Origin of the sequence: Paenibacillus sp. EC2-1 (assembly GCF_049311625.1) — a bacterium.
Classification (GTDB): Bacteria; Bacillota; Bacilli; order Paenibacillales; family Paenibacillaceae; genus Paenibacillus_AQ.
Window position 1 is genome coordinate 1540343 of record NZ_CP186006.1, and the last position, 230686, is coordinate 1771028.

The 230686-nt window shown below is 44.1% G+C and carries 209 protein-coding genes, 6 tRNA genes, 1 other RNA gene and 1 other annotated feature (1 of these 217 only partly in view); of the genes, 188 read left to right on the forward strand and 28 right to left on the reverse strand.

The window, feature by feature from the left end:
- Positions 1-2445, reverse strand: the 5' portion of a protein-coding gene (locus ACK8P5_RS07160) for an NPCBM/NEW2 domain-containing protein (RefSeq protein WP_422660267.1). 108 nt of this gene lie to the left of the window's left edge; the window shows 2445 of its 2553 coding nt (coding positions 1-2445); the start codon lies at positions 2443-2445; its stop codon lies off the left edge, out of view.
- A gap of 308 nt (positions 2446-2753) precedes the next feature.
- Between ACK8P5_RS07160 and ACK8P5_RS07165 the strand changes: the two genes are divergently transcribed.
- Positions 2754-3533 (forward strand): DeoR/GlpR family DNA-binding transcription regulator, encoded by a 780-nt coding sequence (locus ACK8P5_RS07165; protein ID WP_422660268.1) that lies wholly within the window; start codon positions 2754-2756, stop codon positions 3531-3533.
- Between the two features lie 74 nt (positions 3534-3607).
- On the opposite strand, the gene ACK8P5_RS07170 is transcribed toward ACK8P5_RS07165, so the two are convergent.
- Entirely contained in the window at positions 3608-4435 is an 828-nt protein-coding gene (locus ACK8P5_RS07170; RefSeq protein WP_422660269.1) for an HAD family hydrolase, read from the reverse strand.
- 240 nt (positions 4436-4675) lie between these two features.
- Between ACK8P5_RS07170 and sigK the strand changes: the two genes are divergently transcribed.
- Complete coding sequence (gene sigK / locus ACK8P5_RS07175; RefSeq protein WP_422660270.1) at positions 4676-5377, forward strand: RNA polymerase sporulation sigma factor SigK; 702 nt, start codon at positions 4676-4678, stop codon at positions 5375-5377.
- A gap of 118 nt (positions 5378-5495) precedes the next feature.
- Here sigK and ACK8P5_RS07180 read toward each other — a convergent pair whose 3' ends face one another.
- A complete protein-coding gene (locus ACK8P5_RS07180; RefSeq protein ID WP_422660271.1) occupies positions 5496-6335 on the reverse strand; it encodes a sugar phosphate isomerase/epimerase family protein in 840 nt (279 codons plus the stop codon).
- Between the two features lie 171 nt (positions 6336-6506).
- Entirely contained in the window at positions 6507-7580 is a 1074-nt protein-coding gene (locus tag ACK8P5_RS07185; protein WP_422660272.1) for a M42 family metallopeptidase, read from the reverse strand.
- Positions 7581-8102: 522 nt separating this feature from the next.
- Here ACK8P5_RS07185 and spoVAC point away from each other — a divergent pair.
- From spoVAC to leuS, 20 genes are all read left to right on the forward strand, one after another.
- Entirely contained in the window at positions 8103-8552 is a 450-nt protein-coding gene (gene spoVAC / locus ACK8P5_RS07190) for a stage V sporulation protein AC (RefSeq protein ID WP_422661402.1), read from the forward strand.
- 2 nt (positions 8553-8554) lie between these two features.
- A complete protein-coding gene (spoVAD, locus tag ACK8P5_RS07195; RefSeq protein ID WP_422660273.1) occupies positions 8555-9568 on the forward strand; it encodes a stage V sporulation protein AD in 1014 nt (337 codons plus the stop codon).
- A 4-nt stretch (positions 9569-9572) separates the two neighbouring features.
- On the forward strand, positions 9573-9923 hold the full coding sequence (gene spoVAE, locus ACK8P5_RS07200) for a stage V sporulation protein AE (protein ID WP_422660274.1): 351 nt from the start codon (positions 9573-9575) through the stop codon (positions 9921-9923).
- Positions 9924-10115: 192 nt separating this feature from the next.
- Complete coding sequence (locus ACK8P5_RS07205) at positions 10116-11072, forward strand: AAA family ATPase (protein WP_422660275.1); 957 nt, start codon at positions 10116-10118, stop codon at positions 11070-11072.
- 2 nt (positions 11073-11074) lie between these two features.
- Positions 11075-12319, forward strand: coding sequence for a DUF58 domain-containing protein (locus ACK8P5_RS07210; RefSeq protein ID WP_422660276.1), 1245 nt, complete (start codon positions 11075-11077; stop codon positions 12317-12319).
- Complete coding sequence (locus tag ACK8P5_RS07215) at positions 12316-14538, forward strand: transglutaminaseTgpA domain-containing protein (protein WP_422660277.1); 2223 nt, start codon at positions 12316-12318, stop codon at positions 14536-14538. Before ACK8P5_RS07210 ends, ACK8P5_RS07215 begins: the two co-directional genes overlap by 4 nt.
- 182 nt (positions 14539-14720) lie before the next feature.
- Positions 14721-15251 carry a YqeG family HAD IIIA-type phosphatase gene (locus ACK8P5_RS07220; RefSeq protein WP_422661403.1) on the forward strand — a complete coding sequence of 177 codons (531 nt, stop codon included), beginning with the start codon at positions 14721-14723 and terminating at the stop codon, positions 15249-15251.
- Entirely contained in the window at positions 15248-16375 is a 1128-nt protein-coding gene (gene yqeH / locus ACK8P5_RS07225) for a ribosome biogenesis GTPase YqeH (RefSeq protein WP_422660278.1), read from the forward strand. The genes ACK8P5_RS07220 and yqeH overlap by 4 nt, the downstream gene beginning before the upstream one ends.
- Before the next feature lie 42 nt (positions 16376-16417).
- On the forward strand, positions 16418-17290 hold the full coding sequence (aroE, locus tag ACK8P5_RS07230) for a shikimate dehydrogenase (protein ID WP_422660279.1): 873 nt from the start codon (positions 16418-16420) through the stop codon (positions 17288-17290).
- A 110-nt stretch (positions 17291-17400) separates the two neighbouring features.
- The gene (gene yhbY, locus ACK8P5_RS07235; RefSeq protein ID WP_422660280.1) at positions 17401-17691 is read left to right on the forward strand and encodes a ribosome assembly RNA-binding protein YhbY; all 291 of its coding nucleotides are present in this window, start codon (positions 17401-17403) and stop codon (positions 17689-17691) included.
- A gap of 20 nt (positions 17692-17711) precedes the next feature.
- The gene (locus ACK8P5_RS07240; protein ID WP_422660281.1) at positions 17712-18314 is read left to right on the forward strand and encodes a nicotinate-nucleotide adenylyltransferase; all 603 of its coding nucleotides are present in this window, start codon (positions 17712-17714) and stop codon (positions 18312-18314) included.
- A complete protein-coding gene (gene yqeK / locus ACK8P5_RS07245) occupies positions 18286-18864 on the forward strand; it encodes a bis(5'-nucleosyl)-tetraphosphatase (symmetrical) YqeK (RefSeq protein WP_422660282.1) in 579 nt (192 codons plus the stop codon). Before ACK8P5_RS07240 ends, yqeK begins: the two co-directional genes overlap by 29 nt.
- Complete coding sequence (rsfS, locus tag ACK8P5_RS07250) at positions 18861-19208, forward strand: ribosome silencing factor (protein ID WP_422660283.1); 348 nt, start codon at positions 18861-18863, stop codon at positions 19206-19208. Before yqeK ends, rsfS begins: the two co-directional genes overlap by 4 nt.
- Complete coding sequence (locus ACK8P5_RS07255) at positions 19205-20116, forward strand: S1 RNA-binding domain-containing protein (protein ID WP_422660284.1); 912 nt, start codon at positions 19205-19207, stop codon at positions 20114-20116. Before rsfS ends, ACK8P5_RS07255 begins: the two co-directional genes overlap by 4 nt.
- 39 nt (positions 20117-20155) lie before the next feature.
- Positions 20156-20926 carry a class I SAM-dependent DNA methyltransferase gene (locus tag ACK8P5_RS07260; RefSeq protein WP_422660285.1) on the forward strand — a complete coding sequence of 257 codons (771 nt, stop codon included), beginning with the start codon at positions 20156-20158 and terminating at the stop codon, positions 20924-20926.
- Positions 20927-21251: 325 nt separating this feature from the next.
- Positions 21252-22112 carry a sugar phosphate isomerase/epimerase family protein gene (locus ACK8P5_RS07265; protein ID WP_422660286.1) on the forward strand — a complete coding sequence of 287 codons (861 nt, stop codon included), beginning with the start codon at positions 21252-21254 and terminating at the stop codon, positions 22110-22112.
- A gap of 59 nt (positions 22113-22171) precedes the next feature.
- Positions 22172-23335, forward strand: a complete 1164-nt coding sequence (locus tag ACK8P5_RS07270; protein WP_422660287.1) for a Gfo/Idh/MocA family protein — start codon at positions 22172-22174, stop codon at positions 23333-23335.
- A gap of 63 nt (positions 23336-23398) precedes the next feature.
- The gene (locus tag ACK8P5_RS07275; protein ID WP_422660288.1) at positions 23399-24472 is read left to right on the forward strand and encodes a Gfo/Idh/MocA family protein; all 1074 of its coding nucleotides are present in this window, start codon (positions 23399-23401) and stop codon (positions 24470-24472) included.
- A gap of 50 nt (positions 24473-24522) precedes the next feature.
- Positions 24523-25398, forward strand: coding sequence for an AraC family transcriptional regulator (locus ACK8P5_RS07280; protein WP_422660289.1), 876 nt, complete (start codon positions 24523-24525; stop codon positions 25396-25398).
- A 38-nt stretch (positions 25399-25436) separates the two neighbouring features.
- Positions 25437-25700, forward strand: a binding site (T-box leader).
- Between the two features lie 87 nt (positions 25701-25787).
- Positions 25788-28229, forward strand: coding sequence for a leucine--tRNA ligase (leuS, locus tag ACK8P5_RS07285; protein ID WP_422660290.1), 2442 nt, complete (start codon positions 25788-25790; stop codon positions 28227-28229).
- Here leuS and comER read toward each other — a convergent pair.
- Positions 28210-29052, reverse strand: a complete 843-nt coding sequence (comER, locus tag ACK8P5_RS07290) for a late competence protein ComER (protein ID WP_422660291.1) — start codon at positions 29050-29052, stop codon at positions 28210-28212. The genes leuS and comER overlap by 20 nt on opposite strands.
- 174 nt (positions 29053-29226) lie before the next feature.
- On the opposite strand from comER, the gene ACK8P5_RS07295 reads away from it, so the two are divergent.
- The 6 genes from ACK8P5_RS07295 to holA all read left to right on the forward strand — a co-directional run bounded on the left by ACK8P5_RS07295 (position 29227) and on the right by holA (position 36323).
- Positions 29227-29730 carry a ComEA family DNA-binding protein gene (locus ACK8P5_RS07295; protein WP_422660292.1) on the forward strand — a complete coding sequence of 168 codons (504 nt, stop codon included), beginning with the start codon at positions 29227-29229 and terminating at the stop codon, positions 29728-29730.
- A 52-nt stretch (positions 29731-29782) separates the two neighbouring features.
- Entirely contained in the window at positions 29783-30301 is a 519-nt protein-coding gene (locus ACK8P5_RS07300; protein WP_422660293.1) for a deoxycytidylate deaminase, read from the forward strand.
- A 124-nt stretch (positions 30302-30425) separates the two neighbouring features.
- Positions 30426-33068, forward strand: a complete 2643-nt coding sequence (locus ACK8P5_RS07305) for a ComEC/Rec2 family competence protein (protein ID WP_422660294.1) — start codon at positions 30426-30428, stop codon at positions 33066-33068.
- Between the two features lie 105 nt (positions 33069-33173).
- Positions 33174-33722, forward strand: a complete 549-nt coding sequence (locus ACK8P5_RS07310; protein WP_422660295.1) for an RNA polymerase sigma factor — start codon at positions 33174-33176, stop codon at positions 33720-33722.
- Positions 33719-34990, forward strand: a complete 1272-nt coding sequence (locus ACK8P5_RS07315) for a zf-HC2 domain-containing protein (protein ID WP_422660296.1) — start codon at positions 33719-33721, stop codon at positions 34988-34990. Before ACK8P5_RS07310 ends, ACK8P5_RS07315 begins: the two co-directional genes overlap by 4 nt.
- A 313-nt stretch (positions 34991-35303) precedes the next feature.
- Complete coding sequence (holA, locus tag ACK8P5_RS07320) at positions 35304-36323, forward strand: DNA polymerase III subunit delta (protein ID WP_422660297.1); 1020 nt, start codon at positions 35304-35306, stop codon at positions 36321-36323.
- Positions 36324-36419: 96 nt separating this feature from the next.
- On the opposite strand, the gene rpsT is transcribed toward holA, so the two are convergent.
- Positions 36420-36692, reverse strand: a complete 273-nt coding sequence (gene rpsT / locus ACK8P5_RS07325; protein WP_379249805.1) for a 30S ribosomal protein S20 — start codon at positions 36690-36692, stop codon at positions 36420-36422.
- 198 nt (positions 36693-36890) lie between these two features.
- On the opposite strand from rpsT, the gene gpr reads away from it, so the two are divergent.
- From gpr to ACK8P5_RS07355, 6 genes are all read left to right on the forward strand, one after another.
- Positions 36891-37892 (forward strand): GPR endopeptidase, encoded by a 1002-nt coding sequence (gene gpr, locus ACK8P5_RS07330; RefSeq protein ID WP_422660298.1) that lies wholly within the window; start codon positions 36891-36893, stop codon positions 37890-37892.
- Positions 37893-38107: 215 nt separating this feature from the next.
- The gene (locus ACK8P5_RS07335) at positions 38108-39424 is read left to right on the forward strand and encodes a stage II sporulation protein P (protein ID WP_422660299.1); all 1317 of its coding nucleotides are present in this window, start codon (positions 38108-38110) and stop codon (positions 39422-39424) included.
- Between the two features lie 30 nt (positions 39425-39454).
- On the forward strand, positions 39455-39829 hold the full coding sequence (locus ACK8P5_RS07340; RefSeq protein WP_422660300.1) for a hypothetical protein: 375 nt from the start codon (positions 39455-39457) through the stop codon (positions 39827-39829).
- An 88-nt stretch (positions 39830-39917) separates the two neighbouring features.
- A complete protein-coding gene (gene lepA / locus ACK8P5_RS07345) occupies positions 39918-41732 on the forward strand; it encodes a translation elongation factor 4 (protein ID WP_422660301.1) in 1815 nt (604 codons plus the stop codon).
- Positions 41733-41867: 135 nt separating this feature from the next.
- On the forward strand, positions 41868-43049 hold the full coding sequence (hemW, locus tag ACK8P5_RS07350; protein WP_422660302.1) for a radical SAM family heme chaperone HemW: 1182 nt from the start codon (positions 41868-41870) through the stop codon (positions 43047-43049).
- Positions 43050-43123: 74 nt separating this feature from the next.
- On the forward strand, positions 43124-43585 hold the full coding sequence (locus ACK8P5_RS07355; protein WP_422660303.1) for an N-acetyltransferase: 462 nt from the start codon (positions 43124-43126) through the stop codon (positions 43583-43585).
- 62 nt (positions 43586-43647) lie between these two features.
- Here ACK8P5_RS07355 and ACK8P5_RS07360 read toward each other — a convergent pair whose 3' ends face one another.
- Positions 43648-44874 (reverse strand): hypothetical protein, encoded by a 1227-nt coding sequence (locus ACK8P5_RS07360; RefSeq protein ID WP_422660304.1) that lies wholly within the window; start codon positions 44872-44874, stop codon positions 43648-43650.
- 183 nt (positions 44875-45057) lie between these two features.
- Here ACK8P5_RS07360 and hrcA point away from each other — a divergent pair, with 183 nt between their 5' ends.
- The 12 genes from hrcA (at position 45058) to ACK8P5_RS07420 (ending at position 56904) form a co-directional block, all read left to right on the forward strand.
- Entirely contained in the window at positions 45058-46092 is a 1035-nt protein-coding gene (gene hrcA, locus ACK8P5_RS07365; protein ID WP_422660305.1) for a heat-inducible transcriptional repressor HrcA, read from the forward strand.
- A 13-nt stretch (positions 46093-46105) separates the two neighbouring features.
- Entirely contained in the window at positions 46106-47659 is a 1554-nt protein-coding gene (locus ACK8P5_RS07370; protein ID WP_422660306.1) for a TCP-1/cpn60 chaperonin family protein, read from the forward strand.
- Between the two features lie 47 nt (positions 47660-47706).
- Entirely contained in the window at positions 47707-48300 is a 594-nt protein-coding gene (gene grpE / locus ACK8P5_RS07375; protein WP_422660307.1) for a nucleotide exchange factor GrpE, read from the forward strand.
- A 93-nt stretch (positions 48301-48393) separates the two neighbouring features.
- Complete coding sequence (gene dnaK / locus ACK8P5_RS07380; RefSeq protein WP_422660308.1) at positions 48394-50241, forward strand: molecular chaperone DnaK; 1848 nt, start codon at positions 48394-48396, stop codon at positions 50239-50241.
- A gap of 97 nt (positions 50242-50338) precedes the next feature.
- Entirely contained in the window at positions 50339-51460 is a 1122-nt protein-coding gene (gene dnaJ / locus ACK8P5_RS07385; protein WP_422660309.1) for a molecular chaperone DnaJ, read from the forward strand.
- 269 nt (positions 51461-51729) lie between these two features.
- On the forward strand, positions 51730-52098 hold the full coding sequence (locus ACK8P5_RS07390) for a hypothetical protein (protein ID WP_422660310.1): 369 nt from the start codon (positions 51730-51732) through the stop codon (positions 52096-52098).
- Between the two features lie 29 nt (positions 52099-52127).
- Positions 52128-52322 (forward strand): YfhD family protein, encoded by a 195-nt coding sequence (locus ACK8P5_RS07395; RefSeq protein WP_422660311.1) that lies wholly within the window; start codon positions 52128-52130, stop codon positions 52320-52322.
- 192 nt (positions 52323-52514) lie between these two features.
- Positions 52515-53486: a 50S ribosomal protein L11 methyltransferase gene (gene prmA, locus ACK8P5_RS07400; protein WP_422660312.1), complete on the forward strand. Its 972-nt coding sequence runs from the start codon at positions 52515-52517 to the stop codon at positions 53484-53486.
- 2 nt (positions 53487-53488) lie between these two features.
- Positions 53489-54172 (forward strand): site-2 protease family protein, encoded by a 684-nt coding sequence (locus ACK8P5_RS07405; protein WP_422660313.1) that lies wholly within the window; start codon positions 53489-53491, stop codon positions 54170-54172.
- A 93-nt stretch (positions 54173-54265) separates the two neighbouring features.
- On the forward strand, positions 54266-55036 hold the full coding sequence (locus ACK8P5_RS07410) for a 16S rRNA (uracil(1498)-N(3))-methyltransferase (protein ID WP_422660314.1): 771 nt from the start codon (positions 54266-54268) through the stop codon (positions 55034-55036).
- 2 nt (positions 55037-55038) lie between these two features.
- On the forward strand, positions 55039-56382 hold the full coding sequence (gene mtaB, locus ACK8P5_RS07415; RefSeq protein WP_422660315.1) for a tRNA (N(6)-L-threonylcarbamoyladenosine(37)-C(2))-methylthiotransferase MtaB: 1344 nt from the start codon (positions 55039-55041) through the stop codon (positions 56380-56382).
- Between the two features lie 90 nt (positions 56383-56472).
- Complete coding sequence (locus ACK8P5_RS07420; RefSeq protein ID WP_422660316.1) at positions 56473-56904, forward strand: NUDIX hydrolase; 432 nt, start codon at positions 56473-56475, stop codon at positions 56902-56904.
- Position 56905: 1 nt separating this feature from the next.
- Here the strand turns inward: ACK8P5_RS07420 and ACK8P5_RS07425 are convergent, their stop codons facing one another.
- Positions 56906-57877: a Na/Pi cotransporter family protein gene (locus ACK8P5_RS07425; RefSeq protein WP_422660317.1), complete on the reverse strand. Its 972-nt coding sequence runs from the start codon at positions 57875-57877 to the stop codon at positions 56906-56908.
- Between the two features lie 102 nt (positions 57878-57979).
- Between ACK8P5_RS07425 and ACK8P5_RS07430 the strand changes: the two genes are divergently transcribed.
- From ACK8P5_RS07430 to ACK8P5_RS07570, 29 genes are all read left to right on the forward strand, one after another.
- Complete coding sequence (locus ACK8P5_RS07430) at positions 57980-59353, forward strand: class I SAM-dependent rRNA methyltransferase (protein WP_422660318.1); 1374 nt, start codon at positions 57980-57982, stop codon at positions 59351-59353.
- A gap of 360 nt (positions 59354-59713) precedes the next feature.
- Positions 59714-63220: a helicase-exonuclease AddAB subunit AddB gene (gene addB / locus ACK8P5_RS07435; RefSeq protein WP_422660319.1), complete on the forward strand. Its 3507-nt coding sequence runs from the start codon at positions 59714-59716 to the stop codon at positions 63218-63220.
- 8 nt (positions 63221-63228) lie between these two features.
- Entirely contained in the window at positions 63229-67371 is a 4143-nt protein-coding gene (addA, locus tag ACK8P5_RS07440; RefSeq protein ID WP_422661404.1) for a helicase-exonuclease AddAB subunit AddA, read from the forward strand.
- A gap of 98 nt (positions 67372-67469) precedes the next feature.
- On the forward strand, positions 67470-68648 hold the full coding sequence (locus ACK8P5_RS07445; protein ID WP_422660320.1) for an exonuclease SbcCD subunit D: 1179 nt from the start codon (positions 67470-67472) through the stop codon (positions 68646-68648).
- Positions 68645-72082: an SbcC/MukB-like Walker B domain-containing protein gene (locus ACK8P5_RS07450; RefSeq protein ID WP_422660321.1), complete on the forward strand. Its 3438-nt coding sequence runs from the start codon at positions 68645-68647 to the stop codon at positions 72080-72082. The genes ACK8P5_RS07445 and ACK8P5_RS07450 overlap by 4 nt, the downstream gene beginning before the upstream one ends.
- Positions 72083-72340: 258 nt before the next feature.
- Complete coding sequence (locus ACK8P5_RS07455) at positions 72341-72700, forward strand: histidine triad nucleotide-binding protein (RefSeq protein ID WP_422660322.1); 360 nt, start codon at positions 72341-72343, stop codon at positions 72698-72700.
- A gap of 163 nt (positions 72701-72863) precedes the next feature.
- Entirely contained in the window at positions 72864-73037 is a 174-nt protein-coding gene (gene rpsU, locus ACK8P5_RS07460; protein WP_005547957.1) for a 30S ribosomal protein S21, read from the forward strand.
- Positions 73038-73053: 16 nt separating this feature from the next.
- Entirely contained in the window at positions 73054-73494 is a 441-nt protein-coding gene (locus ACK8P5_RS07465) for a GatB/YqeY domain-containing protein (protein WP_422660323.1), read from the forward strand.
- A 253-nt stretch (positions 73495-73747) separates the two neighbouring features.
- A complete protein-coding gene (locus ACK8P5_RS07470; protein WP_422661405.1) occupies positions 73748-75064 on the forward strand; it encodes an NfeD family protein in 1317 nt (438 codons plus the stop codon).
- Positions 75065-75146: 82 nt separating this feature from the next.
- Positions 75147-76148 carry a flotillin-like protein FloA gene (gene floA / locus ACK8P5_RS07475; protein WP_422660324.1) on the forward strand — a complete coding sequence of 334 codons (1002 nt, stop codon included), beginning with the start codon at positions 75147-75149 and terminating at the stop codon, positions 76146-76148.
- A gap of 18 nt (positions 76149-76166) precedes the next feature.
- Positions 76167-76781 (forward strand): hypothetical protein, encoded by a 615-nt coding sequence (locus ACK8P5_RS07480; protein ID WP_422660325.1) that lies wholly within the window; start codon positions 76167-76169, stop codon positions 76779-76781.
- Positions 76782-76950: 169 nt separating this feature from the next.
- A complete protein-coding gene (yqfC, locus tag ACK8P5_RS07485) occupies positions 76951-77244 on the forward strand; it encodes a sporulation protein YqfC (protein WP_422660326.1) in 294 nt (97 codons plus the stop codon).
- Positions 77241-78434, forward strand: coding sequence for a sporulation protein YqfD (yqfD, locus tag ACK8P5_RS07490; protein WP_422660327.1), 1194 nt, complete (start codon positions 77241-77243; stop codon positions 78432-78434). The genes yqfC and yqfD overlap by 4 nt, the downstream gene beginning before the upstream one ends.
- 6 nt (positions 78435-78440) lie before the next feature.
- On the forward strand, positions 78441-79412 hold the full coding sequence (locus ACK8P5_RS07495) for a PhoH family protein (RefSeq protein ID WP_422660328.1): 972 nt from the start codon (positions 78441-78443) through the stop codon (positions 79410-79412).
- A 14-nt stretch (positions 79413-79426) separates the two neighbouring features.
- Entirely contained in the window at positions 79427-81730 is a 2304-nt protein-coding gene (locus ACK8P5_RS07500; RefSeq protein ID WP_422660329.1) for an HD family phosphohydrolase, read from the forward strand.
- A 2-nt stretch (positions 81731-81732) separates the two neighbouring features.
- Positions 81733-82230 carry an rRNA maturation RNase YbeY gene (gene ybeY / locus ACK8P5_RS07505; RefSeq protein WP_422660330.1) on the forward strand — a complete coding sequence of 166 codons (498 nt, stop codon included), beginning with the start codon at positions 81733-81735 and terminating at the stop codon, positions 82228-82230.
- Complete coding sequence (locus tag ACK8P5_RS07510) at positions 82230-82607, forward strand: diacylglycerol kinase family protein (protein WP_422660331.1); 378 nt, start codon at positions 82230-82232, stop codon at positions 82605-82607. The genes ybeY and ACK8P5_RS07510 overlap by 1 nt, the downstream gene beginning before the upstream one ends.
- A gap of 132 nt (positions 82608-82739) precedes the next feature.
- Positions 82740-83642: a GTPase Era gene (gene era / locus ACK8P5_RS07515; RefSeq protein WP_422660332.1), complete on the forward strand. Its 903-nt coding sequence runs from the start codon at positions 82740-82742 to the stop codon at positions 83640-83642.
- A 150-nt stretch (positions 83643-83792) separates the two neighbouring features.
- Positions 83793-83936: a YqzL family protein gene (locus ACK8P5_RS07520; RefSeq protein ID WP_422660333.1), complete on the forward strand. Its 144-nt coding sequence runs from the start codon at positions 83793-83795 to the stop codon at positions 83934-83936.
- A 36-nt stretch (positions 83937-83972) separates the two neighbouring features.
- A complete protein-coding gene (recO, locus tag ACK8P5_RS07525; protein WP_422660334.1) occupies positions 83973-84728 on the forward strand; it encodes a DNA repair protein RecO in 756 nt (251 codons plus the stop codon).
- Between the two features lie 351 nt (positions 84729-85079).
- Positions 85080-85967: a glycine--tRNA ligase subunit alpha gene (glyQ, locus tag ACK8P5_RS07530; RefSeq protein WP_422660335.1), complete on the forward strand. Its 888-nt coding sequence runs from the start codon at positions 85080-85082 to the stop codon at positions 85965-85967.
- A complete protein-coding gene (gene glyS / locus ACK8P5_RS07535) occupies positions 85960-88035 on the forward strand; it encodes a glycine--tRNA ligase subunit beta (RefSeq protein ID WP_422660336.1) in 2076 nt (691 codons plus the stop codon). The genes glyQ and glyS overlap by 8 nt, the downstream gene beginning before the upstream one ends.
- A gap of 204 nt (positions 88036-88239) precedes the next feature.
- Positions 88240-88713 carry a YaiI/YqxD family protein gene (locus tag ACK8P5_RS07540; RefSeq protein ID WP_422660337.1) on the forward strand — a complete coding sequence of 158 codons (474 nt, stop codon included), beginning with the start codon at positions 88240-88242 and terminating at the stop codon, positions 88711-88713.
- Between the two features lie 41 nt (positions 88714-88754).
- Complete coding sequence (gene dnaG, locus ACK8P5_RS07545) at positions 88755-90572, forward strand: DNA primase (RefSeq protein WP_422660338.1); 1818 nt, start codon at positions 88755-88757, stop codon at positions 90570-90572.
- A 43-nt stretch (positions 90573-90615) separates the two neighbouring features.
- Positions 90616-91752, forward strand: coding sequence for an RNA polymerase sigma factor RpoD (gene rpoD, locus ACK8P5_RS07550; protein WP_422660339.1), 1137 nt, complete (start codon positions 90616-90618; stop codon positions 91750-91752).
- Between the two features lie 371 nt (positions 91753-92123).
- A complete protein-coding gene (locus tag ACK8P5_RS07555; RefSeq protein ID WP_422660340.1) occupies positions 92124-92888 on the forward strand; it encodes a tRNA (adenine(22)-N(1))-methyltransferase in 765 nt (254 codons plus the stop codon).
- Positions 92864-93979: a Nif3-like dinuclear metal center hexameric protein gene (locus ACK8P5_RS07560; protein WP_422660341.1), complete on the forward strand. Its 1116-nt coding sequence runs from the start codon at positions 92864-92866 to the stop codon at positions 93977-93979. Before ACK8P5_RS07555 ends, ACK8P5_RS07560 begins: the two co-directional genes overlap by 25 nt.
- 92 nt (positions 93980-94071) lie before the next feature.
- An RNA gene (rnpB, locus tag ACK8P5_RS07565) (RNase P RNA component class A) lies at positions 94072-94475 on the forward strand.
- Positions 94476-94797: 322 nt separating this feature from the next.
- Positions 94798-94989: a hypothetical protein gene (locus ACK8P5_RS07570; RefSeq protein ID WP_422660342.1), complete on the forward strand. Its 192-nt coding sequence runs from the start codon at positions 94798-94800 to the stop codon at positions 94987-94989.
- 78 nt (positions 94990-95067) lie between these two features.
- Here ACK8P5_RS07570 and ACK8P5_RS07575 read toward each other — a convergent pair whose 3' ends face one another.
- Complete coding sequence (locus tag ACK8P5_RS07575) at positions 95068-96951, reverse strand: S8 family peptidase (protein ID WP_422660343.1); 1884 nt, start codon at positions 96949-96951, stop codon at positions 95068-95070.
- 249 nt (positions 96952-97200) lie between these two features.
- Here ACK8P5_RS07575 and ACK8P5_RS07580 point away from each other — a divergent pair, with 249 nt between their 5' ends.
- The 6 genes from ACK8P5_RS07580 (at position 97201) to thiI (ending at position 101921) form a co-directional block, all read left to right on the forward strand.
- Positions 97201-97707, forward strand: coding sequence for a YpuI family protein (locus ACK8P5_RS07580; RefSeq protein ID WP_422660344.1), 507 nt, complete (start codon positions 97201-97203; stop codon positions 97705-97707).
- 154 nt (positions 97708-97861) lie between these two features.
- Positions 97862-98086 carry a DUF1540 domain-containing protein gene (locus tag ACK8P5_RS07585; protein WP_422660345.1) on the forward strand — a complete coding sequence of 75 codons (225 nt, stop codon included), beginning with the start codon at positions 97862-97864 and terminating at the stop codon, positions 98084-98086.
- A gap of 42 nt (positions 98087-98128) precedes the next feature.
- Positions 98129-98512 carry a hypothetical protein gene (locus ACK8P5_RS07590; protein ID WP_422660346.1) on the forward strand — a complete coding sequence of 128 codons (384 nt, stop codon included), beginning with the start codon at positions 98129-98131 and terminating at the stop codon, positions 98510-98512.
- A 143-nt stretch (positions 98513-98655) separates the two neighbouring features.
- A complete protein-coding gene (locus tag ACK8P5_RS07595; RefSeq protein WP_422661406.1) occupies positions 98656-99399 on the forward strand; it encodes a lytic transglycosylase domain-containing protein in 744 nt (247 codons plus the stop codon).
- A gap of 118 nt (positions 99400-99517) precedes the next feature.
- Positions 99518-100669, forward strand: coding sequence for a cysteine desulfurase family protein (locus tag ACK8P5_RS07600; RefSeq protein WP_422660347.1), 1152 nt, complete (start codon positions 99518-99520; stop codon positions 100667-100669).
- Positions 100670-100682: 13 nt separating this feature from the next.
- Positions 100683-101921 (forward strand): tRNA uracil 4-sulfurtransferase ThiI, encoded by a 1239-nt coding sequence (thiI, locus tag ACK8P5_RS07605; RefSeq protein WP_422661407.1) that lies wholly within the window; start codon positions 100683-100685, stop codon positions 101919-101921.
- A gap of 73 nt (positions 101922-101994) precedes the next feature.
- Here the strand turns inward: thiI and ACK8P5_RS07610 are convergent, their stop codons facing one another.
- The gene (locus tag ACK8P5_RS07610) at positions 101995-102681 is read right to left on the reverse strand and encodes a TerC family protein (protein WP_422660348.1); all 687 of its coding nucleotides are present in this window, start codon (positions 102679-102681) and stop codon (positions 101995-101997) included.
- 129 nt (positions 102682-102810) lie between these two features.
- On the opposite strand from ACK8P5_RS07610, the gene ACK8P5_RS07615 reads away from it, so the two are divergent.
- The 8 genes from ACK8P5_RS07615 (at position 102811) to ACK8P5_RS07650 (ending at position 111262) form a co-directional block, all read left to right on the forward strand.
- The gene (locus ACK8P5_RS07615) at positions 102811-103473 is read left to right on the forward strand and encodes a TerC family protein (RefSeq protein WP_422660349.1); all 663 of its coding nucleotides are present in this window, start codon (positions 102811-102813) and stop codon (positions 103471-103473) included.
- Between the two features lie 183 nt (positions 103474-103656).
- Entirely contained in the window at positions 103657-104166 is a 510-nt protein-coding gene (locus ACK8P5_RS07620; protein WP_422660350.1) for a hypothetical protein, read from the forward strand.
- 144 nt (positions 104167-104310) lie between these two features.
- Positions 104311-106152, forward strand: a complete 1842-nt coding sequence (gene typA / locus ACK8P5_RS07625; RefSeq protein WP_422660351.1) for a translational GTPase TypA — start codon at positions 104311-104313, stop codon at positions 106150-106152.
- Between the two features lie 70 nt (positions 106153-106222).
- Positions 106223-106519, forward strand: coding sequence for a YlaH-like family protein (locus ACK8P5_RS07630; protein WP_422660352.1), 297 nt, complete (start codon positions 106223-106225; stop codon positions 106517-106519).
- Positions 106520-106663: 144 nt separating this feature from the next.
- On the forward strand, positions 106664-107743 hold the full coding sequence (locus ACK8P5_RS07635) for an LCP family protein (protein ID WP_422660353.1): 1080 nt from the start codon (positions 106664-106666) through the stop codon (positions 107741-107743).
- Positions 107744-107819: 76 nt separating this feature from the next.
- Entirely contained in the window at positions 107820-108272 is a 453-nt protein-coding gene (locus ACK8P5_RS07640) for a pyridoxamine 5'-phosphate oxidase family protein (RefSeq protein ID WP_422660354.1), read from the forward strand.
- A 216-nt stretch (positions 108273-108488) separates the two neighbouring features.
- A complete protein-coding gene (locus ACK8P5_RS07645) occupies positions 108489-109820 on the forward strand; it encodes a PhoH family protein (RefSeq protein ID WP_422660355.1) in 1332 nt (443 codons plus the stop codon).
- 200 nt (positions 109821-110020) lie between these two features.
- Complete coding sequence (locus tag ACK8P5_RS07650; RefSeq protein WP_422660356.1) at positions 110021-111262, forward strand: extracellular solute-binding protein; 1242 nt, start codon at positions 110021-110023, stop codon at positions 111260-111262.
- A 39-nt stretch (positions 111263-111301) separates the two neighbouring features.
- On the opposite strand, the gene ACK8P5_RS07655 is transcribed toward ACK8P5_RS07650, so the two are convergent.
- Complete coding sequence (locus tag ACK8P5_RS07655; RefSeq protein ID WP_422660357.1) at positions 111302-112414, reverse strand: coiled-coil domain-containing protein; 1113 nt, start codon at positions 112412-112414, stop codon at positions 111302-111304.
- 212 nt (positions 112415-112626) lie between these two features.
- A complete protein-coding gene (locus ACK8P5_RS07660; RefSeq protein WP_379249930.1) occupies positions 112627-112863 on the reverse strand; it encodes a DUF2626 domain-containing protein in 237 nt (78 codons plus the stop codon).
- A gap of 344 nt (positions 112864-113207) precedes the next feature.
- Here ACK8P5_RS07660 and ACK8P5_RS07665 point away from each other — a divergent pair, with 344 nt between their 5' ends.
- The 38 genes from ACK8P5_RS07665 (at position 113208) to ACK8P5_RS07850 (ending at position 155578) form a co-directional block, all read left to right on the forward strand.
- Positions 113208-113855, forward strand: coding sequence for an RsfA family transcriptional regulator (locus ACK8P5_RS07665; RefSeq protein WP_422660358.1), 648 nt, complete (start codon positions 113208-113210; stop codon positions 113853-113855).
- Between the two features lie 137 nt (positions 113856-113992).
- Positions 113993-114964 (forward strand): ketopantoate reductase family protein, encoded by a 972-nt coding sequence (locus ACK8P5_RS07670; protein WP_422660359.1) that lies wholly within the window; start codon positions 113993-113995, stop codon positions 114962-114964.
- A gap of 2 nt (positions 114965-114966) precedes the next feature.
- Positions 114967-115341 (forward strand): DUF3397 domain-containing protein, encoded by a 375-nt coding sequence (locus tag ACK8P5_RS07675; protein ID WP_422660360.1) that lies wholly within the window; start codon positions 114967-114969, stop codon positions 115339-115341.
- Positions 115342-115489: 148 nt separating this feature from the next.
- Positions 115490-117154, forward strand: coding sequence for a peptide ABC transporter substrate-binding protein (locus tag ACK8P5_RS07680; protein ID WP_422660361.1), 1665 nt, complete (start codon positions 115490-115492; stop codon positions 117152-117154).
- 193 nt (positions 117155-117347) lie between these two features.
- Positions 117348-118280 (forward strand): ABC transporter permease, encoded by a 933-nt coding sequence (locus tag ACK8P5_RS07685; RefSeq protein WP_422660362.1) that lies wholly within the window; start codon positions 117348-117350, stop codon positions 118278-118280.
- A 4-nt stretch (positions 118281-118284) separates the two neighbouring features.
- A complete protein-coding gene (locus tag ACK8P5_RS07690; protein ID WP_422660363.1) occupies positions 118285-119235 on the forward strand; it encodes an ABC transporter permease in 951 nt (316 codons plus the stop codon).
- A 13-nt stretch (positions 119236-119248) separates the two neighbouring features.
- The gene (locus ACK8P5_RS07695) at positions 119249-120244 is read left to right on the forward strand and encodes an ABC transporter ATP-binding protein (RefSeq protein WP_422660364.1); all 996 of its coding nucleotides are present in this window, start codon (positions 119249-119251) and stop codon (positions 120242-120244) included.
- Positions 120241-121179, forward strand: coding sequence for an ABC transporter ATP-binding protein (locus tag ACK8P5_RS07700; protein ID WP_422660365.1), 939 nt, complete (start codon positions 120241-120243; stop codon positions 121177-121179). Before ACK8P5_RS07695 ends, ACK8P5_RS07700 begins: the two co-directional genes overlap by 4 nt.
- 158 nt (positions 121180-121337) lie before the next feature.
- On the forward strand, positions 121338-122969 hold the full coding sequence (gene bshC / locus ACK8P5_RS07705; protein ID WP_422660366.1) for a bacillithiol biosynthesis cysteine-adding enzyme BshC: 1632 nt from the start codon (positions 121338-121340) through the stop codon (positions 122967-122969).
- 82 nt (positions 122970-123051) lie between these two features.
- Positions 123052-124320, forward strand: a complete 1269-nt coding sequence (locus ACK8P5_RS07710; RefSeq protein WP_422660367.1) for an adenosylhomocysteinase — start codon at positions 123052-123054, stop codon at positions 124318-124320.
- Between the two features lie 220 nt (positions 124321-124540).
- Positions 124541-124978 (forward strand): division/cell wall cluster transcriptional repressor MraZ, encoded by a 438-nt coding sequence (gene mraZ, locus ACK8P5_RS07715; RefSeq protein ID WP_422660368.1) that lies wholly within the window; start codon positions 124541-124543, stop codon positions 124976-124978.
- A gap of 55 nt (positions 124979-125033) precedes the next feature.
- Positions 125034-125987 (forward strand): 16S rRNA (cytosine(1402)-N(4))-methyltransferase RsmH, encoded by a 954-nt coding sequence (rsmH, locus tag ACK8P5_RS07720; RefSeq protein WP_422660369.1) that lies wholly within the window; start codon positions 125034-125036, stop codon positions 125985-125987.
- 37 nt (positions 125988-126024) lie between these two features.
- On the forward strand, positions 126025-126426 hold the full coding sequence (locus ACK8P5_RS07725) for a cell division protein FtsL (protein WP_422660370.1): 402 nt from the start codon (positions 126025-126027) through the stop codon (positions 126424-126426).
- A 21-nt stretch (positions 126427-126447) separates the two neighbouring features.
- Positions 126448-128676, forward strand: a complete 2229-nt coding sequence (locus tag ACK8P5_RS07730; protein WP_422660371.1) for a penicillin-binding transpeptidase domain-containing protein — start codon at positions 126448-126450, stop codon at positions 128674-128676.
- Between the two features lie 86 nt (positions 128677-128762).
- On the forward strand, positions 128763-130709 hold the full coding sequence (locus tag ACK8P5_RS07735; RefSeq protein WP_422660372.1) for a stage V sporulation protein D: 1947 nt from the start codon (positions 128763-128765) through the stop codon (positions 130707-130709).
- A 68-nt stretch (positions 130710-130777) separates the two neighbouring features.
- The gene (locus tag ACK8P5_RS07740) at positions 130778-132265 is read left to right on the forward strand and encodes a UDP-N-acetylmuramoyl-L-alanyl-D-glutamate--2,6-diaminopimelate ligase (RefSeq protein ID WP_422660373.1); all 1488 of its coding nucleotides are present in this window, start codon (positions 130778-130780) and stop codon (positions 132263-132265) included.
- Positions 132262-133671: a UDP-N-acetylmuramoyl-tripeptide--D-alanyl-D-alanine ligase gene (locus ACK8P5_RS07745; RefSeq protein WP_422660374.1), complete on the forward strand. Its 1410-nt coding sequence runs from the start codon at positions 132262-132264 to the stop codon at positions 133669-133671. The genes ACK8P5_RS07740 and ACK8P5_RS07745 overlap by 4 nt, the downstream gene beginning before the upstream one ends.
- A 12-nt stretch (positions 133672-133683) precedes the next feature.
- Positions 133684-134649 carry a phospho-N-acetylmuramoyl-pentapeptide-transferase gene (gene mraY / locus ACK8P5_RS07750; protein WP_422660375.1) on the forward strand — a complete coding sequence of 322 codons (966 nt, stop codon included), beginning with the start codon at positions 133684-133686 and terminating at the stop codon, positions 134647-134649.
- 2 nt (positions 134650-134651) lie between these two features.
- A complete protein-coding gene (gene murD / locus ACK8P5_RS07755; RefSeq protein ID WP_422660376.1) occupies positions 134652-136073 on the forward strand; it encodes a UDP-N-acetylmuramoyl-L-alanine--D-glutamate ligase in 1422 nt (473 codons plus the stop codon).
- Between the two features lie 49 nt (positions 136074-136122).
- Entirely contained in the window at positions 136123-137220 is a 1098-nt protein-coding gene (spoVE, locus tag ACK8P5_RS07760) for a stage V sporulation protein E (RefSeq protein ID WP_422660377.1), read from the forward strand.
- A gap of 5 nt (positions 137221-137225) precedes the next feature.
- Positions 137226-138335, forward strand: a complete 1110-nt coding sequence (murG, locus tag ACK8P5_RS07765; protein ID WP_422660378.1) for an undecaprenyldiphospho-muramoylpentapeptide beta-N-acetylglucosaminyltransferase — start codon at positions 137226-137228, stop codon at positions 138333-138335.
- Positions 138336-138495: 160 nt separating this feature from the next.
- Positions 138496-139401 (forward strand): UDP-N-acetylmuramate dehydrogenase, encoded by a 906-nt coding sequence (gene murB, locus ACK8P5_RS07770; RefSeq protein WP_422660379.1) that lies wholly within the window; start codon positions 138496-138498, stop codon positions 139399-139401.
- A 16-nt stretch (positions 139402-139417) separates the two neighbouring features.
- A complete protein-coding gene (murA, locus tag ACK8P5_RS07775) occupies positions 139418-140701 on the forward strand; it encodes a UDP-N-acetylglucosamine 1-carboxyvinyltransferase (RefSeq protein ID WP_422660380.1) in 1284 nt (427 codons plus the stop codon).
- A gap of 64 nt (positions 140702-140765) precedes the next feature.
- The gene (locus ACK8P5_RS07780; RefSeq protein ID WP_422660381.1) at positions 140766-141533 is read left to right on the forward strand and encodes a cell division protein FtsQ/DivIB; all 768 of its coding nucleotides are present in this window, start codon (positions 140766-140768) and stop codon (positions 141531-141533) included.
- A 198-nt stretch (positions 141534-141731) separates the two neighbouring features.
- Positions 141732-143009 (forward strand): cell division protein FtsA, encoded by a 1278-nt coding sequence (ftsA, locus tag ACK8P5_RS07785; protein ID WP_422660382.1) that lies wholly within the window; start codon positions 141732-141734, stop codon positions 143007-143009.
- Positions 143010-143066: 57 nt separating this feature from the next.
- Positions 143067-144200 carry a cell division protein FtsZ gene (gene ftsZ, locus ACK8P5_RS07790; RefSeq protein WP_422660383.1) on the forward strand — a complete coding sequence of 378 codons (1134 nt, stop codon included), beginning with the start codon at positions 143067-143069 and terminating at the stop codon, positions 144198-144200.
- Positions 144201-144460: 260 nt separating this feature from the next.
- Positions 144461-145438 carry a sigma-E processing peptidase SpoIIGA gene (gene spoIIGA, locus ACK8P5_RS07795; protein ID WP_422661408.1) on the forward strand — a complete coding sequence of 326 codons (978 nt, stop codon included), beginning with the start codon at positions 144461-144463 and terminating at the stop codon, positions 145436-145438.
- Between the two features lie 118 nt (positions 145439-145556).
- Complete coding sequence (gene sigE, locus ACK8P5_RS07800) at positions 145557-146279, forward strand: RNA polymerase sporulation sigma factor SigE (RefSeq protein WP_422660384.1); 723 nt, start codon at positions 145557-145559, stop codon at positions 146277-146279.
- A gap of 77 nt (positions 146280-146356) precedes the next feature.
- The gene (gene sigG, locus ACK8P5_RS07805) at positions 146357-147139 is read left to right on the forward strand and encodes an RNA polymerase sporulation sigma factor SigG (RefSeq protein WP_422660385.1); all 783 of its coding nucleotides are present in this window, start codon (positions 146357-146359) and stop codon (positions 147137-147139) included.
- A 126-nt stretch (positions 147140-147265) separates the two neighbouring features.
- Entirely contained in the window at positions 147266-147613 is a 348-nt protein-coding gene (locus ACK8P5_RS07810; RefSeq protein WP_422660386.1) for a YlmC/YmxH family sporulation protein, read from the forward strand.
- A 95-nt stretch (positions 147614-147708) separates the two neighbouring features.
- Positions 147709-148557, forward strand: coding sequence for a peptidoglycan editing factor PgeF (gene pgeF, locus ACK8P5_RS07815; RefSeq protein ID WP_422660387.1), 849 nt, complete (start codon positions 147709-147711; stop codon positions 148555-148557).
- Positions 148558-148564: 7 nt separating this feature from the next.
- Complete coding sequence (locus ACK8P5_RS07820) at positions 148565-149254, forward strand: YggS family pyridoxal phosphate-dependent enzyme (protein WP_422660388.1); 690 nt, start codon at positions 148565-148567, stop codon at positions 149252-149254.
- Between the two features lie 2 nt (positions 149255-149256).
- On the forward strand, positions 149257-149703 hold the full coding sequence (locus ACK8P5_RS07825) for a cell division protein SepF (protein ID WP_422660389.1): 447 nt from the start codon (positions 149257-149259) through the stop codon (positions 149701-149703).
- Positions 149704-149711: 8 nt separating this feature from the next.
- Positions 149712-149984 (forward strand): YggT family protein, encoded by a 273-nt coding sequence (locus ACK8P5_RS07830; RefSeq protein WP_422660390.1) that lies wholly within the window; start codon positions 149712-149714, stop codon positions 149982-149984.
- 14 nt (positions 149985-149998) lie between these two features.
- A complete protein-coding gene (locus ACK8P5_RS07835; RefSeq protein ID WP_422660391.1) occupies positions 149999-150781 on the forward strand; it encodes an RNA-binding protein in 783 nt (260 codons plus the stop codon).
- Positions 150782-150982: 201 nt separating this feature from the next.
- Positions 150983-151477 carry a DivIVA domain-containing protein gene (locus tag ACK8P5_RS07840; RefSeq protein ID WP_422660392.1) on the forward strand — a complete coding sequence of 165 codons (495 nt, stop codon included), beginning with the start codon at positions 150983-150985 and terminating at the stop codon, positions 151475-151477.
- A 444-nt stretch (positions 151478-151921) separates the two neighbouring features.
- Positions 151922-155008, forward strand: a complete 3087-nt coding sequence (gene ileS, locus ACK8P5_RS07845; protein ID WP_422660393.1) for an isoleucine--tRNA ligase — start codon at positions 151922-151924, stop codon at positions 155006-155008.
- A 300-nt stretch (positions 155009-155308) separates the two neighbouring features.
- On the forward strand, positions 155309-155578 hold the full coding sequence (locus ACK8P5_RS07850; protein ID WP_422661409.1) for a DUF5665 domain-containing protein: 270 nt from the start codon (positions 155309-155311) through the stop codon (positions 155576-155578).
- Between the two features lie 89 nt (positions 155579-155667).
- Here ACK8P5_RS07850 and ACK8P5_RS07855 read toward each other — a convergent pair whose 3' ends face one another.
- The gene (locus ACK8P5_RS07855; RefSeq protein ID WP_422660394.1) at positions 155668-156408 is read right to left on the reverse strand and encodes a TraR/DksA C4-type zinc finger protein; all 741 of its coding nucleotides are present in this window, start codon (positions 156406-156408) and stop codon (positions 155668-155670) included.
- Between the two features lie 206 nt (positions 156409-156614).
- Between ACK8P5_RS07855 and lspA the strand changes: the two genes are divergently transcribed.
- The 20 genes from lspA (at position 156615) to ACK8P5_RS07955 (ending at position 174226) form a co-directional block, all read left to right on the forward strand.
- On the forward strand, positions 156615-157115 hold the full coding sequence (gene lspA, locus ACK8P5_RS07860) for a signal peptidase II (RefSeq protein ID WP_422660395.1): 501 nt from the start codon (positions 156615-156617) through the stop codon (positions 157113-157115).
- Positions 157115-158074 carry an RluA family pseudouridine synthase gene (locus ACK8P5_RS07865; RefSeq protein ID WP_422661410.1) on the forward strand — a complete coding sequence of 320 codons (960 nt, stop codon included), beginning with the start codon at positions 157115-157117 and terminating at the stop codon, positions 158072-158074. Before lspA ends, ACK8P5_RS07865 begins: the two co-directional genes overlap by 1 nt.
- A gap of 120 nt (positions 158075-158194) precedes the next feature.
- Positions 158195-158350, forward strand: coding sequence for a hypothetical protein (locus ACK8P5_RS07870; protein WP_422660396.1), 156 nt, complete (start codon positions 158195-158197; stop codon positions 158348-158350).
- Between the two features lie 108 nt (positions 158351-158458).
- Positions 158459-160453 carry a ribosomal protection-like ABC-F family protein gene (gene abc-f / locus ACK8P5_RS07875; protein ID WP_422660397.1) on the forward strand — a complete coding sequence of 665 codons (1995 nt, stop codon included), beginning with the start codon at positions 158459-158461 and terminating at the stop codon, positions 160451-160453.
- Positions 160454-160567: 114 nt separating this feature from the next.
- A complete protein-coding gene (locus tag ACK8P5_RS07880; RefSeq protein ID WP_422660398.1) occupies positions 160568-161821 on the forward strand; it encodes an LL-diaminopimelate aminotransferase in 1254 nt (417 codons plus the stop codon).
- A gap of 282 nt (positions 161822-162103) precedes the next feature.
- A complete protein-coding gene (gene pyrR, locus ACK8P5_RS07885; protein WP_422660399.1) occupies positions 162104-162655 on the forward strand; it encodes a bifunctional pyr operon transcriptional regulator/uracil phosphoribosyltransferase PyrR in 552 nt (183 codons plus the stop codon).
- 2 nt (positions 162656-162657) lie between these two features.
- On the forward strand, positions 162658-163569 hold the full coding sequence (locus tag ACK8P5_RS07890; RefSeq protein ID WP_422660400.1) for an aspartate carbamoyltransferase catalytic subunit: 912 nt from the start codon (positions 162658-162660) through the stop codon (positions 163567-163569).
- 117 nt (positions 163570-163686) lie between these two features.
- A complete protein-coding gene (locus ACK8P5_RS07895; RefSeq protein WP_422660401.1) occupies positions 163687-164979 on the forward strand; it encodes a dihydroorotase in 1293 nt (430 codons plus the stop codon).
- Between the two features lie 57 nt (positions 164980-165036).
- Positions 165037-166179, forward strand: a complete 1143-nt coding sequence (locus tag ACK8P5_RS07900; protein WP_422660402.1) for a carbamoyl phosphate synthase small subunit — start codon at positions 165037-165039, stop codon at positions 166177-166179.
- A gap of 1 nt (position 166180) precedes the next feature.
- Positions 166181-169387, forward strand: a complete 3207-nt coding sequence (gene carB, locus ACK8P5_RS07905; RefSeq protein WP_422660403.1) for a carbamoyl-phosphate synthase large subunit — start codon at positions 166181-166183, stop codon at positions 169385-169387.
- A 19-nt stretch (positions 169388-169406) separates the two neighbouring features.
- Complete coding sequence (gene pyrF, locus ACK8P5_RS07910) at positions 169407-170144, forward strand: orotidine-5'-phosphate decarboxylase (protein ID WP_422660404.1); 738 nt, start codon at positions 169407-169409, stop codon at positions 170142-170144.
- Complete coding sequence (gene pyrE / locus ACK8P5_RS07915; protein WP_422660405.1) at positions 170141-170791, forward strand: orotate phosphoribosyltransferase; 651 nt, start codon at positions 170141-170143, stop codon at positions 170789-170791. The genes pyrF and pyrE overlap by 4 nt, the downstream gene beginning before the upstream one ends.
- Before the next feature lie 187 nt (positions 170792-170978).
- Positions 170979-171890 (forward strand): ABC transporter ATP-binding protein, encoded by a 912-nt coding sequence (locus tag ACK8P5_RS07920; RefSeq protein WP_422660406.1) that lies wholly within the window; start codon positions 170979-170981, stop codon positions 171888-171890.
- Complete coding sequence (locus ACK8P5_RS07925) at positions 171887-172684, forward strand: ABC transporter permease subunit (protein WP_422660407.1); 798 nt, start codon at positions 171887-171889, stop codon at positions 172682-172684. The genes ACK8P5_RS07920 and ACK8P5_RS07925 overlap by 4 nt, the downstream gene beginning before the upstream one ends.
- Before the next feature lie 3 nt (positions 172685-172687).
- On the forward strand, positions 172688-173281 hold the full coding sequence (locus ACK8P5_RS07930; RefSeq protein WP_422660408.1) for a TetR/AcrR family transcriptional regulator: 594 nt from the start codon (positions 172688-172690) through the stop codon (positions 173279-173281).
- Between the two features lie 130 nt (positions 173282-173411).
- Positions 173412-173609: a hypothetical protein gene (locus tag ACK8P5_RS07935; protein WP_422661586.1), complete on the forward strand. Its 198-nt coding sequence runs from the start codon at positions 173412-173414 to the stop codon at positions 173607-173609.
- Between the two features lie 80 nt (positions 173610-173689).
- Positions 173690-173766, forward strand: a tRNA-Met gene (locus ACK8P5_RS07940).
- 40 nt (positions 173767-173806) lie between these two features.
- A tRNA-Ile gene (locus ACK8P5_RS07945) sits at positions 173807-173880 on the forward strand.
- Positions 173881-174048: 168 nt separating this feature from the next.
- A tRNA-Met gene (locus tag ACK8P5_RS07950) sits at positions 174049-174125 on the forward strand.
- 21 nt (positions 174126-174146) lie between these two features.
- Positions 174147-174226, forward strand: a tRNA-Leu gene (locus ACK8P5_RS07955).
- Positions 174227-174398: 172 nt separating this feature from the next.
- Here the strand turns inward: ACK8P5_RS07955 and ACK8P5_RS07960 are convergent.
- Positions 174399-175112, reverse strand: coding sequence for a lysophospholipid acyltransferase family protein (locus ACK8P5_RS07960; protein ID WP_422660409.1), 714 nt, complete (start codon positions 175110-175112; stop codon positions 174399-174401).
- 557 nt (positions 175113-175669) lie between these two features.
- Between ACK8P5_RS07960 and ACK8P5_RS07965 the strand changes: the two genes are divergently transcribed.
- Positions 175670-176065 carry a hypothetical protein gene (locus ACK8P5_RS07965; protein WP_422660410.1) on the forward strand — a complete coding sequence of 132 codons (396 nt, stop codon included), beginning with the start codon at positions 175670-175672 and terminating at the stop codon, positions 176063-176065.
- A gap of 46 nt (positions 176066-176111) precedes the next feature.
- Here ACK8P5_RS07965 and ACK8P5_RS07970 read toward each other — a convergent pair whose 3' ends face one another.
- Positions 176112-176288 (reverse strand): YjfB family protein, encoded by a 177-nt coding sequence (locus ACK8P5_RS07970; protein ID WP_422660411.1) that lies wholly within the window; start codon positions 176286-176288, stop codon positions 176112-176114.
- A gap of 159 nt (positions 176289-176447) precedes the next feature.
- On the opposite strand from ACK8P5_RS07970, the gene ACK8P5_RS07975 reads away from it, so the two are divergent.
- From ACK8P5_RS07975 to ACK8P5_RS07985, 3 genes are read left to right on the forward strand one after another with little or no spacing between them, the layout of a single operon-like run.
- A complete protein-coding gene (locus tag ACK8P5_RS07975) occupies positions 176448-176978 on the forward strand; it encodes a TetR family transcriptional regulator (protein WP_422660412.1) in 531 nt (176 codons plus the stop codon).
- Positions 176975-177289 carry a DMT family transporter gene (locus tag ACK8P5_RS07980; RefSeq protein ID WP_422660413.1) on the forward strand — a complete coding sequence of 105 codons (315 nt, stop codon included), beginning with the start codon at positions 176975-176977 and terminating at the stop codon, positions 177287-177289. The genes ACK8P5_RS07975 and ACK8P5_RS07980 overlap by 4 nt, the downstream gene beginning before the upstream one ends.
- Positions 177290-177304: 15 nt before the next feature.
- Positions 177305-177655: a DMT family transporter gene (locus tag ACK8P5_RS07985; RefSeq protein ID WP_422660414.1), complete on the forward strand. Its 351-nt coding sequence runs from the start codon at positions 177305-177307 to the stop codon at positions 177653-177655.
- Between the two features lie 83 nt (positions 177656-177738).
- On the opposite strand, the gene ACK8P5_RS07990 is transcribed toward ACK8P5_RS07985, so the two are convergent.
- The gene (locus tag ACK8P5_RS07990) at positions 177739-178452 is read right to left on the reverse strand and encodes a polysaccharide deacetylase family protein (RefSeq protein WP_422661411.1); all 714 of its coding nucleotides are present in this window, start codon (positions 178450-178452) and stop codon (positions 177739-177741) included.
- Between the two features lie 287 nt (positions 178453-178739).
- On the opposite strand from ACK8P5_RS07990, the gene ACK8P5_RS07995 reads away from it, so the two are divergent.
- The 3 genes from ACK8P5_RS07995 (at position 178740) to ACK8P5_RS08005 (ending at position 180057) form a co-directional block, all read left to right on the forward strand.
- Positions 178740-178825, forward strand: a tRNA-Leu gene (locus ACK8P5_RS07995).
- Between the two features lie 131 nt (positions 178826-178956).
- Positions 178957-179640: a uracil-DNA glycosylase gene (gene ung, locus ACK8P5_RS08000; RefSeq protein ID WP_422660415.1), complete on the forward strand. Its 684-nt coding sequence runs from the start codon at positions 178957-178959 to the stop codon at positions 179638-179640.
- Between the two features lie 21 nt (positions 179641-179661).
- Complete coding sequence (locus ACK8P5_RS08005) at positions 179662-180057, forward strand: hypothetical protein (RefSeq protein WP_422660416.1); 396 nt, start codon at positions 179662-179664, stop codon at positions 180055-180057.
- Between the two features lie 89 nt (positions 180058-180146).
- Here the strand turns inward: ACK8P5_RS08005 and ACK8P5_RS08010 are convergent, their stop codons facing one another.
- Together ACK8P5_RS08010 and ACK8P5_RS08015 are read right to left on the reverse strand one after the other, a co-directional pair.
- Positions 180147-181223 carry an AI-2E family transporter gene (locus ACK8P5_RS08010; RefSeq protein WP_422660417.1) on the reverse strand — a complete coding sequence of 359 codons (1077 nt, stop codon included), beginning with the start codon at positions 181221-181223 and terminating at the stop codon, positions 180147-180149.
- Positions 181224-181317: 94 nt separating this feature from the next.
- Complete coding sequence (locus ACK8P5_RS08015; protein ID WP_422660418.1) at positions 181318-181671, reverse strand: L,D-transpeptidase; 354 nt, start codon at positions 181669-181671, stop codon at positions 181318-181320.
- A 157-nt stretch (positions 181672-181828) separates the two neighbouring features.
- Here ACK8P5_RS08015 and ACK8P5_RS08020 point away from each other — a divergent pair, with 157 nt between their 5' ends.
- The 17 genes from ACK8P5_RS08020 to nagA all read left to right on the forward strand — a co-directional run bounded on the left by ACK8P5_RS08020 (position 181829) and on the right by nagA (position 206250).
- Entirely contained in the window at positions 181829-182299 is a 471-nt protein-coding gene (locus tag ACK8P5_RS08020) for a hypothetical protein (protein ID WP_422660419.1), read from the forward strand.
- Between the two features lie 167 nt (positions 182300-182466).
- Positions 182467-184266 (forward strand): cache domain-containing sensor histidine kinase, encoded by a 1800-nt coding sequence (locus ACK8P5_RS08025; RefSeq protein WP_422660420.1) that lies wholly within the window; start codon positions 182467-182469, stop codon positions 184264-184266.
- A 14-nt stretch (positions 184267-184280) separates the two neighbouring features.
- The gene (locus tag ACK8P5_RS08030) at positions 184281-185792 is read left to right on the forward strand and encodes a response regulator (RefSeq protein ID WP_422660421.1); all 1512 of its coding nucleotides are present in this window, start codon (positions 184281-184283) and stop codon (positions 185790-185792) included.
- A gap of 136 nt (positions 185793-185928) precedes the next feature.
- Complete coding sequence (locus ACK8P5_RS08035; RefSeq protein ID WP_422660422.1) at positions 185929-187413, forward strand: ABC transporter substrate-binding protein; 1485 nt, start codon at positions 185929-185931, stop codon at positions 187411-187413.
- Between the two features lie 91 nt (positions 187414-187504).
- On the forward strand, positions 187505-188434 hold the full coding sequence (locus ACK8P5_RS08040; protein ID WP_422661412.1) for an ABC transporter permease: 930 nt from the start codon (positions 187505-187507) through the stop codon (positions 188432-188434).
- Between the two features lie 32 nt (positions 188435-188466).
- On the forward strand, positions 188467-189384 hold the full coding sequence (locus ACK8P5_RS08045) for a carbohydrate ABC transporter permease (protein WP_422660423.1): 918 nt from the start codon (positions 188467-188469) through the stop codon (positions 189382-189384).
- Positions 189385-189411: 27 nt separating this feature from the next.
- Positions 189412-191709, forward strand: a complete 2298-nt coding sequence (locus ACK8P5_RS08050; RefSeq protein ID WP_422660424.1) for a glycoside hydrolase family 3 N-terminal domain-containing protein — start codon at positions 189412-189414, stop codon at positions 191707-191709.
- A 3-nt stretch (positions 191710-191712) separates the two neighbouring features.
- On the forward strand, positions 191713-194817 hold the full coding sequence (locus tag ACK8P5_RS08055) for an alpha-mannosidase (protein ID WP_422660425.1): 3105 nt from the start codon (positions 191713-191715) through the stop codon (positions 194815-194817).
- A 39-nt stretch (positions 194818-194856) separates the two neighbouring features.
- Entirely contained in the window at positions 194857-196176 is a 1320-nt protein-coding gene (locus tag ACK8P5_RS08060; RefSeq protein WP_422660426.1) for a glycoside hydrolase family 125 protein, read from the forward strand.
- 58 nt (positions 196177-196234) lie between these two features.
- Positions 196235-197233, forward strand: a complete 999-nt coding sequence (locus ACK8P5_RS08065) for a glycoside hydrolase family 130 protein (RefSeq protein ID WP_422660427.1) — start codon at positions 196235-196237, stop codon at positions 197231-197233.
- A gap of 132 nt (positions 197234-197365) precedes the next feature.
- Positions 197366-200089 (forward strand): alpha-mannosidase, encoded by a 2724-nt coding sequence (locus tag ACK8P5_RS08070; protein WP_422660428.1) that lies wholly within the window; start codon positions 197366-197368, stop codon positions 200087-200089.
- A gap of 171 nt (positions 200090-200260) precedes the next feature.
- Positions 200261-201310, forward strand: a complete 1050-nt coding sequence (locus ACK8P5_RS08075; RefSeq protein ID WP_422660429.1) for an SIS domain-containing protein — start codon at positions 200261-200263, stop codon at positions 201308-201310.
- Positions 201311-201388: 78 nt separating this feature from the next.
- A complete protein-coding gene (locus ACK8P5_RS08080; protein WP_422660430.1) occupies positions 201389-202171 on the forward strand; it encodes a DeoR/GlpR family DNA-binding transcription regulator in 783 nt (260 codons plus the stop codon).
- A gap of 21 nt (positions 202172-202192) precedes the next feature.
- Entirely contained in the window at positions 202193-203164 is a 972-nt protein-coding gene (locus ACK8P5_RS08085) for an ROK family protein (RefSeq protein ID WP_422660431.1), read from the forward strand.
- 28 nt (positions 203165-203192) lie between these two features.
- Complete coding sequence (gene fba, locus ACK8P5_RS08090; protein WP_422660432.1) at positions 203193-204062, forward strand: class II fructose-1,6-bisphosphate aldolase; 870 nt, start codon at positions 203193-203195, stop codon at positions 204060-204062.
- Positions 204059-205039, forward strand: coding sequence for a 1-phosphofructokinase family hexose kinase (locus tag ACK8P5_RS08095; protein ID WP_422660433.1), 981 nt, complete (start codon positions 204059-204061; stop codon positions 205037-205039). The genes fba and ACK8P5_RS08095 overlap by 4 nt, the downstream gene beginning before the upstream one ends.
- Positions 205036-206250: an N-acetylglucosamine-6-phosphate deacetylase gene (nagA, locus tag ACK8P5_RS08100; RefSeq protein WP_422660434.1), complete on the forward strand. Its 1215-nt coding sequence runs from the start codon at positions 205036-205038 to the stop codon at positions 206248-206250. Before ACK8P5_RS08095 ends, nagA begins: the two co-directional genes overlap by 4 nt.
- A gap of 96 nt (positions 206251-206346) precedes the next feature.
- Here the strand turns inward: nagA and ACK8P5_RS08105 are convergent, their stop codons facing one another.
- A complete protein-coding gene (locus ACK8P5_RS08105) occupies positions 206347-206862 on the reverse strand; it encodes a L,D-transpeptidase (RefSeq protein WP_422660435.1) in 516 nt (171 codons plus the stop codon).
- Positions 206863-207124: 262 nt separating this feature from the next.
- Positions 207125-207280: a hypothetical protein gene (locus ACK8P5_RS08110; protein ID WP_422660436.1), complete on the reverse strand. Its 156-nt coding sequence runs from the start codon at positions 207278-207280 to the stop codon at positions 207125-207127.
- 664 nt (positions 207281-207944) lie between these two features.
- Here ACK8P5_RS08110 and ACK8P5_RS08115 point away from each other — a divergent pair.
- Entirely contained in the window at positions 207945-208685 is a 741-nt protein-coding gene (locus tag ACK8P5_RS08115) for an N-acetylmuramoyl-L-alanine amidase (protein WP_422660437.1), read from the forward strand.
- Between the two features lie 225 nt (positions 208686-208910).
- Here ACK8P5_RS08115 and ACK8P5_RS08120 read toward each other — a convergent pair whose 3' ends face one another.
- Positions 208911-210560: a recombinase family protein gene (locus tag ACK8P5_RS08120; RefSeq protein ID WP_422660438.1), complete on the reverse strand. Its 1650-nt coding sequence runs from the start codon at positions 210558-210560 to the stop codon at positions 208911-208913.
- A 202-nt stretch (positions 210561-210762) separates the two neighbouring features.
- Here ACK8P5_RS08120 and ACK8P5_RS08125 point away from each other — a divergent pair.
- The 3 genes from ACK8P5_RS08125 to ACK8P5_RS08135 all read left to right on the forward strand — a co-directional run bounded on the left by ACK8P5_RS08125 (position 210763) and on the right by ACK8P5_RS08135 (position 212003).
- Positions 210763-210834 (forward strand) — tRNA-Val (locus ACK8P5_RS08125).
- A 150-nt stretch (positions 210835-210984) separates the two neighbouring features.
- A complete protein-coding gene (locus ACK8P5_RS08130) occupies positions 210985-211248 on the forward strand; it encodes a hypothetical protein (protein WP_422660439.1) in 264 nt (87 codons plus the stop codon).
- Between the two features lie 311 nt (positions 211249-211559).
- On the forward strand, positions 211560-212003 hold the full coding sequence (locus ACK8P5_RS08135) for a GNAT family N-acetyltransferase (RefSeq protein ID WP_422660440.1): 444 nt from the start codon (positions 211560-211562) through the stop codon (positions 212001-212003).
- A gap of 96 nt (positions 212004-212099) precedes the next feature.
- Here ACK8P5_RS08135 and ACK8P5_RS08140 read toward each other — a convergent pair whose 3' ends face one another.
- Both ACK8P5_RS08140 and ACK8P5_RS08145 read right to left on the reverse strand, forming a co-directional pair.
- Positions 212100-212336, reverse strand: a complete 237-nt coding sequence (locus tag ACK8P5_RS08140) for a DUF3892 domain-containing protein (RefSeq protein ID WP_422660441.1) — start codon at positions 212334-212336, stop codon at positions 212100-212102.
- A gap of 74 nt (positions 212337-212410) precedes the next feature.
- Complete coding sequence (locus ACK8P5_RS08145) at positions 212411-213148, reverse strand: MBL fold metallo-hydrolase (RefSeq protein WP_422660442.1); 738 nt, start codon at positions 213146-213148, stop codon at positions 212411-212413.
- Positions 213149-213388: 240 nt separating this feature from the next.
- Here ACK8P5_RS08145 and ACK8P5_RS08150 point away from each other — a divergent pair, with 240 nt between their 5' ends.
- Positions 213389-213952, forward strand: a complete 564-nt coding sequence (locus ACK8P5_RS08150; protein WP_422660443.1) for a copper amine oxidase — start codon at positions 213389-213391, stop codon at positions 213950-213952.
- An 87-nt stretch (positions 213953-214039) separates the two neighbouring features.
- Positions 214040-214357 carry a DUF1292 domain-containing protein gene (locus ACK8P5_RS08155; protein WP_422660444.1) on the forward strand — a complete coding sequence of 106 codons (318 nt, stop codon included), beginning with the start codon at positions 214040-214042 and terminating at the stop codon, positions 214355-214357.
- Between the two features lie 66 nt (positions 214358-214423).
- On the opposite strand, the gene ACK8P5_RS08160 is transcribed toward ACK8P5_RS08155, so the two are convergent.
- Positions 214424-215899 carry an aminotransferase class I/II-fold pyridoxal phosphate-dependent enzyme gene (locus ACK8P5_RS08160; protein WP_422660445.1) on the reverse strand — a complete coding sequence of 492 codons (1476 nt, stop codon included), beginning with the start codon at positions 215897-215899 and terminating at the stop codon, positions 214424-214426.
- A gap of 186 nt (positions 215900-216085) precedes the next feature.
- Between ACK8P5_RS08160 and ACK8P5_RS08165 the strand changes: the two genes are divergently transcribed.
- A complete protein-coding gene (locus tag ACK8P5_RS08165) occupies positions 216086-217381 on the forward strand; it encodes an MFS transporter (RefSeq protein WP_422660446.1) in 1296 nt (431 codons plus the stop codon).
- A gap of 71 nt (positions 217382-217452) precedes the next feature.
- On the opposite strand, the gene ACK8P5_RS08170 is transcribed toward ACK8P5_RS08165, so the two are convergent.
- A complete protein-coding gene (locus ACK8P5_RS08170) occupies positions 217453-218076 on the reverse strand; it encodes a YktB family protein (protein ID WP_422660447.1) in 624 nt (207 codons plus the stop codon).
- Between the two features lie 270 nt (positions 218077-218346).
- Between ACK8P5_RS08170 and ACK8P5_RS08175 the strand changes: the two genes are divergently transcribed.
- A complete protein-coding gene (locus tag ACK8P5_RS08175) occupies positions 218347-218943 on the forward strand; it encodes a hypothetical protein (RefSeq protein ID WP_422660448.1) in 597 nt (198 codons plus the stop codon).
- Positions 218944-219141: 198 nt separating this feature from the next.
- A complete protein-coding gene (gndA, locus tag ACK8P5_RS08180) occupies positions 219142-220551 on the forward strand; it encodes an NADP-dependent phosphogluconate dehydrogenase (RefSeq protein WP_422660449.1) in 1410 nt (469 codons plus the stop codon).
- Here gndA and ACK8P5_RS08185 read toward each other — a convergent pair.
- Positions 220535-220852 carry a hypothetical protein gene (locus ACK8P5_RS08185; protein WP_422660450.1) on the reverse strand — a complete coding sequence of 106 codons (318 nt, stop codon included), beginning with the start codon at positions 220850-220852 and terminating at the stop codon, positions 220535-220537. The genes gndA and ACK8P5_RS08185 overlap by 17 nt on opposite strands.
- A gap of 201 nt (positions 220853-221053) precedes the next feature.
- Here ACK8P5_RS08185 and ACK8P5_RS08190 point away from each other — a divergent pair, with 201 nt between their 5' ends.
- Positions 221054-221566: a shikimate kinase gene (locus ACK8P5_RS08190; protein ID WP_422660451.1), complete on the forward strand. Its 513-nt coding sequence runs from the start codon at positions 221054-221056 to the stop codon at positions 221564-221566.
- An 85-nt stretch (positions 221567-221651) separates the two neighbouring features.
- Here the strand turns inward: ACK8P5_RS08190 and ACK8P5_RS08195 are convergent, their stop codons facing one another.
- Positions 221652-221957 carry a rhodanese-like domain-containing protein gene (locus ACK8P5_RS08195; protein ID WP_422660452.1) on the reverse strand — a complete coding sequence of 102 codons (306 nt, stop codon included), beginning with the start codon at positions 221955-221957 and terminating at the stop codon, positions 221652-221654.
- A 149-nt stretch (positions 221958-222106) separates the two neighbouring features.
- Between ACK8P5_RS08195 and aroA the strand changes: the two genes are divergently transcribed.
- The 4 genes from aroA to ptsP all read left to right on the forward strand — a co-directional run bounded on the left by aroA (position 222107) and on the right by ptsP (position 227653).
- Entirely contained in the window at positions 222107-223399 is a 1293-nt protein-coding gene (gene aroA / locus ACK8P5_RS08200) for a 3-phosphoshikimate 1-carboxyvinyltransferase (RefSeq protein WP_422660453.1), read from the forward strand.
- Between the two features lie 60 nt (positions 223400-223459).
- The gene (locus ACK8P5_RS08205) at positions 223460-223882 is read left to right on the forward strand and encodes a CoA-binding protein (protein WP_422660454.1); all 423 of its coding nucleotides are present in this window, start codon (positions 223460-223462) and stop codon (positions 223880-223882) included.
- Positions 223883-224009: 127 nt separating this feature from the next.
- Complete coding sequence (locus ACK8P5_RS08210; RefSeq protein ID WP_422660455.1) at positions 224010-225893, forward strand: glucose PTS transporter subunit IIA; 1884 nt, start codon at positions 224010-224012, stop codon at positions 225891-225893.
- Complete coding sequence (gene ptsP, locus ACK8P5_RS08215) at positions 225890-227653, forward strand: phosphoenolpyruvate--protein phosphotransferase (protein ID WP_422660456.1); 1764 nt, start codon at positions 225890-225892, stop codon at positions 227651-227653. Before ACK8P5_RS08210 ends, ptsP begins: the two co-directional genes overlap by 4 nt.
- A 165-nt stretch (positions 227654-227818) precedes the next feature.
- Here ptsP and ACK8P5_RS08220 read toward each other — a convergent pair whose 3' ends face one another.
- Positions 227819-228343 carry a type 1 glutamine amidotransferase domain-containing protein gene (locus ACK8P5_RS08220; protein WP_422660457.1) on the reverse strand — a complete coding sequence of 175 codons (525 nt, stop codon included), beginning with the start codon at positions 228341-228343 and terminating at the stop codon, positions 227819-227821.
- 252 nt (positions 228344-228595) lie between these two features.
- On the opposite strand from ACK8P5_RS08220, the gene ACK8P5_RS08225 reads away from it, so the two are divergent.
- The 3 genes from ACK8P5_RS08225 to ccpA all read left to right on the forward strand — a co-directional run bounded on the left by ACK8P5_RS08225 (position 228596) and on the right by ccpA (position 230627).
- Positions 228596-229069 carry a hypothetical protein gene (locus ACK8P5_RS08225; RefSeq protein ID WP_422660458.1) on the forward strand — a complete coding sequence of 158 codons (474 nt, stop codon included), beginning with the start codon at positions 228596-228598 and terminating at the stop codon, positions 229067-229069.
- Positions 229070-229162: 93 nt separating this feature from the next.
- Positions 229163-229510, forward strand: a complete 348-nt coding sequence (gene ytxJ / locus ACK8P5_RS08230) for a bacillithiol system redox-active protein YtxJ (protein ID WP_422660459.1) — start codon at positions 229163-229165, stop codon at positions 229508-229510.
- A 106-nt stretch (positions 229511-229616) separates the two neighbouring features.
- Positions 229617-230627, forward strand: a complete 1011-nt coding sequence (ccpA, locus tag ACK8P5_RS08235; protein WP_422660460.1) for a catabolite control protein A — start codon at positions 229617-229619, stop codon at positions 230625-230627.
- Positions 230628-230686 lie beyond the last annotated feature (59 nt).

Consider the following 230686-nt stretch of genomic DNA (forward strand, 5'->3'; position numbering starts at 1 on the left):
CTTACCGTACTTCGCAGCGACAATCGCTAAGTCGCCAATACTTACAATACCATCTCCATTGATATCGCCAGAGATGCCTGGTTCAGGAGCTTCAAGATTAATCTCAATGGATGTACCTGATACATTCGTTTCAATACCTTGATCATCAGCAACAATGGCCTCCGTTACAGCGATGCTTCCTTTTTCCGGTCCGGAGACATGTTTTGCCTTGAAGGTTAATTCGAGTACTTTCATATCGCCCGTAACCATGGGATTGGCACCTTGACTGGCTACAATCAATCGAACTTTGCCATCTTTCTGCACAGTCTCAAGAACGCTAATGCCGTCCACAACGGATGCTGCTGAAAGGAATTCGAAACGGTCCACATCATAAGAAATCGAGATATCCTGTGCATAGCTCGAATGGACTAACCCTTTGAATCCAAAGTCCACCGTGAAGGTTTGATCTGAATTTATTGAAGCGGGCCCGGACAATGTAGTCTGAGGTGCCACAGCTGCTTCTTCCTCAATCAGCTTAGCATCAGCCCAGATCGCCCGATCGAACCAGTTATTATCTCCGCCGTTTAGAATAACAAGCTTAAGTTCTTTAACACCTTCAACGTTCACGTTTACTTCTTGAGTTTTTTTATCGGTCGATTTCATGAGTCCACTGTCAAATTGCTTCTTCCCATCGGTCCAAACTTCAAAAGAAATGGTACCGACACCTGGGGGATCTCCTCTGAAATCATCGTTTCCGACAATCGCTTTGAAGGTTTTGTACTGACCATCAATATCATAGATGATAACGGAGTTAGAATTGGCCCAAAGGCCCTTTTTATACACCGTACCATTCAGCATAAGATCATAGCCTTCATGTCCTTTATCCCGCTTGACAGACTGCCATCCGCTAGTCGCACTTACCCAAGGCAGATCACTAAGATAATAAGTCAGCGGTTCGCCATAAATATCAATGGAGATATACTGACTCCAATCATTAGCATATTGTAGTTGAAGTTTGACCTTTCCTTCAGGAAGAGCGAGGAGATAACTATTTTTGATGGTCAACTGTTTTCCGTTTATGACGAAATCACGCCCGTTCACCAGTGCCTGATCTCCATTCTTAATGGCGATAAAGTTGTTGTCGTTGTCAACCATATTGACTTGAATATCAGACTGAGCATTTTTATTATATTGGAATGAATCCGTTTCAATGGATGAGTTAGCCTTTACTTTCAGCATCACAATGCCATGTGCTGGAACTGTAACCGAGTAGGAATTTTCAAATACTCCCTTGTCCTTATGCTCCCACAGATCGCGCACAGATACAGAGCCATTTAATCCAACGTCTGTCCAATTGACCTTCATTTGAACAGATGAACTTCCACGGTTGAATAATGCGACTGCCTTGCTTGTAGGGTCTTTGAGCTGCTTCACCCAAACCTCTTGGCTACCATTTTTAACGGCGCGTGTTGCTTGAACGCCTAATGGATCTTGATTCACAGCGATGACTTCTTTATTAGTTAGAATCGATTTGGTTTGATCAGACATGGTTCTCAGATCATTACCAGCAATTAATGGAGAGGCCATGATTGCCCACATACTGAAGTGGGATTTATCTTCTTCATAGGTCATGCCATTACCTACTTGTAGCATATCCATATGATTGAAATGGCCTGGACCTGCATATTTTGCAAGATTAGCATTCAGATCAATGATGTGGGTGATGGAGTTGAAATTTGGAGCGATGTCTCCAGAAACTCTCCATTGTGATGCGATGTTGGTTACCCACTCTCCCGGAAACGCCCAGTTACATACCTCATAGATGACTTCTTTGGAGAGTGTGCTCAAGACTTGTTTAATATTTGTATACTCTGTTTGAGGATCGAGTTTTTGCTTCTGACCTCCGCACCAGTCTACCTTCACAAAGTCATATCCCCATGTATTCACAAAGGTTTCGAAGTCCGTTTGTCGATATCCGTAACTGCCGCCTCCCTCAGGAAAATTGGGATCATTGTCATAGATCGATGCGCATCTAACCGTTCCGGCATCGGTATAGATCCCCGCCTTTAGGCCTTTCGAGTGAATATAATCTGCCAATGCCTTCATGCCGCTTGGAAACTTAGCATTGGGAAGTAGAACACCCTTCGAATCTCGACCTCCAACGTAACCATCATCGAGGTTCACATAGCTATAACCCGCATCAGCCATTCCGCTGCTCACCATTGCGTCTGCCTGTTCTCTAATAAGCTGCTCGTTAATATTGATTCGAAACGCATTCCAGCTAGACCAGCCCATGATTGGTGTACGCCCAGGGCCGGATTCGACTACCGCAGTTGGCCCAGGAGATTGTAGAGATTTCTCTAGCGTCTCTCCGTAAGCGGTCTGGGTTTGGAAACCTGTTAATTGAACCAGTAGGATAATAGCTGCCAATAATCCGAAACGAGGCTTAGGTAAAATACTTTTCATTATTAAATACTCCCCTTCTAACATGTTGTTTTGCAAAAGGTCCAAATCAGAGCCTATTCAAAATTAAGAGTGAGATCACCTCCGTTTTAGTTTATTCGTTCCTCGAAGTTTCCCAGGCTAACAGTTCACTTACATAGAGGAAGTTCTATTATTAGATTATTGTTTTAATTCTTTAAAAAGGGATTCTAATATTCTGCTGTCTTCTATGAAAATTCTCATGAGTTCATGTGGAGCTTACTTGAAACTTTATAGTAACTAGATATACTTAACTGTATCGAGTTTATATGAAGAAGACAGGTGGAATAAGGATGTCTCTATTAGCTAAAGAACGACAGGATCTGATACTCCAACACTTAATTCAAAATGGTAAGGTCAAAGTCATTCCACTTGCCGATGAATTGGGTGTTACGACAGAGACGATTCGACGTGATTTAGATACCCTAGAATCCGAGGGCCATTTGCGCAGGGTATATGGTGGTGCTATTCGTTCCGCCTATGACAATGGAGAGCCCCCTTTTGAACAAAGGGAAACGATTAATGTTGAGGGTAAACAGAGAATCGGTGAAATTGCGGCTGGGCTTATTCAAGACGGTGATACGATCGCATTAGACGTGGGTACAACGATGATCGAAATGGTGAAGTCGTTACGGGGGAAAAAGAACATTACTATACTAACGAATTCATTGGCTGTTGGAGTGCATTTATCGGAAGCTTTACGTTGTGGGAGATTCACGGGAAAAGTTATATTTCTAGGCGGTGAATTAAATCCTGAACAAAGTTCCATCACAGGTCCTCTGTGTGAGAATATGCTACAACAATTTCATCTGGACAAAGCCTTTCTATCGGTAGGTGGCATTTCATTAAAGACAGGGATTACTGATTATGACGTGAATGAATCCCATATTTCAAAAATGTTTGCAAAGGCTGCAAGTGAAACGATTGTACTAGCTGATTATTCAAAAATAGGGGTCCAAGCCTTTGCCAAAATATTGCCACTTCAAGAAGTCGATATGATTGTATCAGATGTTAGTTGCCCAGAAGATTGGGCTGGTGAACTAAGGAAGATAGGTCTTAGTTGGAGCAATTAATCTCAAGTAACATTACAAAAAACAGCCGTTTCTTCATCTTTGGATGAGGTAACGGCTGTTTTGTATGTAATCATTTACAATGATTGGATAAGAGAATAAAGTTCGCTTAACGATTCCACTTCGTGTGTTGGAAAGATGTGATCGGGTCTTGAGCCACTAGAGCGGTTGATCCAGATATTTGAAATCCCCGAACGACTTGCCCCAAGTATATCTGTGTATAAATTATCTCCAACCATTACAACTTCATTTCGTCTTAGTGCCAGCAGGTCAATGGCATGCTGGAAAATAGATTCGGAAGGTTTACCTATACCAAAATCTCCGGAAATGACGATATGTTCAAAAAAGGATGCAAGACCTGGGACACTGTCGACTTTTTCCTGTTGAAGATCAGGCGTCCCGTTCGTCAGAAGAAGTAGGCGGTACTGTGAATGAAGAGACGTGAGTGTCTCCATCATATCTTCATAAATGTAGGCTCGCTCTCTTCGTTCTTCAAGGTATCGTTCGGCCAGAAATGCGGCTAAGTGGGAATCATTGTGACCAGAGCTTTGTAATGCTGCATTCCATACGTTAAATCGGAATTCCGGAGCTTGGTTGCGTATCATCTCAAACTGTGAATGATCTTCAACGTCGAACCGAGCCCACAGTGTTTCCAGTGCTGTAATTTCAAGCGAATGAGCAAACTCAAAGAAAGGAGAGGCCTTAAATTGTAGTTCAGCTTGATGGATAACGTCATCTTTGAGTTTAGGGGCAGAGATCGTTGTGACGTTATTCGATGCAATAAGACAAGTTGCTGCCAAAGCTTCATCGTTCGATTTCTCGTCCCAGTAAAGTGTGTTGTCCAAATCAAAAATGATGGCTTGTATCATAGGATATGTTGTGCCTTTCCTTTTTTTATTTGGCATATATTGTTGTTTATTCTTTATTATTAATAATATTTTCTTTGTTGTCAATGAAATAGTCTCTTGTTTATTGTGATTTTGCTAATCGTTGTCTTACTAAATGCAGCAATGAGTTTGGAGCAACAAATGACGGTAGTTTCTGCGTACATGCACTTCTGGGCCATTGCCTACATACAATGAATAGACCAGAGCCGAGCGCGATAAAAAGGCCGGTTGCATTGAATTCTGCAGGAGGTGTCCCCAGTGCCTGGACTGTTTACCGCAATTGCTTTGTTCATTAAAGAGCTCAGTTTGCTTGTGTCGTATGTAAAAAATAACGCTTTTCCTCAACCTCTGACTGAAGAGGAGGAGTCGAAGCATCTACAGCTTATGGCTGAAGGTGACTCGAATTCTCGCAATAAGCTGATTGAGCATAACCTTCGACTGGTAGCTCACATCGTCAAGAAGTTTGATAACACCGGCGAAGATCTGGAAGATCTGATATCGATCGGTACGATCGGACTTATTAAGGCGATCGAGAGCTTTCGGCCAAACAAAGGTACAAAGCTGGCCACATTTGCTGCGAGATGTATAGAGAATGAGATACTTATGCATTTGCGTTCCCTTAAGAAGACCCGAAAGGACGTTTCTCTCCATGATCCGATCGGGACTGATAAAGAGGGGAATGAAATTACACTTATCGATATCCTTGGCTCAGAGGCTGATGATATTGTGGATGCTGTGCAGTTGAAAATAGAGAAGAGTAAAATTTATAGAAACCTCGACATATTGGATGAACGTGAAAAGGAAGTTGTGATTGGCCGCTTCGGTCTTGAGGCTGGTGGTGAGGAGCGGACGCAGCGTGAAATTGCCAAGGAACTAGGCATCTCGCGCAGTTATGTGTCACGGATTGAGAAGCGGGCACTAATGAAGCTATATCATGAGTTTTATAAGGCGAAGCGGTAGTAAGTTCTGATCTTTTATGTTCATCATAAAAAAACGCCTGAAGCAGCTCTTTTTACAAGCAGCTGCTCTAGGCGTTTTTTGATCGGAATGTCATGTACGGCATTAAGCCACATTGTCCCTACAGCAATCCTGCTGCTGCAAATACCTTGTCAAAGCCTTTTCGTGAACGAGCAACAAGGTTTTCCGGTGAATCTTCTGGTGTAGCTGGGGTTAAGATTTCCTGTGCAACGGGGCCTCGATATCCAATATCATGTAATCCCTTCAAGAAACCAGCAAGATCAATAACACCTTCTCCAGGGTACACCCGGTCATTGTCGAGAACCTGTTCAACCGGAATATCTTTAGCGTCATTGATATGTACATGAACAATCTGTTCCGGCTTCAGGCGTAATATATCGGAGACATTTAGTTCACATGTGTACCAGTGGTATGAGTCAAATAATAGTCCTACATTCGGTTCATGGATCGCATCGATCCAGTCCAGCGTTTCATCAAGTGTCCATATAAAAGGATTTTTCCATAGTGTACGCAGATGATGTGGTCCAACAAACTCTAGTCCGAGCTTGATACCATAAGCGCCGAGAATATCGGCACATATCCGAAGTCTTTTGGTGGCAATGGTCATAAAGTGTGCAGCTGAATGGTCGGTTGAAGGAAGGATATAGGTGCAACAGCTCGTACACCCTAAGCTAGAAGCGGCTGCTGCAGCTGCAGGCAGCTCTGCAATCCCTTTCAGGAATTGCTCTTCGCTTGCTCTCCATTCAACCGGAAGATTGATGGTACCAACAGAAAGTCCTAGTTCACCAAGACGATATACAGCCTTTTCGGCACCAAGCTCATTGATCAGATCTTTCGCTTCCAGATCTACACTTTGGAATTGGTAACGGGATGCCAGTTCCAGAAATTGCTCATTACTTTCGATTATGCCAAGCCCAGCTCGTGTTAATCCTTGCAGCATCGTAAATGCCTCCGTTCGAGAATTGTAGTGATGTGGATCGTCAGTAAGATTCTCACTAAGTATAAGATGAAAACGAATGAATGAACACCAGTTCCATCATAAAAAAAGAAACGAAGCCCTTCCTAAAGGCCTCGCTTCTTTGTTAGATCACATATCCATGTGAACAAATAATTATGCCCGCTCTAGGATCGTATTCAGGGTCGTGCGGTCCATTCCCTTAACAAGCTTAATCAACAACTCTTTAGCAGCCTCATAGTCATCCGTGTGGATGATGGAAGATGAGGTGTGAATATATCTGGAGCAGATCCCTATGATCGTTGAAGGAACACCGATACCACTCAGATGGACCTGACCAGCATCCGTACCACCAGGAGAAACAAAGTACTGGTATTTGATCTTGTTAGTTTCCGCAGTGTCCTGTACATATTCAACTAAACCGCGGTGAGTCAGCATTGTGGGATCAAAGATACGTAGCAGCGCGCCTTGTCCGAGTTGTCCGAATTGACTCTTGTCACCCATCATATCGTTCGCCGCACTCGCATCTAGTCCGAAGAAAATGTCGGGTTGGATCAGATTAGCAGCTGTGCGTGCTCCACGTAATCCGAGTTCTTCTTGAACTGTAGCCCCAGCAAAAACGGTATTGGGTAGTTTCTCTCCATGAAGGGCTTTAACAAGCTCAATGGCGAGACCTACACCATATCGATTGTCCCAAGCTTTGGCCATGATTTTCTTAGGATTGGCAAGAGGTGTGAATTCACAAATAGGTACAATCTGTTGTCCTGGACGAATACCAAAAGATTCAGCCTCTGTCTTGTTATCTGCACCGATATCCAAATACATCGTTTTGAGGTCAACAGGTTTGCTTCGAGTTGCTTCATCTAGAAGGTGTGTAGGAATGGAGCCAACCACCCCGATAATAGGGCCTTGATCTGTAATAATCTGCAGACGCTGTGCAAGAACAGCTTGACTCCACCAACCGCCTAAAGGCTGAAAACGAATCATGCCTGCCTCGGTTATCCCAGTTACCATGAAGCCGACTTCATCCATATGTCCAGCCACCATGACACGTGGTCCTTCATCATTGCCGCGAAGAACAGCAAATATGCTTCCAAGACGATCTTGTAGGAATTCATCTGTATATGGGGAGAGGGCGTCCTTAACCCAAGAACGAAGTTCGCGTTCAAAGCCCGGAGCCGCCGGGAATTCAGTTAATGTACGTAACAAATCCATGGTTGTTTGATTCATATTGTGTACGCTCCTTTTTTTGAAGGTATGTATAATATTCAATCTCTAGTATGCTCTTCTACTCCTAAAAAGTCCATGTAATTCACAGATGAATCAGGGATATAGGCACTGATCCAATTGAAGCGGAATATACTGTATTGATCATGTTTTCGCGTGGCTTAGGAGGGAACGAAAGGATGAGAGAGCTAACTTTAGATCCATACAGCCGGCACGGCATGAACAGAGAGTGGATGCTGGTGATCTTGCTGTTTATTTTGTTGGTAATCTTGTTATTGTATGTGCTGAGTTGAATACTTTAGGAAGAAACAGCTTTAGGCCACGGTGTGCTTGAGGCTGTTTTTAATATCCGTATTTTAGAAATCTTATATGGATGATTTTCCAAACATAAAGAAAGTCAATTGAAACCATAATGATAAAGAGCGAAATATCCAGAATCCCCTAATAGATGTACCTAACCATCATTTACTTAGCCGGAGGTGTACGAAATTGTCTGACACGAAACAGCAATCGAAACTGAATTCCATGAGCCCAGAGGAATATAAAACGATCGCCAAAAAGCATGAGCCGCCAAGAAGCTTGTTAATAAACTGCTTGAAAGCTTTTTTGGTTGGAGGACTGATTTGTGTGATCGGACAAGGTATTCAGCAGTTCTTTATGAGCGTAGGACATATGGACGCAAAAGAAGCTGGGAACCCAACAGTAGCGGTGCTTATTATACTCTCTGTCATTCTGACAAGCATGGGCGTGTACGATAAAATCGCTCAGTGGGCAGGGGCGGGTACGGCTGTGCCGGTAACGGGATTCGCTAACTCGATGTGTTCCGCTGCACTAGAGCATAGGGCAGAAGGACTTGTACTCGGAGTAGGGGCTAGCATGTTTAAACTTGCGGGTTCAGTTATTGTATTTGGTACCGTAGCTGCATTTATCATAGGTATTATCTATGCTCTTTTTGGTTTAGGGGGAGGCGGCTGAAGATGAAGGTAACCGGTCAAACATGGAAGTATGAGAATAAGCCTGTCATCTTAGGAGCGAGCTCCATTGTAGGTCCCGAAGAAGGGGAAGGTCCACTCGCTCAAGATTTTGATTATATTTACGATAATATTGAGATTAACGAAAAGACCTGGGAAAAGGGTGAACGGCGACTGCTTGAAGATGCAGCTCGAACAGCACTTGAGAACTCAGGTATAACGGAAGATCAACTTCAGTTTTATGTGGGCGGCGATCTGATGAACCAGATCATCAGCAGTTCATTTGCGGCTAGAAAAATGGGTGTGCCATATATCGGTGTATTCGGGGCTTGTTCCACCTCCATGGAAAGCTTAGCGATCGCTTCTTTAATGGTAGATTCGGGAGCAGCACAGTATGCCATGGCAGGTACGGCAAGTCACAACTGCACGGTGGAGAAACAGTTCCGCTATCCGACCGAATATGGTTCACAGAAGCCACCGTATGCACAGTATACGATTACAGGTGCCGGTTGTTCTGTTGTTTCCAATCAAGGCGTAGGACCTCATGTTACTTATGCAACCATAGGTAAAGTGATGGATCTCGGCATTAAAGATCCTTTCAATATGGGTACAGCGATGGCGCCTGCAGCCGCAGATACGATTGCTGCACATTTTCGTGATGCGGGGCGCTCTCCTGGTTATTATGATTTAGTGGTAACAGGGGATTTGGCCGCGGTGGGACTTCCCATTGCGAAAGAGCTTTTGCAAAAAGAAGGGGTCCCTATGGACCAAACGAAGTTTATGGACTGCGGCTTGATGATATTTGATCGAGATAAACAAAAATACGTCTTGTCTGGAGGAAGTGGCTGTGGCTGCTCGGCTGTCGTTACCTATGGTCATATTCTCAAACAGATGCGCCGCGGTGAGCTGAATAAGGTACTGGTTGTAGCAACAGGGGCGTTATTGTCTCCACTTTCCTATCAACAGGGTGAAAGCATACCTTGTGTAGCGCATGCCGTAGCATTAGAGATGGGGGGCTAAAAAAATGCAATTTCTATGGGCTTTTGTCATCGGCGGACTGATCTGTGTGATCGGACAGATTATGATGGACGCGATTAAACTTACGCCTGCTCATACGATGAGTACACTCGTTGTAGCAGGGGCCGTTGCTGATGCTTTAGGATGGTATGATCCTTTAGTTAAATTTGCAGGTGCAGGTGCTACGGTGCCGATTACAAGCTTTGGTAATTCCCTTGTTCATGGTGCTTTAACTGAGCTTGAGCGAGATGGATGGATTGGTGTCGTCACAGGAATATTTGAGATTACAAGCGCCGGGATCTCTTCGGCGATTATCTTTTCGTTCATAGCTGCACTTATTGTGCGTCCCAAAGGCTAACAATTTTTCTAACACACAGAAGCTCCGGATATCCTACTCCCGGGGCTCTTTTTATTTCGCGGTAATGATATACTATGGTCACTCTTTTAAGGAATATGTGCATGAAACTACTCTTCAATGTACTCTGGGACTCCCATCATGTACAATAGTAGTAAATCATCTATTTATTCCCTTACAGGAGGTTTATAATACATGCCCGTAAGACAAGAATCCATGAATACTATTTTTTCAGTACGTTCCAACCTGGAATCATGCCTTCTAGGTAAAGAATTTGAAATCCAGCTTCTTCTAACTGCGTTGCTTGCTGGAGGACATGTGCTTATAGAGGACGTGCCTGGAACAGGTAAGACGCAGCTCATTAAAGCACTTGCAAAATCAATGCAAGGGGATTATCGGCGAATTCAGTGCAACCCTGACATTTTGCCAAGTGACATTACAGGAGTATCGGTATTTCATCCTCGGGATGAGCGTTTTTATTTCCGCCCAGGACCTGTCATGACCAATATTCTTTTGGCTGACGAAATTAACCGGGCAACGACGAAGACGCAGTCAGCCTTGCTCGAAGTTATGGAAGAGCGAAGCGTAACTGTAGATGGTGAGACCCATGAGCTTCCACATCCGTTTATGTTGTGTGCGACACAGAATCCTATTGATTTTGAAGGTACATATATGCTTCCTGAAGCTCAACTTGACCGCTTTATGCTAAAGATTAGTCTGGGATATCCTGACGCTGCGACGGAGAAAGAGCTGATGTTCCGTTCTCGTCACGGACAACTGGTGGACAAGCTTAAACCCGTGACGTATATGGATCATATTTTGTCTATTCAGGAAGAAATTCGCGATGTATTTATCGGGGATCCAGTCGCTGATTATTTATTAGGCATTACGCGTGCGACAAGGGAACATCCTTCTGTCATTCTTGGAGCTAGCCCGCGTGCAACGCTATCTTTTATGAATGCTGTTAAGGCGTTTGCGTTCCTGCAGCAGAGAGATTACGTGTTACCTGATGATGTTAAAATTCTTGCGCCTTATGTCTTGTCCCATCGGATTATGCTGCGTCCGGAATCCAGACTTGACAGCGTAACAACAGAGTCCGTGCTGCAATCTATTCTTCGGCAGATCAAAGTGCCTGTTCAGATGGGAAGATAGGCATGCGCCGATATTTCTCTGTGCTGACCAATGGCATAAAACCGTCGAAGCTCGCAGCGGTACTGGCGGTTTGGTGTATATGCTTGCTGTATGTCTTGTTTCAAGGAGGCAAGACATCGATGATGCTGTTCTCTATGGTCAGCCTGTTGTCTGTTTACCTCATAGGTTCGAGTTTTGGTGGAGTCAATCGCGTGAAAGCTTCTCGGCACGTTTCATCAGAACATGGAGAAATACTACATGCTGGGGATCAGGTACGTGTGACGATGGACGTAACGATTCCAGGCCTGCTGCCAATGCCTTACCTTATCATGCGTGAGGTATTGCAGCGTCATAATGGGGACAAGTGGTCTTTTGAGGATAGTGTTATTCCGAATTTGCGTGGTTCGGGTGAACTGGTGTTTCAGACACCACCACTGGAAAGAGGGCGTTACGCCTTTTCCAAAACGGAATGCATAAGTGAAGATATATTTGGTTTGATTGAACATCGCGGAGAGTTTGAAGTGGAGACGTTTTTTCGGGTGCTCCCCCGCACGATTTTCATTCCGAACTGGCAGCGGAACATGCGCAGCTTAAGAATGGGAGGAACGCATACAACACTTTCTCCTTCTAGAAGAGAGACGACTCAGATCAACGGTGTACGTGATTATGTATATGGTGACCGTATTTCTAGAATCCACTGGAATGCAACGGCTAAGACGGGATCTTGGAAATCCAAAGAGTTTGAGCACGAATCTTTCCCCAAGACAATGATTGTTCTAGATTGCACGGCTCAAGGTTATCAGTCTCCCCGTCAATTTGAGCTGGCTGTGTCTGCAGCAGCTTCACTAGTTGAATACGGGGCTCGCGAATATGCTGGTACGGGACTATTTACAGCTTCGAAGAATCCGTCGGTGTTTGCAGCAAGTGATACACCAAGCGAACGAATGAGAATGGTTCAGCATTTGGTGGATGTAGATGCAGATCGAACAGAAAGTCTGTTAACTTCACTAGAGCGTTCTTATCGTCATTTTCCGAAAGGGGCTTTATTTCTCTTGGTAAGTCCTTTGGCTGATTCTTCTGTTCTTGAAGTGATGCGCTGGGCTGAGACTAGAGGGATGAATCCAGGATTGCTCCGAATTTTAAACCATGAAGGGGAGAAGAGCGGGAAGGAAGATTATACGTCACTTCTGAAATCGCGAGGTATTATGAATTACGCTGCATCTTCGCTGGAAGAGCTTCCGGCTGTTTTAGGAGGTGCTCTACGATGAGAGCAAACAAGCAGAAATTCTCCTCGTCTTTCTTCTATATACTATCCTTGTTATGGATATGGATTATATTACTACAATGGGTTTCTTATACAGAACCCATACTATATGAAGAAACAACAGCAAGTATCATTGCAGCGCTTGCGATTACAGCAGTTACAGAAGCATTGGTATTTATTAAGCGCCCTTTTCGGGTAATAATCCAGATTCCCTTAATCATTTTTGCAGTGTATCTAGTGCTTCAGAAATACGGCATTCCGGTACCGCCGAATCCGCTCGAAGCTATTCGTTCCCGAGAGTTAATGAGTCTATTACCTTATTTTTGGTTTGCATTAGCTTCGTGGGCGATTTTGATATTTGTATCAGCTTGGGCTAGAGATAAGAGAAGAATCTTATTCATTGTAGGTCTTAATGTTGTTGCATTCGCTGTACTAGACTCCTTTACGAAAATTGTTTTGTGGGATGAAACAGCTTGGGTTGTTGCTGCAGGAATGGGCTGGCTTGTAACAGAGCATTTTAATCGATTCCGTACAAGATTTCCGCTAGGATGGCGTAGGCTTCGGGCATATCCAATGAAAATCTTAGGGAATATCCTTGTTATTTTTTCTTTAATTATTTTAGCGGGGATTAATATGCCTAATATCCAGCCTGCCTTAACGGATCCTTACACCGCTTGGAGAGAATGGAATGGTATGCCCCTCACTGGAAGTGTAACGGGAACGGGAAGTGGTTTTTTTAAAGATACGGCGGAAAGCACTTCTGGTTATGGGCGAGAGGATAATGAATTAGGCGGCGCATTCAATTTTGATTACACACCTGTGATGACGGTAACCTCTACCGAGAGAAGCTATTGGCGCGGTGAGTCGAGAACTATTTATTCAGGGTCTGGGTGGACCGACAAGCAAAGCCGCCGCAATACAGAAGGCATAGAAGTGGGAGAATCTCTAAAAGGAGATTTATCAGGTGAGATTGAGACCAAGACAGTGAAGCAGACCGTTACGATGCTGAATGATAGTGTGTATCCGGTTTTGTTTGGAGCTTATTCGATCTCACAAGTGGACAAAATGGATACGGAAGTAGATAATGGGACACTTCGGTGGAAACCTGAAGGGGCAGAATTACACTTTGACTCTGAGCCAAAGCGTCCAAGTTATCCCAAGGCCTATTCAGTAACCTCAGAGATTCCAATCATTCCAGTCGAGGAACTACGAAGCAAATCATACGATGAGCTCTATACGGGTTCCATAGATAAGGATTACATGCAGCAGCCGTCCGATTTTCCAGAGCGAGTAAAGTCACTTGCGCTTGAAGTAACGGCCGATGGAAATACACCATACGAGAAAGTTATGCTGCTGCAACAATATCTACAGACGAACTTCACTTACACAAATTCACCGGATTTATCAAAGCGACAGAGTTCAGATTTTGTAGATGCATTTCTGTTTGAGGTGCAAGAAGGGTACTGTGACTACTTCTCTACATCGATGGTGATGATGACCCGGTCTCTAGATATTCCTGCCAGATGGGTGAAAGGATACGCTCCAGGCAGTGTTCCGGCAGAAGAGTTTATGTCGCAGGATGGCGAGGATTCATCTGATTCTAGTACCAGCTACACCGTTAAAAATTCGGATGCCCATTCATGGGTTGAAGTATATTTCGGAGAATATGGATGGATTCCGATTGAAACAACGCCTGGTTTTAACATGCCGATTATTGCTGGAACAGAACCAATCGAGCCGACTACTCCTGCAGAAGAAGATCTGGAGAAGCAAGATGAAGAAGTAGCTCCTGTATCTCCTTCGGATAATCAAGATGGGAAATCATCGGTTTATCTGATCCTAGCGATCCTTTCCGGAGCGGTTATTCTTATATGGGTTGGGTATATTCTATGGAGGATGCGGTTTAATCTTCGCTTCATTTCAGCCCGTCTTCGTGCAGGTAAACCACTAACCCCAGCCGATAAAGTCATTGCAGAAACGGAGCGATGGTTGAAGGCAGCTCACAGACGTGGCCTGACGCGGGGGTCAGACGAAACGCTGAGAGAGTCGGTCACAAGATGGGAACTTAAGTATCCATCGTTAGGCTCTTCGCTAACCCCACTCCTTAGAAAGTTCGAAGCGGCACGTTATAGTCCGAAACATATTGTAGAAGACGAGTGGCGTAACGTTCAAGCGGATGCGGTTGAATTGAAGAAGAGTATAAAAAGCTTGAAAAATTCCTAAACGCGAGACCGCCTGGGTTCCTAGTGAGGAGCATTGGGCGGTTTTTCTAAATTAAGCTAAGTGAAATCCAGCTAGACTCGGCGTTTTCTTGGCTCTATCTATGGCTTTAGAGTACTGCCGTTTATTTTTACTAACTAACGGGAATATGGTATAGTTTTTCGTATGAAATTGAGGTGACGAATTTGTTTGAGATGCTAATTCCAAAACTCCGCGTCAATACGGTTTTTGACATCGACCTGGAGGAACTGTATAAGCAGGGGTATCGGGGGATTATTACAGATTTGGATAATACGCTTGTAGGTGCTAAGGCCCCGCTGGCAACACCAGAACTGGTGGCATGGTTTAAAAAAGTAAAAGAGATTGGCTTTCAGCTGATCATCGTTTCAAATAATCAACTGGAGCGCGTGTCTAAATTTGCTACTCCACTGGATATCCAATATGTACACGAAGCTCGTAAACCGAGTAATGCCCCTTTCCGGAAAGCGATGAAAATGATGGATCTAACCCATGAACAGACGATAGTCGTGGGGGACCAGATGCTAACGGACGTTTACGGTGGAAACCGATTGGGATTATATACAGTATTGGTTATGCCAATTGCGATTAATGATGAAGGACGCTTTACTCGCTGGTTCAACCGGAGGGTTGAACGAGTCGCATTGACGCGTTTGAGGAAACAAGGATTATGGACTGAGGAGGACAAGAAATCATGATGGAGCCTTTAGGCGGACAAGTCACCAAGAAATGCAGCGGCTGTGGCATTTCATTACAGCACACTGCACAGGGTGAGCCTGGCTATTTACCGGAAAAAGCCTGGGACCGTGAGCCGGTCATTTGCCAGCGCTGTTTCCGTATTAAGAATTATAACGAAGTCGCATCCGTTGCTGTAGATCAGGACGAATTCCTGCGTCTTCTTGGACAAATTGGCAGCAAAAATGCGCTTGTTATTCATATTGTAGACATTTTTGACTTTGAGGGAAGTTTAATTTCAGGTCTTCAGCGATTTGTCGGGAATAACCCGGTTATTCTTGCTGTTAACAAAATTGACTTGCTTCCTAAGGTTACGAACTGGAACAAGCTTTTGAATTGGGTGCAGAAACAATGTAAAGAACAAGGACTTCGTACAACTGACATTGTTCTTTGCAGTGCCAAGAAGAATCAAGGCTTCGATCGCTTGCTTGAGATGATAGCCGATCATCGTGGCGATCGCGACGTTTATGTTGTGGGTGGAACCAACGTGGGTAAATCAACATTAATAAATCGTCTGATCCGGGATTACAGTGATCTGGAGCAAGAACTTACAGTTTCACGTTATCCAGGAACGACACTAGACATGATTAATATTCCACTGGATGATGGACGCTTTATCGTTGATACACCTGGAATTGTTTATCCGTGGAGATACAGTGAGATCGTTAGCCGTGATGACCTGGGGGTTGTTATGCCTGAGAATCCACTGAAACCTCTTGTATATCAGCTTAACGAAGGACAAACACTGTTCTTTGGTGGAATGGGTCGTTTCGATTTTATTAAGGGAGAGCATCAATCCTTTACTTGCTTTATCAGCGGTCGTCTGAAAATACACCGGACGAAGCTTGATCGTGCCGATTCATTGTTTGAGGATCATGCAGGAGAACTTCTGTCACCTCCAACCAAGGAACGGCTACAAGAAATGCCAGAATGGACCAGACACGAGATTAGGGTTGCTAAGGGTTCTCGCTCCGACATATTCATCTCCGGTTTGGGATGGATTAAAGTGAATGGAGATTCAGGTGCTCTTGTAGCTGTTCATGTGCCTAAAGGAGTTAAGGTGCTACAGCGCCCTTCATTGATCTAACGAGATCCACAACTGTCTTTTTGGGAGAGGCGGATGTACGAAATGAAATCAACACAGCAATCAGAGTTTACAATGGCTAGCGGTGCTATGTTACTTGGGGTAATGGGGGATCCAATCATCCATACGAAATCACCGATTATGCACAATGCCGCACTGAAGGCACTTGGCATAGAGGGGAATTATGTTCCACTTCATATCAAGCCTGAAGGACTGGAGAAAGCGATTCAAGCCATTCTCACACTCGGTTTTCGTGGCGTTAATGTAACGATTCCACATAAAGTTGAGGTTATGAAATATTTGGACCATATTGACGAAGGAGCCGCCAAGGTGGGGGCCGTCAATACAATTGTCAATAACAATGGTGTTCTAACCGGCTATAACACAGACGGAATTGGGTATGTGCGGTCCCTGAAAGAAGAAGTCTGTCCTGAATTGAGAGGCAAGAACATTGTCGTTCTCGGTGCCGGCGGTGCCGCACGTGGGATTATACATGCATTGACTGCTGAACAGCCCGGACAGATTTCAATCGTGAATCGAACGGCCTCCAAGGCGATAGAGCTCGCACAAGAGTGGGGTTCATTAGCTAATATGCAGGGGCTTTCCGAAGCGGAAGCGCAAGCAGCTGTAAATTCGGCTGATGTACTAATAAATACGACCTCGGTTGGTATGCATCCTAACGTAGGGGAACTTCCGCTTCCTAAAGAGTGGATCCCAGAGGGGATTGTGGTTAGTGATCTCATCTACAACCCACTTATGACAGAGCTTCTCCATGTTAGTGCCAGAAAGGGCTGCAGCACCCATGGAGGGCTTGGCATGTTTGTTAATCAAGGTGCGTATGCTCTTGAATATTGGACAGGAGTAGATGCTCCAGTTGCCGTGATGAGAGAAGCTGTGCTTCAGAGTTTTAAATTGTAAGCAAATTCCTAAATATTTATTTTGCTTAAAGATAGATCAAGCGCTAGAATAAAGGTTTCGGAACAGAGAAATGATTGGAATAGATGATATTAAGGGAGTTATGAAGAAGAATGTTAACTGGAAAGCAAAAACGATATTTAAGATCAATGGCACATCATTTGGATCCCATATTTCAGGTAGGTAAAGGTGGAAGTAATGATCATCTGATTCGCCATATTTCTGAAGCAATTGAGAAGCGCGAGTTGTTAAAAGTATCCGTACTGAACAACTGCATCGAAGATCCACGTGAAATCGGGGCTGAATTAGCTCAAGGTGCTAAGGCAGAACTCGTCCAAGTTATTGGAAAGACGATCGTGTTGTATAAAGAATCAAAGGATAACAAGACAATCGAATTGCCTTAATTAAAGGGGGCGAGCTCTCGATGAAGGTTGGTATTATGGGAGGCACGTTTGACCCGATTCATATCGGTCACATGCTTGTGGCGGAAGCTGCACGGGACGCATATCAATTGGACGAGGTATGGTTTATGCCAAGTCATATCCCTCCTCATAAGCAGAAGTCCAGTGTCACAGGACAGATGAGACTGGAAATGACAGCTGAAGCGGTGAGTGGTCATCCTTTTTTTCGAACGTTGAACGTTGAAGTGGAGCGTGGAGGCACATCCTATACTGTGGATACAGTGACGGAATTACGGCAGATTTATCCACATATTCAGTTTACCTTCATCGTCGGGGCGGACATGGTTAACTACTTGCCGAATTGGCACCGAATTGATGAACTTGCCGAAATGCTCGATTTTATCGGAGTGAACCGGCCGGGATCTGATCTGGATGTGAAGAAATTGCCTGTATTTTTACAGGAAGTTGTCAAAATTGCAGATATGCCGCTTGTTGACATATCCTCCAGCATGATTCGTAAGAGAGCGGCAGGAGGTCAATCCATACGTTATATGGTGCCAGACTCTGTCTATGATTATATTGTAAGGAGCGGAATCTATGGGATACAGCCGAGAGCAACTAATTGAGGCCGTATCTTCCCAGATGCCCGAAAAGCGATGGATACACACACAGGGTGTCATGGATACGGCGGTTAAACTTGCCGAACAGTATGGAGCAAATCCGGGAAAAGCTGATTTGGCAGCGATTCTGCATGACGTCGCTAAATATTGGCCTGTGTTAAAATTAGAAGAAGCGTTAGTGGAAAGCGGATATCAAGGAGATTTGTTCGAGCATGATAAACAGTTGTGGCATGCTGAGGTAGGGGCGTTTATCGCAGAGCGCGACTACGGAATTACCGATCAGGAAGTGCTTGATGCCATTCGCTATCATACCTCAGGTCGAGTAGGTATGACTTTGCTGGATAAGGTGGTATGCCTCGCGGATTACACTGAGCCAGGCCGAGATTTTCCTGGAGTGAATAATATTCGAGAACTGGCCAACCATAGCCTTGAAGAGGCACTTGCAGCAGCATTTGATTCAACAATGAGTTTCCTCATGTCTCGTAAGCAGATCATATATCCGCTAACGTTATTAGCAAGAAATGATTTAATAAAGCAATTGGAGGCGAATTCATGACGATAACACCGAGTGAATTGTTAAATGTAGCTGTAGCAGCTGCTGAAGATAAAAAAGCGATGAATATTGTGGCACTTGATTTGAGAGGCATTTCATTAGTTGCCGATTATTTTGTGATTTGTCACGGTAACTCAGATACACAAGTTCAAGCAATCGCGACTGAAGTACGTAAACGTGCACATGATGCAGGTGTTGCACTCCGTGGGCTCGAAGGTATGGACGCAGCTCGCTGGATCCTGATGGATCTTGGTGATGTTGTGGTTCATATATTCCATCGTGATGAGCGTGAATACTATAACATTGAGCGTCTGTGGTCGGATGCCAAAGTGGTGGAGAACGTATGAACCTGATTGCTGGTACAATAATGCAACTGGAGATTTTACGTGAAGTATCACCTTATGGTTATTTTCTAGATGGTGGAGACATGGATGTACTGCTCCACTATACCGAACTTACCCGAAAAGTAGAACCTGGCGAAACGGTAGAAGTATTTATATTTTTTGATACCGAAGATCGATTAGCTGCGACGATGAAGAAGCCATACCTTACCCTTGGTGAAACAGCCAAGCTTATGGTGGCGGACGTTCATCCGCGGCTGGGCTGTTTCCTTGAAATGGGTCTTGGTCGTCAGCTACTGCTTCCGATTCGTGAACTGCCTGAGATGAAAGAGCTTCATCCGCAGGTTGGTGATTATGTATTTGCTATGATGGAACATGATAAACAGGGACGTCTTCGCGCTAAGCTTGCTGGTGAGCAAGAACTGGCTCCTCTTGCTTTTAATGCTCCTGATGCATGGCTGAACGAATGGTTTACAGCACTTGTATACAAGCCGCTTCAAATGGGGACATTTGTTATTGTGGATGGTGGCGTTCTTGGTTTCGGAGCCATTGGGATGATCCATTCTTCTGAGCGTACGCGATTGTTGCGTCTTGGGGAAGAGGTTCGTGTCCGTGTCAGTCATGTTCGTGACGATGGGCGTGTCAATCTATCAATGGTACCGCGTAAAGAAATTGGTATGACCAATGATGCTGATCGTCTGCTCGCATTCCTGAAAGAACGTCCAGGTGGAGCTATGCCATACTCTGACGCAACGCCGCCAGATATTATCAAGCAGCGTTTTGGTATCAGTAAGTCAGCCTTCAAACGTGCGCTTGGTAAGCTAATGAAGGATGGACTTGTCACACAGAAAGAAAATTGGACTTATCTTGCCAAGGAGAACGAGGAAAACGAAAATTCGGATTCTGCTGATTAAGGCATGAAATAAGGAACGCTTGAAGAAAGTGGTGTCATCATGTTGTCTTACCGCAAATTTGCGTACGTTTACGATCAACTTATGGAGGACATGCCTTACCCTGATTGGCTCCGGTTCGCACGGACGGCCTGGGAGAAGCATGGTATGCCGAAAAGCGTGGCGGAGCTCGGATGCGGGACGGGCAGCATTACAATACCGCTCGTGAATTCGGGATTTGAAGTCACCGGTATTGATCTATCAGCTGATATGTTGTCGATCGCCCGTCGTAAACTGGAAGAAACCCCACAAGGGAATCGCTTATTCCGTGAGGGAAGCGTGCGCTGGATTCAGCAGGATATGCGCGATTGGGAACTTCCTGAGCAGGTAGACTCGGTAATATCATTCTGTGATTGCCTTAACTATTTACTTGAGGAAGACGATATACGTGCAGCGTTCGCCCGTACGTTCTCAGGCTTGAAGGAGGGTGGCACATTCCTGTTTGATGTTCACCATCCGAATACCTTGATCCGTTATGATGAGGAGCAGCCTTTTGTCCTTGATGATCATAAGGTTTCGTATATCTGGACTTGTGCACTCGACGAACCTCGTTGTGAAATTGAACATCATTTATCTATATTCGCGAGGGATGAGAACGATCGCACGGTTTACCGCCGATTTGAAGAAACACACACCCAGCGTGGATATGATCCCGAATGGATGAAGGTAGAGCTTACCAAAGCCGGATTCAGAGATGTGAAGTGTTATGCAGACTTTGAATGGGTGGAAGCTGGCGATGATGCTCAAAGACTGTTCTATGTTGCAATAAAATAAGTACACGATAGAAGAAGGACTGTTTTTCGTAGGTACAACTACATGAACAGTCCTTTTTGTATTTTCTCAAAGTAATTTACTAATCGGTAGTTATCCCCTCTTGCATAAGAGACACTTTTTCAGTGTTGTATTTGACTGTGGTTAAGATCGAGTTGGAGAACCATAGGTTTGATGTGTTTCATGTGCTAGACTAAAAACGCATATGAATGTAAACGATTACAAAAAATGAACATGCAGGTGGTTGCCGAAAAGAAGGATCAAATGACAATCAACTGATTTTTCAAAATGAAGGAATTCAATCAAGTGAAGAAAGGGTGGAGCGAAGATGAAATGGTCTGTGTTTACGGTTGCAACCCCTGATTTGAATCCGGAGGAGCTGGCTGCTGCTGCACAAGAAGCAGGAGTTGAGGGTATTGAATGGCGTTTCAAGGAAATACCGAAAGATGCATTTCAAGAGGATCCCTCATTTTGGCGGCATAATCGCTGCTCTATAGATCCAGAAGGTACGGAGGAAGAATGGCTTAGCTTTGATAAAGCTGTTAAGCAGTATAAATTGCGGAGTATTGCGGTGGTCCCTTACCTGAATTGTGGAGATATGGAAGGTACAGAACGTGTGATGAAAGCAGCTAAAACGCTAGGAGCTTCTTTTATTCGCGCAGGCGTTCCTGGGTATGATGGCAGAACGAACTACAATGATCTTTACGACCAGGCTGTTCGTTATTTGGATAAAGTGGAGCGTTTAGCTGCTGATTATGGTGTTAAGGCGCTTGTTGAAACACATCACAAAACGATAGCACCTAGTGCAGGCTTAGCTCATAAGCTGGTCAGTCATTTTGACTCCAATCATATTGGAGTTTTGTACGACCCAGGCAATATGGTACATGAAGGGTTTGAGAATTATAGAATGGGCATGGAGCTCCTAGGTCCTTATCTTGCTCATGTTCATGTAAAGAATGCCGGATATCGCATGACAAAGTCAGCCGATGGTCTGCATTCAGCGTGGAGTGGAGAATGGACCCCTCTGGCTCATGGCATCGTTTCTTGGCCTCAGGTGCTGACTGATCTGAAAGCGGTCGGCTATGATGGCTATTTAGGAATTGAAGATTTCAGTGGGCAGTATTCTTCCAAGGAAATGCTGAAATATTTCGTCCAACAGATGGAAGAATGGCACAATGCCATAACTTAATGTTTCTTTTACATAATTGAATTCATTTCATGGTTTCAAGAAAAGGGGGAGTAATGAGTATGGAACAAGTTAGAATTGGCGTGATCGGGCTTGGAATGGGGTTTAGTCATGCTAGAGCACTGGCAGCAGGTAAGATCAGAGGAGCATCCTTAGTGGCTGTATGTGATCTACAGGTAAGCAAGCAGGAGATGGCCAAGGCTGAGCTACCAGAAGGAGTCAAGGTATGGAGTGATGCAAAGGCAATGATGTCATCTGGTGAAATCGATGCCGTTATTATTGCAACGCCGCATTATGCTCATCCTGAGGAAGCAATATACGCTTTTGAACAAGGTTTACATGTGCTGATCGAAAAGCCTGCAGGCGTCCATACGAAGCAGGTTCGTGAGATGAATAAGGTTGCTGCGGAGAGTGGTAAGGTATATTCCATAATGTACAATCAGCGCTGTAATCCATTATATCAGAAGCTCCGTGAGCTGATTGCTTCAGGTGAGCTTGGAGAGATACGCCGGACCAACTGGATCGTTACTCACTGGTATCGTTCACAAAGTTATTATGATTCCGGTGGTTGGCGCGCGACATGGGCAGGTGAAGGCGGTGGTGTTCTCATCAATCAATCCCCACATCAGCTAGATTTATGGCAATGGACTACCGGGCTAATGCCTGTACGAATGAGAGCTTTTTGTTCTTTCGGCAAATACAGAAATATTGAAGTTGAAGATGATGTGACTGCTTATGTTGAATATGAGAACGGTGCAACAGGAGTGTTCATTACAACAACGGGAGAAGCACCTGGAACGAACCGTTTTGAAGTAACGGGTGATCGCGGCAAGATCGTTATTGAAGATGATAAATTAACATTTTGGCGTTTGCGGGTTTCGGAAACAGAGTTTAATCAAGAATTCAAAGGCGGTTTCGGAGAGCCGGAATGCTGGAAATGTGAGATACCGATCTCGGGGAATAACTCACAGCATAATGGTATCCTTCAAAATTTCACAGATGCCATATTGCATGCAGCGCCGCTCATTGCACCTGGTGAAGAAGGGATTCATGGCTTGACTCTGTCTAATGCGATGCATCTGTCGAGCTGGACGGACAATTGGGTCGATCTTCCGCTAGATGAGGATTTATATTATGAGCTTTTGCAGGAACGGATTAAGAATTCAACCTATCAGAAGACCGTAATCGAAACGGGGCCGGCTGATATGTCTAAGACATTTGGTTAAGAGAGCGAGTCACTCGTCTGAACTTTTAAGCAATGGGCTATATGGTTGAAGGAGGTATCTTAATTGAGTAGGAGTAACGGTATGCTCTACGCTCCGACCGGAAAGGCGGAGCCGGTAGTGGGCCCTGGACAGTTCGTTATTGCCGCCATGGCGCTAGAGCACGGACATATTTACGGGATGTGTAATGGGCTTGTAGAGGCAGGTGCAACCTTGAAGTGGGTATATGACCCCGATCCGATAAAAGTACAGCAGTTCTGCGAGAAATACCCTCAAGTGTGTGCAGCTTCTTCAGAATCACAAATTTTGGAGGACCCGGAGGTAAGGCTTGTTGCTGCGGCTGCAATTCCTTCCGAGCGATGTGACCTTGGGCTTAAGGTCATGTCCCATGGTAAGGATTATTTTACGGATAAAACGCCTTTTACTACGCTTGATCAGGTTGCAGCTGCCAGAGCTAAAGCTGCAGAGACGGGACAGAAGTATATGGTTTATTATAGTGAGCGTCTCCATGTAGAGAGTGCAATTCATGCCGGTAAATTAATTCAAGATGGCGCTATCGGCCGAGTAGTGCAAGTGATGGGGACTGGACCACATCGCTTAAATGCTTCATCAAGGCCAGATTGGTTCTTCCGTCATGACCAGTATGGAGGTATTCTCTGTGACATCGGCTCCCATCAGATTGAACAGTTTTTATATTTCGCAGGATGTAAGGATGCCAAGGTGACGAGCAGTAAGGTGGCGAACTACAACAATCCGTTGTATCCAGAGCTTGAAGACTTCGGGGATGCAACCTTGATCGGTGATAACGGAGCGACGAATTATTTCCGTGTTGACTGGTTTACACCGAATGGACTCAGCACATGGGGAGATGGAAGAACGTTTATCCTGGGTACGGACGGATATATCGAATTGCGAAAATATATTGATCTAGCAAGAGATCCGAAGGGAGATCATCTCTATCTGGTTAACCATGAGGGAGAATACCACATGGAGCTAAAGGATAAGGTGGGCTATCCATTCTTCGGAGAACTGATAATAGACTGCATAGAACGAACAGAAAGAGCAATGACACAGGAGCATGCATTTAAAGCGGGGGAATTATGTGTTGTTGCGCAGAATGAAGCGGTTCGTATTCAGTAATTGGTTCCGTTATAATAAAGGAATACCTAGGATCAGAAGGGGAAAACTCTATGAAACCGGTGTCCTTTATGAATGAGTTGAGCGGGAAACAAATACAGCTTCATCAACCATTCGAATTTCATCATCGTCACGAGGAGCCAATGGCTGGCGGTGAATTTCATTCGCATGCTTTCTATGAAATCTATTATTTTCACGAAGGAAAATGTAATTATCTTATCGGAGATAAGATCTACCTTCTAAAGCCGGGCGATCTTATCTTAATGAATGGTTTGACCTTGCACTGTCCTCATGTGGAGCCTGGTGTGCGTTATGTAAGGAGTATCACTCACTTTGATCCTGGCTTCGTGAACCGGTGGCTTCAACCTGCAGCATCCGCGGCATTATTGAGTCCATTTGAGGAACTTCGAAATTATCGTCTGTCGTTGCAAGGATCAGAGCGGTTGGAATTCGAAAATATTATGAGCGATTTAGATCGTTTAACTTCTCAGGGGGCTACGCAGGAGCGAAGAATGCTGCGGATACTTGACATGATGTATTTTATCTCGGATCTGTGTCGTAATGTTGTAAATGATAGAGATTCTTTCTCCGAGAAGGAACGTCATGTTCAGCAGGTGATAACCTTTGTGGAACGTAACTATATGAACGATCTTACCTTGGAGGATATTGCGGATGCGGTACATTTAACGAAGCAGTATTTGTCCACGTTGTTTAAAGAAGTGACAGGCACGACTGTTTTCAAATACGTATATAGCCGAAGAATTAATCAGGCAAAAATCTTGCTGTGGCTTCATCCAAATCTGTCAGTCACGGAAGTTTGTTATGCTGCAGGGTTTAAACATTTAGCCCATTTCAGCCGGATGTTCAAAGAGATGGTCGGTAGAACACCGGAAGATTACCGTAGCAGCAGGTGTTCAGCATTGACTTAAGCGAGGATGTTCGATATAATATCGTCATTAAAATCGAATACCATACGATGATGAGGATTAGTAGTTTCTAACTCGATCACACAGAGAGCCGGCGGATGGTGCAAGCCGGTTGACGAAGGAAATGAACTCGCCTTGGAGTAACGATGTTAACCCGGATCAGGTAGCTTACGTGGGTAAGCTAACGCCAGTCCGATGAGTCATCGTCGTCTCACCTGCGATAGAGGTGCAAAGGGAGTTAAGGACAAAGAATGTCTTTAGCTAACTAGGGTGGTACCACGGGAATCAAACCTCTCGTCCCTAGCGTCGTACGCTATGGATGATGAGGTTTTTTTGTTTTGAGGCGCACGGTTTATAAACCGTGTTTGACCGAGAAGGAGGAGCATGAAAGTATGAGTGAAAATCAACCGACAGGCCACGGTTATCAGCCGCAGGTCATCGAGCCGAAATGGCAACAGTATTGGGATGAACACAAAACATTTAAAACGCACGACAATCCATCAAAACCGAAGTTTTATGCATTGGATATGTTTCCGTATCCGTCGGGTGCAGGTTTGCATGTAGGTCACCCAGAAGGTTACACGGCAACAGATATTGTTTCCCGTTTTAAGCGGATGCGCGGATACAACGTGCTCCATCCAATGGGCTGGGATGCATTTGGCCTTCCTGCCGAGCAGTATGCAATGGACACGGGAAAGCACCCTCGGGAATTTACGATTAAGAATATTGATAATTTCCGTCGTCAGATCAAATCACTTGGATTCTCTTATGATTGGGACCGTGAGATCAGCACAACGGATCCTGATTATTACAAATGGACGCAATGGATCTTCATTCAGTTGTATAACAAAGGTCTGGCCTATGTTGACGAAATTCCAGTTAACTGGTGCCCTGCACTCGGAACGGTACTTGCGAATGAAGAAGTCATTGATGGCAAATCCGAGCGTGGTGGACATCCCGTAATCCGCAGACCGATGCGTCAGTGGATTCTGAAAATAACCGATTATGCAGAGCGTCTGCTTGAGGATCTGGATGAGCTTGACTGGACTGAAAGCATCAAAGATATGCAGCGTAATTGGATTGGAAAATCAACAGGTGCGGAAGTACGCTTCGATATCGCTGGTCATGATCAGCATTTGACGGTATTTACAACGCGCCCAGATACCTTATTTGGTGCAAGTTACTGCGTACTGGCTCCTGAACACGAGTTAGTGGACCTTATAACTACCGAGGATCAGAAAGATGCAGTTAAGGCATATCAAGATCAAGCAGCGCGTAAGAGCGACCTAGAACGTACGGATCTGGCAAAAGATAAGACTGGCGTATTTACAGGAGCATATGCAGTGAATCCGGTAAACGGAGCACAAGTTCCTATTTGGATCGCTGATTACGTACTTGCTGGCTATGGTACTGGAGCGATTATGGCTGTTCCAGGTCATGACAGTCGTGACTGGGAATTTGCGAAGCAATTCGGTCTGGACATTATCGAGGTTGTTAAGGGAGGAAATGTTGAGGAAGAGGCGTATGCTGGTAACGGAGAACACGTCAATTCTGATTTCCTAAACGGACTGGATAATGAAGCAGCTATTGAAGCGATGAATGAGTGGCTTGAGAAGAACGGAAAAGGACAGAAGAAAGTCACTTACCGTCTGCGTGATTGGCTGTTCAGCCGTCAACGTTACTGGGGTGAACCGATTCCAATTCTTCACTTGGAAGATGGCACGATGAAGACTGTACCAGAAGATCAGCTTCCGCTGCTTTTGCCTGATGTAGATCAGATCAAACCTTCAGGTACAGGTGAATCACCACTAGCCAACGTGACAGACTGGGTTGAAACCATAGATCCAGAGACGGGCATGAAGGCCCGTCGCGAGACCAATACAATGCCACAATGGGCTGGTAGCTGTTGGTACTACCTTCGTTACATTGATCCAGACAACAATGAGGAGCTTTGTTCCAAAGAGAAGCAGAAACAGTGGTTGCCTGTCGATCTGTATATTGGTGGTGTTGAACATGCGGTACTACACTTGTTGTATGCCCGTTTCTGGCATAAGGTGCTGTATGATATCGGAGTTGTAGATACAAAAGAACCATTCCAGAAGCTAGTTAACCAAGGTATGATCCTCGGTAACAACAACGAGAAGATGAGTAAATCGCGTGGCAATGTCATCAATCCAGATGATATCGTAAATGAATATGGTGCTGACACACTCCGTGTATATGAAATGTTCATGGGACCTCTTGAGGCGACTAAACCATGGAATACCAATGGTGTAGAAGGTATGCATCGATTCCTGTCACGCATCTGGCGTTTATTTATCGGTGAGAATGGTGAACTTAGCTCTAAGATCATCGATGGCGAAGGAACCGATGAATTCAAACGCATTTGGCATAAGACGATCAAAAAGGTGACAGATGATATGGAACATCTGCGCTTTAATACAGCGATCAGCCAGCTTATGATCTTCATTAATGAAGGCTACAAAGTGAATGAGCTGCCGCGTAAAGCAATGGAAGACTTCGTACAGATGCTGTCTCCGCTCGCACCTCACTTGGCTGAAGAGCTGTGGAACCGTCTGGGTAACACTGAAAGCATCACATATGTCCCATGGCCTGAGTTTGATGAAGCTTGGACAGTGGATGCCGAAGTCGAGATTGTTATTCAAGTGAGTGGTAAAATTGTAGAACGGACCAAGATTGCTAAAGATATGGACATTGAAGCAATGAAAGAACATAGCCTCTCCCTTCCAAGTGTCAAGCAGGCGTTGGAAGGAAAGAGTATCCGCAAGGTGATTGCGGTGCCGGGTAAACTGGTCAATATCGTGGCCGGTTAATCGAATTACCGAAGGCAGCATCCAGTTTCTCCAGATCCTCCTCATATTTATCATGTGTGGTCGTGATCAATTGGTGAAACAAACCGTCCAGCCTGTTTCCAAGTAGGGACAGTGCCTGGGCGGTAATGCCTCCGGGAACAGCCACTCTCTCTTGAAGTTGTTCAGGAGAGAAACCTTCCTCTGTAAGCAATTTGCCGGTTCCGAGCAGCATTTCTCCGGCAAGAGCATTTAGCGTAGGACGGTCGGCTCCGGTCATTTCGACCGCGGCATCAATCCATTTTTCCACAAAAAAACTCAAAAAAGCAGGCCCGCAGCTGGAAAAATCGGAAGTGATCCGTGTGTGTGATTCCAGAACCTCAGTGGGCCTGCTAATAGAAGACAGGAGGCTTTCTAAAAGCAGCCTGTCTTTTTCTTGTATCCGTGACCCATAAATACATAGTGATGCTCCACTTCCTGTTTGGTTCGTAATACTAGGTATAATTTTCGCTACCTTGCAGGGAAGCGCAGATTCGAGATGTTTGATCTGGACGGGACTCGTAATGGATACTGCGATTTGAGAGGTGAGAAGATGTTCTTGGATTTCGTCTATGACAGGTTTAAATTCTCCGGGCTTAACGCACAGAAAAAACAGGTCGCTCTGTGATGCAGTTTCTGCATTACTTCTACATACGATTAAGCCAGGATGGCGTGCTGCCAACTCAAGAGCCTTTTTCGGTGTGCGGTTACTGATCCGAATTTGCTCAGGTCGCAGCACTCCCGATCGTATGAAGGAGTCGATCAGCAGACTACCCATGCTGCCCGTACCGATAAAACCGACCTTCATGTGTAGTTCCCTCCTTTCGCGCTTTACGGCATAGAGATACCGTTTCATATCGTTAATGTATGCGACTTGACCGTTAATTCATGACCGATTTGGAGAGGAATCGGTCTGTACGCGTTATATTATTATGTTGTTATTAATTGGACGGGCACTCCGTTCGGGATTGGAGTCATATTTATGAGACGATTACCGATAGGATTCAGTATTATTGCTGTATGTATTGGCTGCTTTCTTATCCTTTTTGCCGGTGGAAAGAAAGATGGAATTGAAGAATGGAAGCCGCTAAATTCAGAGATTAAGGAAGCTCTTGGTATGGAGGAGTCCACAAATAAAGTAGAAACGACTAATAAAGACAAATCTTCTGAAATGACTTCGGCTACAGAAAAAGCATCAGAAGAGAAACCTTCCTTAGAAGCAGTATCCCACGAGAAGAATGAGAATGTGAAAGAGAAGGAACAAGAGGAGATTCTATCTAATACGGACACTTCGGGTAAAATTAACATAAATACGGCGGATTTAGCTGCGCTCATGGATCTCCCAGGTATTGGAGAGAAAAAGGCACAGGCTATCATCGACTACAGGAGTAAGAATGGTCCGTTCCCTAGTGTATCCTCTCTTATGGACGTCAAAGGAATTGGACCTAAAATGCTTGAAAAAATGAAACCTTACGTTGCGCTTTGACCCTGTGATACAATGATTTCAGATAACTTCTAGGGAAACAGGTGAACTAAAAATGAGTACGGATCAACGTAAAGATTGGGACACGTATTTTATGGATATCGCATTTATGGTATCCACTCGCTCACAGTGCTCGAGACGCCATGTCGGAGCAGTATTGGTACAGGGCAAAAAACTGCTTGGAACAGCATATAACGGAGCTCCGATGGGCGTTCCAGATTGTTCGGAGGCAGGCTGTATGATTGCTGAAGATTATGAGCTTGTATCGAGTAACGGCAAAGAAGAAATGGTTAAGAAACAACGCTGTATTCGAACGATTCATGCGGAACAGAATTTATTGTTGTTCACAGATCGTATTGATCGTGAAGGAAGTACCGTATATGTAACGGACGAGCCTTGCTGGACATGTGCCAACATGCTGGCGAATAGTGGAATTACAGAAGTTGTATTCCATCGTTCTTACGCAAAGGATACGGAAAAGGTACATCGCATGATGGAACAGAAGGGGATTTCATTCCGTCAGCTACTTACATATGAACCACCAAAAGAAACATTAATGACGGTTTCGGATTAATATTCACCGGAATCGATTTAAGAGTTAATACATCGGTAATGAGGAAGGACCTCTGGATGCTTAGGCAGCTAGAGGTCTTTTTTTGTTCTGTAACCCAATATTCTAAAGAGGAGCTGAGCATGAAATGACTCATCGACCGCTGCTGGTATTTACCTGCTGCTGGGTGCTGGGCAGCGGGACTGCTTGTATGTATTCCGGTTTTGAGCTGATGTATACCATTGTGGGGATTTCGCTGCTGCTGGGCGTTGTTTTATTTTGGCGACGAGCGGGAGCAATATTTATATGCAGTATGGTCTTATCGTTGTTCATGTCATCAGGATACTGGGAGTGGAATGATGCGCGAAATGTCAGTACTCTAAGTAATCTAGTAACAGATATGAAGGAAGAAGATGCGACAATTGCCATTCTGGCTAAAGGAGTGATCCTATCTCCTGTTAAAGTAGATGGGGATCGAGCTGACTTTGAGTTTTTAATAAAGGATATGGATACTTATGATGATTTGAAGGAAAAGGTTCAAGTCCAGGTGAAATTGATGACACAAGCAGAGCAGCAGGCGGCACTGCACTGGAGACGAGGGGACGTTGCGAGCATCGCAGGTCAGTTGGAGAAGCCAGGGATTGCTCGTAACTTTCAGGGATTTGATTATCAACAATTTTTGCGAACAAAGGAAATTCACTGGATCCTTAAAGTGAAAGGAATAGACCAGCTCGAAGTTGATGAACCGGAAGAGTGGACGTGGAGCCATCTATTTCGCTGGAATGATCAGGCGCGCGAATTTATTGGAGGTCATATTGATCAATTGTTTAGCGGTGTAAATGCGGGATATATGAAGGGACTCATCATCGGTGAGAAGGGGGATTTGGATGCAGATACGTTTGGTGAGTTTTCCAGACTAGGGCTTACGCATATTCTGGCTATATCGGGAATGCATGTAGCTGTTTATGTTGGTTCATTGTTATTTATTTTCTCGGCATGTCGCTTTACCAGGGAGTCATCTTTGACTGCTGTTATCTTTTTGTTACCGCTATATGTATTGCTGACTGGAGCAAGTCCTTCGGTGGTACGCGCAGGCATCATGGGGATGATCGGGCTGTATGCAGCAAGGCGGGGGCTTTTGAAGGATGGATTACATATTCTGAGTTTTACAGCCCTGATCATGCTGTTGTGGGATCCTTATTTCCTGGTGAATATCAGTTTTCAGCTGTCTTTTCTTGTAACGGCAGGACTTATGGTGTTTGTGCCAAAGTTAACGTCTTTTCTATCTTTCTTGCCACGCTGGCTGGCGGGGACGGTCGGAGTTACTTTAGCCGCTCAACTCGTATCATTTCCACTTACGATCTATTATTTCAATCAATTTTCGTTATTGTCTTTGCTTGCGAATTTATTTCTCGTTCCTTTAATTAGTTTGGTTGTTCTGCCCATGGGCATGATCACTGTGATCCTTGGAATGATATGGCCTACCTGTGCGCGGTGGATTGCCATCTTAATAGAATGGCTGAATACTTTTACCTTCTCTATTGTGGAGTGGATGAATAGCTATCCGTTGTTTCTAACCATTTGGCCATCACCTACATTGTGGTGGATCAATGGGTATTTTATTGTTCTATACTTGCTATTACATACAGTAAGTAAGAAGAAGTCGGCAACCCTGGAGAATGGAGTGAACTTTGATGAAACGGTTCCTTTATCAAGGGGTGACATGCCCAAGCGGTTACATTCTTTTTCTCTGCACCCTGTTGCAAATAAGCTTAGATCAATGGGATTCTATAGACTTGCGCATCACACAGAGAAATTAGGAAGTAGTGCAATGGTTACGCTGCTTGCCTGTCTGTTTTTGTTCTTGTTATATAGTGGCTATCATGGACCAGGGAGGCAAGGGGATGGTTGGGTACAGTTTTTGGATGTAGGTCAAGGAGATTCGATCCTAGTATCTACACCAGAAGGAAAGCATATATTGATTGATGCCGGTGGGACAACAAACTTTAGAAAAGAGAAGGATGCATGGAAGGAAAGAAGCAACCCATTCGAGGTGGGGGAGAAAGTCGTTGTCCCCTTACTGAAGAAACGAGGAATTCATTCGCTGGATATGGTGATGATTTCACATAATCATCAAGACCATAGTGGTGGTCTTCAGGCTGTTCTGGATGAAATTCCTGTGAAATCTATCGTGTTCAACGGTACCTTAGCTAAGTCGAAGTCATTTGAGCAGCTGTTAACAACAGCGATTAAACAAGAGATCCCAGTTTATCAGGCTAACGGCGGGTCCATCTATCATGCAGATCGATATACTGAATTTCTGTTTATGAATACGGGGAGACAAGGCAGAGAGCAGGAAGCACTTCCTGTGGTGGAAAATCAGAACCATGAGTCTCTTGTAGTTGAGATGCGTATGAATCAAGCACGTTTTTTGTTTACAGGAGATGCGGATGAACAAGCAGAGCAGCAGATATTAACAGAGCAAACTGAGCATATTACGGCTGGAAATAATACAACACGCCCACTAGATGTACTTAAGGTGGGACATCACGGAAGTAAGACCTCCACATCTGAGGCATGGCTTGAGGCCTGGAAGCCTCTGGCTTCGGTAATATCTGCAGGCGTCAATAATATGTACCGTCACCCCCATCCCGATGTAATAGAGAGACTAAGGCGCTATGGTTCATTTGCCCTGCGGACTGATCTCAGGGGAGAGATCCAGATGAAAGTTTCTAGTAATGGAGTGATAGATATACGTACAAAATTGATGTCGGATGACGAAGTACGTTAAATTTGGTATAGTTAGATGAACTTTCCTTAGATAAAATAGGTAAAAGATTGCAACATATCAATACTATCATCCGTCTGTATATATGCAGGGAGAGGGGGATCCACTGTGGTGGAGCAGGGACTCATCAGAGCGGCTCAATCGGGCGATCGCGACGCTCTAATCACCCTATTGCGAGAGATTGAACAGCAAGTGTACCGAACTGCTTATTATATTTTAAACAATGAACAGGATGCTCTGGATGCTTCGCAGGAAGCATTGATTCGCATTTATACAAAGATTAATTCCTATGAAGAGAAGGCCCAATTTAAAACATGGGTGCAGCGAATCGTCACTAACATCTGTATCGATAAGTTTCGGAGGACGAAGCCTACCGTTTCTATCGATGAGCATGATCTTGTTTTTCAGGATCGGCAGAATGTAGAGAAAGAAGTGATGACGGGATATTTGGCTCAAGACATTCAAGAGGCGATCAATCAACTGCCGGATCATCACCGCACCGTTATTGTCTTAAGATATTTGCAGGATTTGTCTTACAACGAAATAGCTGATTGTTTGAACTTGCCGTTGAATACAGTGAAATCATATTTATTCAGGGCCAGACAGCAGCTTCAGAACATGCTCCATGAGCATCAGAAAGGTGGTGTATCAGGATGAATTGTCAAGAGGTGGTGGAATATATGCATCGGTATTTGGATCAGGACCTCGATCCGGAAGAGACTGCTGAGATGTACCGCCATATTGCTGTTTGTCCGGCCTGTGCAGAAAAATTCAACGTGCTGAAGTCCCTGTCAAGGGATCTAGAAGAGCTTCCCGCAGTCACACCGCCATTTAGTTTAGTTGATGCAATACTTCCTCAACTTGAAGCGATTGATCGTGCTCGAAGTGAACATAATGTTGAAGATATGAAGATTCAACCAGCAGTGATGGTGCCAGAGCTCAAACGTAACGGACGAAGAGCCAATTGGTTTAGTACGATTGCAGGCAGAACCGTGGTTGGAACTGTAGCAGCCGCTATGATTCTTGGGGTTGCCATCTTTAAGTATGAACCAGAGATGCTCTCGGACGCAGAAGTGCCCTTTAAAGAAGCTAGCATGCCAGTAAGTAATGGTAGCAACGGAAGCCAGGAACTTCCGGACATGTCGGAGGAAATGAAAAAGAATGCTGCTAGTGAGATCGATCAATTGGGAGATGATGCTCAGAAGCCGCTATTGGCTTCAGAAGAGCCGGTAGAACCGGAATCGGGTCAACCGAAATCGGATGGACGGAAGTCAGATGAGCCAGTTTCGGATGAATCATCTTCGGTGAAGCAGGATGCTCCCAATCCGGCAGCTATTCCTCCGAAAGAAGCAGCTAGCGGCGACAAGTCTCGAATGAGTAAAGAACCTTCTACACCTCCTACGGATACGGGTTCAACGAAGAATAACAACAGTACAGGGAGTTCTGTGCCTCCACAGAAAACACAGGATAATCCTGTACCGCCTTCACAAGATATGCAAGAAGGTTCTAAGAATACAGCAGAAGCTCAGGACAACCAGAAGGCGGATGAGACGAACAATGTGAGTACAGACGATTCAGACCTGCAAGCAGGTAAGATGGATCTGTATGGTATTTCAAGTATGAAACCGCGTCAGTGGGTTTCACCCGATGGACTCTACAGTGCATCGCTAACCATTAATAAATTAGTTCTTTATCTTCTCCCCGTAGCGGCAGATAAGTTACCAGAAGCTTTGGTCTCTATTCCACTTGATGGTGAGTGGCAAGCTGGAGAATGGTCCGCTGATAGTAAGGTATTTACGTATACGGTTCTCGTGGATGAAACGGTGATAAAACATGAATTTCATGTCGATCAACCTATTGAACAAGTGAAGCCAGATGCGAATCAAAGTCATGGGACGGATCAGAAACCTGATGTGAACCCATAAAAGTATGAAACGAAATGAAGGCGAGTCTGGATCAAGTAATGGATGAGTTTTTGAACCAATGATGCACACATGCCTGGTAATACGAATAACCTAGGATAGATAGAAATAAGCCGACTAGCCACCGTCGTATGACCGACGGCGGGATGATTCTAGAGCATTCCGTCCGGCGTTTATATAGATGAGTTGGGACAAAAAGATCTCGCTATTACATGGCGAGGTCTTTTTGCTATGGATTTGTCAGTACTCCCTCGCTCCGGAGCAACTTTTTTGGTATAGTGGTTTAGGTGTATGAAGGAGAAGGGGGGAACACAGAATGGATGCCAAAGCGGCGATCAAAGCAGTTAAGCAGGGGGAGGTATCCTCTGTATACCTGTTATACGGTAGTGAGAAATATCAAATGAATGAATTCGCTGCATTGTTGGAATCGCAGCTGTTAACTAAAGAAGACAAGGACTTTGCGCTGATTCATATGGACTTGGGAGAGGCTCCTATTCAAGCTGTTGTTGAGGAAGCGGAGACTGTGCCTTTTATGGTTCCGAGAAAGCTAATCTTTGTAAGAGATACATCTGTGTTCACTGCTGGTAAGGATAACAGCAAAATTGAACATAAAATAGAGTCTTTGCTCGATTATATGCAGAACCCAGCGGACTATAGCGTTATTGTGTTCATGGTGCAGAATGAAAAGCTAGATGAGCGTAAAAAAGTAGTGAAGGCTGTTAAGAAGGTTGGAACGGTGCTCTCATTTATGCCATTAGGTGGTGAAGAACTACTGAAATGGGTAGAGAAGCAAGCTGCGAAACAGGACTGCTCCTTTGCTCCGGGCGCCGCAGATGCGCTTGTTCGCAATGCTGGTACTGCACTGCAGACATTAGCAGGGGAAATAGACAAGCTATGCCTTTACGCTGGATCAGGCGGTCGAGTGGACGAGGAAACGGTCAATCAGATGGTTGCACGGAATACGGAACAGAATGTATTTGCTCTTGTGGAGGATATAGCGAATCTTCGGATTGATAAGGCGCTAGCTATATTCTATGAATTATTGAAGCAGCGTGAGGAGCCGATCAAGATTGCTGCTTTGATTACAAGACAGTTTCGGATCATTCTGCATGTAAAGACACTGTCTAAGCAAAGTTATTCCCAACAGCAGATTGCTTCACAGCTTGGGCTCCATCCCTATGCAGTAAAAATTGCTGGGGAACAGGCTAGGAAATTTGAAGCCTCTCGCTTAGAGAATATTCTGAATCATCTTGGGGATTTGGATTACAAGATGAAGACAGGCGGCGTGGACAAAGTCCTTGGTCTGGAGCTGTTCTTGCTTCGACTAGGGGCTTAGTTTCCCTTAACAAGTATACGAGAATGCACAATAATCAAAAAACCCTGATCAGCAGGAGCTGTTCAGGGTTTTCCATTTCTTATTCAGAAACGCATCTTAAGCTTGGGAAGTAAGAGCGTTCAGTCGTTTCGCCAGACGGGACTTTTTGCGGGCAGCCGCATTTTTATGGATCAGGCCCTTCGTAACGGCTTTGTCAAGCTTTTGCGAAGCGGCTTGGAAAGCTGCTTTAGCAGTTTCAACTTCCGTACCAGCCAGCGCTACGTCAGCGTTCTTAACTGCTGTACGAAGTGCGGATTTCTGGGAAATGTTGAGTGCATGGCGTTTGTCGTTCGTTTTGACGCGTTTAACCGCGGATTTAATGTTTGGCATTACTTTCACCTCCTGTAAGGCATTTCAATAGAGCGAAATGTTTCACAACTTAAAATAGTTTAGCATGGGGGGGTACAAAAAGCAATACCAAGTAGCAATGACTTTATAGACCTTTTTAGTTTGAAATAAAGACATCTGTATAATCTTTCTTCACTTCCAGCACACTACCATTATTATAATGCAGGAGAGTGAATGAGCATGGAATTAGATTTGCAGCGCTACTCGGTACGAACAGATCTTGCGATTGAATCGAGAGAGCTTGCTTCCGGTCCGGATACCAATGTGATTCCTGGGGTTTTGGAGGATATCAAACAGGAGGATGGAATTAAGATCACTCGGCTGGATGTTCAGAATGAAGCTGGATCCCAGCGTATTGGAAGGGTTAAAGGAAATTATGTCACACTAGAGGTGCCTGATCTGCGAAAAGGGGATACAGGGCTTCAAGAGCAAGTCGCAACGGTTTTCGCTCGCGAATTCGAAGATTTTCTAAAGCGCATAGGTATTGGGAACAATGCAACCATTTTAATTGTTGGACTCGGGAACTGGAATGTAACGCCGGATTCACTGGGTCCACTGGTTGTTGAGAATGTCATGGTGACTCGGCATTATTTTGAGCTGATGCCTGACCAGGTTGCACCCGGATATCGTCAAGTTAGTGCTGTTGCACCAGGGGTGCTTGGGTTAACAGGTATTGAATCAAGTGAAATCGTGCATGGCATTGTTGAACGAACGCGGCCGGATGCCATTATTGCTATTGATGCACTCGCTTCCAGATCTTTAGAACGGGTAAATACGACGATCCAAATCGCAGACATAGGAATTCATCCGGGATCCGGAATTGGGAATAAGCGTAAAGGTTTGACAAAAGAGATTCTGGGCGTGCCATGTATAGCCATCGGCGTTCCAACGGTGTGTTATGCATCCACCATTGTCAACAATGCGATTGAGCTAATGAAGACTCATTTTGGTCAAGGTTCGCCAGAGACGGGTCAAATTATGGGAATGCTCAATGACATCCCTGAAAATGAACGTCTTGCACTAGTAAAAGAGGTTTTAGAGCCGCTGGGTCATGACCTGATTGTGACGCCAAAAGAAATTGACGAGTTTATCGAAGATATCGCTAATATTGTAGCCAGTGGTTTAAATGCTGCCCTGCATGAAGCTGTGGACCCTGGTAATGTCGGGGCTTATACCCACTAAATCGTAACCTACTAGATAGGTTGCCCTTGAAGTCCCTTAAAGGACGGAGGGGCAGCCTTTTTTGCATACTCTATTATATTTTGAAAGGATTTTCTCTTTTATTTGTTCTATCGATTCTCCCTCGCTCATAGATTTGGAATATAAGAGATTACAAAGTTAACCTGACAGGTATTCTAGTAATTTTTGCAATTTCCGTAGATGAGGAGGACATCGATATGAACAATCGTAAATTTCGAATTTGGAACATAGCTAGAATGAAGAGAAAAGTGATGGAAGGTTTAAGCATGGGGCGAACGCTGGTCCTGTTGATGCTAGGTTCTCTTCTATTCTTCTTATTATTAGGTCTTGGAGGCATGGCGGAGAAAGGACTGAATACTTCACCCGTTTCCTCAATGAAAGGCTTAGCAGCATCGTTATCTAGTCGATTTTTTATCGATATGATTGGTATGGAAATGCCGCATATGGCTATGGAGAAGGAATCTTCTACATTATCAGCAGAAAAAATAACCCCTTTTGTGTTTGAACTATTAACGAGTGTGAACCCAAAAGATCCGAAAAGTTTACTTGCTGGAGAGGTACCAGGCATGAAAACCAATCAGCCTGTACCACTTAGAAGTGGATCAGGGAACGAGGATGGAGAAGCTCCAGCGGACTATCGTCCAGATCCATCAACGCCAAATGAAACGGGGGGAGATCACCCTGAAGTGAAGACAGAAGACCCTACGCCAGATGAATCCAATACCAGCCCAGCAGAACCTCCTTCAGGAACAGAGCCGGGAAATACTAATAAGGGCGGAACCTCGGAGGTAGCTTCAACGAAAAAGAATGTGCTGATCTACCATTCGCACCCTCAGGAAGCATTTAATCCGTTACTTGGGAAGCAGAGCAATAATCCAGGTTCTTCGTCACCGAATAAAAATATAATGCTAGTGGGCAGCATGATAGCCAAAAGACTCGAATCAAAAGGGATTGGAGTAGTTCACGATAAGAGTGACTATCAAAGCACCGTACCTGACTACAATTGGAATTACTCCTATAAGTATTCACGTCAAGCTGTGAAAGCAGCTCTCGCAGAGAATGAAGATTTAACCTATCTCATTGATGTTCATCGAGATTCCCAGCGCCATAGTAAGACAACAACAACAGTGAACGGCGTTAACTATGCACAGGTGTATTTTATCGTAGGTCATGCCAATAAGAATTGGCGTCAGAATGAAGAGTTTGCAAGTAGGATAAATCAAATGCTGGAAAAATCATATCCAGGCGTATCCCGTGGAGTCTGGGGCAAGTCTGCAGATCAAGGAAATGGAGAGTATAACCAGTCTCTATCCCCGAACAGCATCTTAATCGAAATCGGTGGAATAGATAACACGAAGGAAGAATTGAAGCGAACTGGCGATTTACTAGCGGATATGATAGCTGACGTATATTGGCAGGATATGAAAGCACAAAAGGCAAGTGTAAAGAACAAGCAAGAGACGACGAAGACCGTTCAAAAGCAAGAATCAAGTTCTAATAATAAATCGTCTTGATCAGCGAAGATAATTAAAGGAGGAGAAAAGATGTCAAAGGCGGGAAAAAAGTTGGTTGCCATCGTTATATGGGCTGGAATCGGTGTCCTTGTAGGTATGCAACTTGGTGGCACCGATGGTCCCTCGTTTCTGAAAGATTCAGGATACGGGCAGAATCAACAGGTCCCGCAGAGTCAGAACAACATCTATTCTCCTCCTGAGCAGACAGTGCCAGCTAATCCTCCTGTAGCTGAGGTGAAAGAAGAAAAACCAAAATTTGAGCCTACACCTCGTGATATCTTGCTTCCTGGAGACTCAAAACCGCCTGCAGATGTGCTTGCAGACAAAACAGCAGGTCTCCTGCAACAACTCTCTAATCAAAGCATCCGTTGGGTAGTCTCAGTGTTCGGCTCTATTACAGATTAAATTGTAATGTGTACTTGCCATTGCTGTGCACACAACCAACTGTTATAATAAATTGATTCAAACATCTGGTGGTTGTTGGGGGTAAGGCATGACTGACGTTCAAGTAAGACAACAAAAAATTCGTAATTTTTGTATCATTGCACATATAGACCATGGTAAATCGACATTGGCAGACCGTATTTTGGAGTATACAGGTGCATTGACTTCCCGTGAAATGCAGCAGCAGGTTCTCGACTCAATGGATCTGGAGCGTGAGCGGGGAATCACCATCAAGCTGCAAGCCGTTCGTCTGAACTATACGGCAGATGATGGTCAAGAATATATATTGAATTTGATCGATACCCCGGGGCACGTCGACTTTACGTATGAAGTATCGAGAAGCTTGGCAGCATGTGAAGGCGCCTTGCTTGTTGTAGACGCTGCTCAAGGGATTGAAGCTCAGACGCTGGCTAACGTGTATCTGGCTCTGGATAATGATCTTGAGATTCTACCTGTAATCAACAAAATCGACTTGCCAAGCGCTGATCCTGAACGCGTTAAGCAAGAAGTTGAAGATGTCATTGGTCTAGACACGAGTGATGCCGTTCTGGCTTCTGCCAAAGCTGGCATTGGAATAAAAGAGATATTGGAGCAGATTGTTAAGCAGGTTCCAGCACCAACAGGGATAGCCGATGAACCGCTTAAAGCGCTCATTTTCGATTCTCACTATGACCCTTATAAAGGGGTAATCGTCTATGTTCGTGTAATCAACGGCAGTATTAAAGCCGGTTCTAAGATCAAGATGATGGCTACAGGTAAAACCTTTGAAGTCATCGAAGTTGGTGCATTTAAACCGCGGATGACGATTGTGGACGAGCTGCTCGTGGGTGATGTTGGCTTTATCGTGGCCGGTATTAAGCACGTAGGAGATACACAGGTCGGTGACACAGTTACTGATGCTAAACGCCCTACGGCTGAAGCACTTCCGGGTTACCGTAAGATCAATCCGATGGTGTTCTGTGGACTATATCCGATTGAAACATCGGATTACAACGATCTGCGTGAGGCACTTGAGAAATTACAACTTAACGATGCTTCACTCAGCTTTGAGCCGGAGACATCAAGCGCCCTCGGCTTTGGGTTCCGTTGTGGCTTCTTAGGTTTGCTTCACATGGACGTTATCCAGGAGCGGATTGAACGCGAATTTAACATTCCGCTGATTACAACAGCACCAAGCGTTATTTATCGTATCGCGCTTACGAACGGGGAAATGATTCAGATCGATAACCCTTCCCACTACCCTGAAGTCGGAAAGGTTGACTATGTCGAAGAGCCTTATGTTAAAGCGGCTATTATCGTTCCGAACGATTATGTCGGATCGATTATGGAACTGTGTCAGAATAAACGTGGCGAATTCATTAACATGGAGTATCTTGATACGACACGGGTAACAATTACGTATGAGATTCCGCTGTCAGAAATCGTGTACGATTTCTTTGATCAGTTGAAGTCCAGCACGAAAGGATATGCTTCATTTGATTACGAGCTATCTGGCTACCGGACTTCGAATCTGGTTAAAATGGACATCTTGCTTAACGGAGAACAAGTGGATGCCTTGTCCTTTATCGTCCACCGTGACCGTGCATTCCATCGTGGGCGTGCAATCTGCGAGAAACTTCGCGAGTTGATTCCGCGTCAGATGTTCGAGGTGCCGATTCAGGCATCTGTTGGAACAAAAATCGTAGCTCGTGAAACGGTAAAAGCTATGCGTAAGAACGTTCTTGCTAAGTGTTACGGCGGTGACATCTCGCGTAAACGGAAGCTGCTCGAGAAGCAGAAGGAAGGTAAGAAACGGATGAAGCAGGTCGGAAGCGTCGAAGTACCGCAGGAAGCATTTATGGCGGTTCTGAGAATTGACGATTAATGCAAGCAAATTACGACATAATTACGAAAGGAAAGCCGCTCTTGGCTTTCCTTTTCTTTCATGATGAAGATGTTAGTACGTTATAGTTTTACACAATTCAAAAAGATAGAGGCTTAAAAGCAAGGGAGGTTTTTTATGACAACGCCAATGACAAACGGAGATAGCAAACGCACGGAGGCAGTATACATCCATATCCCGTTTTGCACGAATAAATGTTTTTATTGTGACTTTAATTCGTATGTACTAAAAGACCAGCCAGTTATGGATTATTTGCAGGCGCTCGAACGCGAAATGGAACTCACCGTCAAAGCATCTCCTCCAGGAGTAATTAAAAGTATCTTTGTAGGGGGCGGCACGCCTACGGTATTGAACCCGAAGGAAATGGAATATTTCCTGAAGACCGTGAGAGACCATTTTCCAGAATGGGATGAGCATATTGAGTTTTCGATGGAGGCAAATCCTGGTACGACTGATTTAGAGAAACTGTCTGTTATGCGTGAGGGTGGCGTGAACCGTGTCAGCTTTGGTGTGCAGGCATTCCAGAACGATCTGCTTACAGGGATTGGTCGTATTCATAATACAGATGACGTGTACCGCAGTCTGGAAAATGCTAAAAAAGCGGGATTTGACAATATGTCTATTGATCTGATGTTTGGTCTGCCGAATCAGACGATTGAAATGTTGTCGGAAAGTGTGACTAAGGCGCTGGAACTTGGATTGCCCCATTACTCTATATATAGCTTGAAGGTTGAAGAGAATACCTTGTTCCATACCCTTTATCAGAAGAATCAACTTCCGCTTCCGGATGAGGAAGATGAGCTAAATATGTATCTTTTGCTGATGAACCGAATGAAAGAGGCTGGTTATAAGCAGTATGAGATTAGTAATTTCGCTAAACCTGGATTTGAGAGCAAGCATAATATGACCTACTGGCTTAATGAGGACTACTACGGTCTTGGAGCAGGAGCCCATGGTTATGTTGGTCGTCAGCGTCATATGAACATAAAAGGTGTTAATCCCTATGTAGAAGCTGTCAAGAAAGGTCTTCCACGATTGGATAGCTTCCACATATCTCAAGAGGATGCTATGGAGGATTTCCTGATGGTAGGCCTGCGCGTACTAGACGGAATTTCACGGAGTCATTTTGAACAGCAGTTTAACACTTCTCTTGATGTTGTCTTTGCTCGTCCACTCGATAAGATGGTTAATGCAGGATTACTGGATGCAACAGATGATGGTTATAAGCTGAGTGATAAGGGGATATTGTTCGGTAATGAAGTCTTTGCTGAATTTATAGGCAGTTTATCAGGTAAATAATCTATTGAACTTCTATACGCTCTGTTGTATATTTATTCATATTATGACGGAGCGTATAAAGGGGAGACGGAGAAATGCCGGCCGTATGCAGAAAAGCTAAAGTGGATGATGTAGAGCCACTGTATCAGATGATTCAGGGATATGCCGAAAAAGGTATTATGCTTCCACGGTCGCGCAATGTCCTGGAACAGCAGATTGAAGAATTTGTTGTGGCCGAATGGGACGGTGCGGTTATTGGCTGTGGATCTTTATGTCAGCTCGGAAGCGATCTAGTAGAGATTCGGTCGCTAGGCATTTCTGAGGGCTATAAGGGAAAAGGAATAGGCTCCATGCTGGTGGATTCACTGATGGCTGAGGCTAAAAGACGTGAAATCCCAAAGGTGATGGCCTTAACATACGAGGTATCTTTTTTTATTAAAAATGGTTTTACAGTTGTTGAAAAAGAAATTTTCCCTGAAAAAGTATGGACCGACTGTATTCATTGCAAGAAGCAGCATGCATGCGACGAAATCGCGGTTCTTAAAATGCTTAATTGATATTCGAAAAAAAGGCTGTACCAAATGTGAAATTTGGGCAGCCTTTTTCTCATGCCTAACTATTAATAATCTGACCAGGATTCTAGAATTCCATTATAGAAGTGTAGGTATGTATCCCCGTATATCCATTGGTCCATATCAGAATAGTAGCTTGTATATGAATTGCTGTCATCCGGATATCCCCAGGAAAGATATACTTGCTCCCATGTCATTCCTATCGAAATCTCTTGTTTAACAATCGATTCCCATGCTTTTGAAGACCAATTTGGAAATGCTTTTTTGGGGTCCTTGTTGTAAAATCCGGACTCTAGTTGCTCTGTTAGAATACCGCTAATTGGGAATTTGAATGTCACCATTTTTCCGCTGGCTCTTTTTGCTGTAACCACGATATTCTGATCTTTAATTTTGACTGAGGTGAAATACACCCTTTCTAAATGATAAAGTGGATTCGAGGAAGGTAACTGATTTTTATTGGCCCAATACGTTTGTCCGCTTAATTTTGTTGTAACAAAAAGATAATGAGAGTATAAACAAAAGGTATCAGGGGTCGATTCAAAAATCGTTTCGTTAATTATTTTTCCATTATTCAGAGTGATCTGCACTTCTGTCATACTATAACCCATGGATTTAATTTCAGTGATCCATCCCGTCTGGTTTCCTTTATACACGAACACTTTCTCTCCTAAATAGGCTTGCATATTAGAAGGAGTGTTATTTACTTTTTGAATGAGGGAGTCTGTTTTTGTTTTTCCATCAGCATGACTCCATAAGAAAATGGCATTAGCCTTAGCGTGGTATTTCCCTGATATCCCTGAGATATTGAGGAACTTCTTGTATGTTATATAGGTAGTACCCTCATAGAGTAAGGAATTGGATTTGTTAATTTCGTGTGTTCCTGTTGGTGATTTAACGGATATGATTTTACCGTAGTCGACATGCACATTTTTTATTTTTGATAACAGTTTTGCCGGTAAGTAGGTTTCACTATTGGCTTTTTTTTCGAATATGTAGGACTTCTGTTTAGAAATCACTAATTTACCGTCCAAGAAGATGGTGATTTCTTTAGAAACTTTGGCACTACTTGTGGAATTTGTAGCTGCGCTTGCTGTCGATGAAGAAAGTAAGCTAACACATAATAAAATGAAGCAACTTACGGATGAGAGTAATACCTTGAATGTTCTAGTCATAAATACCCGCCTTAAATAGTTAATTTTACCCATGGAGAATACTAACATAAATTGTGAGATTGTGGTGGTTATTTTTCTTTTACTTACTTCTATATCATTCAAATCAGTTAAACAGCAGCTAGGATTAAAGTAAATTCATCTATATAGCATGAAGGTGTTCATAAGATGCCGAACCGACTTGACAATACTCCGGTCGGTTTGGTATTTTTGATATATCGGTTAGCACTCGATCGTGATGAGTGCTAATGATTTGGAAAAACCTGCAGTCAGCAAGGAGGGAACGACATGTTAACAGATCGCCAACGCATGATTTTGAGTGCGATCGTCGATGACTATATTCGGTCGGCAGAGCCGGTTGGATCCAGAAGCATTTCTAAACGTGGAGATGTGGGCTATAGCCCTGCGACGATTCGTAATGAGATGGCTGATTTGGAGGATCTGGGTTTTCTGGAGCAACCTCACACTTCAGCAGGACGTATTCCTTCACATAAAGGATATCGTTATTATGTAGATCACCTTACGTCGTCGTTTTCATTGAATCCTTCCGAACTGCAGATGATGAAAGCATTTTTTGCTGAGAAGTTGAATGCTATGGAGCAAATGATTCAGCATGCTGCTGGCATTTTGTCACAGATGACGAATTATACTTCCATCCTACTTGGGCCGGAAGTTTTTCATACATCTCTGCGGCATTTCCAATTACTTCCTTTAGGGGATAACAAAGCGGTAGCTATTATTGTAACGAGCACAGGGCAAGTTGAGAACAAGACTGTTACGATTCCGCCAGGGGTTTCTGTATCGGAAATGGAGCAAGTGGTTAACCTTCTAAACAGTAAACTGGCAAATGTGCCATTGTATAAACTGAAGACAAGGCTGTACTCAGAACTGGGTCAGGAAATGCAGCGGCATATTGATCATTACGAGGAATTAATGAGTGTGCTTGATGTAGCACTCGATAGTAATGATCAAGAGCAAAAAGTGTATTTAAGTGGAACAACCAACATGCTGAATCAACCGGAATTTAAAGATGTAGATAAGGTAAGGAACATTTTTGAATTGCTGGAGCAGACGCCTATTCTTATGAAGATGATGACTCCAACACCTGGCGAAACTGGGATTCAAGTTCGCATCGGTACGGAGAATGATCATGCAGCTATAGCAAATTGCAGTCTGATTACAGCAACGTATTCTGCCAACGGTAAGGCACTTGGTACCATAGGAATACTGGGACCAACTCGAATGGAATACGCCCGCGTCATTGGAATATTGAATATTCTGTCGCATGATCTAACGAAATTGCTAACGCACTGGTATAAATAAGGGAGTGAGCGTGATGAGCCAAGGGCCACAGCAGCATGGAGATGGTGATGAGCGCCATTCTACGCTCATTAATAATAGTAATGCGGTTCGGGCTGTCACATCCGCTGTAGAGGGAACGCTAGGTCCCAAAGGTCTAGACGTGATGCTTGTTGGGCCCCGTGGTGAGGTTGTTATTACGAACGATGGGGTAACTATACTAGATAAGATGGATGTGACTCATCCCGCTGCTCGACTACTTATTCAAGTAGCCAGGGCTCAGCAAGAGAAGATTGGAGACGGAACAACCACAGCAACAGTACTCGCAGGTGCTTTGGTACAAGAAGGTGTTGCGCAGATTGTGCGTGGTGTTCCTGCTTCCAAAGTAGTCGAAGGCATGAAGCAGGGTATTGATATGGCGCTTCGTTTTCTATCAGATCGGGTGCGCGTAATTGAAGGCTTGGACGATCCTTTACTTGAAAGGACCGCTTTTGTAGCCGGACGTGAACGGCGGGACATGGTGGATCTGGTCATGGAGGCTGCTTCAAAGGCGGGGTTAGATCGATTAAGAGACCGGTCCTTCTCTCTTGCTGATAGTATCATTGCGCTAGAGAAGGCTGAGAACGAGGTGTTCGAAGGCATACTGCTTCGGCAAAAACCACTGTTCGTTCGTGAACTGAGTCAGTATGACGATGCTAAAGTACTTGTTCTTCTGGATTCGCTTGAACCTGATGATCTTGACGAAGAGGTGCTAACAACCGAAGCTGGGTTTGCAAGATATATGGATCTACGTAAGGTATTCGCTTCTGACTTGGAACGTTTATCAGATATGTCGGTCAAGGTAATCCTCTTGGAAAAAGGAATTCATCCGGACGCTGAGCAGTTTTGTCTCGATCACGGTATCATGGTTGTGCCGCGAATATCACGGGCCGATTTACGCCGGGTCTGCGACATGACGGGGGCTATACCAGTGCGCCGCAGTGCGCTACATAAAGACCCTGAACAATTAGTGTCTATTCTGGGCTATACTCCGTTAGCTGCTTACGATGAAGCCTTAGAGCGAGTTCGACTCCAAGGTAGTCATTCTGAGTCCGGTGATCGTGTGGTTACCATCATCGTTGGTGCCAGCACGTCAGAGGTTGTCGGGGAGGCAGCGCGTATCGCATGTGATGCAGCATCTGCACTTCAAGCCGCTGTTGTTGGCGGTGTGCTTCCAGGTGGGGGTACAAGTGAACTTGCAGTTTCCTATGAGCTGGAACGTCACAGGGAAGTTCAGAAGGGCATGGAGGCTTTTGGTATAGAGGCTGTTTCTACTGCGCTTCGACGACCCATGTCTCAGATTTTACTGAATGCCGGCTATAATCCATTGGAGAAGATGGAGGAAGTACGAGCGGCTCAAATCCGCCTGGGAACCGACTCCATGGGAATTGATTGTGACACCGGTGCCGTTATCAGCTATGAAGACAGAGGTATCGTGGATCCAGCGCCTGTTAAGCTTCATGGATTGCGTGCAGCAGGAGAGGTTGCAGCTGCTGTACTTCGTATTCATCATGTGATCAAAATGCGTGATACGAGCGGTCCTGAAGATTAATACCAATATTAAATAAGAGGCATAATTATAAGGAGGTGGAAGGCATCTTGAATAAAGACCAGAATAATACGGTTCAAGATACAGTAAATGAGGATACTATGGAGCATGCCGTACCAGAAACCGGTGAACAACCAGAGGTACAGGAGGAAGAGCTTCATACTTCCAATGAAGTGACGGAAGAAGATGTCCATCATGTTGAGCTTGAAAAGTTGAAAAATGAAGTAGTGGAACAGCAACAACGCGCACTGCGCGCTCAGGCTGATTTTGATAACTTCCGCAGACGTACAGTTAAAGAGAAGGAAGAACTAGCAAAATATGCTTCTTCCAAGTTGATTACGGAGCTATTGCCTGTTGTAGATAACTTTGAACGTGCATTAGCTGCTACCGAAGATACTCCGGAATTCGAATCCTTCTCCAAAGGAGTAAGCATGATTTTCCGTCAATTAGAAACGGTACTTGGAGCAGAAGGTCTGACCGCAATGAATAGCGTGGGTCAACCATTCAACCCTGAGTTCCATCAAGCTATTATGCAGGTGGAAAGCGATGAGTATGAAGAAGGCATCGTAGTGGAAGAAGTTCAAAAAGGCTATATGCTCAAAGATAAGGTGCTTCGACCGGCAATGGTTAAGGTAAGCATGTAATAGGCCATCGTCGACTTTTAATAAATTATAACTTTAAAAAAAGAGCCACACACCTCTGTTGGATGTGTGAAATATGAAGGAGGATATTTTCTCATGAGTAAAGTAATTGGTATTGACCTCGGTACAACAAACTCTTGCGTAGCAGTAATGGAAGGCGGCGAAGCCGTTGTAATTCCTAACCCAGAAGGTGCACGCACAACTCCATCCGTAGTAGGTTTTAAGAAAGACGGAGAGCGTGTTGTAGGTGATACTGCGAAGCGCCAAGCGATCACGAACCCTGACCGTACGATTAGCTCGATTAAACGTCACATGGGTACAAGCCATAAAGAAAGCATCGATGGCAAAGATTACACACCGCAAGAGATTTCTGCAATTGTTCTTCAAAAGTTGAAATCCGATGCTGAAGCATATTTGGGTCAAACTGTAACCCAAGCGGTTATTACGGTTCCTGCATACTTTAATGACAGTCAGCGTCAAGCTACAAAAGATGCTGGTAAAATTGCGGGTCTTGAAGTTCTTCGTATTGTCAATGAGCCTACAGCTGCGGCACTTGCTTACGGTATGGAGAAATCCGAAGATCAAACGATCCTTGTATATGACCTTGGTGGCGGTACGTTCGACGTTTCCATCTTGGAACTTGGCGATGGTTTCTTTGAAGTTAAAGCTACAAGTGGTGATAACAGCCTCGGTGGTGACGACTTTGACCAAGTGATCATCGATTACCTGGTTGCTGAATTTAAAAAAGAACAGGGCATTGACCTAAGCAAAGATAAAGCAGCTGTTCAACGTTTGAAAGATGCTGCTGAGAAAGCGAAGAAAGAGCTTTCCGGTATTTTGACAACAACAATCTCCTTGCCGTTCATTACCGTTGCTGATGGCGTACCTCAGCACTTGGAAGTGAACTTGACTCGTGCGAAGTTCGAAGAATTGTCTGCTTCCCTCGTAGAGCGTACACTTGGACCAACTCGTCAAGCTCTGAGCGATGCAGGAATGACTGCTGCTGACATTGACAAGATCGTTCTTGTGGGTGGTTCAACTCGTATCCCTGCAGTTCAAGAAGCTATTAAGAAGCTGACAGGTAAAGAACCTCATAAAGGTGTTAACCCGGATGAAGTTGTTGCACTGGGTGCAGCAGTTCAAGCTGGCGTACTGACTGGAGATGTTAAAGACGTAGTTCTTCTTGACGTTACTCCACTTTCACTCGGTATCGAAACAGCTGGTGGTGTATTCACTAAAATGATCGAGCGTAACACAACGATTCCTACAAGCAAATCTCAAGTGTTCTCAACATATGCAGATAACCAGCCAAGCGTTGAAATTCACGTTCTACAAGGTGAGCGTCAAATGGCAGCGGGTAACAAAACGCTGGGTCGCTTTATGCTTGGAGACATTCCTCCAGCTCCACGTGGCGTACCACAAATCGAAGTTACTTTTGACATCGATGCGAACGGTATTGTAAACGTATCGGCTACAGATAAAGGTACAGGTAAGAGCCAAAAAATCACCATTACTTCTTCAAGCGGTTTGAGTGATGCAGAAGTAGAACAAATGATGAAAGACGCTGAACTTCATGCTGATGAAGACCGTAAGCGTAAAGAGCTTGTTGAAGCACGGAACAATGCAGATCAGCTCGTATACACAACTGAAAAAACGCTGAAAGACCTTGGCGATAAAGTGGATGCTTCCGAAATCGACAAAGCGAACGAAGCAAAAGAGAACGTGAAAAAAGCTCTTGAATCCGATAATATTGAGGAGATCAACGCAGCGACTGAAGCACTGACTGAAATTGTTCAACAGTTGTCCGTAAAACTGTATGAGCAAGCAGCTCAAGCTGAGCAAGCTGGCGGAGCTGGTGAGGCTTCTCAAGAAGGCGCTCCGAAGAAGGATAACGTCGTTGATGCAGAGTATGAGGTTGTTGACGAGGATAAGAACAAAGGTTAATCTGAATAGACTTGTCAAGGGAAAGTCAAAGCGCGAATCCCGCACTTTGACTTTCCTTTTGTCCAAGGTGAGTAATAAGTGAATTGGGGGTGAAACCGTGGCTGAAAAGCGTGATTATTATGAGGTGCTCGGCGTTGGCAAGGACGCGTCGGACGACGAAATCAAAAAAGCGTATCGAAAAATGGCGCGTCAATACCATCCTGACGTAAACAAAGCGGAAGATGCTGAGTCTAAGTTTAAGGAAGTAAAAGAGGCATACGACGTACTCAGCGATAGCCAGAATCGTGCGCGGTATGACCAGTACGGACACATAGATCCGAACCAAGGTATGGGCGGTGGTTTCTCCGGCGACTTTGGCGGCGGTTTTGGAGATATTTTCGATATGTTCTTTGGCGGCGGTGGTGGACGTCGTGACCCGAATGCACCACAGCGGGGGAACGATCTGCAATATACGATGACCGTTGAGTTTAAAGAAGCTATATTCGGTAAAGAAACAGATATTACAATTCCGAGAACGGAAACATGTGATACTTGTGATGGTTCCGGAGCGAAACCAGGAACGAAACCGCAAACCTGCGGTGTCTGCCATGGTAGCGGTCAACAAGAGGTTGTGCAGAACACACCATTCGGGCGAATGGTTAACCGACGTGCGTGTTCAAACTGTAATGGTTCCGGCAAAATCATCAAAGAACGTTGTACGACCTGTCAGGGCAACGGCAAGGTTAAGAAACAACGTAAGATTCACGTGCGTATCCCAGCAGGTGTCGATGACGGCGCTCAACTGCGCATGACAGGCGAAGGAGAAGGTGGACTACGTGGAGGTCCAGCGGGTGATCTTTATATCGTTATCCGTGTGAAACCTCACGATTTCTTCGAACGTGAAGGCGATGATATTTACTGTGAGGTACCACTTACTTTTGCACAAGCAGCACTTGGTGATGAGATCGAAATCCCAACGCTGACTGAAAAAGTGAAACTGAAGATCCCTTCTGGAACGCAGACAGGTACCTTCTTCCGTCTGAAAGGAAAAGGGGTTCCACGTCTTCGCGGCCTTGGACAGGGAGACCAGCATGTCAAGGTGGTTGTTATTACACCAAGTAAGCTGAGCGACGAGCAGAAGGATCTACTGCGTCAGTTCGCTTCCTTAGACGGTGAACAGACACATGAGCAGGAACAGTCTTTTTTTGACCGTGTGAAACGAGCTTTCCGCGGCGACTAATGGGCTATCGTCCACTAAACTTTAATGCGTAATGAAGAGTTTTTAATACAGCCGTTAAAAGGAATTCCTTTTAACGGCTGTTTGCTGTTGTAGGCAAGGTACGCTCCCTTGACGGAAATGTTCACTAATAGGAATCGAAGAATGAATTCGATTCCTATTTTTGCGTTCACAGCAAAAATATCGAGGGATAAATTCCATTGCAATGAAGCATTCTAGGAAGGATTCGTTTAACGATTAACTATTTAGAGAATAAAGCGCAGGTGATGATGTTGACAGAAAAAAACATTTTGGCTTACTTCAAAAGTCCAGAAGAGGCGCAGGGAGTAGCTCGTAAACTTGAGGCATTAAAGGTTGTGGATATGTCGATTAATCGCTTCAGTGCCTATCCAGGCGGAGAGATGAACAACATCGTGAATCCATTAACAGGCAATATTGTTAGCTTAACATCCATGACACTAAACTCAGCTCTCTCGAATACCTCTGCGGGGATATTGGGAGCAGCAGACCCCTCTGCAAGTGGGATGAGTGCAGCAGATGATGGGCTTCACGGACGTGATATTCTGCTAACCGTCGTTTTGGATGAAAGTGTATTCGATCGAGCGATGAGCATTATTGAAGAAGCCGGTGGATTTGTATAATCCGTGTAGACGAAAGGAGAATGAGATCAATGCGAAGAGTGAAAAAAGGTAAAATAGCAGACAAAACAGAGAAGATCCTTGCACTACAGTCTGCTAAAGCGGAGGATGTGGAATTTTCAGCTCTGGAAGCGGATACGGATGATGTACAGGCTATGCGTCGGAGTGAGGCGGCTGATAAGCGGCAGCTTAAAGAAATGTTTGATAATCATGAACATGAGAATTAAGATGTACCTGGCCTATTAGCATTTCTTCTCCCAGGGTCCCTTTAACGAGTTTTGTTCGTTGAAGGGACCCTATTTTATGTAAATTTACTGCTTGATGTGACTTTGAACCATAAATAACGTTTAAATTTTGTAACAAGGGTACTCCGTATAGTACAATATGACTTATGTAAAAACGAGGAGGATCACCTACAAATGTTATGGCATGAATTAACGATACATACCACAGAGGAATCTGTGGAGATGATTTCTAACTTCTTGCACGAAGCTGGAGCTGGAGGAGTCTCGATTGAAGAATCCGGCACATTGAATAAGAAGCGAGAGACGCCGCACGGAGAATGGTTCGGAGACGTTCCTTTCAACGATATCCCTGAGGGGCAAGCGGTTATTAAAGGTTACTTTTCTGAAGATGTGAATCTTGAAGACATTAAAGATGAAATATCTCCAAGAGTTGAGGAATTATCCTTGTTCGGCATTGATACAGGCGATGTCCGTTATGAACTCAATACAGTGGATGAGGAATCATGGGCAACGGCATGGAAGCAGTATTTTAAACCGATTCGAGTATCGAATAGGCTTACAATTAAGCCAACTTGGGAAGAGTATATCCCAGAATCAGATGATGAGCGAATTATTGAATTAGATCCGGGAATGGCCTTCGGAACAGGGGCGCATCCAACAACTTCGCTATGTCTTCGTGCACTGGACAGTGTGATACAAGGTGGCGAGGAAGTTATTGATGTGGGTACAGGTTCCGGTATTCTGTCTATTGGAGCAGTTCATCTTGGAGTTTCTCGGGTACTTGCCTTAGATCTGGATCCCGTTGCAGTTCAAAGTGCGATAGAGAACACACGGCAAAACGGTATGGAGGATCGAATTGTTGTTAAAGAGAGTGATTTACTTACAGTAATTACAGATGGACGCTCTGAGGATCTGGGTGTTAAGCTGCCTGTCCAAGTTGTTGTTGCTAATATTTTGGCAGAAGTTATTTTGCTGTTTGTAGATGATGTTTATGCGGCCCTTCAGCCTGGTGGTACTTATATTGCATCCGGTATTTATAAGAACAAAATCGATGTTGTTGAGCAAGCGCTGATTTCTTCCGGGTTTGAAATCGCGGATATACACCGTGAAGATGACTGGGTAGCGTTTGTCGCAAGGAAGAGGTAATAATGGAATTTTTGGATCAGTTACTTTTTTATCCGCTAGAGCTGCTTCCATTTTATTTGATCACCTTGATTATTGCGTTTACCCTACATGAGTTTGCTCACGCTTATTTTGCGAACAAGTTCGGAGATCCAACGGCAAAGCTTCTTGGAAGGGTTACGCTAAATCCTGCAGTTCACTTTGATTTTCTAGGGATTATCTTATTGCTCTTTGCAGGTTTCGGTTGGGCACGTCCCGTACCGGTAAATCGTGAGAATTTCAGTAATCCGCGCAAGATGGGCATTATCGTGTCCATTGCTGGACCACTGAGTAACTTATTATTAGGTATTGTAGGTTGCTTAATATATGCAGGTATGTACCAATTCGGAATTATTGAAGGTATTGATAACGCGAAAGTAGTTCAAGCTATTCATTTCTTTTTTGACACCTTTATCGTGCTGAACTTCTTCTTATTCATGTTCAACCTAGTTCCGTTGCCTCCGCTGGATGGTTACCGAATTCTTGAGGATCTGGTACCGCGTCGTGTACGTGCTAAGTTACAACAGTTCGAGCAGTGGTCCATTCTGGTCTTTTTGTTAATTATTCTAATTCCAGGCTTCCAAAACTACACGATCAGACCACTTTATGAAAAAGCATATGAATTATCCGTTTTCTTTTTAAACATCTTCAAGACCTTGTTCGGAGGTTAATTTATGGCTTGTTGCCACGGATTTTCACTGGTCAGGTTGATTGAAAAGTTGTATGATGGGGTTTGGCGATTTTGAGATAGGTGAGGATAAAGTATGCAGCGATATTTCGTTTCACCCGAGCAGTTTAAGGGAGACCGCGTGGAAATTACCGGAGAAGATGCCAGACACATTACCAAAGTGATGCGTGGCAAGCCGGGGGATACCTTCATTGTAAGTGATGGTATATCCAGAGAAGCGTTGGTAGAGATAGAAAGCTTAGAGCAGACAAGCGTTATAACGGTTGTAACAGAGCCTCTGGAGATGACCCACGAGCCCCGTCTGAAGGTGACGATTGCACAGAGCCTTCCGAAGGGCGACAAGATGGAGACCGTGATCCAGAAGTGTACGGAAATTGGTGCTGTGACATTTGTACCGTTTATATCGGAGCGCACTATAGTCCAATATGACGCCAAGAAGGAAAGCAAACGGCTGGAAAGATGGCGTAAAATCGCCAAGGAGGCTGCTGAGCAGGCTCATCGGAATATCATTCCGGAAGTTGAACAGCCGCTGACTTGGAAGAAGCTGTTGGATACGTTCGCTAGTTATGACATCGTTTGTTTCTGTTATGAAAAAGAGCACGGCTCCCAGCTAAGGGATGTGCTGAAACCTTTTACGGCACAGTCAATGCAGGAACCGGGATCAACCGCTAAGCTGCTGCTACTCGTGGGTCCTGAAGGTGGATTCACTGAAGAAGAGTGCAGAGCAGCTGAAGAGGCTGGTGCTATTTCTGTTGGACTTGGTCGTAGAATTTTACGCTGTGAGACTGCAGGAATGACTGCACTGGCATGCGCATTATATGAATCTGGAGAAATGGGGGGAGTTTGAATATGCCATCAGTAGCGTTTTATACGTTAGGTTGCAAAGTCAATTTTTACGATACCGAAGCCATCTGGCAGCTTTTCAAGAATGAAGGCTACGAACAGGTGGATTTCGAACAAACCGCAGATGTTTATCTGATTAATACCTGTCATGTAACGAACACGGGGGATAAGAAGAGCCGGCAGATGATTCGCCGTGCTGTACGTCGTAATCCTGATGCTATCGTTGCGGTGACGGGCTGTTATGCTCAAACATCACCTGCGGAGATTTTAGATATTCCTGGTGTGGACCTTGTCATTGGTAACCAGGACCGCGATAAGATTATGACCTTTGTTCACGAAATTGAGCAATCAAGACAGCCAATAAATGCAGTACGTAACATTATGAAGACTCGTGCTTTTGAGGAAATGGACGTGCCTGATTTTGCAGAGCGTACGCGTGCTTTCCTGAAAATACAAGATGGGTGCAATAACTTCTGCACGTTCTGTATCATTCCATGGTCCCGTGGATTGTCTCGTAGCCGTGATCCGAAGAGTATTATTCAGCAAGCGAAGCAGCTCGTCAATGCTGGCTATAAAGAAATTGTATTAACGGGTATTCATACAGGTGGATACGGTGATGATCTTGAGAACTATCGTTTATCTGATCTCTTATGGGATTTAGATAAGGTGGAAGGACTCGAACGAATTCGTATCAGTTCGATTGAAGCAAGCCAGATCGACGATAAGATGCTAGAAGTTCTCAATAAATCGTCCAAAATGTGCCGTCATCTGCACATTCCGCTGCAAGCGGGTGATGATACGGTATTAAAGCGGATGAGACGTAAGTATACAACCGAAGAGTTTCTCCACAAGATGAAGCTGATTCGTCAAGCTATGCCGGATCTGGCCATCACAACGGACGTAATTGTTGGCTTCCCTGGCGAAACCGATGAAATGTTCCAGAATGGCTATGAACTGATGAAGGAAATTGGTTTCTCTGAAATGCATGTGTTCCCTTATTCCAAACGTACCGGTACGCCGGCTGCACGGATGGAAGATCAGGTGGATGAAGAAGTGAAGAATGAACGTGTTCACCAACTTATCGACTTGTCAGAACAGCTGCAGCTTGCTTACGCAGAACAATTTGTAGGTCAAGTGGTAGATGTGATTCCTGAACGGGAATACAAGGGATCTCCAAATGGCGGGAAAATGCAAGGGTACAGTGGAAACTACTTACAGCTCGTATTTGATGGTGGTCCTGAGCTTGAAGGTCAATTATGCCGCGTGAAGGTAACCAAAGCCGGAGTGAATGAGTGTGAAGGCGAATTGGTTAGTGTCATGGAGAATGGATTAACGGCTGCTGCCCAATAAGCTAACAGATTAGCGCTGCCAGAATTGACAAGGATTTCATTTCCATTACCGGAGGTGAAATCCTTGTTGCACATGAAGGAGGATGCAAAAATGAATCGAAAAGAAATATCCGCGGGCGGAGTTGTTTATCGTCAAAAGGACGGAGTACTTCAAATTCAATTGATTCAAGATCGTTATGGGAAAACTTCACTTGCTAAAGGTAAGATGGAGGCTGGTGAAACGATTGAGCAGACAGCACTTCGAGAAATTTGGGAAGAGACGGGAATTGTGGGTAAGATTATTTCCCCAGTAGATATTATCGCTTATAGATACAATCATCCCGAATATGGAGTGGTTGACAAAGAAGTACATTATTATTTAGTGGAAGCTGAAGAAGGCACTTTGAAGGCACAGGTTGAAGAGATTAATGATGTTGAATGGTATGAGCCTCATACAGCTTGGCAAAAACAACGTCAGTCCGGGTACGACAACAACGATATCATTCTACGTAAAGCACTTGAGCTTTTGAATATTAATATCTAACTTAAGTTTTCGATGCTTTACGCCAGAAAGGAAGATAACACAAAGGTAGTGCAAGCAAGGAACATATGATGTTGAAGATGGTCTGTGAATGGGCAATTTGGCTTCCTGGATCTGTTGCAATGAGGCCAGAGACGGACGCTAGGACGGTAATAAACGGGGCGAAAAGAATTGCACCGCCGATGTTTAGCCCTAAATGAGCCCAGGCTACAAACCGTCCTGCTTGCGTACTGCCTATGGCGGCTATAAGGGCGGTCGCACATGTGCCGACATTTGAGCCGATCACAATGGCTACACCTAGTGTAGGAGGCAACACACCGCTAGCGGCAAGCCCCATAGTCATCGCGATCACAGCGATACTGCTATGCATCAGAGCAGAGAGTACCGTTCCAGCTATAATCCCCCAAAATATGCTCTGCGAGGCATGCTGGATAAACCATTGGAATATGCCGAGTTGTTGCAGTGGAGCACCGATGGATTGCATGATGCGAATACCAAGCAAGATAAGAGAGAATCCAGCAAGGGCTAGGCATATGAATTGGGTCCGTTCGAGTTTAACCCGTAGTTTAATTAGCCCAGATGGAAGTCTGTCACTAAGGATGACTACCCCAGTCCAGACCATAAGCGAAAGAATCAGCAGTGGCATGGCTACTTGTCCGATCTGTAGACTGATCAGCTCGGTTGTCAGGGTTGTACCGATATTGGTGCCTAGAATGATACCTAATGTTCCTGCGTAGTTCAGGAGACCAGCATTGGCGAAACCGATCGTTAGCACCGTGACAGCCGTGCTACTCTGTAATAGAGCAGTGAGACCTGTGCTTGTGATCATTCCTTTTAGAGGGGTGGACGTTGCTCTGTGCAGCCATTGCTGCAGTTGCTGGCCGGCAAAGCGTTGAAGAGATACCTCCATAATCTTCATACCCAGCAAGAACACGACGAGGCCATAAGTGACCGGAAACCAGAGTGAAGAAAGCATGAGATTCTCCTTTAATAATTGTTAATTTATTCATATGACCCCAATGGGACGCGCATACCAATGATTGTCCATAGGGAGAGAAATCAGGGAGTGAAGTTAAGAATGGCATCGATCATTTTAGATCGCAATCGCAAGAAAAGATTAGAACAGAGTCATCCATGGGTTTTTAAGAGTGAAATCGCATCCGTTGAAGGGAATCCACAACCTGGTGAACTGGTTCAAGTGATGAATCATCAGGGACGTTTTCTGGCAACGGGTTACTATAATCCGAAATCCCAAATTACAGTAAGAATTGTCTCGTACCAACCTCTTGAGAAGTTGGATCGGGAATTTTTTGTGGCTAGATTCAAGGAATGTTTATCGCACCGCGAGCGCTTTATTAGTGAAGAGAATGCTTATCGTCTTGTATATGGAGAGGCAGACTTTCTTCCAGGTCTGATTGTAGATCGGTTTGCTGATGTGCTTGTAGTTCAGATTCTGACACTTGGTATGGACCGTTGCCGAGATCACATTGTAGAAGCTCTCGTAGAAGTAATGAGTCCTGTAGGAATTTATGAGCGCAGCGATGTATCCGTGAGGGAACTCGAAGGTCTCGAACAAAGCAAGGGAACATTGTACGGGGAGTGTCCAAGGCACGTTACTGTGACAGAGAATGGATTAAAGATCAAAGTTGATATTGAAGAGGGTCAGAAAACGGGTTACTTCTTTGACCAGCGCGAGAACAGAGCCTCCATTGAGCCGCTTATGAAGGGCTGGGGAGGCCGAAGTGGAATTGTGAAGCAGGAGGTTGAAATCAGCGGAGAAATTCGTACGGTTCCTGTTAACAAGAGTGGAAAAGAAGTTACGTTTCCTTACTGGGATGGAGCAACGGTTCTTGAATGCTTTTCACACACAGGAAGCTTTACACTTCATGCATGTAAGTACGGTGCTAAAAAAGTGACTTGCTTGGATATATCAGCGCATGCGATCGAAAGTGCAAGAGAAAATGTGGAGCTGAACGGATTTCAGGATCGTGTCGAATTCGTTGTGGATGACGCTTTTCAATATCTTCGGACACAGGTGAAAGGTATAGAAGAGCGGGAGGAACGCGCAAAAGCGGACCATAAGGTGGATACCTCCAAGCCGTTAACAGCTGGAGGCGGGCGTACATGGGACGTCGTTATTCTAGATCCGCCTGCTTTTGCCAAGAGTAAAGGTGCGGTCAAGGGAGCTTGCCGCGGTTATAAAGACATCAATCTTCATGGTATGAAGCTAGTTAATGAAGGTGGTTATCTTGTCACTGCGAGCTGTTCGTATCACATGCGTCCTGATCTATTCCTGGAGACGATTAAAGAAGCGGCGCAGGATGCCGGTAAAGTGTTACGTCTAATCGAATGGCGTGCAGCTGGCAAGGATCACCCTCAGATCTTAGGTGTAGATGAAGGTCATTATTTGAAGTTTGCAGTATTCGAGGTTCGTAGCAAAAAGACAATATAGAGTAACAGTTGCAATAAAGATTGAAAAGACTGCTTGGTTAAGCGAAGTAAAATTGCTTAATTGAGCAGTCTTTTTTGATGTGAATGAAGGGGTTGACTAAGGGCTGATAGGGACGATTTATAATGGTTTATATATAAGTTTCTTATTTGTGTTTCTAATGGTAATGCAATCCAAACGTATGTTCCTTCTATTCTCAGATATGCTATACTTATAGACATCATCTTATAGATTGAAAGTATAGGGATTTCAGCTTAAGAGTCAGAGATTATCTGAGAGAATACGATTGTTAGACATGATTTTTTATATATAGAACAGCGTTGATGTATCGAACAATAGGCTTGAGTATTAAGGAGGTATGACATGTCGTTGCATTTTGTCATCGGGCGTTCTGGAAGCGGGAAGAGCACCGCTATATGTGAAGAGATTACAAGACGACTGGAGGAGGATCCTCAAGGTAAGCCGATTATTCTGATCGTACCAGAGCAAGCCTCATTTCAAGCGGAGAATATGCTAGTCACTTCTGGGAAAATCAAGGGGAGTCTTCGTGCCCAAGTACTAAGCTTTCGTCGATTGGCTTACCGGGTAATGCAGGAAACGGGCGGTGCCGCCAAGATTGCAATTAGTGAAGAAGGCAAGCGAATGATGTTATACAAGATCATTCAGCATCGTAAAGAGGAACTTAAATTGTTCGGTGCGTCAGGGGAACAGTTAGGTTTTGTAGGTAAGCTAAGTGATTTATACACTGAAATGAAAAGATATTGTATTGATTCTTCCTGTATTGAGGACCAACTTACTTATTTGACCTCTGTCGCAGGAAGCTCTCCTATGCTTAAGCGAAAGCTTGAAGATGTAGTAATGTTATACCGAGATTTTGAACGCGAGCTATCCCCACTTTATATGGATGAGGAAGATACGCTTATTACGCTTGCTGAAGGGATTAGTCGTTCATCATATATCAGCAATGCTGATATATGGATCGATGGTTTCCATGGCTTTACCCCACAGGAATACGCAGTGCTTAGGGAACTGATTCAGCACGCTTCATCGGTAACCGCTGCTTTGACATTGGATAAACCTTATTCAAGTGGTGCAATGCCGCATGAATTAAATTTATTTCATCCTACCGCTATGACATATGTAAAGCTACAAGGAATTGCAGATGAGTTGGACATAGAATCTTCATACACGCTGCTTCAGGAAGATACACTACCGCGGTTTAAGAATTGTTCCGTACTTGCGCATTTAGAACGTGGTTATGACCGGAAAGTACGCTTTCGCTCTCATGAAGAGAATGAGAGTGATACGGGCTTAGCGATTTATGCTGCTGCGAACCGTCGTGCTGAAGTAGAGGGTGCAGTTCGTGAGATGATCCGATTATCTAGGGAAGAAGGAGCAAGATACCGTGAGATGGCGGTATTTGCCCGTAATCTAGGCGATTATGAATCTTTAATCGGGCCACTGTTTCGCGAATACGATGTGCCTTATTTCCTTGATCAAAAGCGAAGTGAACTTCATCATCCGCTTGTAGAGTTTATCCGTTCGGCTCTTGATATCGTCCAGCGGCGCTGGCGTTACGATGATGTTTTCCGATGTGTCAAAACTGACTTTCTGCTCCCTCTAGATGGATCACTAACCAGAGAGGATATGGATGTATTAGAGAACCATGTACTGGCTTCTGGTATTCAAGGTTCGCGTTGGACCGATGGTCGGCCTTGGAAAGGCATACCTAGCCTGTCTCTGGAAGATGGTGCTGAGGGGACTCGTCACAGCAAAGGACTCCATCATATAGAGAATTGCCGTGCGGCGATTACTGGCCCGCTGTTTGCTTTTGAGAAGAGAATGAAGAAAGGCGTAACAGCGCTTGATAAATCTACAGCTATCTTTAAACTGCTTGAAGAGGCTAAGGTGCCGGAGAAGCTGGAGCTGATGAGTAGAGCGGCACTGGATAACGGTAAGCCTGAAGAGGCTAGAGAGCACCGCCAGATATGGGCTGCTGTTCTGGATCTTCTAGATCAGATCGTTGAAATGATGGGAAGCGAGAAACTGAGCACAGAAATGTTTACAGGTGTGCTAGATACAGGTCTAACCGAACTCAAAATGTCACTTGTACCGCCGTCTCTTGACCAGGTGCTGGTAGGCAGCATGGATCATACCCGTTCGGGTGGCGTTAAATATGTATTTTTATTGGGTGTGAATGACGGGGTTGTTCCGGCTCAATTTCAGGATGATGGCATATTGACAGAGCAGGAGCGGGTTACACTTGAGAGTTCTGGCATGGAACTAGCTCCTAACATTTCACGTCGACTTCTGGATGAACGTTTTCTTATATATACGGCTCTAACCAGTGCCAGCCACCGGTTGTGGGTTAGCTATCCGACTGCTGATCATGAGGGGAAAGGGCTGCTGCCATCGGAGGTCATACGACATTTGAAGAACATGTTTCAGTTGAATGAACAGGTGCTCTATGCTCAGCCTCATGGTGCGCAAACTTCAGAGGAACAAGGACGATTCATAGCTGGAAGTGGGAAATCCCTCGCTTTTCTTGTAGGTAGACTTCGAGACTTTAGGAATGGAGGGAACCTGCCGCCTTTGTGGTGGGAAGTATACAATTGGTTCGCTCGTAATGCGGAATGGAAAGATCAACTGGAAACAATGTTGTCCTCACTTTCATATCGCAATGAAACGAAGACGCTAAAGGAGAATACGAGTCGACGCTTATATGGTAGTAAGCTTCGCACAAGCGTGTCCCGGATGGAGCGTTTTGTAGCATGTCCCTTTTCCCATTTTGCTTCACATGGACTTAAGCTGAAGGAGAGACAACTATACCGACTTCAAGCTCCTGATATTGGACAGTTGTTTCATGCTGCGCTCAGTGATATGGCTTCTCGGTTTCAAGAGCAGCATCGAAGCTGGGGAGATCTGAGTGCGGATGAATGCCTTCGCGAGGCGGAGTCAACGGTAGATAGGCTCGTTCCACTCTTACAAGGTGAGATATTGCTTAGCTCGAAGAGATACGGCTATATATCCCGCAAGCTCAAAAACATTGTAGGCCGCGCTTCTGTCATATTAGGTGAACAGTCTCGTCGAGGCAGCTTTGAACCGGTTGGCTTGGAGTTAGACTTCGGACCCGATAAACCTATTCCCCCACTAGCTTTTGAGCTACCTAATGGAGTGATGATGGAAGTGGTCGGCCGTATTGACCGTGTTGATATGGCGCGCGGAGAGAATGGAATCATGCTTCGGGTTATTGATTATAAATCGAGTCAGAAGGATCTAAAGCTGCATGAAGTGTATTATGGATTGTCACTACAGATGCTGACTTATCTGGATGTTTTACTTACATTTGCTGAAGATTGGTTAGGAGAGACTGCTCTTCCTGCAGGTACGCTTTATTTCCATGTTCATGATCCTGTTCTTCAGTCACCGAACGGAATGAATGCAGATCAAGCTGCTGAAGAGCTTTTGAAGCGATTCAAAATGAAAGGATTGCTTCTTGCGGATCGTGAGGCAGTCTCCTTAATGGATTCTGCTCTGGACAAAGGGCACTCAGCCATTCTTCCTGTTGCCGTGAAGGCAGATGGTAGCTTCTATAGCAGCGCTGCAGTGGCGACTCCGGACCAGTGGCATACGCTGCTGGGGGCGGTAAGAGAGAATATTGTACGGATTGGATCCCGGATCACGGGTGGTGAAGTGAATATTGAACCTTACCGAATTGGACAGGAGACAGCTTGTACCCACTGTTCATACCGACCTGTGTGTCAATTTGATGAGTCGATGGAAGGAAGTCAATATCAATTATTAGGTAAACCAGGCAAGGATCAGGTATGGAATCTGCTTGCTCAGATGAAAGGAGGAGACGGGAGTTGAACGATATCATGACGAAACCGGAAGGAAGTATGTGGAGTGATGATCAATGGAAAGCGATCGCTCTTCGTGGTGACGATATTTTGGTTGCCGCTGCTGCAGGTTCCGGTAAAACCGCCGTACTAGTTGAGCGCATTATTCGCAAAATCACGGATGAAAGTGCGGGTTTTAGTGTAGATCGTCTACTCGTGGCAACCTTTACGAAAGCAGCGGCGGCAGAAATGCGTGAACGTATTCGGGAAGCACTTGATCGAGAATTGGAAAAAGATCCAGACAATGAGCATCTTCGCCGGCAACTTGCGCTGCTGGGAAGGGCCTCAATAACAACGCTTCATTCCTTTTGTATGGAAGTGATTAGACGCTATTATCAACTGATTCCCTTGGATCCTAATTTTCGAATATTAAATGAGCATGAAGCTGAGTTGATGCGGCAGGATATTTTGGAGGAGCTATTCGAAGAAAAATATGGTGATGCTGAGAATGGTGGAACATTCCTTCAGCTTGCTGACTGGTTCAGCGGGGAACGCAGTGATGATGCGTTGTACCGACTCGTGCAGCGATTGTATAATTTCTCCCGCAGTCATTCTTGGCCAGATCGGTGGCTCCGGGATACGGCAGCTGCATTTCAGGTGGAGGATACGACAGCGCTTGGAGAGACCGCTTGGGTTCGTAGTATTCTAACGGATGCACGTCTGGCATTATCGGGGGCCGTTGGTCTGCTTGAGCAGGCAATGGCAGTTGCACTTCAGCCGGGAGGACCAGCGCCATATGCCGTGAATCTCGAAGAAGATAGATTTTTGATTGATTCTCTGATTGAAGCGGTAGACACGAATCCTTGGGATCAGCTTTATGATATATTTCGAAATGTGTCTTTCGGTAAACTAAAATCGGTTCGCAAGGATGATGTGGTTCCTGAACTACAGGAGCGCGTCAAAGAACTTCGTGACACGGTCAAAAAGATGGTTAATGAACTTAAAACCGCGTTGTTTGGACGTCCGGCTTCTGAGTTTGTGCATGAAATGCAAACAGCGGCTCCGCTTATGAATGAGCTGGTGGAGACGGTGATAACTTTTGCAGACCGATATCGCGCGGCAAAGGCAGCTAAAAGCACCGTGGATTTCAATGATTTGGAGCATTATTGTCTTCAAATCTTAAGACACAAAGACTCAGATCCAGATCATCTCATGCCTTCAGATGCAGCGCTCGAATATCGCCAGCAGTTTGATGAAGTACTGCTTGATGAATATCAGGATACGAATAGTGTTCAGGAAGATATCGTCCGTTTGATCTCGAGAGAGTCACCAGGCAATCGGTTTATGGTTGGTGATGTGAAGCAAAGTATTTATCGTTTCCGTTTGGCCGAGCCTGGATTATTCTTGGACAAGTATAAAAGATACGGTAGTTTTGATCAGCAGAAGTATGATGCTTCAGAACGCCTAGGTTCGCTTGAATCTTCTGGTATTCGAATTGATCTCGCTCGCAATTTCAGAAGCCGGATGGAAGTCGTTGATGCTGTGAATATGCTATTCAGGCAGATTATGAACGAATCGGTTGCCGAGATTGCTTATGATCATCGTGCTGAGCTTGTATGCGGTGCCTCCTTCCCAGAGGTGGATAAGATTGCCGAGATAACAGAAGAGGATGCCTCGGAAAAGGGGCAAGAGCATTCGTATGCGCCTGAACTTCTCCTCATAGACCGTCTGGGTCCAGAGTCTGAAGATGTGAAGGATGAAGACACCTCGGATTCAGAGGGCTATCTTCCCGAGGCTGAGCGTCTGGAGATGGAAACCGCCCAATTGGAAGCTAGGGCGATTGCTCGCCGAATTCGGGCGATGACAGGAGAGAATGGCGAGCCTTTGATGGTGTTTGATAAGTCGTTGAAATCTATGCGACCAGCTCAATATGGTGATATGGTAATCCTGCTCCGCTCCGCGATGGTGTGGGCCCCCCTGATAATGGAGGAGCTCCGACAGGAAGGTATTCCATCCTTTGGGGATCAGAGCAAGGGGTACTTTCAAGCGATTGAGGTCGAGATTATGCTCTCTTTACTCCAGGTGATAGACAATCCACGCCAGGATATTCCGCTTGCATCTGTGCTCAGATCTCCCATTGTGGGATTAACCGAAGAGGAGCTAGCACAGGTTCGCCTTTGCGCTTCAGGAGCTTTCTATGACGCACTTTCCGAAGCGGTTGCCGGGTATATGCCGGATCTATTAGATACACATATGAACACCAGTTCATGGCTTGCGGGACTTGAGTTACCGGGATTTGCCGAGGCTGCAGCAGGTGTGGCAGATTTGGTGGACGGTCAGAATCACAAAATAAGTTCAATCTATACAGAGAATGTAAGCGATGAACGACCTGTTATATCAAATGAGCTTTTCAAAAAATTGAAGAAGTTTCTGGAGAGACTTCATAGTTGGCGTAAAGATGCACGTCAAGGAAGTTTAAGTGATCTCATATGGCGGATTTACAGTGAGACGGGGTATCTCGATTGGATTGGTGGTCTACCTGGTGGTGCGCAGCGTAGGGGGAATCTGACGGCGCTATATGACCGGGCTGTGCAGTATGAACAGGACACTTCATCCAGAGGTTTGTTTCGTTTCCTAACATTTATTTCTCGCTTGCGTGATAATGGTGGAGATTTAGGGGCTGCCGGAACAACGGAGACCCAAGGAAATGCTGTACGTTTAATGACCATTCACAAGAGTAAGGGCTTAGAATTTCCTATCGTGTTTGTGGCTGGTATATCAAAAAAATTCAACCAACAGGATTTGAATGTACCTTTCCTGATGCATAAGGAGCTCGGTTTTGGACCGAAGTATGTAGATGAAAAGCTGAGAGTCAGTTATCCAACACTGCCGAATCTAGCGATTCGTCGTAGATCCCAGCTCGAATTACTTGCTGAAGAGATGCGTGTACTTTATGTCGCGCTTACCAGACCGAAAGAGAAGATGGTGTTGGTTGGAACGCTGAAAGATCTTCCAAAAAAAATAAGCAGTTGGGCGCAAGCTGATCATGTGCGAGATTTACTCCTTCCGGATTACTTACTTGCGCGTGGACGGAGTTATCTGGACTGGATCGGACCGGCAATTATACGTCATCCATCTGCGCGCATTTTGAGAGAGGCTGCTGGTTTAGATACACTTGAGCACACCCCATTATCTTCAGATAGCACAAGGTGGGTTATTCATTTGATGAGTTCTGAATCGCTTGCTGAGACAACTATAGTTTCGGAGGAGGAAACACAGAGCCCAGACAGGTCTGATAAAGAAGCGGCACTGCATAAACTTGAGCCGGTTGCCGATATTGGGTGGAATGAAGAGGGCAGTCTTCAAGAAATGAGACAAGAGATATACCAACGCTTGAGCTGGGCTTATCCATATGCAGAGCTAAGTGGAATCCCTGCAAAAACATCCGTTTCGGAGATGAAAAAACTACTTACCATGCAGGATAGTCCCTCGCTGGATATGATGGAGGAAGCGGCGATCCACAGACAGCAGGAGGACAAGCAGAAGGATAATGCTCAGTTCACTTTCCAGCTGCGAAGACCTAAATTCATGGAAAATAAGGCTCTGACCCCAGCAGAACGAGGGACGGTATATCACACAATAATGCAGCATATGCCTATTAGCCATAATACAGATCTCCCTGTCGTAGAAGAGACAATTGCAAAACTTACGGAGAATGAGACGATTACCAGAGTACAAGCGGAAGCGGTGAGACCAGAAGACATTCTAGGTGTTTTCCATTCACCAGTAGGTGAGAAGCTGATTGAGGCACAGCAAATTTGGCGAGAAATGCCTTTCTCTTATGGTCTTTCGGCTGCGGAAGCCTATCAAGGCTTAGCTGTTCTAGGAATCGCAGACGGTGCTAGGATAACCGCTTCAAACCGTGATCAGCTGTTTGAAGAAGAGACTGTATTAATCCAGGGTGTTGTGGACTGCTTGTTCAGGCATAATGGACAATTAGTCCTGCTGGATTACAAAACAGATCGGGTACTTGAGCACCGTGGAGGTATTGAAGCATTAACGGAGCAGTATCGCTTCCAGCTGGATTTGTATAGTAAAGCACTCGAGGACATATTAGGCGAACCAATCTCTGAAAAATGGCTCTACTTTTTCGATGATGGAGGACACGCTGTACTCATATAGTTAATATCGTTTTAATGTGAATAGAAACAAACAACAACGCTCCTTGATACCATAGGTTTCAAGGAGTACGTTTTAAGTAGGGAGGAGAATAAAGCTTTATGCGAATTTTGCATACGGGAGACTGGCATTTGGGTCGTACCCTTGAAGGACGGAGTCGATTGGCAGAGCAAGAAGCGTTTTTGGATGAGCTCGTTCATATGGCGAATGATCAATGCGCTGATCTCATATTGATGGCGGGTGATGTATACGATTCGGTCAATCCGCCAGCAGCAGCAGAGCAGTTGTTCTATGATGCTGCCGCCCGGCTGACAGAAGGAGGGCGTCCGCTTGTTGTTATTGCAGGCAACCATGATCAGCCTGAACGGGTATCTTCAGTAACGCCTCTTGTATCTAAACGAGGAATCACTTTAGTTGGGCTTCCTTCGTCGGAAGCTATAACGGTCACCACTCCCAGAACAGGTGAGATTGCTAAGATCGCGGCACTTCCATATCCCTCAGAAGCAAGGCTGAATGAGCTGCTAACCGCGGATGGAAATGAAGATGAACTTCGCCGAGCATATAGTGAGCGGGTCGGTAAACTGATGCAGCTAATGGCGCGTGATTTTTCACCAAAAACCGTAAATTTGGCCATGAGTCATATCTACGTGCTTGGAGGACTAGAGAGTGAGTCAGAGCGACCGATTCAAGTGGGGGGCGCGTATACAGTAGATCCATCTGCTCTTGCTGTGGGCGCTTGCTACACGGCTTTGGGGCATCTCCACCGACCTCAAGCTGTTAAAGGTGAAGGGATTATACGCTACAGCGGATCGCCGCTGGCATACAGCTTTTCCGAAGCTGGACAGGCTAAATCTGTAACGATGGTAGATGTTTCACCTGGATGTACACCGGTGATCGAAGAGCTATTCCTCAGTAGTGGTCGTCCGCTCGTTCGCTGGAAGGCGAAGGGGGGGCTTCAGGAGGTATATCGGTGGCTTGATGAAGAACGAGATATGAATGCTTTTATTGATCTGGAAGTATCATTGACCGAAGCAATGGGACTCGCAGATATCCAGCGTTTACGTAAAAGCCGTGATGGTATCGTCCATATTCGACCGATCTATCCTGAAATGGAGGCGCTAGAGCTTGAGATCGAACGCTCAAGGATTCCTTTGCCTGATTTGTTCCGAAAGTTCTATCAGCGTCAGACCGGAGGGGCAGAGCCGGATGACAGTTTGGTACATTTGTTCATGGAACTTGTGGATGAAGAAGAGTCAGTAGGGCAGGAGGTGACAGAATGAAGCCGATATTGCTGAAAGTAGCGGGCCTTCAGAGCTATCGTGAACCACAGGAAATCGATTTCGAGAAGCTGTGCGAGACGGGATTGTTCGGGATATTTGGACCGACGGGTAGTGGTAAGTCAACACTGCTTGATGCCATCACTTTGGCCATGTATGGCAAAGTCGAGCGGGCGGTAAACGGAACACAGGGTATAATGAATCATTCAGAGGACAGTCTGTCCGTTTCATTTACCTTTGAACTAGCTTCAGCAGATGGACCGGAGCGCTACCGGGTTGAACGCAGATTTAAACGGGTTAACGAACTATCTGTAAGCAATACAATTAGCCGCTTTGTTGCGATTACAAGTGAAGGTGAGGCTGTAATTGCGGATAAGCTGGCGGATGTCACAAGATGTGTCGAAGAGAAGATTGGTCTTAAGATGGACGACTTCACAAGAGCGGTTGTGCTACCTCAAGGTAAATTCGCAGAATTCCTATCCTTAAAGGGAAGTGAACGGCGTCAGATGCTTCAACGTTTGTTTCATCTTGAACGCTATGGTGACCAGCTTGCACTCAAGTTGAGCCGAAGAGTGAAAGACAATGATGGGGCTCTTAGATCCTTGGAGGCGGAGCAGCAAGGTCTAGGAAATGCAGGGAAAGAAGCTTTAAATGAAGCTGAAAAAATGCTCTTAGAAGCGGCAAAACACGCCGATGAATCCAGAAAACAGTTGCTTGCTGCCACCGAACGTAGTGAGCGTATGAGTAAGGTGCGAGAGCTTGATCTTGAGCAGCGTCGATTGAGAAGTAAACTAGCTGATCTGTCGGCCCGTGAAGAAGAGATGAAGAACTATGAGCGGCAGCTCGAGCTTGGTGCAGCAGCCAAGCAGCTTGTTCCTGTACTGGACACCCTGCGCGAATCTGTAAAGACACATGGCCAGCTTATGGAAAAAGCGGAACTGTTATTCAATGCAGCAGAACAGATGGAAGTGGTAGCGCAGCGTGCTACTGTGGCGGATGAGTCAGCTGCCGAGGTGCTGTCAGCAGAGGAGCCCAAGCTTGTATTACGAGCAGAGCAATTGGAGCAAGCAGCTGCGTTACAGCGCGAACGGGATATATTACAGCGTGAGCTTGCTGAACTAACGGAACAGCGAGTGAAGACAAGAGAGCTACTTAACAAAACGAATGAACAGTTATATAAGGAACAAGAATTGCTAGAAAGAGGTAGGAAACGTAGGGATGAATTAAAGGATTCCCTGAAGCTGTTAGAGACACGTTCCCAAGATCGTCAAATGCTGCATGACGCGATGCATAAGCGACAATCAATCCTGCTTGCAGAAGAGCAATTAGCGAAAGCTGAGGCAGAAGTAAAGGGACAGCGTGCGAAGCTGAATAAGGCGGAAACAGAACTACAGGAAACACAAACTACTGAAAAAGAACTCCAGCAACAACTAGAGTTCTTGGCTGCTGAGATATCGCTGCTTCAGAACTCGGCTACTCATGCCGTGAAGTCTGCTGATGATGGATCGGCCCAGGTAGCATCAGTATTCAAAGCTATGAATGAGTCTCTTCGAGAACAGCAGCTTCATGCTTTATCTCTCTCGCTTGCTTCTGAACTTCGTGAGGGAGAGGCTTGTCCGGTATGCGGAAGCGTTCATCATCCTGCACCCGTTCAGCCTGAAATGTTGTCAGATCACTCCGGGGAGCTTCAGCTTGAGCGTATACGCCAAGTCCAAGAAGAAGTGCAAGAGCTTCGACTAGTACTGCGTCAGCAACTGAATGAGACCTCAAGTTTACCAATCTCGGCATCAAGCTGCGAGAAAGTGGATACTGAGCAGGTTTCTGTACACATTGCTTTAGCTGAAGCTGCTGCTGGTCTAATTATCGAACAGGCTTCCAGCCGTATGCCTACCGATGAGATTGCTAGTCTTGAACAATTCGTAGAAGCATTGAAGTCATTTACCTCAACTCAAGCTTCTATTCTCCGTGAATGTAGAGAGAAGGCGACATTGTTACAGCAAAAGTTAGCTACTCTACAGCAGGAGCTGGCCAAACGTTCGGCTTCTGTCGAGAATGCAAATGCGTTATTTGAGCAGCTCAATACAAAGTTAACTGGATTGAAAGATGATATAAAGGCTTTGAAGCAGGCATGGGAAGAAAGTTATCAAGGGCTCAGTCTACAGGAAGTTGAGAGTCGATTTAAAGAGATGCAGGAACGTGACTCTAAAGCGGAATCTATTAAAGACGGTCTAGAGCGCAGTGTTCCCTTTTTGGAAGAAAAGAAGCACGTAGTGCTTCATCTGGAGGGTCAGGTTCGCGAACTGGAGAAGCAGTTAATTCAGTGGGATGCTCACGATCAAGGTAAACAGGAACTGTTGCAGGAGAAAGAACAGCGGCTCCGGACGTGGATTGGAGACCGTTCGGCAGAAGAGTTACTGCAGGAATGCAAGCAACGTCTTCTTGATCTTAAATCGGCAGCGGAGCATGCTAGACAAGAACGCCGCAAAGCCGAAGAGGCGAAGCAGCAAGCGGCAAAAGATGCGGCCATCGCGAAGCAAGCGGCTGATTCAGCGTCAGCGCATGCTAAGGCAGCTGAAGAACGCTGGCTGACCCAACTAAGGGACTCGCCGTTTGCTACGGAAGAAGGGGTTCTTGAAGCCTTTATGACTCTAGAAGAAACGGATAGATTATCCGTACAAGTCCAAGCTCATCGGGAAGGACAGCGTGAATGGTCCCTGCGACTTAAGGATGTTGAGTTGAAGCTGAAGGGGGCTCAGTTTAACGAAGCGGATTGGCAAGAATGTTGTCTGCAACTTGAGCATTATCGTCAATCAGATGAAATGGCGATTCAATCTAAGGCTCGTGCAGAAAGAGATCTTGAAGACCTTCGTACACGCCATGTTCGGTTTATGGAGCTTGAAGAACGCAGATTGAAGCATGCTGAGGAAGGGGAGCGGCTTTCCAAGCTGCAGTCTTGTCTTCGCGGGAACGCGTTCGTGGAATATGTTGCGGAAGAGCAACTGATGCAGGTCAGTCAATCCGCGTCACAGCGATTGAGATTCCTCACGAAACAGCGTTACTCCTTGGAGGTAGACTCTGGCGGTGGGTTTGTTATTCGGGATGATGCCAATGGGGGAGTTCGTAGGCCTGTATCAACACTTTCTGGTGGAGAAACATTCCTAACTTCTCTATCCCTTGCACTTGCGTTATCGGCCCAAATTCAACTGAGAGGCCAGTATCCACTTCAGTTCTTCTTCTTGGATGAAGGGTTTGGTACACTGGATCCGGAACTACTGGACACCGTGATTACTTCGCTTGAAAAATTGCACAACGATCAGCTTACGGTAGGTATCATTAGCCATGTACCAGAGCTTAGAGCACGTCTTGCACGAAAATTGGTCGTGCGACCAGCTGAGCAAACCGGTGGTGGATCACAGATCATTCTGGAGACAATGTGAGAATGAATTTGCGTCGTGACTTTTTTCACAGAGACAGTTACATGGCGCTGTTATAATACAGCTAAGCCGACATTCTATTTAGAAGCACCCCGGCGGACGTATGGACGAGAGTGATCTCTCTTGGATCATACGCCCGCTTGCTGGACAGCTGTGTTCCAGCTGACCTGGGTGCTTCTATTTTTTTGTTATCATTGGACGGATTTACAGGTTTTCTTGTATGATGGGATCAAGATAACCGTTATAGGAGGTATGATTGATATGGATTGCTTGTTCTGCAAAATAGTCAATGGAGATATTCCTTCCAAAAAAGTTCTAGAGAATGATAAGGTACTCGTGTTTCATGATATACAACCTGCTGCACCGGTTCATGTCCTCGTCATTCCAAAGAAACATATCGCTTCTATGAATGATGTTCAGGGAGAAGATTATGAACTGATCGGAGAGATTCATAAAGCAGCACAAGAGGCTGCTGCTCAGCTGGGTATTGCAGAAAGTGGCTATCGTCTGATCAACAACTGTGGACGTGACGGTGAACAGACTGTTCACCATTTACACTATCATGTGCTGGGTGGGGCGCGTCTAGGTGCATTGACAGGCATTTCAAACTCACACGCCTAATTATAATAGAGCTAAGAGGAATGGTAAGAATTAGAAGGATATAATCTTTTAACTCTAAAAAAATACACTCAAGGTTGACACCATATTTCAGTTTGCCCTATAATGAAGAATGATGAACCGTGTTATTGCTCTTGGACGGTCTGGTCGGAGGGAGGGAAAACTGGTGTCTGAAACGAAAGTTCGCAAAAACGAGACAATTGATGCTGCACTTCGTCGCTTCAAACGTTCCATTGCTAAAGATGGTGTCTTGGCAGAAGTGAAGAAACGCAAGCATTATGAAAAGCCAAGCGTAAAGCGCAAGAAAAAGTCCGAGGCTGCTCGTAAGAGAAAGTTTTAGGAGGAAATGAACTAGCATGAATCTTAGCGAACGATTGAACGAAGATATGAAGCAAGCGATGAAGAGTAAGGACAAGTTCAAACTCTCCAACATTCGAATGGTTCGTTCGACGATTAAAAATCTTGAAATAGATTTGAAAAGAAGTTTGGATGACAGCGAAGTGCTTGATATTATTGGTCGTGAAATCAAACAGCGCAAAGATGCCCTCCAAGATTTTGAAAAAGCAGGTCGTGAAGATCTTGCCGCCGATGCGAAAGCAGAAATTGAATTTCTTAGCGCCTACCTCCCGGAACAGCTTTCTGAAGAAGAAATTAAAGTCATTGTAAAGCAGACCATCCAGGAAACCGGTGCTTCTTCAAAAGCCGAAATGGGTAAAGTAATGAGCGCTCTCATGCCGAAAGTTAAAGGGCGTGCAGACGGAAAGCTTGTCAACCAAGTTGTTCAACAATTTCTGTAACAACATAAGCGAAACATCCCTTGATTTTTTCAAGGGGTGTTTTTTTCGTTGGTGCAACATTTTTGAAACGAAATGTAAAGTTATTCGTAGTAACTACCATAAGATGGGGAGTTTATACATAAGTTAATCCCGAGGCCATTCGCATGGTTTGCCCTATCGATATATGCGAATTACTGGCATAATATGTCGTAAAGGAGGGGAAGAGTTGAAGATAAGAGGAACATGGCTGGGTAGAGTGTGGGCATGCATAGGAATGATAATTCTTATTCTGATGTCTGCTGGGATGTATGTAAGTCCAGGCAATACGGCTGCGGCCGCTAACATCGGTTCGGTTTATGTGATTCCTGTAGAGCACCAGATAGAACGTGGATTGACCAGCTTTATGAAGCGCGGATTCGCAGAGGCTGAGAAGATGGAGGCAGGTTTAATAGTCCTGGAGATTAATACACCTGGTGGCCGAGTGGATCAAGCTGATGAGATTGGTAACTTAATTAAGAATACTAAAATTCCAACCGTAGCCTTTATTCGCGGGGATGCTGCTTCAGCCGGAAGCTTTATTGCGCTTAATGCAGACAAGATTGTGATGGCTGAAGGTAGTATGATTGGTGCAGCGTCCATGGTCGATGGCATGGGTAATCCGGTAGAAGACCCTAAGATGATTGCTTGGTGGAAGAGTAAGATGGCAAGTGCTGCGGAGTCGAAGGGTCGTCAGAAGGAGATTGCTCAGGGCATGACAGACCTCAAGATGAAGGTAGAGATGCCTGAGATTGGTAAGACGAAAGAGGCTGGCGAGATTATAGCCTTATCACCAGATGAAGCTTTAAAGGTTGGTTATGCTGATAAGATTGCGAATAGCACGAATGAAGTCATTGAGTGGATGGGTTATTCTACGAATGATGTGTTCCACATGGAACGTACCTTTTCGGAGAAGTTAGCAACATTTTTGACAAGTCCTGGTGTGATGACCTTACTGCTCTTTATTGGTATTGCTGGAGTTATCATTGAAGTGATTGTTCCAGGCTTTGGTGTTCCGGGCATACTAGGGATTGCGGCCTTTGTTTTATATTTCTTCGGTAACTCGGTTGCTGGATTTGCCGGATCAGAGACATGGCTGCTCTTTATTATTGGTATTGCGATGCTCCTTATGGAGTTGTTTGTTCCGAGTTTTGGCATCTTAGGTATTATTGGCTCCGCAAGCTTGATTGTTGGAGTTGTGCGTGCAGCATATAGTACATCGCATGTGGCGCTATCACTTGGTATTGCGGCCGCGTGTGCTCTTGTAGCTATTATCGTTGTGGCAGTTGTGTTTAAGGAACGAGGGATTTGGAATAAATTTATCTTGCAGGAGAGTCTAACGAAAGAGCAAGGTTATATTCCGATTGAGGATCGTGATACTCTGATTGGTCTTGTTGGTACAAGTGTTACACCACTTCGGCCTTCGGGGACAGCAGAGTTTGAGGGACGTCGATTTGACGTGGTGACCGTAGGAGGTTTTATAGATCCAGGTCGTGCTGTGCGTGTGTTAAAGACGGACGGAACCCGAATTGTTGTTGAGGAAGTAGAAGCATAATGTTCGGAATTAGTTGATTAACTTACCTTCTTTGGTAAGATAAACATAACAAGAATATTTAATATGGAGGATGATGTATAAGATGGAAGGTTTGATTCCCATTCTGCTGATCGCAGTCGTAGCGATCATCGTACTGAGCGTGTTTTTCAGTTTCTTCCCACTGATGCTCTGGATCTCTGCACTCGCATCAGGTGTGCGCATTGGTATTATTACACTGGTAGCTATGAGACTACGGCGCGTTACACCAAGCCGTATCGTGAACCCACTTATTAAAGCGACAAAAGCTGGTCTTGGCTTGAATATTAACCAACTGGAAAGTCACTACTTAGCGGGTGGTAATGTGGACCGCGTCGTAAACGCATTGATTGCTGCACAACGTGCGAATATCCCACTTGAGTTCGAACGGGCTGCTGCAATCGACCTAGCTGGCCGTGACGTGCTTCAAGCGGTACAGATGAGTGTTAACCCGCGTGTGATCGAAACGCCGGTTGTAGCTGCTGTAGCGAAGGATGGTATCGAGGTAAAGGTTAAGGCTCGTGTTACGGTACGTGCTAATATCGATCGTCTCGTCGGTGGTGCGGGTGAAGAGACAATTATCGCTCGTGTTGGTGAAGGGATTGTTACCACGGTCGGTTCCGCTAATTCGCATAAAGACGTATTAGAAAATCCAGACCTGATCTCGAGAACGGTTCTTTCCAAAGGACTGGATGCGGGTACGGCATTTGAAATTCTGTCGATCGATATTGCGGACGTGGATGTAGGTAAGAATATCGGTGCATACTTGCAGACCGAGCAAGCGGAAGCGGATAAGCGAATCGCTCAAGCGAAAGCGGAGGAGCGCCGTGCAATGGCGGTTGCCCAAGAGCAAGAGATGAAGGCTCGTGTCGTAGAGATGAGAGCGCGCGTTGTAGAATCCGAATCTCAGGTACCACTCGCTATGGCAGAAGCGCTTAGCAATGGCAAGCTTGGTGTGATGGATTATATGAACCTTAAGAATATCGAGGCTGATACCCAAATGAGAGGATCCCTCGGTAAGATGGGCGAAAGTACAGATGGTCCAGACACTCCGAAGAACAATAAATAGAGATGAGGCGAGCCACTGATGCAATGGATTCTTGATAATTATATCATCGTGGCGGGTATCGCTTTCTTTATCCTCTCTGCAATTGGGAAAATGGGCAAAGGCAGCGGTGAAAGTAAACCTAGTCAGATGCCTACCTTTGGAGGAGGAGACGATCCGACCAGAAGAGGGCCGCGGCAAGCTAAGACAGAGCAGTCAGGTCAGCAGCTCCGTCGTGTCCAGCCCCGTCCTGGTACAACCGCCTCAGCGGACAGTGTAGGAAATCGATCATATGAGAATACCAATGATCAGCAAACCGGAGGGGTTAATCCTTATGCTCAAGAAAAGGAGATCTATTACGAACCTTCAAGTGATATGGAGAGCCGAATGGATCTGTTCTCAGATGTAGATGATCCTCATGAGGAACGAGACAGTATGGAGAAGCGTAAGCGCAATATGCAAGCAGAATTGGATCAGATCCATAAGCAATTAGATCGTATGACTTCTCACATACCTGAAACGATTCTAGAAGTAACGGACACTGATGTTGCCACGAAAAAACAACAATCAATGTTTGCTAAACAAGCTATGAACGGTGTCATCTGGGCTGAAATTTTGGGACCACCCCGTTCTAAGAAACCGATAGGCCGCAAGTAGTTAGGGAAACCGTATCCGTCTTTTGATGGATGCGGTTTTTTTTGGTTTCTGGATTTGGTGCTTGGCGAGCTGATGGAAATGAATCAACGGGTAGAAGAGCTTTTCAACTTGCATAAAAAGGGCTTCTCGCTCATAAGGTGTACAGTACAGGAAGGGGGAAGGCCTTCATATGTCCCGCATCAGCCGCAAGCTGCAGAAATGGACTCAAGAAATGCTCGATTTGCCACAGGATTTGCTGTTTGACTTGCCGCGGTTGACCCTGATTGGCAATAAAGAGCTTCATATTGAAAATCATCGAGGCGTCCGTCATTTTTCGGCGGAGAAGCTTATACTGTCCCTTGCTCAGGGCTCTATGGAAATATCGGGTTCTGACCTCTCCATTCGAGCTATTCAAAGTAGTGAAGTGACCATTGAAGGGACGATCAATCATATTAATTACATAGGGACGGGGGAGAAATCTTGAACATTCCGACAATGATATCTATTCGTGGTTATTTGAAGCTTACGGTTCGTGGGGAGCATGTAGAAGCATTCATTAATGCATTGGCGGAAACAGGAACCCCAATATGGGATGTTAGACCAACGGGGGAACATTCGGCAGAGTTCAAACTGCTGCTGAATGATTTCAAAGGGCTGCGCCCTTTGTTGAAGCGGACAGGCTGCAGAACGCGTATTCAGGAACGGCACGGCTTGCCGTTCCGTGCTTTGCGTTTGTTGAAACGTAAAATGTTCGTGGGTGGAATCGTAGCATTTTTTGCGATACTGCTCGCCTTATCTTCGATGGTATGGAACGTAAGTGTGGAAGGCAATGAAAAAGTTGCATCAGAGGATGTGCTCGAAGCTGCTAAACAGGAGGGATTATATCCTTACCAATGGATATTTCGACTTAAATCACTGGACAAGCTCTCTACCAACTTAGCAACTCGGTTACCGGAAACCGCTTGGGTGGGGGTGGAAAGGAACGGTACTAGCATTCGGATTCAGATTGTAGAGGCTTCTGTGCCGAAGAGACCAGAGCTGCTTAGTCCGAGACATCTCGTAAGTACGAGTGATGCTGTAATTACTCATATATATGCTGAGAAGGGCGTTCCGAGAGTTCAGATTAATAACCGAGTGAAGAAGGGGCAGGTACTTATCTCAGGCATATTAGGAGATGAGGAGAATGCGCAAAATGTAGTTGCTAAGGGAGAGGTAAAGGGGCTTGTCTGGCATGAATACCAGATTGAGGTCCCCTTAGTTAAGACTCGAAAAACCTATACCGGGGATTCTTCTAAGAAATCGTACCTTGTGCTTGGTAATCGTGCTGTCCAGTTGTGGGGTTACGGGGAGGTTCCGTTTGAGAAGCATGAGACATTAACTTTATATGATCCGCTTACTTGGCGCTCACGAGTACTTCCCTTTGGTTGGATGACGGAGAAGGTATTGGAGGTCAATGAAACAAAAACAACTATAACTGAGGAAGAGGCTAAGAAAGAAGGATTAGATAGCGCTTTTAGAGATATTTTGGCTAAATATGGCCCAGATAGCAGACTAGTAAGCCAAAAAATTTTGCATGATAAGAAAGAGAATGGTAAAGTTTATATGAAAGTACTTTTTGAGGTGGAAGAGACGATCTCGAAAGAACTTCCCATAGTATACAATCAAGGAGAATGAGGCTATTTGTCACAGCAAACGACCAGCATTCAGATTTTTTTGCAAAGCGCGTCTGAAGGACTTTCCTTATTCGGGCCGCAGGATACTTTTTTAAAGATTATTGAATCGGAAATTCCCGCGAGAATTGACTCAAGAGAAGCGGTTATTACCATCTCAGGGGATCAGCGTCATGTGGATAGTCTGCAGCAGCTGTTTGATGTTCTGCTTCAGCTTGTCCGTAATGGATATATCCTGACCGAAAGAGATGTCCTTTATGCGGTTGATCTGGCAAAAGACTTGCGTGCTGATCAGTTGCTTGATCTGTATAAAGGAGAAATTACGACGACTTTTCGGGGCAAGCCGATCCGTGTGAAAACAATCGGACAGAAGCATTACGTCACTACCATTAAGAAAAGGGATATCGTGTTCGGAATTGGCCCAGCTGGTACGGGTAAAACTTATCTGGCTGTCGTTCTGGCTGTAGCGGCTCTTAAAGAAGGTACAGCTAAACGAATTGTTCTCACTCGGCCAGCTGTTGAGGCTGGAGAGAGCCTAGGCTTCCTTCCAGGCGATCTTCAAGAGAAAGTAGACCCATACTTAAGACCACTATATGATGCGCTCTATGACGTCATGGGGCCCGACCAAGTGGCGAAGGCGCTAGAACGAGGATTGATTGAGATTGCTCCGCTTGCTTATATGCGGGGACGGACACTTGATGATTCATTTATTATTTTGGATGAAGCGCAGAATACAACACCTGAGCAAATGAAGATGTTTTTGACTAGGCTCGGTTTTGGCTCGAAAATGGTTATTACGGGAGATGTAACACAAATTGACCTGCCACGAGGAAAGAAATCGGGATTGGTGGAAGCCAAAACCGTACTGAATCAGATTGAGGATATCGGATTCGTCTTTTTCGCAGAACAGGATGTTGTACGGCACTCTTTAGTACAAAAAATAATCGTCGCATATGATAAAGCAGCAGAAAACCAAGATTAAAGGGGATTGTCGCTATGGCCTCCAAAGAACCATCGACGGACAAGTCCATATCTGTTAAGAATAACGGTTGGAAATATAGCGTGGCGACACGCTATATTCTATTTTTATTGCTTGCCCTAATGTTCTACATTAGCTTTTCGATGAATCTGCTTCCAGAACGATATGATATTCAGGTCGGTACACGAAGTGAAAAGAGCATCATGGCTCCTTTGCAGATTGAGGACAATAAGGCGACCCTTAAGGCTCAAGAAGAAGCGGCTGAGCGGGTGCCACCTACTTTTACATATGTCCCTTTACGTAACGACGTACTAGTAACTCAGATATTCGAACGGATCGATCGATTGAATCAGGATGAAGTGTCTGTTCAGGATAAAATCGATATATACCGTAAGGAAATTCCACAACGTGCGCAAGATTTCGTGAACAATTTCATTTCAAGCAATAGAGGTACGGAGACGTATCCGCCTGAACTGTTTGATGAAATGAAAAAGGTGATTGAACAACAAGCTTACCGTATACCGGAAGAGACGTTCATTAAAATTCCGAGACTTGCTCCAGAAGATATCAACCAGATGAAATCCGTAGCAAGGGAAATTGTATCTCGATTGATGAATGAAATCGTTGATGCACAGACAGCAAGAGCGAAGGTTGCGGAGCTTGTTAGTGCGAGCTCGCTTAATGATCGTACCTCCAGGGAAGTCGTGCAGGAGCTTGTGCGGTTCTCGATAACTGCGAACAAGTTCTATAACGAGGTGGCCACCAAGGAAGCCAAGGTAGAAGCTCGGGAGAATACACAGCCTGTATTCATTAAGCAGGGGGATGTGCTCGTTCAGAAAGGGCAACTGATCACACCTGAGTTATACGAACTTCTTGGCAAGAATGGCCTTTTGAAAGATGAGATCAATTATTGGCCTGAGCTTGGTCTTCTCTTATTCTCTATGCTGCTTTCCTTAGGTATACTGATGTTTATTCGCCAGTCTGATATGAATATTTTCAAATATAACAATTCCCAAATTCTTATGCTTGTACTGATTTATGCGATTACGCTGATCTCCATGCATTTAGCAGGGATCTTGCAGAGTGAAGATCGCGCTTATGTAGGATATTTAGCACCCGTGGCAATTGGGGTCATCTTAGTAACTTTGCTGCTCGATATCCATTTAGCATATTTCAGTGCTATCATTTTCAGCATTATGGCAAGTGTTATTCTGAATGTGAATAAGGGTGAAATGTTTGATTTTCATTTTGGATTCTTTGCTGTAGTAACGTCTTGCGTAGCCATCTTCTCGATTCATCGCGCAAGTCAACGCTCCACTTTGCTAAAGGGCGGGATCATGGTCTCTTTGTTTGGAGCAATGTCGGTCCTGATTATGCTGCTCATTAATGACTCATCCTGGACGAGAGCGGAGTCCTTATATGCGTTAGCTTTTGCAATCGCGGGAGGGTTATTAACTGCTGTATTAGTGATCGGGTTAATGCCGTTTTTTGAAGTCACATTTGGCATTCTTTCAGCGCTTAAGCTTGTGGAGCTATCGAATCCAAATCATCCACTACTGAGGAAGTTGCTTACAGAAACACCCGGGACTTATCATCACAGTGTTATGGTTGGGAATCTGTCAGAAGCAGCAGCTGAAGCCATTGGTGCGGATGGATTATTATGCCGAGTAGGTTCTTATTATCATGATATTGGTAAGACCAAGCGTCCCATCTATTTCATCGAAAATCAGAATAACATGGAGAATCCACACGATTCGATTGATCCTAAATTAAGTAAGTCCATCATCGTGGCTCACGCACGAGATGGTGTGGAAATGCAAAAGGATTATAAGCTTCCAAAACCGATTCGTGATATTGCAGAGCAGCACCATGGAACAACATTTTTACATTTCTTTTATCACAAGGCGCTTCGTCAAGCCGAGGAGCAGGGCGTTGAGCCTGATTTTACGGAAGCTGATTTCCGTTATCCAGGACCGAAGGCGCAATCTAAGGAAGCCGCTGTTGTGGGCATTGCAGATAGTGTAGAGGCAGCTGTTCGTTCACTTCGCAAGCCAACGGTGGAACAAGTAGAGTCCATGATTGAGAAGATTATTAAGAGCCGCTTGGATGACCATCAGTTTAACGAATGTGATCTGACGATGAAAGAGCTCGATATTATTGCTAGAACACTGAAGGAAACGGTTATGGGGATTTTCCACTCTAGGATTGAGTACCCTGAAGAGATAAAGAAGGGAAAACCGGATCGTTTACCAGAACAGAAGACAGTGGTGACCCCTGATAAACCTGAATCTAAAGAAGAAGACCAAAAAAGGAGCGTTTGAGGATGAGTCTGCAGCTAGTATGGAACAATGAACAAGAGGAATTTGTCATTTCCGACAATTTGATCTCTCTTCTCGAGCGCATTCTCCAGCAAGCTGGAACAATTGAAGGCGTTACGGACGGAGAAGTGGACCTTACTTTTGTGGATGATGTACAAATTCACGAATTAAATAAGGAATACAGAGGAATTGATCGACCGACCGACGTTCTATCTTTTGCGATGCATGAAACGACGGATGAAGAGCTTCAAATTATTTACGAACTTGATGAAGGCGATGAAGCCGGTAATGTTCCTGATGTACTGGGGGATATTATTATCTCTGTTCCGCGTGCAAAGCTGCAAAGTGAAGAATATGGACATTCACTGGAACGTGAGCTTGGTTTCCTATTCGTCCATGGCTTTCTTCACCTGCTTGGATATGATCATCAGGATGAGGCAAGCGAAGCTGTCATGATGGGCAAACAGGAAGCTGTACTCGCAGAAGTGGGTTTGACCCGGTAGTGAAACCTGCCAAGTATTCACTGCGTGCGACGTTTACTTTTGCAATCCAAGGCATTATCCACGCCTTTAAAGCCGAAAGAAATATGAAGGTCCATATCGCTGCAGCTGCTATGGTTTTCATAGCAGGCGGACTATTGGGACTTACACCAGTGCGTTGGTTGTTTCTTGCACTTGCTGTAACTTTAGTGATTTCGGCTGAATTAGTAAATACAGCGGTGGAAGCTGTAGTTGATTTAGTATCTCCTGACGAACATCCCTTAGCCCGTATTGCCAAGGATACAGCCGCAGGGGCGGTATTCATTACCGCTCTTTTTGCGGTAGTCGTAGGGATTGTAGTATTTTATGAGCCACTGCGGAGCTGGATTGAGTCGCATTGATCTTTAGTGTAAAGATCCAAATAGATTGATTTGAAATAAGGTTTCGGCCTTGGGATTTGTAATCTTGGTCAATCAAAGTTAAAGTACGTAAGTACAACTCAGAAATAATAGCGGATTTAAACGGAGGAATATATGCAGAAAAAAACATTCAAATCGGGTTTTGTAGCGATTATCGGACGGCCAAATGTTGGCAAATCAACACTGATGAATCAGGTGATTGGTCAGAAGATAGCCATTATGTCGGATAAGCCACAAACGACCCGGAATAAAATCCACGGCGTATACACAACAAACGATTCACAAGTTGTATTCTTAGATACCCCGGGAATTCATAAACGCCAGTCTAAACTTGGAGACTATATGAATCAAACCGCACTTGGAACATTAGGTGAGGTAGAGGCCGTTCTGTTCTTAATTGATGCATCCGAAGGCTTTGGCGGCGGCGATCGATTTATTGCTGAACAACTGAAGCAGATTCGTACCCCTGTTATTCTGGTTATGAACAAGATTGACAAAATTGAGCCTCAAGCTTTATTACCGTTAATTGAGGAATACCGTAAGCTGCATGATTTTGCAGAAATCGTTCCGATTTCGGCGAGACTTGGAAACAACGTAAATACATTACTGGATCAGATTCAGAAGTATTTGCCAGCGGGTCCACAGTACTATCCTGAGGATCAAGTAACTGATCATCCCGAGCAGTTTGTGTGCGCTGAGTTGATTCGTGAAAAAATTCTTCATATGACGAGAGAAGAAGTTCCTCACTCCATCGCGGTAACCATTGAGGACATGAAGGTAGAAGAGAACGGGACAGTTCATATATCCGCTGTTATTTTTGTGGAGCGTGATTCTCAAAAAGGGATCATTATCGGTAAACAAGGCTCGATGCTGAAGGAAGTTGGAAGACAGGCACGCCAAGATATTCAGCGATTGCTTGGATCCAAGATATTTCTTGAATTGTGGGTAAAAGTTAAAAAAGACTGGCGCAACCAAGAACGCGTTCTTCGGGATCTCGGTTTCCACCGCGGACAATAACAATATCCCTCCCATGTGATCATTGCTTGAGATACAGAATGTAGCTCCATTTCGACTCCTGCCAACAATTGCAAATCATAGATCTGATCGCAGGCGCACATCCTATTCTTGTAGATGCAGACGTCATTTCCGAAGAAAGGATGAATACGAATGCGAGATTTTTCGTGGAAGTATTTTGCGATGACTGGAGATGTCGATGCTTATTTGCTGTATAAGGAGTCCCATAGCGCTACGGAACTCGAAAGCATGACCACCTCAGAGGAAGATGCGGTTGAGTATGAAGAGAACGAATGATCTTTGGCTGCTTCAGGAATGGTTGGGGGATAGAGCATGCTATACAGGGCGGAAGGGATTGTCATCCGCAGCATGGACTACGGTGAAGGGAACAAAATCATTACGCTTTGCACCGAAAAATCAGGCAAAGTAGGCGTTCTTGTCCGCGGAGCTAAGAAACTGAAAAGTCGTCATGCTGCTCTGACACAGCCCTTTACTTACGGCGAATATGTTTTTTTTAGAAATGGAACGGGTCTTGGGACATTAAACGCAGGAGAAATCATTGAGTCCCATCATCTGCTTCGTGAGGACCTCCTTAAAGCTGCCTACTCTTCTTATGCTTGTGAACTGCTGGACCGGGTTCTTCAAGATGAGGAAACAGGCGCTTTTTGGTTCCACCAGTTGAAAGCTTGTCTTGAAGCCTTACAGGAAGGTAAAGACCCACAGATTATCATTAATCTGTATGAAATGAAGGTGCTTCAGACAGCTGGATATGGTCCTGAACTAAACGTCTGCGTCTCTTGTGGTAATGAAAGAACTGACGAGGAGATGCTGGTCAGTCCTAGACTTGGAGGCGTCTTATGCCGGCGGTGTAAGCATTTAGATCCACCAGCGATGGTAGTGTCACCCAAGACACTGAAACTTCTTCGGTTGTTTGCAAGACTTGACTTGAGAAGACTTGGAAATATTGATGTTAAGGAAACTACTAAGGCAGAGCTTAAAACAGTAATGAGAGCACTGATGGATACACAATTAGGATTACGTCTTAAATCACAAAATTTCTTAGATCAAATGGAGAAATACGGTATTTGACGTCTGAACGAAAATTAGGTATCATATGTTAAGTTTCAATTTTTGAATATTGACATGCGTTGAACGGAAAAGTAATGGATTTAAGTCCTATTTTGTGTAGCGAGTCGGTGATGGTGGGAGTCCGGCGATAGGAATCCATGAACATGGCGCCCGGGAGCATGCTGCACGTGATAAAGTGGGTCCTTATGGGGCCAAGTAGGGTGGAACCGCGGGAAGCCACAGCTCTCGTCCCTATGTCTGTACAGCAGACGTAGGGCGAGAGCTTTTTGTTGTGCAGAGCGCTGGCGTGAACATTGCATATGAGAGATTTGATGCAGTCAGTATTAAAAACGGTATGAAGGAGCTAAAATCATGAATTTTCAACAAATGATTTTGACGCTGCAGCAATTTTGGGCGGAGCAGAATTGTATTATCGTACAACCGTACGACACGGAAAAAGGCGCAGGTACGATGAATCCAATGACTTACTTGCGATCGATTGGACCGGAGCCGTGGAATGTAGCTTATGTTGAGCCTTCCCGCCGCCCTGCGGATGGACGTTATGGGGAGAACCCCAACCGCTTGTACCAGCATCATCAGTTTCAGGTTATTATCAAACCATCTCCTGATAATATTCAAGAGCTTTATCTGGAGAGTCTGAAGCGTCTTGGAATCGATCCACTTGATCATGATATCCGTTTTGTCGAGGACAACTGGGAAGCGCCGACTCTGGGAGCTTGGGGCCTTGGTTGGGAAGTTTGGCTTGATGGTATGGAAATTACACAATTTACGTATTTCCAACAGGTCGGAGGTATTGATGCCAATCCGGTTGCTGTCGAGATCACTTATGGTATGGAGCGTCTTGCTTCTTACATTCAAGACAAAGAGAATGTGTTTGATCTGGAGTGGGTTGACGGTATTACATATGGTGATGTATTCCAACAGCCAGAATACGAGCATTCCAAATATACCTTTGAGGTATCGGATGTAAAAATGTTGTTCACTTTGTTCAATATGTATGAGGAAGAAGCAAATAAGGCGATGAGCCAGCACTTGGTGTTCCCTGCTTATGATTATGTTCTGAAGTGTTCACATACATTCAACTTGCTTGATGCACGTGGAGCGATCAGTGTAACAGAAAGAACGGGTTACATTATGCGTGTTCGTAATTTAGCGCGCCAAGTTGCAGCGACATATTTGGAGGAACGTGAAAAGCTTGGATTCCCGCTGATCAAGAAAGGAGGCGCTGACCGTGGCTAAAGATTTATTGTTTGAAATCGGGCTGGAGGAAGTGCCTGCACGTTTTCTGCGTGCAGCGATGGAACAGCTTCAAGATAGAACCGTTAAATGGCTGGAAGCTTCCAGAGTTGCATATGGAGAAGTGAAATCATATGCAACCCCGCGAAGACTTGCGGTGCTCGTTAAGGATGTAGCGGAAAAGCAGACGGATGTTAGCGAGGAGGTTAAAGGACCTTCACGTAAGATTGCGTTAGACGAGAACGGTAATTGGAGTAAAGCGGCACTTGGTTTTGCACGAAGTCAGGGCGTTGAACCAGATAGCTTTACCTTTAAAGAACTTTCTGGCGTTGAATATATCTATGTTACAAAAAATAGTATCGGCGTTGAAACCTCTGCAATTTTGGCAGAAGGGTTGAACGGAATCCTACATTCCATGACTTTTCCTAAGAACATGAGATGGGGTTCTTATGAATTTAAATTTGTTCGTCCGATCAAATGGATCGTATCCCTGTTTGGTTCAGATGTAATTGATATGGAGATTACTGGCGTTAAGTCCGGTAATATAACTTCAGGACATCGATTCCTGGGAAGTACTGCGGTAATTCCGGAAGCATCAGCTTATGTAGAAGTGCTCAGAGGACAACATGTTATCGTAGATGTTAAAGAACGGAAAGATATGATTGTTTCTCAGATCAATGCTTTAGCGCTTGAGAAGGACTGGAATATTGCGGTGAAAGAAGATCTACTCGAAGAGGTGCTCTTCTTGGTGGAAACACCAACCGTATTATACGGCTCATTCGATCCTTCGTTCCTTGAAATTCCACAGGATGTACTGATTACTTCGATGCGTGAACATCAGCGTTATTTCCCTGTTTTGAATAAACAAGGCCAGTTGCTTCCGTTTTTCGTAACGGTACGTAGCGGCGACAATCGTTCGCTTGATATTATTGCGAAGGGGAACGAGAAGGTACTTCGTGCCCGCTTGTCCGATGCTAAATTCTTCTATGAAGAGGATCAGAAACTACAAATTAAGGAAGCCCTTTCGAAGCTTGAAAGCATCGTGTTTCATGAGGAACTCGGTACAATTGGTGATAAAGTTCGCCGCATCCGCCGCATAGCGGATAGCTTGGCTGTAAAACTCAGTATTCCGGCAGAAGCTGCTGATTCAGTTAGTCGTGCAGCAGATATTTGCAAATTTGATCTTGTTACTCAGATGGTATATGAATTCCCTGAGCTTCAAGGAGTAATGGGAGAAGACTATGCACGTAAGGCTGGAGAGAAGGAAAGTGTTGCGAAGGCTGTCTTCGAACATTATCAACCACGATTTGCTGGAGATTCCGTTCCTTCTACAAATGTAGGTTCGATTATTAGTATCGCTGATAAAATCGATACGATTGTTGGCTGCTTCTCGATCGGTATTATACCTACAGGATCACAGGATCCGTATGCGCTGCGTCGTCAAGCACAAGGGATTGTACAGATCATTCTTGAGCACAAGCTTCCAGTTTCATTGTCAGATGTATTCGGGATCGCACTTTCCGTTCATGAAGATATGAGTGTGTTGAAGCGTTCAGGATCAGAAATCAGTAAAGATCTATATGAGTTCTTTAGTCTACGGGTGAAGAAACTTCTGTCCGAAGAGCAAAGATACGATGTTGTTGATGCTGTTATCTCAGCTGGATTTGACCATGTTGTATCTGTTATGTCCCGGGGACAGGCATTAATGAGTGCTGTCAGCGAATCAGAAGACTTCAAGACCATTGTAGAGTCATTTAACCGAGTGAGTAATTTGGCGGCTAAAGCGGGTAAGGTTGCGGTTAATTCAGGTCTATTTACAGAGGAAGAAGAAAGCAAGCTTCATGAGGCATGGCTCGCGATTCGACAACCTTATGAAATAGCTATGAAGGATTCTGACGGTAAGCTTGCACTCACACTTCTTAGCGGGCTGAAAGAACCAATCACTGGTTTCTTTGATTCAGTAATGGTCATGGCTGAGGATGAAGCGGTCAAAGCGAATCGTTTAGCGCTGTTGTCTGGTATTGATAGTGACTTGAAGCAGTTTGCAGATTTTACAAAGTTGGTGTGGTAAATCAGAACCAATTCATACACAACTGAAGATATTATTTAATAGACGAAAGCGGGGCCTTTTCTAGGGAAGGTGGCCGCTTTCGTTATTCCATGGAACGATTGGAAAAAAGAGGATTATCTTTTGAACGTTTAAGAAGAAGGATTTTAATCACCCTAAGACGTATATAATATATAGATATCATTAATTTGAAATACGGAGATGCCTATGACGTCCATACGTTCTTTACAGATTGTTGTTGATGGCGATGCTTGTCCTGTTAAGAAAGAGATTGCAGAGACGGCAAGGGCATTTGGAGTTCCAGTTCTGCTCGTATCTTCTTACGATCACTTTCTCCGTGAAGAAGAAGGCGTACGAACGATTCAGGTGGATCGAAGTGATCAAAGTGCTGATTTGTATATTGCTAATCACATTGTGCGTGGTGATATTGTCATTACACAGGATTATGGACTCGCTGCACTAGCGTTATCGAAATCTTGCCATGTGCTTTCCAATCGTGGTCGTATTTTTAGTGACCAAGATATTGATTTTTTGCTTGATTCAAGACATCATCAGGCTAAAGCTAGGAAAGCTGGGCATTACGGCAAAGGTCCTAAGAAAATGGTCGAAGAGGATCGGATAATTTTCCAACATAAACTGACAAAACTTTTGCAAAAATTGCAGGAGAACGTTAGTTCATAGCGAATACTATTTACGTGCAAAAAGAGATGAAGGTGGTTTTGATGAGTACCGGACAAGGCAGTATACCGGATGATGTCATCGAGGCAGTACTGGCCCGAAGCGATATTGTCGATACGGTCAGCAAGTACGTGCATCTTACCAAACAGGGGAAATACATGAAGGGGCTATGCCCTTTTCATTCAGAGAAGACCCCTTCCTTTACGGTTACGCCGGAGCGCCAGATCTTTTATTGCTATGGGTGTGGCAAGGGTGGTAATGCCATTAAATTTAGAATGGAAATTGAAGGTTTTTCCTTCCCGGAAGCTGTTAAGACCATGGCAGAAGAGAATGACATTGCGTTACCGGAGAGCCAGGGTGTTTCTGTAATTCCGCGAAATCCGGAGAAAGAGCGTCTGTATGAGGCTTATGAGTTGACTGCTAAACTGTATCATTTTCTATTGAAGAATACGGAGCACGGCAAGGAAGCTGTGGCATACTTACGTTCACGTGGAATGACTGACAAGATTATTGATCAATTTCAGATTGGATTTGCACCGGATCGGTGGGATACACTGGTACAATTTTTGAGCAAGCGGACCTTTGATCTGAAGGAGATGGAGAAAGGCGGACTAGTGTCCGCAAGGCATGAAAGTGATGGTTATCTTGATAAATTCAGAGGAAGAATCATGTTTCCTATCCATGATCGGAATGGCAAAGTTATTGCCTTTGCTGGTCGGATCTTAGGAGATGGACAACCTAAGTATTTGAATTCGCCTGAGAGTTTATTATTTAATAAGAGCCGCACGTTATATAATCTTCATAACGCCAAGACGTCTATACGAAAACAGCGTCAGATTATATTATGTGAAGGATACGGAGACGTTATATCTACTTGGGAAGCTGGCTTTCACAATGTAGTTGCGACGATGGGGACCTCTCTTACAGAACAGCAGATAGTCATTATGAAGTCTATGGCAGAGGAAGTAGTCATAACTTATGATGGGGATAAGGCGGGTTTGGCAGCTGCTATGAAGGTTATACCTTTGCTTGAGGGTGCTGGCCTCAAAGTGAGAATTTCGATAATGGGAGACGGATTAGATCCAGATGACTACTTCCGTAAATACGGAATCGATCGGTTCAGGCATGTTGTAGAATCTGCCGTTTCAACCACGAAATTTAAACTTATATATCTAAAAAAAAACCATATACTGCTAGAAGAAGAGGGCAAGATATCGTATGCAAAAGAAGCGCTCCCTATTATTGCAGTCCTGAATTCTTCCACTGAACGTGAAGTTTATTTGAGGGAGTTGTCCTCAGAACTGGGCCTATCTTATGAAAGTCTCAAGCAAGATTGCAACCTATTAAGGCAGTCTATGCAAAAAAAGATGGGTAGTGGGGATAATAAGGAAAAAGCGTGGAATAATGGTAGGCATAAAAAAGGGCAAATTCCCGCCCCAACTTTGCTACCGGCATATCATGCTGCAGAAAGACGGCTGTTGTCTCTGATGCTTCAAGATTCGGAGGCTGCTCGGTATGTGGGCGATAACCTCGGAGAAGCGTTTAATATTGATGATCATGCAGCGATTGCTGCTTATCTATATGCTTACTACGCGCAGGACAAACCACCCGATACCAGTCGGTTTATGTCATCTCTTCATGATGATCGACTAGAGAAAACGGTGAGTTCAATTTCCATGATGGATACTCCTACGGACTGGAATGTTCAAGTACTTGATGATTGTATTCGTGAAGTACTGAAATATCCGCAGCAGAAACAGATTGATCAGAAAAAAGAAGAAATGATGAAAGCGGAACGATCAGGTGATTTTATGCGTGCCGCGCAAATTGCAAGTGAAATTATTGCCCTAGAGAGACAATGACAGCCCAGCTTGAATGTTTCTAGAGGGAGGAGGGAGTCGAAAGATGGCAAATGATCAGCATACTGAATTAGAAACGGAATTTACACTGGATCAAGTAAAAGATCAGTTGATTGAGCAGGGTAAAAAGAGATCCGTATTGAGTTACAAAGATATAATGGAGAAACTGTCACCTTTTGATCAGGATCCTGAGCAAATGGAAGAATTCTATGAGCAGCTCGGCGATTTGGGAATTGAAGTAAACAATGAAAGTGATGAGGAAAGCAGTCACCGTCAGTCTGATGATCAAGATGAGAATAACAATGACGACTTCGGTGGAGGATTTGATGACGACTTATCACTTCCTCCTGGTATTAAGATCAATGACCCGGTACGTATGTACTTGAAAGAAATCGGACGTGTACCATTGCTCTCAGCAGATGATGAAGTTGAGCTGGCAAAACGAATTGAGAATGGTGATGAAGAAGCGAAGCGTCGACTTGCAGAAGCTAACCTTCGTCTCGTTGTAAGTATTGCTAAGCGATATGTAGGTCGTGGAATGCTGTTCCTTGACTTGATTCAAGAAGGAAATATGGGTCTGATCAAAGCTGTTGAGAAGTTTGATCATAAAAAAGGTTATAAGTTTAGTACGTATGCCACTTGGTGGATTCGTCAAGCCATTACGCGCGCAATCGCCGACCAAGCCCGGACCATTCGTATTCCTGTTCACATGGTGGAAACAATCAACAAATTGATCAGAGTATCCAGACAGCTGTTGCAAGAGCTTGGACGTGAACCATCTCCTGAAGAGATTGCAGCGGAAATGGAACTGAGCGTTGAAAAAGTTCGTGAAATCATGAAGATTGCTCAAGAACCCGTATCCCTTGAAACACCGATCGGGGAAGAGGACGATTCCCACTTGGGTGACTTTATCGAAGATCAGGAAGCTCTTGCACCTGCCGATGCAGCTGCTTATGAACTATTGAAGGAGCAGCTGGAGGACGTGCTTGATACGCTCACAGAGCGTGAGGAGAATGTGCTTCGCCTTCGGTTTGGACTTGATGATGGACGGACAAGAACGCTGGAGGAAGTTGGTAAGGTATTTGGCGTTACCCGTGAGCGGATCCGTCAGATTGAAGCCAAAGCTCTTCGTAAACTCCGCCATCCAAGCCGTAGTAAGCGGCTGAAGGATTTCCTCGAATAGAAGTAAGGCATTGGACCTTCTGCGGATGATCGCAGGAGGTTCTTTTTCATCATTCAAAATCATTAGTGAATCGATATATAGAAGCCATCCGGAATGCTTATACTATACTAAACAATCCTTCTGGATCAATGGGTCTAATGGAATAGGAAGCTGTTCAAAGCTGAAACATATAATTTCTTAGTTATGGGTTAATTTCCTTGATTTGTTTTATTGGTCTTTATTTTAGCTCTTTTCCCTGACCATTGCAAATTGCTTCCATCTTTTCTGGGAAGGTTTTCTGTTATACAATTAAGTGCAATATTGCACTTTACTATGCTGTTTGTTAGGGTATTGAAAGAGTCACGAATATAATGGATTGTGTGGGTGTCATCATGAAATTGTCAAATCGATTACAGTTAATATTGGATCATATTCCGCATGGAAGTCGCCTTGCCGATATCGGCTCAGATCATGCGCTTCTGCCAACCGCAGCTGTGGAGAGTGGAACCTGTGTCTCCGCTATAGCTGGGGAAGTCAATACAGGCCCGTTTCAAGCAGCTGTCAAACAAGTCAAAGAGTCTGGATTAACTCAAACTGTAGCTGTTCGCCTTGGAGATGGTTTAGAAGTACTAAAGCCGGGTGAAGTAGATGTGATAACGATATCCGGGATGGGTGGGGGACTGATTGCCTCTATTCTTGATCGTGGTGTGGAGAAGCTTTCCGGGGTGAGCAGGCTAGTGCTTCAACCGAATGTAGGGGAAGATATTCTTCGCAGATGGTTATTAGCACATCAATGGGTACTGATTAATGAGCATATCTTGGAGGAAGACGGTAAGATTTACGAAGTACTAATAGCAGAACCTGAAGAGCTGAGAGAACTAGAAATATCAAATGAGACATTGTATAAAGAGCGTGTTCTGGATGGAGGAATTGTACTTACGACAGAGTGGCTTCTCCGTTTTGGACCCTATTTAATACAACGTCCAACTTCTGTATTTCATGCCAAGTGGAAAACAGAGATTCAGAAGCTAAATGGAATCTTACAGTCTTTGTCGAAATCAGAACAGGTTTCTGCGGAAGAGAAATCTGAGAGTATTAGAACAGATATTAAGCTAATTGAGGAGGTGCTGATATGTTTGCTAAAGGACAAACAGTAATTCAGTACATGGAACAGCTAGCTCCGAAGTATGTTGCTATGCCGGATGACCGAATTGGTCTACAGTTGGGTACCTTACAAAAGGAAATTAAGACGGTACTAGTTGCTCTGGATGTGAATGAGGAGGTCGTTGAAGAGGCCATTCAGTTGAATGCAGACCTCATTATTGCGCATCATGCAATTATATATCGACCTTTGAAACAACTTCAGACAGACTCACCGATGGGGAAAGTATATGAGAAGCTGATTAAGAACGACATCGCTGTGTACATAAGTCACACGAATCTGGATGTGACTGAAGGCGGGATGAATGATTGGATGGCTGAAGCCATGGGTATGGAAAACACGCAGCCCATTCATGATGTTCATACAGAGCAGCTTTCTAAACTCGTCGTTTTTGTTCCCAAAAGCCATCATCAAGAGGTGCTTGATGCGGTATTAAATGCTGGGGCAGGTGCCATTGGTAACTATAGTCACTGCAGCTTCAATATTGAAGGCTTTGGTACCTTTGTGCCGGGAGAAGGAACAGATCCTTTTATCGGTAAGCAGGGTACAATGGAACGGGTCAATGAAATTCGAATCGAAACCATTGTTCCGGATAACCTTCGGAATAAAGTGGTACAAGCGATGCTCAAAGCTCATCCATACGAGGAAGTGGCATATGATTTATACCCACTCGATCTAAAAGGGCGCTCATTTGGCCTCGGTCGAATTGGAAGACTAAGCGAGCCGGTAACACTTGCTGCACTTGTAGACATCGTGAAAGACAAACTGGATGTCCCACATGTACGTGTCGTAGGAGATTTAAATCGTATCATCAAAAAAGCCGCAGTAATTGGAGGTTCGGGTGGAAGCTTTATGAACCAAGTGATATTTAAAGGAGCGGACGTGCTTGTAACGGGTGATATTGACTATCATACTGCTCAGGATGCTTTGGCTGCAGGTTTAACCATTATCGATCCGGGTCATAACGCTGAAAAGATCATGAAGATGAAAGTGGCTGAATGGATGGATAATAAATTCAAAGATAATCGATATGAGACTCGTGTTGTAGCTTCTAAGATTAATACGGAACCATTCCGATTTATTTAATAAGGAAGTTCTGGAACGATCCCCTTTGACTGCTATTATTTATGGGGTTGAATAAGGTCCGAATAACTTGTATACTATCAAGTGTTGTCCGGAAAGTTTAACAGACAATCGCTGGCGGCTAAGAGCCGCGAGAGGAAAGTCCGGGCTCCATAGGGCAGGGTGCTGGATAACGTCCAGTCAGCGCGAGTTGAAGGATAGTGCCACAGAAATGGACCGCCGATGGCCGCTATGCGGCACAGGCAAGGATGGAACCGAGGTGTAAGAGACCCCGAGGAACGCTGGTGACTTCGTTCCTGGTAAACCCCACCTGGAGCAAGACCTAATGGGACGCAAGCTTCTTTCGAGGAAGCAGCCTTAGCCCGAGGTGCGTCTGGGTTGGTCGCTGGAGCCGTGTAGTAATGCTCGGCCTAGATAGATGATTGTCGCTTAAGGTGGCAGGGTAGTTCCCGTTATGACCACGACAAGCACAGAACCCGGCTTATGGTAAGCTTTCCTAACTGCAACAGTAAGATGAATAGTTTCACCCAGGTATATGCATGATTATAACGCGTATCTTTCGGCTGATCTTAGAGATCTGCCCAAGGATGCGCGTTTTTTCTTGTAGTATTCTTTGTTTACCCCGGGCAAATCCATCAATTCTATGTTGCTAATGTCATCGACGGACAATCGTCCATACCAAATAGCCCCTGGTTTAATATGCTGTATTATCAACAGAAAGGAAGTGGCTAGCAATGTCTTGCGAAAATAATTGCCCAAGTTTTTGTCCACCCGTATCACCGATTATATGTGATCCTATAGTCATTGTAAGAGACCATTATGTGCAACAAATTGTACCTGTTATCCATCCGATAAAAGTTGTAGATAAAGTGCATTGTATTCCAGTACAGCAACATATTTATAAGTGGGAAAACGAAGAAGAAGTTGGATGTGCGAATGTTTCCAGTAAATCCTCCTCTTCCAAACCTAAGAAACGTTCTGCTAATGCTTCTCGTGCAAGAAAAAAAAGATAATACAATAAAATCAACCACACACAACTAATAAAAAAGCAGCTCTCACCATTTGGCGAAAGCTGCTTTTACTTCTGTTATTTACGGGTTCCGTTGAAGCTCTTGTTGGAGTCGCTGTAGAACATGCTCTGGCCATAATTGGAGAGGTTTGCTCTGATTGCTTGCAGCTTCAAGTGACCGAAACACATCTACTTGTCCGCTGCCAAAATATTTATCTTTTCCTTTCTCACCAAGGTCTACAGCTTGCGATATCATAAGATCCATAACTTCACGGTTATTTAGTTCCGGATTCAATGATCGGATAAGCCCAGCCATAGCCGCTACGTGAGGGCTTGCCATGGATGTACCAGAGAGTGCTGCGTATTGATTCCCAGGGTAGGTGCTAGCGATATTGGTTCCAGGAGCAGTTACATCAATATAATCTCCATAATTAGAATAGTCTGCACGGGTCATATCTTGATTCGTTGCTCCAACTGCTAGTACTTCTGGGTATGCTGCTGGGTATCCTGGACGCTCTGTATTATCATTACCAGAAGCAGCTACGAGGAGAACATCACGGTCATAAGCATATTTAATAGCATCATGTAGGAACTGTGAGTCTGCATAATTACCAAGGCTCATATTTATGACTTTGGCTCCATGGTCGGTAGCCCATATAATTCCTTCTGCTACAGCATAGGTGGTACCTGAACCGCTTCCGTCTAGCGCTTTAACGGGCATGATTTTGTTATACCAGCTAACGCCTGCAACACCTTCCCCGTTGTTTACGAGTGCCCCAATAATGCCAGCAACATGTGTACCGTGCCCAACGTCATCCGCAGGTGCTTTCGATGGGTCCACAACGTTATACCCTGATACCAATTGCCCGTCCAGATCGGTATGGCTCAGATCAACTCCGGTATCGACAACGGCGATGATGACATCTTTGCTCCCTTTGGACAAGTTCCAGCCACGGTTTGTTTCAATAGCTGGTAAATTCCATTGATAATCAGAGAACAGAAGATCATTTGGGATATTTACATTCTCCGTCAGTGGTTCATTCTTCTCATTCGTCAAATACAAAAAATGAGGTTCTGCATATTTGGGACTCCATTTCTCAACAAAATAGGTGTGAAGAGATTTATAATCCATCCGGTCAGATTTAAATACATAAGCATAGCCCAGCTTACGAGGGATTTTTCCTGATATTTCTTTAGCAATCTGTTTGAGTTCGAGTTCAGTTGGTTCTTGAGAGAAACGGATAACAATTTCATTCTCATAAAAGTGACTCGCATTCTCGTTGTCATGCCCTGTTTTAACAGTTAGATCACGGAGGGTATCACTGTGTACAGATTCAACTTTAAACTTACCTTCCTTTGGATAAGGAATCATTCGTAAATTCCGCTTTTGGTGACTCTTTACTTCCTTTAACACTTTCATATTTATCATTGCAGCAGCGCCATATTTTTTATCCTCTGAAGGCTCAGCCATGACAAAATAGGTTTCTCCACCTGCTTTAAATTGTGGGGAAGCATAAGCTTTTCCTTGCTGCAGGTTCTGCCGTGCACGTTCTAAATGCTCCTTGATATGTTGCTGATCTTGAGTGCTCCATTTCGGTTTATTGATATTCACTTCTTCTTCTTTATGATTCTTCAGATCGTACCAAATGAATTTCTCGAAGTGATCGTGAGTACGTTGGTGATCTTTTACCAATTTTACAATCTGCTCCGGTTTGCGATGCTTTTCGTGCTTTAGAATAATCTGTAAATGCTGTTTAGCATCCATGCGACTAAAATGATCCGTGGCATCTAAATCACCTGATATTGTTGCTTGTTTTAACCGATTTTCTTCTTTAGCTGGTAAGGGTTTCTCGTTTTGTTTTGCAGCATACTCTGGAAGATTGGGATCAGGGGTTAATAAGAAAATGACGAATAAACCCAAGACTGCAGCGAATCCCAATATACTCCATAGGCGTCGTGAATTCATATTCATTTCTCCTTACAGATGGACTTTATTTTTCTTATGGTTGGAAGAGGAGAGCTATTTTATTCGCTATTGTAAGGAAGATTGATGTAAATTCCTTTCTTTGGATAATATTATCCTAAAAAATCCTTGAAAGTGTATTCATAAGGGATTTCGAAAAGCGGTATTTTATGTTAGGATAATACATAATCTTTGACCGCCGTAGACTTAAGCTTAGTGCGGTCAGTAACCATTTAAGGGGGAGCAACCGTAATGCCAGCAGACAATCTTCAGAATCTGTGCGCGGAGACAAGGGAGAAACTGAAATCCGCAATAAACATCATGGAATCGTTTTTGAATGAACACACCTTGCCTCAATTAGACGCAGAACAGAATGAAGAGACCATTCATTTTTACAAGGGATTTCTTTCAGATCTTCGCCATTTGTTAACTTTCTCGGAAGTATCTTTCGAGAAGCTCGGTGTTGTCCAGCGTCGTCCTAATTTCGATGCTGAGTTTGCCGAGAAGGAATTGTACCGTGTATACCACAGCTGTGTGAACAGTTTCTTCTACCCTAAAAATGAAAGCTATTCTGAGGATGGACGCTATGCCTATACAGGTCAGGACGCGATTCGATTCCGTAAGAAACCCGTTCGCCCTGCAAGAGATGTCATCATGGATATTACGAAAATTTACGAAGAACTTCGGGATGATCTAAGTTACTACGAAAGTGATTATTTAACGGAACGCCGTATGCAGTCTGAAAGAAGACATGCATAAATTTTAGAAAAAAAATTATTTTATTAATATAATGTAAACGGAGGAAGGGATGCCATTTGGCATCTCTTTTTTTGTGTAACTTAACACCTACTGACAACCTATAACGTGAATACACCTGGTGAACTGCGGAGAAAATATGTATGAGGTGATTCTAATGGCCAATGAAGCCAAACCATACGTTAAGTGCAGTGTAAGCAACTGTAATTATTGGGGTGAACAAAATGTGTGCCGGGCAGACATGATCATGATTGAAATTGACCGACATGCGAATGTCCGTCTGAATGCTGAGTTTGCGGATGAGGATTTTGTTAACAATCATAAGGATAGTGCAGGAACCTCTTCATCCACATGCTGCCTAACATTTAAACCCAAAGCATAACGGCGTCCTTTAATTGTCTTTCAACCACACGGAGGTGACAGCATGGGTAAGGGCAAAAAGCACAAGAAGAATAACCTTAAAGTGATTGATACCAAACGCAGTCGGGTGGATTATCCTCGTAAAGAACATTATGAGGAATATGCCTCAGAGGTATCTCCTCCTGTCGGTACAGATGTCCGAACAAGAAGATATGATGACAATCATGCGGTTGTAGAAGAAAAATCAACCGGCCGCATGGCAGGTTATATAGGATTGGTGCTCGGTATTGCATCATTGTTCATGTGGTCGGTGATCCTTGGACCTGTTGCAGCCGTCACTGGTTATTATGCCTACAGTCAAGGTAGCAGGACACTTGGATCTTGGTCCATGGGACTTGGTATCTTAGCTACGATTAGTTATTTTGTCCTCATTCCATTTGCCCGTTAGGTAAATGTAAATAATGAGAATAAGCAGACGGTTTTCACGCTTTTAGGTGAAACGTCTGCTTTTTTTGCTATAGAGTATAGCAGATTGTCCTGAAAGGATGTAAAATGGAAATTGAAACCTTACAGGAAGATGTGATGAATGACATGCAGATTGATCTGGCATCAGCGAGAAGTATGGTAGAATTACAGCGTTCCGTGAACAGCAGTTCTTTAGACCTGACGCAAAGTCTCGGAACTGGAACTGTTGAGAACGGTGGAGATTTTGAGTCAGTACTAACGAGCATGATGAATAACAGCAATTCCATTTCTTCAGGAACAACAGTAAAGTTAGCTCCCGGTGTTACTTGGGAAGACGGTTTATTGTGGCAACAACTTGGGACGCTGGATAACGAACGCGAACTCGAATCAGCTGAACCAGTGTCTGTATCGTCCGCTGAACCTGTCAAGGAACGTGAAGGAGTATCTTCTGTCAAATCAGCTTATGAGGGATTAATTACAGCCGCAGGGGAAAAATACGGCGTACCGACATCTTTGATCAAAGCTGTCATTGATACGGAATCATCTTTTAATTCGAATGCAGTGTCTTCGGCAGGAGCTAAAGGCTTGATGCAGTTGATGGATGGTACAGCCCGTGGACTCGGTGTCAGCAATTCATTCGATCCTGTTCAGAATATTGAAGGCGGAACTAAATACTTATCTTATCAACTTCAGAAGTTTGGTGGAGAGATTGCCATGGCCTTGGCTGCCTATAATGCGGGACCGTCTCGGGTTACACGTCTTGGTGTTTCGAATGATGAAGAGCTAATGGCTCAGTCACACCTACTTCCAGCTGAGACACAAGCTTATATCCGTAAAGTAATGAATGCGCGTGAGAAATATGAGGCTTAGCCTCTGAATGATACATGCCTAAAAGAAGGATCAAACGGGGAGTATACGGTGAGCTAAGTGCTCAATTCCGGTTACCCGTTTGATCCTTTTGTGCTTAACAGAAAGGGGATTTATGGAGATGCTTTATTGGGATCACGCTGCTACGACACCTCCACACAAAGAAGTTGTGGACACGATGTCAGAAATTATGAATCAACATTATGGTAATCCATCTGCCCTTCATCAAGCTGGGGAAGATGCTGCCAAGTTATTGAAGCGGGCTCGTGAGGTCTGTGCAGAAGCGCTTGAAATGCAGCCGTCAGAAATTGTATTCACTTCGGGAGCAACGGAGGGGAATAATATAGCCATTAAAGGTGCTGCAATGCAATACCGCTCACGGGGACAGCATCTGATTACTACAACAACGGAACATCCATCGGTATACGAATGTTTTAAGCAGCTTGAGAGTCTGGGTTGGGAAGTCACCTACTTGCCAGTAGATGAAACGGGAGTGGTTGATCTCCAGAAGCTTGAAGAAGCTGTAAGAAAAGATACGGTATTGGTAAGTATAATGCATGTAAACAATGAAACCGGAACAATTCAGCCGATAGCAGAGATCGGTAGCATAATTAAAGAGAGGAACCATCGTACATTATTCCATGTGGATGGTGTGCAAGGGTTTGGAAAGCTCTCGGTATCCCTAAAAGACTGGAAGGTCGATCTATACACACTATCCGCCCATAAGTTTAAAGGGCCAAAAGGTGCAGGTATCCTTTATGTGAAGCAAGGTGTTGAGTTATTCCCATTGTTAGTTGGAGGTTCTCAGGAAAGTGGACAACGACCGGGAACTGAAAATGTTGCTTCTGCGGTAGCTGTAGCAAAAGCGATGAGATTAGCCCAAGAGCATCAGGAACAATTTTGTGATAAAATAGGCAAGTTGCGTAATTTACTCTTGGAGGAAATTCGCACTATACCAGATTTCGTACTGAACAGTAGCAGTCAGGGGGCGCCTCACATTGTTCATTTCTCATATCCTGGTCTAAAGCCTGAAGTATTGGTCCATACCCTGGAGCAACTAGGGATGCTCGTGTCGACAAAGTCGGCCTGCTCATCCAAGAATAGTGAACCAAGTCGGGTCTTAATTGCTATGGGTAAAGATAAGGATTTAGCTGCAAGTGGGATTCGTATCAGTCTGGGCTGGGAGCATACAGAGGACGATGTCATTCGTTTGATCCATGCGCTTCACCAGTCTGTCGAGAAGCTTCGTCCCTTAACTGTAAAAAGGGGGTAACATCATTGTGAATATAACTTATGACATGCTACTTCTCCGCTTTGGAGAGTTTACTTTGAAAGGAAGAAACCGCAACAGATTCGAGAAATCTATGCTTAATCATGTAAAGTCTGTGATAAGACCATTTCCTAAAGCGAAGATTCTTAAGGAATATGGTCGAATGTATGTAGAGCTGAACGGGGAATCTCCGGATGCATTGATAGAGGTACTACGGAAAGTGTTTGGACTTGTATCCATCAGCCCTGTAAGAGTCTGCCCTTCCGAGCTTGATGCCATAATCGAAACAGCAGTGGACTTTATTGGGAAATCTCAACTTTCGGATAATACGACCTTTAAGGTGAATGCTAGACGTGTATGGAAGAAGTTCCCGCACTCTTCTCACGAGATGAATCACCTTATTGGCTCACCGCTGCTTCGAACCTATCCACAATTAAAAGTACAGGTAAGGAATCCGCAAATTGAGCTCAAGGTTGAGATTCGCGAAGATCTAACCTATCTTTTCCATGAGGCCGTGTCCGCTGTCGGAGGATATCCACTGGGATCGAACGGAAAAGCAATGCTCCTTTTGTCGGGAGGCATCGACAGTCCAGTAGCCGCTTGGTCTGCCATGCGGAGAGGGCTTGAAGTTGAATGTGTGCATTTTTACAGCTATCCGTACACAAGTCAGCAAGCCAAAGATAAAGTTATTGAATTAACTAAAATATTGTCCAATTATGCTGGGAGAATTAAGCTTCATTTGGTTCCATTTACCGATGTGCAGACATCATTTACTGGCCTTGGTCAGGATAATCTAATGATTACACTTATGCGCCGTGCTATGCTTCGCATTACGACGATGATTGCTGAACGAGAAAATGCACTTGCGATTGTAACAGGAGACAGTCTTGGTCAAGTAGCAAGTCAGACTTTACCTAGTATGAATGTTATAGGTAAAGCTACTGACCTGCCTATACTTCGCCCATTGGTTATGATGGATAAGAATGACATCATTAACTTGGCGAAGGAAATTGGGACTTTCGAGACGTCTATTCTCCCTTTCGAAGATTGCTGCACATTGTTCGTGCCGAAATCGCCTACGACCAATCCTAATCTGCGGATTGTGGAGAGTATAGAAAGTTCCCTTGTTGATTTACCGGAGAAACTCCAGATCGCGGTTGAGAATAAAGAGACAATCATCCTAAAGAACGGAAAGCAGATGACTAAAGGCGATAATGAGAGTCAGGATGAAGTTGTAAAAGAAGAATGGTTCTAGAAGAGACCTGCGAAGACAAAAAAAGGAATTCACTGCCGCTGGGCAGTGAATTCCTTTTTTGTTTGGTGAAAATTCAAGATACTTGCTCACGCCGCACCTTCGATGCTCTTTTTTTGAGGTGTCCTGCAGTTAGAACACCTACAATGACCATTGCAATAAAGAGATAGCGAACCAGTGGGTGTGTATCAAAAAACACTTTAAAATGTTTCTCGCCTGTAATCATAGAGGAAGCTGTGTATCCCAAGACTGCAGCTCCTAAATAGATAATCCATGGGAATCGATCGATAAGTTTTATAAACAGTGTACTACCCCAGACGACGATAGGGACGCTGATTAGAAGACCAATAATGACAAGCAGATTATTATGTTTTGCTGCACCAGCAACAGCTAATACGTTATCTAAACCCATGGCAGCATCAGCAACAATAATAGTTCGAATGGCGGCACCAAGACTTTTTCCAGCTTTTATGTCCGACTGATCATTCTCATCAGTTAGCAGCTTGTACGCAATCGTGATAAGCAAAATGCCTCCAATTAGCATAAGCCATGGAATATTAAGCAGCCAAACTACGAGAATTGTAGCAATAATTCGAAGGACTACCGCACCTGCTGTGCCATAAATGATTGCCTTTTTTTGAGTGGATGCTTCAAGGTTCCGAGCTGCCAACCCGATGACAATGGCATTATCTCCGGCCAGTACAAGGTCCAAAAACACAATGCTGAATAATGACAGTAAGAAATCCGAAGTTGCAGTATCCATGTTATGTCACTCCTCTAAAGTTACGGGTTCACCTAAAACAAAGTGGATCTATTATAGGCTTATTTTTTCGCACATGCAAGCATAGCGGGGCTGTATGAAACATATGTGTAGAGGGGGAGGGGTTGTCTAGTGGAGACGATATGGCTGTTAGGGCAAATATTGATCATTAACCTGGTACTAAGCGGTGACAACGCCTTGGTTATAGCAATGGCGAGCAGAGATCTTCCAGAGCCCAATAAGAGAAAAGCGGTATGGATTGGTACATTCGGAGCAGTTATTCTACGCTGTCTTCTTACCGTAATCGCTGTGCTACTGCTAAAGGTTCCTTATCTACAGGCTGGTGGAGCACTGCTCCTGATATGGATTGCATTCAAGTTGTTAGCCGAGCAGCATTCGAATGAGATTCGTGTCTCTGAGACTTCATCGATGTGGAGGGCCGTGAATACAATATTAATTGCGGATTTCGTCATGAGTCTAGACAATGTACTCGCCATTGCAGGACTCGCAAATGGTGATTTGGCATTAATAATGATTGGGATCGTTATTAGTATTCCAATTGTCGTATGGGGAAGCGGCATAATCTCTAAACTTCTTCAAAAATTTCCACTCTTGCTATATCTGGGAGCTGGTATTTTGGCTTATACAGCGGGGGAGATGATACTTCAGGACTCGAAGACGGGAGTTATTCTTGCTTATTGGCTGCCTGAATTTCATCATATCCTTCCCATCGCATTAGCTCTTTTGGTCACTAGCATTAGTGGGATGAAGAACATTAACCTTAAGAGAGCCTAAATGATTTAAATACCTGACAAGTTGACTTGTCAGGTATATTTTTTTGGAATCGAGTATCAACGTTATTTTTGGGGGACAAGCTCGATGTGTGGTTTTTTTTGTCGCTTTCGGATAAAATTAATGTAACAGCTTTATTCTTTATGCAGCCAGTGACGCTATATATTAAGTGAAGAGGGTGATGAGATGTCCTCCAAAAAAGATTTGATGCTAGGTGTATTTATTGTTGCAGCCGGTGTTGTCATTCTGCTTGGTAAACTTGGTGTATTCGGATTTTTAGGTCGTACTTTCTGGCCGCTACTCGTTCTCATTCCGGGACTGATTCTCCATGTACTGTTCTTTGGCCGGCGCGCTTCAGCGGCTATCTTGATTCCCGCCGGGATCTTGACCGTTTATGGTTTATTGTTCCTCATATGCAGTATTTGGGGTTGGAGTTTGATGGGTTCTTTGTGGCCGCTGCTTATTCTCGGTATTGCTGTAGGGTTGTATGAGTATTACATGTATGAAACACCTCGTCCTGGAGCGGTATTACCGATAGCACTCGGACTTACGTTACTCTCTGCTGTAATCTTAATATTTACCTGGCTCTATACAGGTGCACTTTACATCATTGCTCTTGTCCTCATTGCAGTCGGGATATGGCTTATATATGGGCGTAAACGGACGAAGAGTGGAAAATGGTCTAAAGGGTGGTAATATTACTGGAAATTTTCTGAAAAGACTTGATTTCTATATCCGTTTACCTATAAAATAGTTGTTATGTTGAAGCGTCGGTTGGCATTAACGCCCTGGCGCTTATTTTGATGGTTTATTCGAAGAGAAGGGATTTGAGATATATTTATGCAATCGAGAGATCAGATTCGCAATATTGCAATTATTGCCCACGTTGACCATGGTAAAACGACACTAGTTGACCAGTTACTGCAACAGTCCGGTATTTTCCGGGAACACGAAACTTTGCAGGAACGTGCGATGGATTCTAATGACATAGAACGTGAGCGCGGTATTACTATTTTGGCAAAAAACACAGCGATTACGTATAAGGATTTCCTTATTAATATCGTAGATACACCGGGTCACGCTGACTTTGGTGGTGAAGTAGAACGTATCATGAAGATGGTTGACGGCGTACTGCTAGTCGTTGATGCTTATGAAGGATGTATGCCTCAAACGAAGTTCGTGCTAGGTAAAGCTCTTGCGCATAACCTGACGCCGATCGTTGTTGTTAATAAAATTGACCGTCCGGCGGCTCGCCCGGCGGAAGTAATAGATGAAGTTCTGGACTTGTTCATTGAGCTTGGCGCTAATGACGAGCAATTGGAGTTCCCTGTTGTGTATGCATCAGCACTTAATGGTACTTCTAGTCTAGATCCAGAGAAGCAAGATGATAACATGCTTGCTCTTTATGAAACGATTACCGAGCACATTCCTTCTCCTAAGGAGAAAGTGGACGAGCCTTTGCAATTCCTCGTGACACTGATGGATTATAACGAATACCTTGGTCGTATTGCGGTAGGTCGTGTTAACCGCGGTATTATCAAGCAAGGCCAATCCGTTGCCGTTATGACTCGTGATGGTTCAACCAAAACAGCCCGTATTGAGAAGTTGTTTGGCTTCCAAGGTTTGAAGCGTATTGAGATCGAAGAAGCGGGTGCTGGTGATATCGTAGCTATAGCAGGTATTAAGGACATTAACATTGGTGAAACGATTGCGGATCCTCAGAATCCTGAAGCGCTTCCTGTCCTTAAGATCGATGAGCCTACACTACAAATGACATTCCTTGTTAACAACAGTCCGTTTGCAGGACGTGAAGGTAAATGGGTTACTTCCCGTAAACTGCGCGAACGTCTCTTTAAAGAACTAGAAACAGATGTAAGTCTTCGTGTAGAAGAAACAGAAAGCCCAGATGCTTTTATAGTATCGGGTCGTGGTGAGCTTCACCTTACGATTCTGATTGAGAATATGCGTCGTGAAGGTTATGAGTTACAGGTTTCCAAGCCAGAGGTTATTGTTAAAGAGATCGATGGTGTGAAAATGGAACCGATTGAACGCTTGTTGATTGATGTACCTGAAGACAGCACAGGAGCAATCATGGAAAGTCTGGGTGCACGTAAAGCTGAGATGGTTAACATGATTAATAACGGCAGTGGACAAGTTCGTCTTGAATTCTTGGTCCCAGCTCGTGGATTGATTGGTTACCGCACACACTTCCTAACATTGACACGTGGTTATGGTGTTATGAACCATGCGTTCGATAGCTACGGTCCACTTCATGGAGGACAAGTTGGCGGACGTCACCAAGGTGTTCTTATCTCTACAGAGAATGGTTCAACAACATTCTACGGTATGATGTCTGTTGAAGATCGCGGTACATTGTTCCTAGAACCAGGTACCGAAATTTACGAAGGTATGATCGTTGGTGAGCATACTCGTGATAACGATATTGTGGTAAACATCTGTAAAGAGAAGCAGTTGACTAACGTTCGTTCCGCTACAAAAGATGATACAGTTAAGATGAAGACGCCACGTATTTTCTCTTTGGAACAAGCGTTGGAATACTTGAATGACGATGAATATTGTGAAATTACTCCAAAATCCGTTCGTCTTCGTAAGAAGATTTTGAATAAAAGTGAACGTGAGCGTGCAGAAAAACATCGTAAAATGGCGCAAGCCAATCTATAATAGAGAGAGTATTTTCTATTAAGGTTGAAGTAGCTGAATGTGTTTCCTATCGTAAAGGAGTGAACCTACTATGCAATCGTGGTTTGCCGCGCATCCGATCGTTTCCTATATCATCATTTTTGTGCTGATTACGTACGTGTACAACAAGGTATTTCGGGTGAAACAGAAGCTTCCGCTTTTGAAAGAAGTTTTCCTGTATATCTTAATGGCACTTGGTTCGGGTATGCTGCTCATTTTCCAAGTTGACAAGCTGCCTATAATCCAATGTTTGCTTGTAGCGGTAGCGCTGATGCTGATGGTTCGAATTCGCTATTTTGTCGAGGATCGTCAGAAGAGAAAATCTCAGACGGAGCCGAAGACACGCTAATTTACTAGCTGCAGGTTGATCCGGCAACTTTTTGCCAGTCACCCTCGTTTATAAGAGAGAGAAGTACACATGGTCCGATAAATACACCTTTTTGGGTGTGTTTATCGGACCTTCATCTAAATTGAGAAAAAAGGTGTTATGATTATGAGTTCAGGTCATAGTAATCTCCCTCCGAGAGCGAAAACCGGGGGGCAGAGCAAGAAGCAGCCGCCTCGTAAAAAGCCAAGCGGTGTGAAATCATTTTTTAAATTCATATTAGTTCTTATCTTGTTGGCCGTATTGGGTGTTGCCGTTTATGCTGGAAGTTTATATTTCAAAGCGGAGAACGGGGTTCTGGACACGGGGAATAACAATCCGGTACCTCCAGAGAAAGCTGCCACGGTGAAACCGATCACGATGCTGCTGCTAGGTTCAGATCATCGCCCTGAATCGGGGACGAACCTGACGGATGTGATGATGGTTGTGTCGATGAACCCGGATACGAATTCTGCGACAATGGTGTCTTTACCGAGGGATACGAGTATCCAGTTGGAAGGATATAAGTCAAATCAGAAGCTAAATGCATTCTATGGAGCCTTCAAAAGACAAGAGAAGGATAGTGGAATCAAAGCGGAAGAGCAGATGAAAACGATGTTTAGTAAGTATCTTGACGTCGAAATCGATTACGTAACTGTTCTGGATTTCCAAGGTTTCAGAGATGTTGTGGATGCCTTAGGTGGTGTCAGTGTAGATGTTCAGTACAATATGTGTTATAAGGATTCCGTGGATGAAACAGATATTAATCTGAAGGCTGGTCCACAAGAGTTAAATGGAAAACAGGCGCTGGATTATGTTCGCTATCGGAAATCGAACTGTAGCCGAAAAACCAAAGAATCCAATGACTTTGATCGGAACGCTCGTCAAAGTGAAGTACTTCATTCCTTGATTGACCGAATGAAATCGTTTGGTGGAGCGACTAAAGCATTTAAAGTTCTGGATGCGGTAGACGATAATATGACAACAGACATTGAAAAAGATCAGGTTAAAAATATGATCAAAGCCTATTTTGACATCAATAAACAAGATGTGAAATTCATGCCGGTTACAGGCGAATGGCGAAGTCCTTTTGTTTACATTAACAACGAAGAACTTGAGAATGCCAAGCAGGCACTGAAAGATGAATTGGCTGGCAAGCATGTGAGCGAGTCAGAAGAGACAAATGCGGATTCTGAACCTAAGTCGTGACAATTGAAGGCAAGTTTTACGCTGTGCTATAATACAATGTAATGAATAGACGTTCATTGTACAGGAGGCCGGTGTGATGTCCCAACCCACTACGCAATTAACGGAAGCATTGATGAAGAAGCTGCAGCCAGAATCATTTGTTCTATTAAATACTGTGGATGCTGAATCCGGAGGTCCGACCTCCAGTATTGTGTCATGGATTTATCCTGTGAATGAATCAACACTTAGGCTGGCAATTGATCACCGTTCACGGCTCGTTGTCAATTTAAAGCGTAATCCACTTGCTTCTGTGACGGTGTTCTGTAATGAACAAGTTATAGCTATTAGTGGTCGTGCTGAAGTTCGGCAGAATCCACTGGATGGGGTTCCTTTTGACATGTGTTGCTTCGACATTCATGTTGAATTTGTTCGAGATGCACTCTTTCATGGTATTCAACTTGCCTCTTCACCTGAGTTTATTAAAATATATGACGAACAAGCAGCGGAAAAGCTCGACGGACAAGTTTTGGCTGCGATGAGAAAAGCCTAGTGATATGATCACTAGGCTTTTTTGTATGTACATGATGAATGCTGTAAAAACATACGATCACTGTCGCTAGAGCGAGCAATCTGTCATAAACTGCTGGGTTACCAAATAAACCCCTTGTAATTCTGAAAGGGAGGTGATGGGCATAGAACGTTAATGAGCGGAGTATTCTTCGAACAAAGTGGTGGATTGTAATGATGGAGCAGTGGAGGGGAAACGATGAAGAAAATATTTGTACTGGATACCAACGTTCTGCTGCACGATCCCAATGCGATTTTTGCATTTGAGGAGCATGAAGTGGTCATACCTGCAGTCGTGCTAGAAGAAATCGACTCCAAGAAGCGAAACGCTGATGAACTCGGGAGGAATGCTCGTTCCGTATCACGTCTGCTCGACGGATTAAGGGAAAAGGGACAGCTTCATGATGGTGTTCCTCTAGATCATGGAGGCAGACTCAAGGTAGAGCTGAACCACCGCAGCTTTGTTAAGGTACAGGAGATGTTTTGCGAGGCCTCGAATGATAATCGGATTCTGGCTGTCGCTTTGAATTATAAATTAGAGGAAGACCCTAAAGATGATCCACGACCTGTCATCTTGGTAAGCAAAGATGTGCTCGTAAGGATCAAAGCAGATGTGCTTGGCGTTACTGCTCAAGATTATTTGTCTGATAGAACAGCGGATCCAAGTGAGTTGTATAGAGGCCACACCACACTTAAGGTACATCCTTCTGTAATTGATGAATTTTACAGTTACCGTTTTTTACTAATCAAGCCACTTCAATTGCCATATACACTTTACCCTAATGAATTTGTCATTCTAAAAGATGAGATGGGAACTGGAAAGTCCGCGCTATTACGTGTCAGCACGGATGCGACACGGCTTGAGCCTCTTTATCTAAGTAATGATCCGGTGTGGGGAATATCCGCACGTAATGCTCAGCAGCGCATGGCGCTTGAACTATTGTTAAACGATGATATACCGCTTGTGACCATAACAGGAAAGGCGGGTACAGGCAAAACACTGCTCGCATTAGCTGCAGGTCTGTGCAAAGTTGAGGATGACCATAAATATAAAAAATTGTTGATTGCTCGGCCCGTTGTACCTATGGGAAAAGATATCGGATATTTACCAGGTGAAAAAGACGAGAAATTACGTCCCTGGATGCAACCCATCTACGACAACTTGGAGTATTTATTTGATACGAAAAAGTCAGGCGACATTGATAAAATCTTAATGGGCCTTGGGAGTATTCAAGTCGAAGCTCTCACTTATATTCGCGGGCGCTCTATTCCGGGGCAATTTATTATCGTAGATGAAGCTCAGAATTTATCAAGACATGAAGTGAAAACCATTGTCTCTCGCGCAGGTGAAGGCAGTAAAGTTATTCTCATGGGCGACCCGGAACAAATTGACCATCCTTATCTGGATGCCGTTAGTAATGGCTTAACGTACGTGGTTGAACGATTTAAGCAGGAGGGCCTCAGTGGTCATATTACGCTTACTAAAGGGGAAAGATCCAAGCTGGCTCAGTTAGCAGCAGATTTGCTGTAAGTACTATTTTCCGGGAAATGATATTATGATTATCCGCCCACTGTAGCTGAAAAGCTACAGTGGGCTGTTTTTGCAGGTGCCGAATGGGAAGAATTCTAAGCTAGAAAAAAATGGTCTTATGTAACTATGAAAAAAGGTAGGACAAGAGCCCTATGAGTCTGGTAAAATAAGGACAAGGCTCAAAAAGGAGTGGAGAAGGTATGAAACGGAAAAACTATTGGTTTTTATTTGCCATATTACTTCTGTCTTTAACCAGCCTATCTCCTAGCTTTGAATTTACTAAGAATGTAGGTAATCATACACCGGGGAAAGATCCTATACCCCCTTCACAGACACCGGATACACCAGAGAGTGATCTAGGTCCAATACAAATTGCTGTGCAAGTGAATGGTGATGAACTAGATAAGCTTAAACAGATGAATGAAGCGTTTATGAAAGAAACGGGTGCTGTTGTCGAGATCATTCCAATGGAATCTTTAGAATCCAATGAATCCGGTTTGATGGGACAGATGAACTTGGGTGAAGGCCCAGATGTTTTATTAGTAGATAGTCAATGGATAAATTCTTTAGCGGTCAAAGGGTATTTACTTCCGATTGATGCCTCACAAACGGATGTCCCTGATTCTCAGCTTCTTGGTGGACTTCTACCTCCCGTTCAGTGGAACGGATACCAATGGGGGATTCCATTTGATATGGACCCATACGTACTTCTCTGGAGCCCTGAGGGAGATCAATCTGAATTGCCCTCTAATCGGAAAGCTTGGCTTGATTATAAGAATAATAACGGGGATAGACCTGTGTTTGCTTTAGATCCCGATGATCCGTATGCATTCGCGTCGATAGTAGCTACTCTAGGTGGCAATCCAGCGCAACCCAATAAAGAAGTGATTTCGATGCTGGCTCCTCCAGTAGGAGACTCCTGGATTGATTTCATAGACACCAAGGGAGCAATAAAACCGAGTACGGAGAGAAGTGAAGGCGCTGGTGCATCTATCGTTATAGGTGCATATTCCTTATTAGGTCGTTATCTACCTGAAGGTAGTCAGCTGACACTTGTTAGTAATAACTCGAATTCCACGCAGCCTATCATAAAATCACGGAGTTTTGCAGTGACTGCACAAAGCGAATCTTCTTCGCTTGCAATGGCGTGGATTGCTAAAATGACTTCGAAAGATGCTGTACTAGCATGGACTGAGGCGACAGGTAATCTAACAGCGGTATCTATCATTGATAACTATACTGATAGCGCTATCAATCATAGTAAGATGCACAGGGAAATTATTGAGCAGGTTACATCCATGATGGAACATGACGAAGCTGTGAGACTGAACTTTGGACGAGACGATGGCTTTGGTATATATTCAAGTTCAGTTAGTGACCTTCTCCATGGACGTATGAAGATCAAGGAGTTCTTGGAGCAATACAAGACGGCATCTCCGTAATAAAAAGAAGAACTACCGACTCCGGTAGCTCTTCTTTTTTTACATATCAAGTTCTAACTTAACCAATAGTAATTTATCGGTTGTATTGACTTCGGTAGCTTTTAGGAAAGATACGAGTTGCTTGGGATAGAAGTTCATGTCGAACTCATTTTGAAGTGCTTCACGTGTCGTATCAGGTAGTTCCAGACGGTTAAATACAAGCTTATCTATCTGAAACATAATAGCGTTCTCGGGATCATTAATGATGGTGTATCTTCCTTCAATAAGAAGTGATAAATTTCCACTCTTACCCTCTGCGGATATCTTTCCATTGTCAAAATGAAATGCAAAAGTGTTAAATATCTCATTCTGAGATCGAAGGAATTGATTGAGGTCATCTTCATGAATACTAATGGAATACTCTTTACCGTTGGTTTTCAGCATGTTTTTACTACTTTGAATAAAGGTGGGGAGATTGTTCATAGCATCTGCCAATGCCTGAAAGTGACGCTTGAGTTCATACATACCTACGTTTTCCCAGTACAATGTGAACTCTTCAATCAACTTGGTCATCGCTTCAGGATTGCTGCTGGAGGCAATCGCTCCATCGACTTGTTTCTCGAGGGCAAGAACACGCTCTCTTTGCTTCATAAGACGCTCTTTAACTTCAATCAACTGACTTGAAGTTCGGGCAGCTTCTGTCTGAGCGGACACCAATTCTTTATATTGCTGGTCGTAAGCTTTAAGGACGTTTTGGTCATTTTGTATGATCAAATCGTAGAAGTCCAGAATTCTAAAAAATTCAGTTAAGCTTTTTGCAGATAATAGTAGGCCCAGTAAACTTTCACGCTCACCCATATAGTAAGCACGGAGGATAACTCCTGCCTGTTTCTGGCGTTCTTCGATATGTTGTTCTAGCTCGGAGATTGTGGCCTGTAATGACTGCTGTACTTGTTCAAGTTCTTTCTGTTTACTTCCAATCCGTTCAATCTCATGATCGATTTCGACAATCGAGAGACTGTCCTCTAGCAACTTTCGAGCTTCTTCTGAATGGATATCTGGTGTATCTGCGGTAGCATATACGGATTTTGACCCAATAATGGCATTTGAAACGAGCAAAAAGCATAACGAAATCAATATGTATAGCCGTAGCCGTGGTTTAGGTGCAATCAAACGGGTATCCCCCTTGGCAAAAAGATCTGTTAATTTAAGGAATAGGCATTCTCTCATTGTTAACCAATATATGATGGGAAAGACTCAAATATCAACCCTTGTCTTCCTTATTAATTAATTCGATATATTTATTTCTTTGAAAGCGCATTAAAAAAGCGACCGGCAAAAGAATGCCTGATCGCTTTTTTAACTTGTTTTCCTACACTGGGATGTTAGACTGGTAAGCCCATTTCAAAGATCGTCCAATAACTGAAACCGGTAAAGGTCACGATCATATAAGCCCAGAAGAGAAGAATATAAGTTCTCTCCGTGAAGTTCAGATATCCCAAGATCACGAAAAACGCTGTCTGCAGGAAGAAAAGCAAAGCCATTTCAACCATGTCCCCGGCAAACGCCATCAAACCGATGGTCAGGGTGAAAAAACCGAGTACTCGAAACATGCGTGCCACGATCGTATCCTCCTCTCATATGTACGGACAATGCTTATTGCTATGTACATTATAACGTTCTGGTAAAATCGTGTAAACGCCTAACTGACGAATATTTCCTTAAATTTCGAATTCGTGTGACTTTTGTTCTTGAAAATACGCTTAATTTGCATTTTTAGCACAAATCCCACCTAAAACGTATGTTATTTATTCAAAATGGAAATACATTTTAGTATCAAATAGATTCTATGAACTCTATGAGAAGCATAGGAATGAATTAAGCAGCTTTTATACCTTATTCAGCAACCGAATAATACGGTATTGAAGACGGTTATTTTAGGATGTCGTTAGGAGGGTTTTATGGTATGTCAGCAGTGAGACAGGATGCATGGAGCGCGGAGGATGATCTGATTTTAGCGGAGGTGACTCTTCGTCATATCCGGGAAGGAAGTACACAGTTATCAGCGTTTGAAGAAGTCGGTGAACGGATCGGCCGAACGTCAGCTGCCTGTGGTTTCAGATGGAACAGCTGTGTGCGTAAGAAATACGAGGATGCCATTAGTTTGGCAAAATCCCAGCGTCAGAAACGAAGCTATTACAAGAAACAAACAGCCGCAGTTCCACAAGTAGCAGGCTTGGCTCATGCAGAACTCGACCATGATAGCTATAAGAGCGAGGGTGCTAGTGAAGAAACGCTTTCCATCGATGCTGTCATCCGTTTTTTGCGTCAATGGAAGGGTGGATTGCAGGAAAGTGGACGTCAGTACAAGGTTCTTGAGAGAAACTTGCGTGAGAAGGATGAAGAGCTGAGTAGACTTCGTAGTGAGAATGCCCGTCTATTAAAAGAAGTCAGTGAAGTGAAGACGGACTATCACGTAGTTAACGATGACTATAAGGCATTAATTCAGATTATGGACAGAGCTAGAAGACTGGCATTTCTCAATGAAGAGGAAGAAGAATTAAAGACCCGCTTCAAAATGGATGCCAACGGTAATCTAGAACGCATTGAGTAGTTATACTTGAGACATGGAATAAATAACCCGCTCTAAGCGCATTTATAAAGCGCCAGAACGGGTTATTTGTATTTTTGTCAATTGTTCTGATATATACTAAAAGCTAAGATGAAACACCAGCAACGGAGGTTTATGTGATGACTATACATATTATTGGTGCAGGATCACTCGGATTGCTGTACGGAGGTAGACTTGCAGCTAGTGGGTCTAATGTGGTGTTGTGGTGCCGCAGTACAGAGCAAGCCGAACAACTGCGATTAAATGGAATAACCATAGAAGAGAAAGATGAAGTGATTCAGATCTCCAGTGAGTTGTTTCAAGCCAAGTCAATTACGGAGTTCCATGATCAAAGTGGTCTAGGCGAGAACGATTTTATTTTTATGATGGTAAAACAAACGGGGATCGAGACAGCCGTTAGAGAAATTCTCACCCCGTATTCATGTATGAAACGAAAGTTGATTTGCTTCCAGAATGGAACGGGGCACATCGAACAAATACAACGAATGCTTCCTAACTGGTCGTTATTTGTAGCTATTACGACCGAGGGAGCTAAACGAGTGGGAGAAACCGAAGTAATACATGCGGGTGCTGGTTCTACCTGGATCGGACAGACAGGGACGTCTTCTATAGAAGGAAAACAATTTTGCCATGAGACTGGTCAATCAGAAAAAGCACTTGCTGCATCTTTGAAAAGAGCAGGATTTGAGGTTTTTTTGTCGAATGATTTGGATGGCATGATCTATCGGAAACTGTTAATGAATGCTGTGATTAACCCGTTAACAGCTCTATGGCGGATTCCTAATGGAGCACTTCTTGAATCGGAAGAGCGCATTGCGTTCATGAGGGAACTTTATGAAGAGGGGATTACAGTTTATACTGCTTGCGGTATACCTTGGGAGTCCGATTTATGGGAACAGATTCTAAAGGTGTGTCAATCCACTTCTCGTAACACGTCCTCTATGCTGAAGGATGTATTAGAAGGACGTACGACAGAGGTTACATCAATTAATGGAAGCATTGTTCGTATGGGCGAGAGTAAGGGGGTGCCAACGCCTGCTCACCGTCTAATATGGAAACTGATAGAAGGTATTCATGTAAAGGAGGCGTGAGAATGGATTTATTTATTGTTATGAGTGTTGCTCCAATCATACCGTTTGTTCTGATTTATTTGTTCGTCTATCTGCGAAAAAAAGATAAGAAGCAAGCTATGAGGCTTGCGATGGATGTAACCACTTTGTTTTTAGTGTTTTCTGTTTCCGCTCTTTTTAACAATTTGTTCCAGTCTAAGTTCGGATTTTATTTAATTTTGTTACTGCTATTAATAACGGCAGGGCTGATTGGCGGAGCGCAGAACCGTTGGAAGGGACAGGTTGATGGGAAAAGATTATTTCGTGCAGTATGGCGGTTGGCATTTGTAACAACGAGCATTAGTTACATAATATTTACATTTTCTCTCATTATACTTAACATATTTAAAGTGATGTAAGGGCATGATATTGAACAAAACATTTACAATCATGTGTCATTAAACCTCGCAGGGAGATATTTCTCTCGGGGTTTTTATGGATTTTTTTGACCACTGGTTGTATAATCGATTAGCATATACCTAAAATCTATGAGGGGGAAACTGCAAGATGAAGAAACACAGAAGTCTTTTACTACTATTGACGCTGATTCTTGCCATCGGTACTGTGTTGGCCGGATGCGGATCCAACAACAAGAACGATGACCAGAGCGCAACCGGGGACAACGGGAAACCGAAAGAGCAAATTTTCCGTATGAACCTCGCATCAGAGCCTCCTACATTGGATCCAGGACAGTCTCAAGACAATAACTCGAATACGATCATTAATGCTGTATTTGAGGGCTTGACACGTAAAGGCGACAAAGGTGAGGCAGTACCAGGTGTGGCTGAGAAATGGGACATTTCAGAGGACGGCCTGAAGTACGTGTTTACGCTCCGCAAAGACGCTAAATGGAGCAATGGCGATCCGGTAACGGCTAAGGATTTTGAATACGCTTGGAAGCGTGTCTTGGATCCTAACTTTATGCCTGCACCACCGTATGCTTACCAACTGTATTACATAAAGAATGCAGAAGCATACAACATGGGTAAGATCAAGGATGCTAACGAAGTTGGCGTGAAAGCTACAGATGACTATACGCTGGAAGTTACACTTGAGAACCCTACACCATATTTCCTAAGTCTAACAGCATTCCAAACATATTATCCGATTCACCAATCGGCGAAAGATAACGATAAATGGGCGACAAAAGCAGATACGATCATTGCGAATGGTCCTTTCAAAATCGCATCGATTACGAAAGGTCAAAAGATCGAATTGGCTAAAAACGACCAATATTGGGATAACAAATCCATCAAACTAGAAAAAGTAGTGATGAGCATCGTAAACAGCTCTGCTACAGAGCTTTCTAGTTACCGTAACAATGAGCTAGACTATGCTGGACACCCTGTAGGAAACATTCCAACAGACCAGCTTCAAGCCGTTAAGAAAGAAATGCCGAACGAGCTTAAAATCAAAGGTACAGCTTCTACTTATTTCTATGTATTCAATACAACTAAAGAGCCGTTTGACAATGTGAATATTCGTAAAGCTTTCGCTATGGCTATTGATCGTCAAGCGATTGTTGAAAAGATTACACAAGGTGGACAAACACCTGCATTCGGTTTCGTACCTCCAGGTATTAAAGGTGAGAAAGACGAGTATCGTAAAGAAGTAGCGGATTCCTATTTCACTGAGGACCTTGCAGAAGCGAAGAAATTGCTTGAACAAGGGATGAAGGAAAAGGGTTATACAACATTGCCAGAAGTTACATTGATTCATAACTCCGACGATAACCACAAGAAGATTGCTTTGGCGATTGCTGATATGTGGAAGAACAATCTAGGTGTTAACGTGAAAGTTCAGAACCAAGAGTGGGGCGTGTTCTTGAAGAACCGTACGAACTTGGATTATCAAGTGGCTCGTTCCGGTTGGGGCGCTGACTACAACGATCCGATGACTTACATCGATATGTGGACTTCCGGTAGCGGAAACAATGACACCGGCTTCAAAAATGAAGAGTATGACAAACTTGTAAGAGAAGCATACGCAACTAGCGATAATGCTAAACGTATGGAACTCATGGCTAAAGCTGAGAAAATCTTGGTTGAGGACAATCAAATTGTTATGCCAATCTATTACTACTCTAGCGTCTCATTGGTTAAACCTTGGATGAAGAACATTAATATCGACTTCAAAGGGGATCTTGATTTTACACGCGCATATGTTGAGTAATCTTAATTAGAGGTTGCGTTTCGGGATATATATGTGGGGAATTCCCTCATATATATCCCGATTTTTTATATTATGTTGACATTGCCAAATCTTGTTTTAATTGGTGAAACTTATAGAATTGATTATTCGTTCTCGTGTTTATTACAATAAAACTAGAATTGAGCATAGAACAATACATCAAGGGGGATGCGGGATGCTGAGGTATGTAGCGAGTAAGTTCTTTTACATGCTTGTATCGTTGTTCATATTGATCTCAGCCACATTTTTTCTCATGAAAGCCATACCTGGTGATCCATTCATGGGAGAGAAGAAGCCGTCGCCTGAAATATTGGCGAGGTTGATGGAGCAATATGATCTGGATAAACCGATTTTTCAGCAGTACACGAAATATTTAGGAAATATCGTACAAGGTGATTTTGGATTATCGATGAAGCAACAAGGTCAAAGTGTAACAGATATTATTACTGAGACATTTGCACCTTCTTTGAAATTAGGTCTAATTGCGATTGTTGTTTCGGTTATAGTCGGCGTACTGCTAGGTATGTTGGCAGCCCTCTATCATCGTAAATTAATTGATAATGTCGCTATGATTGTTTCCGTTCTAGGAATTGCAGTCCCAAGCTTTGTGCTTGCTTCCTTGCTTCAATACGTACTTGGTGAAAAAGCAGGCTTGTTTAACGTAATGGGATTTGACGGTCCGCTTGATTATGTACTTCCGGTAATGGCGCTTGCTGCCCAGCCGATTGCGTTTATCGCACGCTTAACTCGTTCCAGTATGCTTGAAGTTCTTCACTCAGATTATATTAAAACTGCTAAAGCAAAAGGTCTTAACTGGTTCGCTATCATGTTCCGCCATGTCATCCGAAATGGTATTTTGCCTGTCGTAACCTATGTGGGTCCCATGACAGCGAATATTATTACAGGTTCCGTTGTTATTGAGCAGATCTTTGGAATCGGCGGTATTGGTAAGCAGTTTGTTGATAGTATAACAAATCGTGATTACACGGTTATTATGGGAATTACTATTTTCTACGGCATCCTGTTGATGCTTGCTCGTTTCTTAACCGATATTGTTTATGTACTAGTAGATCCGCGTATTAAACTGAGTGGCGGGAAGGAGGGCTAACATCATGGCGACAGAACAGACTATACCGCATCCCGCGGCACAAAACTTAACACCTGAAGATTTTCAAAAAATTGGTGTAGATGAGAAACAATCTGAAGTTATTCAGCGTGAAAGCTTGTCGGCATGGCGTGATTCTTGGGAAAGATTGCGTAAGAACAAGCTCGCCATGACCGGCTTAATTATTATGATCATGATCGTCTTCATGGCCATTTTTGGACCGATGATGGTGAATTATGACTATGAAACGAATGATCTCATGAACACGAACATGCCGCCTTCTTCGGAGCATTGGTTCGGTACCGATGATCTGGGACGTGACGTGTTTGTCCGTACCTGGATGGGCGCTCGAATATCCTTGATCGTTGGACTCGCTGCTGCGGCAATTGACCTCATGATCGGTGTCATTTATGGCGGTGTAATGGGATACTTTGGTGGTCGTGTCGATGAGTTCATGAATAAATTTGCTGAAATTCTATATTCAATCCCTTATCTTTTGGTTACTATTCTGCTTCTGGTCGTATTTGAGCCAAGTTTAGGTACGATCATACTCGCTTTAACGATTACAGGTTGGATTAACATGTCGTGGATTGTCAGGGGCGAAATCATGCAGCTGAAGAACAGAGAGTTTGTACTTGCTTCTCGTTCGATGGGTGCAGGTGCGCCAAGACTGTTGTTCCGCCACTTGATTCCTAATGCACTGGGTCCAATTATTGTTACATTGACGTTGTCTGTACCAAATGCGATCTTCGCTGAATCATTCCTCAGCTTCCTCGGTCTGGGTGTCCAAGCACCGGTTGCATCATGGGGTTCAATGATCAACGATGCACTATCCGGCTGGATGTACTATCCTTGGCGGATGTTGTTCCCAGCTCTCTTTATCAGCTTGACGATGCTCGCATTTAACATTTTCGGTGATGGACTGCGTGATGCGCTGGATCCGAAACTGAAAAAATAGGAGGTGGGAAGGTATGGAACCGATTTTGCAGGTTAAAGATCTCAATGTTTCGTTCCGTGTACGCGGTGGAGAAGTTAAAGCGGTTCGCGGTGTGAATTTTGAAGTCGGCAAAGGGGAGACGGTTGCGATCGTCGGTGAATCCGGAAGTGGTAAAAGTGTTACCGCCCAAACGATTATGCGTCTGATTCCGTCCCCGCCGTCAGAAATTAAAAAGGGAGAAATTATATTCCAAGGACAAAATCTCCTGAAAAAAACAAACAAACAGATGGAAGCGATTCGTGGTAAAGATATCGGTATGATCTTCCAAGATCCGATGACTTCCTTGAATCCTACCATTAAAATAGGTAAACAAATTACAGAAGTACTCATCAAGCATCAAGGTATGTCCTCTAGTGAAGCCAAAAAACAAGCGATTGAAATGCTTAAACTCGTTGGTATTAAAAATGCTGAAGAGCGTTTTAATCAATATCCCCATGAGTTTTCTGGAGGTATGCGTCAGCGTGCGATGATCGCAATTGCTCTTGCCTGCAGTCCGGCTCTACTTATCGCGGATGAGCCGACAACGGCACTTGATGTTACAATCCAGGCACAGATTATGGATGTTATGAAAGAAATGCAGGATCGTCTGGGTACATCGATTATTCTGATCACGCATGACCTTGGTGTAGTTGCTGGTATGTGTGACCGTGTTATCGTAATGTACGCTGGTGAAGTTGTGGAGACAGGAACGAAATGGGAAATATTTAAGAATCCACAGCATCCTTATACTAAAGGTCTCCTACGCTCCATGCCTCGTCTGGATCAGAAGAAGGACGAGCCGCTCATTCCGATTATCGGTACGCCTCCAGACCTTATCAAGCCGCCGGTGGGTTGTCCATTCTGTGCTCGCTGTGATGAGGCGATGAGAATTTGTGAACGAATCGATCCGGGTGCAACGGAATTCAGCGATACACATGTAGCGCGTTGCTGGAACCTTCATCCGATGGCACGGGAGGCTGAGACATCATGAAGAGTAACAATCTAATCGAGGTTAAAGGCCTGAAGAAATATTTTGATGTCGGTAAGGGGCAAATCTTAAAAGCGGTAGATAACTTGAACTTCAACATCCGTGAAGGCGAAACGCTGGGAATGGTTGGTGAGTCAGGTTGTGGTAAATCTACGGCAGGACGTACCATTCTCCGTCTGTATGAGCCTACTGCTGGTAGTGTGATGTTCGGTGGAACAGACATTTACAAGTTGTCTCAGAAAAAAATGAAGGCAATGCGCCGCGATATGCAGATGATCTTCCAAGATCCTTATGCATCGTTGAATCCGCGGTTCACTGTTACAGATATCATCGGTGAGGCTTTGGATATCCACGGTATGGCTGGTAGCCGAGCTGAACGAAAAAAGCGGGTGGAAGAGCTTCTTGATATGGTTGGCTTGAACAGCGACCATGCTACGCGGTATCCGCATGAGTTCTCCGGTGGTCAGCGTCAGCGGATCGGTATCGCTCGTGCACTTGCGGTAAATCCGAAATTTATCATCTGTGATGAACCGATTTCGGCGCTTGATGTGTCGATTCAAGCTCAGGTTGTCAATTTGTTGAAAGATCTGCAGGATCGCCTTGGATTGACATACTTGTTCATTGCCCATGATTTATCAATGGTAAAGCATATCAGTGACCGTGTAGCAGTTATGTATTTGGGTAAAATGGTGGAGCTTGCTGACAGTGAAGAGCTGTATGCGAATCCGATCCATCCGTATACCAAATCGCTTTTGTCTGCAATTCCAATCCCTGATCCAGAGATTGAAGCTAATAAAAAGCGTCTGATTATTGAAAATGATATGCAAGGACCTATTTCAGCTGCAAAAGGCGAAGCAGGTACGGTTGTCCTTGAAGAGAAAGATACCGAATTGGTTGAGGTTTCAAAAGGTCACTGGGTGTCCAAAGCTTACGCTTAATAATTTGATAGGTTCTGAAAGTATTAACCGTCAGCCTGAGCGCTGGCGGTTTTTCTATTTTCCTTTGACGGAGAACATCATCATTCGGTACAATCAATATGAGCTTTACTAAAGTAAGTTAACCAAGATAGGTTGAAGTAGAATGGGAGGCATACCTCATGAATATAGTGCCCGAGCCATTATCTGGCGGATCAAGCCTGGCACAAGATTACATGGACCACTATGAACAGGTAAGTGGTTTTTACGGTGGTAATCACCGAGATGAACGAAGCTGGGAGCACCGAGTGAAATGGCTGGACCAGACCGAGGAGAAACGAATTAACCGGAAAGCGCTAACCGCGTGTCTTCGGTTATATAATGAAAGATACAATGGGCATGATGCGGTACATAAATCGCTTGATTTACTGGAGCGAGAAGGTACTCTAGTCATTACAGGTGGACAGCAGAGCGGCTTGTTTACGGGACCCATGCTTGTTGTTCATAAGGCCATTACGATCATACAAGCAGCCCAAGAGGCTGAGAGAAGACTCGGTAGACCCGTTGTTCCTTTATTTTGGATTGCAGGGGAAGATCATGACTGGGATGAAGTAGATCATACCTTTGTTATGGATGCGGAGCTAGAAGTGGCCAAGATTAGAATGGAGCGTGAGGAGGGTCCGAGGACATCGGTTAGCTGTACACCAGTTCATGCAGAACAATGGAACCAAGCTCTTGATGAAATGCAGGAACTGCTTAAAGATAGTGAGTATAAGTCTGAAATAATTCATTTACTTCGCTCAGCAGCAGCAACTTCCACTGGCCTTAGTGATGCATTTGCTCAATTAATGGGGGCGATGTTTGGGAAATACGGATTAATTCTTCTTGATTCTTCAGATCCAGATTTACGAGTTTTGGAGGCTCCGATCTTTGAACAATTGATTCGTCATAATGACTCTCTAGGTCAATCGTACCAGTTAGCAGCAAGGGATATGACAGGTTTGGGATATGAATTGCAGGCGGATGTTCCCGAGAATGGGGCGAACTTGTTTTATCTATACGATGACAAGCGAATCTTACTGTTTAGGGAAAATGGAGTCTTCACAGACAGAAAAGGTTTAATCTCGTTCTCCGAATCTGAGCTGCTTGCAGAACTTTCGCAGCATCCAGAACGCTTCAGTAATAATGTGCTCACTCGGCCGATCATGCAAGATTCTTTGCTACCGGTACTGGGAACAGTACTAGGTCAAGGTGAGATCTCCTACTGGGCAATTACACGTTATGCGTTTGCTGAGATGGGCCTTCAGATGCCGTTAATCTTGCCGCGAATGTCGTTTACACTCGTGGATGCCACCTCTCAGAAATATTTGGAGAAATACGAATTAACATTTCAAGATATACACGTTAACTTGGAAGCTAAGCGTCAGGATTGGTTAGCTGGACAAAATGGAATCGATTTGGATGAACGTTTCAAAGAGACCAAAGAGTTGTTCCATCGGCTTTACAATCCTTTGCTGGAGGACATTGCAAATTTGCAGCCCGGACTCGTGAAGCTAGGTCAGAGTAATCAGACGAAAATTTTGGATCAGATGGATTTTCTCCTGAATAAAACCAAAGCTTCGTTAGAACAACAGCACAGTGCCGCGTTGAGACAATGGGATTTTCTAAGCCAGTCTATCGCACCTATGGGTCGACCTCAGGAGCGAGTTTTTAATATTTTCTACTATTTAAATCGATATGGACTAACTCTCTTGGATGATCTGATGAGTATTCCTTATGATGATTCAGGCATTCACCGAGCTGTGTATCTCTAAATTCATTTTCATACAGACACTTATGTAAAAAGCTGGGGTATGATATAGTACTGCATAATTCATTTTTTAGGGAGGCTGTTGTATGAGTTCATCGTCAATTCAGAATAGCGTTATCAAGGATTTGAAACTTGCACCAGAGGGACATTTGAAGATCGATTGGGTCGAGGCGCATATGCCCGTTCTGAATCGAGTACGGAAGCAGTTCGAAGAAGAACAGCCGTTTAAAGGACTCAAGGTAGCAATCTCCCTACACCTCGAAGCGAAGACCGCCTATCTTGCAAAAGTGGTTCAGGCTGGTGGTGCCGAGGTCACTATTACAGGAAGTAACCCGCTCTCAACACAGGATGATGTATGTGCTGCTCTGGTAGAGGATGGTATCACGGTGTTTGCTAAATACAATCCTGAGCCAGAGGAGTACAAGGAGCTGCTTATAAAGGCGTTAGAAAGCAAACCTGACTTGATCATCGATGATGGCGGGGATCTTGTTACGATTCTTCATGCAGAACGTCCCGATCTACTTGCTGGAATTCGTGGAGGCGCTGAGGAGACAACAACGGGCATCCTCCGGTTGAAATCACTTGAAAAAGAAGGTGCGTTGAACTTCCCGATGGTTGCTGTGAATGATGCGTACTGTAAATACCTGTTCGATAACCGTTACGGCACAGGACAGTCTGTATGGGATGGAATTAATCGGACTACCAACTTGGTTGTAGCGGGTAAGACGGTGGTCGTTGTAGGGTACGGGTGGTGCGGAAAGGGCGTTGCCATGCGCGCTAAAGGCCTTGGTGCGAACGTAATCGTTACTGAAGTGGATGCGATTAAAGCAGTTGAAGCTTACATGGACGGCTTCCATGTAATGCCAATGGGTGAAGCGGCGAAGCGTGGTGACTTCTTTGTTACTGTGACAGGTAACCGTGATGTAATCAGCGGTGAACACTATGATGTGATGAAGGACGGAGCGATTTTATCCAATGCTGGACACTTCGATGTGGAAGTGAATAAGCCAGATTTGGAATCCCGTTCGAAATCTATTCGTACGGTGCGTCGTAATATTGAAGAGTACCATTTGAATGATGGACGTAAAATCTATCTTCTAGCTGAAGGTCGTCTGGTAAACCTTGCAGCAGGTGACGGGCATCCAGCCGAGATCATGGACATGACGTTTGCATTACAGGCACTTTCCTTGAAATATGTAAATGATCAATATCAAACAATTGGTAATCGAGTTGTGAATGTACCTTATGAACTGGATGAGCAAGTCGCTCGTTATAAACTAGAAAGTCTTGGAATGGGAATTGATGAACTAAGTGAAACACAGAAATCTTATTTGAATAGTTGGGCACAGCATTAAAACGATGCGCTACAAGGCTTTTTGCTAATATGCATAACCCTTATTTGGATTCGGAAAGAATTCAAATAAGGGTTTTTTTGATGTATCGCAAAGACATAGGCAAGAAAAAAACAATAACTTGCTTGAAGGGATTTGATTTGTAATGGCGAATCTATTATCCTAAAGTGGTGGAAAGTGGTGCAAAGTGGGGGATTCGGGGTTAAAGGAGTGAGAGTGCCTGATGTTTATGGGAGAATTTCAGCATAGCATCGACGATAAGGGAAGAATCATTATCCCTGCGAAGTTTCGCGATCTCCTTGGCAGCTCCTTTATTGTAACTCGCGGACTCGACCAGTGTCTCTTTGTATACCCCACTGAAGAATGGGCCATTATGGAACAAAAGCTCAAATCCCTCCCGCTGATGAAGTCAGACGCACGTGCGTTTACTCGGTTTTTTTTCTCCGGGGCGACAGAATGTGAATGGGATAAACAGGGAAGGGTAAATTTGCCGGGCAATTTGCGGGAATTTGCGAAGCTCGACAAAGAATGCGTCGTAATCGGCGTTTCGAATCGAGTGGAGATTTGGAGTAAAGAGCAATGGCAGAAGTATTATCAGCAATCAGAAGAAGCGTTTAATGACATTGCAGAGAAGCTGGTCGATTTCGATTTCGACCTGTAACCAATCCGCATGATATCACATGTGGAATGAGTAGACAATTATGGAGGGCTGCAGCTTGTTTCATCACATCACGGTGCTTAAAGAAGAAGCGACAGAAGGGCTGCGCATCAAACCAGACGGTATATATGTTGACTGTACACTGGGAGGAGCGGGCCACAGCTCGCTGATCGCTTCCAAACTGGGTTCAGAAGGCCGCTTGATTGCGCTAGATCAAGATGATTGGGCGCTTAATAATGCGCGCGAGGCTCTGAAGCCTTATGGAGACAGGGTTACCCTGGTCAAGACGAATTTCCGCGACTTGGAGGAGGTACTCCGGGGCGAAGTCGGTCGTGACGAGGATGACCCCGGCCTAGTTGACGGTATTCTGTTTGATTTGGGCGTGTCTTCGCCGCAATTCGATGAAGGGGAGAGAGGGTTCAGCTACAATCACGATGCACCGCTAGATATGCGGATGGATCAATCCGCAGAGCTTACGGCAGCAGAAATCGTGAATGAATGGTCAGAACAAGAAATCGCCAAGATTTTGTTTGAATACGGTGAAGAGAAATTTTCGAGACGTATCGCTAGGGTTATTTGTGAAAAGCGGGTCATTAGCCCCATTCAAACTACAGGTCAGTTGGTCGATATGATTAAAGAAGGAATTCCGGCCGCGGCTCGCAGAACGGGCGGCCATCCAGCGAAACGTAGTTTTCAGGCGCTTCGTATTGCAGTAAACGATGAGTTAGGAGCTTTCAAGGATGCTTTACATCAGGCTGTGAGATGTCTGGCTCCAGGAGGAAGAGTATCTGTTATTACATTCCATTCTTTGGAAGACCGAATTTGTAAGCAAATCTTTAACAGTTATATTCCGAAGTGTACTTGTCCGCCAGACTTTCCAATGTGTGTATGTGGTGGTGGCCAAGGATCTCTAAAGCTTGTGAATCGTAAACCGATCGTACCAAGTGAATCAGAATTAGCGCTTAATCCACGTGCTCGTTCGGCCAAGCTGCGTATCGCAGAGAAGTTATAACACACTTAGAAAAACAAAAACGAAGGAGAATTCAGCCATGGCCTACACACGCGGCAATTTGGCCGTACAAGAGAGACAGAAGGAACAACAGTCCCAATATGTCGAGACAACGACAGTTATTAAACGTCGTTCTCAGCTTCCTAAGAGAGAAAAGCTTCTCTACCTAATGTCCGTGCTGTTTGTGGTTGCAGTGATGGGGTGGGTTGGAATGAGTCATGTGAAGATCTATGATATGAACCGACAAATTCAGAATGCAGATTCCCAGATCAAAACATTAAATCAAGGAATAGACACGCTTCAGGTGAAGAAACAATCGCTCGAAATGGGCATTGCACAAAAAGCGAAAGAGCTCGGTTATGTACAAGCTGAGCAAGACAATGCGATCCATGTCTCCCCATCAGGGAAAGATGCATCCAATGCTCCGTCGGGACAAAACTAGAATAATAGTGAGGTTGTACCGATGATAAAAAAAATTAAACTGCGTACATTGCTAATAGGGGGAGTGATTACCCTCTTTTTTGCTTTATTGATTGGACGAATTTTCTGGCTACAGGTTATAGACAATGACTTTTGGGCCGAACAAGCTTCGAAGAAATGGAATCGACAAGAGACGTTAACAGCCTCTCGGGGGACGATCACAGACCGGGACGGCGACATTCTTGCCATGGACGCGCCTGCATATACGGTTACGATTAATCCTAAGGTTATTCATGCGAATGGTTTGGAAGATGATATCGTTGATGGTCTAAATCAAGTGCTAGGGAAAAACAAAGAAGCCCTGAGAAAGCTTGTGACTGCCAAAAACGATGATGGGGAGTATCATACCTATCGTGAAATTCGTAACGAAGGCTGGAAGATGGATGAAGAAAAGAGGAATAAGGTTGAAGAACTAAAAAAGAAGCTTGAACAGAAACTCAGAACCTCGGGGCAGGTTGTAGATACCGGAATTACGGTTGTCACCGAGAAGAAACGCTTCTATCCAAGAGATACGATGGCTGCCCATGTACTCGGTTACACGGATCGCCAAGGGAACGCGGTAGCTGGGTTTGAGAAGTATTTCGATGATGAGCTTAAAGGGATTGACGGGTTTGCGAAATATCAGAGTGATAAGAAGGGGGTTAAGGTCCCTTCTGCTGACGAAGTATACCAGCCTGCCAAAAATGGTAAAAATTTTAAGCTGACGATTGATGACACTATCCAGTATTATATCGAGGATGCAATGCGTGAAGCATATCAGCAATATAATCCAGTGAGTATGACGGTTATTGCTGCAGACCCCAATACCATGGAAATTTTAGGGATGGCGAATATGCCAAACTTTGACCCGAATACATATTGGGAATACAATCTGGAGAGCTTCAGGAATCATGCTATTAGTTCCACTTATGAGCCGGGATCCACGTTTAAGATCGTTACGCTAGCCAGTGCAATTCAAGAGAATTTGTTCAATCCAAATGCGGAATATTTATCCGGCTCGATCCGCGCTGGAGGAAGAACACACTATGATATTAAAGCTGGCGGATGGGGACAGATCTCTTATCTAGAAGGTGTGAAGCGATCCAGTAACGTAGCTTTCGTCAAGCTTGGTTATGAAATGCTTGGTAAAGAACGATTGAAAAATTATATTAACGCGTTTGGTTTTAGTGAAAGAACCAATATTGATCTTCCGAATGAGGCTCTCGGACGTATGAATATGGAAAGAGACATCGATATATCTACCGTTCCATATGGCTATGCGGTGTCGGTTACGCCGATTCAGCAGCTCGCAGCGATTTCGGCTGTGGCGAACGGAGGAAAGTTGTTAGAGCCTCATATCGTCAAGGAATTTGAAGATCCAAATACCGGTGAGAAAACAAAGATTGAGCCAGAGGTTGTTCGCCAAGTAATATCAGCAGAAACCTCTAGAAAAACAGGCGAATATCTGGAGCAGGTCGTAGCTGACCAAGAAAAGGGTACCGGACATAACGCATATATTGAAGGTTACCGTGTAGCGGGTAAAACCGGTACAGCTGTAAAAGGGGACTATAGTGACCGTTCCAAAGCGGTAGTGTCCTTTATTGGATACGCACCTGTTGATAATCCTAAAATCGCTGTACTCGTCATTATTGACGAACCGAATCAGAAGATTGGCGGCGGAGCCGCAGCTGCGCCTGTATTTCAAAAGATCGTATCCCAAACGCTTAAATATTGGGGCGTTCCAAAGACCGAAACACAGGCGGATAAGGATGACAAAGTAAAAACAGAAACTGCTGATCTGCTCAAAACGCCAGACTTGGCTGGAATGAAAGTAAGTGAAGTCAAAGCTAAGCTGCTCGCCGAGGGATTAACCTTTGAAACATTGGGTAAAGGAAGCACGGTAAAGAAACAGTACCCACCAGCGGGTGCTTCTATGGCAGCTAGTCAGAAGATCTACCTTCTCACTGAGGAGAACACTTCGATGAAGATCCCGGATTTGAAAGGTGAATCTCTGAGGGATGCGATGGAGGTCCTCACCTTAATGAAGGTGCGGGTTAATGTAAAAGGTGAAGGCTACGTTGCAGAACAGAAAGAAATAACCGAAAAAGGTCAACGTGTCGTCTATCTTACACTCAAATCAGCAGCTGACACGGTAAAGGGAGTCGATGATTCAACCGAGTCTGTTGATCAGCAGGAGGATGTAAAGCAAGAAGAGACAGCGCAAGGCGAATAAGAGCTTGTTCTAACCCCTGGTTGTCCCGAATACTCATGTGATAAACGTATATCATGAGCTTACGGGTTCGATTGGGGGGATCTTAGTTGAAGGTATCCATGGTTTCTCAAAGACGTAGGTTGCTATGGGCTCTACTTCTGCTATTTGTGTTGTTTGCCGCACTTGTTGTTCGGCTTGCCTATGTTCAGATTGGTAAAGGTGCCGAGTTGTCAGCGAAAGCAGAAGAGTCCTGGCGTCGAGAAATTCCGTTCACGGCAAAGCGTGGAGAAATTCTAGATCGTAACGGAGAAGCATTAGTGACGAATATTAGCACGCCGACAATCATGGCTATCCCGGTTCAGATTAAAGAGCCAGATAAAACAGCTCAACTCTTAGCTTCTTTGCTAGGCATGAAGGAGGCCGACGTAAAGAAGATTATTACGAAGCGGGGATCCATGGTTGAACGCCTTAAACCCGGTGGACGGAAAATTACGATGGAGCTGGCTCAGAAAATTCGTGATTTAAAGCTGCCGGGTATCGTTGTTGCTGAGGATAATAAACGATACTATCCTTATGGTGGTCTTGCAGCGCATATTCTTGGTTTTACAGGAATAGATAATCAGGGACTAACGGGAACGGAGAAAAAGTTTGATGATAAGCTAATGGGCATGAATGGCAACATATCTTATCTATCAGATGCTGGCGGCAGGCTGATGCCAGGGTCTTCGGAGAAATATGTGGAGCCTAGAGATGGGCTTAACCTGGAACTCACGATCGACAAATCCATCCAATCTATTATGGAGCGGGAATTGGATCAAGCGATGGTTAAGTATCAGGCCAATGCGAGTTGGGCGATTGCGATGAATCCGAAGAACGGTGAAATTCTGGCAATGGCTAGTAGACCGGGATATTCCCCGGGAAAGTATAATGATTTCGCACCTGAAATTTATAATCGGAATCTTCCGATTTGGATGACTTATGAGCCTGGATCGACTTTTAAGATCATCACGCTTGCTGCTGCGCTTGAAGAAGGCAAAGTGAATCTTAAAAATGATCAATTCTTTGATGCTGGTGCTGTTGAAGTTGGCGGAGCAAGGCTTCGCTGCTGGAAAAAGGGAGGACACGGAAGTCAAACATTCATGGAAGTCGTTCAGAATTCTTGCAATCCAGGGTTTGTAGCCCTCGGTCAAAAGCTGGGGAAAGAAACCTTATTCCAATATATCCGTGATTTTGGTTTTGGTACAAAGACAGGTGTGGACTTAATCGGTGAAGAGAATGGTATCTTGTTTAAACTGTCACGGGTAGGCCCCGTTGAATTAGCTACTACTGCCTTTGGTCAGGGGGTTTCGGTTACGCCGATTCAACAGGTGGCTGCGGTATCTGCGGCGATCAACGGTGGGAACCTTTATCAACCTCACGTAGCAAAAGCCTGGATTAACTCGGAGACAGGTAAGACCGTTGAAGAGATTAAACCAGAACCGGTAAAGCAAGTTATATCAGAGGAAACTTCTAAACAAGTTAGGGAAGCGCTGGAGAGTGTCGTAGCGAAAGGTACGGGACGTCCTGCCTTTATTGATGGCTACCGGGTTGGCGGGAAAACAGGAACAGCACAGAAGGTTATTAATGGCCGTTATTCTTCGACCGAGCACATTGTATCCTTTATCGGATTTGCACCAGCTGATGATCCGCAGATTGTAGTGTACACAGCGGTAGATAATCCGAAAGGGATTCAATTCGGGGGCGTCGTAGCTGCGCCGATCGTGCAGAACATTCTAGAGGATGCGCTGCATTATATGAAGATTCCACAGCGCAAGGATCAGCTTGCTCGGGAATACAAATACGGTGAGACACCAACAGTAACTGTACCTAATCTCGTCGGTGCTACAGTTCAAGACCTATATGAAGACCTGAACATGAACTTCATGCTTGCTAAATCGGGTACCGGTGAGGTGGTAATCAACCAAGCACCGAAGCCGGGAAGTCGAGTAGAGCGAGGGTCAACGATCCGGATATATATGGGGAAAGATTCGTCTGAAGGTAAGCATGGGCACTAGTCATTACAGTATCTGAAATAACGAGTTAAGATGCTAATGTCAAGTTGTGCACATATGGAGGGATGACGATGAAACTGAACGAACTGACTTCCGTTTTAGCCTCATCTGTTATTTTAGGCAATGCTGAGATTGACATCCTAAGATTGCAGACGGATTCCAGACAGGTTATACCGGGTGATCTGTTTATCTGTTTGCCCGGTCATACGGTGGATGGACATGATTACGCGAGCGAAGCGGAGAGAAAAGGTGCATCCGCTCTTATCGTTAACCGAAGACTAGATACTACCCTGCCACAGGTCGTGGTCAAGGATTGCCGGTTTGCAATGGCTATACTTGCAGATGCTTTTTACGGACATCCAAGCCAGCGGATGACCGTTGTAGGTGTGACAGGTACGAATGGTAAGACAACAACGACCTATCTTATCGATAAGATCATGAGCGATTATGGTCTCAAAACCGGATTGATAGGTACAATTCAGATGAAGTATAACGGGAAGAAGTTCCCCATGTCGGGAACAACACCAGAAGCATTAGAGTTGCAGAAGAGCCTGAATGATATGCTGGAGACAGGTACGGAGTTCTGCGTGATGGAGGTATCCTCACATGCACTTGAACAAGGGCGGGTGAAGGGCACCGATTTTCGAACCGCTGTCTTTACAAATTTGACACAGGACCACTTGGATTATCATAATTCTGTAGAGGAATATCAGAATGCTAAGGGGTTGTTTTTCTCACGACTGGGCAATGCTTTTGCCAAGGATCCCAAACAACGGAAGTATGCGGTTTTGAATGCAGATGATAAAGCATCTGAGCCATTCACAAAATTAACAGCAGCCGAGGTTATTACATACGGTTTAAACGATAAAGCGGATGTTTGTGCTACTAACATTGCTATAACTGCGAAGGGAACATCTTTTCATGTAGATACCTTTCGCGGCAGTATCGATATATCATTAAAGATGATAGGCAAGTTTAATGTGTATAACACCATGGCTGCGATTGCTGCTGCACTTCTTGAAGATGTACCACTGCATAATATTAAGAAAAGCCTCGAATCGGTGCCTGGGGTAGAGGGACGGGTTGAAGCCGTGGATGAGGGTCAGCCGTATGCGGTCATCGTGGATTATGCACATACACCAGATGGACTAGATAATGTACTTCGCACGTTACAAGAGTTTGCTCAAGGTCGCATCATAACCGTATTTGGATGTGGTGGAGATCGAGATAAGACCAAGCGCCCGATCATGGGGAAGATTGCAGCTGGCCTTAGTGATATAGTGATTATTACGTCGGATAATCCACGAACAGAGGATCCGCAGCTTATTTTGAAGGATATAGAAGCAGGTCTTCTTACGGACGATGTTCCAGAAGGGCGATATCAGCTTATTGTGGATCGCAGGCAGGCCATAAAAAAGGCTATTGAAATGGCAAGCCCGGGAGATGTAGTATTGATTGCGGGGAAAGGTCATGAGACCTATCAACTGATCGCGGGAAAAGTATTTGATTTTGACGACCGCATCGTTGCAAAAGAAGCGATAAGGGGCAGAAAATTGTGATTCATAAACCATTACTAAGCATCGCCGCTATGTGCGGCGGTGCGCTTACGCGTAAACAAGATGAGGAATTGAAGATTCAAGGAGTATGTACTGACACCAGACAAATACGGAAAGGCTGTTTGTATGTACCGTTAGTTGGTGAACGATTCGACGGTCATGATTTTGCGGCCCAAGCGCTTGCGTCTGAAGCAGGTGCTATCTTATGGCAAGAGGACCATGGCACTCCGCCAGACGGTCCAGTGATTAAGGTGCAAGATACACTCATCGCCTTGCAGATGCTAGCTACATCGTATTTGGACCAGAGTGGAGCCAAGGTTGTAGGTATTACCGGCAGTAACGGTAAAACTACGGTTAAGGATATGGTTACTGCTCTGCTAGAAACGAAATTCAAAGTGCATAAAACACAAGGTAACTTTAATAATCAAATCGGACTTCCGCTTACGGTGCTAGACATGCCGGAGGATACGGATATTGTTGTGCTGGAAATGGGAATGAGTGGGCGACATGAAATCGAGCTGTTATCCACGATCGCACGTCCTGATACGGCAGTCATTACCAACATAGGGGAATCCCATCTACTGCAGCTCGGCTCAAGAGAGGAAATTGCTAGAGCTAAGGTTGAGATTATCAGCGGTATGAAGCCAGGTGGTCTACTAGTCTATCATGGGGATGAGCCGTTGATTCCTATGGTTCTTGCAGAGGCAGATACGAAGAAGCCGGATGATCTCCGAACATTTACCTTTGGTACAGGGAAAGATAATGATGATTATCCAACAGGGATGATGTTTCATCCCAAAGGAATTATCTTCACGTCTCATGTGCATTCAGGTGAGGGGTTCAGCCTGCCTTTGTTAGGAAGACATAATGTTGTGAACGCACTGGCGGCTCTTGCAGTAGCTGAGCACTACGGTGTAAGCGATGAGCAGATTCGCGAGGGCCTTTCAGGTCTTCGTCTGACTAGTATGCGTATTGAGTGCATAGAGACGGAGCATGGGGTGACCGTACTAAACGACGCTTACAATGCGAGCCCTATATCTGTTAAAGCTGCACTGGATGTATTAAGTGATATAAAGGGTTATCGCCGTAGGATTGCCGTGCTCGGGGACATGCTCGAACTTGGTTCTGGTGAAGAGGAGTTTCATGCAGAGATTGGGCGTTATGTGTCATCGGATAATGTTGATCTGTTGTTTACATTTGGCCCATTATCCACTCATATCGCGGAAGCTGCTACACATACTCTATCTGAAGGACAGGTAATGGCTTTTACAGATAAAACAGCATTGATCGAAGCCATTGTAAAAGAGGTTACCAATAAAGATGTCGTATTGGTCAAAGCCTCCCGTGGCATGAAATTAGAAGAAGTTGTGGATGCTCTAAAAAGCTTGCACAACGGAACAACGAGGTAAGGGGGTGATTTCATGGACTTTCAACTGTTATTGCTGACGATCGGCGTATCGTTCGTACTTGCTGTCATATCCGCACCGCTGCTTATTCCGCTGCTTCGCCGGATGAAATTTGGTCAGCAGGTTCGGGACGATGGTCCGCAAAGTCACCTTAAAAAAGCAGGGACCCCAACCATGGGCGGGGTTATTATCTTACTTGCATTTACTTTGACCTTTCTGAAGTTTTCACCAGTAGATACGAACTTCTATGTATTGCTTGTAGGTACACTAGGGTTCGGTCTGATTGGATTTTTGGATGACTATGTGAAAATCGTGTTCAAACGTTCTTTGGGATTGACTGCTCTTCAAAAATTGTTTGGTCAGCTATTGTTTTCTGGTATTATGTGCTGGCTTCTTATTGCCAATGGTCATAGCACGGCTATCGGTATTCCAGGGACCGATTGGTCTTTTGACTGGGGAGGCTGGTTTTACTATCCTTTCATCATTATTATGATGCTTGCTATTAGTAATGCGGTTAACTTTACGGACGGACTTGATGGACTGCTCTCCGGTGTGAGTGCAATTGCATTCGGAGCTTATGCGCTCGTTGCAATTCAGTCTACTTCGTTTGCTGCTGCATTTTGTGCTGCTGCTATGATCGGTGCTGTACTTGGCTTCCTCGTATTCAATGCCCATCCGGCTAAAGTATTTATGGGGGATACAGGCTCGCTCGGAATCGGAGGCGCCATCGGTGCTATCGCAATCGTAACGAAGAGTGAATTGCTCTTTTTGATCATTGGTGGGGTATTCGTTATAGAGATGCTGTCGGTCGTTCTGCAGGTGGCTTCATTCAAGACCAGAGGCAAACGGATTTTCAAAATGAGTCCGATCCACCATCACTTTGAGTTATCAGGTTGGTCAGAGTGGCGTGTGGTCATTACATTTTGGGTAGTAGGTATCGTACTTGCGGGTCTAGGACTTTATATTAACAAGGGGTTGTAAAGATGAAGCATCCAGAATTTTACCGAGATAAGGAAGTTATTGTCTTAGGACTGGCCAAAAGCGGAGTTCAGGTGGCTAAAGTTCTCCACGATGCGGGAGCGATCGTTACCGTTAATGATAAAAAAGAGCGGGAAGAATGTCCCGAAGCTTCGGAACTCGAAGCTTTGGGTATTTCTGTCATCTGCGGAGAGCATCCGGAAGGTCTAATTCATGAGGGTATTGCTCTTTTGGTGAAGAACCCGGGTATTCCATATCATGTATCACCTGTGTTGAGAGCTGAAGAACTGGGTATTCCGGTTGTGACAGAGGTAGAGGTTGCCTCTCATCTGTGCCGTGCACCGATGATCGGGATCACAGGTTCGAATGGTAAGACGACGACTACGACATGGGTAGGTAAACTTCTGAAGGCTGCAGGTATGTCTCCTATTGTTGCTGGGAACATTGGAACTCCACTGTGCCAAGCTGCGCAGGAAGCATCGGAAGACGATTGGATGGTTGTTGAACTTAGCAGCTTTCAGTTGAAGGGAACGGAGGACTTTCGTCCACGTATTGCCTGTCTTTTGAATTTGGCGGAGACACATTTGGATTACCATGGTGGTATGGAGGATTATGTTGCCTCCAAAGCTAAGTTGTTTAGCAATCAGACAGCAGAAGACACTGCTGTACTCAATTGGGATGATCCGGTATGCCGGAGCCTCGTGCCGTATATAAAAGCTCATATTGTGCCTTTTTCGCTGGGTGAAAACCTTCAAGAAGGTGTGCATGTGGTTCCGCCATACTTGCCTGGTGTAGAAGATGAACTGAGTCGTAAGGTGGTATATACGGACGATAAAGGCATCAGCCATGAGATCATCTCGGTCGAAGAGATAGGCTTGCCTGGTAGATTTAACGTTGGCAACGCACTTGCAGCATGTGCAATCGCGATTGCAGCTGGTGCAGATATGGATTCGTTTGCAGAACCGTTACAAAATTTCGGGGGGGTAGAACACCGTCTTGAATTTGTAATGGATAAAGACGGAGTCTCTTACTATAACAACTCTAAAGCTACTAATTCTAAGGCTACCAATATGGCTCTAACATCGTTTAAGCGTCCAATTGTTCTTATCGGTGGTGGACTTGATCGAGGATCCGACTATGAAGAGCTTGTGCCTTCTTTAAGAGAACGTGTCAAATCCGTAGTACTCATTGGCGAAACGAAGGAAAAAATAGCGAAAGCTGCAGAACAAGCGGGATTAAAGCAAATTATACTCGTCGATAATGATGAGGACGCCGCCGCTGTGCTTACTGACGCTGTAAAGAAAGCTGCTGCTCTTGCTGAGCCAGGAGACATCGTTCTTCTCTCTCCAGCATGTGCAAGCTGGGATATGTTTTCTTCTTATGAGGTTCGTGGAAGCATTTTTAAAGAGGCGGTGCATAATCTGTAAGTAGGGGGGTGGATAAGCCCCTACTTCGTATGCTAAAGGTGGCCTCTTCATGAACAAGAATCGTCCGGCGCCTGATTTATGGCTCCTGATTTGTATTTTGGCTCTGCTGACTATCGGTATCGTTATGGTATATAGCGCAGGGTCCGTACTCGCTTTTCATGATTACGGAGATCGGTTTTATTTTGTGAAGCGGCAGTTATTGTTCGCTGGACTTGGACTTGCTGCCATGTATTTCACGGCCAATATGGATTTTCGCGCGTGGAAGAAATATGCGAAATTTGGCTTGCTGATTTGCTTTTTTATGCTTGTAATCGTATTGATCCCGGGTGTAGGTGTTGTCCGAGGCGGAGCGAGAAGCTGGCTTGGTATTAGTTCGTTCGGTATACAGCCCTCGGAATTTATGAAGCTAGGTATGATCCTGTATTTATCCAGATGGCTCAGCCGTGAAGATTATGATATCACCTCGTTCTCGAAGGGGTTAATCCCACCTCTTGGGTTGATTGGTCTTGCGTTCGGATTGATCATGCTTCAGCCGGACCTTGGTACAGGAGCTGTCATGCTAGCAGCAGCGCTTATGATCGTGTTTACAGCTGGTGCGAGAATGAAACATTTGGGGTTTCTCGCTTTGGGTGGAGTTGCGGGGTTCATTGGACTTATCCTTACCGCACCGTATCGGTTGAAAAGGATTACAGGTTTCTTAGATCCTTGGTCTGATCCTCTTGGAACAGGATATCAGATTATACAGTCCCTCTATGCGATTGGACCAGGTGGGCTTGGGGGTTTAGGACTTGGAATGAGTCGTCAGAAATACAGTTATGTCCCAGAGCCTCAGACCGACTTTATCTTTGCTATCTTGGCTGAAGAGCTTGGGTTTATCGGTGGCTTAATCGTACTACTCTTATTTCTTACACTCGTGTGGCGCGGAATGAGAGTAGCGATGACCGTGCAAGACGGTTTTGGGAGTCTGCTAGCTGTAGGAATTATTGGTATGGTTGCAATACAGGTCGTTATTAATATCGGAGTTGTTATTGGTCTGATGCCAGTAACAGGTATTACGCTCCCACTGATCAGCTATGGAGGCAGCTCTTTGACGCTGATGCTGACCGCGCTAGGCATTTTATTAAATATATCCCGTTATGCGAGGTGAACGGCATGCGTGTCGTATTAACCGGCGGCGGAACAGGGGGACATATATACCCTGCTGTCGCTATTGCTAGACAATGTGAAGCGGAGGATCCGAGCACCGCTTTTTTATATATCGGAGGCAAGCAAGGCTTGGAAAGCAAGCTTGTTCCTCAGGAAAACCTTCCATTTGAAAGTATTGATATTACCGGTTTCCGCCGGAAACTGTCATTTGATAATGTAAAGACAGTCATGCGCTTTCTAAAAGGTGTTTCTACAAGTAAAAAAATGCTTAAAGAATTTAAGCCAGATGTCGTTATTGGGACAGGTGGTTACGTCTGTGGACCTGTCGTTTATGCCGCTTCTAAACTCGGCATCCCAACGATGATTCATGAGCAGAATGCGATTCCAGGGCTGACGAATCAATTTCTAAGTCGCTATGCTTCAACGGTTGCTGTTAGTTTTGAAGGATCAGAGAAATCTTTTCCCAAAGCGAAGAGAGTGATTTACACAGGGAATCCTCGGGCCACTACCGTTCAATCTGCTAACCGTGAGCGTGGCTTTGCATCACTTGGAATTCCGATGGACAGTACTGTCGTACTCGTTGTTGGAGGAAGCCGTGGCGCAAGGGCTATCAATACGGCGATGATCGGTATGGCTCCTATGCTTAAGAGGTTACCGAATGTACATTTTGTTTATGTAACGGGAGAATTGTACTTTGAAGGGACTCGTGAAGCCGTGAGAAGTGAGTTAGGTACAATGCCGAATCAACTTCATATCGTACCTTATATTCACAATATGCCAGAAGTGCTTGCTGCCACATCATTGATTGTGAATCGTGCAGGTGCTTCATTTTTAGCAGAAATCACGTCGCTCGGCATTCCTTCCGTGCTTATTCCGTCCCCTAATGTGACCAATAATCACCAAGAAGCTAATGCGCGACAGCTCGAGGACGCGGGGGCGTCACGAATGATTCTAGAAAAAGAACTTTCTGCTGAAACATTGTTCACTCGCATTGAAGAAGTTGTGGGGAATGAGAAGGTACGCCAAGCGATGTCTAGAGCGTCAAAGCAGCTTGGAAAGCCTGATTCAGCTGCTGTTATTGTTGAGGAAATACGCCGGTTGGTGAGCAACCGTTAAAACGGCTGGGCGATTGTCACACACCTATAGAGCCTTACATAAGATACTCTATAATCGTGACAATCTCACCCAAGAGGCCGGAATCATCCAGAGCGGCCATCTCCTTGCTAAGCCGAGGAATGGCCTTTTCGGTTTTGAAGTTAAGGGAGGTTTTTGTAAGATGCAGCAGTGGGAATCACAGCTATCGCAATCAAATGTTGGAGCAATATTTAAGAATGAACCGCTGGCAAAGTATACAACCTGGAAAATAGGCGGACCTGCCGATGTTCTGATTGTCCCGGAAACGAAGGAACAATTGGCGGAATTGATGTCCATTCTCCATATCCACCGCATTCCGTGGACACAGCTAGGGCGCGGATCCAATATGCTTATATCCGATAAAGGGATTCGTGGAGCCGTCATCAAGCTGGGTCAGGGATTTGACGAGGTAGTGTTTGACGGGGACATGGTAACAGCCGGTGGCAGTATGTCTTTCGTTAAACTCAGCGTTCTAGCCGGTAAAGAAGGATTGACTGGACTGGAGTTTGCTGGAGGGATACCTGGGTCTGTCGGAGGGGCTGTTTATATGAATGCCGGTGCCCACGGGTCTGATGTGTCACGCATATTTAAGTCCGCTGACATTGTACTGGAATCAGGTGAATTGGTGAATTATGCTGCGGAAGATATGGAGTTTGATTATCGTCATTCTGTTCTTCATGATCGGAAGGGAATCGTAACCCAAGCGGTATTCAAGCTTCAGCATGGAGATCGAAAGGAAATCTCAGCAGCTATGGCGTCCTATAAGGACCGTAGACGCCGTACACAGCCACTCCAATCCGCGACAGCGGGTAGTGTGTTCCGGAATCCACCAGGTGATCATGCCGCAAGGTTGATAGAGGCGGCGGGACTAAAGGGGCTTCGAATCGGAGGCGCAGAGATTTCCAAGCAACACGCCAATTTCATTGAGAACACCGGTCAAGCGACAGCAGAGGACGTGCTCGCCCTAATGAAGCAAGTTCAGGAAACCATTGCTGAGAAAAACGGAATTACACTGGTACCTGAAGTTTACGTCATGGGGGAGCGTTAAACTCGGAGGTGATACATTGGACAAATTGGTGATTGAGGGCGGAAGCCCCTTATCAGGAACCATACGTATCCATGGAGCGAAAAACGCTGCTTTACCGATTCTAGCGGCAAGTCTTCTTGCCGAAGGAAATGTTCGGCTAAGTAATGTTCCACATCTGCTGGATATTGAAGTAATGTTGAACATACTAAGTCGTCTAGGTTCAAAGTGTAAACATGAACTAGAGACAGTCACTGTAGATACTTCATCTACCAATTCGTTTCATGTACCAGAAGATTTAATGAAGCAGATGAGATCCTCCATCTTTTTGATGGGTCCTCTGCTAGCTAGGTTCGGTGAGGTTACGATTTATCAGCCTGGAGGCTGCGCAATTGGTGAACGGAAAATCGATCTGCATCTTCAAGGTCTTCAAGCGCTTGGTGCCGAAATCGAAGAAAGTGATCAAAAGATTCATTGTAGAGCAAGCCGTTTAATAGGTGCTGATATTCATCTTGATTTTGCCAGTGTAGGAGCAACCGAGAATATTATGATGGCGGCTGCAACAGCGAAAGGCACAACCGTATTATCCAATGCAGCTAGGGAGCCAGAAATTCAAGATTTACAACACTTCTTGAACAAGATGGGTGCTAACATCATAGGGGCTGGCACGGACACGATTACCATTCAGGGTGTCGAAAGGCTTGAGGCTTGCGACTATGAAATAATTCCTGATCGTATTGTTGCTGGGACTGTCATGATTGCAGCTGCTGCTACACGTGGCTCCGTGACGATGACTAGATGTAATCCATCTCATTTAAATTCTCTTATTCACGTGCTTAAGCGCGCTGGTGTTCAAACTAGTATCTGCAATGATATAATGAATATAAGCTGTATGGGTCGTCCTAAAGCGGTTGAGCGGATTGTAACATCTCCGTACCCATCGTTTCCGACAGATCTGCAATCTCAAGTGATGGTACTCTTATCACTTGCAGATGGCTTCAGTGTAATGAAAGAGACGGTATTTGAAGGACGCTTCAAGCATGTAGAGGAACTATCTCGTATGGGGGCGGACATCTCTACAGATCTAAATTGTGCATTTATCCGTGGAGTACAGCGCATTTATGGTGCTACTGTGGAGGCAACCGACCTTCGGGCCGGTGCTGCGTTAGTTATTGCAGGGCTTGCTGCTCAAGGAACAACGGTAGTGGAACAAATTCACCATATTGATCGTGGCTATGACCGGATTGAGAATATGTTCCAAGGTTTAGGGGCGAAGATTATTCGTCAATCACCCGTACCTAAACCACTAGATTTAGCCAATTGACGATGTCCTGATGCATCCCTCCCTCTGATGGGAGGGATGACAGGTCTTTCTGGAGAGAGAGGATATGCCAAAGAATCAAATTCCTGTTCTGAAAGAGGACAGGCCTAAAATGAAAAGTGGTAGAAAGATTATATTTATTTTAATGCTTCTTTTTCTAGCTTTACTGATTGTGTTATTTTTCCGTTCACCTGTCAGCAAAGTTAGCGAGATTCACTTTACAGGAAATACGTTTAATACGGAGGAGCAACTCAAGGAAAAAGCGGGGCTTGCTATTGGAGTGCAGTACTTCAGTGTGGATGCTGAGAATGTGAAAAAGAATTTAGCATCGTTAGGAACCATCGAAACGGTGGAAGTAGACAAGCAGTTTCCTGGGGTAGTTAATGTTAATGTTGTTGAATTTCCGACGGTAGCCTATGAACTAGCTAACAATGGAAGTTTGCAGGCGATATTAGCTAACGGCAAGTCAATTCCAGTTTCGGCCAGTGGAATCGCTGTTGAAAAGCCTATTTTGACACAGTGGGATCCGAAGGATCCGAACAAAGCTAAATTAAGCAAAGTATTAGCCGATATACCTAACAGTATGACTTCTGACATTTCTGAGATTTTACCATCGCCAACTCCTTCTTTTCCTGACCGTATTAAACTATATACTCGTTCTAAGTTTGAAGTGATTACTGCGGTCTCTCTGTTGCGTGACAAAGTCGAATATCTTAATCAGGTGATTGAGATGGAACAGCCTGGCATTATTACGATGCTCGAGGCAGATTCCTATGAGCCTTTTAAGCCAGAGAAACTAGAGCAGGGGGCCGAAGAGCCCCCTACTCAGGAGTAGGAAGAAATGTTACAATTAAACGTATTAACACCTCAACCTGCTCCCTCTTTTTTCTCTGACTTTTTGGGCATATTCTAGCAGATGTTGGCACTAAAAAAATTGTAGAAAAAAGAGGGAAAGCCCCGTGCGTGTTGAATAAGTAGAAAAGTGTTATTATATTAATAATTTACTAATGAGAGAAACAGGAGGTGCCAGAGCTTGAGCAACAATGACATCATTGTTAGTTTGGACATCGGTACATCCAAAGTTCGTGCTATTATTGGGGAAATTAATAATGGAACCTTTAATATTATTGGAGTTGGATCTGCCGACTCGGAGGGAATTCGAAAAGGTGCAATTGTAGATATCGATCAGACCGTACAATCCATTCGCAGTGCCGTTGACCATGCGGAGCGTATGGTTGAAATTCAAATATCCGAAGTGTACGTCGGCATTTCTGGGAATCATATTGGACTTCAATCGAGCCACGGTGTAGTGGCAGTATCGAACGAGGATCGGGAAATTGGTGAGGATGATATCGATCGGGTGCTTAAAGCAGCCGAAGTTGTTGCATTACCTCCGGATCGGGAAATTATCGATGTAGTTGCTAGACAGTTTGTGGTAGATGGATTAGAAGGGATTTCTGATCCTCGTGGAATGATTGGCGTACGTCTTGAGGTAGAAGCAACAATTATTACAGGTGCCAAAACGGCCATACATAACTTGTTACGCTGTGTGGAAAAGTCTGGCCTTAAAGTGAAAGACCTCGTACTCATTCCACTCGGAGCGGGACAGCTTGCATTATCGAAGGACGAGAAGACGATGGGATCTGTTCTGGTTGATATTGGAGCAGGATCTACAACGCTTGCCGTATTCGAGGGAGGAAGCATATCAGCAACATCAACACTGCCAATTGGTGGAGATTTTGTAACAAATGATATTGCTTATGGACTTCGGACACTTACTGACCAAGCCGAGAAGGTAAAGTTGAAATACGGTTGCGCGTTAATGGATAACGCAGCTCCGGAAGTGATGTTCAAAGTAACACGGATTGGAAGTAATGTGGACAAGGAATTTACACAAGAGGATATTGCAGCAATTATTGAGCCTCGTGTCCAAGAAATTTTTCAATTGGTACGCCAAGAAATTAAGCGCCTAGGTTACAGCGAGCTTCCAGGAGGTTATATACTTACTGGTGGTACAATGTCCATGCCTGGAGTGCTAGAGGTGGCACAAGCCGAACTGGCGACTTCTGTCCGGATTGCTGTTCCCGATTTTATCGGCGTACGCGACCCAGGATACTGCAGTGGAGTCGGAATTCTCCATAATGCGATTCGGAATGTACGAGTACGTCCGAGTGGAGGAAACAGTAGCAATAATACAAAAAAACCGGTGAACCGCGTGAAGCAAAATCCTGCCGCAGCAACACAGGAAAGCAGCAGCCAGAAGCCGGGATTTATCGAACGTTTAAAAAATATGTTCAGCGAGTTTATATAGCGGGTTCATTTGACAGTGGACGTGCCATCCGCGCACATTGAGGGGGAGATGGATTAGATGTTGGAATTTGATTTTGATATGGAGAGCCTGGCCCAGATTAAAGTAATTGGGGTAGGTGGCGGCGGTAGTAATGCAGTTAACCGCATGATTGAAAACGGCGTCCAAGGCGTCGAATTTATAACGGTGAATACGGATGCGCAAGCACTGCATCTTGCGAAGTCCGAGCATAAATTGCAAATTGGAGACAAGCTGACACGTGGACTTGGTGCTGGTGCGAATCCTGAAGTAGGTAAAAAGGCAGCAGAAGAGTCTCGTGACCTGATCATGAACACACTGAAAGGTGCTGACATGGTTTTTGTCACAGCTGGTATGGGTGGCGGAACAGGTACTGGAGCAGCTCCAGTTATCGCTGAAATCGCGAAAGAGTGTGGCGCATTGACAGTAGGTGTTGTCACTCGCCCGTTCACATTTGAAGGCCGTAAACGTTCTTCTCATGCAGAGCTTGGTATAGAGGCTTTGAAAGAGAAAGTTGATACACTAATCGTTATTCCGAATGATCGTTTGCTAGAGATTGTAGACAAGAAGACGCCTATGCTCGAAGCATTCCGTGAAGCGGATAATGTTCTTAGACAAGCGGTACAAGGTATTTCGGACTTGATCGCTGTACCAGGTCTCATCAACCTTGACTTTGCCGATGTTAAGACTATCATGACTGAGCGTGGTTCAGCGCTGATGGGTATTGGTATGGCTACGGGTGAGAACCGTGCGGCTGAAGCTGCGCGTAAAGCGATTATGAGTCCACTCCTCGAAACTTCGATCGAAGGCGCACGGGGAGTCATTATGAATATTACAGGTGGAGCGAATTTGTCTCTCTATGAGGTCAATGAAGCTGCAGAAATAGTCACTTCTGCGTCCGATCCAGAAGTGAATATGATCTTCGGTGCGATTATCGAAGAGAATATGAAGGAAGAGATTAAGGTAACGGTTATTGCTACTGGCTTCGAAAGCAAGCCTATGCAAGCACCACCTCAACCTGGACGTCGTCCTGTATCACAAGGTGAAGGCCAAAGCCAGCCTCAACAACAGACCGACAAGAGTAATGTGAACCTGAGACCATTCGGAAATCAGGGAAACAATGATCAACTAGATATTCCGACATTCCTTCGCAATCGCTCCCGCAACAACGATTAATTTATCGAAAGCCCGTTCTCTCTTACGAGAGAGCGGGCTTTTTCATATTTGTCATACCGATTTGATGTCCATTCCACCCATCTTTCTATATCTAAATTCTGAAAGACCTCTATAAACTGCCTCACATCGACAAAAATAGTCGGTGGACAACCCACAGGTTTAGACAGACTTTGATTTCTATTCTTCTTATACTAAAATCATCTCCCACAACTCAGAACAACAATAACCCCGGAAAGATTCCGGCTAGGCGGGTGAAGACCCTGGTTGTTTATATCGATTTAATCTTTCTAGCAAACCTGCTCATCGATGGTATATTGCTTGCTCTCACAGCTTGGATGAGGAGATTAAAGCCGAAGTGGTGGAGACTCTCTCTATCGGCAGCAGTAGGCGCACTGTATGTGGTGATGATGTTCGTGCCGGATTTGACGTTCTTATTCACTTTTCTGATCAAGTTCGGGCTTTCTTTAATGATGTTGTGGATTGCCTTCGGGTTTATCAGCTTGCAAAGTTACATGCGAAACTTAGCATCATTCTACATGATAAACTTTGCAGCCGCTGGAGGTATTATTGGGATTCATTATTTGATGCAAAATTCGGGAGAACTTTTTAGCGGAATCTGGTATACAGCCTCGGGCGGGCTTACGTTCGAATTAAAGGTTGGATTTTGGTTTGCTTGTATTGCTTTTTTTGTTGTGATTTTAGTCTTTAAAGCTGTACAGACCAATCGGCGTCAAGTTGAAAATCGTGAGCATCTAATGGGACACGTCACGGTATGTATTGGTGATAAGACGATTATGTGTACTGGATTGCTTGATACTGGAAATCAGTTGAGTGATCCGTTAACACGAACGCCAGTGATGGTGATGGAGGCTATCTTATGGGAATCTGAACTTCCTGAAGCGTGGTGTAAAAAGCTGGCGGAGGGTGAACCGGACAAACTCATTATGGAACTCGGGGATAATGATTTCATCTGGCAGGATCGGTTAAGGCTCGTACCGTATCGAGGAGTGAATCGGGGAGCGGCATTTATGCTAGCGATTAAACCTGACACCGTACGGATTGAACTCGGTGGCAAGGAGTATGTTTCTACAAAGGTGCTTATTGGGTTTGATGGGGGCACACTCTCAGGAGAAGGAGCCTATCAGGCAATCATTCATCCGAGTCTAACAGAGGGAGAGGGAAAGTTGGTTGAATGCAAGGACACAGAATATCTCGATATGCAGGAGAATCTCGTGTAGCCCTGCTTTGAGAGATGATCTGTGGATAACGCTTACGACGAGAGTTTTCCTTTGGAGAACTTTGAGATTACGCTTACGAAGTTAGTTTCCCCTAGGGAAACTTTTAGGAGGATAAGAGATGCCTGTAAAATGGAGATTAACGTTACAGCTGCAGTATTATCGTGTTTTATTCTTACTGGGATTAAAAAGTCAGGAAATCTATTATATCGGTGGTAGTGAAGCACTCCCTCCTCCACTGACTAGAGAAGAAGAGGAGTTTCTCCTTCAAAAGCTTCCGTCAGGAGACGCTGCTATTCGCGCGATGCTCATTGAACGGAATCTCAGACTAGTCGTTTATATCGCTCGTAAATTCGAGAACACAGGGATTAACATTGAGGATCTCGTCTCCATCGGAGCTATTGGATTAATAAAAGCGGTAAATACATTTGACCCAGAGAAAAAAATAAAATTAGCTACATATGCTTCGCGTTGTATCGAGAATGAGATTCTAATGTACCTGCGAAGAAATAGTAAAACACGCAGTGAGGTATCCTTCGATGAACCCTTAAACATTGATTGGGATGGGAACGAGCTCCTTCTATCTGATGTGTTGGGGACGGAAAATGATACGATTGGCCGGAATATCGAGGAACAGGTAGATCGTAAACTTTTGCAAAAAGCATTGGATAAATTAAGTGACCGGGAACGCATGATTATGGAGCTTCGTTTCGGTCTTCAGGACGGGGAAGAAAAGACGCAAAAAGACGTGGCAGACATGCTTGGAATCTCACAATCCTACATTTCCCGATTGGAAAAGCGGATAATAAAACGACTGCGTAAAGAATTCAACAAGATGGTTTAACTGGAAAAGGTCAGGAATAAAATAAAGACCCAGGGAGATAATGTACAGTAATGTTTCTCCTTGGGAGGTTAGTCATCATGACCCGAAACAAAGTTGAGATTTGTGGTGTGGATACGGCAAAATTGCCGGTTCTGACGAATGTGGAGATGAGAGAACTTTTTCATTCCTTACAGCAGAACAACGAACTTTTGGCTAGAGAAAAATTGGTTAACGGTAACTTGAGATTGGTGCTTAGTGTCATTCAGCGTTTTAATAATCGCGGTGAATTTGTGGATGATCTGTTCCAGGTGGGATGCATCGGCCTTATGAAAGCCATTGATAATTTCGATCTATCACAAAACGTTAAGTTCTCCACCTACGCTGTACCGATGATTATCGGAGAAATACGCCGCTACTTAAGGGACAATAATCCGATTCGTGTATCAAGGTCCTTAAGAGATATCGCTTATAAAGCGTTGCAGGTTAGGGATCAGCTTACGAATTTGAATTCACGTGAACCGACTATTTTTGAAATTTCCGAGGCACTGAATGTTCCGAAAGAAGACGTTGTGTTTGCACTTGATGCCATTCAGGATCCTGTTTCTTTATTTGAACCGATTTATAACGATGGTGGAGACCCCATTTTTGTAATGGATCAGATCAGTGATGATAAGAACAAAGATATTTCCTGGATTGAGGAGATTGCACTCCGTGAAGCAATGCACAAGCTAGGACAGCGTGAAAAAATGATTTTGTCCATGCGTTTTTACGAAGGTAAGACCCAAATGGAAGTCGCTGACGAGATCGGTATTTCGCAGGCTCAAGTTTCACGTCTTGAGAAATCAGCTATCAAACAAATGCAGAAACATGTTAAAACGTAATGTGTCGTAACTGGAATGGAACTACATCACGATCCCTTTTATAGGGGTCGTTTTTTCTTTGTCTTAAAAAAATAGTTATTTTGCGGGCTGCTAACATATATTGAAATATAGTACATCTAGGGTGTGATGACGGTGATATCCGATAATCAGATGGTGGGGAAAATGATGAAAATTTCCGACTTTCAAACTAAAGATGTCATCAATATTATTGATGGCAAAAGACTTGGTCAGGTAAGTGATCTGGAGCTTGATTTAAGGCAAGGCCGCATTGAAGCCATTGTTGTACCGAGTTATGGGAAATTCATGGGGCTGTTCGGGGGTGGTAGCGACCTTGTCATCCCATGGCGGAATATTGTAAAGATCGGTTCAGACGTGGTGCTGGTGAAGATGGAGGAAGTCAGAAAAGTACCTGATGAGCAGGAGCCGGTAGGCTATCTTGAGCGTCCTGAGCGTGGAGATCGAAGAACTTATTAAAGCTATTGTCAATAATGGACCCTTGGAGGAGAGCTTTAGCTTAGAAAATGTATCGGCGGACGCTTTTCTGTTACACTGGTGTAGAGGTGAATAACATGGAACCGTTTGTGAAGCAAGACCAGCAGGGACCAAGCTTGTTTATGCTGGAATCGTGGAAAGATGAAAGAGCCGGTCTCACGGCCGGCTTTAGTGGGCGAGATGGCGGTGTAGGCGCGGCTCCTTATAATAGTCTTAATTTGGCTCTCCATGTAGGAGATAAGCAGGAAGACGTGATCGAGAACCGGAGACGGACAGCTGAAATGCTTGGTTTCTCGCTTGAGGATTGGACCTGTGGTGAACAAGTTCATCGTAGTGAAATAGCTGTGATTGGGCCATCCGAGTGTGGAAGAGGGAGTCTGGATCGGCAATCAGCGATTCAAGATACAGATGGATTGCTAACGAATACTCCGGGTGTGCTGCTGGCTTCCTATTATGCTGACTGTGTACCTTTGTATTATTGGGATCCGGTTAAAGAGGTCGTTGGACTGGCTCACGCAGGCTGGAAAGGGACTGTAGCAGGCATAGCGAGCCGGATGGTCGAGGAGATGACGAGTGAGTTTGGAAGTTCTCCTAAAGACATTAGAACAGCTATAGGACCTTCTATTGGCCAGTGCTGTTATGAGGTAGACGATAAAGTGATGTCCAAGGTTAACGATTTAGGGTTGACTGTAGAGGGTAATAACATAGACTCAGCTGTACTTTACGTCGACAAGGGAAACGGTAAATATATGCTCAACTTGAAAGAAATAAACAGACACATTATGATAAAAGCAGGAATAATGACGGATCATATCGAATGTACTTCTTGGTGTACAAGCTGTCGTAACGATTTATTCTTTTCATACCGTAAGGACGAAGGTACGACAGGGCGTATGGCGAGCTGGATTGGAATGAGAAAGAGGTGAGTCTCCCTTGAGTTTGAAAGAGCGCATTAGTCAAGTTGAACAGCAGGTGTCGGAAGCTTGCCGCAGAAGCGGAAGGAACCGAGATGAGGTGGGTGTGATCGCAGTAACCAAATACGTTTCGGTTGATATGACCGCAGCTGTATTGGATCATGGCATTCGTCATATTGGGGAGAATCGCTGGCAGACTGCCGAAGAGAAGTGGCGTGCTCTTGGTGAACGAGGGATATGGCATTTTATCGGTCATCTCCAGACGAATAAGGTCAAAGATGTGATCGGTAAATTTCAATATATTCATTCGCTGGATCGACTATCTCTTGCTAACGAACTGGAGAAGAAAGCAGCTGCCCTGGATGTACAAGTCTCTGCATTTATGCAGGTGAATATTTCAGGTGAAGCATCGAAGTATGGTCTGCAGCCTGAACAGGCGGCTTCTTTTCTTAAAGAAATCAACCGCTTGAAGCATGTCAATGTAATCGGGCTAATGACCATGGCCCCTTTTGAATCATCTGCAGAGGATACGAGACCCGTATTCCGTGGATTAAGACAACTAAGAGATGAGCTGAACCTTCAGGCGCTTACGCCGGAGCCGATTACTGAACTATCCATGGGGATGTCTAATGATTTCGAAGTGGCTATTGAAGAAGGGGCAACCTGGGTGCGTCTGGGCTCGATATTAGTTGGAAAAGAGGAGGAGTGACAATGGGCGTGATGAACCGGTTTATGAATTTCCTTGGATTGCAGGATGAAGAAGAGGTTGTCGAACGCGAAGTACTTGCTTCGCAAGAAGAGCCGGTGGAAACACCGCCGTTCGAGAATCGTAAAAACGCTAAGGGTGGCAATGTGGTAAGTATACATTCACAGAAAAATGTAAAGGTTGTCCTCGTAGAGCCCCGTTCTTATGATGAGGCTCAGGATATCGCGGATCATCTGCGGTCTTTCCGCACGGTTGTCGTTAATCTGCAACGTGTCCGTAACGATCAAGCACTGCGTATTATAGATTTTCTTAGTGGAACTGTATATGCACTTGGTGGAGGCATTTCCAAAGTGGGTGGCAACATCTTTCTTTGCACGCCGGATACCGTTGAGATTCAGGGTTCGATCACCGAGATTTTAGCAGACGAGCAAGATTACAACAGAATGAGGTGACTTAGGCTTTGACGGCTAATATTTATGCTTTAGTAGGTGTTTTATTTCAGATTTATTTTTACATGATACTTGTGTATGTGTTAATGTCATGGCTGCCGAATGTACGTGAGAGTTTTATTGGAGAGTTGCTTGGTAAGTTGGTAGAGCCTTATCTCGCACCGTTTCGCCGTTTCATCCCACCAATCATGGGTATGATTGATATTTCTCCAATCATAGCGTTATTCGTACTTCAATTGGCACAAAGTGGCGTATACGGCGTACTCGGTTTCTTCTTGCGCTAGAAAGGATTTAAGCGATGCAACCAGAAATATACGAACACTTTCACCGGGATGAACGGGAGTTTGTTGACAGAGCATGGGAATGGGTCGTGAACGCGGGGCAGTACCATGAGATGAAGCTGACAGATTTCCTGGATCCCCGCCAGCGGTTTATTTTAGAAAGCCTCGTTAACCGTCATCCGGATGTTCATGCGGTTTATAGCGGAGGGTATCCTGATGCAGAGCGTGTACGAGCTTTAGTTGCTCCAGATTACAGGGATCTCAGTGATGAAGATATGGGACTTAAAGTACTGGGTATTACTTCAGGAGATCAGAAGTTTCTTGCTCTGGAGCATGGGGATTACATGGGATCGGTGCTTGGTCTTGGTATTAAACGATCAAAGATTGGGGACATTCATGTATTAGATGATGGTTGCCATGTCGTTGTAGCTGAAGACATAGGTAGTTATCTGCACATGAATCTTAATCAGGTACACCGTGTGCATGTGATGACTGAGCTTCTGCCTATACAGGAATTGAAAGTGAAAAAATCTAAGCTTGAGGTAATGGAGCTGACGGTAGCATCCCTTCGTCTGGATGGTATAGCGAGTGATGTATACCGAATAAGCCGCACGAAGATAGTTGTTCCCATTAAGGCAGGCCGTTGCCGTGTCAATTGGAGAGTAGCAGAGGATCCTTCGACCATGCTTAAAGATGGAGATATGGTTTCCATCCAAGGATTTGGCCGTTTTAAAGTACTGGAAACGGGAGGATTGACAAAGAAAGGGCGATACCGCGTCAAGGTCGGTAAATTTACCTGAATCGTTTGAAGGATTTGCCGTTTTTTTGTCGAAACGTTCTACAATGAATATTAATGTAAGGTTTTTCAATATTTTGGTAGTAATCATTTTGTGAGATTATGCCGATACATCTGTTGACCGCTTGTGTTACAGGCGGGTGGTTCGGCTTCGAGCAGCGGTTGAAAACCTCATGCGAAGCCATATTCTTAGGAGGTGCACATCATGCCATTAACACCGCTGGACATACATAATAAAGAGTTTGCCCGCCGTATCCGTGGTTACGATGAGGACGAGGTTAATGAGTTTTTGGATCAAGTCATTAAAGATTATGAAAGTGTAATCCGTGAGAACAAGGAATTGCACAACCAATTAATGTCTTTGCAAGAGAGATTGGATCATTTCGTTAACATTGAGGACACACTATCCAAGACCATTATCGTCGCACAGGAAGCGGCAGATGAGTTGAAGAACAACGCGAAGAAGGAAGCGCAGCTGATTGTTAAGGAATCTGAGAAGAATGCAGACCGGATTATTAACGAGGCTCTAAGCAAATCACGCAAAGTTTCGCTTGAAGTGGAAGAACTCAAGAAACAAGCATCCATCTATCGGACACGCTTCCGCTCTTTGGTAGAAGCTCAATTGGAACTGTTGAAGCATGACGGTTGGGAGTCACTAGAGAGTCGTGAGCCAAGTCTGGAGCCTAAAGAAGTTTACTAAGGCCAATGGGTAATACCATGTTGACTTTTTTTCAGAAAGAGTCTATAACTAATAACATATTATGATTTGCATACGAATTCGTTGATGGGAATAGTACGTCAGGAAACTGTATCCTCAGAGAGTTGGCACCCTGCTGAAAGCCAATGTTCAGACCTTACGGAAGATCCTCCCGGAGAAGTGAAGCTGAAATCGCCTTTAAGCGTGAGTAAGCAGAACCGTCAGCCGAACGTTATATCGGCTCCGTGTCTTAGAAGACATGGACTTGAGGTGTCGTCTTTTGTGCAGAGTTCGATAGGAACTGACTGTACGAAAGCGAAATTAGGGTGGTCACGCGAGCTAGGTTCTCGTCCCTTTGGGGATGGGGCCTTTTTTATTTGCCAATTTTTCTCCCGAGGAAGCAAGAGGGTTAGATCTAACCCTCAGCATAAAGAAAGGAAGATCATGATGAACAGAGTAGATGTCAAAGAGAAAGCGCGGGCAAGAGAGCTCCGCATTTTGCAGAAATGGAATGAAGAAGATACGTTTAAGAAAACAATGCAGTACCGCGAGGGGAAGCCGAATTATGTATTTTATGAAGGTCCTCCGACGGCGAATGGAGCTCCTCATATCGGGCATGTACTTGGCCGTGTAATCAAAGACTTTGTTGGTCGCTATCAGACGATGAAGGGCTATCACGTTATTCGTAAAGCGGGCTGGGATACACATGGACTTCCAGTTGAGCTTGGTGTTGAGAAGCAGCTTGGCATTTCTGGTAAGCAAGAGATTGAGAATTATGGCGTTGAAGCATTCATTAAGAAGTGTAAGGCAAGTGTGTTCGAGTATGAGCACAAGTGGCGTGAACTGACAGAAGCGATCGGCTACTGGACAGACCTTGATAACCCATACATTACGCTAGAGAACAACTATATCGAAAGCGTATGGAATATCCTTGCTACGATTCACGACAAAGGCTTGCTCTATCGCGGTCACCGTGTAAGTCCATATTGCCCTTGCTGTCAGACGACTCTTAGCTCCCACGAGGTTGCTCAAGGGTATGAGGATGTTAAAGACCTGAGTGCTACAGCGAAGTTCAAGCTTGATGGCAGTGGTGAATATGTACTGGCTTGGACGACAACGCCTTGGACACTTCCTTCTCACGTTGCACTGGCCGTTAACCCAGATATGGATTATGCCCGCGTTCAGCAAGAAGATGGTGTGTACATCGTTGCAAGTAATCTGGTAGAGAAGGTTATGAAAGGTGATCATACAGTCCTTTCTACACTAAAAGGATCAGAGCTTGTTGGTCAGACTTACACTCCACCATTTACATTTGTTAAGGCTGAAAAATCAAACGTCATCGTTGGAGCTTCATTCGTAACAGATGCAAGTGGTACGGGTATCGTGCATTTGGCGCCTGCGCATGGTGAAGATGACTATCGTGTCTGCCGTGAGAATGGCATTAGCTTCGTAAGTGTTGTGAACGCTCAAGGCCGTTATACGGATGAGGTAACCGATTTTGCGGGACGTTTTGTAAAAGATTGTGACCTCGATATCGTAAAGTCTCTTTCCGAAAAAGGCTTGTTGTACAGCAAAGAGAAATACGAGCACAGCTATCCATTCTGCTGGCGTTGTAAATCTCCGCTTCTCTATTATGCGATGGAGAGCTGGTTCATTGAGACGACTGCGGTTAAGGACCAACTGATTGCGAACAATAACGCTGTTACCTGGTATCCAGGGCATGTGCGTGATGGACGTTTCGGTAAGTTCCTAGAAGACCTCGTAGACTGGAATATTAGCCGTAACCGATACTGGGGAACACCGCTGAACGTATGGGTATGTGAATCCGGCGAGCACCAGTTTGCACCACATAGCATTGCAGAGCTTCGTGAGCATGCAATCGGTGATGTACCCGAGGATTTAGAGCTGCATAAACCTTATGTGGATGAGGTTAAGGTGAAATGTCCTCACTGTGAAGGCGTTATGGAACGTACTTCAGAAGTAATTGATGTGTGGTTTGATTCCGGCTCCATGCCTTTTGCACAGTATCACTATCCGTTCAAAGAAGAGAGCAAGTTTGATCAGCAATTCCCGGCAGATATGATCTGTGAAGGAATTGACCAGACACGTGGCTGGTTCTACAGTCTCTTGGCGGTATCCACACTCTTTACAGGCAAAGCGCCGTATAAAGCAGTTATGGCTACAGGACATATTTTGGATGAGAACGGACAGAAGATGTCCAAATCCAAAGGAAATGTTATCGATCCTTGGGAAATCATTAACGAGTACGGCACAGATGCATTCCGTTGGGCTCTTCTCGCTGATAGCGCACCTTGGAACAGCAAACGTTTCTCCAAAGGGATCGTAGGCGAAGCGAAGTCTAAAGTCATTGATACATTGGTTAACACTCACGCTTTCTTGACGCTATATGCAGGCATTGATGGCTACGATCCAGCCGAACATGAGTTTAAGCCATCAAACAACAAGTTGGACCGCTGGATACTATCTCGTCTGAACAGTTTGATCCAAGGCGTGAACAAAGGTCTCGAAGTGAATGACTTCTTGAATACTGCAAAAGCGATTGAGTCCTATGTGGATGAGCTGAGTAACTGGTATATCCGCCGGTCGCGTGATCGCTTCTGGGGCAGTGGACTTGGAGAAGATAAATTAGCAGCATACGGAACACTTACGCATGTGCTTCTGACGTTGTCGAAGCTCATGGCTCCGTTCACACCAATGCTTTCCGAAGATATTTTCGTGAATCTGGGTGGAGGAGAAAGCGTACATTTGGCTGATTATCCACAAGCAGATGAGTCCATGATCGATAAGACGCTTGAGCAGAACATGGAAACGGCTCGTCAGATTGTAGAGCTTGCTCGTAACGTTCGTAATGAAACAGCGATTAAGACACGTCAGCCATTGTCTGAGCTTATCGTTTCAATGGACCGTGACTTTGACCTAGCAGATTATGAAGACATCATCAAAGAAGAGATCAATGTAAAACAGATTATCGTTGAGACTAGCGATAGCGGTTTTGTAGACTTTACGTTGAAGATGAATTTGAAAATCGCAGGCAAAAAATACGGGAAGAACATTGGCTTCCTGCAAGGCTTCCTCAAAGGCATGTCCAGTGAAGAAACACGCACTGTCGTTCAAAATGGTGGTGTAAACGTGACTTCACCGGAGGGAGAAGAGCTGCAGATTACAGCTGAAGAGCTGCTAATCGAGAAGCAGGCGAAAGAAGGTTTCGCTTCTGCATCTGGTTATGGTTTGACCGTAGCGCTCAATACTGATATCACGCCTGAGCTGGAGCAAGAAGGCTGGGTGCGTGAAGTGGTCCGTGCTGTGCAGGATACGCGGAAAAAGCTCGATCTGCCGATCGAGAAACGTGTAGTTTTGACCCTTCATGCTGATGAAGAGCTTCAAGCGTCCATTACCGCATATGACAGTGTTTTGCGCGATAACGTGCTGGTGACAGAAGTTCATTTTGGACAAAAAGAAGGTATGGAGATTGTTGAACTGGGCGGTAAAACGATCGGTATTCATATCGGCTAGTAGACAGATCGTTATTTAATTAGCATCTAAATATAAGATTTACTAAAGCCATCGGTTTCGGGATATTATTTCGGAGCTGATGGCTTTTTTATGTTGCATTTGAATGGTAAGAATGATTTTGTTGCATAATATCAAAAATATGGGGAGAGCGAGAGGGATTTTACGAATATGGTCACATGAGAATAAATAAAGATTTAGTTAGAAAAGGAGTCGATTACCATGGGGAAGAAAATCGATAAACCGCAAAAGGTTGAGAATGAATCCCAGCAACTTGAGGAGGAAAAAGATCAACTCAGTAAAATGTATATACTTACGGAGAAGATTGCAGCGCAGTTAGAGAAATCTCGCATTGCAGACTATACCCAGTTGCTAAACAGACCATGGAAGCTGATCTGGTTGAATCTACTGGCAGGATCGGCAAAAGGCGTAGGGATCGCGATTGGTTTTACTTTTTTTGCTGCGACCATTATTTACTTTCTTCAAGCGCTCGGTGCGTTGAATCTGCCTATAATCGGTGATTATATTGCCGATATCGTACGTATTGTTCAAAGACAGCTTGAGCTGGGATAACGAAGCAAAATTCGATTTTATAAAAATGAAAAAGCGGAATCAGCCAAGAAGCTGAAACCGCACTTTATAATGAAAAAGTTACATTGTCCTTATTCTAAAGGATCGTCATCTCCTGGATCCGCATAAGGGTCGAGAAGGAAGGTTCCCTCGCCTTTATTCAAGTAATCGTAGTATTGATCGCCGCGGACGATGAATACTTCTGTATTATCAATATTTGTAGCTACAAAGTTCTCGTAGATCTCTACAAATCCACCCTGGTCATCGTTATCTTCAAAGTCCATCTCATTGTAGCTAGATACATTAGGGTTCTCGGCCATTGCTGGTGAATTGGAACTGCCCATGCTTTCAAGGATTTGAAGTGCATCCTCCCCATCAAATCCGGAATACTCATGTTCATCCAGACTGGAACGCCCAAATGGAGGGGAAAGATACTCTTCTTCAACCGGACGATTATGCGAAAGCTCTTTGCGAGGTGTATCCTCGATACAGTACATCGTATCAGGAATTGCTTGCAAACGTTCGAATGGAATAGGTTTTCCACAGACAACACACGTCCCGTACTGACCATCCTCGATCGACTCTAAAGAGGACAGAACACGCTGTAATTGAAGTTCAGCCAGATCCTGAAGCCCGACATCTTTTTCCCGTTCGTATAGCTCTGTTGCAAGATCAGCAGGATGATTATCAATATGTGACAGTTCGCCGGTATTATCGCGTTCGGCTACACTTAAGCCATGATTATCATTACTATTCAGACGTTCTAATTCGGTTTTACGGTCAAGTAGTTGGCGATGTAGCTGTTTCATTTGCTTTTCTGATAAGTGTGACATGGACAGCTCCTTTCAGGTCTTGTTGCAGACCGCTTGATCCTATCTATATAGTGCGCGTTAATGGACAATTTTAGAGACGGAAAATGTTCACCGTATTGGACGGGAATGGACGATTTCAAAGTTGCTGTGCTACAATAAGGGCAAACTCCATTTGAATGGTGGGGTGTTTTTTTTCGCACTAGACAAGATCGGAGTGACAAGTTACTGTGGCCTATTATTTAATTGCGCTTATTGTATTCCTCGTCGATCAGGGAATTAAATATTTGATCGCAACCCGGCTTGAATTGTATGAGCAAATTCCAGTGATCGGAGATTTTTTCGTCATCACATCAAGTCGTAATCGCGGGGCAGCATTTGGCATTTTGCAGGATCAGATCTGGTTCTTCATTGTTGTGACTGTTCTGGTCGTTGTCGGTATTATCTGGTATATGAGAAAAGTGACTGCTGAAGGTCGCAAATTGCTACCCGTAGCGCTTGCACTTGTTCTGGGTGGTGCACTAGGGAACTTCATTGATCGCCTTGTGATGGGAGAGGTTGTAGATTTCCTCCAATTCACGTTTGGAACCTATACGTTCCCAATCTTTAATATCGCTGATTCTTGTATTGTCATTGGTGTGGGATTGATCATTTTGGACACCATACTGGATGGGAAGCGCGAACAAGCACGTTCAGGTCAACAGAGTTCCGGTAAGGAAGGGAATGAATAATTTTGCACGATGGCAAAAGACTAGAAGATGAATTTCAACAAGATATAAATGAGCATGAGTGGACTGTAGAATCCGAAGATGCTAAAGCAAGAATTGATAAATACATAGCGGAGGCGCTGGGTGAAGAGGCGTCACGCTCACAAGTTCAGTTATGGATAGCCGATGGGCATTTGAAGGTCAATGACAATCAAGTGAAGTCGAATTATAAACTGAATACAGGAGATCGAATTTCACTTGTCATTCCTGAGGTAGCGGCGGTCGAAATTACACCGGAGGATATTCCACTTGATGTTGCTTATGAAGACAGTGATCTGATCGTTGTGAATAAGCCTAGAGGTATGGTAGTACACCCTGCTCCAGGTCATCCATCGGGGACACTCGTCAATGCGCTTATGCACCATTGTAAGGATTTATCCGGAATTAATGGAGAGCTTCGCCCTGGTATTGTCCACCGAATCGATAAGGATACATCTGGATTGATTATGGCCGCGAAGAATGATAAAGCCCATGCTTCACTTGCTGCTCAATTGAAGGAGCATAGTGTCAACCGACGTTATTATGCATTAGTGCATGGTAATATCAGTCATGATCAGGGTACGGTAGATGCACCTATAGGTAGAGATCCGCATGATCGTAAACTTTATATGGTGACTGATCGAAATAGTAAACATGCGGTAACCCATTTTACTGTCGTTGAGCGATTCGGGGATTATAGTTTGCTTGAATTAAAGCTGGAAACGGGTCGGACTCATCAGATTCGTGTGCATATGAAGTATATAGGACATTCACTAGTGGGAGATCCAGTGTATGGTAAGAGTAAGGGGCTTAAAATGAACGGACAGGCACTTCATGCTGCTGTTCTTGGATTCATCCACCCGACCTCGAATGAATATATGGAATTTACGGCACCTTTGCCGGAAGAGATGGAGGAACTGTTAGCGGTGCTACGAAGCCGCTAGCGGTTTTTTTTTTGACTGTCATTAGTTAATGGCTAATTCTTAAAAGAATTTCCACTTATTGCATCTGGTTTATATTTGTGCTATATTCAAAACAATTATGATATGGGGAGGTGAGGTAGGATGAATATCGAGATGGTAAACAACTGTATTAGCCGGCTGCCGCTTGCTATGGCTGGCATTGCTCACACTTTTTCTTACAACGGGAGAAGTCTGTCCAATTTTAATAATACAGATTGTACCATTGCGAGAAGTCACCTGCCTGCCCACACGGAGTAAACCCTTAGAAAGGTTTGCGTTTTGTTTGGAAAAGGCCGCGGAGCTTGCTCTGCGGCCTTTTTTGTGTTGCAGTAAGGTCTTCTCCATAAATTAGGAGGAACCTTAATTATGATATTAATAAATGCTAAAGAATTAACACAGTACTATGGCGCGAACCTTGTGCTTGACCATATTCATTTTGAAATTAAAGAAGGAGAGAGAGTAGGGTTAATAGGCTGTAATGGAAGCGGGAAATCAACCCTCATGCGTCTTCTCGCGGGTAAGTTGGTCCCAGACGAAGGACAGTTGATGATAAGGAGAAATACAAAGATCGGTTATCTAGCTCAAGTTCCATCCATTGATGAGCATTGTACCGTATTCGATGTTTTGACAGAGGGCCTAAAGGAATTAGGTGAGTGTCGCTGCCAAATATCGGAGCTGGAACAGATGATGGGTGATCCTCTCTATGTCGGAAATGATGAGAAGCTTGAACAACTGCTTAGGAGATATGCCTCTCTTCAAGAACGCTTTGAACGTGAAGGTGGATATGAGATGGATGCGACCATCGATCAAGTGGCTTTAGGACTAGATATATCAAAAGATGCATATCAACTTCGGTTTAGTTCGTTATCTGGAGGTGAGCAGACCCGTGTGATATTGGCATCTCAGCTGATCGTAAAGCCAGAATTGTTGTTGCTCGATGAACCCACGAATCATCTCGACTTGGCGCGGACCGAATGGCTGGAATCTTATTTACAAGATTATAATGGGACATGCGTCATTATTTCTCATGACCGTTACTTTCTCGACCGTGTAATCTCAAAGACAATTGAAATAGAAGACGGAGAAGCATTCGCTTCGGATGGTGGATATACAGACTATATGAAGGAGAAGGAAGAAAGGCTGTTACAACAATTCAACGATTATCAAGAACAACAAAAGAAGATCAAAAAGATGAATGAGACTATTAGGCAGTTAGAAGAATGGGGTAGAAACGGTGACAATGAAAAGTTTTTCAAGAGAGCAGCTTCCATGCGCCGATCACTGGAACGAATGGAAAGGATCAAGCGTCCCGTTTTGGAGCGGCGTCACGCAGAATTTGCAGTTGATTCGCTGGATCGATCCGGACGCCGAGTAGCCGTCTTTGAACAACTTGAAAAGTCCTACGGAAGAAAGTCTATACTTAAAAATGCAAACGGCTTATTGGAGTATGGGGATAAGTTTGTCTTGATGGGTCGTAACGGCAGTGGTAAGACCACATTGTTTAAGATGCTGCTTGGCGAAGAGAAGCCCGATTCCGGATGGTTGGAATTGGGGGCACGGGTTAATGTTGGCTACTTGCCTCAGCAGGAGGAGCCAACTGACTTAAAAGCAACCGTATTGGATTTCTTTAAGAAAAATGCGAAAGTCGAAGAAGGTGAAGCACGTGGGATGTTGGCCAGGTACTTATTCTTCGGTCCCAACGTGTTTCGAGCGGTAGGGCAGCTATCGGGTGGTGAATGGACACGACTTAGACTAGCACTGCTAATGCATCAAAAACCGAACCTACTCTTACTTGATGAGCCGACGAATCACTTGGATATTGCCTCAAGAGAAGCGTTGGAAGAAATGCTTATTGATTATACAGGAACGGTTCTGGCGATATCACATGACCGTTATTTCATTAATCGACTAGCACAACGAATATGGGAAATTGAAGAGTGCCAGTTAAGTATTTATCTTGGTAACTATGATGCTTATCGTGACAAGAAGGCAGAGCAACTAGCAAAGATCCAATTACAATCACAAGAAACTCAAAACCAAGAACACTCAGGGCGATTATGTAGAGGGTCTTCCCATGATGTGGATACATCACGGGCTTCCTTAGCTAAGGGTTCAGCCAAGGAACGACAGAGACAGTCCAAGGATAAAAGGGAATTAGTAACAGATAAACTTCAGCGGCTCGAACAAGATATATCTTCATTGGAAGCTAAAATTCAATCGCTTGAATTAGTGATGAAACTCGAAACGATCCAGACTGAGGAAGCGGATGATCTGCTTAAGCTGGAACAACAATGGAATGAGCATGAAGCTCTTGTACTGCAGCGCGATAAGCTTCTCGCTGAGTGGATAGAGCTATCCTAGGATGGATATTACAATAGTACAAATCATTTGATACAAAATACATGGCTCATCTTGCGTTTTTACGGCATATTTAACAATATCAGTAAACGCTATAGTGGGAGATGAGTGCAAATCATGAACATGGAACAATATCAAGATACATTTATTCAGCACAACTTTGCAGATCGAATCGGTGGATCAAACTATGGAAAAGATACAGCAATTTATAAATTTGAGAAGATTAAACGGGCTAAAGCTGCAGCCAAAAAAGAATTTCCACATATAGAGTTAATCGATATGGGGGTTGGTGAACCGGACGAAATGGCTGATGCGGGGATCGTAAGAAAACTGGCAGAAGAAGCGGCTAAGCCAGAGAATCGTGGGTATGCGGATAACGGAATATCTGAGTTTAAAGAGGCAGCGGTTCGTTATTTAGAAGAGGTATTTAACGTGGAAGGATTGGATGCTGAAACCGAGGTTCTCCATTCTATTGGCTCCAAACCAGCGCTTGCCATGCTTCCATCTTGCTTCATTAACCCAGGTGATGTGACGATTATGACTGTACCTGGTTATCCGATTCTTGGTACGCATACGAAATATCTGGGTGGTGAGGTATACACGGTAGAGCTGAAGAAGGAGAATGCCTTCTTGCCTGATTTAAATGCCATACCTGAGGAAATCGCCAGACGAGCGAAGCTTCTCTATTTGAACTATCCGAACAATCCGACAGGGGCTAGTGCGACAGTAGAGTTTTTTGAAGAAGTGGTGGCATGGGCACGTAAATACAATGTAGTTGTTGTCCATGATGCTCCCTATGCTGCTCTTACTTATGACGGAAGGAAGCCTCTTAGCTTCTTATCTGTACCTGGGGCCAAAGATGTAGGCGTTGAGCTGCATTCCTTGTCTAAGTCTTACAATATGACTGGATGGCGTATTGGGTTTATCGCGGGCAATCCACTCATTGTAAAGGCATTCGGTGATGTGAAGGACAACAACGATTCGGGTCAATTTATTGCTGTACAAAAGGCGGCTGCTTATGGTTTGCAACATCCTGAGATTACTGAGAAAATTGCCGCCAAGTATTCACGTCGTCACGATATGCTGGTTGCTGTACTAAATGAACTGGGATTTACAGCGGAAAAGCCAAAGGGTTCATTCTTCCTCTACGTTGAAGCTCCAAAAGGTATTAAAGGTGGTCGCAGGTTCGAATCTGGAGAAGAGTTCTCCCAGTACCTTATTCGAGAAAAACTCATCTCTACAGTGCCTTGGGATGATGCAGGACACTTTGTGCGATTTTCTGTTACATTTATCTCTAATGGTGAAAAGGATGAGAAACGTGTGATATCGGAAATTAGGGATAGACTTAGTGATGTTGAGTTCGAATTCTAGTCTGTTTTGTAGGCAACTTTGGTTGACAACCTTCTATAGGTCTGTCATAATTTAAATCAGTCGAATAGCACCTTTAAATCAGTCCCGTGAGGCTGGCAAGGTAACGTGAACCAAACGTTCATGTATGGGAGCATCATTTCATCTGCGGATGGAAATGAAATGCTTCAACACAATCTCTTTGTGTCTACATGAGATTAACTCCTTGCCTAACACGGCAAGGAGTTTTTTTGTGTAAATACGCAAGATTGATGTAGAGGGCTATATCTAATAGGAGGGTTTATGATGAGCAGTGAACAGCATGTGATTATGGACGAAACGGCAATCCGGCGGGCTCTGACAAGAATCGCTCATGAGATATTAGAGAAGAACAGAGGCATCGAGGACTGCGTTCTTGTCGGTATCCGCACCCGGGGTGTGTTCCTGGCACAGCGGATCGCAGAGCGCATTCAAGAGATTGAAGGCAGACCGATCCCATACGGTGAAATTGATGTTACCTCATATCGGGACGATCGGGAAGAAGGGCTCGGTAGAGTTGAGAAGACAAAGCTTAGTCCAGAAAACCTGAATGTCCATGAGAAAAAAGTGATTTTGTTCGATGATGTGCTCTATACGGGCCGTACGATCCGAGCCGCGCTAGACGCGCTGATGGACTGTGGTCGACCACGGATGATTCAGCTGGCTGTACTTGCAGATAGAGGACATCGAGAGTTGCCAATCCGCCCGGATTATATAGGTAAGAACGTACCAACCTCCAAGCACGAAGAGATAACAGTCGCGCTTTCGGAATATGACGGTAAAGATGAAGTTACAATCTCGCAGAGAGAGGAACGATGAGCATGACGACAGCAACTTCCGTCAAAGAGCGAAGCCTGCTGGGACTTAAAGACATCAGCCGAGATGAAATAGATTCAATACTAAATCGGGCCGCCTACTGGGAGGCTCAACCGGATAAAGTCATTCCGGTACTAAACCAGAAATTCGCAGTGAACATGTTTTTTGAAAATAGTACAAGAACACGCTTTTCCTTCGAGATGGCTGAGAAAAGGCTTGGAGCTGAAGTGATGAACTTTACAGCAGCGGCATCCAGTGTGGAAAAGGGAGAGTCAATTTATGACACCGTGCGTACACTGGAATCGATGGGCGTGGATGCCGGAGTTATCCGATTGAAGCCGTCAGGTGTTCTTCAAGAACTTGCTAAGCAAGTGTCGATTCCACTTGTAAATGCAGGGGATGGAAACAATGAACACCCAACGCAAGCGCTGCTAGATCTATACACGATGAAAAAGAACTTCGGTGAGTTGAAAGGCCTAACGGTCTCAATCATCGGAGACATCAAACACAGCCGTGTTGCCAGATCAGACCTCTGGTCACTACAGAAATTCGGTGCCAAAGTTCAATTCTGCGCACCGCCTTCTATGCAAGCATCTGAGCTTGCGCAGTATGCACCATATGTCAGTATGGAACAAGCGTTAAAAGCGGATGTAGTCATGATGCTACGAGTACAACTAGAGCGGCATCACGAAGGCTTGATTAGCTCGAATGCGGAATATCGTGAACATTATGGATTAACGGAAGAGAGAGCCTCTAAGCTTTCAGGACATACAATCATTATGCATCCAGCTCCGGTGAACAGAAATGTGGAGATTGACGATGTTGTGGTCGAGTGCTCAAGGTCTATGATATTCAACCAAATGGCTAACGGAGTGCCTGTTCGGATGGCGGTAATGGAACGAGCCATGAAAGGCTAGTAAGACTTAGTTATCATCAGTGTGAGTTGGAATTATTAATAAATATACACAAAAGTGAATTAATATTATACAATATACAAGAAGCGGACCGTGCTTCTACAGCGGGGGGATAACTACGTGCTACAGATAATTAAGAACGCTAATGTAATTAATGAAGAAGGACAACTGGAACTTAAGACAATCGTCATTGATAACGGAGTCATTCAATCCGTAACAGATGAAAGTCACGAACTGCCAGATCAGGGCAGCGTGATCGATGCGGAAGGAAAGTTGGTCACACCTGGATTCATTGATATGCACGTACACCTAAGAGAGCCAGGGTTCGAGCATAAGGAGACGATCGAAAGCGGCAGTCGCTCTGCGGTCAAGGGTGGATATAGTACTATCGCCTGTATGCCTAATACGAAACCTGTGATGGATAATCCTGAGACGGTAGCACTTGTACTTGAGAAGGCGCGGCAGGCAGATATGGCCAAAGTACTTCCATATGCAGCAATCACTAAGAATGAGCTTGGAAGAGAGCTTACGGATTTTGAAGCTCTGAAAGCAGCAGGAGCGATTGGCTTTACAGACGATGGTGTCGGCGTACAGAATGCTCAGATGATGAAGGACGCAATGAAGAAAGCGGCTTCGATGGGCATGCCGGTTATCGCTCACTGTGAGGATGATTCCTTGGTAAAAGGTGCTTGTGTAACCGAAGGGAAATTCGCTGAGAAGCACGGACTTAAGGGGATTCCGAATGAATCGGAAGCAATCCATGTTGGACGCGACATTTTGCTCACAGAAGCAACGGGGGTTCACTATCATGTATGCCACGTAAGCACAGAACAGTCTGTAAGACTTATCCGTCAGGCAAAAGCGATTGGGATCTCTGTAACTGCTGAGGTATGTCCGCATCACTTGGTACTCTCTGATGAAGATATACCTGGGCTAGACGCAAATTGGAAGATGAACCCGCCGCTCCGCTCTCCGCGCGATGTGGAAGCATGCATCGAGGGCTTGCTGGATGGAACGCTTGATATGATCGTAACGGACCATGCTCCTCATAGTGAAGAGGAGAAAGCGAAAGGGATGGAGCTCGCACCATTCGGGATTGTCGGTTTTGAGACGGCCTTTCCACTGCTCTACACTAAGTTCGTTGCTACAGGTAAATGGGATCTGTCCTTACTGGTACAGCGCATGACTAGCGATCCTGCAAGAGTATTCGGACTGGATAACGGCGTATTGAAAGCTGGAGCGCCAGCTGATCTAACCATGATTGATCTGGAGAGCGAGAAGGAAGTTAATCCGGATCAATTCGCAACAAAAGGCCGGAACACACCATTTACAGGTTGGAAGCTGAAAGGTTGGCCGGTTATGACTTGGGTAGATGGCAAGATCAAATGGTCCGAAGCGAATGGGTTTGAATAGAACAATCACTAGCAATAAATATCAATTACTTACACATAGATGATAGGAGTGAATGGAATGCAGGCACAGGCAAGATTATTACTGGAGGACGGCACACTGTTCAGCGGAAAGGCTTTTGGTGCAGACGCTGAAATGACTGGAGAGGTTGTTTTTAATACAGGAATTACAGGTTACCAAGAGGTGTTGTCTGACCCTTCTTACTGTGGACAGATCGTAACAATGACTTATCCCTTGATCGGGAACTACGGTATTACGCGGGATGACTTTGAATCGATCAGAACATACGTGAACGGCTTTGTCGTTCGTCGTCATGAGCCTGTGCCAAGCAACTGGCGGGCAGAGTACAGTGTTGATAACTTGCTGAAAGAATATGGCATTCCAGGCATCAGCGAAATCGACACTCGGATGCTTACCCGGATTATCCGTCATCACGGTACAATGAGAGCGGTTTTGACAACTTCCTCTAAGCCGGTTGAAGAGCTTATGGAAATGCTGAACGATACTTCAATTCCACAGCTTCGGAATCAGGTTGCACGTACTTCTACTCCTCAAATGTTCACAAGCCCAGGTCAAAAGGAGCGCATTGTGCTTGTTGACTTCGGTGCAAAGAGCGGAATTTTGAAAGAACTTACATCCCGTGGATGTGACGTGACGGTTGTACCTCATGACACAACGGCAGATGAAATTCGTCGCTTGCGTCCTGATGGCATTCAGCTGTCGAACGGCCCTGGGGACCCGAAAGATGTTCCTTACGCAGTAGATATGATTAAGGAACTGCTCGGTGAATATCCAATCTTCGGGATCTGCCTCGGTCACCAGCTGTTCGCACTTGCATCCGGTGCTGACACCGAGAAGCTGAAGTTCGGACACCGCGGAGGAAATCACCCGGTTAAAGAATTGTCCAGCGGACGCTGCTACATTACTTCACAGAACCATAGCTATGCCGTGAAGGAAGACTCTGTAAAGGGTACGGATCTTGAAGTTACACATATCAACAATAACGATAAGACCGTTGAAGGATTAAAACATACGAAGTATCCGGCATTCTCGGTACAATACCACCCAGAGGCTGCTCCTGGTCCACATGACAGCAGTTATCTGTTCGATGAATTCCTTGAAATGATCGCACAACACAAGAACAATGAAATCCAGAAACCACGTCAAGCGGTTCTGGCTGCAGCCGTGAAAGGAGCTCGCTAATATGCCTAAAAATGAACAGTTGAAAAAAATTCTCGTCATCGGCTCCGGCCCGATCGTTATCGGTCAGGCAGCAGAATTCGATTATGCTGGCACACAAGCTTGTCAGGCTTTGCAAGAAGAGGGTATTGAAGTTGTACTGATCAACAGTAACCCAGCTACAATCATGACAGATACGAACATGGCAGACAAAGTATACATCGAGCCAATTACACTCGATTTCGTTACACAAATCATCCGTCAGGAACGTCCTGATGGTCTGCTTCCTACGCTTGGTGGTCAAACAGGTCTTAACATGGCAGTTGAACTTGCTCGTGCAGGTATTCTTGAGCAGGAGAATGTAAAACTGCTTGGTACACAGCTTGATTCTATTGAGAAGGCAGAGGATCGTGACTTGTTCCGTGATCTCATGCGTGAGTTGGAGCAGCCTGTTCCAGAGAGCACGATTGTAACAACGCTTGAAGAGGCACTTGATTTCGCAGGTGAAATTGGATATCCGCTGATTGTTCGTCCTGCCTATACACTAGGAGGAACAGGTGGAGGTATCTGTGCGAACGAAGAGGAATTGCGCGAAACAGTTTCCTCAGGTATTCGCTACAGCCCAATCAATCAATGCCTGGTTGAAAAAAGTATCGCAGGTATGAAAGAAGTAGAATACGAAGTTATGCGTGATGCTAACGACAACTGTATCGTTGTCTGCAACATGGAGAACTTTGATCCGGTAGGCGTTCACACGGGTGATAGTATCGTTGTGGCTCCTAGCCAGACATTGTCTGATCGTGAATATCAAATGCTAAGATCTGCTTCTTTGAAAATCATTCGTGCACTGAACATCGAAGGCGGCTGTAACGTACAGTTCGCACTCGATCCGAACAGCTATCAGTACTATGTAATCGAAGTTAACCCGCGTGTAAGCCGCTCCTCTGCACTTGCTTCCAAGGCAACGGGATACCCGATTGCCAAAATGGCAGCGAAAATCGCAATGGGTTACACACTGGATGAAATCGTGAACCCGGTTACTGGTCAAACTTACGCATGCTTCGAGCCAACGCTGGATTACATTGTTAGCAAAATTCCACGCTGGCCGTTTGATAAATTCACATCTGCTAACCGTAAGCTCGGTACTCAAATGAAAGCGACAGGCGAAGTTATGGCAATCGGCCGTACTTTCGAAGAGTCGATTCATAAAGCAGTCCGCTCCCTGGAAATTGGAGTGCACCGCCTTTACTTGAAAGGCGCAGAAGAGCTTAGTGAAGAAGTGCTGAACGAGCGACTGGTTAAAGCTGATGATGAGCGTATATTCCTGATTGCAGAGGCATTCCGCCGCGGTTATGAATTGCAAAAAATTCAAGATCTGACCAATATCGACTGGTGGTTCCTCGATAAGATCGAAGGACTTATCAACTACGAGAAACATATTCGCAGCGAAGCTGCACTGACATATGAAACATTGTATCAAGCTAAACGTCTTGGCTTTACAGACCGCGCAATTGCTGAACTGCGCGCTGAAGGTAAAGCAACATCACATACGACAGAAGAATCGATCCGATTCCTTCGTCATGAACATAGTCTTCGTCCTGTATACAAAATGGTTGATACTTGTGCGGCTGAGTTCGAATCTACGACGCCTTACTACTACTCAACTTATGAAACAGAGAATGAAGTTATCGAAACTTCAAAAGAGAAAATCATTGTACTCGGCTCTGGACCAATCCGGATCGGTCAAGGTATTGAGTTCGACTACTCTACAGTACATGCGGTGTGGGCTATTCAAAAAGCGGGTTATGAAGCGGTTATTATCAATAACAACCCTGAGACGGTGTCGACAGACTTTAACACTTCCGACCGCCTGTACTTCGAACCTCTCTTCTTCGAAGATGTAATGAATGTCATCGAACAAGAGAAACCGGTTGGCGTTATCGTCCAGTTCGGTGGACAAACTGCTATCAACTTGGCTGCTCCTTTGAAGAAAGCCGGGGTAACCATCCTTGGAACAAGCCTGGAAAGCATTGATGAAGCGGAAGACCGTAAGAAGTTCGAAGCACTGCTCTCCAGATTGAACATTGCACAACCGAAGGGTAAGACGGTTATTACAGTAGATGAGGCTGTAGGTACAGCTCAAATGCTCGGTTACCCTGTTCTTGTGAGACCTTCCTATGTACTAGGTGGTCGTGCGATGGAAATTGTATACTCTGACAGCGAATTACTGAGCTATATGGAGCAAGCTGTGAAGATCAACCCAGAGCATCCGGTTCTAATTGACCGTTATATGCTCGGTAAAGAAGTGGAAGTTGATGCGATCTGTGATGGTGACACAGTCCTGATCCCAGGCATCATGGAGCATGTAGAGCGTGCAGGGGTTCACTCCGGTGACTCCATCGCCGTATATCCACCACAGTATCTTACAGAAGAACTGAAAGTGAAAATTACAGAAATTACTATCAAAATCGCTAAAGAACTTAAGACATTCGGACTTGTGAATATCCAATTCATTATCTATGAAAATGAAGTTTACGTTATCGAAGTGAATCCGCGGTCATCTCGTACCGTTCCATTCCTGAGTAAGGTAACGGGAATTCCAATGGCGAACTTAGCTACACAAGCGATTCTTGGAACGAAACTGAAGGATCTTGGTTATGAGGAAGGCATGTGGCCTGAAAGCGAGCACGTATCGGTTAAAGTACCGGTATTCTCCTTTGCGAAGCTGCGCCGAGTTGAGCCTACGCTTGGACCTGAGATGAAGTCAACAGGCGAAGTTATGGGACGCGATGTGAAATATGCTAAAGCTTTGTACAAAGGTCTAATCGGTGCCGGTATGAAGATTCCTTCAACGGGGGCCATCATTGCTACTGTAGCTGACAAGGACAAAGCAGAAGCGGCAGCCTTGTTGAAAGGCTTCCAAAAGCTCGGATATAAGATCATTGCAACGGGTGGAACAGCTGCAGCACTGAAAGAAGCAGGACTTATCGTAACGACAGTTAACAAATTGTCCGAAGGTACGCCTAACATTCTAGATATGATTCGCACAGGTGAAGCGAACTTTGTCTTCAATACACTTACAAAAGGTAAAACACCAGAGCGTGATGGATTCCGTATCCGCCGTGAAGCGGTAGAGAACGGTGTAGTCTGCATGACTTCTCTTGATACAGTACGTGAACTTCTCACGATGCTGGAGACGATCAACTTCTCCTCAGAAGCAATGCCAGTATAATTTTTAAAGGGGGAGTACGATGAACACCGATTATAAAGAAATGTCGGGTCGCCTGATGGTGGCCCTGGATTATCCGGATGCCGCTCAGGCATCCGAACTGGTCCGTAAGCTTGAGGGTATTCCTTGCTATATGAAAGTGGGAATGCAGCTCTTTTACTCAGCTGGACCTGATTTTGTAAGAAGTCTTAAAGAAAGAGGTTACTCCGTCTTTCTGGATGTGAAAATGCATGATATTCCGAATACGGTAAAAGGCGGCTCCCATAGTGTGACACGACTCGGTGTGGATATGTTCAATGTCCATGCCGCAGGCGGTGTCGGTATGATGCAAGCGGCAAAAGCCGGGGCAGAGGCCGCAGTTGCGGAAACCCCGGGTCTTGTCATGCCTACTATCATTGCAGTAACCCAGCTTACGAGCACAAGTCAAACAGTAATGAATGAAGAAATCGGAATCGATGGTTCTGTTGAAGCATCGGTTGTCCGTTATGCGAAGCTTGCGAAAGAAGCGGGGCTTCACGGTGTTGTTGCCTCTTCACTAGAGGTAGAAGCGATCTGTGCAGCTTGTGGATCAGATTTCAAAACGGTAACCCCTGGCATTCGGCCATCTGGAGCAAGTATTGGAGATCAATCTCGTGTATTAACGCCTGGACAAGCTATTTCGCGCGGAAGCCACTATCTTGTTGTTGGTCGTCCAATCACGGCATCGCCGGACCCTAGAGCGGCAGCAGAACAGATTATAGAGGAGATGATCAGAGCATGAGCACAATAGCCGAAATTCCACAACAAATTGCATCTTATCTATTAAAAATCGAAGCGGTAGCTTTGCGACCGCACGAACCGTTCACTTGGACATCAGGGATTAAATCTCCGATCTATTGTGATAACCGTCTAACGATGTCTTATCCTGAAGTACGTGATTACATTGCTGAGTCCTTCGCATCCATTATTCGTGAGCAATATCCAGAAGTTGAAGTGATTGCAGGTACAGCTACAGCAGGTATTCCCCATGCTGCATGGGTAGCTCAGAAGCTGAATCTTCCAATGGCTTATATACGTGATAAGGCCAAGGGTCATGGTAAAGAGAATATGATCGAAGGTCATATTAAACCAGGTCAGAAGGTTGTTGTCATTGAGGATTTGATCTCGACCGGGGGAAGCTCGCTTAAAGCAGCTCAAGCGGTTCAAGCTGTAGGCGCAGATGCACTTGCCGTGCTTGCCATATTCAGCTACCAATTGGATAAAGCTGTACAAGCTTTCTCTGAGGCAAATATCCCTCTACAGAGTTTGTCCAACTATACTGCACTCACCGAAGTGGCGGTGCGCGAAGGACAGATTCAAGAGCAAGACATGGAACTACTTCAATCCTTTAGATCTAATCCAGCAGCATATGGTGAATCTGTAAAGTAATGCATCTTAGATAAAGACTGTTGCCTACCGTCGAATGACGGGGCGGCAGTCTTTTTTTGTGCTTTCAAAAGTATGTTTATTATACTCACGTAAATTAATAAGTAAATAATAACCTTGACAATGTATGGAAATCAAGAAATAATATGTACTATAATTGATTTTGGAGTATAAAAAGGGGTGTGAATTCATGTTAGCTGTAGAAGCTGTTGGGATCGGTAAAATGTATGGTTCTAAAAGGGCTGTAACGGATTTGAACTTAAAAGTACAGCAGGGTGAAGTATTTGGATTTATTGGACCCAATGGTGCTGGAAAGTCTACAACGATTCGAATGATCATGCAGCTTTTGTATCCCACGCAAGGAACATTGAAAGTACTTGGATGCACACTTAATCATGAGAAGCCACAGTTACGGAGACGAATTGGCTACCTCCCCTCCGAGATTGTTTCCTATCCCTATATGAGCGGCAAGCAGGCTTTAGAATTGACTGCCAGGGCATATGGACTAACTTTGAAACAAACGCCTGCTATGGAGTATGCAGAACGGCTGCAGTGGGACCCTTCACAGAATGTGAAATCCTACTCGCTTGGGAATCGAAAGAAGATGGGCCTCATTATGTCCTTATTACACCGCCCAGAATTATTAATCTTGGATGAACCTACATCAGGGCTTGATCCATTAGTACAGCGAGAGTTATTTACACTATTGAAAGAGTTGAATAAGAAAGATGGTATGACGATTTTTTTCTCGACGCATGTTCTCTCTGAAATAGAGAAGCTGTGTGAACGTGTTGCATTTATACGTGAAGGACGTCTTATCCGTGTATCCCGATTAGATGATCTTTCGCACAGTCGTACTCACAAAGTTTCTATCCAATTCGAAGCAGCGGGTAATCAGATTGAGACCTATGGATTAACCGAGCTTGATCCCTTTGTTAAATTCGACGGAATACATCATCTGCTTCATACGGGAGATTCACTTCAAACAGCCTTGCTTAAGCTCTCTGGGCTTCCCATTCTGGATTTATCCATTCGACGTCCGACAATAGAAGAGCTATTTATGGATGATTACAGAGCATCTGAAGAGGGGGGAGAACAATGAAATGGAATCTGATCACGCACGAACTCCGTCAGAATCGCCGTGGTTTTTACAGTTGTTTATCTGTCACTTTAATCTTCATTGTCTTGTTACTCGGAAAGGCAGATGCATTCGTCAACAATCCTCAAATGGAGCAACTCATCGAAGGAATGCCAGAAGGTCTCCTTAAAGCCTTTGGCATTCAGGTGGAGAGTTTTCAGACTTTTGAGGGTTATATGGCGACGCAAGTATTTCCTTATTTCATAGTGATATTATCTTCGTTTGCAGCGGCTTGGGCGGCTGGGAGTATAGCAAAGGAACGTGACCGTGGAACGGGAGAGTACTTATTTACACTGCCGTATAGTCGCTCTTCGATCTTCTGGTCGAAGGTAGCTGCACATTTAATGTACATGACGATGGTGTTCTTATGTGGTACTGCTCTTTTATTCGTGCTAGCTCAGTCATCAGGGCAAGTAGTACGACTCGGAGATATGCTCCGTCTTCTTCTTGCTGGATATCTACTTGTATTATCTTTCATGGGGATTTCTTATGGATTTACATCATGGGTTACTTCGGATCGAACTGCCGTCTCTATAGGTGCAGGGATCGCAGTAATAGCCTTTCTTCTTAACCTACTGTCTGGAAGTAGTGATCTAATGCAGAAGATTTCCACCATTTCACCTTATCGAATGTTTGATACGTTGGAGATTGTAAAGGGAAGCGGGTTGACAGCATATGGATGGATCGTTACATTAGGGTTGTATGCGGCTGGAACAGTAGCCGGTGTAGTTACGCTAAAAAGAAGGGATTTAGGCTGAATCATGAGCGCTAAAAAGGACGCGGTGCTTGAAATGGGTAGACGCCTGTTTCTTGAACGAGGAATACTCCAAACAAGTATGGAGCAGATAGCTGAAGCTGTGCCCGTTTCTAAGATGACGATTTACAATTATTATCAGAGTAAAGAAGGGTTACTTGATCATGTGGTTGACAGCTTAATTGAGGATACGTGGAATCTCTACCGCGAGGTTATGGATAATGCGAAGGACCCACTTGAAGCATTAACTCTATTTTATGAAGAGAAGGACCGTTTTTCGTTAGATGTGACACAGCAGTTTATTACTGACCTTGTGAAGTTTCCTGATCAGATGGCGAAGTTTCTGACGTTTAACCGTGAGAAGATTATTCCTGAGTTTGAAATGATGATCTTCAAGGGGCAGCAGCTAGGACAGATTCGAAAGGATATTTCTCCCCATCTGCTGGTAGCCTTTCTTACGTTCATTAAGGAATTTACCGCAAAATCTGAATGGTATGACGGGTTAGGAAGCTTGACTGCGGTTAGTGAGCAATTGATGATTATTTTGTACCACGGCATTCTTGAACAGGGTGCTAATCATACGGAAATCCAGGAACAATAATAGGACTTACACAAAAGGCCATACAGCAAAAATCAGTAACTCCCTTGGGAATCAGGGGGGTTATTCTTCATTTATAGAGGGGCACATTTTATGGAATGATTATGAGCTTGCCGGGTATAATAAGCAACGGATGAATATTATTACTTTTAAGGGGCGTTTAGTTATGAACTGGGTATATTACGGTAAGCTGTACACAACCAAATTTCAAGCTGGATGTTTTGCCAAACGTTTGGAACAAGACGCTTGGTTATTCGGTTATGGGGATCCACAGGTTGTTGAAGTGTACCGTTCTAGAAAGGGTAGATACGGCATTAGATATATCCCTTGATATTTTTTCATAAAATATCTTGACTTACATACCACAAATGCTGTATATTTATTCTTGTCGCTGTTTACGGCACTAAATGACGCGGGGTGGAGCAGTTCGGTAGCTCGTCGGGCTCATAACCCGAAGGCCGCAGGTTCAAATCCTGCCCCCGCAACCAATTTTTCAATAGATTGTCCTTATGATTATTTATGTAATCAGGGCCCTTAGCTCAGTTGGTTAGAGCGGTCGGCTCATAACCGATTGGTCGGGGGTTCGAGTCCCTCAGGGCCCACTTATTGAGAAGTCCTTGCGATGCAAGGATTTCTCGCTTCCTAATAGATGCAACCATTTTTCACGAAATGAATTCGTCAAATCTCGAACATTTTTTAAAAAATATCTTGCAATCTAATTAGAATAATGTTATATTAAAGATCCTGTTAGATTAATTCTTTCTTAATGACGCGGGGTGGAGCAGTTCGGTAGCTCGTCGGGCTCATAACCCGAAGGTCGCAGGTTCAAATCCTGCCCCCGCAACCAAATATTTTTTCTTCCCGATGTGCGCGTATGGCGGAATTGGCAGACGCACTAGACTTAGGATCTAGCGGGAGACCGTGGGGGTTCAAGTCCCTCTACGCGCATCAAACAAAGTGCCCTTCGTTTTTTCGAAAACGAGGGGCATTTTTATGTTTAGAACTTGATATATCGATGGTTGTATTCTACGAAATGAAAAAAGAGCGAGCTTGAGGGCGATATGCCTTCCGAAGCTCACTCTTCTGTGAAATTTATAGGAGTTTAGTTCAAAACAAAATATTATGCGCGTGAGATTATTTCTCTTACTTGATCCGGTAAAGCTGCAATCTCTGTTTTGGATAGCCCTTCAGTTGGGATCGAAGGGAGAATGGTCACTGTCACATGTGCTGGCCTTATCCACATGCCGTTATCCTCCATTAGCTTGTATGAGCCTTGTATCCGAACCGGAACAATCGGAGCTCCTGTCTTAGCGGCAATACGAAATGCACCAGGTTTGAAATCCCCGATCTCCTCTCGCTTACTTCTTGTACCTTCAGGAAAAACCACTACGGAATAATTGCTTTCTATTAACTTACCTGCTTCATTTAGGCTATTAATTGCTTGCCTTACATTGTTTCGGTCAACAAAGATACAGTTTAAATGTTTCATCCACTGTCGAATGATAGGCAGTCTGGCAAGTTCAGCTTTGGCAAGTAATGCTTTGGGTTCACCGATGTATCCTAACATGATGGGGACGTCAAAATTACCTTGATGATTGGAGACGAACACTGCTGCGTCCTGGGGAATGTGCTCCATGCCATGCACAGTAACTTTTGCTCCAGCCATTTTTAATAATGATTTTGCCCAGCGCGCTACATGTTTAGATACGTATGCATCATGTTCTGCGGTGCGTCCTTCCTTCATTAGCCGATTTGCTTTTAATAAACCTGGGATCATCATAAGTAAATATATCCAAAAATAAGTAAACCAGATTGCAGTGTGAATAATTTTCATGCTGAGTTCCTTTCATGATGACTTGTTGATTCTTCGTATTTTCTATAACCCAGTATAGCTTGAATGAATACATAATTGTATGGCGAAGATTTACAATGGAAATCCTAGAAAAGCTTGAGTTGTATGGATCTTACCACCGTAAGATGTCCATAATTTGAGTTATTTATTTTATATAGTCTTTTAGATGCAGGAATAAAGACCTAACCGTCGAAATCTTTGTGAATACATAAGGCGAAACAGCAAGAAAAAACTCATCGGGCATTATTAGGCGTATCATTTATCATACCTTCATTCTTGGTATTCTTACTTTCTGGATCGATGAAGGGAGCAGCAATTGTGGGAGCGATTTGTTTAGTCATGGTCCTGTCTTTGGTTGTTTTTATTACAAGTCTAAACCGGGAGTATTAAAGCTTGTTAAACAAACTGAAACGGGATAAAGGGTTCGCAAAAGAACCTTTTTGAGTGATTCGGGAAGGGAATTCCAAAGAACGTGGAGAATCATTTAACCAGTTCATAAATTCAACAGGCAAGGAGCTGGGGAATCCGTGGTTGAATGTTTGGATAATGAATTAATGATTTTCACCCAAATGCACGATGAGTTCATCGAAGATTGGAATTTGGCAATGCAATCGGGCGATACATCTAAACTCGAGAGGATGGCGGAGCACTACTACGTAGCCTTTTTCATGGGTGCCAAAGACAAACCGGCTTTCTACAATAGGGAAGAAGCGATGAACGGGATGAGGCTGTCTGTCAATGAACTCTTAGGGGCTGAGAAGAAGTTTAAAAACAGGGTTATTCGACTGAAAGACACGAACCATGCCGTAGTTTTTTATGAATTGTTGATCGAGAAAGATGATAAAGTACTGGCAAGACTGTTTACGATAGAGAATTGGCAGCTTATTAATGGACAATGGCTGCTGGTAAGAGAGATTGAAGAACAAGTTAATTGAATGTTCAAAAAAGAGGAGCAGGCCCTTTAAAGGTCTGCTCCTTTTACTATACAGATATGTCTAAGTTTTTTCCTAGGTTTGGATCGACACTTTTCTCCATCATTTGTACCAGTCCCTGGCCCTGGATATTAGCCTGATTCTTAGCCATGCTCATAACTTGGAGACTGACTGCTTGCGATAACGAAGCTTGGCTCATGGAGATAGATAATGCTGCAATGTCCATATGACACCTCCTATATATCTTTATATCGGCATCATTGTAATTCTCCTTAAAATTCTGAAAAACCATGATCATATTTGATGATGTTTTTTAAATCAATGCAAGTTATGTTATAATAATTTCATCAAACCGTCCGGACGGTACAGTAAGAGGAGGGCGAGCATGTCTAAGAAGGTGAAGTTGCTGGAAGCAGCATCCAAAGTCATCATAACCCAAGGCATAGGATCACTTACACTAGAGGCAGTGGCAATTGAAGCGGGTGTTAGTAAAGGGGGATTGTTGTATCATTTTCCTAATAAAGAGGAACTTATCGTAGGTCTCAACCTTTATGCACTTGAACGTTTTAGGAATTCTATACAGCTTGAGATGGAAGCCGGGAAGAACTACGTTGAAGCTTATGCTATAGCTACTTTGAACGATATATTTGATCCGAAATATATCGGAATTGACGCAAGTGTATTGGCGGCTTCTGCCAATCATATTGAAGTGCTGAAGATGTGGAATGAGGAGTGTAAAAGGTTTACGGCAGAGATGAAAAAGGAAGGGATACCGTTTGAACTTGGCATGTCATTAAGGCTAGCTTGTGATGGGCTTTGGTATTCCAAAATCTTTGGGATCGGTGAGTTAAATGAAGAAGAGCAGAGAAGGATGATCACTTATTTACTAGAGCGGATTAGGGAGGGGCGAATGTGATTTTTTATTTGTTTTTGGCAGGTGCAATTTGTTCCGAAGTGTTTGGCGCTACGATGTTAAAGCTATCTCATGGTTTTACGAAATGGAAACCGATGATTGGTGTAATTACCGGTTATGTCTTGGCTTTTTATCTGTTATCGAAAGCTTTAGGTGGGCTGCCATTAGGGTTATCCTATGCGACATGGAGTGGTGTGGGGACCATATTAACGGTTGTGATTGGAGTCTCTGTATTCAAAGAAAAGGTGAACCGTCAAGGATTTTTAGGTATCGCCATTCTAGTCATTGGAATTGTCATGCTGAATTTATCTTAGTAGAGGAGTAATGATGTGAAGGGTGCTATTTATTTAAGTTTAGCTATTTTGCTAGAGGTGTTTGGTTCCACAATGTTAAAGCTCTCTGAAGGGTTTACAGTACTTTTACCATCAGTAGGTGTAGTAATCGGATTTTTGGGGTCATTCACGCTTCTGTCGTTTGCGTTAAAGAGTATTTCGTTATCTGCTGCATATGCAACATGGTCAGGAGTCGGAACGGCACTGACAGCGATTATGGGCGTGTTTATATTTCAAGAGCAATTTTCATTCATGAAGGTTGCTGCGCTTATTCTAGTCATTGTTGGAATTGTTTTGTTAAATAAGTCTCAGCGTGAGTCTAAGTCTGTGGAGAATGGTGTCGCTTAATTAAATGAACATAAGAGTAACGCAAAAAAAGTCCATGTATCTTTTGATACATGGACTTTTAGACATGTTAGAATCCGAAGAGCTTAATGGTTCACTTCCATATAGTTTTTAGCTTGTTCACGATAAGAGAGCAGGTCGGAGATCGTAACAAACGAGTAGCCTCTCTGCTTCAGCTCAGGCAAAATGATCTTCAGTGCTTCATAGGTCTGTGTACTCCCAGATACAAAATCATGCATTAGCACGATATCACCGTTATGCGCGTTCTTAAGTACTTTATTCACGATTTTATCAACTCCAGGTTTTTTCCAATCCAGTGTATCTTGGTGCCAAGACCAGAGGATCATCAGGAGACCACTTTTCTTACAGTGCTGAACGATGGATTCATTATAACTGCCGCCTGGAGGACGGAACAGTATAGACTTATGTCCTGTTGCTGTATGAATAGCTTCTTGTGTCTTGTTTAGTTCAGTAACCATAAAATTGCTGCCGATTCTGACAAAGGACGGATGGCTAAAGGAGTGATTGCCGACCTCATGACCTTCTTTCAACTCACGCTGGACAATCTCGGGATATTTCTCCACCCGGTTCCCCACGACAAAAAATGTAGCTTTAGCATCATACTGTTTCAGTAAATCGAGAATATTTGCCGTTGAGTCATCGTCAGGCCCGTCATCAAAAGTGAAAGCAATGACCTTATTCTGTGTTGGGACCTCCCACACAATATCTCCACGCTGTTCATAGTATTCTCTTCCTTTACTTGTCGCGGAAGGCATGGCATCTAGTGGGGAACATAGCATGGTATTGGTGATGATGAGCAGGAGCAGTAAGATTGTTTTCATTTTTTTATTTATCCTTTGCTTGTCATGAAAATTGACGTTTTTTAGTATTCTTTGAATTGACAAGCTAAATTATTCTTAAATGATAAGAAAGAGGACGTAAGTCCAATAGTTTTCATTATTAATTATTTTTTTTAATAAAATGAATTGAAAGTGTTGACAACAATATAGTTACCATGATATTATCTATTTTGTCGCTAAGACGTTCAGCACAAGCTGATGAACACATCGTATTAGCACCTAGACATGCCGGGGTGGCGGAACAGGCAGACGCACAGGACTTAAAATCCTGCGGTAGGTGACTACCGTACGGGTTCGACCCCCGTCCTCGGCATCAAGAGTAGAATAGCAAAAAATAAACCGGCTTCCTTCTGGAAGCCGGTTTATTTTTTGCTAGAAAGAGTGTAGTATTTTTAATACTATAATATATGATCATCCGGTAACATCTGCTAGGAGGAAATATCTGTGTTTAATAATGATTGGGACTTAATTTTACAAGAAGAAATCAAGAAACCGTATTTTGAAGAGTTAACTTTGAAGATAGCGGAAGAGTATAAGGAGCACACCGTTTATCCGCCACAAGAAGATATTTTTCGTGCGCTCAAACAGACACCTTATGATCGGACAAAAGTAGTTATTTTGGGACAAGATCCATACCACGGTCAGGGGCAAGCGGAAGGTCTGAGCTTCTCTGTTAAACCTGGGGTAAGGATCCCACCTTCATTACATAATATTTATAAAGAGTTGTCAGCAGATCTGGGCATTCCTGCTCCATTGCATGGGTCTCTGATGCACTGGGCCAATCAAGGTGTCCTGTTGTTGAACGCAGTGCTCACAGTACGGGAAGGACAACCTAATTCGCACAAAGGATTAGGTTGGGAGAAGTTTACGGATGCCGTGATTGCGAAGTTAAATGAGCGTACAACTCCAGTGGTGTTTATTCTATGGGGGAGTTATGCGCAAAAGAAAGGTGCCTTTATAGACCGGACGCGTCACCGCGTATTAGAATCCGTGCATCCTAGTCCGCTCGCAGCAAGAAGAGGATTTTTTGGAAGTCGTCCTTTCTCAGCATCGAACGCTTTTTTAGAGGAGCAAGGCATTGAACCGATGGACTGGAGTATTCCTGAACTGTCTCAGACAAAAGGTTAATAATCCAAGGAGGTGACCGCGTTGAAGCATTGGGTTGGGCGACATGTACTTGTCCATCGTCGTGATGGTGCCAAGGTCACTGTTGAAGGTGTGCTGAAAATATGGGATAACATGCAGGAGAGGGTAGTGATTGTACCAGGTGATATTGTGGTACCCTTTCAAGCGATTGCAAGAATTGAGCGGGCAGATTTGACCCCGATGTTAAACTGTATTGGGTATAAGATTAAACATGCTATCCAATTTGATAATGCGATATACTTCCGTTCTAAAGTGATGATATGGAGAGGTGATACTTTAGTGGCGCCTCAGGCCATTTTGACGGCTCATGATGCGGATACCGTTACATTGTCTAGTGGTGAGCGATTCATGAAAGCGAATCATAGCTTTGTTGTTCGTTCCTTAAGAGGTAAAGTATAGTAAGACATGATTCAGAACATGAAGGGCACCGGCATTTGCCGGTGCCCTTTTTTTGTTGGGTAAAGAATGAACCTGAATTCGTTGACTCACTAAGCATCTTCAACTTTCTCTGCCAGGAACAGCTCATATACGCGAACAACAATAATTTTGAGTACCATATAAGCTGGAATCGCTAGGAGAACACCTAATATTCCGTAAAAATCACCACCGATTAGCAGTAGAATGATTGTGGTAAGCGGATGAATATCAAGTTGTTTACCGTAGATCACAGGTGTAAGTATGTTGTCCTGAATTTGTTGAGCAACGACAATGACGACAACGGACCAAATGGCAATGCTCGGTGATTCGATAAAACCTACGATAACGACAGGTATGGATGCCAGCAGGGCACCTACATACGGAATGAAGTTAAGGATGAACGAAATAATGGTCAGCAATAGTGAGTAAGGAAGACCTATAATGAGAAATCCAATATACATAAGAACACTAAGTGCGAGATTAAGGATAACTTTCCCGATAATAAAGTTACTAAGGGCACTGTCGATATCGCTAAGCACTTCTTGTCCATCTTTGCGATATCTTCTAGGGACTACACTTAAAAGCTTAGAAGGTAGCTTGCTGCTTTCTTTCAGCATGTAGTACAAAATAATAGGAATAGTGGCGATGATAACAACTACTCCAGACACAACGGAAATAAGGTTGCTGATAGAGTTGCTGATCCATGTCATAGCACGATTCGCATAGTCCATTAGACCGTTGTACAGTTCTGATTCTGAAGGCATAAAGCGTGACCAGAAAGGGTTTTTGCTCAGCTGATTCATTTGTGTCTGTAAATCATTTACCAGATTTGGCGCATTCTCTATGAAATTTTCGATTTGCTCTTTTAACGTAGGCCATACGAGAAGAATAAACATTATGAATAATCCAGCAAACACAAAATAAATCATGAGTACGCCAAGGGGGCGTTTGATCTTTCTTCGTTCCAGATAGTCCACAATTGGACGGAGTAAATAGTAGAAAAAACCCGCTGCAGCAATCGGAACGAGAAGCATGTTAAAAATGGATACGATGGGGTTGAACAAGAAGCTGACTTTGGCACCAAGATAAATAATTAACAGCAGTGCAATGATACCAAGGCAGGTACGAAAATATTTGCTCTGCATCATAGGGCTTTCCCTCCAGGCTATGTAGAGTGTCGCAATTGCTTGCGACTTAACAGTTCTCATTAACCAAATTAGCCAGTTTTGAATGAAGGGGGATTTATCCAGAAGCAAAGCATCGGTCTATTTCCACGGGTGTATGGATAGGAACAAGAGAGGCGAGCTCGTTGACATCTTCGTTATGCATTCGAATACAGCCGTGTGAAGCGCTCCTCCCAATGGAGGAAGGATCATTCGTTCCATGTATACCATAATGGGGTTTGGACAAGCCGAGCCAGTATGAACCGAAAGGTCCGCCTGGATTGGGTTCTTTATTAATAATAGTGTAGGTTCCTGAAGGTGTCTGAGTAGCTAGTTTGCCAACAGCAATAGGATATGTTTTCACGACACGGTTCCCATCGAGTAAATGAAGCTCATAATTCGATCGATCGATTATAATCCGATAATTAGGCATATTCAATCACTCCTTCTCAAATAGTCTATGTGTAACAATAGGTAGACGCGCATTAGGTACATAAAATTGGCTTCAGTATCTATCGTTTATTTTTTGATGCGTAAGGTTAATGATTTAAGCGTACATAATCCATTTTAGGTATCGGGGGAAAACATAAATGGCGATTCTTTTGGTAGGTGTGTTTGAAGCGGAATCTGATCTTAACCGTGTGATTAGCGGATTAGGACAACTGGGATTTAAAATGAAGGATATATCGATGATCGGACGGAATGTGAAGATGCTAGAAGACCTGAGTGATTTGACAGGCACGATGAAGCCCAATACGGGAACAGCTTCAAGTGGTCTCCTAGGTTCCTTACGAATTGTAGTATCTGGATTAGAGGTGTTGACCGAACCTGTAGCAGCGGTGGGGCCGATTGCCGAAAGAGCCGCAGGGGCGGGAGTTGGAAGTGGTGAGGAAGACAGTTTGGCCGTAAGCTTGCACGGACTTGGAATACCAGAGGATGATGCAAGGAGTTACGAGCAGCAAGTGGAGTTAGATCGAACTTTGGTTCTTCTGGAGTGTGACGAGGATCAGCAGGAGCAGGTAACGAAGTTGTTCAAGGAAAGTCGTGCTTTAAATATGTAATGTTTCAGTATATAGCAGAAGTCAAGGTGCTTAGTAGCCCTTGGCTTCTTTAAGTACGACCATAACTCCAGATTATTACAGCACTTTAAAGTTGACGGATCATGTTATATTAGAGGGGTAGGACGAACAAGCTATGGGTATTTGCATCAGGAAGGAGTTAGACACCCTTGTCTTTAGTTTACCTCTATAGAAATTATATAAAGAATAATATGTTTACAAAAATGCTGCTGTCATTTTCAGTGATCGCCATTATTACTATTTTGTCGTTGTCATATTGGATGTATCATTTTCTGTCACAATCCGCCATACGCAGTGAAATGAATACTCAGCGTGAAGCTGTAGAGCAAGTGGAGAGGTATGTGAATCAGAAATACGCAAATGTACAATCTTATGTGAATGATATGTATCGTAATAATCCGCTGAGTGATGATGCGTCTTTTTTTCTAATGAATAATTTCAATGAATATATGGCAAAAAGAATTGATCGCTTCACGGGTTCTAACGTCTCACATTCTGAAAGTGTCTTGGCGTATTTCAAGCAGCGTCTTGAAGACGATGCTGATATTGAGAATATTCTTCTCTACAGTGCTGAGAAACAATATGTGTATGTGTACAAACAGGGAAGTATGAATCGACTGTATCAGGCGAACTCCACGCATTCTTTTATTCCGGATGCCATGGCACTAGAGACCCAAAGTGTTACTCTACCTAATGAATGGGTCCGAAAGTTGACTCACAATGAAGATCGATCGTTGTATGCGATTAGAAGTCCTATTAATGATATGAGAACTTATAAGAACATCGGACAACTCCTTGTCTATTACCGGACAGATGGACTGCACAAGGTGCTGGAGACGATCAGTCCTCAATTGAAGGGTTACATTCTCGTATTGTCCGCGGATGGACAGGTGTTGTTTGATTCTTCTAATAAATATTATGGAAAGCGCTATCCTTATGCAGATGAACTTCTGAATCCAAAAGAGGTAGTTGATCTTGAGGAAGAGTCTTATATAACCACCTTGGCTCGTAATCAAGGGGGGTATACGGTAGTTGGGATTGCTCCCAAAGCGGAGGTTGCTAAGTCTTATAAAGGTCTGCTAAATACCATTATTCCGCTTGCCTTGATTTCTATCTTCGTTGCAATTCTCGTTCCTGCCATACTGATTGTGAATTATTCGAAACGCACCAATAACATTATCCGGTTTATGCGCAAAGTTGAAACTGGAGATTTGGTAGCCAGAATTCAAGATCCGAGAGAGGATCAACTTGGCCAAATTTCGCATAGTTTTAATGAAATGCTTGATGAATTAACAAGATACATCGATCGGGTATATAAAGCTGAGATTAATCAGAAGAATGCAGAATTATCGGCACTTCAAGCAAGGATCGATCCTCACTTTTTATATAATACTTTGGAAGTCATCCGAATGCGGGCGTACTCTCAAGGTGCCACAGATGTCGCGGAGATGATTTATAGCTTATCGGTATTATTTAAGAATATGGTACAGAAGAAGCGTATTCATACATTGAAGGATGAACTTGAAGCTTGCCGCCTTTATTTGGAGTTATTCCGGATTAGGTATAAAGATAAATTCACTTATGAGATCGATTGGGACGAAGAGATTGAAGATATAGAGATCATCAAAATGTCGCTGCAGCCACTCATTGAAAATTACATTGTCCATGGTCTTAGGTCAGACCGGTATGATAACTACATTCACATTAAAGCCGAAGAACGTGGTGACCGAATCCATATTGAAATCCAGGATAACGGAAAGGGGATCGCAGAAGAGAAGTTAAACAGCATCCTTAATCGACTCCAGGCTCCGGAATCGAGTGGAGAGTCATTCGGTCTTCGGAGTGTGAATGATCGTCTTAAGCTGACATATGGAAATGACTATGGCATGGACATCCAGAGCAAGCCGGATATTGGAACAACATTAATTATTGAATTTCCGGTGACATAGAGGAGTGAAGAACGATGTATAAAGTGTTTCTTGTGGATGATGAGCCCTTTATTATCGAAGGACTATATGATGCGGTCGATTGGCCTAAATTTGGTATTGAAATTGTAGGGACTGCTGAGAATGGGCGGCAGGCTCTTGAGAAGATGCAGAGTGTTCCTGTGGATATCCTCATTACAGATATTTCGATGCCAATGATGACAGGGCTTACACTGATTGCTGAAGCTAGAAAAATTAAGCCCGAACTTAGGGTCATCATTCTTAGTGGATTCGATGACTTTTCATATTTGAAAGAAGCTATGCGACTCGGGATTGAGAACTATCTCCTTAAGCCAATTAATTTGAAGGAACTTGAGGAGACTCTTTCTGGAACGATCAACAAGATTAATGCTTCAAAAGCGAAGTACATGCTAGATGAATATGATATATCGATTCTCAGAACGAATATTCTTTATCGGTGGTTAACAGGCAGAATAGAGCCGGAAGAATTATCTGAGCGTGCCGCATTGCTAAGTCTTAGACTAGATCAGCCTTACATGATGGTATCCGTGTTACGAGCACAATCCTCTAAGTTAGATCAGGCGTTAGTGCAGCTGGTTGAGACAGAGAAGAATGTGATGTATCTAATCGACTATGATGGAGACTTTGTCGTGATCTTTACCATGGATGATCCTGAGGTAGAGAAGCCGAGAGCAATTCGGTTGTTGCAGCAGGTTCGGGAACAATGTTTTGAGGAGGATATCAGCATCTCTCTTGGAAGCATAGAGACTATTTCGGATCATAATACAGAAAGTTATAGGCATGCTAAAGAGGCACAAGAATATTTTCTTGTTCTAGATCAGCCTTCATATGTGGATTATGTCGATATACAAGAGCAGAAGGATGAGGCATCCAAATCTTTTTCGTTCCAATGGCAAGGATATGCCAAGGGAATCTCTGCAAGGGACAAGCAGGAGTTATTCCATACGATCGACAGTGACTTTGAACGGCTACGTATGACTCCGGGGATCATGCCAAGCGTATTACAGAGCATTGCGGTAGAACTTATTATCCGAATTAAGATTGAACTAAGTGATATACAATATAGTGCGGCCCCAGATTTTGTGAAAAACACGCTCAGTCGTATTGTGGAGTCGGCCTCCATTGATGATTTGATTCGTGCAGTCAAAGATGGAATCGGTGGATTGGTTGATGCACTGAATAGCGATACGAAAAGTCCAGTGATCCAGCAGACGCTCAATCATATTCATGAATCATATGATGAAGATTTGTCGCTCAAGGTGCTGGCAGCCCATTATCACATTCATCCTGTGTATCTGGGTCATCTCTTTCATAAAGAAACGGGGGAGAGTTTTACCGAGTACATTAATCGTTACAGAATTGAGAAAGCAAAAGAACTACTTCGCACGACACCACTTAAGGTACAGGAAATTGCAAGAGAGGTTGGCTACTGGGAAACAGGCTATTTCTATAAGCAATTCAAAAAATATGTTGGCCTTTCTCCAAGAGACTTTAAAGGACTACTCTGAATTTCATGTTCAGAGTAGTTTTTTTCTTTATTTTGAACCATAATACCTTTAGTTTTTCGCCTATGTGAAAATGCTTTCATCCGGTAATCTTAATGTATAGAAAATAAACAAAGAGAGACAAAAGGGAGGAAATGAAATGAGTAAGTCGAGAAAGAAATGGCTCATTCCCATGACGATGTTGTTGTCCATTTCGATGTTGTTATCAGCATGTGGCGGGGCTAAAGATTCGTCAAATGGAAGCGCAAGCAATGGTGGTTCTTCGGACAAGCCAGTTGAGTTGATCTGGTACACAATTGGTGCACCTCCAAAAGACCTGGAAAAGGTTGAAGCTGAAATTAATAAGTACACTGCTGAAAAAATCGGTGTAACTGTGGATATGAAAATGATCGACTTTGGTGACTACTCCCAAAAAATGCAGGTTATGGCTGCTTCCGGCGAGCCAATGGACATTCTGTTTACAAGCTCATGGGCATTTGACTATGTACAGAATGCAAGAAAAGGCGCATTTATGGAACTGGACGAGCTGCTAGAGAAGGAAGGTCAAGGTATTAAAGAAGTACTGGACCCAGCATTCCTGGAAGGTTCTAAGGTTGATGGACATAACTACGCTATTCCAGCTAACAAAGAGCTCCCAGCTCAAGAAGTATGGCGTTTTAACAAGAAGCTAGTTGATAAATACAACTTGGATATTAGTAAAGTGGATACACTTGAAAGTCTTGAACCACTTCTTAAAGTGATCAAAGAGAACGAACCTAATGTGGTTCCACTTGCAATCAGTAAAGATTTTGGTCCGTTGACTCCTTATGATGCAGTTATTGAAAAAATGCCAATGGCTGTTCACTTGGATGACAAAGAGAACTTGAAAGTTGTAAACACATTAGAATCACCTGAACTAATGGCAGCTTTGAAAACAATGAACAAATACTACAAAGCGGGCTACATTTCTCCAGAAGCGGCTACAACAACTTCAACTCAGGACTTGTTCACTTCCGGTAACTGGTTTGTTGACCGTGCAGCAACACAGCCGTTTGCAGACAATCTGTGGAGCCAAAGCTATGGCTACCCTGTAGTTTCTACACCGGCGAACGATCCTGTAGTGTACAACTGGTCTGTAATGGGCTCCATGCAAGCGATTTCTGCGAACTCAGAATATCCAGAAGAAGCAATGAAATTCTTGAACCTTCTTAATACGGATGCGAAACTTCGTAACTTGGTAGACTCCGGTATTGAAGGCGAGCACTACAAGAAAGTTAGTGAGAATGTAATGGAGAACCTTCCAGCATCTAAAAACTATGACGTGCCTACATTTACTTTTGGTAACGTAATGCTGACTTACTTGAATCCAGAAGATCCTGAGAACAAATGGGAAGAGTTCAAGAAGTTTAACGAGTCCGGTACAAATGCACCACTTCTCGGATTTAACTTCAACCCATCAAAAGTATCTTCCGAACTTGCAGCAGTCAACAACGTAAAAGAAGAATTCTGGGCTCCGCTTATGACGGGAACTGTTGATCCTGAACAATACTTGCCTAAAGCTGTTGAAAAATTGAAAGCTGCTGGCTTAGACAAGATTATGACTGAAGTTCAGAGTCAAGTGGATGCATGGAAAGCAAGTAAGTAAGAATTAGATTGACAATGTGGATTAGATAGGGCGGCGGTCATCCACCGCCCTTCTTTTTCATTCATCACGAGGAGGGATTGACGTGAGAGCGATCGGACAATTTTTCAAAAATATCATGACGAATAAGGCCATGCTATTCATGGTTTTGCCGGGGGCCATTTGGTTTCTCTTTTTCTCTTACTTGCCGATGCTTGGAACAATCATTGCGTTTAAAGAATACCGTTTTAGCCGCGATGGGTTTCTTGCCAGCATCATAGACAGTAAGTGGGTTGGACTCGATAACTTTAAATTCTTATTCAGTACCAATGACGCATACATCATCACTAGAAACACGGTGTTGTACAATTTCGCATTTATCGTATTAGGTCTCATTTTATCTGTTGCTTTGGCAATTGTGTTGTCTGAGATTGTAAATAAACGACTGGCGAAAGTGTACCAGACCGGTATGTTTCTTCCCTATTTCCTATCATGGGTAATTGTTGGATATTTTGCGTTTAGCTTCCTCAGCATGGATAAAGGTATGCTGAATCAGATTCTTGCTTGGTTTGGTGTAGATCCAATCCAGTGGTATTCGGAGGCGAAGTACTGGCCTTACATTTTGATTCTAATTAGCTTGTGGAAAGCAATTGGTTATAACAGTGTCGTGTATCTCGCAGCGATTATGGGTATAGACAAGTCCTTGTATGAAGCAGCTATGATTGACGGCGCGAACAAATGGCAGCAGATCAAAGCAATCACGATCCCGATGCTGAAGCCGCTTATGACGATTCTAACTCTACTTGCTGTAGGTAAAATCTTTTATGCGGATTTCGGATTGTTCTATCAAGTGCCGAGAGATTCCGGTACCCTGTATTCGGTAACGAACGTTATTGATACCTATGTATACCGTGGTTTGAAAACAACAGGTGAGATCGGTATGAGTACTGCAGCTGGTTTGTATCAATCCGTTGTCGGATTCATTCTCGTCATGACTTCCAACTATATCGTGCGCAAATACGATAAGGACAACGCGTTGTTCTAACAAGCGAATTTACTTCAAAGGGGGTACGAGACATGTTTAAAAGAAAACCCAAAACCCAAGACTTTCATCAGCTCTCCAAAGGTTGGAATATTGGTGCGAACATAATTGCAGGTATTTTTGCCTTTATGTGTGTATTTCCATTCTTGTTTGTTATGATTATCTCCTTTACGGATGAGACATCACTTGCAAAGAACGGTTATCAAATCTTCCCGGAAAAATGGAGTCTTGAAGCATATAAATATGTATTTGAAACAGGAGATACTCTGCTTCGCTCCTATGGCGTAACGATCTTCGTTACCGTGGTAGGTACGATCATTAGCCTTTGCGTAATCGCATTGTATGCTTATGCAGTGTCGCGTAAAAGTTTCAGATACCGTAACTTCTTCTCATTCTTTGCATTCTTTACCATGCTCTTTAATGGTGGCTTGGTTCCAACTTACATTGTAGCTACCCAGCTTCTTGGTCTGAAGGATTCCATCTGGGCTTTGATTTGGCCACTTGCTGTGAATGCCTTCTACATCATGATTCTACGTACGTTCTATAGCACAAGTGTTCCGGATGCTATTGTGGAGTCCGGTAAAATTGACGGTGCTACAGAGTTCAAGATTTTCTACAAACTTGTACTTCCGCTTTCCTTACCAGGTCTAGCAACGATCGGTTTGTTCAGTACTTTGGGATATTGGAATGATTGGTTTAACGCTCTATTATATATCGATAATCCGAACTTAGTTCCTTTACAATCGATGTTAATGAGAATTGAAACTAGCATGCAATTTATACTACAGAACTCTCAGAACGCTTCTCTAAGCATGGATGCTCTTCAATCGCTGCCTCAGGATACTTCTCGTATGGCGATGGTTGTACTGGCGACAGGACCTATCATCCTGGCGTATCCGTTCTTCCAACGTTATTTCATCCAAGGTTTGACGATTGGTGCGGTGAAAGAATAAAACATGTAGTGACCGGGGGATATGGGAATGACCTTTAAAGATTCTAGCAAACCTGCACTAGATAGGGCTCAGCATTTGCTGAGTCTCATGACACTTGAAGAAAAGATTGGACAGCTTATACAACCTTTCGGCTGGAAGACTTACGAATATAAGAATGGTCAAATATCTTTAACGGATTCTTTCAAAGAACAAGTGGAGAATGGCGGCGTAGGCTCTTTATATGGGGTGCTACGTGCTGACCCTTGGACAGGTGTTACGCTTGATAATGGTCTCTCACCAAAAGAAGGCGCTCAAGCGGTTAACGAAATTCAGCGATATGCCATTGAACATTCTCGTTTGGGTATTCCGATCCTGATCGGAGAGGAATGCTCTCATGGGCACATGGCTATCGGAGGAACAGTCTTCCCAGTGCCGCTATCTATTGGCAGCACATGGAATGTGGATTTGTACCGGGAAATGTGCCAAGCTGTTGCTCGGGAGACAAGGAGCCAGGGTGGTGTTGCCACTTATTCTCCTGTGCTTGATGTTGTACGGGATCCTCGCTGGGGACGTACAGAGGAATGCTTCGGGGAAGATCCTTATTTGATCAGTGAGCTTGGTGTTGCTTCTGTAGAAGGTCTTCAAGGTGAGCGACTGGATGGGACAGACAGTGTGGTTGCAACTCTGAAGCACTTTGCAGGTTACGGAAGTTCTGAAGGTGGCAGAAATGCAGGTCCTGTTCATATGGGCTATCGTGAATTGCTTGAAGTCGATTTATTGCCATTCAGAAAAGCAGTTGAAGCTGGTGCAGAATCAATTATGCCAGCCTACAACGAAATCGATGGCGTTCCGTGTACGGTTAACTCCGAGCTTCTGGAGGAGCTGCTACGCAAGGAGTGGGGCTTTAAGGGAATGGTCATTACGGACTGCGGAGCTATAGATATGTTAGCTTCCGGTCATGATACGGCTGAGGACGGTATGGATGCTGCAATTCAAGCGATTCGAGCAGGAATTGATATGGAAATGTCCGGAGAGATGTTCGGTAAGCATTTGTTTGAAGCGGTACGACTTGGCAAATTAGAACCAGAAGTCATTGATCAAGCTGTCTTGCGAGTATTAACATTAAAATTCCGTTTAGGGTTGTTTGAGAACCCATATGTTGACCCTAACCGAGCAGAACAGGTCATCGGTAGCGATGATCATAAGAGATTAGCTCGTCAGTTGGCAACTGAAGGTACGATTTTGCTGAAGAATGAGGGAGATCTACTTCCACTATCCAAAACTTCAGGTACGGTTGCAGTCATCGGTCCAAATGCAGATCAAGGATACAACCAATTGGGTGATTATACTTCACCGCAACCACAAGAGCATGTTGCTACTGTATTAAAGGGAATTCGTCACAAGTTCGTCGATGAGACACAGCGCGTTCTTTATGCACCAGGGTGCAGAATTAAGGACGATTCGAAAGAAGGATTTGATTTAGCCTTGTCTTGTGCTGAACAAGCGGATACAATTGTTATGGTTCTTGGGGGTTCCAGTGCCCGTGATTTTGGCGAAGGGACCATTGATTTAAGAACCGGAGCATCCCAGGTGACAGAGCATTCATGGAGCGATATGGACTGTGGTGAAGGAATTGACCGTATGAACCTTCAACTTTCTGGCGTCCAGCTTGAGTTGTTTCAAGAAATCCACAAGCTAGGTAAGCCGATTGTTGTTGTGTATATCAATGGCAGACCGATTGCAGAACCTTGGATTGATGAACATGCTCATGCAATTCTGGAAGCTTGGTATCCAGGACAAGAAGGTGGTCATGCCATTGCTGATATTTTGTTCGGCGATGTTAACCCGTCAGGTCGTTTGACCATTTCTATTCCGAAGCATGTCGGACAACTCCCTGTGTATTACTATGGAAAGCGCTCGCGCGGTAAACGCTATCTGGAAGAAGATTCAAAGCCACGCTACCCGTTTGGATATGGTCTGAGCTATACGAAGTTCAGCTATAGTGATCTCAAGGTTGAACCTGAGATTATTGGTGTAGATGAGCAGGCAACTGTGAGTCTAAACGTAACCAACTCGGGAGATCGTGAAGGTAGTGAAGTCGTTCAGTTGTATATATCCGATGCAGCAAGTCAGTACACCAGGCCGGCTAAAGAGCTGAAAGGCTTCCACAAGATGAACTTGAAGCCGGGAGAAACCCGGACCGTTAACTTTACCGTTGGAGCTGAAGAGCTGAAATACATCGGTAAAAATTATAAATATGTCGTAGAGCCAGGTCTGTTCCACGTGATGGTGGGTAGACATGTTAACGATACGCTTAGCGCGGATTTAAGGGTGCGGGAGGTTTAATCTATGGAGCGAATCAGACGTTTTATCCGGGAACTGTCGGAGCGGCAGTGGCAAGAGCAAATGGAACTGCGGGATTGGGATATTACACGTTCAACCTATAAACTTCCTGGTCAATATGAAGATACAGCGCCATATCCAGAAGGTACGGGGTTAGATCGGTTTCCGAGTACTCAGGGAACAACGTATTTTTTTCGCAAAACTTTAGAACTCCCCCTTACTTGGAGAGCCGAGAAGATAGGTCTATTGTTCGAGTCTGGAGGAGAAGGGCTGCTGCGTATTAACGGTAACTCTTATCAGGGGCTTGATCAAAATCATACGTTTGTTACACTCGATCCTAAACGAACCGGAACAACAATGGATCTCGAAATAGAATTGTTTGATCCGATTCCGGAACCGGTTGATCCATTGAATCAACAAGCGGTCATAAAGCCTCCGATTACTTCAATTCGAAGTATGCTTGTAAGCGTCAATATGCCGATTCAAAGCCTGATGCATACGGTAACGGTCATACGGGACGCCATGGTTCTTTTACCAGAGCAGGATTTCCGTCGTGTCCGCCTTATGGAGGCGTTATACCGGGCAATGGACCGATTTGTGTCCATGGACGACACAGCGATTCACAATGGACACGCCGTGAGAGCATTAGAAGAAAGCCTAATCCATGAGGTTCGTAAAGTTGGCGATAACGCCGAGGGAACCGAGCACATGGTGGGGCAGTCGCATATCGATATCGCATGGCTTTGGCCCGTGCGGGAAACGGTGCGTAAAACGAGTCGAACCTTCTCAACAATCAATTCATTGATGGAGGAATTTCCAGAGTTCAAGTACGCTCAAAGTCAGCCACTTTTGTTTCAGTTCTTGAAAGACAACGATCCTGAACTGTACGAGCGGGTTAAGGAGCGGATTGCTGAAGGACGCTGGGAACTGGTTGGTGGAATGTGGGTTGAACCGGACCTGAACATACCGAGCGGTGAGTCACTTATGCGACAAATGCTTTATGGTCAGCGTTTCTATCAGCAGGAGTTCGGGAAAACCTCCAATGTGGAGTGGTTGCCAGATACGTTCGGTTATTGCGCTTCATTACCTCAAATATTGAAACATGGTGGAATTCGGTACTTCATGACTACAAAGCTTGGCTGGAACGATACGAACGTTTTTCCGTATGATTTGTTCCACTGGGTAGGGATTGATGGCACTCCGATTTTATCTTATTTGAATCATGGAGTGAATGAGAATACGCTTCCAAAAGATATTCACGATCACTGGCAATCCTACCGGCAGAAGGATGTTCATAATGAACAGATGCTGCTCTATGGGCATGGTGATGGCGGCGGCGGGGTAACCCGTGAAATGCTGGAGTATATTGATCGGTCAGATTTAATGGTCGGACAACCAGCCAGTCGTTATAGCACGGCAGCGGATTTCTTTGATGGTATTGATCAGAAAGATCCGAAACTTCCAACCTGGCGAGGAGATCTTTACCTCGAACTGCACAGGGGGACTTACACTACACACGGTCGTAATAAAAGACACAATCGCAGAGCTGAAATGCTATACCGCGAATCTGAACTGTGGAACACGTTAGCAGCACCTATGATGGAAGCCGAGAAGCTGCAGCAGGTTAATACAGCTCTTCATGATGGATGGAAGCTGATTCTATTAAATCAGTTCCATGATATTATTCCAGGGTCTGCTATTACCGAATCCTACGTAACTTCAGAGAAGGAATATGGCGAAGTATTTGATAAAGGTCACTCTTCTCTTGAGCAAGGACTTGAAGCACTAGCGGCTCAAGTAAATACAGAAGGTGACGGTCTTCCTTACTTGATCTTTAATAGCATGGGATGGTCCCGTGATGCGGTTGTTTCCATACCATGTGAACCGGATCTCTGCAAGCAATCGATTTATGATGCAGAAGGAAATCGTCTTGATAGTGATTTTGTAACCGATGATAATGGGGTTTCTTCTTTTGCCGTACGTGTGCCGGGAGTTCCTGCATTTGGTTACAAGACAATCTGGGTTCGAGATGTTGGAGACATTGATGGTTTAACCGCTACCAAGTCCCAAGTGCTGGATCAGGATTGGGAGACGGAATACTACAAGATACAGTTCAATGATCGTGGTGAGATTGTTAGCCTCTATGATAAAGAAGCTGACCGTGAAGTGGTTAAGGATGGAGAACGTGCGAATCGATTCCATTTCTTCCATGATCGGCCGACGCTATGGGATGCTTGGGACATTGATACACGCTATGAAGACCAGGTGGCTGGAGAAGTCGAGCTGCTGGAGAAGAAAGTGGTACTTTCTGGTACGGTGAAGGATATTCTCCGTTTCCGCTGGCGGCTACATCAATCGGAGATTACTCAGGATATGATTTTGTATCATCAGGATCGCCGTATTGATTTTAAAACCAAGGTCATCTGGAATGAGTCACATAAGTTGCTAAAGGTTGGTTTTCCGATTGATGTGGTTGCAGAAAAAGCGACTTACGAGATTCCGTTTGGATCCATTGAACGTCCAACACACCGAAATACGAGCTGGGAACAAGCACAGTACGAAGTGTGTGGTCATCGCTTTGCAGACGTATCTGAGTTCGGTTATGGCGTCAGCCTGCTGAATGATTGTAAATACGGTTATGACGTCCAGGGTAGTACCATTCGATTATCTTTATTAAGAGCTCCAAAATGGCCGGATGTCACTGCAGATCTGGGAGAGCATCATTTTACTTATTCCTTATATCCTCATAAAGGAGACTGGCGTGAGGCCGGTACCTTCAGGAAAGCTGCAGAGCTCAACTATGAATTACCTGTTCAAGTGACAGTGCCTAAGAAGGGGTCACTGCCTTCTAATCACTCGTGGATTTCGTTTGAAAGTCAGCATGTTGTTCTTGATACAATTAAGCTGGCAGAAGATGGTGATGGGGTTGTTCTTCGGTGGTATGAATCCTCTGGAGGAAGAGAGAACGTAACCCTTACTTGGCCTCATGCTTATACGAAAGCGTATCTATCAAATGCACTTGAGGAAGAGATCGAAATCATTCCAAGTACCAAAGGTAAGATAACCCTTTCGTTTGCCCCTTATGAGATCAAAACTGTGAAATTTACTTAATTCTTATTACTATACTTAACTTTAAAGGAGCCAGTATCCATGGAACAATTCAGACTCCCTCAAATACCTATGCCAAAGCTTGAGCTACCACAGTCCATTCAAGATGTACTGAAGGAAGCAGAGGAGAAGCTCGCACATCGCCCTAAATTGCTGCAACTCTTTAAAAATACATTTCCTAATACACTAGAAACGACAACGAAGTTAATGGACGACGGAACTACGTTTGTAATCACTGGTGACATTCCTGCAATGTGGCTTCGTGATTCCGTTGAGCAGGTGATGCACTATGTACCGTTTGCTAAGAATGATCCGGAATTGCAGCGTATTCTGAGTGGTGTGATTAAGCGTCATATGAATTACATCCATATTGATCCTTATGCGAATGCGTTCAATGAATCTGCTAATGACTGGCATTGGAACACCGTGGATGAGACAGAAATGTCCCCGTGGGTGTGGGAGCGTAAGTTTGAAATCGATTCTCTGTGCTTCTCGATCAGACTGGCTTATGCTTACTGGAAAGAGACTGGACTTACGGATGTGTTTGATGCTGGATTTAAAGCAGCAATGCTGAAAATCGTTGAACTGTTCAAGACAGAGCAATACCATTTCGAGCGTTCACCGTATCGCTTCACAAGAGATAACGGAATTCCGGAAGATTCCTTGCGCAATAATGGACTTGGTATGCCAGTCAACTACACAGGAATGGTATGGTCAGGTTTCCGTTCGAGTGATGATGCGTGTGACTTCCATTACAACATTCCAGGTAACATGTTTGCTGTTGTAGCTCTCCGTCATATGCAAGAATTTGCGGAGTGGATCTTCCGTGATATGGCACTTCTGGCTGATCTTAAGAAACTTGAGGCTGAAATTGACCACGGTATTAAGCTCTACGGTATTTATCGTCATCCAGAGTTTGGACCGATCTATGCTTACGAAACCGATGGATTTGGTAACTATTGCTTAATGGATGATGCAGGTACACCTGGACTCATGTCTATCCCTTATCTTGGTTATGTAACAGCAGATGATCCAATTTATCAGAACACAAGACGCTTTGCACTGAGCAAAGAGAATCCGTTCTATTTCGAAGGAAAAATGGCTAAGGGAATCGGAAGTCCGCATACACCGGAGAATTATATCTGGCATATGGCACTGTCTATGCAGGGAATCACGGCTTCTTCTGCTGAAGAGAAGCTTGAGATGATCGCTATGCTGGAAGCGACAGATGCGGATACCGGATTCATGCATGAAGGTTTCCACGCTGATGATCCGAAAGTATTTACAAGATCATGGTTTGCTTGGTCGAACAGCCTCTTCTCCCAACTTGTTTACAAGGCGATGAAAGAAGGCATTCTGTAAGTCTTTCGTGATCTTAAATGATGCATCATAAACGTTCTTATAAAAAGGAGACATAACAATGAGCAAAATTATTGGCGAATCCCTAAACAATATCCCTTGGCAGGACAAGCCGGAGGGCACTAACGCTCCGGTATGGCGCTACTCCGCTAACCCGATTATTGAGCGTCATGCAATCCCAAATTCCAATAGCGTATTTAACTCCGCTGTCGTTCCTTTTGAAGGTGGATTCGCTGGTGTATTCCGCTGCGACTCTAGATCGGTTAGTATGGATATTTTCGCTGGATTTAGTGAAGATGGTATTAACTGGACGATTAATCATGACCCTATCGTGTTCGAAGGTGACGAGGAAATTACGAAGCGTGAATACCGCTACGATCCCCGCGTAATCAAAATCGGAGATCGTTATTATATCAACTGGTGTAATGGATACCATGGTCCAACGATCGGTATCGGTTATACAACAGATTTCAAAACGTTCCACCAACTTGAAAATGCATTCTTACCATATAACCGTAATGGTGTAATGTTCCCACGTAAGATTGGTGATTACTACGCGATGCTTAGCCGTCCAAGTGATACTGGTCATACACCGTTCGGAGATATTTTCTACAGTGTGAGCCCTGACCTCACCTTCTGGGGTAAACACCGTTATGTAATGGGTACAGTGAATGGCGATGCTTCCGCATGGCAGTCCAAGAAAATTGGACCAGGACCTGTACCAATTGAAACAGAGAAGGGCTGGCTTTTGATCTATCACGGGGTTATTAATACTTGTAACGGATTCGTATATCGTATGGGTGTTGCCTTGCTTGATATTAATGAGCCTTGGAAAGTTCTAGCTCGTTCCCGTAACTACATTTTGGGACCTGAAACTACTTACGAGTGCATGGGTGATGTTCCTAACGTTACATTCCCTTGCGCAGCGCTTACGGATGCTGATACAGGTCGTATTGCAATCTACTACGGCTGTGCTGACACCGTTACTGGTCTTGCATTTACAACCGTTGACGAGTTGATGAGTTACATGGAAGAGTACCCTCTGGTGGACGAGGCGTAAGCTTTACATTCTAAAGCTCGAAGTATAAACAAGCCTTTTAGACCAGCAAGCGTGAAGAATTGTAGGTATGATCCTATAATTCACACGCTTGCTGTGTCATACATCAATCTATGAAGCAGGGAGTCGACAACTATGACTGAATCAAGAAAAGCTCATATCATCTCTCATACGCACTGGGATCGAGAGTGGTATTTACCTTATGAGAAACATCATGTACGTCTCATTCAGTTGATGGATCAATTGCTTGAAACAATGGAGAAAGATGCAGAGTATCGTTATTTCTTCTTAGATGGACAAACCATCATTTTGGAAGATTATCTGCAAGTACGTCCTGAGAAGAAAGAGCAACTTGAAAAGCTTATTCATGACGGACGTATACAGATCGGTCCGTGGTATATTTTGCAGGATGCATTCTTGACTAGCAGCGAAGCGAATGTACGTAACATGCAGATTGGACATCAGGATGCAGAGAGCTATGGAACGATATCTAAAATCGGATATTTCCCTGATACATTTGGACTTGTTGGTCAAACACCTCAATTGATGCTGCAATCTGGAATCGACAATGCTTTCTTTGGTCGTGGCGTGAAGCCAACGGGCTTTAATAACACGGTATCGGATGGTGACTTTGAGTCTTCTTTCTCGGAGTTGATTTGGGAAGGACCAGATGGCTCCAAAGTACTCGGCATCCTATTCGCGAACTGGTACAGTAACGGTAACGAAGTACCTGTAGACGAAGAAGAAGCTAAAGCTTACTGGGAAAGAAAGCTTGCAGATGCTGAGAAGTACGCATCTACAGAGCAACTGCTCTATATGAACGGATGTGACCATCAGCCAATTCAATGCGATCTTCCAGAAGCGATTCAAACAGCGGAAAAAATTCATCCAGACACCGAGTTTGTTCACTCTAACTTTGAGGATTACTTGGTAGATGTGAAGAAAAGCTTGAGTAAAGACCTTTCTTCTGTCCAAGGCGAGCTTAGAAGCCAGCGTACGGATGGATGGGGAACTCTAGTAAATACGGCTTCGGCTCGTGTGTACTTGAAACAAATGAATCAGACGGGTCAGAGCATCCTTGAGAAAGTGGCAGAGCCACTTGCTTCTTTTGCAAGTCTGGTTGGTCAAGAGTACCCGCATCACCTCTTTACTTATGCATGGAAGACATTGATGCAGAACCATCCGCATGACAGTATTTGTGGTTGCAGTGTGGATGAGGTTCACCGCGAAATGGTTACCCGTTTCGATAAGAGCCGTCATGTAGCTGAAACGATTATCGATGACAGTAAGAAGGCGATTGCAGAAGCTGTGGATACAACTTCTTTCGCTAAATATGGCGACGATGCTGTACCTTTCGTTGTGTTCAACACAACGGGCTGGAAGCGCAGTGGGACAGTGTCTGTAGAATTGGATGCTGAACGTCTATACTTCCGTGATGGGTATTCCCTGAAAGAAACAAGCCAGCGTATGAAAGATATCGATCTTTCAGAACGTATGGTTGTTGATAACGAAGGTAACACGGTTGCATTTACAATTGAAGATCTCGGACTTCAGTTTGGATATGACCTTCCAGATGACAAGTTCCGTCAACCATATATGTGCCGTAGAGTGAAGCTGACTTTTGAAGCTAAAGACATCGCTGCACTAGGTATCCAAACATATGCACTCGTAAAAGGTTCAGCTTCTGCAGCAGCAGATTCTTTGATCACAGGAGAGCGTACGCTTGAGAATGCGAATCTTAAAGTAGAGCTTGCAACGGACGGATCCTTTACATTGACAGACAAGCGAAACGGCCAAGTATTCCGTGATCTTGGTGTATACGAGAACACGGGCGATATCGGTAATGAATATATGTTTAAACAGCCAGAAGGCGAAGAGACGCTGACTACAAAAGGGCTGGATGCTAAAATTCGCATTGTAGAAGATACACCTTTCCGTGCTTCGCTAGAAGTGATTCATGAGTGGGAAATTCCTGCTTCTGCTGATACTATGCTGGATGAAGAGCAGCGTGAGCTGATCTACTACCCGTATCGTAAAACGCAGCGTTCACAAGAAATGATTGTTTTGTCAATCCGTACACTCATCTCCCTGAACCGTGAAGGAAAAGGCGTTGAGATCGAAGCTAGCTTCAACAATCAGGCGAAGGATCACCGTTTGCGTGCATTGTTCCCAACAGACTTGGAAACTGCGACTCACCGTGTAGATTCGATGTTCGAAATCGTTCAGCGTAACAACGTTCCCGCTAAAGAATGGGAGAACCCAAGTAATACAGCTCATCAACAAGCATTCGTTGATGTGAGCCGTGATGGTGCAGGATTGACTGTAGCTAACCTTGGACTCAATGAGTACGAAGTTCTTCGCGATGGACGTAATACAATCGCTGTAACATTGCTTCGTGCAGTTGGTGAACTTGGTGACTGGGGCTACTTCCCAACACCAGAAGCACAGTGTCTGGGTGAAAGCACAGTACGTATGGAAGTTATCCCGCATAGTGGTGACGGTATGGCATCTGGTGCCTATGCAGAAGCCTATCAGTTCCAGATTCCATGGACTGTTAGCCAGACAGGTATTCATGAGGGATCGGTTACTCCGAATGCATCAGTATTCCAGTGGGAGAGTAATGAGCTTGCCTTCTCGTCCCTCAAAGTTAGCCGTAAATCGGGTGATTTGATGCTTCGCTGGTTTAACATGGGCGGTGCTCCAGTTGAACTTGCACTCCAGTCAAATCTTTCCGGAGCTCAGGCTTATAAATCAACCATCCTTGAGATTCCAGGGGAACTCCAACCATTTAATGGTGAAGGAGAGTATTCGCTTCCTGTGAAGCCTTACGAAATCATAACCGTTGGTGTTAAAGCCTAATAAGCTATGACACTAGATAATAAAAGCCAGATTCTGCATTTATGCGGAATCTGGTTTTTTTATTTTTATGGTTTAAAATCATCGAGTTTGACGAAAACGATCATATTATGATTGAAAAAATCATTATAGTGATTTAATATAACATTATAACACGGAGGGGAGAGTTCTTTCATGACAAAGGGACAATTGACTTACCCAGAAATTGGACAGCAAGGCGAAGCGATTGCAGCAGCTTGGGAACAGTTAGCGAAACAGCAGGATTGGGTCAAGAAATATATTGGAAATACCGAGTACGAAGAGGTAATATTTATAGGTTCGGGTTCTTCGTATTACCAAGCACAGACGATGGCTACAACTTTCCGCTTATGGCTTGGAAGACCAGCTAGTGCGTTCCCTTCTTCTGAAATTTTCCTATTCAGAGATCAGTCTTCAGCTAAGGGAGGAAAGAAGCTTTTAGTAGGTGTATCACGTTCTGGAGAATCCACGGAAGTCATTCTAGCCATCGATTCGGTGAAAGGGCTGGAGAATTGGGATACATGCGGCATTACGTGTTACGAGGATAGTGGCATGGCGAAGCAAACAGAATGCCTTGTATCTCCGTTTGGTAAAGAGAAAAGCACCGTGATGACTAAATCATTCGTAAGTATGACGTTTATGATGCAAGCTGCTATTGCGGCGGCAGCAGACGGCAGTTATTCTAATGAAATGAAGTCTGTTATGGAACAAGCAGGTGCAAAGCTTAAAGAAGCAGATGATTTTGCCCAGCAATTACTTCATAACAATCATTTTACAAAAACAATTTATTTAGGTATGGGTAGTTATTTCGGTATTGCTCAAGAGGCGTGCCTTAAGATCAAAGAAATGTCTTACATTTGGACTGAAAGTTATGGAACACTCGAATTCAGACATGGTCCGAAGTCTATTGTTGAACCTGGATCATTAGTGATATTACTTCTGTCAGAAACAGCAAGATCCTATGAGGTAAAAGTGGCAGAAGAGATGAAAGCATATGGAGCTCATGTTCTTATCCTCACTTCGCGTGTTGATGAAGATACAGCATTTGCAGACTCCGTATTTGAAATTGGCGGCGCAGACGTTAGCGATGAAGCACGCGCTGTAATGTACTTACCGCTTCTTCAGTATTTGGGCTTTTGGACAGCAGTGAATAAAGGTGTCGATCCCGATGAACCACGTAACCTGACACAAGTCGTTAAAATCTAAATTTACGGATCAGGGGAATGTTCAAAAGCTCTATGAAGAGGCAAACGTTTAATCACCAGCTAGGAGGAAGAGAAAGATATGGCTCGTATTGGTATGAAAGCAGAAAGACAAAACCAGATCCTGAGTACGCTGGCGATCAAAGGTGAAATGTCACTTCAAGAGCTGATGACGACATTCAACTGTTCAGAAGCTACAGCACGGCGGGATCTCGAAGAATTGGAGCAGACCGGCAGTGTGATCAGACGTGTCGGTGGTGGAGCGATGTATGTGAAGCCAGCTTCGGTTTACGAGGTTCCTTTTATTGAGAAACAGCAAGTTCTTTATGCTGAAAAATTGGCTATCGCAAGCTTGGCCGCTTCTTTGGTTCAAGAAGGGGATGTTATTGGACTGACGGGAGGGACAACTACGTTTCTTATATCCCAGCAGCTCAAGCATCGGAAGAATATTACCGTTGTAACGAATGCGGTGAATATAGCGATGGAGCTGTCGGAGAATAGTGATCTTCAAGTCGTCCTGACCGGGGGAGTGTTGCGCAATAAAAGCTTTGAGCTTTGCGGACCGCTAGCAGAACAAACGGTGAATGCCATAAACATCAATTTGATGTTTATGGGAATTGACGGTTTCACTGCGGGAGGGGTAAGCACATACTCCGAGCTTGAAGCGAACATAGCTCGTATGCTTATGCGTCGTGCTGACAAGACGATTGCTGTGTTTGATCATACGAAGATCGGTCGTGCCTCACTGTTTACAGTCGCTCATCTGAATGATCTATATGGGTGTATAACAGATGGAGAACCACCGGAAAGCTTAGTTAGCGCAATGAAAGAAGCGGATACGACCCTGTATATAGCCCAAAATTGACAATCCGTAAGGGGTGAAACGATGAGTTTCTGGATTGGTATAGATGTTGGGGGAACCAACATCGTTTGCGGAATCGTAAACGAGAAGGGTGAAGTGATGGATTCGATGAAGAAGCCTACAGAGGCTTCTCTCGGTACTTCATCAGTGCTGGATAAAATGGCACAAATGACGGTAGAATTGGCTGCCAGAGCAGGACTCTCTGATCAGATTTCTGGAATCGGTATCGGTATCCCAGGTCTCGTAGACCCTTGGAGCGGAGTAGCAACGTATTCCGCGAATCTGAACTGGCGTGATGTTCCCTTGAGTGCTGAACTATCGAAACGAACTTCCTTACCTGTGTATATTGATAATGATGTAAGAATGTATGTTTATGGTGAGGCAGTGTATGGAGCAGGTCAAGGTGTGGATTATGTACTTGGATTGACAGTAGGAACCGGAATCGCATCGGCTATGGTCAACCGGGGACATCTTCATTATGGGCATCTCAATTTAGCTGGAGAAATTGGTCACGGACCCATGGATGGAGAGTCGGCATTATGTGGATGCGGATTTGAAGGATGTCTGGAAGCATCAGCCTCAGCTTCAGGGATGGTACGCGAAGCCAAACGTTATATAAATGAAGGAAAAGAGACGATTTTAGCGGAGTGGTTCCCTGAGGAGCAGCTTCAGCATTTATCGGCTGCTGATATATCGAAAGCGATGGATGCAGGAGATGCCGTTGCTACAGAAATTATGAACCATGCTGGAGTATTGCTCGGTAAGGCGCTTGTGCCTGCCGTACATATCCTCAGCCCTGAGGTTATTATTATAGGCGGAGGCGGGGCTAACGCCGGGGAAAGGCTGTTAACACCGCTAAGGCAAACCATGATGTCCCGTCTACTGCCTGATTACAGACAACATGTTAGTATTCGTACTGCATCACTTGGTGATGATGCAGGGGTTATTGGGAGTGCAATGCAGGCTAAGCAGCGTCATGAGCTAAATCAATCATAATTTACGATCGACATGGGAGGGCTTTACTATGACATTAGTATCATCTACGCCTTTATTACAAACTGCTCGTCGTGGTGGATATTGTATTGGAGCATTTAACGTCCATACACTAGAAATGTTGCAAGCTGTCGTTGAGGCTGCTGAGGAAACACAGTCGCCGTTAATCATTCAATCCACTGTAGGGACCGTAAAGCATCTTGGTCCGGATTATATCGCTAAGGCTGCGTTAGTGGCATCAGAAAGATCAAGCGTACCTATCGCACTTCATTTGGATCATTGTTCTGATTTTAATATCATTATGCAGTGCATTCGCGCTGGTTATACTTCGGTTATGATTGATGCCTCTCATGAGCAGTTCGATGTGAATGTTGCTATGACCAAAAAAGTGGTTGAGGCAGCGAATGCAATTGGTATCAATGTTGAAGCAGAACTAGGACGAGTTGGTGGAGTAGAGGATGATATCGTTGTCGATGATGAGCATGCACTCCTTGCTGATCCAGACGATTGTGCACGTTTCGTAGAGTTGACAGGTGTGCACACACTTGCGCCTGCGATCGGAACAGCACATGGTATCTACAAGGGTGAGCCTAACATTGATTTTGATCGAATTGAGAAGATTGCTTCCAAGGTGTCTGTTCCATTAGTACTACATGGTGGATCTGGTATTCCTGAAGAACAAGTAAGACGTTGTGTAACGCTTGGTATGTCCAAGATGAACGTTGCAACTGAACTTCGTATTGTATTCTCAGATGCGATTAAAGAAGTATTTAATCAGAATCCAGAGGAGAATGATCCTCGTAAATATATGGTGCCTGCTAAAGAAGCGTTGAAGAAGGCAGCTATTGAAAAAATGCGTCTGTGTGGGTCGTTTGGTAAAGCAAAGGATTATCTGCAATGAATACCCAAATCATCACCGTTACATTAAATGCAGCAATTGATAAAACGTATTATTTGAACGGATTCTCAACCGGAAGTGTAATGCGTGTGGATCGTGTTCATGCGATTGCTGGAGGTAAAGGTCTAAATGTTGCGAGAGTTCTTCAACAGCTTGGGCATGAATCTGTCACAGCTACCGGCTTCACGGCTGGATACAACGGACAGTTTATTGCTAAGGCAGCGGAAGAGGAAGGCATACATACCGATTTCGTGGCTACGGCTGGTGAATCGAGAGTATGTCTGAGCATTGTAGACGAGCTGAATCATTCATTTACCGAGGTGCTGGAGCCTGGACCACACTTGACTGCTGAAGATGAGAATAAGATGAAAGCGAAAATGGAGGAATTGGCTCAGCAAGCTGGACTTATTATTATCTCTGGAAGTATGCCAAAGGGATGCCGCCCAGAATTATATACTGAGCTGATCGAAATTTGTTCCTCTCACGGTGTTGATGTGTTTCTGGATGCGAGCGGTTCTCCGCTGGTCGAAGGGATGAAGGGAAAACCGGACTTTATTAAGCCGAATGAGGATGAAATTAAGCCATGGCTGAACGCTAATGGACCGATTAGTAATGACACTGAAGTTGTCGGCGAATTTGCCCTTCAGAACTACGGTACCGCCATTCAGAATCTTGCAAAGGATACGGGAATTCCGAGAGTAATCGTCTCCTTAGGTGCGATGGGAGCATTAGCTTGTATCGATGGGGTTCTGTACCGGATTCGTATCCCGAAGCTTCAAGCGGTTAATCCCGTTGGAAGCGGGGATTCCTTTGTAGCCGGTTTTGCTTATGCACATGTCCGTGATCAATCAGTGGAGCAGTGTTTACGTTATGCTGCGGCTGCAGGCAGTGCCAATGTACTTAATCCAACAGCCGGCTGTGTATTGCCTGCCGATCACGAAAGGATTATGGGGCAAATCGAGGTAGATGTATGGGAATGATTAATGATTATACTTCGGGTATCGATGTTGACATTGTTGATGGTGAGATTATCTCAGGCCATGAACGGTTCGAACGTGGTGTTCTTCAAATCCGTGGAGGCAAGGTCCATGCCATCTTATCACTTGAGGGATGGGAGAACTCTCCTCGCAATTCTTTAGTTCACGTGTATGATGCAGCAGGACGTACAGTTATTCCTGGTTTCGTTGATGTTCACGTACATGGTGGTGGTGGATTTGACGTCATGTCAAGGAAGAAGAGTGACCTTGAAGGGATGAGTCTTTTTCATGCTTCACGGGGAACAACCTCGTTTCTGGCAACGACCCTTACAGCAGGACACTCTGAGTTGCTAGAAGCAGTGCGAGTAGCGGGTGAATGCACGTTACAGCGAATGCCAGGAGCACAAATTGCTGGTATTCATCTTGAGGGACCTTATTTGAACCCAATCAGATGTGGCGCGCAGAATCCGGAACATATCCGTGAAGTTGACCTTGATGAGCTTAGACAGTACTGGGAAGCATCCCAAGGTCAGCTCAAATTAATTACACTTGCTCCGGAACATCCCCAGGCTGAAGCTTGTACGCGCTTTTTGACGGAACGAGGTGTGACGGTATCCTTGGGTCATTCGGATGCTGATTTTGAGACGGTGAAGAAGATTGTTCAGTCGGGTGCTAGTCACGCTACGCATCTGTTCAATGGGATGAGACCTCTTCATCACCGCGAACCTGGAGTGGCAGGCGCATCTTTGATGCTTGATGAGATCACAGTTGAGCTCATAGCTGATGGAATCCATGTGCACCCCGAATGGGTTAAGTATGTTCTGAGAACTAAAGGCAGTGAGCGGGTTGTTATGGTAACAGACTGCATCGGTCAGGCTGGAATGAAGGATGGAACTTTTGACTTCGGAGGTCTTCCGGCCATGATGATAGATGGGATCGCCTATCTTCGTCTTGAAGATGGGAAAGCGGGAAGTCTAGCGGGTAGTACACTTAGCTTAGAGCGCTCCCTCCAAAATGTGAGAAGCTGGACGGGTTTACCGCTGGGTGAGCTACTCCCTGCATATACCCGAAACCCTGCTCGACAAGCTGGTTGTCTAGACCAGAAAGGGACATTGTCTCCGGGCAAGGATGCCGATTTCCTGCTTCTCGGTGCGGAAGGACAGGTTGAGGAGACTTGGGTCTGTGGCAGAAGAGTATATACTAGTCATTCTTAATCAACAGACTATATTTCCTTGGAAATAAATGATTTTACTGTGGATATAAAAAGCCAAACACATTGAGGTGTTTGGCTTTTTTGCAGTTCTTAAGTATTATTTTTGAATGAGTACAGGGGTGTTCATCTTAACCTTATCAAATAACCAGCGGACTTCTTTATTATGCATTCGAATACAGCCTTCTGAAACGTATTTACCGATGGAAGCTTCATTGTTGTTACCGTGAATGGCGTAGGCATAACTTGTTTTCCCATTAATCTTTACATTGATACCAAGCCATCGATCGCCAAGAGGATTCTTGGGATCACCACCCTTGATCTTTTCTTTATAGTAAGGCCTATTTTTTGTCTTTTCATGAATTTTGAATAGACCTTCGGGGGTGTAGGAAGGTTTTTTTCCTGTGGCGACTGAGAACGTCTTGATCGCTTTACCTTTTTCATAGTAAGTGAGTTTGTTGGTGGACTTATCAATCACAATAAACTGTGCGTATTTTGCATATTTATTGTCTAACTTCTGAGTTGCCGCGTCAGCTGGTTTGACGATAGGTAAGACAAACACAAGAAGTAAAGCGAAGATAAGTACACGAGTTAACGCTTTGAAGATTTGAATCACCTCTTTTCGCTATTCCAGTATATGCGAGGGAACTCGAAAGTTGCCGTTTTTTATACTGCTTTACAATGGATAGAGTTTGTATTTTTATGATTCAGCAGATGGGAAGAAACGGTGACATATAATATACGATCTTTGTAATGAAAAGGAAACATTTAATTTTCAATTTTTTTCACACGAAAAAAACCTTTAAGCTTACAAGACAGGCATCGTAATCGATGGCTTAAGAATCTTGTAGGCTTAAAGGGGATAGATGAAATTCCTATTATTGTTTTAAGGAGTCTGTTCTTTCATAAGCAATTAACGTAACCTCTTTACCTGTAAGGCTGGCTATAGCTGCTTCCGCAGCTTTAATAGCATTTATAGTCTGTTCATCATCACTTAGTGAAGCAATTTTGTATTCATTGGAATGAATGTCCATTTGCTGATCCTCCTTTTGTATTGGTTTACGATTCATGATAGGATTTCCCATATGGCAGAAATTGAATACAGGTATGACTCTAGAACTTTGCAGACGTGTGAGAACATGGACGGGATCGATCGTAAGTAAAAGTTGTAAGGAATTGCTACTCGCTAAATTTTTTTTAGAAATCTGATTCGCATGTTTGAAATGTGGTTATATAAAGAATAAGTGGGAAGTGGTAATAATCATTCAGCACACGGAAAACAGTAATGCATTCCGAAAGGTTGTTGATTCACCATGAACGCTCTGAAATGGAAAAGAAAAAGACGGTCCGGACTTCGGCGGTTCTTTAAAGGTAAAATACCCTAGCAATTGGAAGATTGCTTAGACTATACAATCGCTTCCCACGATACAAAGCCCTGCGGATGATCCGTAGGGCTTTTGTTTGTGTTATTTTGTGTTATAACGAAGCGTATCCGAATTACTCTAAAAAAACACATCTGTTAAACGGATGTGTTTTTTTGTGCTATGGCACAAACGGTTCAACAGACTTGAAGAATAAAATAAAGCACCTCATATTGCGAAAGGAGGGAGCAATGGCAATTATGAGAATGGGGTGTGGTGTATCTGTTGCTCATAGATACTAGGCTGTTATGCAGGCCAAGAAAGGAGTTGTAGGTGAATGAAGAAGATATGGATTGATGCCGGCCATGGTGGAAAAGATCCAGGTGCTGTTGGCAATGGGCTACAAGAAAAAGATATTGCTCTGTCCGTAGCGAATGATATGAAGAGAAGATTAGAAACGAGTTACGAAGATGTACAAGTCATGCTGTCACGCTCTACCGATGTATATCTAAGTCTCACGGAGCGTACGAGTGCTGCTAACAATGCCGGCGCGGATATACTGGTTTCTATTCATTGTAATTCCGGTGGTGGCGCAGGAGGTTTTGAGAGTTATAGATACACCTCGGCAATGACTGCATCCGTTGCACTTCAAAATATAGTTCATGCAGAAATCATGGCTGCATTATTACCACTTGGCGTAATAGATCGCGGTAAGAAAGCAAAAAATTTGCATATGGTGAGAGAGAGTAGTATGCCTGCCATTTTGACGGAAAACCTATTTATCGATGTTGCCTCAGATGCGCAGAAACTAAAAGCCCCTGAGGTGATTAAGGCCATTGTGGATGGACATGTTTCTGGAATTGCCAAGTATTTAGGGCTAAAAAAGAAAGAGGCAACAGAGCCGGTTCGTGATATTCATGTGGTTAGTCCATGGGCAGCGAAAGCTTGGGAAGAGGCAATAGCGAATGGGTATTTTGATGGTACTCGTCCAGGAGCACCTATCACACGGGAAGAGGCTGCAATCGTCATGAGTCGGTTAAGTAAAAATTTGATGAAGTTAATCGATGAACGAAAATAAACATTTATGTTTCCCTAATGTTTATTTAATCTCCCATTAAGTTTTATAGATTACTATAAAGATACCCCTTTTTATATAGTAGAAGCCCCTCTAAATCTGGTTAGAGGGGCTTCTTTGCGTAAAGATTTAGATATGAAAAGAGTCAGGAAAAGAAACATGACTTCGCTAGATTATATAAAAACTTATGCCTTTTTATCGGATTTATTTCAAATGACATGCGTTAGTTTAAATATATAATTCTCCAAATAGTTTTCTTATATTTAATTTTAGATTGATCGTTATCTCTTGTTTGCTAACAAAGATATTCTCAACCAGAATTCCAAGAATATTTTTCTTTTTTTCAGTGGATACTTTATAGAATGACTTTTTCCAATAAGGAATATATTCTTTTAAAAGTTCCATTTCTTTTAATTCTATATTCTTCGTATTGACTACCTGTTCTAGCTTGGCTAGCTTAGAGTTTAACACTTCAATCTCATTATTTTTTTCTTCTATAAGATTATTAAGTAATTCTGGTTTAAAGGAACTTTTTCCACATAATGAATTAGGCACTTCAGCGTTTAGTATAGAGAGTTCCACATATGATTGTTCAATATTCTCTTGGTTTATTTTTATTTGTTTTTGGTCTATGTTAACAATCTTCTTTTTAAATATTTCGATTTGATTTGAAATATCTATTTCTTTTAAATTTTCTATGTAATAGTCGATTCGCTTGAGAATACTCTTTTCTAGTTTATTTGCGGAAAAGGTGGATTGCCCTGTACATTCAGTTTTTCCTTGAAGTTTTCCAGAACATCTATAGCTTTTGTTGTGATTGTATTTTACTATCTGTCCATCTGCTGTCTTGTATTTATTAACAAATGTTGTAGTGGTGAGTCTAGATTTACAACAGCCGCATCTTGCCAAACCGATAAATAGAAGAGAACCTCTAGTGTTCATTTGATTATTATCGTCACTACTATAAACTTTGGGATTACGTTTCTTTCTGATTTCTTGAACTCTTTCCCAAACCTCAGTATTGATTATTACAAGATCAGGTAAAACAGGGGAGAAGGTTTGCGTGTCTACATTTCGATATCGCATAACTCCTTTGTATATTGGATTTTTTAATATTACATTTATTGTGGCTGCTCCCCATTTTATAGCCTTTTTGGCAGGAATGTTATTTTCATTTAGATACTTTGCAATTCTTAATTGTCCATAACCCTCATCATGAACTAATTCGTATATTTTTTTTACGACCAAAGCTTCTTCTATATCAACAACCAAATTAATTAATGACTTCCCTCTTTTATTGACATTTCCAGAGTCTACCCCCTTGTATCCATAGGGAATACTTCCTCCTCTAAATATACCATCCTCAACCATTTGAGTATGTTTTTCATTGACTCTTTCAGAGGTTTTCCTGCTTTCATTGCTTGACTGCCAAAACCTAAGATAATTCATCAGTCTATCGCTAATTTGTTCAATCTTTTGCTGTCCCTCTAGAACGGACCACATCTCAATACCTTGGTTTACAAACCATTCTAAAACATATGGAGTTTCATCTTCTATTCTTCCAAGCCGATCAAACATGAATACTAAAAGAACATCAAATAAACCTTTTTCTGCGTCTTGCCTAGCCTGTTGTATTACATCGCGATTTGCGATGGAGACTTTAAAACCAGAAACGCCCTTTTCCGTATATTCTTTAACTAATTTCCACCCATCTTGTTTCTCAATGAAACTTCTACAGGCTCTCTGTTGCATTGGAATTTCATCATCATCAAGCTGGCTTTTCATTGAAACGCGATATAAAGTAGCGACTCTTTTATTTAATTTATTTTTTTTGTCATTCACATTCACCATATCTTTTTTCTGTCCTTTCTTTAACATATTAAATATCTAGTTTTACATGTAAAAATCTTATACCCTAAATATTCCAATTACAAGAAGAGAATATAGAAGTTTTCAGATGAGGAATCGTCAAGAAAAAATTTCAGGAAAGACATTTGATGAGGTAAATGTAATAATTTAGTTTATATGTAATTTACACTTGTCAAATTTAAGGATTACATGTTATTATTACTTACGTTGTTGGACGGTAGCTCAGCGGGAGAGCACTGTCTTGACAGGGCAGGGGTCATGGGTTCGATCCCCATCCGTCCAATTTTAGAAAACGCCATTTTGTAGATTAAGTCTACAAAATGGCGTTTTCTACTTATTAATGATGCTAGTGTCAATTGTTTTCTCGTTATAAAATAAGAAGTTCCGGTTCACACTATGGAAAGCATGATTTTCCATAAGGAGTGAAGATAACATGTGCGTAAGTAAGCATCTTAGAGACGGTGTAATAAGGATTTGTACTATATTATTGTCTGTCCTCTTATTTAGCGGCTGCAGCATACCTTCAAGAAATGTGGAGCCTGAGAATATCAAGCCGATGACATCGCCAGTGATGATCCATGTGTATGAACGTTCAGTAGAGAAGGATGTATACTCATCTGATGGAAGACGTGGAGAAAAAATCATTCCAGAGCCTTCACTGGAGACGCAAGATCATTTACAAGACGTAGTACATTAATCAGCACAGGTAGAATGTATTATTTATAAAAACCGTCGACCATAAAGGGTTGACGGTTCTTGGTATGTTTCTTATTCCTCATCCCATTTTCGAGAATAGCCTTTTTTGATGGTATAGAACATGGGATAAATCAATATTACGGATATGATGATTGCCCAAAAAATCGTGCCTCCAATACCGATGCCCGACAGCCCCTTTCCAAATTAATCTAATTTGATTTTACTATACAAGAAAACTAAAGTTTTGTATAATAATTCAACTTGATCCGGCGAGATATGCAGGAAATTTTTTGATTGATGAGGTGTTTAATTATGGCAGCAGAGATCATAAATGTGACAACAATGGAACAGTTACGTGAAGCGCTGGATATTCGTATGGAAGTATTTGTACAGGAACAGAAGGTGCCAGCAGACTTAGAGATCGATGAGTATGACACGCTGGATGCTGATGCTTTTCATATACTTATTAAATATGATGGAGAGTATGCCGCTACAGGCAGGGTTACATATTACAACAAAGACTCTGCCAAAATGCAGCGTATCGCCGTACGCAAAGATTTTCGTTCCAAGGGACTCGGCCGGGTGCTGTTAATGGCTATGGAAACACAGGCGCGGGAACTGAAGCTTGTATATTCTGTATTGGATGCACAGTGTCAAGCAGAAGGTTTTTATAATAAACTTGGTTACGTTGCGATTTCGGATGAACCTTTCGATGATGCTGGTATTCCGCATGTGCGGATGAAAAAAGAACTATAAGATCTTATTGCATAATCTAAAGACCCCGAACTTGAAGTTCGGGGTCTTTTTACGCTTAATACTTCATTTATTACTTCATCTATGATGAAGAGTTAGTTAGAATATCGGCAAATTATCCAAGTTGTTATTAGGATCGCCATCCGCATTGGACCGTAGATGCATTTCATCATCTCGTCCTCGGAATACGTTTAGATTTTTAATTTCTTTGTTTTGGACCATTTGCTGAGCTGTTTTATAATCGACGACATTGCCTGTGTTTAGCTTTAATTGAATGATGTCACCATCACCATTTTTTCTTACGGCCACGACTTCTGCTTGTTGATCTTGGTTCATATTGTATCGCCTCCCGTACATAATATCCCCGAGGCAATTGGATTTCTATTCATTATTTCTTAAATTATATAGTTTCAAAGCTCATAAAGACGATGTTGTTCAAGGAATTTCATGACATGGGTTTGACCTAGGTAGTTCTGCATGTTGTCTCCGTAATGCATGAGATAAATCTGCTGCTGGATGTACTCAGGTAGGCTCAAAAGCTCCTGCAGTGTTGTGTGCACCTCACCTCGCCCTTCAAGCTGGCATTCATGCAAAATCACCTCACATCCGCGCTCATTTATTAATTGGGCGAGGAGTCCAGGGGTGAAGATCATATCCGCACTGTAGAAAATACGTTCATTAAAGTAAATGGAGTAACTATCTTTCCCGGGAATGTGCTGTGTGTGGATAAGCTCTGCTCGTATGCCAGGTGAGATGTCCACGGCAACTCCTGCTCTCAAAGGACGCACATCAAAAATATCTTCAAGACAGGTGATGTATCCTTCCTGGAACAATCCACCTCGTAAGGTGTTATCCCACAGAGGTGTCACGAGGGTCTCTGCTATATATAAAGGAAGTTTTCGATTGTACATCATTTTCAACTTGAATGCTAATTCCTCCAGTCCACCAACATGATCTGCATGAATGTGTGTGATCAGAACAGCATCAACGAATTCGAAAGAGCGGCCTAATTGATGCAGTGCCATAGGTGCTGTCACACCGCAATCCAGAAGAAGGGTGAAGCTTTTATCAAAGATAAGCGCGTTATTGTTATAGTATGTTTTTGCGAAGGCACTCCCAGTACCTAACATTTGTAATTGTAGCTTCAATGAACTCAACCTCCAGGTGATTAATATGTAAGGTAATAGGTATTAACTATATCTTAACGAATTCTATGTTTATTTACACCGGGTATTCATCAAAAAGTGTCATATAGAACCAAGGTACTAACCAGCGATGCTATAAGTAACAAAAAATTGCCAGGGAATTCAATTTTTTGCGCAACTTTGTTTTTTAGCTTGTAGTATAACCATATAACAACTAGAAAAAGTATACGGAGGTTTGTTTATATGAAATTAAAATGGAAAAAGGTAATGGCCTGCACTTTATTAATTTCGTTACTCGGTGGCAGCTCACTGCTGTTTGCAGATTCATTTAATGAACAAGTTCGAGTATGGATGAATGGCAAGGAATTGAGTGATGGCGGGTACTTAATTGATAACAAAACATATATCCCGGTTCGAGATATTGATGGCGCGGTGAATTGGGACAAAAAGAGCGGAAGAGTGGATGTTATTAAACCTAATGTACATATTTTTCTGTTTAAAGGAGATACTGCATTCGGAAATGTTAACCGGGGCAAGTTGAAATTCAATGTATTTAGCCAGATCGACACTTTAAATGCAGATATACATTCTGTGAAAGTGGCCATATCGGATCCCTCCGGAAAAGTGAAAGATATTCAAACCCAGGAAATGAAAAATAACAACAGTGACAATTTCTGGTTCCGAACGTATGACTTCACCTACGATTTCAATACAATCGGTAAATATTCCGTCGGTTTTTATATTAAAACTTCCGCTGATTCGGCTTTTGTGAAAGTGGCTGAGAAAGTAATCACTGTTCTCAAGTGAAGTAATAGCAATGGTAAATTGACCTAGTTATTCTTCCGTGTTACCATACGGAAGTATGATAATTTAACTGAAGTGAGGTATTTTTTAATGAGCGATCACAAACATGAACACGGAGCTGACTGTGGCTGCGGTCACGATCATGACCACGACCATGAACACGAAGAGTTCGTGCTTACATTGACGGACGAGCAAGGCAATGATGTAGAAATGGTACTCGTAGAGACATTTGATGTCGGCGAGAAATTGTACGCACTACTTCTTGAGCGTGAGAATCCAGGAGCAGATGGCGTCATTCTTCGTATGGAAGAAGAGAACGAGGAAATGGTTCTTTACAATATCGAAGATGAAGAAGAATGGAATGCAGTTGAAGCAGCTTATAACGAGCTTGTAGCAGCTCAAGAATAGTATTTGTTCAACAGCAAAGACCCCGGTGCGTCCACACTGGGGTCTTTGCTGTTTGGTCCCTATTTTTTAGAATATTGGATCTGCTTCAACGATTACTTTGACGTTCTGAATACTGCGATCTTCCGGTCCTTTAACAGGAAGTCCCACATCCACATGGTCTATAATATAATCGATATTATCCTGCGAGATTACCTCACCCGGCAGTAGGATGGGAATTCCTGGGGGATATACATAGATGAATTCAGCAATTATCCGTCCTGCAGATTCCTTAAACGGTACGACTTCCGTATCTCCATAAAAAGCATCTCTTGGAATCAAGGAAAGCTGAGGAATCTCTGGTATTTTTACGATAAGTTCATTAATCTCATTTACATTATTGTAAGTCTTGGACATATCACGTAGCGCAGTAAGCAGTATTTCAATGGACTCAGAAGTATCCCCTGGGGTAACCAAGCACAAGATATTGTACATATCGCTAAGCTCGACTTCAATATTGTAATGTTCACGTAGCCAGTTTTCCGTTTCATATCCGGTAATACCTAGATGGCGTACATGAATCGTTAATTTAGTAGGGTCATAACTGTATGCGGCCTCTCCGCCAAGGATGTCTTCACCAAAACAGTATAATCCTTCGATTTCGTTAATAGCAGCACGAGCATATTGTGCAAGCTCAATCGCTTTGGCAGCCATTTCACGACCGTTCACTGCTAAATTACGACGAGATGTATCAAGCGATGCTAATAAAATGTATGAGGTTGAGGTGGTTGTCAACATACTGATAATCGTCTGGATCCGGAAAGGATTAACATAACCATTCTTCGTATTCACATTAAGGACAGAGCTTTGAGTCATGGAACCACCCAGCTTATGGACACTCGTAGCAGCCATGTCGGCACCTGCTTGCATCGCTGACATCGGGAGGTCCTCATGGAAGTGTATCAGCACACCGTGCGCCTCATCAACCAATACAGGGACGTTAAAGCTATGGGCGAGGTCTACAATTTCTTTCAGATTAGCACTTACCCCGAAATAGGTAGGGTTAATGACGAGAACAGCTTTCGCATCAGGATGTCTTTTCAGAGCTTTACGCACAGAGCTAATCGTAATTCCGTGGTCGATTCCTATATTTGAGTCTTGTGCCGGCGATATAAATACAGGTTTAGCACCTGAATAAATAATGGCGGACATGACGGATTTATGAATATTCCGAGGAACGATAATTTTGTCCCCTGGAGAACAAACTGTCATGATCATGGTCATGATCGCTCCGCTTGTTCCTTGAACACTAAAAAAGGTGTAGTCAGCACCAAATGCATCGGCAGCAAGTTGCTGTGCTTCTGCAATAACACCCGTCGGTTGATGAAGGTCGTCCAATGGGGCAATATTAATTAAGTCTATTGAAAGTGCATTATCCCCTATGAATTCCCGGAATTCGGCATCTGTACCGAGTCCTTTCTTATGTCCCGGAATGTGAAACTGTACGGGATTCTTGGCCGCATGTTCTTTAAGCGCGGTGAATAGCGGAGTACGGCTATGGTCCATGGACGCTGTCACAACCTTTCTGTGTCTGAATTGTTTATGATTGTCGATTTGTGTTTTATATAAACAAAATTGAGTATAGCAAAATAGAGGGGGATTGCAAGCAAATGATTTGGAGGCATTTCTTCTTTGAGATCAGGAAACAATAGAGATAAGTGCTTTACAGTATGAGCGATAGGATGTGAGTCCATGACTGAGGTCATTTCCACGGCGAATAAGCGCCGATTGATGTCTCCTTTTTTCTTTGAATTGCTTGCGATTATTTTTCTAGTCGAATTTATTAAGGGTTCACTACTTGTCGCGATTCTTCCAGTATATATGAAAAATGTTCTTGGCGTATCAGGAACGGTGATCGGTGTTGCCTTTGCACTGCAGTACTTAGGCGATAATCTGTTCCGCAGTCCAGCAGGGTGGATCGCTGAACGTCTTGGCTTCAAGACAACGATGACTGTAGCACTTACCATGGTCGTTCTAGGTGTGCTTATCATTGCCTTTACCGATGGCCCGATCTGGCTTTCATTCGCCTGTCTCATCCTTGGGACAGGAACAGCTCCGTTATGGCCTTGCGCAATGACAGGAGCTACTGAAATCTCAGGGCCTAATAACAGCAATGGTACAGCCATGGGGGCCTTGGAGACAGCGGCTCTCGCTGGAACGGGAGTAGGCCCGATTACCATGAATTTTGTGATGGAACACACATCGAAGAATTATCAGACAGCTTTTTTAATCATGATTGGTGCGGGCATTATACTTGTGCTAACAGCATTATTGCTTCCTGGCAGGGTGAAAATTGCGTTAAAAGCAGAGGTCTCAGCTACTGCTGCACTAACAGGGAATCGACTGAAGGATGGCTTGAACAAGCTTAGGACTAGCGTGAAAGCTACACTTCATGAGGTTAAGACCACGCTGAATGTCAGCTGGTTAGTGTATCCTGCACTATTCCTCCAGTCTTCCGTCATCGGGCTGTTAAGTCCCGTATTGACGCTCTATGTTAGCAATGAACTCGGTGTATCTCCGAATCAGTACAGCTTGCTGCTCGTTGTTGGGGGTGGAATTACCGTTCTTGCACTAATACCAGCTGGTAAACTGATTGACCGTTTCGGGACGACACCATTTTTGAACACAGGATTCCTTCTCTGTGCGATAACCTTGTGTATATTCACTCTTTTTAAATCACTTCCAATTGTGTACGGACTAGTATGTGCCGTTGGTGTTGCTTACGCCATGATATTACCAGCATGGAACACCTTTGTTGCCAGTTTAGTTCCCAAGGGGGAACGGGGAACGGTATGGGGCTTCTTCTTAACTTTACAGGGGTCAGGGATGGTATTCGGACCAATTATTTCCGGATGGCTCTGGGATGGAGTCGGTCATGGTGCTCCATTTGTTGCGAGCGGAATAGTCATGGGAACGTTATTCTTCATTCATCTGTTTCTATCCAGGCGTCACGGTTCAGGGGTTCAATCAAGTCGCGCGAAGGCTTAAATCTACGCAGCTCAATATAGGACAAACAGCCTTAGCTCATTTGAGCTAAGGCTGTTCAAGTTTTATCTAGTCTAGAATGCCATCCGGTACAGGGGAAGCAGCGTTTCAAACGTCTCCTGAATTTTTTCAATCAATTGCTCACCACTAAGTTTAGCTGCTTCTTCACGAGGAATACGAAGGCCGCACATGACCTCGGCTTTCTTTACCTGCTGTAGCTTATGAATGAGGGCGCTCATACGCTCATGATCCATATCCGCATGCGACGTACCGGTCGGACTCATATGATCGGTGGACCAATAGAACTGATCAGGCAGTTTAGCTTTTATGTCGGACATTTTCTTGTCTAGATTACTTGCAAATACCGTCTTGTTCGGACTTTCATATATGATGGCAAAAATAATGAATAGATGCGATTCGAACATACCGACCTCAAAATGCGGTAACGCTTTATAACCTCGCTTGTTCGCAGCCCAAGCCACCCAAGTGTCAATCGGTGGATTTACCGTTCTTCGTGCGTGCTTAGCAACATGGACGAACATTTCTTCCCCACATACCGCGGATATGTAAGGAGCGATCTCAGCACCTAGAGTCTCTAGTTTGGGACGAACACGCTCGATAAGCACTTCCATGCGGTTCTCTAGCCCTGGAACATTAAAAACATCAAAGTCATCTGCAGTAAATCCTGAAAAACTCATATAGAAACAACCTCCCTGTAAGTAGTCATAACGTGTGGTTGAGGACAATCCTTTCAAGTCTTTAATTCAGGTGGAAAAGGTTATACCTAGGCATCCATCTGGTTTCAAGTTTGTGCCTCAATATTAGAGGGTAAAAATAGTCAATAAACCAAGTTACCGTTACATAAGATGAAGTATAAGATATAGATAAGACAACGTCAAAGAAGTCCAACCGTAATAAATCATCTTAGCCGCATAAGATAGGAGAAGGAGTACCGAGGAGGGAGTGCCGTGAATAAGAGCGAGGAAGTGGAGTATTGCAATTTGGAACTCCGGTTTGACCGCCGGCATATCCAGGACTTAATTAAGGAATTGATCCAAGAAGGATATTCTCTTTATTGGAGTGAGAACGACGTCCAATTTGTCATATCTATCCGGACGGGTCGAAAGCTTGTAAAACTACGCTTCCAGCGTACAGGCAGCGGATATAAACTGGTTGGTGACTATATGATCAGGGACCCGAAGCTTGCAGAATGGATGGAGAAGCTTATCGAGAACACGCGAGGACATGCGGTTGTGAAGCGGTTTAAAGACAGGCAGATATTAATTGAGAATATTTTGTTTGGAGAGGTCATCCGCCTTGTGGAAATTTCTGGGTACCGGCAGCGCGTGCTCTACCAGAAAGGAACGCCCATGACAGAGCAGGAGATGGTTCGTCTGTTCGAGTCGAAGGAAGGAGAACGACGATTACTGCTATGCAGGCTTGAAGCTGATGATGAGCTGGAGAAGCTGTATAAGGCGATTCAAACCGGAAATGAAAGTGCTGCCGCTGATTGCAAAAAAAGACTCTACGAACTCTCGCTTGAGCTATTACGACTTGAATGGTAATCAGATTCCTGCACAAACTAAAAAGCACGAACAACACCTCAGACGTTCAGGGGTGTTTTCGCGCGGTCAGTTTTCAAGTGAGGGGGTTCACTTCTCTGCGGAAAAACGTTAATATAGGTGTATTGTGAGTCATCCGCGGTTTACACTGCTCGTGATGAATTACGTACAAATATAATGGAGTAAAGGATGGAGAACCAGATGGAAAAACAACAAATTGGTGTGATTGGCCTTGCTGTAATGGGTAAAAATTTGGCTCTAAACATCGAGAGCAAAGGCTTCACCGTTTCCGTATATAACCGCTCTCCGCAAAAAACGGAGGATCTGTTGAAGGAAGCAGAAGGAAAAAACCTCAAAGGAACATTCTCCATCGAGGAATTTGTGGAGTCTCTTGAAACTCCTCGTAAGATTCTAATCATGGTTCAAGCTGGACAAGCTACTGACGGTACAATTGAGCAGCTTCTTCCACATTTGGATCAAGGTGATATCATTATCGATGGAGGTAATGCTTACTTCCCTGATACGGTTCGTCGTAGCAAAGAGCTTGAAGCTAAAGGCTTCCGTTTCATCGGTGCTGGTGTATCTGGCGGAGAAGAAGGAGCGCTTAAAGGTCCTTCTATCATGCCTGGTGGACAGAAGAGTGCTTATGAACTCGTTCAACCGATCCTAACAGCAATTTCTGCAAAAATTAACGAAGAGCCTTGCTGTACATATATTGGTCCAGACGGTGCGGGTCACTATGTGAAAATGGTTCACAACGGCATTGAGTATGGAGATATGCAGCTGATCTGTGAAGCTTATCATCTCATGAAAGATGTACTTGGACTCGATGCTAAAGAACTTCATGGTATTTTCTCCGAATGGAATAAAGGCGAGCTAGATAGCTACCTAATCGAAATCACAGCGGATATCTTCTCGAAATATGATGAAGAGACAGGTAAGCCGATGGTTGATCTTATTTTAGATACAGCTGGTCAAAAAGGTACTGGTAAATGGACAAGCCAAAGCTCCTTGGATCTAGGCGTTCCATTGTCCATGATTACAGAATCCGTATTCTCCCGTTTCCTTTCTGCAATGAAAGAGGAGCGTGTGGCAGCAAGCTCTATCTTGAACGGTCCAAAAACGGAAAGTTTCTCAGGCGACAAAGCGGAATTTATCGAAAATGTCCGCAAAGCGTTGTTTGCGAGCAAAATCGTTTCCTACGCTCAAGGTTTCGCACAACTTCGTGTTGCATCTGATGAATATAACTGGGATCTTCAGTATGGTGAGCTTGCTAAAATCTGGCGTGGGGGCTGTATCATTCGTTCCCGTTTCCTTCAGAACATCACGGATGCATACAACAACAATCCGGAACTGAAAAACTTGCTTCTGGATCCGTTCTTCAAAGAAATCATCGAGAACTACCAAGATGCATGGCGTAAAGTTGTTGCTTCCGCAGTAACTCTTGGTATTCCGGTTCCAGGCTTCGCAAGTGCGCTCGCATACTACGACAGTTACCGTACAGCGAACCTTCCTGCAAACCTGCTTCAAGCACAGCGTGACTACTTCGGTGCTCATACATTCAAACGTGTAGACAAAGAAGGCGTATTCCACTTTAACTGGATGGATTAATATCCGTTAAACCGTGAACTACATCACGCAGACATGCGCGAATGTCATCGTCATCGGCATGAAAGTGCGCTTTGTTGCCTAGAAGTAGCATAGCAGCTTCGCAGTATCTGCTGAAGCTTTGTAGTAATCGTGGCTTTGAGAGGTCCAGTAGCGCTGGGTCTTTCGAAGCCACTTTTTTTTGTACATAATGTAGAACCCAGATAATATCTTCGCGGCATAGAGGGTGCGAAGGATCTAGAATCATGCTGAGTCTTTTTGGTGGTTCAGGCCTCGTGAATTGGTCGTAAGACATTGTCTTCATATCACTCCTGATCATCATAATCTTGCAAAGGGTATTACTATTTATATGGCAATTTATCAAAAGATAGACTGGTAGAGTAGAAATATATATGGAGCTCTCATTTGGCGCATTTAGGCTAAATAGCTGGATTGTCCAATCTTTTGGGCCTGTGGTATGATATGAAAAAGTTTAATAGGCTGAATGTGCAAATGAGGTGAGGAAATGAATCAAACGGGCCAAAATATCATTCTGATTGGTATGATGGGGACAGGCAAGAGCACAGCTGGGAGTATTATCGCACAACAGTTAAATTATACCCTTGTTGATCTGGATGCAGAAATTGAGAAAGCAGTAGGGAAATCGATACCAGCCATTTTTGAAGGTGAAGGTGAGTCTTTTTTTCGTAACGCAGAGTCGGCGGTACTCGAGAGAGTTCTTGAGCGTCAGAAGCTCGTGATCGCTACGGGTGGCGGATCTGTGCTTAGGCAAGAGAATTGTGAGCTTATGAGCAGTAAAGGCTGGGTAGTTGCCCTCACGGCAGATGAGTCTGTAATTATTGAGCGAGTCCGTGGGGATGGGAACCGTCCGCTGTTGGCTGGGAACCTAGAGGCCAGGGTGAGTAAGATTATGGAAGAGCGTAAAGATTGTTATCGCTTTGCAAATGTGACGGTGGATACAACAGGTTGTTCCGCCCATGAAGTAGCGCATCATATTTTAACGCATTACCGCGGCTAAGCTTCAACTGCAATAACTGATGCATACAGAAGTGGGAATATTCCCACTTCTGTAAGTAGCGAAGAATAAAATGTTCGTATAGGAACTATTCTTCGTTATTCCACTGAAGCATGCCACCTGTCATATTGACAACATTCTGGATTCCTTGATGGCTCAAAAAATCACATACATGTTGACTGCGTCCACCGCTGCGACAGATGAATATTACCTCGGTATTACGAGGGATTTCATCTAATCGGCTAGGGATGTCTCCCATCGGGATATGTTTAGCACCGGCAATCATACCTTGTGCGACTTCATCATCTTCGCGTACATCAATCATGTAGATGTTTTCTCCGTCTTGGAGCCGGCGTCTAAGCTCGGAAGGTTCAATCTGGGGAATAGGTTTCATCGAAATGTTCCTCTTTTCTGAAGTTATTAAGCCTTCGTCTATGCTTTCATGATACCGAAGGGGAGAATTACCTGTCAATTTATCTATGGTACTTATGGAAGATAAGAAGAGGACTTTGCTTAAATCATAAATAAGGAGAGATTACATACATGGACGTTATCGTAAGGCCGACACCGGAATTAAAAGGAGAAATTGGAGCACTTTCCTCCAAAAATTACACGACCCGTTATTTACTTGTTGCTGCTCTTGCTGAAGGGGAGAGCACAATTTATTATCCAGCTCACAGTGAAGACAGTGACGCAATGAGACGCTGTATCCAAGATCTTGGTGCGACGCTTGTAGAAGATGGAGAGAAAGCAGTTATAACAGGATTCGGTCGTTCACCTAAAGATGTGACAGAGCTGAATGTCGGAAATGCGGGAGCTGTCCTTCGATTCCTAATGGGAATTACATCGCTCTCGAAAGAAGTAACGTTCGTTAATACATACCCGGATTCACTTGGAAAGCGTCCTCATGATGATCTTATCGATGCGCTTGGTCAGTTAGGTGTACAAGTGGAGCATAATAATGGCCGACTTCCGATAACCATTCGTGGAGGCCAAGCAAAAGGCGGACAGATCACTGTATCCGGTGAGGTCAGCTCACAGTACTTAAGTGCACTGCTGTTCGTAACACCACTATTAACTGAAGATAGTGAGATTACGGTTACAGGAGATCTGAAATCCAAGGTAGTCATCGGGCAGACACTTGAAGTGTTAGAGCAAGCTGGTATCGTGATACATGCTTCTGAAGATTACACGCAATTCCGTGTGCCAGGAGGACAGGCCTACCAAGCGAAGACCTATACGGTGCAAGGCGATTATCCAGGTTCAGCAGCTGTACTAGCGGCAGCAGCAGTTACGCAATCTGATGTGACCATTCGCAATCTATCAGAAGATAGCAAACAAGGTGAGCGAGCGATTATTGATGTACTTCAGATGATGAAGGTGCCTCTAACGCATGAGAATGGTGATGTTCATGTGAAGGGAAATGGAAAATTGCAGGCACTTGAGTTTGATGGAGATACAGCGACTGATGCTGTACTGGCTATGGTTGCTGCTGCAGTGTTCGCGGATGGGACCTCTCGTTTCTACAATGTAGAAAATTTACGCTATAAAGAATGTGACCGGATTACGGACTATTTGAACGAGCTTCGAAAAGCCGGTGCACATGTTGAGGAAAAACAGGCTGAGATCATTGTTCATGGTCGCCCTGAAGGTGTAGAAGGCGGCGTTGAGATAAATGCTCATTATGATCATCGGGTCATCATGGCTCTAACCGTCGTAGGTTTACGTTCGGAGAAGCCATTACGCATCAAAGATGCCCATCATGTAGCGAAGTCTTATCCGCAGTATTTCGACCATTTGAAGGCGCTTGGCGCGAATGTGGAATGGGTACAATAATAAATAAGGGACTAACGCATGTAAACATTTTTGGATGAGTCCCGGAAAGGTGGACTTAAGATGGCATTTGAAAATCCTACACGAGAGCAAATAGCAGACATATTACGGAATGCGGGAAATATTGCAGTAGTCGGTTTGTCAGATCGGACGGACCGAACCTCATATATGGTTGCACAAGCGATGCAGAACCGTGGATACCGCATCATACCCGTGAATCCGAAAGCTACTGAGATTCTAGGGGAGAAGTGTTACTCATCCCTTAAGGACATTCCAGAAGCTGTTAGTATTGTAAATGTGTTCAGACGAAGTGAATATTGTGCTGAGGTCGCTGAGGAGGCTGCTGCGATTGGGGCTAAGGTACTCTGGCTTCAGCAAGGGATTATAAGTGATGAAGCTGCGGCTATTGCAGAAGCCCATGGTATGATCGCAATTATGGACCGCTGTATTAAAGTTGAGGATTCTATCGCTCTCCGCGAGAAATAAACTGTTCGAAATTGTATTCGTTTATGGCAAGCCCTGACATTCAGAGCTTGCCTATTTTTTGTTAGGCAATTCTTTTGACAAAATCATGCTGAGCGCTTACCATCTAGAATAGAAAGGAGGGCTCGCCTTGAATTGGTTGGGATCTTTACAGCAATTGGGCAGAGCAGTCATGCTCCCTACGATGGCTCTTCCTGCGGCGGCTCTCCTGCTTAGTTTCGGGAGTTTGCCCTGGGCTTCATGGGGAATGGAATCCTTGGGTGAGGTCGCTTCAGCGGCCGGCCACGGTGTTTTCTATTATATGCCCTATTTGTTTGCAATCGGGGTGGCATGGGGGCTATCTAACCAAGGTGGACCAGCCGGGCTAGCAGCACTTGCTGGCATGTTCATCTATGATCAGGTTACTGCGGTGGCCGGGGACGGTAGCGTGCAGCCGTCAACCTTGATCGGTATTATTTTCGGAGTTGTTTCGAGTATAGTCTACAATCGTTTTAAACATATTAAGCTTCCGGAGGCGATACAATTTTTCGGAGGCTCTCGTTTTGTACTGTTAATTATGGGCTTATTCTCAGCTGTATTTGCTTGGGGAATGACCAGTGTAGCGCCCCTTATACAAAAAGGGTTTGAAGCATTTTATTTATTAACCGTTCATATGGGTGGTTTTGGTCTGTTTTTATACGGAATTTTATATCGTGTATTAACGGCCTTTGGGCTCCACCATATTTTAAACAATGTGTACTGGTTTCAACTTGGAACATACGAAACTTCGGATGGTGTAATAGTACAAGGAGATTTACCGCGTTTCTTTGCCGGGGACCCGACTGCTGGAGATTTTATGGCTGGGTTATTTCCAATCATGATGTTCGCACTTCCAGCTATTGCGTTTGCTATTATTCAAGAAGCTCGAGAAGATCTGAAACCTAAGGTGAAGAAGACCTTTATGCGTTCAGCTCTTGTTTGTTTCTTGACTGGGGTATCAGAGCAGATCGAATTTGCTTTCTTGTTTGCATCTCCATATCTCTATGTTCTTCATGCATTAATGGCTGGTTTCGCAATGGTGTTAACGTATATCTTTAATGTTCATCATGGCTTTTCATATTCTGCAGGGTTTATCGATTTTGTTATTAACTATCATCTTTCTCAGAATGCTTGGATTTTGATTCCTATTGGCATCGCCTACGGATTAATCTACTATTTTCTGTTCCGCTGGGCAATTCGAAGGTTCGGAATCCCAACGCCGGGGCGTGAGGAAGGCTCTGCACTAGAAGGTTGGGCAGGTAATATACCTTATCAGGCTCCACTGATTCTGGATGCACTGGGAGGGAAAGATAACATCGTGCAGGTAGAATCCTGTATGACGCGACTTCGACTAACCGTTTATAACGATCGTCAGATCGACACGAACGCGCTTAAACTGCTTGGCTCCGCAGGAATCATTAAGCTAGGTGGCGGTAACGTACAAGTTGTGTTCGGAACTTACTCTGAGCTGATTCGAGAAGAGATCAATAAACTGATGCAACGTGATCTGCCAAGGGTACTGTTTAGTGCTCCCGTTCAAGGAAGAATGCTGCCTATTGAGGAAGTTCCAGATGATATCTTTGCAGCTAAGCTAGTAGGTAGTGGGGTTGCATTTATACCGGAGAAAGGTGAGCTGGTTTCACCGGTGTTCGGGACCGTAATGCACATATATCCTACGATGCATGCAATTGGGATCTCTACGCCGGAAGGCTTGGAGGTACTTATACACATAGGTATTGATACATCACAGTTGAAAGGACCCTTCACAGCTGTTGTCAGTGAAGGGGACACGGTTGAACCAGGACAACTGCTGGTGCGATTTGATCTTGCGTATTTGAAGAGTCATGCAGCATCACTGGCTACACCGATGGTGATCACGAATCCAGATAAGGTGAGGTCCTGGAACTATGCTCCTTTTAAATCGGTCAAAAAAGGACAGTCATCGGTCATGTCAGTCGTACTAAATGAGAGTAACGCTGGGGGTAGAGAAACATGATACAAGGCATTGGCGCAGCAGCGGGCGTTGCGTTCGGGAAGGCGTTTGTCCTTCCTCACTGGGAACTGGATCTGCCGGATTCTGAAATCGACGCTGTCGATTTAGCTAAAGAGTTCGAGCGACTTTATGAAGGCATACGAACCTCCAAAGATGAAATAGAATATATCAAGAATGAATTCAAAGAAATGGTGGGGGACGAGGAATCTCATATTTTTGATGCACATCTTGCCATTTTGGAGGATCCGGTGTTCATGAATGAGATTCAAGGGCTCATTGAACGACAATACAAAGCGGCTGAAGTGGCTGTTAAGGAAGCGATTGACCACTTTGTATCGATGTTTGATCTGCTTGATGATGAATATATGAAGGAGCGGGCAATTGATATTAAAGATGTCGGTAATCGACTACTTAAACATTTGCTTGGCGCACCTGAAGTGACACTTCCGTCAGATACACAGCCCTATATTCTCGTGGCAAAGGAGCTGTCTCCATCACAGCTTGCTCATCTCAATCCATCTCATGTTCTAGGCATTGTGACGATGTCTGGAGGTAAGACTTCTCATTCTGCCATCATGGCCAGAGCGATTGGAATTCCACTTGTATCTGGAATAGAGAACCGACTGGAGCAGCCGATTCAGACTGGCGAATTCCTTGTGATCGATGGTGACGAGGGGCATTTATATGTTAACCCTAGTCCAATGATCTTAGAGCGATACCAAAGGATTCGTGATGATCAGCGGAAGAAGAAAGAACAACTTCAACTGCTATCGTCTGTCGAAGCTGTTACGAAAGATGGTTCACATTTTCATCTTGCTGCGAATATGAATTCTCTGAAAGAGCTGGAAATGGCTTTAAAGAACGGGGCTCAGGGTGTGGGCTTGTTTCGTACGGAATTCCTCTATATGGATCGAGATACATTTCCGACTGAAAATGAGCAGTTTGAGGTTTACCGGCAGGTTGCCGAGAAAGCAGGAGATGCCTCTGTTGTCATTCGGACGCTCGATATCGGTGGAGATAAGCAGCTGGACTACTTCTCACTGCCGGAGGAAGAGAATCCAGTTCTAGGGTATCGTGCGATTCGGATTAGTCTGGATCGAATGGAGCTTTTTCAAACACAGTTAACTGCCATCTTAAGGGCGAGTCATTATGGCAAAGTAAAATTAATGTATCCTATGATTTCTTCCGTTGAAGAGGTTCGTCAGGCGAACGAAATCCTCAAGCGTGCTATGACGGATCTTGATCGGCGCGGCATTGCTTACGATCCGGATATTAAGGTTGGCATTATGATTGAAATACCTGCAGCGGTAACTATTGCGGATATGTTAGCTGAAGAGTGTGATTTTTTCAGTATTGGCACGAATGACTTAGTACAATATGTTCTTGCGGTGGATCGTATGAATGAGCAGATTGCTCATATGTATCATCCGTTTCATCCAGCTGTCATTCGAATGCTTAGGGCGACAGTAGAAGCTGCTAAGCGTGCTGGAATACCTATCAGCGTCTGTGGTGAACTTGCAGGTGATGAGCGTGCTATTCCACTCTGGCTTGAGTTTGGTGTACAGAAGCTAAGTATGTCCCCCCTATCTCTACTTAAAGTGAAACATCGAATTCTGAATACGAACGCTGAGGAAGCGAAGAAAGAGGCTGAAGCCTGCTTTAAACTTCGCACAAGTTCAGAGATCGAAGAGCGCCTGACTAGATTTGCTGAGCAAAACAACTTTAAGAGCGATGGTGTTAGCCAAGATACACCTGCACTATAAACGCTTTGAGTTTTATGTTCGTTTTTTTGAACGGACAAGCTCATCGTGATGGATATAACGAACAGATCAAAGTGCATACATTTGAAAAGCCGTCTTAAGGAATAACAGTTCCTTTGGGACGGCTTTTTGTATGAATTGAATCTTAACTTAAATTAATTAGTTAAATTATTCGCCAGCCAGTGCATCGCAGAATGCCTTACCGTAAGGTGGCAGATCCGGAGGACGTCTAGCTGAAATGATGTGACCGTCAGTAACTACGGCTTCATCTTTCCAGATCGCACCGCCATTCTCCATATCATCACGAATACCAGGCGTGGAAGTAACAGTTACTCCATTTAAAATCTTCGCTGAAATTAATACCCATCCTGCATGGCAAATTTGTCCGATTGGTTTTTTATCCTCGTGCATGTCACGAACCAATTGAAGAACTTTGTCGTAACGACGTAACTTGTCCGGAGCCCAGCCACCTGGTACTAGAATGCCGTCATAATCTTGACTATTCAATTCATCAAACGAATATTCTGCAGTTGCTGGAACACCATACTTGCCAATATAGGTTTTGCCCTTTTCTTGACCAGCTAAATGAACCTCAGCACCTTCTTCACGAACTCGGTATACAGGATACCATAACTCTAAATCCTCAAACTCCTCGTCAACGAGAGCTATTACTTTTTTACCTGTGAGTCTCATAGGTTCCAAGCTCCTTTCTAAAATACAATTCCGGCTTACACTAGCATGGGTCGGTATGACGTTTGCTGCCGAATGTATTCATTGTATCAAATCCATCAGTGCGTTTCACTATTCATACAACAGGATGAACCATAATTGGAAAACAATATATTGTTACAATTTGAAGGATTTTCGAGTTGATAGTCGAATAGTACTATTCATGTCAAAGCGTATTATCGAAATGACGATTAGTCCCGACTTATTAGACATCATGTGATAGGATTTGAGGTGGCCCAATTGTTCAAGAATTGCAAATGTGGACAGATGATGAGTGTCGATCTTAGAAGGCTGGTGTTTGCACGAAAGGTCTGGATCTCCCATGTTCCTGTTTATGCTTGTCAGGATTGTTCATTATATGAACTCTTACCGTTACTTAAGGCAGATTTAGTCTGCTATATAAGCTCGCTTGGTGATGTGAAGCAACGTATGCAAGTTTCATTCGCGGACATCTATGAACCAGCTTCTGTGCTACGGGATGTGTTGGCATCTTCTAGTGATTCATTGCTTGAATTTCAACATCGCTGCAAGGTTGCATTTGATGATCGGATCAATCAGTTGCTGGATCTTTATCGTGTTGCCCAATTAGAGTGTGACACGGAGTGGATGGCAGAGATAACTACTCGGCTGAAGAAGATGACTGCATTTGTACAATTGCAAAATGAGTATCTAGATTTCTGTGCGAGTTAATGATGGATTTTGTCGAGTTAGTTGGATTTTTCACGAACATTTTGTTAGGATATAGTATAGGAACTTCAATATAATGAAGGGAATGTATATCCTATGGCGACTATGACGAAAATGACTACAAACGAACAATTGCTTGATGCGGTAGAAGCATCTAATCAGAAGGCACTTCTTCTGTTTAAGCACAGCACCAGATGTCCGATCAGTGCGAGAGCTTATGAGCAAGTGACTGCGTACCTAAAGGATCAGCCTAATGAAGAGGTTAAGTACGCTATGATTGATGTGATAGCTGACCGTGCACTTTCAAATGAAGCTGCCGAGTCTTTAAACATTAAGCATGAATCGCCTCAAGTTATTCTTGTTAGACAAGGAGCGCCAGTCTGGCATACATCCCATTCCCATATTACGACTGAAGCGCTGAGAGGCAATTTGGACAAGCTGTAGAGCTGTGTCATTGCACAAAGCAGTAATTTGTCGTATCATAAATTTAATTGGCTGTTGTACGTATGTATGAATGAATGAAAATTTATTGGCAATGGAGAGAAGGAATTTGACGGTAACCATTTACGATGTGGCACGTGAAGCAGGCGTTTCGATGGCAACGGTGTCGCGGGTTGTCAACAATAACCCCAACGTTAAGCCTCAGACCCGGAAGAAAGTATATGAAGCAATAGAGAGATTAGGATATCGTCCGAATGCAGTCGCCAGAGGATTGGCTAGCAAGAAGACAACAACCGTCGGCGTTGTTATCCCAGACATTTCGAACTCTATTTTTGCTGAAATCGCCCGGGGTATTGAAGATATCGCCAACATGTACCATTATAATATTATTTTGTGTAATGCCGACAAGCGGAAGGAAAAAGAAATTCGCGTCATCAACACTTTGCTTGAGAAGCAAGTTGATGGTCTGCTATTTATGGGTGGAACTGTTACGGACGAGCATATCCAGGCATTCCAGACCTCTGCAGTACCGATTGTTTTGTGTGCGACTCGAGATGAGAAGGGTTCCTATCCTTCCGTCGATATCGATCACGAGCAAGCGGCTTTTGATGCTGTGAGTACCTTGGTTCGACATGGTCATCGTGAGATTGCGATGATCAGCGGAACGCTGCAAGATCCAGCTAATGGATATGCACGTTTTCAAGGATATAAGAAGGCGCTTGAAGCAGCCGGTATTGAATATCAGGAAGACCTTGTGCGGATCGGTAACTACCGTTATGAGTCCGGGGTAGAAGCGATGAAGTACTTCTTAGGATTGAAGAAGAAACCAACCGCTATATTTGCGGCAACGGATGAAATGGCTATTGGAGCTATTCATAGCATCCAGGACGAAGGCTATAAAGTTCCAGATGATTTCTCGATCATCAGTGTCGATAATATTCGTATGGCTTCTATGGTTCGTCCACAGTTGACGACAGTCGCTCAACCGATGTATGACTTGGGCGCTGTAGCAATGCGTTTACTTACGAAATTAATGAAGAAAGAGAATGTAGATAATTCTCGTGTTATTTTGCCGCATGAGACGATTCTTCGCCTTTCTGTCAGTCATGTAAATGAGTAGGTAGTAGGTACCTATACATTGATAGAGATTTTGAAAGAAGCTCCTTCAAGGAGCTTCTT

Bases quoted from the DNA above. Each gene is read 5' to 3' on its own strand.
- ACK8P5_RS07165 (WP_422660268.1), top strand. From the start codon at position 2,754: ATGTCTCTATTAGCTAAAGAACGACAGGATCTGATACTCCAACACTTA.
- ACK8P5_RS07170 (WP_422660269.1), bottom strand. From the start codon at position 4,435: ATGCCAAATAAAAAAAGGAAAGGCACAACATATCCTATGATACAAGCC.
- ACK8P5_RS07180 (WP_422660271.1), bottom strand. From the start codon at position 6,335: ATGCTGCAAGGATTAACACGAGCTGGGCTTGGCATAATCGAAAGTAAT.
- ACK8P5_RS07185 (WP_422660272.1), bottom strand. From the start codon at position 7,580: ATGAATCAAACAACCATGGATTTGTTACGTACATTAACTGAATTCCCG.
- spoVAC (WP_422661402.1), top strand. From the start codon at position 8,103: ATGAGCCCAGAGGAATATAAAACGATCGCCAAAAAGCATGAGCCGCCA.
- spoVAD (WP_422660273.1), top strand. From the start codon at position 8,555: ATGAAGGTAACCGGTCAAACATGGAAGTATGAGAATAAGCCTGTCATC.
- spoVAE (WP_422660274.1), top strand. From the start codon at position 9,573: ATGCAATTTCTATGGGCTTTTGTCATCGGCGGACTGATCTGTGTGATC.
- ACK8P5_RS07205 (WP_422660275.1), top strand. From the start codon at position 10,116: ATGCCCGTAAGACAAGAATCCATGAATACTATTTTTTCAGTACGTTCC.
- ACK8P5_RS07210 (WP_422660276.1), top strand. From the start codon at position 11,075: ATGCGCCGATATTTCTCTGTGCTGACCAATGGCATAAAACCGTCGAAG.
- ACK8P5_RS07215 (WP_422660277.1), top strand. From the start codon at position 12,316: ATGAGAGCAAACAAGCAGAAATTCTCCTCGTCTTTCTTCTATATACTA.
- yqeH (WP_422660278.1), top strand. From the start codon at position 15,248: ATGATGGAGCCTTTAGGCGGACAAGTCACCAAGAAATGCAGCGGCTGT.
- aroE (WP_422660279.1), top strand. From the start codon at position 16,418: ATGAAATCAACACAGCAATCAGAGTTTACAATGGCTAGCGGTGCTATG.
- yhbY (WP_422660280.1), top strand. From the start codon at position 17,401: ATGTTAACTGGAAAGCAAAAACGATATTTAAGATCAATGGCACATCAT.
- ACK8P5_RS07240 (WP_422660281.1), top strand. From the start codon at position 17,712: ATGAAGGTTGGTATTATGGGAGGCACGTTTGACCCGATTCATATCGGT.
- yqeK (WP_422660282.1), top strand. From the start codon at position 18,286: ATGGGATACAGCCGAGAGCAACTAATTGAGGCCGTATCTTCCCAGATG.
- rsfS (WP_422660283.1), top strand. From the start codon at position 18,861: ATGACGATAACACCGAGTGAATTGTTAAATGTAGCTGTAGCAGCTGCT.
- ACK8P5_RS07255 (WP_422660284.1), top strand. From the start codon at position 19,205: ATGAACCTGATTGCTGGTACAATAATGCAACTGGAGATTTTACGTGAA.
- ACK8P5_RS07260 (WP_422660285.1), top strand. From the start codon at position 20,156: ATGTTGTCTTACCGCAAATTTGCGTACGTTTACGATCAACTTATGGAG.
- ACK8P5_RS07265 (WP_422660286.1), top strand. From the start codon at position 21,252: ATGAAATGGTCTGTGTTTACGGTTGCAACCCCTGATTTGAATCCGGAG.
- ACK8P5_RS07270 (WP_422660287.1), top strand. From the start codon at position 22,172: ATGGAACAAGTTAGAATTGGCGTGATCGGGCTTGGAATGGGGTTTAGT.
- ACK8P5_RS07280 (WP_422660289.1), top strand. From the start codon at position 24,523: ATGAAACCGGTGTCCTTTATGAATGAGTTGAGCGGGAAACAAATACAG.
- leuS (WP_422660290.1), top strand. From the start codon at position 25,788: ATGAGTGAAAATCAACCGACAGGCCACGGTTATCAGCCGCAGGTCATC.
- comER (WP_422660291.1), bottom strand. From the start codon at position 29,052: ATGAAGGTCGGTTTTATCGGTACGGGCAGCATGGGTAGTCTGCTGATC.
- ACK8P5_RS07295 (WP_422660292.1), top strand. From the start codon at position 29,227: ATGAGACGATTACCGATAGGATTCAGTATTATTGCTGTATGTATTGGC.
- ACK8P5_RS07300 (WP_422660293.1), top strand. From the start codon at position 29,783: ATGAGTACGGATCAACGTAAAGATTGGGACACGTATTTTATGGATATC.
- ACK8P5_RS07305 (WP_422660294.1), top strand. From the start codon at position 30,426: ATGACTCATCGACCGCTGCTGGTATTTACCTGCTGCTGGGTGCTGGGC.
- ACK8P5_RS07315 (WP_422660296.1), top strand. From the start codon at position 33,719: ATGAATTGTCAAGAGGTGGTGGAATATATGCATCGGTATTTGGATCAG.
- holA (WP_422660297.1), top strand. From the start codon at position 35,304: ATGGATGCCAAAGCGGCGATCAAAGCAGTTAAGCAGGGGGAGGTATCC.
- rpsT (WP_379249805.1), bottom strand. From the start codon at position 36,692: ATGCCAAACATTAAATCCGCGGTTAAACGCGTCAAAACGAACGACAAA.
- gpr (WP_422660298.1), top strand. From the start codon at position 36,891: ATGGAATTAGATTTGCAGCGCTACTCGGTACGAACAGATCTTGCGATT.
- ACK8P5_RS07335 (WP_422660299.1), top strand. From the start codon at position 38,108: ATGAACAATCGTAAATTTCGAATTTGGAACATAGCTAGAATGAAGAGA.
- ACK8P5_RS07340 (WP_422660300.1), top strand. From the start codon at position 39,455: ATGTCAAAGGCGGGAAAAAAGTTGGTTGCCATCGTTATATGGGCTGGA.
- lepA (WP_422660301.1), top strand. From the start codon at position 39,918: ATGACTGACGTTCAAGTAAGACAACAAAAAATTCGTAATTTTTGTATC.
- hemW (WP_422660302.1), top strand. From the start codon at position 41,868: ATGACAACGCCAATGACAAACGGAGATAGCAAACGCACGGAGGCAGTA.
- ACK8P5_RS07355 (WP_422660303.1), top strand. From the start codon at position 43,124: ATGCCGGCCGTATGCAGAAAAGCTAAAGTGGATGATGTAGAGCCACTG.
- hrcA (WP_422660305.1), top strand. From the start codon at position 45,058: ATGTTAACAGATCGCCAACGCATGATTTTGAGTGCGATCGTCGATGAC.
- ACK8P5_RS07370 (WP_422660306.1), top strand. From the start codon at position 46,106: ATGAGCCAAGGGCCACAGCAGCATGGAGATGGTGATGAGCGCCATTCT.
- dnaK (WP_422660308.1), top strand. From the start codon at position 48,394: ATGAGTAAAGTAATTGGTATTGACCTCGGTACAACAAACTCTTGCGTA.
- ACK8P5_RS07395 (WP_422660311.1), top strand. From the start codon at position 52,128: ATGCGAAGAGTGAAAAAAGGTAAAATAGCAGACAAAACAGAGAAGATC.
- prmA (WP_422660312.1), top strand. From the start codon at position 52,515: ATGTTATGGCATGAATTAACGATACATACCACAGAGGAATCTGTGGAG.
- ACK8P5_RS07405 (WP_422660313.1), top strand. From the start codon at position 53,489: ATGGAATTTTTGGATCAGTTACTTTTTTATCCGCTAGAGCTGCTTCCA.
- ACK8P5_RS07410 (WP_422660314.1), top strand. From the start codon at position 54,266: ATGCAGCGATATTTCGTTTCACCCGAGCAGTTTAAGGGAGACCGCGTG.
- mtaB (WP_422660315.1), top strand. From the start codon at position 55,039: ATGCCATCAGTAGCGTTTTATACGTTAGGTTGCAAAGTCAATTTTTAC.
- ACK8P5_RS07420 (WP_422660316.1), top strand. From the start codon at position 56,473: ATGAATCGAAAAGAAATATCCGCGGGCGGAGTTGTTTATCGTCAAAAG.
- ACK8P5_RS07425 (WP_422660317.1), bottom strand. From the start codon at position 57,877: ATGCTTTCTTCACTCTGGTTTCCGGTCACTTATGGCCTCGTCGTGTTC.
- ACK8P5_RS07430 (WP_422660318.1), top strand. From the start codon at position 57,980: ATGGCATCGATCATTTTAGATCGCAATCGCAAGAAAAGATTAGAACAG.
- addB (WP_422660319.1), top strand. From the start codon at position 59,714: ATGTCGTTGCATTTTGTCATCGGGCGTTCTGGAAGCGGGAAGAGCACC.
- addA (WP_422661404.1), top strand. From the start codon at position 63,229: ATGACGAAACCGGAAGGAAGTATGTGGAGTGATGATCAATGGAAAGCG.
- ACK8P5_RS07445 (WP_422660320.1), top strand. From the start codon at position 67,470: ATGCGAATTTTGCATACGGGAGACTGGCATTTGGGTCGTACCCTTGAA.
- ACK8P5_RS07450 (WP_422660321.1), top strand. From the start codon at position 68,645: ATGAAGCCGATATTGCTGAAAGTAGCGGGCCTTCAGAGCTATCGTGAA.
- ACK8P5_RS07455 (WP_422660322.1), top strand. From the start codon at position 72,341: ATGGATTGCTTGTTCTGCAAAATAGTCAATGGAGATATTCCTTCCAAA.
- ACK8P5_RS07465 (WP_422660323.1), top strand. From the start codon at position 73,054: ATGAATCTTAGCGAACGATTGAACGAAGATATGAAGCAAGCGATGAAG.
- ACK8P5_RS07470 (WP_422661405.1), top strand. From the start codon at position 73,748: ATGATAATTCTTATTCTGATGTCTGCTGGGATGTATGTAAGTCCAGGC.
- floA (WP_422660324.1), top strand. From the start codon at position 75,147: ATGGAAGGTTTGATTCCCATTCTGCTGATCGCAGTCGTAGCGATCATC.
- ACK8P5_RS07480 (WP_422660325.1), top strand. From the start codon at position 76,167: ATGCAATGGATTCTTGATAATTATATCATCGTGGCGGGTATCGCTTTC.
- yqfC (WP_422660326.1), top strand. From the start codon at position 76,951: ATGTCCCGCATCAGCCGCAAGCTGCAGAAATGGACTCAAGAAATGCTC.
- ACK8P5_RS07500 (WP_422660329.1), top strand. From the start codon at position 79,427: ATGGCCTCCAAAGAACCATCGACGGACAAGTCCATATCTGTTAAGAAT.
- ybeY (WP_422660330.1), top strand. From the start codon at position 81,733: ATGAGTCTGCAGCTAGTATGGAACAATGAACAAGAGGAATTTGTCATT.
- era (WP_422660332.1), top strand. From the start codon at position 82,740: ATGCAGAAAAAAACATTCAAATCGGGTTTTGTAGCGATTATCGGACGG.
- ACK8P5_RS07520 (WP_422660333.1), top strand. From the start codon at position 83,793: ATGCGAGATTTTTCGTGGAAGTATTTTGCGATGACTGGAGATGTCGAT.
- recO (WP_422660334.1), top strand. From the start codon at position 83,973: ATGCTATACAGGGCGGAAGGGATTGTCATCCGCAGCATGGACTACGGT.
- glyQ (WP_422660335.1), top strand. From the start codon at position 85,080: ATGAATTTTCAACAAATGATTTTGACGCTGCAGCAATTTTGGGCGGAG.
- ACK8P5_RS07540 (WP_422660337.1), top strand. From the start codon at position 88,240: ATGACGTCCATACGTTCTTTACAGATTGTTGTTGATGGCGATGCTTGT.
- dnaG (WP_422660338.1), top strand. From the start codon at position 88,755: ATGAGTACCGGACAAGGCAGTATACCGGATGATGTCATCGAGGCAGTA.
- rpoD (WP_422660339.1), top strand. From the start codon at position 90,616: ATGGCAAATGATCAGCATACTGAATTAGAAACGGAATTTACACTGGAT.
- ACK8P5_RS07555 (WP_422660340.1), top strand. From the start codon at position 92,124: ATGAAATTGTCAAATCGATTACAGTTAATATTGGATCATATTCCGCAT.
- ACK8P5_RS07560 (WP_422660341.1), top strand. From the start codon at position 92,864: ATGTTTGCTAAAGGACAAACAGTAATTCAGTACATGGAACAGCTAGCT.
- ACK8P5_RS07575 (WP_422660343.1), bottom strand. From the start codon at position 96,951: ATGAATTCACGACGCCTATGGAGTATATTGGGATTCGCTGCAGTCTTG.
- ACK8P5_RS07580 (WP_422660344.1), top strand. From the start codon at position 97,201: ATGCCAGCAGACAATCTTCAGAATCTGTGCGCGGAGACAAGGGAGAAA.
- ACK8P5_RS07585 (WP_422660345.1), top strand. From the start codon at position 97,862: ATGGCCAATGAAGCCAAACCATACGTTAAGTGCAGTGTAAGCAACTGT.
- ACK8P5_RS07590 (WP_422660346.1), top strand. From the start codon at position 98,129: ATGGGTAAGGGCAAAAAGCACAAGAAGAATAACCTTAAAGTGATTGAT.
- ACK8P5_RS07595 (WP_422661406.1), top strand. From the start codon at position 98,656: ATGCAGATTGATCTGGCATCAGCGAGAAGTATGGTAGAATTACAGCGT.
- ACK8P5_RS07600 (WP_422660347.1), top strand. From the start codon at position 99,518: ATGCTTTATTGGGATCACGCTGCTACGACACCTCCACACAAAGAAGTT.
- ACK8P5_RS07610 (WP_422660348.1), bottom strand. From the start codon at position 102,681: ATGGATACTGCAACTTCGGATTTCTTACTGTCATTATTCAGCATTGTG.
- ACK8P5_RS07620 (WP_422660350.1), top strand. From the start codon at position 103,657: ATGTCCTCCAAAAAAGATTTGATGCTAGGTGTATTTATTGTTGCAGCC.
- typA (WP_422660351.1), top strand. From the start codon at position 104,311: ATGCAATCGAGAGATCAGATTCGCAATATTGCAATTATTGCCCACGTT.
- ACK8P5_RS07630 (WP_422660352.1), top strand. From the start codon at position 106,223: ATGCAATCGTGGTTTGCCGCGCATCCGATCGTTTCCTATATCATCATT.
- ACK8P5_RS07635 (WP_422660353.1), top strand. From the start codon at position 106,664: ATGAGTTCAGGTCATAGTAATCTCCCTCCGAGAGCGAAAACCGGGGGG.
- ACK8P5_RS07640 (WP_422660354.1), top strand. From the start codon at position 107,820: ATGTCCCAACCCACTACGCAATTAACGGAAGCATTGATGAAGAAGCTG.
- ACK8P5_RS07645 (WP_422660355.1), top strand. From the start codon at position 108,489: ATGAAGAAAATATTTGTACTGGATACCAACGTTCTGCTGCACGATCCC.
- ACK8P5_RS07650 (WP_422660356.1), top strand. From the start codon at position 110,021: ATGAAACGGAAAAACTATTGGTTTTTATTTGCCATATTACTTCTGTCT.
- ACK8P5_RS07665 (WP_422660358.1), top strand. From the start codon at position 113,208: ATGTCAGCAGTGAGACAGGATGCATGGAGCGCGGAGGATGATCTGATT.
- ACK8P5_RS07670 (WP_422660359.1), top strand. From the start codon at position 113,993: ATGACTATACATATTATTGGTGCAGGATCACTCGGATTGCTGTACGGA.
- ACK8P5_RS07675 (WP_422660360.1), top strand. From the start codon at position 114,967: ATGGATTTATTTATTGTTATGAGTGTTGCTCCAATCATACCGTTTGTT.
- ACK8P5_RS07680 (WP_422660361.1), top strand. From the start codon at position 115,490: ATGAAGAAACACAGAAGTCTTTTACTACTATTGACGCTGATTCTTGCC.
- ACK8P5_RS07685 (WP_422660362.1), top strand. From the start codon at position 117,348: ATGCTGAGGTATGTAGCGAGTAAGTTCTTTTACATGCTTGTATCGTTG.
- ACK8P5_RS07690 (WP_422660363.1), top strand. From the start codon at position 118,285: ATGGCGACAGAACAGACTATACCGCATCCCGCGGCACAAAACTTAACA.
- ACK8P5_RS07695 (WP_422660364.1), top strand. From the start codon at position 119,249: ATGGAACCGATTTTGCAGGTTAAAGATCTCAATGTTTCGTTCCGTGTA.
- ACK8P5_RS07700 (WP_422660365.1), top strand. From the start codon at position 120,241: ATGAAGAGTAACAATCTAATCGAGGTTAAAGGCCTGAAGAAATATTTT.
- bshC (WP_422660366.1), top strand. From the start codon at position 121,338: ATGAATATAGTGCCCGAGCCATTATCTGGCGGATCAAGCCTGGCACAA.
- ACK8P5_RS07710 (WP_422660367.1), top strand. From the start codon at position 123,052: ATGAGTTCATCGTCAATTCAGAATAGCGTTATCAAGGATTTGAAACTT.
- mraZ (WP_422660368.1), top strand. From the start codon at position 124,541: ATGTTTATGGGAGAATTTCAGCATAGCATCGACGATAAGGGAAGAATC.
- ACK8P5_RS07725 (WP_422660370.1), top strand. From the start codon at position 126,025: ATGGCCTACACACGCGGCAATTTGGCCGTACAAGAGAGACAGAAGGAA.
- ACK8P5_RS07730 (WP_422660371.1), top strand. From the start codon at position 126,448: ATGATAAAAAAAATTAAACTGCGTACATTGCTAATAGGGGGAGTGATT.
- ACK8P5_RS07740 (WP_422660373.1), top strand. From the start codon at position 130,778: ATGAAACTGAACGAACTGACTTCCGTTTTAGCCTCATCTGTTATTTTA.
- mraY (WP_422660375.1), top strand. From the start codon at position 133,684: ATGGACTTTCAACTGTTATTGCTGACGATCGGCGTATCGTTCGTACTT.
- murD (WP_422660376.1), top strand. From the start codon at position 134,652: ATGAAGCATCCAGAATTTTACCGAGATAAGGAAGTTATTGTCTTAGGA.
- spoVE (WP_422660377.1), top strand. From the start codon at position 136,123: ATGAACAAGAATCGTCCGGCGCCTGATTTATGGCTCCTGATTTGTATT.
- murG (WP_422660378.1), top strand. From the start codon at position 137,226: ATGCGTGTCGTATTAACCGGCGGCGGAACAGGGGGACATATATACCCT.
- murB (WP_422660379.1), top strand. From the start codon at position 138,496: ATGCAGCAGTGGGAATCACAGCTATCGCAATCAAATGTTGGAGCAATA.
- ACK8P5_RS07780 (WP_422660381.1), top strand. From the start codon at position 140,766: ATGCCAAAGAATCAAATTCCTGTTCTGAAAGAGGACAGGCCTAAAATG.
- ftsZ (WP_422660383.1), top strand. From the start codon at position 143,067: ATGTTGGAATTTGATTTTGATATGGAGAGCCTGGCCCAGATTAAAGTA.
- sigE (WP_422660384.1), top strand. From the start codon at position 145,557: ATGCCTGTAAAATGGAGATTAACGTTACAGCTGCAGTATTATCGTGTT.
- sigG (WP_422660385.1), top strand. From the start codon at position 146,357: ATGACCCGAAACAAAGTTGAGATTTGTGGTGTGGATACGGCAAAATTG.
- ACK8P5_RS07810 (WP_422660386.1), top strand. From the start codon at position 147,266: ATGACGGTGATATCCGATAATCAGATGGTGGGGAAAATGATGAAAATT.
- pgeF (WP_422660387.1), top strand. From the start codon at position 147,709: ATGGAACCGTTTGTGAAGCAAGACCAGCAGGGACCAAGCTTGTTTATG.
- ACK8P5_RS07825 (WP_422660389.1), top strand. From the start codon at position 149,257: ATGGGCGTGATGAACCGGTTTATGAATTTCCTTGGATTGCAGGATGAA.
- ACK8P5_RS07835 (WP_422660391.1), top strand. From the start codon at position 149,999: ATGCAACCAGAAATATACGAACACTTTCACCGGGATGAACGGGAGTTT.
- ACK8P5_RS07840 (WP_422660392.1), top strand. From the start codon at position 150,983: ATGCCATTAACACCGCTGGACATACATAATAAAGAGTTTGCCCGCCGT.
- ileS (WP_422660393.1), top strand. From the start codon at position 151,922: ATGAACAGAGTAGATGTCAAAGAGAAAGCGCGGGCAAGAGAGCTCCGC.
- ACK8P5_RS07850 (WP_422661409.1), top strand. From the start codon at position 155,309: ATGTATATACTTACGGAGAAGATTGCAGCGCAGTTAGAGAAATCTCGC.
- ACK8P5_RS07855 (WP_422660394.1), bottom strand. From the start codon at position 156,408: ATGTCACACTTATCAGAAAAGCAAATGAAACAGCTACATCGCCAACTA.
- ACK8P5_RS07870 (WP_422660396.1), top strand. From the start codon at position 158,195: ATGAATATCGAGATGGTAAACAACTGTATTAGCCGGCTGCCGCTTGCT.
- abc-f (WP_422660397.1), top strand. From the start codon at position 158,459: ATGATATTAATAAATGCTAAAGAATTAACACAGTACTATGGCGCGAAC.
- ACK8P5_RS07880 (WP_422660398.1), top strand. From the start codon at position 160,568: ATGAACATGGAACAATATCAAGATACATTTATTCAGCACAACTTTGCA.
- pyrR (WP_422660399.1), top strand. From the start codon at position 162,104: ATGAGCAGTGAACAGCATGTGATTATGGACGAAACGGCAATCCGGCGG.
- ACK8P5_RS07890 (WP_422660400.1), top strand. From the start codon at position 162,658: ATGACGACAGCAACTTCCGTCAAAGAGCGAAGCCTGCTGGGACTTAAA.
- ACK8P5_RS07900 (WP_422660402.1), top strand. From the start codon at position 165,037: ATGCAGGCACAGGCAAGATTATTACTGGAGGACGGCACACTGTTCAGC.
- carB (WP_422660403.1), top strand. From the start codon at position 166,181: ATGCCTAAAAATGAACAGTTGAAAAAAATTCTCGTCATCGGCTCCGGC.
- pyrF (WP_422660404.1), top strand. From the start codon at position 169,407: ATGAACACCGATTATAAAGAAATGTCGGGTCGCCTGATGGTGGCCCTG.
- pyrE (WP_422660405.1), top strand. From the start codon at position 170,141: ATGAGCACAATAGCCGAAATTCCACAACAAATTGCATCTTATCTATTA.
- ACK8P5_RS07920 (WP_422660406.1), top strand. From the start codon at position 170,979: ATGTTAGCTGTAGAAGCTGTTGGGATCGGTAAAATGTATGGTTCTAAA.
- ACK8P5_RS07925 (WP_422660407.1), top strand. From the start codon at position 171,887: ATGAAATGGAATCTGATCACGCACGAACTCCGTCAGAATCGCCGTGGT.
- ACK8P5_RS07930 (WP_422660408.1), top strand. From the start codon at position 172,688: ATGAGCGCTAAAAAGGACGCGGTGCTTGAAATGGGTAGACGCCTGTTT.
- ACK8P5_RS07935 (WP_422661586.1), top strand. From the start codon at position 173,412: ATGAATATTATTACTTTTAAGGGGCGTTTAGTTATGAACTGGGTATAT.
- ACK8P5_RS07960 (WP_422660409.1), bottom strand. From the start codon at position 175,112: ATGAAAATTATTCACACTGCAATCTGGTTTACTTATTTTTGGATATAT.
- ACK8P5_RS07970 (WP_422660411.1), bottom strand. From the start codon at position 176,288: ATGGACATTGCAGCATTATCTATCTCCATGAGCCAAGCTTCGTTATCG.
- ACK8P5_RS07975 (WP_422660412.1), top strand. From the start codon at position 176,448: ATGTCTAAGAAGGTGAAGTTGCTGGAAGCAGCATCCAAAGTCATCATA.
- ACK8P5_RS07990 (WP_422661411.1), bottom strand. From the start codon at position 178,452: ATGCTATGTTCCCCACTAGATGCCATGCCTTCCGCGACAAGTAAAGGA.
- ACK8P5_RS08010 (WP_422660417.1), bottom strand. From the start codon at position 181,223: ATGATGCAGAGCAAATATTTTCGTACCTGCCTTGGTATCATTGCACTG.
- ACK8P5_RS08015 (WP_422660418.1), bottom strand. From the start codon at position 181,671: ATGCCTAATTATCGGATTATAATCGATCGATCGAATTATGAGCTTCAT.
- ACK8P5_RS08020 (WP_422660419.1), top strand. From the start codon at position 181,829: ATGGCGATTCTTTTGGTAGGTGTGTTTGAAGCGGAATCTGATCTTAAC.
- ACK8P5_RS08030 (WP_422660421.1), top strand. From the start codon at position 184,281: ATGTATAAAGTGTTTCTTGTGGATGATGAGCCCTTTATTATCGAAGGA.
- ACK8P5_RS08035 (WP_422660422.1), top strand. From the start codon at position 185,929: ATGAGTAAGTCGAGAAAGAAATGGCTCATTCCCATGACGATGTTGTTG.
- ACK8P5_RS08045 (WP_422660423.1), top strand. From the start codon at position 188,467: ATGTTTAAAAGAAAACCCAAAACCCAAGACTTTCATCAGCTCTCCAAA.
- ACK8P5_RS08050 (WP_422660424.1), top strand. From the start codon at position 189,412: ATGACCTTTAAAGATTCTAGCAAACCTGCACTAGATAGGGCTCAGCAT.
- ACK8P5_RS08055 (WP_422660425.1), top strand. From the start codon at position 191,713: ATGGAGCGAATCAGACGTTTTATCCGGGAACTGTCGGAGCGGCAGTGG.
- ACK8P5_RS08060 (WP_422660426.1), top strand. From the start codon at position 194,857: ATGGAACAATTCAGACTCCCTCAAATACCTATGCCAAAGCTTGAGCTA.
- ACK8P5_RS08065 (WP_422660427.1), top strand. From the start codon at position 196,235: ATGAGCAAAATTATTGGCGAATCCCTAAACAATATCCCTTGGCAGGAC.
- ACK8P5_RS08070 (WP_422660428.1), top strand. From the start codon at position 197,366: ATGACTGAATCAAGAAAAGCTCATATCATCTCTCATACGCACTGGGAT.
- ACK8P5_RS08075 (WP_422660429.1), top strand. From the start codon at position 200,261: ATGACAAAGGGACAATTGACTTACCCAGAAATTGGACAGCAAGGCGAA.
- ACK8P5_RS08080 (WP_422660430.1), top strand. From the start codon at position 201,389: ATGGCTCGTATTGGTATGAAAGCAGAAAGACAAAACCAGATCCTGAGT.
- ACK8P5_RS08085 (WP_422660431.1), top strand. From the start codon at position 202,193: ATGAGTTTCTGGATTGGTATAGATGTTGGGGGAACCAACATCGTTTGC.
- fba (WP_422660432.1), top strand. From the start codon at position 203,193: ATGACATTAGTATCATCTACGCCTTTATTACAAACTGCTCGTCGTGGT.
- ACK8P5_RS08095 (WP_422660433.1), top strand. From the start codon at position 204,059: ATGAATACCCAAATCATCACCGTTACATTAAATGCAGCAATTGATAAA.
- nagA (WP_422660434.1), top strand. From the start codon at position 205,036: ATGATTAATGATTATACTTCGGGTATCGATGTTGACATTGTTGATGGT.
- ACK8P5_RS08110 (WP_422660436.1), bottom strand. From the start codon at position 207,280: ATGGACATTCATTCCAATGAATACAAAATTGCTTCACTAAGTGATGAT.
- ACK8P5_RS08115 (WP_422660437.1), top strand. From the start codon at position 207,945: ATGAAGAAGATATGGATTGATGCCGGCCATGGTGGAAAAGATCCAGGT.
- ACK8P5_RS08120 (WP_422660438.1), bottom strand. From the start codon at position 210,560: ATGTTAAAGAAAGGACAGAAAAAAGATATGGTGAATGTGAATGACAAA.
- ACK8P5_RS08130 (WP_422660439.1), top strand. From the start codon at position 210,985: ATGTGCGTAAGTAAGCATCTTAGAGACGGTGTAATAAGGATTTGTACT.
- ACK8P5_RS08135 (WP_422660440.1), top strand. From the start codon at position 211,560: ATGGCAGCAGAGATCATAAATGTGACAACAATGGAACAGTTACGTGAA.
- ACK8P5_RS08140 (WP_422660441.1), bottom strand. From the start codon at position 212,336: ATGAACCAAGATCAACAAGCAGAAGTCGTGGCCGTAAGAAAAAATGGT.
- ACK8P5_RS08150 (WP_422660443.1), top strand. From the start codon at position 213,389: ATGAAATTAAAATGGAAAAAGGTAATGGCCTGCACTTTATTAATTTCG.
- ACK8P5_RS08155 (WP_422660444.1), top strand. From the start codon at position 214,040: ATGAGCGATCACAAACATGAACACGGAGCTGACTGTGGCTGCGGTCAC.
- ACK8P5_RS08160 (WP_422660445.1), bottom strand. From the start codon at position 215,899: ATGGACCATAGCCGTACTCCGCTATTCACCGCGCTTAAAGAACATGCG.
- ACK8P5_RS08165 (WP_422660446.1), top strand. From the start codon at position 216,086: ATGACTGAGGTCATTTCCACGGCGAATAAGCGCCGATTGATGTCTCCT.
- ACK8P5_RS08170 (WP_422660447.1), bottom strand. From the start codon at position 218,076: ATGAGTTTTTCAGGATTTACTGCAGATGACTTTGATGTTTTTAATGTT.
- gndA (WP_422660449.1), top strand. From the start codon at position 219,142: ATGGAAAAACAACAAATTGGTGTGATTGGCCTTGCTGTAATGGGTAAA.
- ACK8P5_RS08185 (WP_422660450.1), bottom strand. From the start codon at position 220,852: ATGAAGACAATGTCTTACGACCAATTCACGAGGCCTGAACCACCAAAA.
- ACK8P5_RS08190 (WP_422660451.1), top strand. From the start codon at position 221,054: ATGAATCAAACGGGCCAAAATATCATTCTGATTGGTATGATGGGGACA.
- ACK8P5_RS08195 (WP_422660452.1), bottom strand. From the start codon at position 221,957: ATGAAACCTATTCCCCAGATTGAACCTTCCGAGCTTAGACGCCGGCTC.
- aroA (WP_422660453.1), top strand. From the start codon at position 222,107: ATGGACGTTATCGTAAGGCCGACACCGGAATTAAAAGGAGAAATTGGA.
- ACK8P5_RS08205 (WP_422660454.1), top strand. From the start codon at position 223,460: ATGGCATTTGAAAATCCTACACGAGAGCAAATAGCAGACATATTACGG.
- ptsP (WP_422660456.1), top strand. From the start codon at position 225,890: ATGATACAAGGCATTGGCGCAGCAGCGGGCGTTGCGTTCGGGAAGGCG.
- ACK8P5_RS08220 (WP_422660457.1), bottom strand. From the start codon at position 228,343: ATGAGACTCACAGGTAAAAAAGTAATAGCTCTCGTTGACGAGGAGTTT.
- ytxJ (WP_422660459.1), top strand. From the start codon at position 229,163: ATGGCGACTATGACGAAAATGACTACAAACGAACAATTGCTTGATGCG.